General features: G+C 70.4%; 200 protein-coding genes and 1 tRNA gene (2 of these 201 cut by a window edge). 87 read left to right on the top strand and 114 right to left on the bottom strand.

All coding sequences use genetic code 11. The features are described from left to right. The 12 genes in view from EZ242_RS04440 to EZ242_RS04385 are tightly spaced (at most 57 nt apart) and all read right to left on the bottom strand, a layout consistent with a single transcriptional unit that may run on beyond the window. Positions 1-289 carry the 5' portion of a hypothetical protein gene (locus EZ242_RS04440; protein WP_135283884.1) on the bottom strand. 164 nt of this gene lie to the left of the window's left edge, so only the first 289 of its 453 coding nucleotides appear in the window; its start codon is at positions 287-289; its stop codon lies beyond the left edge, outside the window. Positions 290-341: 52 nt separating this feature from the next. Then, positions 342-788 (bottom strand): CopD family protein, encoded by a 447-nt coding sequence (locus EZ242_RS04435; RefSeq protein WP_135283883.1) that lies wholly within the window; start codon positions 786-788, stop codon positions 342-344. 57 nt (positions 789-845) lie between these two features. Continuing rightward, positions 846-1,841: a Bug family tripartite tricarboxylate transporter substrate binding protein gene (locus tag EZ242_RS04430; protein WP_135283882.1), complete on the bottom strand. Its 996-nt coding sequence runs from the start codon at positions 1,839-1,841 to the stop codon at positions 846-848. Between the two features lie 29 nt (positions 1,842-1,870). After that, entirely contained in the window at positions 1,871-2,851 is a 981-nt protein-coding gene (locus tag EZ242_RS04425; protein WP_135283881.1) for a tripartite tricarboxylate transporter substrate binding protein, read from the bottom strand. Next, on the bottom strand, positions 2,848-4,191 hold the full coding sequence (locus EZ242_RS04420; RefSeq protein WP_135283880.1) for an amidohydrolase family protein: 1,344 nt from the start codon (positions 4,189-4,191) through the stop codon (positions 2,848-2,850). Before EZ242_RS04420 ends, EZ242_RS04425 begins: the two co-directional genes overlap by 4 nt. After that, positions 4,188-5,219, bottom strand: a complete 1,032-nt coding sequence (locus EZ242_RS04415) for an ABC transporter ATP-binding protein (RefSeq protein ID WP_135283879.1) — start codon at positions 5,217-5,219, stop codon at positions 4,188-4,190. Before EZ242_RS04415 ends, EZ242_RS04420 begins: the two co-directional genes overlap by 4 nt. Further along, positions 5,216-7,171: a dipeptide/oligopeptide/nickel ABC transporter permease/ATP-binding protein gene (locus EZ242_RS04410; RefSeq protein ID WP_135283878.1), complete on the bottom strand. Its 1,956-nt coding sequence runs from the start codon at positions 7,169-7,171 to the stop codon at positions 5,216-5,218. The genes EZ242_RS04415 and EZ242_RS04410 overlap by 4 nt, the downstream gene beginning before the upstream one ends. Next, entirely contained in the window at positions 7,168-8,112 is a 945-nt protein-coding gene (locus tag EZ242_RS04405) for an ABC transporter permease (RefSeq protein ID WP_135283877.1), read from the bottom strand. The genes EZ242_RS04410 and EZ242_RS04405 overlap by 4 nt, the downstream gene beginning before the upstream one ends. Positions 8,113-8,127: 15 nt before the next feature. Then, a complete protein-coding gene (locus EZ242_RS04400) occupies positions 8,128-9,459 on the bottom strand; it encodes an amidohydrolase family protein (protein WP_135283876.1) in 1,332 nt (443 codons plus the stop codon). Positions 9,460-9,470: 11 nt separating this feature from the next. Continuing rightward, positions 9,471-10,976 carry an ABC transporter substrate-binding protein gene (locus EZ242_RS04395; RefSeq protein WP_167784634.1) on the bottom strand — a complete coding sequence of 502 codons (1,506 nt, stop codon included), beginning with the start codon at positions 10,974-10,976 and terminating at the stop codon, positions 9,471-9,473. 55 nt (positions 10,977-11,031) lie between these two features. Continuing rightward, on the bottom strand, positions 11,032-12,456 hold the full coding sequence (locus EZ242_RS04390; protein ID WP_135283874.1) for an amidohydrolase family protein: 1,425 nt from the start codon (positions 12,454-12,456) through the stop codon (positions 11,032-11,034). Positions 12,457-12,478: 22 nt separating this feature from the next. Beyond that, on the bottom strand, positions 12,479-13,528 hold the full coding sequence (locus tag EZ242_RS04385; RefSeq protein WP_135283873.1) for a LacI family DNA-binding transcriptional regulator: 1,050 nt from the start codon (positions 13,526-13,528) through the stop codon (positions 12,479-12,481). A 157-nt stretch (positions 13,529-13,685) separates the two neighbouring features. Here EZ242_RS04385 and EZ242_RS04380 point away from each other — a divergent pair, with 157 nt between their 5' ends. From EZ242_RS04380 to EZ242_RS04360, 5 genes are read left to right on the top strand one after another with little or no spacing between them, the layout of a single operon-like run. Next, a complete protein-coding gene (locus EZ242_RS04380) occupies positions 13,686-14,552 on the top strand; it encodes a dioxygenase family protein (RefSeq protein ID WP_135283872.1) in 867 nt (288 codons plus the stop codon). Position 14,553: 1 nt separating this feature from the next. Next, entirely contained in the window at positions 14,554-15,321 is a 768-nt protein-coding gene (locus EZ242_RS04375; protein ID WP_135283871.1) for an SDR family NAD(P)-dependent oxidoreductase, read from the top strand. Positions 15,322-15,343: 22 nt separating this feature from the next. Continuing rightward, positions 15,344-16,240 (top strand): beta-keto acid cleavage family enzyme, encoded by an 897-nt coding sequence (locus EZ242_RS04370; protein WP_240786971.1) that lies wholly within the window; start codon positions 15,344-15,346, stop codon positions 16,238-16,240. Then, on the top strand, positions 16,240-17,277 hold the full coding sequence (locus tag EZ242_RS04365) for a quinone oxidoreductase family protein (RefSeq protein WP_135283870.1): 1,038 nt from the start codon (positions 16,240-16,242) through the stop codon (positions 17,275-17,277). Before EZ242_RS04370 ends, EZ242_RS04365 begins: the two co-directional genes overlap by 1 nt. A gap of 12 nt (positions 17,278-17,289) precedes the next feature. Then, positions 17,290-17,655, top strand: coding sequence for a cupin domain-containing protein (locus EZ242_RS04360; protein ID WP_135283869.1), 366 nt, complete (start codon positions 17,290-17,292; stop codon positions 17,653-17,655). On the opposite strand, the gene EZ242_RS04355 is transcribed toward EZ242_RS04360, so the two are convergent. Together EZ242_RS04355 and EZ242_RS04350 are read right to left on the bottom strand one after the other, a co-directional pair. After that, positions 17,544-19,304: a sensor histidine kinase gene (locus EZ242_RS04355; protein WP_167784633.1), complete on the bottom strand. Its 1,761-nt coding sequence runs from the start codon at positions 19,302-19,304 to the stop codon at positions 17,544-17,546. The two genes, EZ242_RS04360 and EZ242_RS04355, sit on opposite strands and share 112 nt — an antisense overlap. A gap of 263 nt (positions 19,305-19,567) precedes the next feature. Continuing rightward, a complete protein-coding gene (locus EZ242_RS04350; RefSeq protein ID WP_135283867.1) occupies positions 19,568-20,971 on the bottom strand; it encodes a phospholipase D-like domain-containing protein in 1,404 nt (467 codons plus the stop codon). Positions 20,972-21,015: 44 nt separating this feature from the next. Here EZ242_RS04350 and EZ242_RS04345 point away from each other — a divergent pair, with 44 nt between their 5' ends. From EZ242_RS04345 to EZ242_RS04330, 4 genes are all read left to right on the top strand, one after another. Further along, a complete protein-coding gene (locus EZ242_RS04345; protein WP_135283866.1) occupies positions 21,016-21,765 on the top strand; it encodes a helix-turn-helix domain-containing protein in 750 nt (249 codons plus the stop codon). 95 nt (positions 21,766-21,860) lie between these two features. Beyond that, positions 21,861-22,199 carry a DUF5335 family protein gene (locus EZ242_RS04340; protein WP_135283865.1) on the top strand — a complete coding sequence of 113 codons (339 nt, stop codon included), beginning with the start codon at positions 21,861-21,863 and terminating at the stop codon, positions 22,197-22,199. A gap of 3 nt (positions 22,200-22,202) precedes the next feature. After that, a complete protein-coding gene (locus tag EZ242_RS04335; protein ID WP_135283864.1) occupies positions 22,203-22,733 on the top strand; it encodes a flavodoxin family protein in 531 nt (176 codons plus the stop codon). 34 nt (positions 22,734-22,767) lie between these two features. After that, entirely contained in the window at positions 22,768-23,268 is a 501-nt protein-coding gene (locus tag EZ242_RS04330) for a CBS domain-containing protein (RefSeq protein ID WP_135283863.1), read from the top strand. Here EZ242_RS04330 and ppsA read toward each other — a convergent pair whose 3' ends face one another. From ppsA to EZ242_RS04285, 9 genes are all read right to left on the bottom strand, one after another. After that, entirely contained in the window at positions 23,269-25,665 is a 2,397-nt protein-coding gene (ppsA, locus tag EZ242_RS04325; protein WP_135283862.1) for a phosphoenolpyruvate synthase, read from the bottom strand. 130 nt (positions 25,666-25,795) lie between these two features. Beyond that, entirely contained in the window at positions 25,796-28,537 is a 2,742-nt protein-coding gene (locus EZ242_RS04320; protein WP_135283861.1) for a cation-translocating P-type ATPase, read from the bottom strand. Between the two features lie 78 nt (positions 28,538-28,615). After that, positions 28,616-29,632 carry a zinc-dependent alcohol dehydrogenase family protein gene (locus tag EZ242_RS04315; protein WP_135283983.1) on the bottom strand — a complete coding sequence of 339 codons (1,017 nt, stop codon included), beginning with the start codon at positions 29,630-29,632 and terminating at the stop codon, positions 28,616-28,618. 43 nt (positions 29,633-29,675) lie between these two features. After that, complete coding sequence (locus tag EZ242_RS04310) at positions 29,676-30,863, bottom strand: efflux RND transporter periplasmic adaptor subunit (RefSeq protein ID WP_135283860.1); 1,188 nt, start codon at positions 30,861-30,863, stop codon at positions 29,676-29,678. 4 nt (positions 30,864-30,867) lie between these two features. Beyond that, entirely contained in the window at positions 30,868-33,234 is a 2,367-nt protein-coding gene (locus EZ242_RS04305) for an ABC transporter permease (protein WP_135283859.1), read from the bottom strand. A gap of 4 nt (positions 33,235-33,238) precedes the next feature. After that, the gene (locus EZ242_RS04300) at positions 33,239-33,994 is read right to left on the bottom strand and encodes an ABC transporter ATP-binding protein (RefSeq protein ID WP_135283982.1); all 756 of its coding nucleotides are present in this window, start codon (positions 33,992-33,994) and stop codon (positions 33,239-33,241) included. 97 nt (positions 33,995-34,091) lie between these two features. Next, positions 34,092-34,523 carry a hypothetical protein gene (locus tag EZ242_RS04295; protein WP_135283858.1) on the bottom strand — a complete coding sequence of 144 codons (432 nt, stop codon included), beginning with the start codon at positions 34,521-34,523 and terminating at the stop codon, positions 34,092-34,094. After that, positions 34,520-35,176 (bottom strand): hypothetical protein, encoded by a 657-nt coding sequence (locus EZ242_RS04290; RefSeq protein ID WP_135283857.1) that lies wholly within the window; start codon positions 35,174-35,176, stop codon positions 34,520-34,522. Before EZ242_RS04290 ends, EZ242_RS04295 begins: the two co-directional genes overlap by 4 nt. 121 nt (positions 35,177-35,297) lie before the next feature. After that, the gene (locus EZ242_RS04285; RefSeq protein ID WP_135283856.1) at positions 35,298-35,885 is read right to left on the bottom strand and encodes a hypothetical protein; all 588 of its coding nucleotides are present in this window, start codon (positions 35,883-35,885) and stop codon (positions 35,298-35,300) included. Between the two features lie 151 nt (positions 35,886-36,036). Between EZ242_RS04285 and EZ242_RS04280 the strand changes: the two genes are divergently transcribed. Then, the gene (locus EZ242_RS04280; RefSeq protein ID WP_135283855.1) at positions 36,037-38,394 is read left to right on the top strand and encodes a Tex family protein; all 2,358 of its coding nucleotides are present in this window, start codon (positions 36,037-36,039) and stop codon (positions 38,392-38,394) included. A gap of 2 nt (positions 38,395-38,396) precedes the next feature. Further along, complete coding sequence (locus EZ242_RS04275; RefSeq protein WP_420821221.1) at positions 38,397-39,491, top strand: patatin-like phospholipase domain-containing protein; 1,095 nt, start codon at positions 38,397-38,399, stop codon at positions 39,489-39,491. Positions 39,492-39,758: 267 nt separating this feature from the next. Here the strand turns inward: EZ242_RS04275 and EZ242_RS04270 are convergent, their stop codons facing one another. Then, positions 39,759-40,895 carry an iron-containing alcohol dehydrogenase gene (locus tag EZ242_RS04270; protein ID WP_135283854.1) on the bottom strand — a complete coding sequence of 379 codons (1,137 nt, stop codon included), beginning with the start codon at positions 40,893-40,895 and terminating at the stop codon, positions 39,759-39,761. 66 nt (positions 40,896-40,961) lie between these two features. On the opposite strand from EZ242_RS04270, the gene EZ242_RS04265 reads away from it, so the two are divergent. Together EZ242_RS04265 and EZ242_RS04260 are read left to right on the top strand one after the other, a co-directional pair. Beyond that, entirely contained in the window at positions 40,962-41,900 is a 939-nt protein-coding gene (locus EZ242_RS04265; RefSeq protein WP_135283853.1) for an alpha/beta hydrolase, read from the top strand. Further along, complete coding sequence (locus EZ242_RS04260) at positions 41,897-42,790, top strand: YbgC/FadM family acyl-CoA thioesterase (protein ID WP_135283852.1); 894 nt, start codon at positions 41,897-41,899, stop codon at positions 42,788-42,790. The genes EZ242_RS04265 and EZ242_RS04260 overlap by 4 nt, the downstream gene beginning before the upstream one ends. 3 nt (positions 42,791-42,793) lie before the next feature. Here EZ242_RS04260 and ygfZ read toward each other — a convergent pair whose 3' ends face one another. Beyond that, entirely contained in the window at positions 42,794-43,714 is a 921-nt protein-coding gene (gene ygfZ / locus EZ242_RS04255) for a CAF17-like 4Fe-4S cluster assembly/insertion protein YgfZ (RefSeq protein WP_135283851.1), read from the bottom strand. A gap of 52 nt (positions 43,715-43,766) precedes the next feature. Between ygfZ and mltG the strand changes: the two genes are divergently transcribed. From mltG to EZ242_RS04215, 8 genes are all read left to right on the top strand, one after another. Then, entirely contained in the window at positions 43,767-44,762 is a 996-nt protein-coding gene (gene mltG / locus EZ242_RS04250) for an endolytic transglycosylase MltG (RefSeq protein ID WP_135283850.1), read from the top strand. Further along, positions 44,759-45,394: a dTMP kinase gene (gene tmk / locus EZ242_RS04245; RefSeq protein ID WP_135283849.1), complete on the top strand. Its 636-nt coding sequence runs from the start codon at positions 44,759-44,761 to the stop codon at positions 45,392-45,394. Before mltG ends, tmk begins: the two co-directional genes overlap by 4 nt. Beyond that, positions 45,391-46,383, top strand: coding sequence for a DNA polymerase III subunit delta' (locus EZ242_RS04240; RefSeq protein ID WP_135283848.1), 993 nt, complete (start codon positions 45,391-45,393; stop codon positions 46,381-46,383). The genes tmk and EZ242_RS04240 overlap by 4 nt, the downstream gene beginning before the upstream one ends. 6 nt (positions 46,384-46,389) lie before the next feature. Beyond that, complete coding sequence (locus EZ242_RS04235; RefSeq protein ID WP_135283847.1) at positions 46,390-46,746, top strand: PilZ domain-containing protein; 357 nt, start codon at positions 46,390-46,392, stop codon at positions 46,744-46,746. A gap of 52 nt (positions 46,747-46,798) precedes the next feature. Next, a complete protein-coding gene (locus tag EZ242_RS04230; RefSeq protein ID WP_135283846.1) occupies positions 46,799-47,599 on the top strand; it encodes a TatD family hydrolase in 801 nt (266 codons plus the stop codon). Between the two features lie 25 nt (positions 47,600-47,624). Continuing rightward, positions 47,625-48,284, top strand: a complete 660-nt coding sequence (locus EZ242_RS04225; protein WP_135283845.1) for an ankyrin repeat domain-containing protein — start codon at positions 47,625-47,627, stop codon at positions 48,282-48,284. A 279-nt stretch (positions 48,285-48,563) separates the two neighbouring features. Further along, positions 48,564-48,758, top strand: a complete 195-nt coding sequence (locus EZ242_RS04220; protein ID WP_135283844.1) for a YgaP family membrane protein — start codon at positions 48,564-48,566, stop codon at positions 48,756-48,758. Positions 48,759-48,817: 59 nt separating this feature from the next. Continuing rightward, the gene (locus tag EZ242_RS04215; RefSeq protein ID WP_135283843.1) at positions 48,818-49,066 is read left to right on the top strand and encodes a hypothetical protein; all 249 of its coding nucleotides are present in this window, start codon (positions 48,818-48,820) and stop codon (positions 49,064-49,066) included. A 26-nt stretch (positions 49,067-49,092) separates the two neighbouring features. Here the strand turns inward: EZ242_RS04215 and EZ242_RS04210 are convergent, their stop codons facing one another. Continuing rightward, positions 49,093-49,944 (bottom strand): universal stress protein, encoded by an 852-nt coding sequence (locus EZ242_RS04210; protein WP_135283842.1) that lies wholly within the window; start codon positions 49,942-49,944, stop codon positions 49,093-49,095. A 195-nt stretch (positions 49,945-50,139) separates the two neighbouring features. Here EZ242_RS04210 and EZ242_RS04205 point away from each other — a divergent pair, with 195 nt between their 5' ends. Both EZ242_RS04205 and EZ242_RS04200 read left to right on the top strand, forming a co-directional pair. Next, positions 50,140-50,568, top strand: coding sequence for a DUF4383 domain-containing protein (locus EZ242_RS04205; RefSeq protein ID WP_135283841.1), 429 nt, complete (start codon positions 50,140-50,142; stop codon positions 50,566-50,568). An 86-nt stretch (positions 50,569-50,654) separates the two neighbouring features. Continuing rightward, complete coding sequence (locus tag EZ242_RS04200) at positions 50,655-51,734, top strand: mechanosensitive ion channel family protein (RefSeq protein WP_135283840.1); 1,080 nt, start codon at positions 50,655-50,657, stop codon at positions 51,732-51,734. A gap of 3 nt (positions 51,735-51,737) precedes the next feature. Here the strand turns inward: EZ242_RS04200 and EZ242_RS04195 are convergent, their stop codons facing one another. Next, positions 51,738-53,153 (bottom strand): aldehyde dehydrogenase family protein, encoded by a 1,416-nt coding sequence (locus tag EZ242_RS04195; RefSeq protein ID WP_135283839.1) that lies wholly within the window; start codon positions 53,151-53,153, stop codon positions 51,738-51,740. A gap of 187 nt (positions 53,154-53,340) precedes the next feature. On the opposite strand from EZ242_RS04195, the gene EZ242_RS04190 reads away from it, so the two are divergent. Then, complete coding sequence (locus tag EZ242_RS04190) at positions 53,341-53,682, top strand: hypothetical protein (RefSeq protein WP_135283838.1); 342 nt, start codon at positions 53,341-53,343, stop codon at positions 53,680-53,682. A gap of 22 nt (positions 53,683-53,704) precedes the next feature. Here EZ242_RS04190 and EZ242_RS04185 read toward each other — a convergent pair whose 3' ends face one another. From EZ242_RS04185 to EZ242_RS04170, 4 genes are read right to left on the bottom strand one after another with little or no spacing between them, the layout of a single operon-like run. Further along, entirely contained in the window at positions 53,705-54,625 is a 921-nt protein-coding gene (locus EZ242_RS04185) for an LD-carboxypeptidase (protein ID WP_167784577.1), read from the bottom strand. Next, positions 54,622-56,028 carry a tRNA adenosine(34) deaminase TadA gene (gene tadA, locus EZ242_RS04180; protein ID WP_135283836.1) on the bottom strand — a complete coding sequence of 469 codons (1,407 nt, stop codon included), beginning with the start codon at positions 56,026-56,028 and terminating at the stop codon, positions 54,622-54,624. Before tadA ends, EZ242_RS04185 begins: the two co-directional genes overlap by 4 nt. Further along, a complete protein-coding gene (locus tag EZ242_RS04175; protein ID WP_135283835.1) occupies positions 56,025-56,261 on the bottom strand; it encodes a hypothetical protein in 237 nt (78 codons plus the stop codon). Before EZ242_RS04175 ends, tadA begins: the two co-directional genes overlap by 4 nt. Further along, complete coding sequence (locus EZ242_RS04170) at positions 56,252-56,893, bottom strand: FMN-binding negative transcriptional regulator (protein WP_135283834.1); 642 nt, start codon at positions 56,891-56,893, stop codon at positions 56,252-56,254. The genes EZ242_RS04175 and EZ242_RS04170 overlap by 10 nt, the downstream gene beginning before the upstream one ends. A 151-nt stretch (positions 56,894-57,044) precedes the next feature. On the opposite strand from EZ242_RS04170, the gene EZ242_RS04165 reads away from it, so the two are divergent. Then, on the top strand, positions 57,045-57,803 hold the full coding sequence (locus EZ242_RS04165) for a hemerythrin domain-containing protein (protein WP_135283833.1): 759 nt from the start codon (positions 57,045-57,047) through the stop codon (positions 57,801-57,803). Here the strand turns inward: EZ242_RS04165 and EZ242_RS04160 are convergent. From EZ242_RS04160 to guaB, 4 genes are all read right to left on the bottom strand, one after another. Continuing rightward, a complete protein-coding gene (locus EZ242_RS04160; RefSeq protein ID WP_135283980.1) occupies positions 57,784-59,130 on the bottom strand; it encodes a GAF domain-containing protein in 1,347 nt (448 codons plus the stop codon). The genes EZ242_RS04165 and EZ242_RS04160 overlap by 20 nt on opposite strands. 15 nt (positions 59,131-59,145) lie before the next feature. After that, positions 59,146-59,670 carry a hypothetical protein gene (locus EZ242_RS04155; protein ID WP_135283832.1) on the bottom strand — a complete coding sequence of 175 codons (525 nt, stop codon included), beginning with the start codon at positions 59,668-59,670 and terminating at the stop codon, positions 59,146-59,148. Positions 59,671-59,722: 52 nt separating this feature from the next. After that, positions 59,723-61,336 (bottom strand): glutamine-hydrolyzing GMP synthase, encoded by a 1,614-nt coding sequence (gene guaA / locus EZ242_RS04150; protein WP_135283831.1) that lies wholly within the window; start codon positions 61,334-61,336, stop codon positions 59,723-59,725. A gap of 89 nt (positions 61,337-61,425) precedes the next feature. Continuing rightward, positions 61,426-62,895 carry an IMP dehydrogenase gene (guaB, locus tag EZ242_RS04145; protein WP_135283830.1) on the bottom strand — a complete coding sequence of 490 codons (1,470 nt, stop codon included), beginning with the start codon at positions 62,893-62,895 and terminating at the stop codon, positions 61,426-61,428. A 115-nt stretch (positions 62,896-63,010) separates the two neighbouring features. Here guaB and EZ242_RS04140 point away from each other — a divergent pair, with 115 nt between their 5' ends. Next, positions 63,011-63,535, top strand: coding sequence for a DUF4124 domain-containing protein (locus tag EZ242_RS04140; RefSeq protein ID WP_135283829.1), 525 nt, complete (start codon positions 63,011-63,013; stop codon positions 63,533-63,535). Here EZ242_RS04140 and EZ242_RS04135 read toward each other — a convergent pair. Both EZ242_RS04135 and EZ242_RS04130 read right to left on the bottom strand, forming a co-directional pair. Beyond that, a complete protein-coding gene (locus EZ242_RS04135) occupies positions 63,532-63,879 on the bottom strand; it encodes an RnfH family protein (protein WP_135283828.1) in 348 nt (115 codons plus the stop codon). The two genes, EZ242_RS04140 and EZ242_RS04135, sit on opposite strands and share 4 nt — an antisense overlap. Beyond that, the gene (locus tag EZ242_RS04130; RefSeq protein ID WP_135283827.1) at positions 63,872-64,312 is read right to left on the bottom strand and encodes a type II toxin-antitoxin system RatA family toxin; all 441 of its coding nucleotides are present in this window, start codon (positions 64,310-64,312) and stop codon (positions 63,872-63,874) included. Before EZ242_RS04130 ends, EZ242_RS04135 begins: the two co-directional genes overlap by 8 nt. 63 nt (positions 64,313-64,375) lie before the next feature. Here EZ242_RS04130 and smpB point away from each other — a divergent pair, with 63 nt between their 5' ends. From smpB to EZ242_RS04110, 4 genes are all read left to right on the top strand, one after another. Beyond that, positions 64,376-64,849, top strand: coding sequence for an SsrA-binding protein SmpB (smpB, locus tag EZ242_RS04125; RefSeq protein WP_135283826.1), 474 nt, complete (start codon positions 64,376-64,378; stop codon positions 64,847-64,849). An 89-nt stretch (positions 64,850-64,938) separates the two neighbouring features. After that, positions 64,939-65,316: a COG4315 family predicted lipoprotein gene (locus tag EZ242_RS04120; protein ID WP_135283825.1), complete on the top strand. Its 378-nt coding sequence runs from the start codon at positions 64,939-64,941 to the stop codon at positions 65,314-65,316. A 17-nt stretch (positions 65,317-65,333) separates the two neighbouring features. Then, positions 65,334-65,858, top strand: coding sequence for a sigma-70 family RNA polymerase sigma factor (locus EZ242_RS04115; RefSeq protein ID WP_135283824.1), 525 nt, complete (start codon positions 65,334-65,336; stop codon positions 65,856-65,858). A gap of 4 nt (positions 65,859-65,862) precedes the next feature. Continuing rightward, the gene (locus EZ242_RS04110) at positions 65,863-66,669 is read left to right on the top strand and encodes an anti-sigma factor family protein (RefSeq protein WP_135283823.1); all 807 of its coding nucleotides are present in this window, start codon (positions 65,863-65,865) and stop codon (positions 66,667-66,669) included. A gap of 6 nt (positions 66,670-66,675) precedes the next feature. On the opposite strand, the gene EZ242_RS04105 is transcribed toward EZ242_RS04110, so the two are convergent. Genes EZ242_RS04105 through rimP form a run of 8 tightly spaced genes read right to left on the bottom strand, consistent with a single transcriptional unit; the run spans position 66,676 to position 77,013 of the window. Then, on the bottom strand, positions 66,676-67,773 hold the full coding sequence (locus EZ242_RS04105; RefSeq protein WP_205960582.1) for an enoyl-CoA hydratase/isomerase family protein: 1,098 nt from the start codon (positions 67,771-67,773) through the stop codon (positions 66,676-66,678). Further along, the gene (locus tag EZ242_RS04100; protein ID WP_135283821.1) at positions 67,770-68,642 is read right to left on the bottom strand and encodes a DMT family transporter; all 873 of its coding nucleotides are present in this window, start codon (positions 68,640-68,642) and stop codon (positions 67,770-67,772) included. The genes EZ242_RS04105 and EZ242_RS04100 overlap by 4 nt, the downstream gene beginning before the upstream one ends. Positions 68,643-68,698: 56 nt before the next feature. Continuing rightward, a complete protein-coding gene (gene typA, locus EZ242_RS04095) occupies positions 68,699-70,531 on the bottom strand; it encodes a translational GTPase TypA (protein WP_135283820.1) in 1,833 nt (610 codons plus the stop codon). A 16-nt stretch (positions 70,532-70,547) separates the two neighbouring features. After that, complete coding sequence (gene truB / locus EZ242_RS04090) at positions 70,548-71,669, bottom strand: tRNA pseudouridine(55) synthase TruB (RefSeq protein WP_135283819.1); 1,122 nt, start codon at positions 71,667-71,669, stop codon at positions 70,548-70,550. Positions 71,670-71,671: 2 nt separating this feature from the next. Next, a complete protein-coding gene (gene rbfA, locus EZ242_RS04085) occupies positions 71,672-72,046 on the bottom strand; it encodes a 30S ribosome-binding factor RbfA (RefSeq protein WP_135283818.1) in 375 nt (124 codons plus the stop codon). A 23-nt stretch (positions 72,047-72,069) separates the two neighbouring features. Then, positions 72,070-74,922, bottom strand: coding sequence for a translation initiation factor IF-2 (gene infB / locus EZ242_RS04080; RefSeq protein WP_135283817.1), 2,853 nt, complete (start codon positions 74,920-74,922; stop codon positions 72,070-72,072). 23 nt (positions 74,923-74,945) lie between these two features. Beyond that, positions 74,946-76,445: a transcription termination factor NusA gene (nusA, locus tag EZ242_RS04075; RefSeq protein WP_135283816.1), complete on the bottom strand. Its 1,500-nt coding sequence runs from the start codon at positions 76,443-76,445 to the stop codon at positions 74,946-74,948. A gap of 1 nt (position 76,446) precedes the next feature. After that, a complete protein-coding gene (gene rimP / locus EZ242_RS04070) occupies positions 76,447-77,013 on the bottom strand; it encodes a ribosome maturation factor RimP (RefSeq protein ID WP_135283815.1) in 567 nt (188 codons plus the stop codon). A 528-nt stretch (positions 77,014-77,541) separates the two neighbouring features. Here rimP and EZ242_RS04065 point away from each other — a divergent pair. Beyond that, positions 77,542-78,624 carry a hypothetical protein gene (locus EZ242_RS04065; RefSeq protein ID WP_135283814.1) on the top strand — a complete coding sequence of 361 codons (1,083 nt, stop codon included), beginning with the start codon at positions 77,542-77,544 and terminating at the stop codon, positions 78,622-78,624. A gap of 33 nt (positions 78,625-78,657) precedes the next feature. Here the strand turns inward: EZ242_RS04065 and EZ242_RS04060 are convergent, their stop codons facing one another. Genes EZ242_RS04060 through EZ242_RS04045 form a run of 4 tightly spaced genes read right to left on the bottom strand, consistent with a single transcriptional unit; the run spans position 78,658 to position 84,276 of the window. Next, positions 78,658-80,265: an ABC transporter ATP-binding protein gene (locus EZ242_RS04060; protein ID WP_135283813.1), complete on the bottom strand. Its 1,608-nt coding sequence runs from the start codon at positions 80,263-80,265 to the stop codon at positions 78,658-78,660. After that, positions 80,262-81,389, bottom strand: a complete 1,128-nt coding sequence (locus EZ242_RS04055) for an ABC transporter permease (RefSeq protein ID WP_135283812.1) — start codon at positions 81,387-81,389, stop codon at positions 80,262-80,264. Before EZ242_RS04055 ends, EZ242_RS04060 begins: the two co-directional genes overlap by 4 nt. Before the next feature lie 31 nt (positions 81,390-81,420). After that, positions 81,421-82,455 carry a microcin C ABC transporter permease YejB gene (locus EZ242_RS04050; protein ID WP_135283811.1) on the bottom strand — a complete coding sequence of 345 codons (1,035 nt, stop codon included), beginning with the start codon at positions 82,453-82,455 and terminating at the stop codon, positions 81,421-81,423. A 12-nt stretch (positions 82,456-82,467) separates the two neighbouring features. Next, positions 82,468-84,276 carry an extracellular solute-binding protein gene (locus EZ242_RS04045; RefSeq protein WP_135283810.1) on the bottom strand — a complete coding sequence of 603 codons (1,809 nt, stop codon included), beginning with the start codon at positions 84,274-84,276 and terminating at the stop codon, positions 82,468-82,470. Between the two features lie 37 nt (positions 84,277-84,313). Between EZ242_RS04045 and fabI the strand changes: the two genes are divergently transcribed. After that, positions 84,314-85,102 carry an enoyl-ACP reductase FabI gene (fabI, locus tag EZ242_RS04040; protein ID WP_135283809.1) on the top strand — a complete coding sequence of 263 codons (789 nt, stop codon included), beginning with the start codon at positions 84,314-84,316 and terminating at the stop codon, positions 85,100-85,102. Positions 85,103-85,237: 135 nt separating this feature from the next. Here the strand turns inward: fabI and EZ242_RS04035 are convergent, their stop codons facing one another. Continuing rightward, positions 85,238-87,508: an arginine/lysine/ornithine decarboxylase gene (locus tag EZ242_RS04035; RefSeq protein WP_135283808.1), complete on the bottom strand. Its 2,271-nt coding sequence runs from the start codon at positions 87,506-87,508 to the stop codon at positions 85,238-85,240. A gap of 504 nt (positions 87,509-88,012) precedes the next feature. Between EZ242_RS04035 and EZ242_RS04030 the strand changes: the two genes are divergently transcribed. After that, on the top strand, positions 88,013-90,685 hold the full coding sequence (locus EZ242_RS04030) for a CHASE domain-containing protein (protein ID WP_167784632.1): 2,673 nt from the start codon (positions 88,013-88,015) through the stop codon (positions 90,683-90,685). Here the strand turns inward: EZ242_RS04030 and EZ242_RS04025 are convergent. Beyond that, positions 90,679-91,479: a hypothetical protein gene (locus EZ242_RS04025; RefSeq protein ID WP_135283806.1), complete on the bottom strand. Its 801-nt coding sequence runs from the start codon at positions 91,477-91,479 to the stop codon at positions 90,679-90,681. The genes EZ242_RS04030 and EZ242_RS04025 overlap by 7 nt on opposite strands. Positions 91,480-91,624: 145 nt before the next feature. Continuing rightward, positions 91,625-91,942 carry a hypothetical protein gene (locus tag EZ242_RS04020; protein WP_135283805.1) on the bottom strand — a complete coding sequence of 106 codons (318 nt, stop codon included), beginning with the start codon at positions 91,940-91,942 and terminating at the stop codon, positions 91,625-91,627. A gap of 348 nt (positions 91,943-92,290) precedes the next feature. Here EZ242_RS04020 and EZ242_RS04015 point away from each other — a divergent pair, with 348 nt between their 5' ends. Genes EZ242_RS04015 through EZ242_RS03995 form a run of 5 tightly spaced genes read left to right on the top strand, consistent with a single transcriptional unit; the run spans position 92,291 to position 97,696 of the window. Then, complete coding sequence (locus EZ242_RS04015; protein WP_135283804.1) at positions 92,291-93,841, top strand: hypothetical protein; 1,551 nt, start codon at positions 92,291-92,293, stop codon at positions 93,839-93,841. A gap of 12 nt (positions 93,842-93,853) precedes the next feature. Next, positions 93,854-94,840, top strand: coding sequence for a UbiA prenyltransferase family protein (locus EZ242_RS04010; protein ID WP_135283803.1), 987 nt, complete (start codon positions 93,854-93,856; stop codon positions 94,838-94,840). Beyond that, positions 94,840-95,550, top strand: a complete 711-nt coding sequence (locus EZ242_RS04005) for an HAD family hydrolase (RefSeq protein WP_135283802.1) — start codon at positions 94,840-94,842, stop codon at positions 95,548-95,550. The genes EZ242_RS04010 and EZ242_RS04005 overlap by 1 nt, the downstream gene beginning before the upstream one ends. Next, positions 95,547-95,948 carry a GtrA family protein gene (locus tag EZ242_RS04000; RefSeq protein ID WP_135283801.1) on the top strand — a complete coding sequence of 134 codons (402 nt, stop codon included), beginning with the start codon at positions 95,547-95,549 and terminating at the stop codon, positions 95,946-95,948. The genes EZ242_RS04005 and EZ242_RS04000 overlap by 4 nt, the downstream gene beginning before the upstream one ends. Next, a complete protein-coding gene (locus EZ242_RS03995) occupies positions 95,945-97,696 on the top strand; it encodes a hypothetical protein (RefSeq protein ID WP_135283800.1) in 1,752 nt (583 codons plus the stop codon). The genes EZ242_RS04000 and EZ242_RS03995 overlap by 4 nt, the downstream gene beginning before the upstream one ends. On the opposite strand, the gene EZ242_RS03990 is transcribed toward EZ242_RS03995, so the two are convergent. After that, positions 97,690-98,625, bottom strand: a complete 936-nt coding sequence (locus EZ242_RS03990; protein WP_135283799.1) for a transglutaminase-like domain-containing protein — start codon at positions 98,623-98,625, stop codon at positions 97,690-97,692. The two genes, EZ242_RS03995 and EZ242_RS03990, sit on opposite strands and share 7 nt — an antisense overlap. A gap of 157 nt (positions 98,626-98,782) precedes the next feature. Further along, entirely contained in the window at positions 98,783-100,156 is a 1,374-nt protein-coding gene (locus tag EZ242_RS03985) for an alpha/beta hydrolase (protein ID WP_135283798.1), read from the bottom strand. A gap of 91 nt (positions 100,157-100,247) precedes the next feature. Here EZ242_RS03985 and EZ242_RS03980 point away from each other — a divergent pair, with 91 nt between their 5' ends. After that, positions 100,248-101,177, top strand: a complete 930-nt coding sequence (locus EZ242_RS03980) for a LysR family transcriptional regulator (protein ID WP_135283979.1) — start codon at positions 100,248-100,250, stop codon at positions 101,175-101,177. A 5-nt stretch (positions 101,178-101,182) separates the two neighbouring features. Then, positions 101,183-102,103, top strand: coding sequence for a Bug family tripartite tricarboxylate transporter substrate binding protein (locus tag EZ242_RS03975; protein WP_135283797.1), 921 nt, complete (start codon positions 101,183-101,185; stop codon positions 102,101-102,103). 21 nt (positions 102,104-102,124) lie between these two features. On the opposite strand, the gene EZ242_RS03970 is transcribed toward EZ242_RS03975, so the two are convergent. The 15 genes from EZ242_RS03970 to EZ242_RS03900 form a co-directional block, all read right to left on the bottom strand. Further along, entirely contained in the window at positions 102,125-103,078 is a 954-nt protein-coding gene (locus EZ242_RS03970; RefSeq protein ID WP_135283796.1) for a glutathione S-transferase family protein, read from the bottom strand. 20 nt (positions 103,079-103,098) lie between these two features. Continuing rightward, a complete protein-coding gene (locus EZ242_RS03965; protein ID WP_135283795.1) occupies positions 103,099-104,739 on the bottom strand; it encodes an isovaleryl-CoA dehydrogenase in 1,641 nt (546 codons plus the stop codon). 20 nt (positions 104,740-104,759) lie between these two features. Continuing rightward, positions 104,760-105,776, bottom strand: a complete 1,017-nt coding sequence (locus EZ242_RS03960; RefSeq protein WP_135283794.1) for an NADP-dependent oxidoreductase — start codon at positions 105,774-105,776, stop codon at positions 104,760-104,762. Positions 105,777-105,796: 20 nt separating this feature from the next. Beyond that, positions 105,797-106,243 carry a PaaI family thioesterase gene (locus tag EZ242_RS03955; protein ID WP_135283793.1) on the bottom strand — a complete coding sequence of 149 codons (447 nt, stop codon included), beginning with the start codon at positions 106,241-106,243 and terminating at the stop codon, positions 105,797-105,799. Continuing rightward, positions 106,243-107,034 (bottom strand): SDR family oxidoreductase, encoded by a 792-nt coding sequence (locus EZ242_RS03950; RefSeq protein WP_135283792.1) that lies wholly within the window; start codon positions 107,032-107,034, stop codon positions 106,243-106,245. The genes EZ242_RS03955 and EZ242_RS03950 overlap by 1 nt, the downstream gene beginning before the upstream one ends. Continuing rightward, a complete protein-coding gene (locus EZ242_RS03945) occupies positions 107,031-107,273 on the bottom strand; it encodes a hypothetical protein (protein ID WP_135283791.1) in 243 nt (80 codons plus the stop codon). The genes EZ242_RS03950 and EZ242_RS03945 overlap by 4 nt, the downstream gene beginning before the upstream one ends. Then, complete coding sequence (locus EZ242_RS03940; protein WP_135283790.1) at positions 107,274-109,097, bottom strand: acyl-CoA dehydrogenase; 1,824 nt, start codon at positions 109,095-109,097, stop codon at positions 107,274-107,276. It lies immediately after the preceding gene. An 11-nt stretch (positions 109,098-109,108) separates the two neighbouring features. After that, entirely contained in the window at positions 109,109-110,284 is a 1,176-nt protein-coding gene (locus tag EZ242_RS03935) for an acetyl-CoA C-acyltransferase (protein WP_135283789.1), read from the bottom strand. Between the two features lie 174 nt (positions 110,285-110,458). After that, positions 110,459-112,558, bottom strand: coding sequence for a 3-hydroxyacyl-CoA dehydrogenase NAD-binding domain-containing protein (locus EZ242_RS03930; RefSeq protein WP_135283788.1), 2,100 nt, complete (start codon positions 112,556-112,558; stop codon positions 110,459-110,461). Between the two features lie 282 nt (positions 112,559-112,840). Further along, positions 112,841-113,536, bottom strand: coding sequence for an ABC transporter ATP-binding protein (locus EZ242_RS03925; RefSeq protein ID WP_135283787.1), 696 nt, complete (start codon positions 113,534-113,536; stop codon positions 112,841-112,843). Positions 113,537-113,540: 4 nt separating this feature from the next. Beyond that, positions 113,541-114,305, bottom strand: a complete 765-nt coding sequence (locus EZ242_RS03920) for an ABC transporter ATP-binding protein (RefSeq protein ID WP_135283786.1) — start codon at positions 114,303-114,305, stop codon at positions 113,541-113,543. Beyond that, positions 114,302-115,684 (bottom strand): branched-chain amino acid ABC transporter permease, encoded by a 1,383-nt coding sequence (locus tag EZ242_RS03915; protein WP_420821220.1) that lies wholly within the window; start codon positions 115,682-115,684, stop codon positions 114,302-114,304. The genes EZ242_RS03920 and EZ242_RS03915 overlap by 4 nt, the downstream gene beginning before the upstream one ends. A 5-nt stretch (positions 115,685-115,689) precedes the next feature. After that, positions 115,690-116,637, bottom strand: a complete 948-nt coding sequence (locus EZ242_RS03910; protein ID WP_135283784.1) for a branched-chain amino acid ABC transporter permease — start codon at positions 116,635-116,637, stop codon at positions 115,690-115,692. A 138-nt stretch (positions 116,638-116,775) separates the two neighbouring features. Continuing rightward, a complete protein-coding gene (locus tag EZ242_RS03905; protein WP_135283783.1) occupies positions 116,776-118,047 on the bottom strand; it encodes a branched-chain amino acid ABC transporter substrate-binding protein in 1,272 nt (423 codons plus the stop codon). Positions 118,048-118,176: 129 nt separating this feature from the next. Further along, positions 118,177-119,802 carry a 3-(methylthio)propionyl-CoA ligase gene (locus EZ242_RS03900; protein ID WP_135283978.1) on the bottom strand — a complete coding sequence of 542 codons (1,626 nt, stop codon included), beginning with the start codon at positions 119,800-119,802 and terminating at the stop codon, positions 118,177-118,179. Positions 119,803-119,939: 137 nt separating this feature from the next. Between EZ242_RS03900 and EZ242_RS03895 the strand changes: the two genes are divergently transcribed. From EZ242_RS03895 to EZ242_RS03875, 5 genes are read left to right on the top strand one after another with little or no spacing between them, the layout of a single operon-like run. Continuing rightward, positions 119,940-121,424: a protein adenylyltransferase SelO gene (locus EZ242_RS03895; protein WP_135283782.1), complete on the top strand. Its 1,485-nt coding sequence runs from the start codon at positions 119,940-119,942 to the stop codon at positions 121,422-121,424. Further along, entirely contained in the window at positions 121,421-121,843 is a 423-nt protein-coding gene (gene msrB, locus EZ242_RS03890) for a peptide-methionine (R)-S-oxide reductase MsrB (protein WP_135283781.1), read from the top strand. The genes EZ242_RS03895 and msrB overlap by 4 nt, the downstream gene beginning before the upstream one ends. A 9-nt stretch (positions 121,844-121,852) precedes the next feature. Further along, complete coding sequence (locus EZ242_RS03885) at positions 121,853-122,386, top strand: septation protein A (RefSeq protein WP_135283780.1); 534 nt, start codon at positions 121,853-121,855, stop codon at positions 122,384-122,386. Further along, the gene (locus EZ242_RS03880; RefSeq protein WP_135283779.1) at positions 122,383-122,688 is read left to right on the top strand and encodes a BolA family protein; all 306 of its coding nucleotides are present in this window, start codon (positions 122,383-122,385) and stop codon (positions 122,686-122,688) included. Before EZ242_RS03885 ends, EZ242_RS03880 begins: the two co-directional genes overlap by 4 nt. Further along, complete coding sequence (locus EZ242_RS03875) at positions 122,685-123,464, top strand: peptidylprolyl isomerase (RefSeq protein ID WP_135283778.1); 780 nt, start codon at positions 122,685-122,687, stop codon at positions 123,462-123,464. Before EZ242_RS03880 ends, EZ242_RS03875 begins: the two co-directional genes overlap by 4 nt. A 162-nt stretch (positions 123,465-123,626) precedes the next feature. On the opposite strand, the gene EZ242_RS03870 is transcribed toward EZ242_RS03875, so the two are convergent. Further along, complete coding sequence (locus tag EZ242_RS03870) at positions 123,627-124,379, bottom strand: acetyltransferase domain-containing protein (RefSeq protein WP_135283777.1); 753 nt, start codon at positions 124,377-124,379, stop codon at positions 123,627-123,629. Between the two features lie 40 nt (positions 124,380-124,419). Here EZ242_RS03870 and EZ242_RS22510 point away from each other — a divergent pair, with 40 nt between their 5' ends. Together EZ242_RS22510 and EZ242_RS03865 are read left to right on the top strand one after the other, a co-directional pair. Beyond that, positions 124,420-124,551, top strand: a complete 132-nt coding sequence (locus EZ242_RS22510; protein ID WP_276606529.1) for a hypothetical protein — start codon at positions 124,420-124,422, stop codon at positions 124,549-124,551. Between the two features lie 4 nt (positions 124,552-124,555). Continuing rightward, on the top strand, positions 124,556-126,493 hold the full coding sequence (locus tag EZ242_RS03865; RefSeq protein ID WP_135283776.1) for a sensor histidine kinase: 1,938 nt from the start codon (positions 124,556-124,558) through the stop codon (positions 126,491-126,493). Here EZ242_RS03865 and EZ242_RS03860 read toward each other — a convergent pair. Then, positions 126,451-127,269: a DUF2189 domain-containing protein gene (locus tag EZ242_RS03860; protein WP_135283775.1), complete on the bottom strand. Its 819-nt coding sequence runs from the start codon at positions 127,267-127,269 to the stop codon at positions 126,451-126,453. The genes EZ242_RS03865 and EZ242_RS03860 overlap by 43 nt on opposite strands. Positions 127,270-127,341: 72 nt before the next feature. On the opposite strand from EZ242_RS03860, the gene EZ242_RS03855 reads away from it, so the two are divergent. After that, on the top strand, positions 127,342-128,163 hold the full coding sequence (locus EZ242_RS03855) for an SAM-dependent methyltransferase (protein ID WP_135283774.1): 822 nt from the start codon (positions 127,342-127,344) through the stop codon (positions 128,161-128,163). Positions 128,164-128,170: 7 nt separating this feature from the next. Here the strand turns inward: EZ242_RS03855 and purL are convergent, their stop codons facing one another. Beyond that, positions 128,171-132,238, bottom strand: coding sequence for a phosphoribosylformylglycinamidine synthase (purL, locus tag EZ242_RS03850; RefSeq protein WP_135283773.1), 4,068 nt, complete (start codon positions 132,236-132,238; stop codon positions 128,171-128,173). Positions 132,239-132,373: 135 nt separating this feature from the next. Between purL and map the strand changes: the two genes are divergently transcribed. Both map and EZ242_RS03840 read left to right on the top strand, forming a co-directional pair. Continuing rightward, a complete protein-coding gene (gene map, locus EZ242_RS03845) occupies positions 132,374-133,180 on the top strand; it encodes a type I methionyl aminopeptidase (RefSeq protein WP_135283772.1) in 807 nt (268 codons plus the stop codon). Positions 133,181-133,191: 11 nt separating this feature from the next. Continuing rightward, positions 133,192-135,837, top strand: a complete 2,646-nt coding sequence (locus EZ242_RS03840) for a [protein-PII] uridylyltransferase (RefSeq protein ID WP_135283771.1) — start codon at positions 133,192-133,194, stop codon at positions 135,835-135,837. On the opposite strand, the gene EZ242_RS03835 is transcribed toward EZ242_RS03840, so the two are convergent. Together EZ242_RS03835 and def are read right to left on the bottom strand one after the other, a co-directional pair. After that, positions 135,798-137,258, bottom strand: a complete 1,461-nt coding sequence (locus tag EZ242_RS03835) for a hypothetical protein (RefSeq protein ID WP_135283770.1) — start codon at positions 137,256-137,258, stop codon at positions 135,798-135,800. The genes EZ242_RS03840 and EZ242_RS03835 overlap by 40 nt on opposite strands. Before the next feature lie 97 nt (positions 137,259-137,355). Next, positions 137,356-137,895: a peptide deformylase gene (gene def, locus EZ242_RS03830; RefSeq protein WP_135283769.1), complete on the bottom strand. Its 540-nt coding sequence runs from the start codon at positions 137,893-137,895 to the stop codon at positions 137,356-137,358. Between the two features lie 131 nt (positions 137,896-138,026). Between def and EZ242_RS03825 the strand changes: the two genes are divergently transcribed. Then, positions 138,027-140,594: a hypothetical protein gene (locus tag EZ242_RS03825; RefSeq protein WP_135283768.1), complete on the top strand. Its 2,568-nt coding sequence runs from the start codon at positions 138,027-138,029 to the stop codon at positions 140,592-140,594. 14 nt (positions 140,595-140,608) lie between these two features. On the opposite strand, the gene hrpA is transcribed toward EZ242_RS03825, so the two are convergent. Continuing rightward, positions 140,609-144,490 carry an ATP-dependent RNA helicase HrpA gene (hrpA, locus tag EZ242_RS03820; RefSeq protein ID WP_240786989.1) on the bottom strand — a complete coding sequence of 1,294 codons (3,882 nt, stop codon included), beginning with the start codon at positions 144,488-144,490 and terminating at the stop codon, positions 140,609-140,611. A gap of 182 nt (positions 144,491-144,672) precedes the next feature. Between hrpA and argA the strand changes: the two genes are divergently transcribed. From argA to EZ242_RS03795, 5 genes are all read left to right on the top strand, one after another. After that, complete coding sequence (argA, locus tag EZ242_RS03815) at positions 144,673-146,022, top strand: amino-acid N-acetyltransferase (RefSeq protein ID WP_135283767.1); 1,350 nt, start codon at positions 144,673-144,675, stop codon at positions 146,020-146,022. Between the two features lie 100 nt (positions 146,023-146,122). Then, positions 146,123-146,800, top strand: coding sequence for a dienelactone hydrolase family protein (locus EZ242_RS03810; protein ID WP_135283766.1), 678 nt, complete (start codon positions 146,123-146,125; stop codon positions 146,798-146,800). 19 nt (positions 146,801-146,819) lie between these two features. Then, positions 146,820-147,494, top strand: coding sequence for a phosphoribosyltransferase (locus tag EZ242_RS03805; protein ID WP_135283765.1), 675 nt, complete (start codon positions 146,820-146,822; stop codon positions 147,492-147,494). An 11-nt stretch (positions 147,495-147,505) separates the two neighbouring features. Further along, positions 147,506-148,855 (top strand): erythromycin esterase family protein, encoded by a 1,350-nt coding sequence (locus EZ242_RS03800; protein WP_135283764.1) that lies wholly within the window; start codon positions 147,506-147,508, stop codon positions 148,853-148,855. Between the two features lie 270 nt (positions 148,856-149,125). After that, complete coding sequence (locus tag EZ242_RS03795) at positions 149,126-151,054, top strand: hypothetical protein (RefSeq protein WP_135283763.1); 1,929 nt, start codon at positions 149,126-149,128, stop codon at positions 151,052-151,054. On the opposite strand, the gene EZ242_RS03790 is transcribed toward EZ242_RS03795, so the two are convergent. The 5 genes from EZ242_RS03790 to EZ242_RS03770 form a co-directional block, all read right to left on the bottom strand. Next, entirely contained in the window at positions 150,993-151,499 is a 507-nt protein-coding gene (locus EZ242_RS03790; protein ID WP_135283762.1) for a disulfide bond formation protein B, read from the bottom strand. The two genes, EZ242_RS03795 and EZ242_RS03790, sit on opposite strands and share 62 nt — an antisense overlap. A 37-nt stretch (positions 151,500-151,536) precedes the next feature. Beyond that, positions 151,537-152,634, bottom strand: a complete 1,098-nt coding sequence (locus tag EZ242_RS03785; RefSeq protein ID WP_135283761.1) for a sulfate/molybdate ABC transporter ATP-binding protein — start codon at positions 152,632-152,634, stop codon at positions 151,537-151,539. A 177-nt stretch (positions 152,635-152,811) separates the two neighbouring features. After that, positions 152,812-153,702, bottom strand: coding sequence for a sulfate ABC transporter permease subunit CysW (cysW, locus tag EZ242_RS03780; RefSeq protein WP_135283760.1), 891 nt, complete (start codon positions 153,700-153,702; stop codon positions 152,812-152,814). Continuing rightward, positions 153,699-154,592: a sulfate ABC transporter permease subunit CysT gene (cysT, locus tag EZ242_RS03775; RefSeq protein ID WP_135283759.1), complete on the bottom strand. Its 894-nt coding sequence runs from the start codon at positions 154,590-154,592 to the stop codon at positions 153,699-153,701. Before cysT ends, cysW begins: the two co-directional genes overlap by 4 nt. Then, the gene (locus EZ242_RS03770; RefSeq protein ID WP_135283758.1) at positions 154,593-155,591 is read right to left on the bottom strand and encodes a sulfate ABC transporter substrate-binding protein; all 999 of its coding nucleotides are present in this window, start codon (positions 155,589-155,591) and stop codon (positions 154,593-154,595) included. It lies immediately after the preceding gene. A 109-nt stretch (positions 155,592-155,700) separates the two neighbouring features. Between EZ242_RS03770 and EZ242_RS03765 the strand changes: the two genes are divergently transcribed. Then, the gene (locus EZ242_RS03765) at positions 155,701-156,414 is read left to right on the top strand and encodes a TraX family protein (protein WP_135283757.1); all 714 of its coding nucleotides are present in this window, start codon (positions 155,701-155,703) and stop codon (positions 156,412-156,414) included. 4 nt (positions 156,415-156,418) lie between these two features. Here EZ242_RS03765 and EZ242_RS03760 read toward each other — a convergent pair whose 3' ends face one another. Next, entirely contained in the window at positions 156,419-157,177 is a 759-nt protein-coding gene (locus EZ242_RS03760; RefSeq protein ID WP_135283756.1) for an IclR family transcriptional regulator domain-containing protein, read from the bottom strand. Positions 157,178-157,325: 148 nt separating this feature from the next. Between EZ242_RS03760 and pobA the strand changes: the two genes are divergently transcribed. The 3 genes from pobA to EZ242_RS03745 all read left to right on the top strand — a co-directional run bounded on the left by pobA (position 157,326) and on the right by EZ242_RS03745 (position 159,463). After that, positions 157,326-158,498, top strand: coding sequence for a 4-hydroxybenzoate 3-monooxygenase (gene pobA / locus EZ242_RS03755; protein ID WP_135283755.1), 1,173 nt, complete (start codon positions 157,326-157,328; stop codon positions 158,496-158,498). 268 nt (positions 158,499-158,766) lie between these two features. Beyond that, on the top strand, positions 158,767-158,979 hold the full coding sequence (locus tag EZ242_RS03750) for a hypothetical protein (protein WP_135283754.1): 213 nt from the start codon (positions 158,767-158,769) through the stop codon (positions 158,977-158,979). Position 158,980: 1 nt separating this feature from the next. Further along, positions 158,981-159,463, top strand: coding sequence for a hypothetical protein (locus EZ242_RS03745; RefSeq protein ID WP_135283753.1), 483 nt, complete (start codon positions 158,981-158,983; stop codon positions 159,461-159,463). A 21-nt stretch (positions 159,464-159,484) separates the two neighbouring features. Here the strand turns inward: EZ242_RS03745 and EZ242_RS03740 are convergent, their stop codons facing one another. From EZ242_RS03740 to EZ242_RS03725, 4 genes are all read right to left on the bottom strand, one after another. Then, a complete protein-coding gene (locus EZ242_RS03740) occupies positions 159,485-161,851 on the bottom strand; it encodes a YgiQ family radical SAM protein (RefSeq protein WP_135283752.1) in 2,367 nt (788 codons plus the stop codon). 76 nt (positions 161,852-161,927) lie between these two features. After that, entirely contained in the window at positions 161,928-162,209 is a 282-nt protein-coding gene (locus EZ242_RS03735; protein WP_135283751.1) for a hypothetical protein, read from the bottom strand. A 61-nt stretch (positions 162,210-162,270) separates the two neighbouring features. After that, a complete protein-coding gene (locus EZ242_RS03730; protein WP_135283750.1) occupies positions 162,271-163,290 on the bottom strand; it encodes a response regulator in 1,020 nt (339 codons plus the stop codon). A gap of 103 nt (positions 163,291-163,393) precedes the next feature. Further along, the gene (locus tag EZ242_RS03725) at positions 163,394-164,161 is read right to left on the bottom strand and encodes a hypothetical protein (protein WP_135283749.1); all 768 of its coding nucleotides are present in this window, start codon (positions 164,159-164,161) and stop codon (positions 163,394-163,396) included. Positions 164,162-164,360: 199 nt separating this feature from the next. Between EZ242_RS03725 and EZ242_RS21920 the strand changes: the two genes are divergently transcribed. The 4 genes from EZ242_RS21920 to EZ242_RS03710 are packed head-to-tail and all read left to right on the top strand — an operon-like array spanning position 164,361 to position 169,634. Continuing rightward, positions 164,361-164,534 (top strand): hypothetical protein, encoded by a 174-nt coding sequence (locus EZ242_RS21920; RefSeq protein ID WP_167784631.1) that lies wholly within the window; start codon positions 164,361-164,363, stop codon positions 164,532-164,534. 23 nt (positions 164,535-164,557) lie between these two features. Next, positions 164,558-164,803, top strand: a complete 246-nt coding sequence (locus tag EZ242_RS03720) for a DUF6139 family protein (RefSeq protein ID WP_135283748.1) — start codon at positions 164,558-164,560, stop codon at positions 164,801-164,803. A 50-nt stretch (positions 164,804-164,853) separates the two neighbouring features. Beyond that, positions 164,854-167,160, top strand: a complete 2,307-nt coding sequence (locus tag EZ242_RS03715) for an ATP-dependent DNA helicase (protein WP_135283747.1) — start codon at positions 164,854-164,856, stop codon at positions 167,158-167,160. A gap of 59 nt (positions 167,161-167,219) precedes the next feature. Further along, positions 167,220-169,634, top strand: a complete 2,415-nt coding sequence (locus EZ242_RS03710; RefSeq protein ID WP_135283746.1) for a hybrid sensor histidine kinase/response regulator — start codon at positions 167,220-167,222, stop codon at positions 169,632-169,634. Positions 169,635-169,862: 228 nt separating this feature from the next. Here the strand turns inward: EZ242_RS03710 and EZ242_RS03705 are convergent, their stop codons facing one another. From EZ242_RS03705 to smc, 4 genes are all read right to left on the bottom strand, one after another. After that, on the bottom strand, positions 169,863-170,132 hold the full coding sequence (locus tag EZ242_RS03705) for a KGG domain-containing protein (RefSeq protein WP_135283745.1): 270 nt from the start codon (positions 170,130-170,132) through the stop codon (positions 169,863-169,865). Between the two features lie 152 nt (positions 170,133-170,284). Next, positions 170,285-172,354 (bottom strand): NAD-dependent DNA ligase LigA, encoded by a 2,070-nt coding sequence (gene ligA, locus EZ242_RS03700; protein WP_135283744.1) that lies wholly within the window; start codon positions 172,352-172,354, stop codon positions 170,285-170,287. Between the two features lie 3 nt (positions 172,355-172,357). Next, positions 172,358-173,425, bottom strand: coding sequence for a cell division protein ZipA C-terminal FtsZ-binding domain-containing protein (locus EZ242_RS03695; RefSeq protein WP_135283743.1), 1,068 nt, complete (start codon positions 173,423-173,425; stop codon positions 172,358-172,360). A gap of 16 nt (positions 173,426-173,441) precedes the next feature. Beyond that, positions 173,442-176,957 (bottom strand): chromosome segregation protein SMC, encoded by a 3,516-nt coding sequence (gene smc, locus EZ242_RS03690; protein WP_135283742.1) that lies wholly within the window; start codon positions 176,955-176,957, stop codon positions 173,442-173,444. A gap of 155 nt (positions 176,958-177,112) precedes the next feature. On the opposite strand from smc, the gene EZ242_RS03685 reads away from it, so the two are divergent. Genes EZ242_RS03685 through EZ242_RS03650 form a run of 8 tightly spaced genes read left to right on the top strand, consistent with a single transcriptional unit; the run spans position 177,113 to position 186,736 of the window. Next, entirely contained in the window at positions 177,113-178,060 is a 948-nt protein-coding gene (locus EZ242_RS03685; protein WP_135283741.1) for a DUF72 domain-containing protein, read from the top strand. Continuing rightward, positions 178,057-179,259 (top strand): succinyldiaminopimelate transaminase, encoded by a 1,203-nt coding sequence (gene dapC / locus EZ242_RS03680; RefSeq protein WP_135283740.1) that lies wholly within the window; start codon positions 178,057-178,059, stop codon positions 179,257-179,259. The genes EZ242_RS03685 and dapC overlap by 4 nt, the downstream gene beginning before the upstream one ends. After that, positions 179,256-180,080 carry a 2,3,4,5-tetrahydropyridine-2,6-dicarboxylate N-succinyltransferase gene (gene dapD / locus EZ242_RS03675; RefSeq protein WP_135283739.1) on the top strand — a complete coding sequence of 275 codons (825 nt, stop codon included), beginning with the start codon at positions 179,256-179,258 and terminating at the stop codon, positions 180,078-180,080. The genes dapC and dapD overlap by 4 nt, the downstream gene beginning before the upstream one ends. A gap of 39 nt (positions 180,081-180,119) precedes the next feature. Beyond that, complete coding sequence (locus tag EZ242_RS03670) at positions 180,120-181,262, top strand: PilT/PilU family type 4a pilus ATPase (RefSeq protein ID WP_135283738.1); 1,143 nt, start codon at positions 180,120-180,122, stop codon at positions 181,260-181,262. 39 nt (positions 181,263-181,301) lie between these two features. Beyond that, a complete protein-coding gene (gene dapE / locus EZ242_RS03665) occupies positions 181,302-182,456 on the top strand; it encodes a succinyl-diaminopimelate desuccinylase (protein WP_135283737.1) in 1,155 nt (384 codons plus the stop codon). Further along, the gene (prmB, locus tag EZ242_RS03660; protein ID WP_135283736.1) at positions 182,453-183,316 is read left to right on the top strand and encodes a 50S ribosomal protein L3 N(5)-glutamine methyltransferase; all 864 of its coding nucleotides are present in this window, start codon (positions 182,453-182,455) and stop codon (positions 183,314-183,316) included. The genes dapE and prmB overlap by 4 nt, the downstream gene beginning before the upstream one ends. Then, the gene (locus EZ242_RS03655; RefSeq protein WP_135283735.1) at positions 183,313-185,328 is read left to right on the top strand and encodes an ABC-F family ATP-binding cassette domain-containing protein; all 2,016 of its coding nucleotides are present in this window, start codon (positions 183,313-183,315) and stop codon (positions 185,326-185,328) included. Before prmB ends, EZ242_RS03655 begins: the two co-directional genes overlap by 4 nt. A 43-nt stretch (positions 185,329-185,371) precedes the next feature. Further along, a complete protein-coding gene (locus EZ242_RS03650; protein ID WP_135283734.1) occupies positions 185,372-186,736 on the top strand; it encodes an MBL fold metallo-hydrolase RNA specificity domain-containing protein in 1,365 nt (454 codons plus the stop codon). Positions 186,737-186,836: 100 nt separating this feature from the next. On the opposite strand, the gene EZ242_RS03645 is transcribed toward EZ242_RS03650, so the two are convergent. Further along, positions 186,837-188,606, bottom strand: coding sequence for a SulP family inorganic anion transporter (locus EZ242_RS03645; protein ID WP_135283733.1), 1,770 nt, complete (start codon positions 188,604-188,606; stop codon positions 186,837-186,839). 124 nt (positions 188,607-188,730) lie between these two features. Here EZ242_RS03645 and EZ242_RS03640 point away from each other — a divergent pair, with 124 nt between their 5' ends. Further along, positions 188,731-189,600, top strand: coding sequence for an MBL fold metallo-hydrolase (locus EZ242_RS03640; RefSeq protein ID WP_135283732.1), 870 nt, complete (start codon positions 188,731-188,733; stop codon positions 189,598-189,600). 184 nt (positions 189,601-189,784) lie between these two features. Beyond that, positions 189,785-190,204 (top strand): response regulator, encoded by a 420-nt coding sequence (locus EZ242_RS03635; protein ID WP_167784630.1) that lies wholly within the window; start codon positions 189,785-189,787, stop codon positions 190,202-190,204. A gap of 12 nt (positions 190,205-190,216) precedes the next feature. Here the strand turns inward: EZ242_RS03635 and EZ242_RS03630 are convergent, their stop codons facing one another. The 8 genes from EZ242_RS03630 to EZ242_RS03595 form a co-directional block, all read right to left on the bottom strand. Further along, the gene (locus EZ242_RS03630) at positions 190,217-190,615 is read right to left on the bottom strand and encodes a response regulator (protein ID WP_135283730.1); all 399 of its coding nucleotides are present in this window, start codon (positions 190,613-190,615) and stop codon (positions 190,217-190,219) included. Positions 190,616-190,924: 309 nt separating this feature from the next. Further along, positions 190,925-191,278: a hypothetical protein gene (locus tag EZ242_RS03625; RefSeq protein WP_135283729.1), complete on the bottom strand. Its 354-nt coding sequence runs from the start codon at positions 191,276-191,278 to the stop codon at positions 190,925-190,927. A 98-nt stretch (positions 191,279-191,376) separates the two neighbouring features. Continuing rightward, a tRNA-Lys gene (locus EZ242_RS03620) sits at positions 191,377-191,452 on the bottom strand. Positions 191,453-191,495: 43 nt separating this feature from the next. Beyond that, the gene (locus EZ242_RS03615) at positions 191,496-192,209 is read right to left on the bottom strand and encodes a tRNA threonylcarbamoyladenosine dehydratase (RefSeq protein WP_135283976.1); all 714 of its coding nucleotides are present in this window, start codon (positions 192,207-192,209) and stop codon (positions 191,496-191,498) included. Between the two features lie 62 nt (positions 192,210-192,271). Further along, the gene (gene ybgF, locus EZ242_RS03610) at positions 192,272-193,120 is read right to left on the bottom strand and encodes a tol-pal system protein YbgF (protein ID WP_135283728.1); all 849 of its coding nucleotides are present in this window, start codon (positions 193,118-193,120) and stop codon (positions 192,272-192,274) included. After that, positions 193,120-193,680, bottom strand: a complete 561-nt coding sequence (gene pal, locus EZ242_RS03605; protein ID WP_135283727.1) for a peptidoglycan-associated lipoprotein Pal — start codon at positions 193,678-193,680, stop codon at positions 193,120-193,122. Before pal ends, ybgF begins: the two co-directional genes overlap by 1 nt. Positions 193,681-193,733: 53 nt before the next feature. Beyond that, the gene (gene tolB, locus EZ242_RS03600; RefSeq protein ID WP_135283726.1) at positions 193,734-195,020 is read right to left on the bottom strand and encodes a Tol-Pal system beta propeller repeat protein TolB; all 1,287 of its coding nucleotides are present in this window, start codon (positions 195,018-195,020) and stop codon (positions 193,734-193,736) included. Then, positions 195,017-195,826 (bottom strand): glycosyltransferase family 2 protein, encoded by an 810-nt coding sequence (locus EZ242_RS03595; protein ID WP_135283975.1) that lies wholly within the window; start codon positions 195,824-195,826, stop codon positions 195,017-195,019. The genes tolB and EZ242_RS03595 overlap by 4 nt, the downstream gene beginning before the upstream one ends. 106 nt (positions 195,827-195,932) lie before the next feature. Here EZ242_RS03595 and galE point away from each other — a divergent pair, with 106 nt between their 5' ends. From galE to EZ242_RS03575, 4 genes are read left to right on the top strand one after another with little or no spacing between them, the layout of a single operon-like run. Continuing rightward, positions 195,933-196,937, top strand: coding sequence for a UDP-glucose 4-epimerase GalE (gene galE, locus EZ242_RS03590; protein ID WP_135283725.1), 1,005 nt, complete (start codon positions 195,933-195,935; stop codon positions 196,935-196,937). Next, positions 196,895-198,661 carry a lipid A export permease/ATP-binding protein MsbA gene (gene msbA / locus EZ242_RS03585; protein WP_135283724.1) on the top strand — a complete coding sequence of 589 codons (1,767 nt, stop codon included), beginning with the start codon at positions 196,895-196,897 and terminating at the stop codon, positions 198,659-198,661. Before galE ends, msbA begins: the two co-directional genes overlap by 43 nt. Beyond that, positions 198,658-199,878, top strand: a complete 1,221-nt coding sequence (locus tag EZ242_RS03580) for an O-antigen ligase family protein (RefSeq protein WP_135283723.1) — start codon at positions 198,658-198,660, stop codon at positions 199,876-199,878. Before msbA ends, EZ242_RS03580 begins: the two co-directional genes overlap by 4 nt. After that, a complete protein-coding gene (locus EZ242_RS03575) occupies positions 199,878-200,975 on the top strand; it encodes a glycosyltransferase family 4 protein (RefSeq protein WP_240786987.1) in 1,098 nt (365 codons plus the stop codon). Before EZ242_RS03580 ends, EZ242_RS03575 begins: the two co-directional genes overlap by 1 nt. A 47-nt stretch (positions 200,976-201,022) precedes the next feature. Here the strand turns inward: EZ242_RS03575 and rng are convergent, their stop codons facing one another. From rng to EZ242_RS03535, 8 genes are read right to left on the bottom strand one after another with little or no spacing between them, the layout of a single operon-like run. Next, complete coding sequence (rng, locus tag EZ242_RS03570; protein ID WP_135283974.1) at positions 201,023-202,492, bottom strand: ribonuclease G; 1,470 nt, start codon at positions 202,490-202,492, stop codon at positions 201,023-201,025. A gap of 10 nt (positions 202,493-202,502) precedes the next feature. Then, on the bottom strand, positions 202,503-203,117 hold the full coding sequence (locus EZ242_RS03565) for a Maf family protein (RefSeq protein WP_135283721.1): 615 nt from the start codon (positions 203,115-203,117) through the stop codon (positions 202,503-202,505). Next, the gene (rlmH, locus tag EZ242_RS03560) at positions 203,114-203,581 is read right to left on the bottom strand and encodes a 23S rRNA (pseudouridine(1915)-N(3))-methyltransferase RlmH (RefSeq protein WP_135283720.1); all 468 of its coding nucleotides are present in this window, start codon (positions 203,579-203,581) and stop codon (positions 203,114-203,116) included. The genes EZ242_RS03565 and rlmH overlap by 4 nt, the downstream gene beginning before the upstream one ends. Continuing rightward, complete coding sequence (gene rsfS / locus EZ242_RS03555) at positions 203,578-204,351, bottom strand: ribosome silencing factor (protein ID WP_135283719.1); 774 nt, start codon at positions 204,349-204,351, stop codon at positions 203,578-203,580. Before rsfS ends, rlmH begins: the two co-directional genes overlap by 4 nt. Beyond that, positions 204,351-204,998 carry a nicotinate (nicotinamide) nucleotide adenylyltransferase gene (nadD, locus tag EZ242_RS03550; protein WP_338101443.1) on the bottom strand — a complete coding sequence of 216 codons (648 nt, stop codon included), beginning with the start codon at positions 204,996-204,998 and terminating at the stop codon, positions 204,351-204,353. Before nadD ends, rsfS begins: the two co-directional genes overlap by 1 nt. Beyond that, entirely contained in the window at positions 204,995-205,906 is a 912-nt protein-coding gene (hemF, locus tag EZ242_RS03545) for an oxygen-dependent coproporphyrinogen oxidase (protein ID WP_420821219.1), read from the bottom strand. The genes nadD and hemF overlap by 4 nt, the downstream gene beginning before the upstream one ends. 2 nt (positions 205,907-205,908) lie before the next feature. After that, entirely contained in the window at positions 205,909-207,189 is a 1,281-nt protein-coding gene (gene purD / locus EZ242_RS03540) for a phosphoribosylamine--glycine ligase (RefSeq protein WP_135283718.1), read from the bottom strand. After that, positions 207,186-207,911, bottom strand: coding sequence for a YebC/PmpR family DNA-binding transcriptional regulator (locus tag EZ242_RS03535; RefSeq protein WP_135283717.1), 726 nt, complete (start codon positions 207,909-207,911; stop codon positions 207,186-207,188). The genes purD and EZ242_RS03535 overlap by 4 nt, the downstream gene beginning before the upstream one ends. A gap of 68 nt (positions 207,912-207,979) precedes the next feature. On the opposite strand from EZ242_RS03535, the gene EZ242_RS03530 reads away from it, so the two are divergent. Genes EZ242_RS03530 through EZ242_RS03510 form a run of 5 tightly spaced genes read left to right on the top strand, consistent with a single transcriptional unit; the run spans position 207,980 to position 214,027 of the window. Continuing rightward, complete coding sequence (locus tag EZ242_RS03530; RefSeq protein ID WP_135283716.1) at positions 207,980-209,482, top strand: helicase HerA-like domain-containing protein; 1,503 nt, start codon at positions 207,980-207,982, stop codon at positions 209,480-209,482. 57 nt (positions 209,483-209,539) lie between these two features. Next, a complete protein-coding gene (locus EZ242_RS03525) occupies positions 209,540-210,808 on the top strand; it encodes a GTP cyclohydrolase II (protein WP_135283715.1) in 1,269 nt (422 codons plus the stop codon). Then, positions 210,805-212,067 carry a URC4/urg3 family protein gene (locus EZ242_RS03520; RefSeq protein WP_135283714.1) on the top strand — a complete coding sequence of 421 codons (1,263 nt, stop codon included), beginning with the start codon at positions 210,805-210,807 and terminating at the stop codon, positions 212,065-212,067. The genes EZ242_RS03525 and EZ242_RS03520 overlap by 4 nt, the downstream gene beginning before the upstream one ends. 34 nt (positions 212,068-212,101) lie before the next feature. Further along, entirely contained in the window at positions 212,102-212,728 is a 627-nt protein-coding gene (gene upp, locus EZ242_RS03515) for a uracil phosphoribosyltransferase (protein WP_135283713.1), read from the top strand. A 27-nt stretch (positions 212,729-212,755) separates the two neighbouring features. Further along, positions 212,756-214,027 (top strand): amidohydrolase family protein, encoded by a 1,272-nt coding sequence (locus EZ242_RS03510; RefSeq protein WP_135283712.1) that lies wholly within the window; start codon positions 212,756-212,758, stop codon positions 214,025-214,027. Positions 214,028-214,090: 63 nt separating this feature from the next. On the opposite strand, the gene EZ242_RS21915 is transcribed toward EZ242_RS03510, so the two are convergent. Then, positions 214,091-215,167, bottom strand: coding sequence for a hypothetical protein (locus EZ242_RS21915; RefSeq protein ID WP_167784576.1), 1,077 nt, complete (start codon positions 215,165-215,167; stop codon positions 214,091-214,093). A gap of 179 nt (positions 215,168-215,346) precedes the next feature. Between EZ242_RS21915 and arfB the strand changes: the two genes are divergently transcribed. Continuing rightward, positions 215,347-215,745: an alternative ribosome rescue aminoacyl-tRNA hydrolase ArfB gene (gene arfB, locus EZ242_RS03500; protein WP_135283711.1), complete on the top strand. Its 399-nt coding sequence runs from the start codon at positions 215,347-215,349 to the stop codon at positions 215,743-215,745. A gap of 12 nt (positions 215,746-215,757) precedes the next feature. On the opposite strand, the gene EZ242_RS03495 is transcribed toward arfB, so the two are convergent. Next, positions 215,758-216,339 carry an exopolysaccharide biosynthesis protein gene (locus tag EZ242_RS03495; protein ID WP_135283710.1) on the bottom strand — a complete coding sequence of 194 codons (582 nt, stop codon included), beginning with the start codon at positions 216,337-216,339 and terminating at the stop codon, positions 215,758-215,760. 32 nt (positions 216,340-216,371) lie between these two features. After that, the gene (locus tag EZ242_RS03490) at positions 216,372-217,115 is read right to left on the bottom strand and encodes an SGNH/GDSL hydrolase family protein (RefSeq protein WP_135283709.1); all 744 of its coding nucleotides are present in this window, start codon (positions 217,113-217,115) and stop codon (positions 216,372-216,374) included. Positions 217,116-217,329: 214 nt separating this feature from the next. Between EZ242_RS03490 and EZ242_RS03485 the strand changes: the two genes are divergently transcribed. Continuing rightward, complete coding sequence (locus tag EZ242_RS03485; protein WP_135283708.1) at positions 217,330-218,787, top strand: MFS transporter; 1,458 nt, start codon at positions 217,330-217,332, stop codon at positions 218,785-218,787. Between the two features lie 113 nt (positions 218,788-218,900). Further along, positions 218,901-219,125, top strand: coding sequence for a hypothetical protein (locus EZ242_RS03480; protein WP_135283707.1), 225 nt, complete (start codon positions 218,901-218,903; stop codon positions 219,123-219,125). Positions 219,126-219,168: 43 nt separating this feature from the next. Here the strand turns inward: EZ242_RS03480 and EZ242_RS03475 are convergent, their stop codons facing one another. Then, positions 219,169-220,128 carry a PA2778 family cysteine peptidase gene (locus EZ242_RS03475; RefSeq protein ID WP_135283706.1) on the bottom strand — a complete coding sequence of 320 codons (960 nt, stop codon included), beginning with the start codon at positions 220,126-220,128 and terminating at the stop codon, positions 219,169-219,171. A 6-nt stretch (positions 220,129-220,134) separates the two neighbouring features. Continuing rightward, positions 220,135-220,500, bottom strand: coding sequence for a PA2779 family protein (locus EZ242_RS03470; protein ID WP_135283705.1), 366 nt, complete (start codon positions 220,498-220,500; stop codon positions 220,135-220,137). Positions 220,501-220,693: 193 nt separating this feature from the next. Between EZ242_RS03470 and EZ242_RS03465 the strand changes: the two genes are divergently transcribed. Further along, positions 220,694-221,707: an AraC family transcriptional regulator gene (locus EZ242_RS03465; RefSeq protein ID WP_135283704.1), complete on the top strand. Its 1,014-nt coding sequence runs from the start codon at positions 220,694-220,696 to the stop codon at positions 221,705-221,707. On the opposite strand, the gene EZ242_RS03460 is transcribed toward EZ242_RS03465, so the two are convergent. From EZ242_RS03460 to EZ242_RS03450, 3 genes are all read right to left on the bottom strand, one after another. Continuing rightward, positions 221,685-223,073 carry an FAD-binding oxidoreductase gene (locus tag EZ242_RS03460; RefSeq protein WP_135283703.1) on the bottom strand — a complete coding sequence of 463 codons (1,389 nt, stop codon included), beginning with the start codon at positions 223,071-223,073 and terminating at the stop codon, positions 221,685-221,687. The two genes, EZ242_RS03465 and EZ242_RS03460, sit on opposite strands and share 23 nt — an antisense overlap. Before the next feature lie 171 nt (positions 223,074-223,244). Continuing rightward, a complete protein-coding gene (locus EZ242_RS03455) occupies positions 223,245-223,442 on the bottom strand; it encodes a hypothetical protein (protein ID WP_135283702.1) in 198 nt (65 codons plus the stop codon). Between the two features lie 133 nt (positions 223,443-223,575). Next, positions 223,576-224,526 carry the end of a PAS domain-containing hybrid sensor histidine kinase/response regulator gene (locus tag EZ242_RS03450; RefSeq protein WP_135283701.1) on the bottom strand. It continues 2,376 nt past the right edge of the window, so the window shows 951 of its 3,327 coding nt (coding positions 2,377-3,327); its start codon lies off the right edge, out of view — the gene reads right to left on this strand; it ends in the stop codon at positions 223,576-223,578.

The following is a 224,526-nucleotide window of genomic DNA, read 5'->3' as shown; positions in this document are numbered from 1 at the left end:
CGGCATCGAGGCTCAGCAAGGGCGGGGGGACGTCCGGTGCAGCATGGGCATGCGCATCGTCGTGCTGCGCATCGGCGTGTCCGGCGTGGTGGCCGTCGTGCTGCGCATCCCGCTGCGATGGACCGGCCTGGTGGTGCTTGCCGTGCCCTGAACCGGCCGCGACCTCGGCGGCCGCGACCGTCGCGAACTGGGCGGCCTCGATGCAGGCCTGCATTCCGGCAGCGGCGAGCCCCTGCAGGGGCAATGCCAGCAGGAGCAGCCAGGCCAGGAAGAGGCGACAGCGCGACATGGGCAGCGATTCTATGCCGAGTGGTCTTCGCGGCGCCCGTGGCCGCAAGAACTCAGCGCCAGAACACCACGGCCGCGATCGCGACCCAGCCCAGGGCGAAATTGATCCGCACGAACAGCGCGATCTGCCCCAGGCGGCGGGCGCCCTCGGGCCACTGGGACGCGGCCACCGCAGCGCGCAGGCGGCGGTAGGGTGCCGCCACGATGTGGGCGAACAGCAGCATCATGAGGACGCCGATGCCCGCCATGGCATGCCAGCCGGGAGGCAGCCCCCGGCCGCCTGCCGCGGCCATCAGCAGGCCGCCCGTGAGCAGCAGCACGCCGATGGCGACGCCCACCACCACGAAGAAGCGTCGCAGTGCATCGCTGAGCAGGCGCACGCGCTCCGGCGGCTGCAAGGTCGCGGCCGCCGCGGGGCGCAGGGCCAGAAGCATGAATCCCATGCCGCCCATCCAGAAGATGGCGCCGGCAAGGTGGAAGAAGAGGAGGAGCTGGTGCATGGGGCGCAGGGTAGGGTGCAGCCGCGATTGTGCTGCCCCGAGCCTGCAGCCGCCGGCTCAGCCTCCGACGCTGATGTTTTCCTCGCGCACCAGTTTCTGCCACCGCGCCACTTCGCTGGCGAGAACGCGACTGGCTTCCGCGGGCGTGGAGCTCACGGCGCCCAGTCCCTGGCGGGCCAGCCGGTCGATCACGTCCTGGCGGGCCATGACCTTGGCCGTCTCTGCGGCCAGGTAGTTCACCACCGGCGCGGGCATGCCCTTGGGCCCGGCCAGCGCGGTCCAGCCCATGACCTCGTAGCTGTCGCCGATGACCTCGGCCACCGTGGGCACATCGGGCAGGGTGCGCCAGCGCTGGCCGCTGCTCACGGCGAGCAGGCGCAGGCGCCCGCTCTGGATCAGCGGATCCATGCCGGCGAGGTTGTCGTAGACGGCAGCGATTTCGCCGGCCGCGGCGGCCATGGGGGCGAGGTTGCCGCCCTTGTAGGGCACCTCGGTGAAGCGCACGCCGGTGCGGTTCTGCAGCAGCGCCCCCGCCAGGTGCATGCCCGTGCCCACGCCGGCATGGCCCATCGTCACGGACTGCGGCTTCTCGCGCGCCATCTTCATCAGCTCGGACAGGCTCTTGATCGGGGACGAGCCCGCGACCGCGATGCCGAAGGGAAAGCGCGTGACCATGGAGATCATGCTGAAGTCGCCCACGCTGTCGTAGCTGAGGTTCTTGTACAGCGCCGGCGCGATGCTGTGGCCGGAGGCCATGAGGAACAGGGTGTGGCCGTCCGGCTCGGCCTTGGCGACCTGACCCGCGGCCAGGGTCCCCCCTGCGCCGGGGCGGTTCTCGACGATGAAGGTCTTGCCGGTGCTGTCGGCCAGGCCCTGGGCCAGCAGGCGGGTGGTGATGTCCACGCCGCCACCGGGCGGAAAGCCCAGCATCACCTTCACCGGCTGGCGGGGATAGTCGGCGGGTGCGGACTGGCCGAAGGCCAGTGGGCTGCTGCCGGTGGCGACAAGTGCTGCCAGCACGTGCCGGCGGTTCATCAGGGTCGGGCCGTTCATCGCTTCGTCTCCTTCTGAAGTTGCCGGCCTCAGTTGCCGGTGGTGATGTTCTCGTCGCGGATCACGCGGGTCCAGCGCGCCACGTCCGTGGCCAGGAACTCCTGCGCCTCGCGCGCGGAGCTGGGCCAGGGTTCGGCGGCCTGGGCCCGCAGCGTCTGCTGGATGGCGGGCTTGGCGAGGGTGGCCTGCACCATGGCGTTCAGGCGGGTGACGACGTCCGGCGGCAGGTTCTTCGGGCCGGCCAGCGCATACCAGGCGCTCACGTCGAAGCCGGGGAGCACGGTCTCGGCGATGGTGGGAATGTTGGGCATGCCGGGAAAGCGCGTACCCGAGGTCACCGCCAGCGCCTTGGCGCGGCCGCTTTCGATGTGGCCGCTCATGCCCGCCAGCGAAGTGAAGATGATCGGCACCTCTCCCGCGACGACTGCCTGCGCGGGTGCGCCGCCACCCTTGTAGGGCACGTGCGTGAGCTGCACGCCGCCGCGCGACTGGAACAGCACCGCGGCCAGGTGCATGCCGCTGCCCTGGCCGCCCGAGCCGTAGTCGATCTTGCCGGGCGCGGCCTTGGCCTGGGCCACCAGGTCCTGCACCGTGCTGCCCTTGAAGCCCGGGCCCGCGATGATGGCGAAGGGGCTGCGCGCCACCATGGAGACCATGGTGTAGTCGTTCACCGGGTCGAAGGGCAGGGACTTGTACAGGCCCGGCGCCGCCGAGTGGCCCGAGGCCATCAGGAAGAGGGTGTAGCCGTCCGGCTCCGCCTTGGCGACGAAGTTGGCGCCGATGGTGCCGCCCGCGCCGGGCTTGCCTTCCACGATGGCCTGCTGGCCGAAGTGTTCCGGGAATTGCGCCGCCACCAGGCGCGCCAGCGTGTCCACCGGCCCACCGGGCGGAAAGCCGTGGACGATGCGCACGGTCTTGGTGGGCCAGGCCTGCGCATGGGCGGCAGGCAGGAGCAAGGGCGCGGCCAGGACCATCGCGCAGGCGGCGCGCAGCAGGGTGCTTCGTTTCATGGTTTCTCCAAGGCGGGGACGGACACGGGAAAGAGGCGCTCGCGCACGCGGCGGGTCGCGGCGCGTGCTTCGTCGCGGTCCAGGTGCAGCAGCCGGCCACCGCGCTTGCGCAGGGCGCCGCCGACGATCACGCTGTCCACGTCCTGCGGGCCGGCCTGCAGCACCACGTGCGCGGCCGGGTCGCCGAGAGAAGGCTCGTACGCGCCGGGACGCAGCAGGACCAGGTCCGCCAGGCAGCCGGGCGCGACGCGGCCGAGGACCTCGCCCAGTCCCACGGCGCGCGCTGCGTTCACGGTGACGTACTCCAGCAGGTGCCGGGGCTGCGCGCGCGGCGTGCCCGGATAGCGGGCGAGGGGCCAGCGTCCGGCGGCGCGCTCGGCGGCGGCTTCCTCCTGGCGCAGCAGCCAGAAGGTGAGCTTCATCTGCGAGAACAGGTCCAGCGCCACCCGGGACGGCACGTCCACGCCCAGGCTGGGCGTGATGCCGCGCCGGTGGGCACGGGCGATGACGGCGGTGTCGCGGCCGTCGCCCACCTCGCTCTCGGGCGTGAAGGAGATGCCGCATCCCGCCTGCGCCACCAGCTCCAGCTCGGCGTCCAGGATGGGGTTGCAGTGCACCGGCAGCAGGTCCGGCCCGAGCAGCCCCGCCCCGTGCAGCTCGTGCACCTGCCCGGCCACGTTCTGGTGGAAGCTCATGGGCAGGCCCAGCTCGCGCGCCAGCTCCACCTCCTGCCGGAACAGGGGCAGGCCGGCGTACTCCAGCGAGGCGAGCGCCACGCCCAGGCGCACCATGGCCGCGGGATCGCTCGGCTGCGTTCGCGCCAGCCCGCGCACCTGTTCCATGCGCCAGCCGTGCTCGGCCTGCAGCTTGTCGATGCTGCCCAGCATGCCGTAGGCAAACAGCACGCGCTGGCCGGTGCGGGCGTGCGCCTCGATCGAGCGCTCGGCATGCGCCGGGCTCATCACGTTGTGGCAGAAGTCCAGCGCGGTGGTGATGCCGTTGTCCAGCATCTCCACGCCGGTGGCGAAGGTGGCGTCGGCCATGTCCTCGGCCGTGAAGGCTTCCCTCAGGGAGAAGATGTGGCGGTGGTAGTCCGCCATGCCCCACATGGCGGCGCCCAGGCCCTTGAGCGGACCCTGCCACATGTGGGTGTGGGTATCGATGAGGCCCGGAAGCAGGAGCATGCCGTGTGCATCGAGCACCTCGGCGCCGGCGTCGGCCAGTCCATGGCCGACGGCGGTGATGCGGCCGCGCTCCACGCGCACGTCGGCGTCCAGCAGGTCGCCCAGGGCCGCGTCCATGGTGAGCACGGTGGCACCGCGGATCAGGAGGGGGGTCATGCGGTAGCGCCTTCCAGGGGAGCGCCCGCGCGCGGCGCCGCGACTTCGCGCAGGCGGTGGCAGGCCCCCTGCACGCCGGCCTGGGGCGCCGCCTGCAGCAGGGGCATCACGGTGCGGCAGTTCTCGGCGGCCCAGGCGCAGCGGGTGTGGAAGGCGCAGCCGGTCGGCGGCGCGAGCGGGCTGGGCAGCTCCGAGCGCACCTGCCCGCGCCGCTCGCGCGAGCGCTGGGCCTGCACCTTCGGGTCGGCCACCAGCGTGGAGGCCATGAGCATGCGGGTGTACGGGTGGCTGGGCGCGCCGTGCACCGCCTCGGCGCCGCCTTGTTCCACGAGCCGCCCCAAATACAGCACGCCGATGCGGTGGCTGATGTGGCGCACCACGTCCAGGTTGTGCGCGATGAACAGGTAGCTCAGGCCGAACTCGCGCTGCAGGTCCACCAGCAGGTTGATCACCTGGGCCTGCGTGCTCACGTCCAGCGCGCTCACCGGCTCGTCGCACACGATCAGGCGCGGCCGCACCGCCAGCGCCCGGGCGATGGCGACGCGCTGGCGCTGGCCGCCCGAGAGTTCGTGGGGGTAGCGCTCGGTGTAGTAGGACGCCAGGCCCACGCTGTCGACGAGGCGGCGCACCTCCCGGCGTCGCTCGTCCGCGTCCATGGGGCGGTGGCGGGCGATGGCCTGGGCCAGCGTCGTTCCCACGCTCTGGCGCGGGTTGACCGAGGACATGGGGTCCTGGAACACCACCTGCACGTCGCGACGGTACGCCAGCGGCGTGTGGCGGCCGAAAGCGCCGATGTCCTGGCCGTCGAAGACGATGCTGCCGCCCGAGCTGGGGACCAGCCGCAGGATGGCCCGGCCGATGGTCGTCTTGCCCGACCCGGATTCGCCCACCAGGCCGTAGGTCTGGCCGCGCTCGATGTCGAAGCTCACGCCGCGCACGGCCTGGAGCGTGCGCGCGGGTCGCAGCAGTCCGCGCTTGAGGCGGAACTCGACGGCAAGGTCGCGCACCTGCAGCAGCGGCGTGCTCATCGTGCGGTCTCCAGGGAGGTGGACGCCGGCGCGGGCGCAGGGTCGCCTTGGGCACGGATGCAGCGCACGCCGTGCTCCAGCGGCACCGATGCGTCGGCGCAGGCGGGCAGGGCGCGCGGGCACCGTGGATGGAAGCGGCAGCCGCGCGGCCACGCCCAGGCCGGCGGAACGCGTCCGGCAATGGTGGCCAGGCTGCGCAGTCCCGACTGGCCGCGCGGCATGGCCTGCAGCAGCGCGGCGGTGTAGGGGTGGCGCGGCGTGGTGAGGGTCTCCTCCACGCCACCGGTCTCGACGATCTGCCCGGCATACATGACCGCGACGCGGTCGCACAGGTCGGCCACCACGCCCAGGTCGTGCGTGATCAGCAGCACCGACATGCCCAGCTTCTCGCGCAGCTCGGTCAGCAGGTCGAGCACCTGGGCCTGGATGGTCACGTCCAGCGCGGTGGTGGGCTCGTCGGCGATCAGCAGCTCGGGCTTGCAGGCCAGGGCGCCGGCGATGACCACGCGCTGGGCCATGCCCCCGGAGAACTGGTGCGGGTAGTCGTTCATGCGGCGCGCGGCGTCGGGCACGCCCACGAGTTCCAGCAGTTCCACCGCGCGGGCCAGGGCCTCGCGCCGGCTCACCTTCGTGTGGGCGCGCACGGCGTCCACCAGCTGGGTGCCGATGGTGTGCACGGGCGACAGGGCGGCGTTCGGGTCCTGGAAGATCATGCCGATGCGCTTGCCCCGGATCTGGCGCATGGCATCCTCGGGCAGGCCGACCAGCTCCTGTCCGCCCAGGCGCACCGACCCGGCCCCGATCCGCGCGCCGGGCGGCAGCAGGCCCATGAGGGCCGAGGCCGTCATGGACTTGCCACAGCCGGACTCGCCCACCAGCCCCAGCACCTCGCCGCGGCGCAGCTGCAGGTCGACTCCGCTGAGCAGTTCGGACTCGCCTGCCATGACGGTGAGGCCGCGAACCTGCAGCAGGGCCCCGCCGTCCGCGCCCTCGGGCTGCACCGGGGAGGGCACCGCGGCTGCCGCTGCCGCCGATGCCGCAGCCGCGCCCGCGCGAACGCGCGCCACCGGCCCGCCGCCGGGCAGCAGCCGCTCGCGCAGCACGTCGCCCAGCAGGTTGTAGGACAGCACGGTGAGCGTGATCGCCAGGCCCGGCATGACGGGCAAGAGCGGCTGCTCGCTCTGGAACTGGCGCGCCGTCTCCAGCATGGCGCCCCAGCTGACCTGCGTGCTGTCCGCGCCCACGCCCAGGAAGCTCAGCATGGCCTCGATCAGCAGGGCCGTGCCCAGGGCGATGGACGCCTGCACGACCAGCGGCCCGGCCACGTTGGGCAGGATCTGCCGCACCATGATATGCAGGGGCGGGAGGCCCAGTACCCGCGCGGCGTCCACGTAGAGCTGTTCGCGCTCGGCCAGCACCACGGCGCGCGTGATGCGCATGAAGCTCACCGAGAAGATCAGGCCCACCGCGAGCATGGCATTGCCCAGTCCCTTGCCCAGCACGCCGATCAGGGCCAGCGCCAGCAGCACCGCCGGGATCGACTGCATCACGTCCGCGAAGCGCATGGCGGCGCGGTCCACCCAGCCGCCGACGTAGCCCGCGAGCAGCCCGATGCTCACGCCCAGCACCAGGCCGATGGAGACGCTCTGGAACGAAGCCACCAGCGCGGTGCGCGCGCCGAAGATGAGGCGCGAGAGCATGTCGCGGCCCAGGTCGTCCGTGCCCAGCCAGTACACCGGGCCGGGCGGCGCCAGGCGGTTCTTGATGCTGGGAAGAAAGGGGTCGTGCGGCGCGATGGCCGGCGCGAACAGGGCGCACAGCAGCAGCAGGAGCAGGAAGCCGGCCGGCACCAGCGCCAGCGGGCGCATGAAGGCATGCCATCCGGGCCGGCGCGGTGCGCGCGCCTCGCCGTCCGGTGCCAGTGCTTCGGGGGTGGGGGTGGTTGCGCTCACTGGGGCCGCACCTTGGGATTCAGGAGCGCGTAGCCGATGTCCGCGAGCAGGTTGACGGCCAGCACGATGGTGGCGATGACCACCACGGCGCCCTGCAGGATCGGGAAATCCCCGCGCACCACGCTGTCGATCAGCAGGGTGCCGAGTGCCGGAATGGCGAAGATGCGCTCGACGGCGATGCTCGCGCCCACCAGAACCGACATCTGGATGGCCATGACGCTCAGCACCGGCACCATGGCGTTGCGAATCGCATAGCGCGAGACGATCAGCCGCTGCGGCAGTCCGCGGGCGCGCAACGCATGCACGTAGCTGGAGCGCAGCACCTCGATCATGGCGCTGCGCACCTGGCGCGCGATGACCGCCGCCGTGTGCACGCTCAAGGCGAAGGCCGGAAGGACCAGGCCGCGCGCCCACTGCAAGGGGCTGTCGGAAAACGGCGTGTAGCCCACCACCTGCACCCACTGCAACTTCACCGCGAAGACCAGCGAGAGCAGCAGCGCCAGCCAGATGCTGGGCACCGCGAGGCCGAGTGCCACCACCATGGAGACCAGCCGGTCGGCCCAGGAGCCGTGCCGCACCGCGCCCCAGATGCCCACGGGAATGCCGATGAGGAGCGCGAGCGTCATGCCCGCCACGGCCAGCGTGAGCGTGATGCTGATGCCACTGGCCAGGGCCTGCGAGACCGGCAGGGCCGTGTAGTAGGACACGCCCAGGTCGCCCTGGGCCGCGTCGGTTACCCAGCCCAGGAACTGGTGCGGAAGCGACCGGTCCAGGCCCAGGCGCTGCGCGTACTCGATGCGGTCCTGCTCGGAGGCGCCGGGTCCGAGGATCTGCACCACCGGGTCGGTCGCGGTGAGGCGGGTGAGGGCGAAGGTGAAGAGCGAGACCGCCAGCAGGATGGGCAGCACCGACAGCAGGCGGGAGATCAGGAGCTGCTTCATGGCCGGCCCGCTGCCTCACTGCGCCAGGACGCGGCTGCGCACCCGCCGCGTGGCGGCGGCGGCCTCGGCGCGGTCCATGTCCTGCAGCTCGCCGCCGCGCTTGCGCACCACGCCGCCGACGATGACGGTGTCCACGTCCGAGGCGCTGGCCTGCAAGGCGACGTGCGCTGCCGGATCGCCCACGGACATGCCGTAGGGATCGGTTCGCAGCAGCACCAGGTCGGCGATGCAGCCGGGCGCGATGCGGCCCAGGCACTCACCCAGGCCGAGCGCGCGGGCGGCGTTGACGGTGACGTACTCCAGCATGTGGCGGGGCTGCGCATGGGGCGTTCCGGGCCGCCGCGCGAGCGGCCAGCGCCCTGCGAGTCGTTCGGCCAGCGCCTCCTCGGCCCGCATGACGTGGAAGGTCAGGCGCATCTGCGAGAACAGGTCCATGGCCACGCGCGAGGGAATGTCCACGCCCAGGCTGGGCGTGACGCCGGCGCGGTGCGCGCGGCCGATGATGGACATGGGACGGCCGCCGCCGAACTCGCCTTCGACGGTGAAGGAGATGCCGGCGCCGCAGGCGGCCAGGGCCGCCAGTTCCTCGTCGGTGGCCACGTTGGCATGCACGGGCAGCAGGTCGGGCCCGAGCAGGCCGGCCGCGTGCAGTTCGCGGATCTGGCCCGGCGGGTTCTGGTGGAAGCTCATGGGCAGGCCCAGCTCGCGTCCCGTCTCGATCTCGCGGCGCATGGCCGCCAGCCCCACGTATTCCAGCGAACCCACGGCGATGCCCAGGCGCAGCAGCGAAGTCGGCTTCGCGTCCAGCGTGCGGGCGAGCTCGCGAACCTGCGCGAGTCGCCAGTCCTGCTCGGAGGCCGGGGCGCCGTGGCTGCCCAGCATGCCGTAGCCGAAGACGATGCGCTGGCCGGTGCGGCGGTGCGCGGCGAGCGCCTGGTCCGCGTGCGCGGGCGTCATCACGTTGTGGCAGAAGTCCAGCACCGTGGTGGTGCCCTTGTCCAGCATCTCCACGCCGGCGGCGAAGGTCGCGTCCCCCATGTCCTCGGCACCGAACTTCTCGCGCAGCGGGAACACGTGCTTCTGGTAGTCGGCCATGCCCCAGTTGCCGGCGCCCAGGCCCTTGAGCGGACCCTGCCACATATGGGTGTGGGAGTCGATCAGGCCCGGGATCAGGATCATCCCGGCCGCGTCGATGCGCTGCGCGCCCTCGGCGGACAGCTGGTCGCCGACGGCCGTGATGCGGCCGTCCTCCAGCAGCACGTCGCCTTCGGTGAGGTCGCCCAGCGCCGCGTCCATGGTGAGGACGCAGGCTCGCTGGATCAGGATGCGGGAGGTCTGGCGGGTCATGGGCGCTGCACTCAAGGCGCGAGGACCTTGACCTCCGGGTAGCGGAACACCGCCACGTCGCCCACCGTCGAGTTCACGTTGCCGATGCGCTTGGGGTTGTAGGCCCAGTAGGCGGTGTAGTCGAAGAAGCCGCAGTCCAGGGCCTCGTCGTCGATCACCTTGATCATCTTCTGCCAGGCCGCGTTCTGCGCCGCCGGATCGCTCGCCGCGAGGGCCTCCTTCACGGCCGACTCGATGGCCGGGAAGGTGGTCTTGAGCGGGTTGCCGGCGCCGGTGGGCGCGAAGTGATAGAGGTAGTAGTCGTAGGGGCCGGTGTCCTGCGAATCGGTGAGGATGGCCGCCGGGTACTTGCCACTGCGGAAGGTGCTGAAGAACTGGCCGAAGGTCATGATGTCCAGCTTCACGTCCACGCCGATCTGCGCCATCTGCGCCTTGAACAGCTCGGCGATGGTGCGCTGGCTGTCGAAGGTGGCGAGGGTGAATTCCACCTTGGGGTTGCCCAGTTCGGCCATCAGCGCCTTGGCCTTGGCCAGGTCGTGCGGGTAGCCCTTGACGTCCGGGCTGTAGCCCACGTTGCCCTGGCGCAGGCGCTGCGTGTGCACCTTGCCGTTGCCGCCGAGGGCCGCGTCCAGGTAGTCCTGCGGGTTCATGGCGTGGCAGATCGCCTTGCGCAGCTTGGGGCTGTTGAAGGTGTTGACCGTGTCCATCATCTGCAGGTGCCACAGCACCGAGGGGAACCAGGTGGTCTTCATGCCCTCGCGCTCGGCGCGCTTGGCGATGGAGGCGCTGGTCCAGACGATGTCCACCTGCCCGGTGCGCAGCGCGTTGTAGAGGCTGTCCGGGTCGTTGATGTGGGTGACCTCGATGCGGCGCGGCCCGACGCTCTTGGGGTCGTGGTAGCCGTCGTACCAGTTCACCACGGTGCGCAGGCCCTTGACGCTGTCCTTGGGCTCGAACTTCCAGGGGCCGGTGCCCACCGGGTGGGTCTTGTAGCTGCCGTCGTCCAGCGCCTTGGGCGAGACCATGTAGGCGCCCCGCCGCGCGAGGTTGGGCAGCAGGTTGGGGGCCGGGCGCTTGAGGTGGATGTCCACGCGCGTGGGCGAGACCACGACGAACTTCTCCACGGGGTTGAGCACGCCGCGCCACTGGCTGGGCGTGTCGCGCACGCGTTCCAGGTTCTTCACCACCGCGGCGGCATCGAAGGGCGTGCCGTCGTGGAAGGTCACGCCGGGCTTGAGCGTGATCTCCAGCTTGCCGGGGCTTTCCTTCCAGGAGGCGGCGAGCTTGGGCCGCAGGGTCACGCCGTCGGCGGCCATGTCCGCCAGGCCCTCGTAGATGAGGGAGGTGTAGGTGCTGTTGGCCTTGGTGAGGGTCTCCCAGTCGTCCACCTGCTGGTTGGTGCCGAACTTGAGCGTGCCGGCGGGCTGCGCCAGTGCGGGCGCGGCGGCAAGGGCAAGCGCCGTGGCGGCCAGGAGGACGCGAAGGCGCGTCCAGAAGTTCGAATCGCTGCTCGTCATCGTGAAAATCTCCTGTGAGGACGGGTCGATGAGAAGGCGCCGGGCGGACCCGGTTTCAGATGTGGAAGTGCGCTGGCTGCGGTCCGCGCTCGACGGGCTCGCAGCGGAACTGCCCCTGCTCGAACAGGCGCAGCCGCGAGTGCAGCAGTTCCTCGCTCAGGCGTTCGAGGCGCTGGGCGTCGAAGGTGAGGCGGCCTGCACGCTTGGCGAAGCGGCCGGCCACCAGCACGTTCTCGATGTCGGAGGTCTCGGCGTACATGACCACCAGGTGCGCCGGGTTGCCGCCCGCGCCGCCGGGGAAGAGGTTCATGGTCCGCGTGTCGAACATGATCAGGTCGGCCTGCTTGCCCGGCGTGATGGAGCCGGTCTTGCGGTCCAGGCCGAAAGCCTTGGCGCCGCCCATGGTGGCCCAGTAGAGGGCGTCCCGCGTGAGGGTGGAGTGCTGCGTCTTCGCCGGCCACTGGCCTTCCTTCCAGAGGCTGCGGTTGTCCAGCTCGCGCTGGTGCAGGAAGGCGTGCCGCATGACCCACAGCATCGAGCTGTTGAAGTAGGGATCGCAGTCGGTGCCGATGGAGGGCGTGGCGCCGTACTTCACGATGCGCCCCAGCATGGCGGGCTGCTCGTAATTGAGCATCTCGGTGAGGTTGGTCGCCGTGATGGTGCAGCCGGCGTCGAGCACCAGCTTGAGTTCGTCCTCGTCGAAGCAGTTGCCGTGGCCGATGTTGTGGTCCGGCCCGAGCAGGCCCTCCCGGGCCAGGCGCGGGTAGCCGTCCTCCACCACGCGCTTGCCCTTGCGGCCGTAGGTGTGCGCGGAGTTGATCAGGCCGTACTCGCGTGCCAGGCGGATGTCGTGCACCGCCACGTCGTACTCGCCCCAGTCGGGACCGAGGATGGCCATGGCCAGCGTCACCAGGCGGTCGTCGGAGGCCAGGCGCCCGGTGCGCAGGCGATGCACTTCCTCGCGCGGGAAGGGCTTCTTGTGGAAGGGGATCTCGCCGGGGCGCTCGGGTGGCTTCACGGTGCCGCGTGCGAACACGGCGCGGATGCCGGACTCCTCCAGCGCATCGATGGCGACGTCGGTCATCTCGGCGTCGCGCAGGATGTGGCACCAGTCCACGATGGTGGTCGTGCCGTTTCGCAGCTGGTTGAGCGCCCCCAGCAGGTTGCCCAGGTACACGTCGCGCGCCTCGTAGTGCAGCGCGAGCTTCTTGTGCATGTTGGCGTGGTAGTCGCGGTTGCCCACCCAGTCGGAGCCGATGCCGCGCAGCTGGTACTCCCAGGTGTGGATGTGCGCATTGACCATGCCCGGCGTGACGATGCGCCCTCGGCCGTCCACCACCTCGGCGTCGCCGGCGTTCAGGTTCGGGCCGACCGCGGCGATCTTGTCGCCCTGGACCAGGATGTCGGCGTCGGCGAAGTCGCCCACGGCCGGGTCCATGGACAGGATGGTCGCGTTCTTGATGAGGAGGTTCTGGCTCATGGGGTCCTTCGTGGGGAGGCGGTCAGGCGCGAGGCGCGGCCATGGCGGCAGCGTCGCGCAGGGCGAGGGTGGATGCGCGCACCACCAGCTCGGGGCGCAGCACCACGGTGGCGGGGGACAGGGAGGTGCCGTCCAGGCGTTCGAACAGCAGCTGCGCAGCGCGCCAGCCGAGCTCCCGGTGCGGCAGGCCGATGGTGGTCAGGGGCGGGTTGACCATGTCCACCAGCGGCATGTCGTTGTGGCCGGTGACCGAGACATCCTCGGGAATGCGCAGGCCCGCGGCCCGCAGGGCGTCGTAGGCGCCGAGCGCCACCAGGTCGTTGCAGCACACCACGGCGTCGAGGCGCTTGCCCACGCGGGCCAGCAGCTGCGCCATGGCGCTGCGGCCGGCCTCGCGGCTGTAGGACTCGCAGGTTTCCACGCCGGCCGCACTCTGCCCGGCCTCGCGCAGGGCCTGCTCGAATCCGTGCAGGCGCCCCGCGCCGGTGGGCAGGTGCTGCGGGCCGGCCAGGTGCGCGATGCGGCGGCAGCCCGTGCGCAGCACGTGTTCCACCGCCAGCTTCATCGCCAGCCGGTCGTCGCTCACCACCGAGGGCAGGCGGCCGGATTCGTCGGCGCGGTTGACCATCACGGCATGCAGGCCGCTCGCGGTGATGAAGTCCACCAGCGGATCCTCCCGGGCGGCGGTGGCCAGCACGATCCCGTCCACCTGCTGGGCCAGCATGCGCTCCACCACGCCCATTGCCATGGCCGGGTCCGAGGCATTGGCCACCAGCACGAAGCAGCCGCGCGCGGCGGCGCAGCCCTCCACGCCCTGCAGGATGGGCGGGAACACGGGGTTCGTCATGTCCGGCACCAGCACCCCGATGGTGTGCGTGCGCCCGGTGCGCAGGGCCGAGGCGGCACGGTTGGGCCGGTAGCCGAGCCGGCGCGCGGTGCGCTCCACCAGCTCCACCATCTCGGCGCTCACGCCGGCGCGGCGGCGCGGGTCGAGTGCGCGGGAGACGGTGGACACGTGCACCCCCGCCGCCTGGGCGACGTCGCGGATGGTGACTGGCGGGGTAGGGAGCATGCGGACGGAGTGGGTGGCGAAGGGGTGGCAAACGTTTGCGCCATTCTTGGGGAGGTCGCCGCAAAGCTCAAGACCTTTGAAACGCGGGTTTACCCGAGGCGGTTGGGGCAGTCGGGGCGCCCACAATCCCGCAAACGTTTGCAGCCGGACCGTTGCCATGCGACTGATCTCATCCCCCGATTCGGTGCTGCCCGCCGTGCTGGCGGCCATGGAGAACACGCCCGATGCGCGTTTGCGCGAGCTCATGGGCGGCCTGGTGCGCCACCTGCATGCCTACGTGCAGGAAGTGCGCCTGACCGAGGCCGAGTTCGAACGCGCCATCGGCTTCCTGGTCGGCATCGGCCAGGCCACCGGCCCCACCAAGAACGAGGTGATCCTGGCGTCCGACCTGCTGGGCGTGTCCACGGTCGTTGCCCTACAGAACAACCTGGACCCCGGCGGCGAAACGCATGCGGCGCTGCTCGGCCCCTTCTGGCGCGCGAACGCGCCCGTGTGCCAGCCGGGCGAAAGCATCGCGCGCGGCGACACCCCCGGACGCGAGCTGCTGGTGCGCGGCACCGTGTACGACGAATCCGGCGAGCCCCTGGCGGGCGTGACGGTGGATGCCTGGCAGGCCTCTCCGGTGGGCCTGTACGAGAACCAGGACGAGCAGCAGCCCGACATGAACCTGCGCGGACGCTTCAGCACCGACGCACAGGGCGCCTACCACTTCCGCACCGTGGTTCCGGCCGGCTACCCCGTGCCCACCGACGGGCCCTGCGGCGAGTTGCTGCGCGCCCAGCGGCGCCATCCCAACCGGCCGGCGCACCTGCACTTCATGGTCAGCAAGCCCGGCTACCGCGTGCTCGTCACGCAGGTCTTCCTGGACGAAGAGGATGCGCTCCTCACGGACCCGGTGTTCGGCGTGACGCAGCCGCTGGTCGGGCAGCTCGCCGAGCAGGACACCGGGGGCGCCGCCGAGCTGCAGCGCGACTTCCGGCTCGTCCCCGGGCCCACCGTGTTTCCCACTCCCCCCATTCCCTGACATGGCTTTCGAACCCCAGACCCGACTCGACGGCAAGGTGGCCGTCATCGCCGGCGGCACGGGCGCCATCGGCCTGGCCACGGCGCGGCGCCTGGCCGCCCTGGGCGCTGCCTGCGTGCTGCTGCACCGGGGCGACCCGCAGGCCGCGCAGGCCCGCGCGGACGAACTTCCCGCGCCATCCGAAGGCCGCCACGGCGCGCTGCGCGCCGACATCACCGACAGCGCCACCCTGGTGCAGGCCGCCGCGGCCGTGCGCGAGGGGTGGAAGCGCTGCGACATCCTCGTCAACAGCGCCGGCTTCACCCGGCCGGTGCCCGCCGCCGACCTCGACGGCCTGGACGACGCGCTCATCGACGCGCTGATGCAGGCCAACTTCCGCGGCGTGTTCGCGACCATCCGTGCCTTCGCGCCGCTGCTCAAGGAAAGCGGCGACGGGCTCATCGCCAACGTGTCCAGCATCGCCGGCTTCACCGGCACGGGCAGCAACCTGGCCTACGTGGCGGCCAAGGCCGGCGTGGACATCGTGGGCGAGGCGCTGGCCAAGGCGCTCGCGCCGGCGGTGCGGGTGGTCTCGGTTTCGCCGGGCGTGGTGGCCTCGGGCTTCGTTCCCGGGCGCGGCGCCGACTTCAATGCCAGGACGGCGGCCACCACGCCGCTGGGCCGCGTGGGACAGCCCGACGACGTGGCCGCCGCGATCGAGGCCCTGGCCACCACGCTGCGCTTCGTGACCGGCACGCGCCTCGTGGTGGACGGAGGGCGCCACCTGTGAGCCCGAACGCGAGGAGCCTGCCGTGAGCTGGACGAATCCGCTGGCGCAGAAGACCGTCATCACCTGTGCGGTGACCGGCAACCTGGTCAAGCCCGAACACACGCCGCACCTGCCCATCACGCCCGAACAGATCGCCGCCGAATGCCTGGCCGCGGGGGAAGCGGGCGCGGCCCAGGTCCACATCCACGTGCGCGATCCGGCGACCGGACGCCCCTCCATGGACGTGGCGCTGTACCGGGACGTGGTGGACCGCATCCGCCGCGAGAACCGCGAGCTCATCATCAACCTGACCACCGGCCCGGGCGGGCGCTTCGTCCCCAGCGAGGAGGACCCCAAGGTCGCCGCGCCCGGCACCACCCTGCTGCCGCCGCTCAAGCGCGTGGAGCACATCACCGCCATCCGGCCCGATGTGTGCTCGCTGGACCTCAACACCATGAACTCCGGCCCGGACGTGGTGATCAACACGCCGCGCAATGTGCGCCTCATGGCCCAGGCCATCCGCGCGGCCGGCGTGCGACCGGAGCTGGAGATCTTCGACAGCGGCGACATCCACCTGGCGCTGGACCTCATCGCCGACGGCACGCTGGAGGGGCCCGGCATGTGGACCTTCGTCATGGGCGTGAAGTACGGCTTCGGTCCTTCGCCACAGACCGTGGCCTATGCCCGCGAGATGCTGCCCACGGGCGCCTTCTGGACGGCCTTCGGCATCGGCCGCATGGAGTTCCCCATGGTGGCCCAGGCCTGGCTGTCGGGCGGGCATGTGCGCGTGGGCATGGAAGACAACATCTACCTGGCCCGGGGCGAGCTGGCGCGCAGCAATGCGCAGCTGGTGGCCAAGGCCCGCGACATCATCGAAAGCCTGGGCGGCCAGGTGGCGAGCGCCCGCGAGGCGCGCGGCTTGCTGCAACTGGAGCATTGATGGCCACGCAAGAAAGCACCTTCCCAGAACAACCCGAAGCCAGCGCCCGCCAGGACTCGACGCCCGGCCGTGCGCTGCGCCTGCTGGCCAAGGCCGATTCCATCGACGCCGTGGCCCCGCAGGTGGTAGAGCAGCCACAGCGCGCGCCCGCGCCGGGCCACGCCCTGGTGCGCATCGCCGCCGCGGCCGTCAACCCCAGCGACGCCAAGGCGGCCCTGGGCCTCATGCCCCAGGCCGCGTGGCCGCGCACGCCGGGCCGCGACTATGCCGGCACGGTGGTGGCGGGACCGGCGCAGTGGCTGGGGCGCAGCGTCTACGGCTCCGGTGGCGACGTGGGCATCACCCGCGACGGCTCCCATGCCTGCTTCCTGGAGCTGCCGGTGGCCGCCCTGCGGGCAATCCCTTCGCGCCTCTCGATGGACGAGGCCGCCGCCGTCGGCGTTCCCTTCGCCACCGCCTGCGAGGGGTTCCTGCGCAGCGGCTGGCCGCGGGCGGGGCAGGTGGTTCTGGTGCTGGGCGCCAACGGCAAGGTGGGGCAGGCGGCGGTGCAACTGGCGGCGCAGGCCGGCGCGCGCGTGCTGGCGGTGCAGCGCCGCGCCGGGCCGCATCCCGGCTTCGCGTGCACCCCGGTGGAGGCCATCGACGCGAGCGCCTGCGACGTCGCCGCCACGGTGCGCGACCTGACTGGCGGTCGGGGCGCGGATCTGGTCTTCAACACCGTCGGCAGCCCCTACTTCGAGGCGGGCAACAAGTCGCTGGCCAAGCGTGGCACGCAGATCTTCATCGCCACCCAGGACCGGGCGGTGCCCTTCGACATCTTCGCCTTCTACCGGGGCATGCACACCTTCGTCGGCGTGGACTCGCTGGCCCTGGACTGCGTGGAGACGGCCACGCGCCTGGACGCCCTTCACCAGGGCTTCGCGGCAGGCACGCTGCGCCCCTTTCCCGTCGCGCGCGCCTACAGCCTGGACGAGGCCGCCGAGGCGTACCGCGCGGTGCTGGGCGGAAGCCCCGACCGGGTGGTGCTTCATCCCTGAACCGGAGCTGCCATGCACTTGACCCGATTCGACACGGCGCAGCCCTACGAGGCGCCGAACCACTTCGACATGCACTGCCTGCGGCTGCAGGGCAAGGAGGCCGGCCCCTCCGCCCAGATGTGGATGGGGATGAGCCAGATCCTCCCCGGCGGCCACACCACGCTGGACCCGTCCCCCATGGAGAAGCTGTACTTCGTGCTGGAGGGCCGCGTGAGCTTCACGGCGCAGATGCCGGACGAGCCGCCGCAGACGGTGGAACTGGGGCCCTACGACTCCTGCCGCTTCGCACCAGGGGAGGCGCGCAGGCTGGACAACCCGGGGCCGCGCCCGGCGCTCGTGCTGCTCGTGATGCCGCTGGCCGCGCCGGCGGCTGGCTGACCCGGGGACCGATCGGCCCGGGGGAGGGTGAAGAAGAACCGCGCACCCTGACCTGGCGCGCTGTCCACCCCCATGTGGCCTCCCTGCGCCTCCGCGATTCCCTTGGCGATGGGAAGTCCCAGCCCCGCGCCGTCGCGGCGCGCGCGGTGCGCCTGCCAGAAGCGGTCGAAAAGGTGCGGAAGGTGCTCCGCCGGGATTCCCGGGCCGGTGTCGTGCACCCAGAACAGGACCTCGCCCTCACGCTCCTCGGCCCCAAGCGTGACCTGGCCGCCATCACCCGCAAACTTCAGCGCGTTGCCGACGAGGTTGTCCAGCACCTGGAACAGCCGGTCGCGGTCGGCCCGCACCGGTGCGAGTTGCGGCGGCGCGTCCAGCCGCAACGCGATCGCTGCGGCCTGTGCCGGCGCCTGCTGCGCGGCAAGGTACTCCCGCAGCAGCGTCAAGGTGTCCAGCGGCGCCGCGTGCACCGAGAGCTGCCCCGCCTCGATGCGGCTGATGTCCAGCAGGTCCTCGATCAGTCGCGTCATCCGGACCGCGGCGCTTCCAATGGTGCCGGCGATGGCGCTCTCGATGGCCTGGCGGTGCTGCGCACGCCGCAGCAGGGCCGCCTGCGTCGCGATCACGTTGAGCGGATTGCGCAGGTCGTGCGCAACGATGGCCAGCACCTCGTCGCGCCGCTGGCTGGCTTCGGAGGCCATGCGATACAGGCGGGCATTGGCCATGGCCAAGGCCATGCGCGAGCCCAGCTGCCCGACAAGGAGCAGGTCACGCGCGTCGTGCTCACGGGAGCCAGCGGATGCGATCAGCGCGACGGCGCCGATCACATGGCCTGCGACCACCAGCGGCACCGCGACCAAGGAGGCGATCTCCAACGCCCGCAGCAGGCGCAGGTGTTCAGGGGTTTGCGAGAGAGCGGCCAGGGACTCGTCGGACGGGTGGCGCAACAGGGTCGCCTGGCGCGCGCGCATGACGTTCGCGAGCAGGTGGGGCCCGGCAGGGTCCAGCGTCAGGTGCAGCACCGGCTCGACCATCCGCTGGCGTGCCGGGTCGCGGCAGGCCGCGCGCTTGTGCAGGAGGCGCTCGTCCGCGCAGGCGTCGATCACGATGCAGGCGTCCGCGAGCGTTCGCGTCGTCAGCGCGACGACCCGGTCGAGGATCTGCTCGCAATCGAGGCTGGAATCCAGTGCGGGCCCAAGTTCGGCCAGGAACTGCTGCGCCTGCTCGGTGCGCCAGCGTTCGGTGACGTCCTCCACCTGGGCGATGAAGTGCAAGGGACGGCTTTGCGCGTCGCGCAGCACGGAGCCACTCAGACGGATGTGGACGATGCTGCCGTCCTTGCGCAGGTAGCGTTTTTCCAGCGTGTAGCGGGGAATCTCGCCGCGGGCGAGCTGGCCTGCGAGCGCCAGGTCGGAGTCCAGGTCCTCCGGGTGGGTGATGGCCTGGAAGGTGAGGCCGGTCAGTTCCTCGGCGGTGTAGCCCACGATCTCGCACAGCACCTTGTTCACGCGCAGGAAGCGCCCGTCCGTGCCGGCCATGCCGATCGGCGCCTCGTCGAACGTGAGCCGGAAGCGCTCCTCGCTTTCGCGCAGCGCGGCCTCGCCGCTGCGGGTCGGCTGCAAGGGGTCGAACACTTCGCTGTCGCTTTCCATGGAAGGGCGGGCGCGCCCGAGAGCAGGACCCGAGGGGAAGATGAGCGCAAAGCGTGACAGCCGTTGCGGGCTGTGAGCTTGATCGCGCGCAAGTGTCCTTCCGGAGAACCATAGTCCTCCGGGGAGTTTTCGCCGGGTTGATATCTGCCCGGGGCGGAGTAGGCTCCTGCCCCCGGTCAAGCCTTTCCGGTGATGCCATGGCCTTTTGCGCGCGCAGTCGTCCTCGCCGACGTGATGCGCTCCTGTGCCGGCCATGCGGTGTTCTAGAGCAACAGGTGGAACAGGTAGCACGCGTTGTCCTGCAGCTTGTGCCAGGCCCCGCGGCGGTGCCAGCTTTCCAGGTCCAGCGCCTGCGCTCGTTGCACGTAACGGTCGAAGATGCCGTCGAGCCGCGCCGCGAGCGCGCGGTCCAGGATCCCCAGGGTGAGTTCGTCGTTGCTCTCGAAGGAGCGGTCGTCGAAGTTGCTCGACCCGATGGCGCTCCAGACGCCGTCCACCGTCATCGCCTTCTGGTGCAGCAGCGTGTGCGGGTACTCGTAGATCCGCACGCCACAGCGCAGCAGCTTCTCGAAGTTGCGGTGCGCCGCGTGCTGCACCATCGGGTTGTCGGAGCCGCCGGTCGAGGGCACCAGCACGCGCACGTCGACCCCGCGGGCCACGGCTTCGCCGAAGGCGTCGATGGCCGCGGGCTGCGGGATGAAGTAGGGGTTCTGGATGCGGATGCGCTCGCGGGCCAGGCCGATGGCGGTGTGGTGCAGGATCTTGACGGCGGATGCGGAACCGTCGGGCTTGAGGTAGGCCGGATGGATGGTGGCGCTGCCCGCCGGCGCCAGGCAGGGAAACTCGTCGCGACTGCCGAACACCTCGCTGGTCTCGGCGATCCAGTTCTCGCTGAACACGCCCTGCAGTGCGTTCACCACCGGCCCGTGCACCCGCACGCTGAGGTCCGCGTTGTTCAGGTGGTCCTCGGCGTCGCCCCCCCAGGCATCCACGATGCAGTGCCCGCCGACGAAGGCTTCGCGGCCGTCGATGACCACCAGCTTGCGGTGGGTCCGGTTGTTGAGGACGCCGATGTTGCGCAGCGCGCCGTCGTGGAAGAACACCAGCCGGCAACCCGCCGCGCGCAGGGTCGCGAGCGTGTCCTGCCCGATGCGGCGGCAGCCGTTGGCGTCCAGCATGAGCCGCACCACGCAGCCGCGACGTGCCGCCTGGGCCAGGGCCGCGGCCAGCTGGCGCCCGATCCGGCCGTCCTTCCACAGGAAGGTCTCCAGGTGCACGGACGACCGTGCCTGGCCGATGCGCTCGAGCAGCACGTCGAAGTAGCGCCCGTTCTCCAGCAGTTGCACGGCATTGCCCGCCACCAGGGGCGCCAGGGTGACGCCGGCCAGCGGCACGAGGTGCTCCTCGATGCCGGCCGCGCTGTGCAAGCGCAAGCGCACATCGCGCTGTCTCCGGATGGACCACAGGATGGCCACCAGCACCGCGACGACCAGCAGCAGCAGCGCCAGGGCCGAAGCCAGTGCCCATGCCATCGTTTGCTCGTCCTTGTGGGTGATCGCGTTCCGGCAGGGACACCGGCGCGCTGCCGGTGGCGCCGGCAGCGTGCCCGGATCGACCGGAGCCTTGATGTAGATCATGGGCCGGCGCGCCAGCATCCTCAAGATCATGGGAAGCGCCCGAGGTGAGCCCCCCACCTCGCCCGGAGGTCATCATGTTCGCCAGATCGTCGCCCACTTCCGCCCCATTGCCGCGCACGCCCGACGTAGCGCCGCTGCCTATGGAGGCGCCGGCTGGCGTGTCCCCCATGCCGGCCCTGTGCGAGCTGCCGGAGCTTCGCGACAAGGGGTCGGCCAGCCCGCGCCGGCTCAAGCGCGGCCAGACGCTCTACTACCAGGGCGATCGGCTGCCCTCCCTCTACCAGGTCCGGTATGGCAGCTTCAAGGCCGCGCTGATCCTGAGCGACGGATTCGAGCAGGTGGAGCGCATCGCCCTGGCCGGCGACCTGCTGGGGCTGGAGGCCATGGCCGGCCAGCCCTGCACCAGTACGGCCGTGGCACTGGAGGACAGCGAGGTCTGCGTGCTGCCCACGGCCACGCTGCACGAGCTCGCCGCGTCGCACGTGGAGTGGCAGGACACCCTGTGCCAGGCCATGGGCCAGGAAATGCTGCGGCAGCAGGCCCACCTGGTGATGCTCGCCAACGCGAGCACCGAAGGCCGCGTGGCCGCCTTCCTCGTCGAGCAGGCGAGCCTGCTGCGGGCCCGAGGCTATTCCGGGCGGGAGTTCCACCTGCGGATGTCGCGTGCGGAGATCGGCAGCTACCTGGGCCTGACCCTGGAGACCATCAGCCGCACGCTGTCATCGTTCCAGAAGCGGCGCTGGATCCGGGTGCGGCAGCGGCATCTGTGGATCGACGCGCCCGATGCGCTGGCGCATTCCGCCCAACAGCTGCGCAGGCGCTAGAAGCACGCAGCAACTTGATTGCCGTCAAATCCGCACGCGATCCTTGGGCCACCATCTCCGCATGGGTCGCCAGCCGGCAGGAGGAGGGGAAGTCCATGACCATCAGGCAACTGGAACCGCAGCAGTGGCAAGCCTGGTTCGACCAGGCCTCGCGCGATCTGGGCGAACGGCGGGCCACCGTGGAGGTGACCGGCACCGCGCTGGGGCATCGGCTCGTCGCCGAGCACAGCACGCTCTCCGGCATGAGCTGGGAGCCCGAGGCGCAGACGCTGACGCTGTTCCTGCAGGGGCTGGAGCACCGGGTGCTGCGGCCCCGGTCCATCCACGTCGACGAGGCGGGTGTCGAAGTCAGCAGCTTCGAGGCCGTGGATGCGGATGGCGTGCACCACATCGTGCGGCTCGAAACGGCCACGGCCCTGCCGCCGGCATCATGAGCCATGGACAGCGTGCTCGTGGTCGTCTATTCCATGACCGGCACCTCGCGGCTGCTGGCCGAGCGCCTCTGTTCGCAGCAGGGCTGGCCGATGGGCTTGCTGACGGACCGCCACCCCCGCCGCGGCCCCGGGGGCATGCTGCGCTGCGTGCTCGATTCGCTCCTGCAGCGCTGCCCCGCGGTCCGCTATGACGGCCCCCCACCCGAGGACTTCCATACCGTCATCCTCATTGCGCCGATCTGGGTCTACCGCCTGGCTGCCCCCATGCGCAGTTTCATCGCGGAGCACCGGGACGGACTCCACCGTGCCGCCGTCATGGTGACGATGGGGTCGGGCGGCGCCTTGAATGCCTTCCAGGAGGTCGAGCGGCGCCTGCACCGCGCCCCGGTCCTCACCTGCGCCTTCAAGGCCGCCGACGTGCTCGCAGGCCACTCGGACGCGCTGGCACTGGATTTCGCCGCCACGCTGAGGGGCACCCCCAGCGGTCCGTGGGGCCCGCTGCGATCCGAGGCGCTGCACGCGGCCGGACACTAGGGCGAGACGACACACCGGCCCTGGAGGACCTGTCATGAGCTTTGAAATCTCCCGACTCTGCCGCCGCGAGCTCGTCACGATCGCCGAGCAGGCGTCGGTGCGGGACGCGGCCGTCCTGATGTGCGAATCGCACGTGGGCGCGCTGGTGGTCGTGGACGACGCGCAGCCTCCGCGGGTGCGGGGCCTCGTCACCGACCGCGACCTGGCGCTCGACGTGCTCGGCCGCGACGAGCCGCGCACGTCGCTGCGCATCGGTGAGCTTGCCAAGGGCCCGCCGGTGAGCGTGCGGGCGAGGGCCGGCCTGGGCGAAGCCGTGGACGCCATGCAGCGCTCCGGCGTGCGCCGCCTGCTGGTCGTGGACGACGAGGGCGGCGTGCTCGGGCTGGTCGCGGCCGAGGACCTGATGGCCGCTGTCTCCGACGAGCTGGCCGGCCTGGTGCGCGCATTGCGCAGCGGCATCGCGCGCGAGAGGGGCGAGCGCGGCGTGTTCGAGCGCCTGGGCGGCATGCGGCCCGTGTTCCACACCATGGAGTGATCAGCGCCGCGCGGCGGCCTCCACCTGCGCCACGTGCCGCACGGTGGCCACGAAGCTGTCCGGGTTGAGCGAGATGGAGTCGATGCCCGCCTCGACCAGGAAGGCCGCGAACTCCGGGTGGTTGCTGGGCGCCTGCCCGCAGATGCCGACCTTGATGCCCGCCGCATGCGCCTTGGTGATGGCCTCGCGGATCGCGCGCTCGACCGCCTCGTTGCGCTCGTCGAAGAGCGAGGCGAGGTCGGCGGAATCGCGGTCCACGCCGAGAATGAGCTGGGTCAGGTCGTTGCTGCCGATGGAAAAGCCGTCGAAGCGCCTTGCGAACTCCTCCGCCAGGATCACGTTCGAGGGAATCTCGCACATCATGTACACCTGCAGCCCGGCCTGGCCCCGGGCGAGGCCGTGGTCTGCCATGGTCGCCAGCACGCGGTCGGCTTCCTGCGGCGTGCGGCAGAAAGGCACCATCACCACCACGTTGTCCAGCCCGATCTCCTCGCGCACCTTGCGCAGTGCGCGGCACTCCAGCGCGAAGCCCTCGCGGTAGCGTTCGTCGTAGTAGCGCGAGGCGCCGCGCCAGCCGAGCATCGGGTTCTCCTCCTTCGGCTCGAAGCCGGCGCCGCCCAGGAGGTGGGCGTACTCGTTGGTCTTGAAGTCGCTCAGGCGCACGATCACCGGATGCGGGTGGAACGCCGCCGCGATCTTGGCGATGCCCTGCGCCAGCGTGTCCACGAAGTAGTCCGCCGGGCTGGGGAAGCGCCGGGTGAGGGCGCGGATCTCGCGCTGCGCCTCGCGATCCTGCACGCGTTCGGGATGCACCAGCGCCATCGGGTGCACCCGGACGAGGTTGTTGATGATGAACTCCATGCGCGCCAGGCCGATGCCGCGCGCCGGCAGCCGCCACCACTGGAAGGCCGCGGCGGGGCTGGCGACGTTCAGCATCATCTGCGTGCGGGTCGTCGGCAGCTGGTCCAGCGCCACCTCCTCGACCTCGAAGGCCAGGCGTCCGGCGTAGGCGTGGCCCACGTCGCCGTCGGCGCAGGACAGCGTGATCTCCTGGCCGTCCTGCAGCACCTCGGTGCCGTTGCGGGTGCCGACGACCGCCGGCACGCCCAGCTCGCGGCTCACGATCGCGGCATGACTGGTGGTGCTGCCGTGATCGGTGATGATGCCGGCGGCCTGCTTCATGATGGGCACCCAGTCGGGATCGGTGATCTCGGTCGCGAGGATGGCGCCGGGGCGGAAGCGCTCGATCTCGTCTGCGCTGCGGATCACGCACACCGGGCCGCTCGCGATGGCCTGGCCGATGGCCGCGCCGGTGACCAGGGGCTGCCCTGGCTTGTCCTTGAGTCGGTGGACCTTCATCGCCCCGGACAGGGCGTGGGCCTGCACCGTCTCCGGCCGCGCCTGCACGATGGCCAGCTCGCCGGTGTCGCCGTCCTTGGCCCACTCCATGTCCATGGGACAGCCGTAGTGCCGCTCGATCACCACCGCCCAGCGCGCCAGCTGGAGGATCTCCTCGTCGGACAGCACGTAGCTTTCACGCTCGCGGCGGGTGGTGTCCACGTTGCGCGTGCGGCCGCTGCCACCGGCGGCATGGACCATCTTGCGCTCCTTCTCGCCCAGGACCTTCTCCAGCACGGGCCGAAGCTGCGGCTGGTCCAGCAAGGGCTTGAACACGAGGTACTTGTCGGGGTTCACGGCGCCCTGCACCACGTTCTCGCCCAGGCCCCAGGCCGCACTGATGACGACCGCGCGGGGGAAGCCGGTCTCGGTGTCGATGGAGAACATCACGCCCGAGCCGGCCTTGTCGGCCCGCACCATGCGCTGCACGCCGATCGACAGCGCCACCTGAAGGTGATCGAAGCCGCGCGTTTCGCGGTAGCTGATGGCGCGGTCGGTGAAGAGCGAGGCATAGCAGCGGCGGCAGGCATCCAGCAGGGCGCGTTCGCCGCGCACGTTGAGGAAGGTCTCCTGCTGCCCGGCGAAGCTGGCCTCGGGCAGGTCCTCGGCCGTGGCGCTGGAGCGCACCGCCACCGCCACCTCGTCCACGCCGCTGCGGCGCGACAGCTCGCGCCAGGCGCCGCGGATGGCGTCCGCGATCTCGGGCGGGAACTCGCCGTCCAGGAACAGGCGACGGATCGACTCGCCGGTCTCGTGCAGCGAGGCCGCGCCACTGGCGTGGGCCGCCAGCCGCGCGCGCAGGCCTTCCTCGATGCCATTGCGCGCCACGTAGTCGCGGAAGGCGTCGGCCGTGGTGGCGAAGCCGTCGGGCACGCGCACGCCCGCGCGCTTGAGGCTGCGGATCATCTCCCCGAGCGAGGCGTTCTTGCCACCGACGCGCGCGACGTCGCCGCGCCCGAGCGTTTCGAACCAGCTGACGTAGCTTTCCTGCTGAGCCATGGGCTGACCTCCTTCGTTTGCGCCATGGGCGGCCGGATGGCGATGCCCTGGGGACCAGTATCAAAGGCGCCGGCCCCATCGGCCCTTGACCCGGATCAAGGGCGGGGGGAAAGGCGTGGATTGCTTCGGCTCAGGCACGGGCACCTCCCAGCAGCCGCAGGCGGCGCAGCAGGTACTTTTCCGCCTCCAGCAGGATGAGCAGGGTCATGCCGACGCCGACGATCTGCAGCCCCAGTGCCGGCGGAAGCGCTTCCGTTCGGAACAACCCCTGCATGACCGGCGCGAAGGTGAACAGCAGCTGCAGCACGAACACCGCGCCCACCGCCACCAGCACCCGCGGCGTGCCCCGCACGCCCACCCAGGTGAAGGAGCGCGAAGTCAGGTAGCGCACGCTGAACAGGTAGAACACCTCCATGCACACCAGCGTGTTCACCGCGGCCGTGCGCGCGGCCTCGATGCTGCCGCCCCGGAGCAGGACACATTCGTACATGCCGAAGATTCCGGCGAGGAAGAGGGTGGAGATGAACAGGATCCGCCAGGCCAGGAACCGCGACAGCAGTGGCTCGCCCGGCGGCCTTGGCGGCCGGCGCATGACGTCCGGCTCGGTAGGCTCGAAGGCCAGCACCATGGCCAGCGCCACCGAACTCACCATGTTCACCCAGAGCACCTGGGCCGGCAGGATCGGCAAGCTCACGCCCAGAAGCACCGCCAGCAGCAGGGTCAGCGACTCGCCCCCATTGACCGGCAGCAGGAAGGTGATGGTCTTGCGGATGTTGTCGTACACCGTTCGGCCTTCCTCGACGGCGTGCGCAATGGAGGCGAAGTTGTCGTCGGCCAGCACCACGGCGCCCGCCTGCCGGGCCGCTTCGGTGCCCTTGCGCCCCATCGCGACACCCACGTCGGCCTGCTTGAGCGCCGGCGCGTCGTTCACGCCGTCGCCGGTCATGGCGACGATCTCGCCGTTGGCCTGCAGCGCCCGTACCAGCCGCAGCTTGTGCTCCGGGCTCGCCCGGGCGAAGACGCGCACGCGCGAGACGGCCTCGCGCAGGGCGGCCTCGTCCATGGCTTCCAGCCGGGGGCCGCTGATGGCCTCCAGCGCGCCGGGCTCGCCCATGCCAAGCTGGGCCGCGATGGCGGCGGCCGTGACGGCGTGGTCGCCGGTGATCATGAGCACGCGGATGCCGGCATCGCGGCACTGCGCGACGGCGCGCACTGCTTCGGCACGCGGCGGGTCGATGATGCCCACCAGGCCCAGGAGCACCAGGTCCTGCGCCACGTGCTCGCGGGCGAGCCGCCCGGCCGTCGGCAGCTCGCGCTGCGCCAGCGCCAGGATCCGGCGCCCCGCGCGGGCCTGGGCGTCCACCTGCGCGTGCCACCAGGGCGCGTCCAGCGGCTGCGTCACGCCACCGGGTCCGGCCTGCAGGGCGCACATGGACAGAACGCGTTCGGGAGCGCCCTTGACCAGGACCACGCTGGCGTCGCCGCTCGGGTGCAGGGTGGCCATGTAGCGCTGCTCGGATTCGAAGGGGACCACGTCCACGCGCGGGTGCGCGGCCCGCAAGGCGGCCGGCTGCAGGCCGGCCTTCATCGCCAGGGTCAGCAGGGCACCCTCGGTCGGATCGCCGGCCAGCTGCCAGCCGCCATCCGCCTCGTGCAGGCTGGCGTCGTTGCACAGCGCCCCGACCTGCGCCATGCGCAGCACGGTTGGCGCCTGGCTGGCGAGTTCTTCGCCATCGATTGGCCGACCGCCTTCGCTGAAGCCGCCCACGGGGGCGTACCCCGCGCCTGCGACGTCGAACGTGCGGCCTTCGCAGACGAGCTGCTGCACGGTCATTTCGTTGCGGGTCAGGGTGCCGGTCTTGTCCGAGCAGATCACGGTGACGGAGCCCAGCGTCTCGACGGCCGGAAGGCGACGCACGACCGCGTGGCGGCGTGCCATGCGCTGCACGCCGATGGCCAGGGCGATGGTGAGGATGGCCGGAAGACCTTCCGGGATGGCGGCCACCGCCAGGCCCACGGCGGCCATGAACATTTCGCCGGCCGGCAGGCCCCGCATCCACGTGCCGAAGCCGAACAGCAGGGCGGCGGCCACCAGGATGACCGCGGTCAGCAGCCGCCCGACGCGGTCCAGCTTGCGCAGCAGCGGCGTCGAGCCCGGCGCAACCCGCTGCATCAGCCGGCCGATGCGCCCGACCTCGGTCCGGGAGCCGGTCGCCACCACCACGGCCTGGGCCCAGCCCTGGGTCACCATCGTGCCGGCATAGGCCATGCAGCTGCGATCCCCCAGGACGGCATCCCGCGCGACCGGCTCCGGCGACTTTTCGACCGGCACCGATTCGCCGGTGAGCGCCGACTCGTCCACCCGCAGGTTGCGGGCCTGCAGCAGCCTGACGTCGGCGGGCACGCTGTCGCCGGAGGCGAGCAGCACCACGTCACCCGGCACGAGCTGGGACGCATCGACTTCCTCCGGATGGCCGCCGCGCAGCACCAGCGCGCGCGGCGCGAGCAGGTGCCGGATCGCCTGCAGTGATTTTTCGGCCTTGCCTTCCTGCACGAAGCCGATCACCGCGTTGACGAGCACCACGGCGGCGATCACGACGGTGTCGATCCAGTGTCCGAGCAAGGCCGTGACCAGCGCCGCCGCCATCAGGACGTACAGCAGCAGGTTGTTGAACTGACGCGCCATGCGGGCCAGCGCTCCGGGGGGGCGCTCCTCGGCCAGCCGGTTCAGGCCGTGCAGCGCCTGCCGACGCGCCAGCTCGGCCCCGTCGAGTCCGTGCGGTCCGGCGTCCAGCGCGGCCAGCACGCTGCATGCTTCGCTGGCGTGCCAGTCGGAGGGAGGAAGCGGCGGCGCGATATCGATTCGGTTCATGGGGCGTCCGGCGAGCTGGCAAGTCAGGCTCGACACCGCCATGCTGATGCAGTTGGCGCCGCACGCTGCTGACGCAGGTCAAGCGCGGTCGCCGGCCAGCCAAGCGCCGTGCGGCACGAGCACGGCCGCACCGTCGAGGCGGCCTTCGCGCAGCGACTGCACCGCCTGCGCGGCATCGGCCAGCGCGAAGGCCTGCACGCTCGCCTGCAGGGGCAGCCCCGACGCCAGGCGCAGGAAGTCCTCGCCGTCCGCCCGCGTGAGATTGGCCACCGAGCGCACGCAGCGCTCGCCCCAGAGCAGCGAGTAGGGGAACGACGGGATATCGCTCATGTGGATGCCCGCACAGACCACCGTGCCGGCCTTGCGCACGGCGCGCAGTGCGAGCGGCACCAGCTCGCCGGCAGGCGCGAAGAGCAGGGCGGCGTCCAGCGGCTCGGGCGGCAGCGTGTCCGCGCTGCCGGCCCAGGCGGCGCCGAGCGAACGCGCAAAGGCCTGGCTGCGCGCGTCGCCCGCACGGGTGAAGGCGTACACCCGCTGCCCCTGCGCGACGGCGAGTTGCGCCAGCAGGTGGGCCGCCGCGCCGAAGCCGTACAGGCCCAGGCGCCGCACGCCCTTGCCGGCCATGCGCCAGGCCCGGTGCCCGATCAGCCCGGCGCACAGCAGGGGCGCCGCATGCAGGTCGTCGTAGCGCTCCGGGAGGGCGAAGCAGAAGCGCTCGTCGGCGGCCACGTACTCGGCGAACCCCCCGTCGCGGTCCCAGCCGGTGAAGACCGGGCGGTCGCAGAGGTTCTCCCGGTTCTGGCTGCAGTACGGGCAGACGCCACAGGTGCCGCCGAGCCAGGGCACGCCGACGCGCTGGCCCCGGGCGAAGCGATGCGCGGCGCTGCCGAGCGCGACGACCCGGCCGACGACCTCGTGGCCGGGCACGACCAGGTGCCCATGGGGCGGCAGGTCCCCATCGATCAGGTGCAGGTCCGTCCGGCACACGCCGCAGGCGAGCACCTGCAGCAGCAGCTCGTGCGGGCCGGGCCGGGGCACCGGCCGCTCGACCTCGACGAGGCGCCGGCCGGACGGGTCGGCGGCCATGGCGCGCATGGTGGCGGGGAGCATGGCGGCAGTCCTGACGGTGCGCGGGCTCTCAGCGCCGCGCGCGAACGCGCACACCCTCGGCCACGGTGGGCGGCGGATAGACGATGACGACCTGTCCGGGCGACAGGCCGCTGCGCACCCAGGCCTGGCTGGCATTGCGTCCGCCGATCTCGACCGGCTGCAGCCGCGCGCGGCCGTTCTCCAGGCGGTAGGCGGCCAGGCCGCCGTCGGCGTAGGGGAACAGGGCGCCCACGGGCACCAGGGTGGCCGCGTCCACGCTGCGGGTCACGACGCGCGCGGTCACGCGAAAGCCGTCGCCCACGCGGTCCCAGGCCGGCGGCGGGTGATCCAGGTCGATCAGGACGGCCACCCGCTGCTCCTCGATGCCGAGGGCGGACACCTTGGTGAAGGCCGCGGGCTCGACGCGGCGCACGCGGCCCTGCACGGGCTCGCCGCCCCAGCGCTCGATCACGGCGCGGCGACCGGGCTGCGCCTGGATGGCATCGGTGGTCAGCATCTCGGCCACGATCTCCATGCGCGACGGATCGCCAATTTCCATCAGCACGGTGCCGACCGGCAGGGTCGCCTCGCTGGGCTGCACGACCCTGAGCACGACGCCGTCGACCGGCGAGCGCAGCGTGAGCGGACGCGCGGGCGTCGCCGCCCCGAGCGGCTGCAGGGCCGCTGCGGCCCGCTCCCGCTCCTGCACGGCCACCTCCTGCTCGGCGCGGGCCGCCTCGTGGTCGCGCTGGGCCGCGGCGAAGGCAAGGCGGGCGCTGTCCAGCCGGGCCGCCGAAAGGAAGCCCTCGCCCGTGAGCTTGGCGGTGCGATGGAGTTCGAGCTGGGTTTCCTCCACCTTCACGGCGGCCCGCTCCAGCGCGGCCCGGGCGCGCTGCACGCTGGCCGTGGCGGCGGCATGGCGGGCCGACGCTTCGCGCACGGCCCGCTCGTCCATCATGGTGGGCAGGGCCGGAAGCAGCACGGCCACCGTGTCACCGGCGGCCACGCGGTCCCCCTCGCGCAGCACGATCCGCGTCAGCCGCGCCGCGACCGGCGCGGACACCGCATAGCGGTCCTTCAGCCGGGTGCGGCCGTCCTCCTCGATGCTTTCCTCGAAGGGGCCGGAGCCCACCACCCCGGTCTCGACCGCGACCGGGCGCGGGGCGAAGGCCCAGGCGAGGGCGGCGAGCAGGACCACCGAGGTCATGCTCCAGCCGATGAGGGTGCGCTTTCGCATGTCTCTACTCCCGTGTCTTGAGGGCGGCGACCATGTCCAGCCTGTCGATGCGACGGCGCACCACCAGCGCGCTGGCGACACCGGCGGCGACCACGCACAGCGCGGCCCAGGCGTAGGTGCGGGCCTGGATCACGACCGGAAACATGAACTGGTCCGATCGCATCAGGTGGACGACGCCGTGCGTCAGGCCCCAGCCCAGGGCCATGCCCAGGGGCAGGGCGATCGCGATGCCGATGGCGAGCTCGCCCAGCAGCAGCACCGACACTTCGCCGCGGGTGAAGCCCAGCACGCGCAGGCTGGCCAGCTCCCAGGTGCGTTCGGCCAGCGCGATGCGCGCGTTGTTGTAGACGACCCCGACGGCGATCACCGCGGCGAAGGCGGTGAGGATGCTGCCCATGATCAGCACGTTGCGGGCGCTGACCTCCTGCAGGTTGCGCAGCAGCGTGGCCTTGCTGAACGCGCCGGCCACCTTGGGAAGTTCCTGCGTCGCACGCAACACCGCGTCCACCGCGCCGGCGCCCGTCCTCAGGCTGAAGAAGTTGGCCAGGTCGCCGTCGCCGAGCGCCCGGTTGAGGGTGCCCCGCTCGATGAACGCATTGAGCCCCATCATGTCGCGCACGGTGCGCTCCAGCACCAGGGTGAGCACCTCGCGGCGGCCTTCGCGCACTTCCACCGTGACCGTGTCGCCCGGCACCAGGCCGAGCTTGTCGGCCAGGCGGTCGGTCATGAGCAGGCCATGCCGGCCGGGCGGACGCACGAGCTGGTCGACATCGACCACGCGCTGGAGCTGCTGCACGGGCGGGTACGCGTCCAGCAGGCCCTTCTCGCGCCGGGCGCCGTGGCTGAACCGCACTTCCAGGCGCCGCCCGGGCTCGACCTGCAGCACGCCGGGAAGGCGGGCCAGTTCTCGGGCGGCGGCGGCGTCGACCGGCTCCGTGGTCCAGACGATGATGTCGCCGCGCATGCCGAGGTTGAACTGCGTGTCGATGATGGCGGCCATGGCATCGCGCACGAAGTGGCCCATGATGACGATCGCCACGGCGACCGCCATGCCGCCGATGGTGACGGCCGCGCGCAGCGGACGCCGCTCCAGGTTGCGCACGATCATCCGCAGCTGGGGCGAAAGACGCGGGCCGGGCAGCCGCTCCAGCAGGGCGCGCCGGTAGCGGCCCGGCGCGGGCGGGCGCATGGCCTCGGCCGGGGCCAGCCGCACGGTGGCGGACACCGCCGTGAGCGTTCCCAGCACTGCGGTCGTGGCCACCAGCCCCAGGCCGGTGAGGGCGAGGGCCGGCGAGAGCTGGTAGCGAAAGCTAGGGAAGCGGAAGAACTCGGCGTACAGGCCCGTGAGCTGCCGTCCCATCCAGTGGCCCAGGAGCAGGCCCATCACGAAGCCCCCCAGCACCATGGGCGTGACGAGCTTCAGGTAGTGCAGGGCGATCCAGGCGTTGCGGTAGCCCAGCGCCTTGAGTGCGGCGACCTGCTCGCGCTGGGTGGCGACCAGCCGTGCGGTGACCATGTGCAGCAGGAAGCTCGCCACGCCCAGCAGGATGGCCGGCAGGACCGTGCCCAGGACCTGCTGCTCGCGGATTTCGTTGTCCAGCATGGCGTGGGAAGGCTGTTCGTCCCGCCCATGCGCGGGGGCGCCTCCCTGGGACGCGAGCTGGCGCGTGGTCTCGTCCAGCACGAAGGGCAGCGACGCGCTGGGTGCGAGCTTGAGCGCGACCCGCGTGAAGGCGCCCACGCGGTCGGTGGCCGCGGCGAGTTCGTCGTGGTCGAGCCAGAAGACGCCGAAGGCCCGCAGGTCGGGCATGCCGAAGAGGCCGCCGAAGATGTATTCGGGCGAGAGCGCCGTGCCCACGATGCGCAAGGTCCGGCGCTTGCCGTCGATCAGCGCCGCGACGGCCGCGCCCGGGCGCAGGGCATGCGCCTGCGCGAAGCTCTCCGTCACGACCGCTTCGAGTTCGTCGCCGCGCCGGCTGCCGGCCTCGGGCCAGCGGCCCGAGCGCAACTGGACGCGATTGAGCCGCTGGGGGCTGCGCGCATCGAGTCCGATCAGCTGGCCGATCACCGGGTCGGCGCTGCCCGGCACGGTGATGCGCGCCATCGCCTCGACCGTGGGCTGCGCGTCGATGACGCCCGGGATCTCCAGCAGGCGTTCGGCCATGGCCACCGGCGCACGCTTGACGCTGGCGAACACGTCGGCGAAGCGGCCGCTCGCGTAGAAGTCGTCCCGCGCCCGCGCGAGCGAGTCCACCGCCGACAGGGTGGCCAGGAAGCCGCCGATGCCGCAGGCCACGACCAGCGCGATGGTGAGCGCCTGGCTCCACAGCAGGCGCAGGTCGCGCAGCACCTTGCGGTCCAGGGCTCGCATCGCGTTACCAGGCCAGTTCGGCCGGACTGAGGCGCCGCGGCGGACGCTCGATGCTGGCGATGCGCCCGTCGGCCACCCGGATCACGCGGTCGGCCATGCCGCCGATGGCGGCGTTGTGGGTGATGACCAGGGCCGTGGTGTGCAGCTCGCGGTTGATGCGGTCGATCACCTCCAGCACCAGCTTGCCGGTGGCGTAGTCCAGTGCGCCGGTGGGCTCGTCGCACAGCAGGAGCTGGGGCCGCTTGGCGATGGCCCGCGCGATCGCCACCCGCTGCTGCTCGCCGCCGGACAGCTGCGAGGGAAAGTGGTTCCGCCGCGGCCCCAGGGCCACGAGCGCCAGTGCCTCGTCCACGGGCATGGGGTCGCGGGCGATGTCCGTGACCAGCGCCACGTTCTCGGCCACGGTGAGGCTGGGAATCAGGTTGTAGAACTGGAAGACGAAGCCGACGTGCTCGCGCCGGTAGGTGGTGAGCACGTCGTCGGAGATGCCGGTGAGCGGATGGCCGCAGAACTCCAGGGTTCCGGCGCTGGGCTTGTCCAGGCCGCCCAGGATGTTCAGCAGCGTCGACTTGCCGCTGCCCGACGCCCCGAGCAGGACCACGAACTCGCCGGCCAGGACATCGAGGTCCACGTCCCGCAGGGCATGGACGGCGGAGTCGCCACTGCCGTAGGTCTTGGCGAGTCCGCGGGCCCGCAGGACGATGGCGGCGGCAGGCTCAGGGCTCCCCCCCGTGCGCGCCGGCCGGGCCGACGAAGGCAGCGACTGCCTGGACAGGACGGTGCTTGCGGACACGCGCCCACTGTAGGCAGGCCTCGGGCGGGCGGATTGATCCGCGTCAAGCGGACGGCCTGAAGCCTCAGCGCGCCCGCGCCCCGCAGCCGTTCGCGGTCGCCGCCGGCTGGCTGGCCGCCAGGCAGGGCAGGGCGCGCAGCGCATGGCCCGAGGCGCTCAGTTGCTGCGAGGCGACCCACTGCAGCTGCAGCGCCTGCACCGCGGAGATGCCGAGCGCGCGCGCGGCCCGTTCGGTGGCGCTGAAGGAGGCCGGATCGATGCCGGTCAGGGCGCCGAACATCACCAGTCCGCTCAGGTAGGCACCGTGGCCGCTGGGATGGAAACGGTCTTCGGGCCACCACAGGTCCACCGTGCGCGGGGTCGGCTCAAAGGGGTTGCGCATGGCCACGCCGGCCTGCACGGCGCGCATGAAGGCTTCGCCGACGGGCACCACGCCGCGCACGCCGGGGTGGGTGAGGGCCGCCTGCGCGTAGGCGGCGGCCAGGTCGGCGGTCATGGTCTCCAGCGGCTCGTTCGCGTAAGGCGCGCCTGCGGGGTAGGTGAGGTCGGGGCGGGCCCAGGTCTGGTACAGGTAGATCGCCGTTTCGGCGCTCGCCTTCGGGTTCGCGGGATGGTGCGCTGCGCGTTGCTTCCACCCGGATACAGGTCGCGTTCGCGGTAGCTGTGCGTATCCCCCACCTGGATGAAGCGGCTCAGCAGGCCCACGTAGGTATTGAACTGGGCAAAGTCGCCACCGGCACGGTTCACGGCTTCGGTGCTGTTGCCCTGCAGGACCACGATGTCCCAGGTCTGCGAGGCGATGTTGGCGCGCAGGTCCCAGCCGGCGGGGTTGGTGTTAAGCAGGTGACCGCGCAGGGTGGCGCCGCCGCGCAGCGAGTGCTGCACGTCGATGTCCAGCCCGGCCTGCGTGGCCAGGGCCTTGAAGATGCCGGGCACCCCGCCCCAGGGCTGCGGCAGCAGCGGGTCGCTGCCCGCGGGCTTGTCGATGGCGTTCTGCAGGTTCAGGTCGGTGACGTTCTCGGTATTGAAGCCGAGCGCGGGCGGCCGGGTGTAGGTGAAGCTGTTGCCGACGAACAGCACCTTGAGCGGATCGGCGAACGTGGGCAGGGCGCAGCAGGCGAGCAGCAGCGCGGTCATCAGTTTCTTCATGGCTCGTTGTCTCCAGGGTGGGAGAAGGAGACTACGAGCCGAAGCCCCGCGCGGCAAAGACGCGGGAGGTATCGACGAGATACGCGGGCCCTATCCCGGTCGACGTGCCGCTCTGGCCTCCTCAGCCCGCCTGGTCGATCTTCTGCGGCTGCGGCGCCGGCTGCGACGCATCGGCGATCAGCACTTCGTCGCCCGTGGGGCGTGGCACCGCATCGGTGGGCCCGTAGCTGTCGCCGTCCATGCGGCGCGTCAGGCGCGCTTCCATCTCCCCCATGCGGGTGGACAGCGAGCGCTGCACCTGTTCGACCTGCTGGCGCAGCTCGCGCTGGATGCGGCTGACGGTCTGCTCGATCTCGGAGGCGCTGTTGCTCTCGCGCTGGCGCGATTCGCGCAGGTGGTTGTCCAGGTGCTGGCGCAGCTCCACGAAGCGCGAGGTCTCGGCCTTCTCGGCCAGCTCGCGCTGCGCCTGCATGGCCTTGGCGTGCTGGCGCGTCTCCATCAGGTAGCGCGTGTGCGAGGAGGCGCTGGCGGCCATGAAGATGAGGCTGGCGAGCAGCAGCAGGCCCAGCAGGATCAGGCCCAGTGGGGCGGTGACGGTGTCGAAGCCGAGGTTGAGCGTGGTCGGCCGCGTGATTTCCTGCCAGTTCAGCAGCGCGAACGCGACGATCAGCACGCCGGCGACGATGTAGAGGACGTTTCGAAGACGCATGCGAGAACTCCCGTGTTGCAGGACTTACTGGCATCTTTTGAGCGCCTGATGGGCCTTTCTTGTCAGCGGAAGACGCGTCTTGCTGTCCCCGGTCGCGCCTGCCTGCTGTGGCAAACTCGCCCGTCCTTCCAACCCCCCTCACGTTCACCGAATGCACAGCATCGAGCGGCAGATCGCTGCCGAACTCAAGGTCGCAGAACATCAGGTCAGGCAGGCGGTGGACCTGCTCGATTCCGGGGCCACGGTCCCCTTCATCGCCCGCTACCGCAAGGAGGCCACCGGCGGGCTCGACGACATCCAGCTGCGCGAACTGGAGCAGCGCCTGGGCTACCTGCGCGAGCTGCATGACCGGCGCGAGGCGGTCCTCAAGAGCATCGAGGAGCAGGGCAAGCTCACGCCCGAGTTGCGCGCGGCCATCGAGGCGGCGCCCACCAAGCAGGAGCTGGAAGACCTGTACCTGCCCTTCAAGCCCAAGCGCCGCACCAAGGGCCAGATCGCACGCGAGGCCGGCCTGGAGCCGCTGGCCGACCGGCTCTTTGCCGACCCCGGGCTCGATCCGCAGCAGGAGGCCCTGTCCTTCGTGAAAGCGGAGAAGGGCGAGGGCGGCGAGGACTTCACCACCGTCCCCGCCGTGCTCGACGGCGTGCGCGACATCCTCTCCGAGCGCTGGGCGGAAGACCCGGCCCTGGTGCAGTCCCTGCGCGAATGGCTGTGGGCCGAGGGCCTCTTTCGCAGCAAGCTCGCCGCCGGCAAGGACGAGAACAACCCCGATGTCGCCAAGTTCCGCGACTACTTCGACTACGACGAGCCGATCGGCCGCGTGCCCTCGCACCGCGCGCTGGCGGTCTTCCGCGGACGGCAGCTGGAGATCCTGGACGCCCGTCTGGTGCTGCCGGTGGAGCCCGAACCCGGCAAGCCCTCGGTGGCCGAAGGCCGCATCGCGCTGCACCTGGGCTGGAGCCATGCCGCGCGGCCGGGCGACGACCTGATCCGCCGCTGCGTGGCCTGGACCTGGCGCGTGAAGCTGTCCCTGTCCACCGAGCGCGACCTGTTCGCCCGCCTGCGGGAGGACGCGGAGAAGGTGGCCATCAAGGTGTTCGCGGACAACCTGCGCGACCTGCTGCTGGCCGCGCCCGCCGGCCCGCGCGTGGTGATGGGCCTGGACCCGGGCATCCGCACCGGCGTGAAGGTGGCCGTGGTCGATGCCACGGGCAAGCTGGTCGACACCGCCACCGTGTACCCGCACGAGCCGCGCCGCGACTGGGAAGGCTCGCTCTTCACCCTGGCCAAGCTGTGCGAGAAGCACGGCGTGAACCTGATCGCCATCGGCAATGGCACCGCCAGCCGCGAAACCGACAAGCTCGCCGCCGACCTGATCAAGCGCCTGAACACCGCCCGCGCCGCGGCGGGCGCGCCGGACCTGCAGAAGGTGGTGGTGAGCGAGGCGGGCGCCTCGGTGTATTCGGCCAGCGAGTTCGCCTCGCAGGAGATGCCCGACGTGGACGTGAGCCTGCGCGGCGCGGCCAGCATCGCGCGTCGCCTGCAGGACCCGCTGGCCGAGCTGGTGAAGATCGACCCCAAGTCCATAGGCGTGGGCCAGTACCAGCACGACGTGAACCAGTCCGAGCTCGCGCGCATGCTGGAGGCCGTGGTGGAGGACTGCGTGAACGCCGTGGGCGTGGACCTCAACACCGCCAGCGTGCCGCTGCTCTCGCGCGTCTCGGGCCTCTCGGGCAGCGTGGCCAAGGCCGTGGTGCGCTGGCGCGAGTCGCATGGTGCGTTCCGCAGCCGCCAGCAATTGATGGACGTGAGCGGGCTGGGCGCCAAGACCTTCGAGCAGAGCGCCGGCTTTCTGCGCATCCGCGGCGGCGACAACCCGCTGGACATGACCGGCGTCCACCCGGAGACCTACCCCGTGGTCGAGCAGATCATCGTGAAGCTCGGCAAGCCGGTGCAGGAGGTGATGGGCCGCCCCGAACTGCTCAAGCCGCTCAAGCCCGAGCAGTTCGCCAGCGAGAAGTTCGGCGCCATCACCATCAAGGACATCCTGGGCGAGCTGGAAAAGCCGGGCCGGGACCCGCGGCCCGACTTCCAGGTGGCCCGCTTCAACGAGGGCGTGGAAGACATCGCCGACCTGAAGGAAGGCATGGTGCTGGAGGGCACGGTGAGCAACGTCGCCGCCTTCGGCGCCTTCGTGGACCTGGGCGTGCACCAGGACGGGCTGGTGCACGTGAGCCAGCTCTCGCACAAGTTCGTCAACGACGCGCGCGAAGTGGTCAAGACCGGCGACATCGTGAAGGTGAAGGTGCTGGAAGTGGACCCGGCGCGCAAGCGCATCAGCCTGACCATGAAGCTGGGCGAAGCCGCCGGCCGGGGCGGGCGCGATGCGCGGGGCGAGAACCGCTTCCAGGGCGCCGGACGCGGCCAGTCCACCCGCGCCGCGAACAACCCCCCCGTGGGTTCGGCCATGGCCAGCGCCTTCGCCAAGCTGCAGGGCCTTCGCAAATAGGCGTGGCCCGGGCACTGCGCCTCTACGCCGGGCCGGCGGCGCGGCGACACATCGAGCGCAACGGGCTCGGCGCGAGCGACATCGGCGTGATTCCCGGCGCCGCCGGCGGCCCCAAGGGGTTGATCCTCGGGCCGCTGGACCGCTTCATCTTCGGCGAGTGGCTGCCGGCCTCCACGCAGCCGGTGCACCTGGTGGGCGCCTCCATCGGCGCCTGGCGCATGGCGACCGCGTGCCTGTCGCAGGCGGGCCTGGCGTTCGAGCGCCTGGAACGCGACTACATCGCGCAAAGCTACGAGGTGGAGCCGGGCCGCACCCGTCCCACGGCGGCCCACGTCAGCGAGCGCTTCGGCATGAACCTGGCCGACTTCTACAGCGGCCGGGTGGGCGAGCTGCTGGCGCATCCGCGCTTTCGGCTGCACATCGTCACCGCGCGCGGCCGGCACGTGCTGGGGCGGGAGCACAAGCTGCGTACGCCCCTCGGCTACCTCGCCGCGTTCGTCTCCAACAGCGTGCACCGCAGGGCCATGGGCGCCTGGATCGAGCGCGTGGTGTTCTCCGCTGCGGGACCCGGTGGCCGCCCGGCGCCGCTGCCCTTCGACAGCAGCGACTACCGCACCCGGCAGGTGCCGCTGACCGCCGCGAACTTCGCGCCGGCCCTGCAGGCGAGCTGCTCCATCCCCTTCGTGCTGCAGGCCCTGCACGACATCCCCGGTGCGCCGCCCGGGGCCTACTGGGACGGCGGCATCACCGACTACCACCTGCACCTGAACTACGCCGCGCGGGCCGAGCAGGGCCTGGTGCTGTATCCGCACTTCCAGAAGGCGGTGGTGCCGGGCTGGCTGGACAAGGCATTGCGCTGGCGGCACCGGGCCACGCATTTCCTGGACAGCACGCTGGTGCTTGCGCCCGACCCGCAGTGGGTGGCTTCACTGCCCAACGGCAAGCTGCCCGACCGCAGCGACTTCGAACGTTATGGAACGGACCTGGCGGGCCGGATGAAGGCGTGGAAGACGGCGGTATCGGCCAGCCGGCAGCTGGCGGATGAATTCGCGCAGTGGCTGCAGCGGCCGGAGGCCGGGCGGCTCGAGGCGCTTTGAGGAAGGGGCCATCCCGCAGCAACTCCCTCCCACTCTGGGGGAGGGTTGGGGTGGGGGCTGCGCGCGCCGGAAGCGCCACTTCTCTCGTGGCCCCCATCCCAGCCTTCCCCCAAAGGGGGAAGGGGCGGCAACACCCTCCCCCTCTGGGGGAGGGCGGGGTGGGGGCCCGCGCGCCGGCCATGCCACTTCTCTTGCGGCCTCCCATCCCAGCTTTCCTTTAAGGGGGAAGGTGCTTCAGCCCTCGCGCGCCTTGGACCGAGGATGGTTTCAGAGCGAAGCCGCCAGCATCGCCTCGTAATCCTCGCGCGACGCCAAGCGCGGGTTGCTCTTGTGGCAGTGGTCGGCCAGCGCGCCGTCGATCACCTTGGGGAACAGGGCCGGGGTCACGCCCAATTCCGCGAGGCCCTGGGGCAGCCCGATGCGCGCATTCATGTCTCGGATGGCGGCGGGAATGTCGCCCGCCGAGGCCAGTCCCATGGCCTGCGCCATGCGCTCCAGCCGACGCTCTCGCTTGACGCTCTCGGCCTCGGCGTTGAAGCGCACCACCGCCGGCAGGAAGAGCGCATTGAGCGTGCCGTGGTGCAGGCGGGGATCGACCCCGCCCAGGCTGTGGCTGAGGGAGTGCACGCAGCCCAGGCCTTTCTGGAAGGCCATGGCACCTTCCATGGAGGTGCTCATGAGGTTGAAGCGCGCCTCGCGGTCGCTGCCGTCGCGGGTGGCGCGCTCGATGTGGTGCCAGCCGCGCTCCAGGCCGTCCAGCGCGATACCGTCGGCGGGCGGGTTGATGGCCGGGGCCATGAAGGCCTCCATGCAGTGCGCGATGGCGTCCATCCCCGTCGCCGCGGTCAGGCGCGGCGGCAGGCCGAGCGTCAGCTCGGGGTCGCAGATCGCGGCCTTGGGCACCAGGTGCCAGGCATGGAAGCCGAGCTTGCGGCCGTCGTCCACGATGAGGATGGCGCCGCGCGCCACTTCGCTGCCGGTGCCGCTGGTGGTGGGCACGGCGATGACCGGTGCGACGGCCGCGGAGATGCGCGGCGAGCCGCCCTCGATGGTGGCGTAGTGCGTGAGCGGCCCCTCGTGCGTGGCGGCGATGGCCACGCCCTTGGCGCAGTCGATGGACGAGCCGCCCCCGACGGCGATGAGGCCGTCAGCGCGATGCGCGCGGTACTGCTGCACGGCGGCCCGCACGGCGGCTTCGGTGGGGTTGGAGGGGGTCTGGTCAAAAACCGCGACCGGTACGCCGGGCAGTGCGTCCAGGCATTTCTGCAGGACGCCGGCCTCACGCACGCCGGCATCCGTGACGACCAGCGGTCGCGTGATACCCACGCGCTCGCATTCCTGCTTCAGAAGCTGGATGGCGCCGAAATCGAACTGGATCTGGGTGACGAAGTTGATGAAGGCCATGGCCTGTTCCCTCGGGGTGGCGGTGCGGATCGCGCGGTTACGATGCCACAGTTTGACGCTGCCCCCATGCCACCTCCGCGACTGACCGCCGCCACCCGCTCCGTGCTCGAACGCATGGCCCGCGCCGGCCATCCGCCGCTGCACACGCTGCCGGCCGCGCAGGCCCGCGCCGCCTACGAGAAGAGCGCCGGCGTGCTGGAGCTGCCGGTGGCGCCGCTGCCCCGGGTGGAGGACTTCCACGTGACGGCGCGGGACGGCCATTCCTTGCCGGTGCGCCTCTACGCGGGGGAGGGCGAGCGCCTGCCCGCGCTGCTGTACTTCCACGGCGGCGGCTTTACCATCGGCAGCATCGCCACGCACGACGTGCTGTGCCGCGAACTGTGCCGCCGCAGCGGCTGCGCCGTGCTGTCGCTGGACTACCGGCTCGCGCCCGAGCACCGCTTCCCGCAGGCCGTGAACGACAGCTGGGACGCACTGCAGTGGCTGGCCGCTCACGGCCGCGAACGCGGCCTGGACGGCGAGCGCCTGGCCGTGGGCGGCGACAGTGCCGGTGGCACCCTGGCCGCCGTCTGCGCGCTCCTGGCGCGTGACGCCGGCCTGCCGCTGGCGCTGCAGCTGCTGTTCTATCCGGGCTGCGCGAGCGACACCACGCTGCCTTCGCACGCGCATTACCGCGAAGGCCTGCTGCTGGACGCCACGCTGATCGACTGGTTCTTCGCCCACTACATCGACCGCGCGCTGCGCGAGGACTGGCGCTTCGCCCCCTTGAACGCGCCCGAGGTGGAGGGCGTGGCGCCGGCCTGGTTCGGCCTGGCCGAATGCGACCCGCTGGTGGACGAAGGCATCGCCTACGCCGACCGACTGCGCGCCGCGGGCGTGCCGGTGCAGCTGGAGATCTACCGCGGCGTGGTGCACGAATTCATCAAGATGGGCCGCGCCATTCCCGAAGCCCGCACGGCGCATCGCGATGCCGCGCTCGCCCTGTCCCAAGCCCTGAAGCCATGACCACCCAGCCCCAGCCCCTCGACCGATCCGCCTTCCGCTTCTTCCACCGCCTGCGCGTGCGCTGGGCCGAGGTGGACATGCAGAAGATCGTGTTCAACGCGCACTACCTCATGTACTTCGACACGGCGGTGGCGGACTACTGGCGCGCGCTGGCCTTGCCCTATGAAGAAGCCATGCACCAGCTGGACGGCGACCTGTACGTCAAGACGGCCAGCATCGAATTCCATGGCTCGGCCCGCATGGACGACCAGCTGGAGATCGGCCTGCGCTGCGCCCGCATCGGCAACAGCTCCATGCGCTTCGAGGGCGCCATCTTCCGGGGCGATCGCCTGCTGATCACGGGCGAGCTCCTGTACGTGTTCGCCGACCCGGCGACCCAGACCTCGCGCCCGGTGCCGCAAGCGCTGCGGGACATCCTCACCGGCTACGAAGCCGGCGAGCCCATGGTGCAGGTGCGCGCCGGCCGCTGGTCGGAGCTGGGCGAGGCCGCCGGTGCCCTGCGCACGCGCGTGTTCGTCCAGGAGCAGGGCGTGCCGCAGTCGCTGGAATGGGACGGGCTGGACGAGGACGCGCTGCACGTGCTGGCGACCAACCGGCTCGGCCAGGTGGTGGGGACGGGGCGCTTGCTGCAGCCGGAACCCGGCACCGCCAAGATCGGCCGCGTGGCGGTGCACCCGGTGCTGCGGGGCAGCGGTGTCGGCCGCGCCTTGATGGCCGAACTGCTGGCGCAGGCCGCCGCCCGCGGTGACCGCGAGGCCGTGCTGCATGCGCAGTGCAGCGCCGAGGCCTTCTACCTTCGCCTGGGTTTTCTCCCCCGCGGCGAACGCTTCGAGGAGGCGGGCATCGCCCACGTGGAGATGAGCGCGCCGCTGCCGGGCAGGCCGGCCTGATCCTCAGATGTCTTCGAGCAGGGGGTAGGGCTGACCCTGCAGGGCCAGCGCTGCGCCGGAGGCGGCGCCCACGTGGATGTCGCCCGACTGCGCGGCGCTGAGCTGCACCGAGACGATCGCGTCCCAGCCGCCCGCAGGCGCTTGCGCTCCCAGTACGACGAGGCCGCAGGGCTGAACGGGGTCCGAGGCCTGGAACAGCTCACCGCCGGCCGCCAGCGGCGCCTCGGCATGGGCCACGAAGGCGCGGCGCTTGAGCGTGCCGCGGAACTGGCTGCGGGCGACCACCTCCTGCCCTGGGTAGCAGCCTTTCTTGAAGTTCACGCCGCCCACGGATTCGTAATTGACCATCTGCGGCACGAAAGCCTCGTACACGGGCGCGGACAGCTGCGTCGCCACGCCGCTGCGCACCTCGCCCCATTGCCACAGCGCCGGGTCGAGCGCTTCGCCGGCGGGAGGCGGCGTTCCGGCCGGCGCGAGCCAGAGAGCGCGCGGCACGCCATCCGCCCGGTAGAGGCCGACCCGGTGGGACACACCATCGACCTCGTGCACCCAGGGCGCGGGCGCCGCGCCACCGGCAAGCCGAGCCGGCTCGCCGGCCAGGCCGCGCAGCTCGAAGGCCTCGGTCGCGTCGCTGAGGCGCACCTTGGCACGCAGCACGAACATGGACAGGCGCTTGAGGGTCTGGGCCAGCAGGTCGCGGCTGGTGACGAGCGCGAAGTCGTCCGGCGCGAGCTGCACGCCCACGAAGCTCGCCTGCATGCGGCCCTTGGCATTGCAGAACGCCGCCAGGCGGGCCTGCCCGGGCGGGATCAGCACGAAGTCCTGCGTGAGCTGGCCCTGCAGGAAGCGGGCCGCGTCCTCGCCGAGGGCGCGGATGATGCCCAGGTGGGGCAGGGGGGCGATGCCTTCCAGAGTACGGGTCATCGCTGAATTATCATGCCCGGCTCACCACCCCTTCAGTTCCGGGTCCAAGTCCGTGCGGCGAGTTCTGTTGTCCCTCTTTCTCGTCGTCTCGCTGGGCGTGCTGGCCCTCGGCGCGGCGTCCCTCTGGTGGGTGCACCGGCCGCTGGCGCTGCCCCAGCCGACGGTGGAACTCTCCATCGACAAGGGCATGCTGCCGCGCCAGGTGGCGCAGGCCGTCGCCGACGCCGGCGTCGAGGTCTCTCCCCAGCTCCTGTACGCCTGGTTCCGCTTCTCGGGGCAGGCGCGGGACATCAAGGCCGGCAGCTACGAGATTCCGGCCGGCACCACCCCACGCACGCTACTGGCCAAGCTGGCCCGGGGCGACGAAGCCCTGCAGTCCGTCACCTTCGTGGAGGGCTGGACCTTCAGGCAGCTGCGCAGCGCGCTGGCCAGGGAGACCGGCCTGCGCCAGGACACGCGCGAGCTGAGCGACACGGCCCTCATGGAGCGGCTGGGCCGCGCGGGCACGCACCCCGAAGGGCGCTTCTTCCCGGACACCTACACCTTCTCCAAGGGCAGCAGCGACCTGGCCGTTCTCCAGCGCGCGCTGCGCACCATGGACCGCCGCCTCGAAGCTGCCTGGGCCCAGCGCGCGCCCGACGCACAGGCGAAGACGCCCGAGGAGGCGCTGATCCTGGCGAGCATCATCGAAAAGGAAACGGGGCGCGGCGAGGACCGGGGGCTGGTGTCGGCCGTGTTCAACAACCGGCTGCGCATCGGCATGCCGCTGCAGACCGATCCTACGGTGATCTACGGCCTGGGCAATGCGTTCACGGGCGACTTGAAGCGCGAGCACCTGCGCGCCGACACGCCCTGGAACACCTACACGCGCGGCGGCCTGCCGCCCACGCCCATCGCCATGCCTGGCAAGGAGGCGCTGCAGGCGGCGGTGCAGCCGGCGCCGAGCAAGGCCCTGTACTTCGTCGCCCGCGGCGACGGCAGCAGCCACTTCAGCGAGAACCTGGACGAGCACAATCGCGCCGTGAACAAGTACCAGCGCAAGCAATGAACGGCCGCGGCATCTTCATCAGCTTCGAAGGCATCGACGGGGCCGGCAAGTCCACCCACATCGAGGCCCTGGCCCAGGCCTTCCGCGACCGGGGGCGCATCGTCACCTGCACCCGCGAGCCCGGCGGCACGCCGTTGGCGGAAGCCCTGCGCACGCTCGCGCTCGAGCAGGCCATGGACCCGCTGACCGAGGCACTGCTGATGTTCGCGGCGCGGCGCGACCACCTGGCGCAGGTGATCGAGCCCGCGCTGGCGCGTGGCGAGGTGCTGGTCTGCGACCGCTTCACCGACGCCACCTTCGCCTACCAGGGCGGCGGCCGCGGCTTCGATGTGCAGGTGCTGGAGCAGCTGGAGCGCTGGGTGCAGGCGCGCGCCGACGGCGCCGTCCGGCAGCCGGACCTCACGCTTCTTTTCGAACTCGCGCCGGAAGTCGCCGCCGAACGCCTGGCCGGCGCGCGGGTGCCCGACCGCTTCGAGTCGCAGCCGCTGGACTTCTTCCAGCGGGTAGCCCGGGGCTATGCACGGCGGGCCGAGGCCGATCCGGCGCGCTTCGCCCGCATCGATGCGTCGCAGCCGCGCGAGGCCGTCTGGGCGGCCGTGCGCGCCGCCGTGGCCGCGAAGGGCTTCTGGTGAACGCTCCCTGGATCGCCGCGCAGTTGCGCACGCTGGTGCGCCAGCCCGGCCACGCGCTGCTGTTGCAGGGGCCGTCGGGCCTGGGCCAGTACGAGCTGGCGCTGGGCCTGGCGCGCGCCTGGCTGTGCGAGCAGCCGACCGAGGAGGGCGCCTGCGGCCAGTGCACGAGCTGCCATGCCATCGACGTGCGAACCCATGCCGACCTGTGCATGCTGCTGCCGGAGACGGCCGCGCTGGCGCTGGGCTGGCCCTTGTCCGAGAAGGCCCAGCAGGAGATCGACGACAAGAAGCGCAAGCCCAGCCGCGAGATCCGCGTGGAAGCCATGCGCGACGCGGTGGAGTTTTCGCAGCGCACCAGCGCCCGCGGGCTGGGGCAGGTGGTGGTGGTGTACCCGGCCGAGCGCATGAATGCCATCACGGCCAACGCGCTGCTCAAGACACTGGAGGAGCCGGCGGGCGCGCTGCGCTTCGTGCTCGCCACCGAGGCGGCTCACCAGTTGCTGCCCACCATCCGCAGCCGGTGTCTGTCGCACACGATGGCCTGGCCGGCCGAGGACGATGCGCTGGCCTGGCTGCACGGTGAAGGCGTCCCCGCGCTGGAGGCCCCGGTACTGCTGCGTGCCGCCGGGGGCCGGCCCCAGGACGCGCTGCGCGCCCACCAGGCCGGACAGGATGCCGGCCGCTGGGCCCGGCTGCCGCGTGCCGTCGCGCGGGGCGATGTCACTGCACTGGAGGGCCTGTCGCCGCCGGAGGCCGTGCAGGCGCTGCAGAAGCTGTGCCACGACCTGCTGTCCGTGGCGGCCGGCGCCCCGCCGCGCTTCTTCGCACCGGCGGACCTGCCCACCGCGTCCGTGCCCATTTCCACGCTGGGCGACTGGTGGCGTGAACTTGCCGCCACGCTGCGCACCGCCGAGCACCCCTTCAACCCCGGGCTGATGCTGGAAGCGCTTGTGAGTCGCGCACGCACCGCCCTACACTCGGGCGGCTGACACCCCATGAACACCACTGCCACCCCGCGTCCGAGCGTCATCCAGCTGGCCATCAAGGAAAAGGCCGCGCTGTACGCGGCCTACATCCCGCTCTTCACCGAGGGCGGCGTGTTCATCCCCACCAACCGCGACTACAAGCTCGGCGATGACGTGTACGTGCTGCTTTCGCTGCCCGACGACACCCAGCGCTACCCGGTGGCCGGCAAGGTCGCCTGGGTCACGCCGCCGCGCGCCGCGGCCAACCGCACCCGGGGTGTCGGCGTGCGCTTTCCCGCCGACGAGAAGTCCAAGCTGCTGAAGATCAAGATCGAGGAAATCCTCGGCAGCCATCTCAGCTCCGAGCGGCCCACGCAGACCATCTGATTTCCCGCGCGCCTGCGACCCGGCAGCAGCCGGCGGCTATGCTTTGCCCTTCATGTTCGTCGATTCCCACTGCCACCTGAGCTTCCCGGAGCTGGCCTCCGATCTGCCCGCCATCCGCGAGGCCATGGCCCAGGCCCGGGTCGACAAAGCCCTGTGCATCTGCACCACCCTGGAGGAGTTCGAGGACGTGCATGCCCTGGCCATGGGCTACCCCAACTTCTGGGCCAGCGTGGGCGTGCATCCGGACAATGAAGGCATCACCGAACCCCGCGTGGCCGACCTGGTCGAACGCGCGGGCCGGCCTCGCGTGGTGGCCATCGGCGAAACCGGCCTGGACTACTACGGCATGGACACCCGCAAGGGAGGCCGCACGGTGGCCGACCTGGAATGGCAGCGCGAGCGCTTTCGCACCCACATCCGTGCCGCGCGCCAGGTGGACAAGCCGCTCATCATCCACACCCGCGCCGCCTCCGAGGACACGCTGGGCATCCTGCGGGAGGAGGGCGAGGACGGCTCGCCCGGCAGCGCCGGCGGCGTCTTCCACTGCTTCACGGAAACCGCCGAGGTCGCCCGGGCCGCGCTGGACCTGGGCTTCCACATCTCGTTTTCCGGCATCCTCACCTTCAAGAACGCGGCCGACCTGCGTGCGGTCGCTGCCTTCGTGCCCATGGACCGGATGCTGATCGAGACCGACAGCCCCTACCTCGCGCCCGTGCCGTACCGCGGCAAGACCAACCAGCCCGCCTACGTGCCCTACGTGGCCGCCCAGATCGCCCAGCTGCGTGGCCTGGACGCGGAGGCCGTGGGGCGGCAGACCACGCTGAACTTCGAGCGCCTGTTCGGAGTCCAGTGAACGGGTCCCGTTGCCGCGCAAACACATGAGAAATTACCTGAAGTTCATCATCTACCTGACTGTCGTGCTTGGGATTTTTCCAGCGCGTGCAGGTTCTTACGAGGACTTCTTCACGGCCATCAAGCGCGACGACGCCGCCACCGTGCAGTCGCTGCTGCAGCGCGGCTTCGACCCCGACGCGCGATCGCCGGACGGCCAGAGCGGCCTGTACCTGGCGCTGCGCGAGCCTTCGCTCAAGGTCGCGCGGGTGCTGGTCGACTGGCCCAGGCTCAACGTGGAGTCGCGCAACCAGTCCGATGAAAGCCCGCTGATGATGGCGGCGCTCAAGGGCCACACGGACCTGGTGCGCCGGCTGATCGCGCGCGACGCCCACGTCAACAAGCCGGGCTGGGCGCCGCTGCACTACGCCGCCACGCACGGCCACCTGGAAGTCATGGCCTTGCTTCTGGAGCACCACGCCTTCATCGACGCCGAGTCTCCCAACGGCACCACGCCGCTCATGATGGCCGCCATGTACGGCACGCCCGAGGCGGTGAAGCTGCTGCTGGACGCCGGGGCGGACGTGAACATGAAGAACCAGCTCGGCATGAGCGCCTGGGACTTCGCCATGAAGGCGAACCGGCGCGACTCGGCGGAGCTGATTTCGCAGCACGTGCGGACGAAGCGGCCGGCGGGGCGCTGGTAGCGTCGGCTTCGCGCATCGGCGTTCGGTCGGTGGTCCCAGCCACGTCGGTGGCCAGGACCGCGGATCTCCAGGAATGCCCATGCCCGCGGACGTTCGCGTTTATCTTATTTGACATAACGCACATCGTATTCTTGAACCCGATCCATCCACCCATCGATCCGCGTCCTGCGTCGCGTTCGACGGTGTGACCCGTGCGCGCGCTTTGACCTGGATCATCGCGCCCCGGGCCAGACCGACCTACGCTGCACCTGCAGGCTGTCCCTGCAGCAAGGAGTTGTCATGAAGACGAACGAAGGAACGATGGACCGCGCGCTGCGCGTCGCGCTCGGCCTGGTGCTGATTGCGCTGGCCGCGACCGGCGCCATCGGCGTTTGGGGTTACGTCGGCCTCGTGCCGCTGGTCACCGGTGCGATCGGCTACTGCCCCTTGTATGCGCTGCTGGGCGTCGATACCTGTCCGAATCGCTCCACCTGAGCGCCGGCCGGTCGGGCTTGCGCGCTCGCCTCGCGGCGGCGCAGACTTGGCGCCTTCGCATGGCAACTTTCTTCAAGACCAGCCGCCTCTGGATCGTGGACTACACCTGGCGTGGCCGGCCTCGCCGCGCCTACAAGGCGCTTCCCGACGGCGTGGACGGCACGGCACGTCTGGCGGCTGAACTGGCCGAGGTTCAGGGCCGGCATGCGCGGCTCGTCCAGGTGCGGCCAGCCACTGCGGACGAAGAGTCCGAGTACCTGCGCGGCCTCACACCACCCAACGTGATGTGCCCGACAGGCCGGCGTTGACGGCATGCCTGGCCGGCGGGGCGCGGTCAGTGCGACATCAGCACCGGCACCGTCATCGACCGCAGCACGGTGCGTGTCGCGCCACCCAGCACCCATTCACGCGCCCGGCCATGGCCGTAGCAGCCCATGACCAGCAGGTCGGCCTGGAGATCGCACACGCGCGACAGCAGCGCCTCGCCGATGTCGCCGCCCCGCGCCGGCGCGGGGCCTTCGTGGTGAAAGGAGGCCTCGATGTCGTGCATCGCTAGGTAGCTGCGCAAGTCGAGGCGGTGCCCCTCGACCGCAACGTCGGCTGGCTCTCCCCAGCTCAGCACGTGGACCTGTCGGGCACCTTGGAGCAGAGGCACGGCCGCTGCCAGCGCCCGCGCGCATTCCGCGCCAGGTTTCCACGCGATGCACACGGTCGCCGGGCTCCCGGCGAACTTGCCCGCCGAGGGCAGGACGATGGCGGGCCGGCCACTGTCGATCAGCACCGCTTCGACCAGGTCCTGTGGCACGGCGCGAGCCAGCGCATCGCTCGGGTCCCATTGGCCCAGCACCAGCAGGTCGGCGAAGCGCGCCTGCTCGGCCACGGCGAACGCGAGCGGCGCATCATGGGTGGCGGCCCACTGCACCCGCGTGGCACAGGCCCGGGCCACCTCGTCGTACGCGCCGCGTGCCTGGTGCATGCGCTCCTGGTCGGCCTGCGCCAGCGTGCCGAGCACGCTGGGCGCCAGCATGGCGGCATAAGGCGCCTGCACGAAGCTCGGCTGGACGGCATAGAGGACGTCGAGCCGCGCACCGTGCTGCTCGGCCAGTTCGCGCGCGAAGCGAAGGCGCGCCCTGCTGGCCACGGTGGGGTCGTGATGCACCAGGAGCTGGCGCAGGTGGAAAGTCATGGCAGCGCTCCTCGCAGTGGTAGGGTCCGGCACACCCTAGGGCCTGCGGCGACGTCGTGGATTGACGAGGATCAAGCCGCCGCGGCGCCCGCCGCCAGTCGCCTGATCGAAGCCGACGCAGGGGTCGTCTCCTACACGGGCGTGTCGGCTCGCTGCCTATCCTGCGGGCATCGCGCAACCTTCAAGGAGGCCGACATGACTGGAACACGCCGATTCGCCCTGATCTACGGGATCCTCTTCCTCGTCATCGGCATTGCCGGGTTCATTCCGGGGCTGGTGGCGCCGCACACCCACCCGGCCGTGGCCGTCCAAAGCTGGATGGGGCTTCTGCTGGGCCTCTTTGCCGTGAACATCCTGCACAACCTCGCGCACGTGCTGTTCGGCGTCTGGGGGCTGGCCGCTTCCGGCTCGGAGGGCGCTGCGCGCGGCTATGCGAAAGCCACGGCGATCATCTACGCGGTGCTGATGGTCCTGGGCCTCATCGCCGCATTCAATCTCAACACGCTCTTCGGACTGGTGCCGCTGTACGGCAACGACATCTGGCTGCACGCTTTGCTGGCGGCCGTCGCCGCCTACTTCGGCTGGCGGCGGCCCCACGAGTACACGACGCGCAGCGCGGCATGATTCGCCGCGCGGCCCGCTGAGCCTGCGAAGGCACAATCGGGCGGCTCTCCCTGGTTCGGGAGAGCCGCTTTTTCTTGCATCGACTCATGGAATGGATTGATCTCTCGCCCTGGATGCGGCCGCTGCTTGCCGCCTCCATCGCCGTGGTGCTCGCCCTGGTGGCGCACCGCATCGGCCGCGCCATCGTGCGGCGCGTGCTGCGCTTTTCGGTCGTGCTCACCGCGATGGAGCAACGCATCGAGCGGCCCTCGGCCTTTGCGATGCCGCTGGTGGCGACCCAGGCCGTCTTCCATGCCACGCCGGCGACGGTGCCGTTCATCGAAGGCGTGCGGCATGTCAACGGCATCCTGCTGATCGCCGCCCTCACCTGGCTGATCATGTCCGCGATCGGTGGGCTGGCCGAAGGCGTCATCCGCAAGCATCCGGCCGACACGGAGGACAACCTCGCGGCCCGCAGCATCCAGACGCAGGCGCGCGTGCTCTCGCGCACGGCGATGGGCCTGGTGCTGATGGCCGGCATCGCCTTCGTGCTCATGACCTTTCCGGGCGCGCGCCAGCTCGGCGCGAGCCTGCTGGCCTCGGCGGGCGTGGTCGGCCTGGTGGCCGGTATCGCGGCGCGGTCGGTGTTCAGCAACCTCATCGCCGGCCTGCAGATCGCGCTCGCCCAGCCGATCCGCATCGACGACGTGCTGATCGTCGAAGGCGAATGGGGCCGCGTGGAGGAGATCACCAGCACCTACGTCGTGCTACGCATCTGGGACGAGCGGCGCCTCATCATCCCGCTGCAGTGGTTCATCGAGAACCCGTTCCAGAACTGGACCCGCACCGGCTCGCAGATCATCGGCACGGTGTTCCTCTGGGTGGACTACGACATGCCGCTCGCCCCCCTGCGCGAGGCCGCGCAGAAAGCCTGCGAGGCTTCGCCCGACTGGGACGGGCGCCTGTGCAAGCTGCAGGTCACCGAAGCCGGAGAGCGCGCCATGCAACTGCGCGTGCTCGTGACCTCCGCCTCCTCGGGCCAGAACTGGGACCTGCGCTGCGCCGTGCGCGAGGCGCTCATCGACTTCATCCGGCGCGAGCACCCGCAGTCCCTGCCGCGCCTGCGCGCCGAGCTGGGCGAGCCGCCGGCGCCCTTCGACGAGCGGCCGGCGCCCTCGCCCGCCTGAGCGTCAGCTCTTGAGCTGCAGCGCCTTGTATTCCAGGAACTCCTCCAGGCCGTAGCGGCCGTTCTCGCGGCCGTTGCCCGATTGCTTGTAGCCTCCGAAGGGGGCGCTCGGGTTGAAGGCACCGCCGTTGATGTCCACCTGTCCCGTGCGGATGCGGCGCGCCACCGCGATGGCATGGGCCTCGTCGCCGCCCCAGACCGCGCCGCCCAGGCCGTAGGGCGTGTCGTTGGCGATGCGCACGGCTTCCTCCTCGTCGCGGTAGGTCAGGACCACCAGCACCGGGCCGAAGATCTCTTCCCGCGCGAGCGTGTCACCGGGCTGGACCCGCAGCGCCGTGGGTTCGACGAAGTAGCCGGGCGCGCGTTGCGGCGCCGATGCGGAACCGGCGATCAGCTCGGCGCCCTCCTCCAGCCCCTTGGCGATGAAGCCCAGCACCCGGTCGCGCTGCGCGGCACTCGCCAGAGGCCCGAGCTTGCTGCCCTCCTCCAGGCTGGGGCCGACGGTCAGGCGTGCGAGGGACGCGCGCACCAGCTCCTTGGCTTCTTCGTAGCGCGCCTCGGGCACCAGCATGCGGGTGTGCGCCGAGCAGGTCTGGCCGCTGTTGAGCATGCAGGCGGACACGGTGCCGCGCACCGCCGCCTGCAGGTCGGCGTCGGGAAGGATGAGGCTGGCGGACTTTCCGCCCAGCTCCAGGGCCACGCGCTTGACGGTCTGGCTGGCCAGCTCCGACACGCGCTTGCCGGCCCGCGTGGAGCCGGTGAAGCTCACCATGTCCACCTCGGGGTGCGTGGCCAGCACCTCGCCCACTTCCGGCCCGGTGCCGTTCACGAGGTTGAAGACGCCCGGCGGCAGGGCGGCCTCGTGGATCACCTCGGCCAGGATCATGGCGTTCACCGGCGCGATCTCGCTGGGCTTGAGGACCACGGTGCAGCCAGCCACCAGCGCCGGGGCGACCTTGAGCGTGATCTGGTTCAGCGGGAAGTTCCAGGGCGTGATGCAGCCCACCACGCCCACCGGCTCACGCACCACGAGCGAATTGCCGACGCGCTCCTCCCACTCGAACTCGCGCGCCACCTTGGCGAAGTTGGCCCAGTTCCACACCGGTCCGCCGACCTGCACGGACCGCGCAAGCTTCAGCGGCATGCCGACTTCGCGTGCGATCGTCGTGGCCAGTTCGTCGGTGCGGGCCTTCAGCCCCGCGGCGATCCGCTCCAGGTACTCCGCACGCTCGGCGACGGGTCGCGTCGACCAGGCCTCGAAGGCTGCACGTGCCGCGAGCACGGCCTGCGCGGCCTCGGCGGCCGAGCCGGCTGGCACGGTGGCGAAGACCTGCTCGGTGGAGGAATCGTGCACCGGCATGGGCGCACCGCCTGAGCGGACCCATTGGCCGCCGATGTAGTGGGAATCGTAGGAAGTCATGCGGTTTACTGCCTGTTTTCGCCTGAAAGGCGCAAATTATGCGGTAAACCGCATTTCAGTATCCGGACCATTTTTGAGAGATGGCCTTACATATCGACACCAAGTCATTGATCTGGCGTGGGAATTCTGTGGCGCGGCGCGCACAGCCGAGTTGCTGCCGAACGACGATGTCACGTACCCTCGCCCCATGCGATGGCTCAAACCGAACATCAAGAGCAGCCTGTACGCCTTGCTCGGCCACAGCACCGGTCCGTCGCCCGAACACTTGCATGCCCGCATCGAGGAAATCCGCGCGGCCATGCTGGCACTGATGGGCTCCGCGCCCGACGCCGTACACCCGCGGCTGGCCGATCGCCTGCGCACGGCGCACGACATCGAGGCGCTCTGGTATGCGCGCAGCGAACTCGTGGCCGCGCGTGCGGCCGCCGTCGGCGAAGCGCGGGCGCAGCGCGAGGTGGCCCGCATCACGGCAATGTTCGGCGGACTCATGCCGATGCGCCCCCGCCCGCACGCGAGCGCGCACCGCTGAGGGGCTGCTGCGCCCCGCCCCGCTAGGGATGGGGGTGGCCGTGGCCCCAGAACATGAGCGCGTCCCGCCCTTCCACGGCGAGTTCCGCCGTGCGGCCGACAGGCAGCAGCACCTTCGTCTGCACATGGCCGAAGGGCAGCCCGGTGAACACCGGCACCTTCAGTTGCGTGCGCAGCCAGTCCACCACCGTCTGCAGGCGAAAGCCCTTGTCGTGCGGCACCAGCCGGTAGTTGGTGAACTGCCCCAGCACGATGGCCTTCTGCCGCGCCAGCACGCCGGCGTGCAGCAACTGCGTGAGCATGCGTTCGACGCGATACGGATGCTCGTTGACGTCTTCCAGGAACAGGATGCCGCGCTCGGGCTGGGGCAACCAGGGCGTTGCGAGCAATGAACACAGCACGCTCAGGTTGCCGCCCCACAGGACGCCTTCGGTGTGAAAGGCCTTCTCGCGCGCCTCGGCCCGGGGCAGCTGCCAGCCCGCGCCTTCGCCCTGCCCTTGCGCCAGGTCGTCGAAGCAGGCCAGCATGATGTCGTCGGGCTCGCCTTCGACACCGAAGTCCTCGCCGAGCGCCGGGCCGGCCCACGTGGACGCCGCCGCCTGCGCCAGCAGCGCGCACTGCAGGGCGGTGAAATCGCTCAGGCCCACGAAATGCGTGCCGCGCTCGATGGCGCGCGCCAGCGCCTTGTAGCGGATGGCCGGCAGCAGCCGCGTGAGGCCGTAGCCGCCGCGCGTGATGAGGGCGATGTCCGCGCCGCTTGCGGCCGCGCGGCCGATGGCGGCCAGGCGCGTCGCGTCGTCACCGGCAAAGCGCTGGTGGCTGCTGAAGGCGTCTGGATCGACCTCCACCTCGTGGCCGAGGGCCTTCAGGCGGGCGATGCCCCGGCGGGCGGCGGCGCGATCGCGCACGGCGCTGGAAGGAGAGAAAACGTAGATGCTGCTCAAGTCGATTCCCGGCTCGCAAGCCTGTGGCTGAAATGGTCGAGGGCTTCGCGCGCGATGGCCTCGCCATGCTCCTGCACGAAGTGGCCGGCCTCGTCGATAACGCGGGGCGGCGGGCATCCGCGGATGTGGCGGCGCAGGGCCTCCATCACCGGCAGGCCGAGCACCGGGTCCTGTGCGCCCACCACCATGAGGCTCTCGCCGGACCATTGGGTGGACCAGAACGAACGCGCGCGTCGGGACACCGCCGCGCCCTCGTCGTCCGGCTGCTGCGGCACCATGGGCGGGAAGGCCCGCAGCGCCGCGCGGTGGCCGCGGTCCGGAAAGGGCGCGTCGTAGGCGGCGCACTCCTCGGCGCTCAAGTGCGGGTTGCCGCGCGCGAAGAGCCGGCCGACACCGAACTCCGGGTTGCGGGCGCACATCTCGCGCCAGGCGAGGAACCCGGGCGACAGCGGCTCCTCGCCGGTCGCGAGCGTGGTGTTCATCACCAGCAGCCCACGCCAGCGCCGTGGCTGCTCCATCGGCAGCGTGAGCCCGAGCAGGCCGCCCCAGTCCTGCACCACCAGCACCACGTCCTGCAGATCGAGCCGCTCGACGAACTCCAGCAGCACCTGCCGGTGCCAGTCGAAGCGGTGCGCGTCCTCGCGCTTGGGCTTGTCGCTCTTGCCGAAGCCGACGAGGTCCGGGGCGACCACGCGATGGCCCGCTTCCACGAACGCCGGGACCATGCGGCGGTACAGGTAGCTCCAGGCCGGGTTGCCGTGCAGGCACAGCCAGGTGAGGGGCGCATCGCGCGGCCCTTCGTCCAGGTAGTGCAGGCGCAGGCCGCCCAGGGACCGCAGATCGCTCAGGTAGTGCGGCGCCCAGGGATAGCCGGGCAGGTCGCGAAAGCGTTCCTCGGGGGTTCGCAAGGCGTCCTCGCGCAGGGGCTGCGCGGCGGACCGCTGGTCCTGCCGTCGCGCCTTGAAGAAGTCCGCGAGCAGTGCCGCGCATTCGGGCGCGAGCACGCCGCCGGCGACCTGCGTGTGATGGTTCAGGCGCTCGTGGGCGAAGAGGTCCAGCACCGAACCGCCGGCGCCTGTCTTGGGGTCTGCGGCGCCCCAGACCACCCGCGCCAGGCGGGCGTGCAGCATGGCGCCGCTGCACATGGCGCAAGGCTCCAGGGTCACGTACAGCTCGCAGCCGTCCAGGCGGTAGTTGCCCAGCGCGCGGGCGGCCTCGCGCAGGGCCTGCACCTCGGCGTGCGCGGTGGGGTCCTGCGCTCCGACCGGCGCGTTGCGGCCGGTGCCGACGACGCGCTCGCCCTGCACCACCACCGCCCCCACCGGCACCTCGCCGGCCGCGAGCGCGAGCCGGGCCTGCTCCAGGGCCAGGGCCATGAAGCGCTCGTCGCGCGCTGCGTTCACGGCTTGTCCTCGGGCATGGGCCGGGCCTGCTGCATGAGTCCCTCGACCGCCCGCTTCACTTCCTGCGGCTGGTGGCGCGGGCTCACGACCGCCCCACCGCCCGGGGACGCCGCGCCCTCGCCTGCCGCGGGCACGACGCGTTCGGTGCGGGTGGCGGCCAGCTGCGTGCGGGCGAGCTGCGCCACCACGCCCAGGGCCACCAGCAGGGCCAGCACGCCGAAGATCAGTCGCATGCCTTGTCTCCGTTCAGTCCCAAGCGGTCCATCCAGCGCGCAAGCGCCTGCCCCTGCTCGCCACCGGCGGCGTAGCCCGCGCGCAGCGCGGCGTGGGACTCGGGGCGGTGCTGGTTCAACTTCAGCTTGCACTCCCAGTGCGTCACCGTGAGATCCAGGCCGACGATGCCGGCCAGCATGCCGCGCGTGTAGCGTTCGTCCAGGCTGCGCCACTGCGCCGCGTAGGCCGGCTCGTGGTCGGCGATGAGGCGCTTGAGAAGGGCATCCTTCTCGCCGGGGTCGTCGATCAGGCGGGCCTCGACCGTGCAATGCACCGCCAGGTAGTTCCAGCTCGGCACGCGCTGCAGGTCGGGATAGATGCGCGGCGACTGGTAGGCCTGCGGGCCGAGGAAAGTCACCAGCGCACGCGGTCGGCGGCGCAGCAGGTCCGCATGAGGATTGGCCCGCGCACAGTGCCCCAGGAGTTGCAGCGATGCCGGGCCGCCCTTCGGTTCCGGCGCATGCAGCGGCAGGTGGCTCACGAAGGGCAGGCCCGAATCGTCCACGGAGATCAGGCTGGCCAGCGGCTGCTCGCGCATGAGCGCGAGGGCCAGGTCGCGGTCGTCGCTGCGAAAGTGCGCCGGGAGGTACATGGCCGCCGATTGTGCCTGCCCTGCCGCACGCCACGCGCCCTCCCGCGCCTTCCGAAACTTTTAAGGTTTGCTGCCCGAGGTCTTAAGAACGCGATGCGGGCCGGATTCCTACAGTGCAGCCTTCCCAACACGCCCCGCACTGGAGACCCCCATGGAAACGCTCGAAGCCCGCCCCGAAACCACCCGCCGTTCGCCCGCCGCACAGCCGACCGCCCCGCGCCATGACTGCTATGCCGGCATCCACAAGGCGCTGCGCCTGGGCGTGTGCCGCACCCTGCTGCAGGTCGGCAGCGCCGATCCGCAGGACCCGGCCGAGACGGCCGCCGCCGCCCAGGCCGTCCGCCACCTGGTGGCCATGTCGCACGCGCACCTGCACAAGGAAGACCAGTTCATGCACCCGCTGCTGGAAGCCGCCCTGCCCGGCAGCACGCGCCACGCCCAGGACGAGCACCAGCACCACACCGAATCGCTGGACCGGCTCGCGGCCCTGGCGGACCGTGTCGAGCAGGCTCCCGTGGCGCAGCGTGCGGCGGCCCTGGCCCGCCTGTACCAGGCGCTGGCCGTGTTCGCCTCCGAGGACTTCGCCCACATGCACCGCGAGGAGACCGAACACAACGCCGTCCTCTGGGCGCACTACACGGACGACGAATTGCTGGACGTCGAACGCCGCATCGTCGCGGCCATCGCGCCGCTGGAAGCCATGCAGCTGCTGCAGTGGTTCATGCCGGCCTTCAATGCACCGGAGCGCGCCGGCATGCTCGGCGGCATGCGGGCGAACGCGCCGGCGCCCGTCTTCGACGCCGCCTGCGCGGTCGCCAACCACAGCCTGACCCAGGCCGACTGGTCCAAGCTCGCCCGCAGCCTGGGCATCCCGGCCGTGCCGGGTCTCGTCAGCGAGGCACGTGCGTGAGCTCGACCGGGCGCTCCCGCAGCACGCGAAAGCGCCCGCGGCCGGTCTTCTCGATGCGCACGTCGCACTGGCGCTCGGCCAGCCGGCGCTGCAGCAGCACGAGGCGCGCCTCCAGGTTGTCGTTGACGTCCGGCAGGCGCAGCGAGGGCGACAGGCGCAGCTCGCGGTTGGTGAACTCCGTGCGCCCGCTCGCCTGCGCTTCGCTGAGCAGGGTCCAGAGGATGGCACCGGCCACGCCCTTGATCAGGTAGTCGCTGTCGAGAAACACGCTGCCGTCGGCCTCGAAGTAGCGCACCCGCAGCGCGGGACGCTGCGGCTGGGGCACGGGTGCCGCAGGCGCCGCGGCGGCGGCGTCTTCCGTGGCCTCGGACTCGCGCTGCAGCGCGCACAAGCGGCCGCCGGCCACCGTGCACAGCACGGCCAGTGCATCCTCCAGGTCCCCGTCGAAAGCCATCTGATGCGGGCTTTCCAGGAACAGCACGCCCAGCAGGCGGCCTTCGGACTGGATCGGCAGGGCGAGCTGGCTGTGCGGCGCGGCCAGGCCGGGGACGGCGATCTCGCGCTCCAGCGCGCCGGCGCCCGGCTCGCCCAGGCCCTCGCGCACGGTGCGGCAGTACGCCGCGTCCTGCGTGAAATGGTTGATGCGCACCGGCGTGCGCGACTGGGCCGCCACCCCGATCACGCCCTCGCCCATGCCCACTTCCGAGCCGACGCCGGACTGCGCGTAGCCCAGGCTGCCGACGGTGTAGAGCCGGCGGCCCGGCCCGTCCGGCAACAGCAGCATGGCGTGGGCAACGCGGAAATCCTGCGCGAGCGACTGCAGCAATGCGTCGAAGAGCTCGGCCAGCGACTCGGCCTGCGACACCCGCTCGGCCGAGCGGCGCAGGCCGGGGAGCCAGTTGCCGAACGCCTCGATCGCGCCGATGGAAGGACAGGCGATGCGCTCGATGTCCTGCACCTCGTACACGTCCGAGCCGAGCAACTTGAAGACACCGCTCATGCCCGCATGCGAGGCGATGCCCGCCAGCTTGGCCTTCATGCGCTCGAACAGCGGCCCTTCGAACTCCGTGCGCAGGTAGCGCGCTGCCAGCCGGTACTGCAGACCCGTGTACGGGTGCACCAGCATCAGCTGCACGTCCGGGTTCTCCAGGATGTTGCGCCGGGTCTTGTTGAAGAACTGGAAGGACAAGGCCACGTGCGAGGCGTCCAGGTAGTCCACCTGCGACACCAGGATCACGTTGGGCTCGCCCTGCGCGTTGGCGCTGGCCAGGACGGCGGGAATGGCGCCTTCGAAACAGTGGCGGATGTCGGCCAGCTCGATGCGCATGGGGTTCACGGCGACTCAAGCGGCCGAATGGGCGGCCGGATGGGCGGCCGGCTCCCCGGCCCGCGGACCGGGGGTCTGATCGAAGATGGCGTCGGGCGTGAAGACCAGCACGGCCAGGTCGTCAGGGTTGGCCGGCACCAGGGCGGCGATGAGGCGCTGGGGGGTCCAGGTGGGGGGTGCCAGGTCCACCACCTCGCGGGCGTAGCCGCCGGCCCAGATCTGTGCCAGCTCGCGCCCGCCGCCGCCTGCGGGCTCCAGGCGGGCGTTGCTGCCCTTGAGTTGCAGGGAGCGGTGGCTGATGGGTTCGGTGAACACCACGGCCAGGCGGCCGTTGGCCCGCACGTCATCGACGACCTGGGCGGCGGCCGAGGGCTGCACCAGCACCGAGACGGTGCCCCGGTCGGCCGAGACGCAGCAACCGATGCCGCGCGCCACGTGCGGCCGCCGCAGGGGCCCGCAGCTGCCGAGCATGATGGATACCGGACCCTGGACCATGCGGGCCTGGTCGACGCTGAGGACTGCGGCGCCGGGTGCTGACATGGGGGCGGAGTCTACGGCAGGCGCGCGGCGGTGCAAGTCGCGCCGGTGCCACTCACTCCCACTCGATGGTCGCCGGCGGCTTGCTGCTCACGTCGTAGGTGACGCGGTTGATGCCGCGTACCTCGTTGATGATCCGGCTGGACACCTTCTTGAGCAGCGCATAGGGCAGTTCGGCCCAGTCGGCGGTCATGAAGTCGCTGGTCTGCACGGCGCGCAGGGCGACCACGTAGTCGTAGGTGCGGCCGTCGCCCATCACGCCGACGCTGCGCACGGGCAGGAAGACGGTGAAGGCCTGGCTGGTGAGCTCGTACCAGGTCTTGCCGCTGGCCGGGTCGACGGTGGCGCGCAGCTCCTCGATGAAGATGTGGTCGGCCGCGCGCAGCAGGTCGGCGTATTCCTTCTTCACCTCGCCCAGGATCCGCACGCCCAGGCCCGGGCCGGGGAAGGGGTGGCGATAGACCATCTCGTGCGGCAGGCCCAGCGCCACGCCCAACTCGCGCACCTCGTCCTTGAACAGGTCGCGCAGGGGCTCCAGCAGCTTCAGGCCCAGCTGCTCGGGCAGGCCGCCCACGTTGTGGTGGCTCTTGATGGTGACGGCCTTCTTGCTCTTGGCGCCGCCGGACTCGATGACGTCCGGGTAGATGGTGCCCTGGGCCAGCCAGGCGACGTGGCGGGAATGGGTCTCCTTGATCTTCGCGGCCTCGGCCTTGAAGACTTCGACGAACTCGCGCCCGATGATCTTGCGCTTGGCCTCGGGGTCGCTCACGCCGGCCAGTTGCCCCAGGAAGCGCTCGCTGGCGTCCACCCGCACCACCTTGGCGTGCAGCTTGCCCGCGAACATGTCCATGACCATGTCGCCCTCGTTCAGGCGCAGCAGGCCATGGTCCACGAAGACGCAGGTGAGCTGGTCACCGATGGCGCGGTGGATCAGCGCGGCGGCCACCGACGAATCGACCCCGCCCGACAGGCCCAGGATCACCTCCTCGTCGCCCACCTGCTTGCGGATGGCCTCCACCGCCTCGGCGATGTGGTCGCGCATGACCCAGTCGGGCCGCGCCTGGCAGATGCCCAGCACGAAGCGCTCCAGGATGGCCCGGCCCTGCACGGTGTGCGTCACCTCAGGGTGGAACTGCAGGGCGTAGAAGCGCCGCGCCTCGTCGGCCATCCCGGCGATGGGGCAGCTGCCCGTGGAGGCCATGAGCTTGAAGCCGGGCGGCAGCTCCGCCACCTTGTCGCCGTGGCTCATCCAGACGTTGAGCATGCCGTGCCCCTCGTCGGTCGTGAAGTCGGCGATGCCGCGCAGGAGCTCCGTATGCCCGCGTGCCCGCACCTGGGCGAAGCCGAACTCGCGCTTGTGCCCGCCCTCCACCTTGCCGCCCAGCTGGTGGGCCATGGTCTGCATGCCGTAGCAGATGCCCAGCACCGGAACGCCCAGCTCGAAGACCGCCTGCGGTGCCTTGTCGGTGGATTCCTCGTACACGCTGGCGTGGCTGCCCGAGAGGATCACGCCCTTCAGGCGCCCATCGGCCGCGTAGGCGCGCACCCAGGCGTCGTCCACGTCGCAGGGGTGCACTTCGCTGTAGACGTGCGCCTCGCGCACGCGGCGCGCGATCAGCTGCGTGACCTGGCTGCCGAAGTCGAGGATGAGGATCTTGTCGTGTTGCATGGCGTGGGACGGGTCCTGGGTGCCCGGGGCAATGGGTCGCCCGCCGCACCCGGGCGGCGGGTGGAACGCGGCGCGCGGCCGCGGACAAATCACTCGGAGCGGTAGTTCGGCGCTTCCTTGGTGATCTGCACGTCGTGCACGTGGCTCTCGCGCATGCCCGCGGCGGTGATCTGGACGAATTCGGCGCGGGTGCGCATCTCCTCGATGCTGGCGCAGCCGCAGTAGCCCATGGCGGCGCGCACGCCCCCGGCGAGCTGGTAGACGATGGACACCATCGAGCCCTTGTACGGCACCCGGCCCTCGATGCCTTCGGGCACCAGCTTGTCCGTGTTGGGGTTGGTGCTGGTGGCTTCCTGGAAGTAGCGGTCGGCGCTGCCCTGCTGCATGGCGCCGATGGAGCCCATGCCGCGGTAGCTCTTGTAGCTGCGGCCCTGGAACAGCACGATCTCGCCGGGCGCCTCCTCGGTGCCGGCGAACATGCCGCCCATCATGACGGTGCCGGCACCGGCCGCGATGGCCTTGGCGATGTCGCCCGAGAAGCGCACGCCGCCGTCGGCGATGAGGGGCACGCCCGTGCCCTGCAGGGCGGTGGCGACGTTGTCGATGGCGGTGATCTGCGGCACGCCCACGCCGGCGACGATGCGCGTCGTGCAGATGGAACCGGGCCCGATGCCCACCTTCACGGCGTCGGCACCGGCTTCCACGAGGGCCCGTGCGGCCGCACCGGTGGCGATGTTGCCGCCGATCACGTCCACCTGCGGGTAGTTCTGCTTGACCCAGCGCACGCGTTCCACCACGCCGCGGCTGTGGCCGTGGGCCGTGTCCACCACGATGGCGTCCACGCCGGCCTTGACCAGTGCCTCCACGCGCTCCTCGGTGCCCTCGCCCACGCCGACGGCCGCGCCCACGCGCAGGCGCCCCGCGTCGTCGCGCGCGGCATTGGGGAAGCTGGTCTGCTTGGTGATGTCCTTGACGGTGATGAGGCCCTTGAGCTCGAAGGCGTCGTTGACGACCAGCAGGCGTTCGAGCTTGTGCTTGTTCAGCAGCTGCGTGGCCTCGGCCGGCGTGGTGCCGTCCTTGACGGTGATGAGCTTCTCGCGCGGCGTCATGATCTGGCTCACCGGCACGTCGTAGCGCGTCTCGAAGCGCAGGTCGCGGCCGGTCACGATGCCCACCACCTTGCCGCCATCCAGCACGGGAAAGCCCGAGATGCCCAGCTGCTCCTGCAAGGCGAGCACCTGGCGCACCGTGTGCCCCGGCGTGATGACCACCGGGTCGCGCAGCACGCCCGACTCGTAGCGCTTGACGCGGGCCACGTGCGCCGCCTGCTCCTGGGGCGTGAGGTTCTTGTGGATGATGCCGATGCCGCCTTCCTGCGCGATGGCGATGGCCAGCCGCGCTTCGGTCACCGTGTCCATGGCCGCGGACACCAGCGGCAGGTTCAGGACGATGTTGCGGGACAGGCGCGTGGTCAGGGAGGTGTCCTTGGGCAGGACCTGCGAGAACGCCGGCACCAACAACACGTCGTCGAAGGTGAGCGCTTGTCCGAGAAGGCGCATGGGGGAAGGCTCCAAAAGCGCGAATTGTATCTTTGGCCCCTCACCGCACCCGCCCTGGGCGCCCTCGCCCCACCGCACGGTAGCGCTTGGAAAACCGCGCCGCTACACTGCCGCGATGACCCGCCTGCGCCCCCTCCTTGCCGCCCTGATCCTCGCCGTGCCGGCCCTCGCTGCCGCCCAGTGGCAGTGGATCGACGGCAGCGGCCGCCGCGTCTTCAGCGACCAGCCGCCGCCGCCGGAGATCCCGGCCAGCAAGATCCTCAAGCAGCCGGGCGTGCGCGCCAGCGCCGCGCCGGCCGCCGACCCCGCGCCGGCCGCTGCCGCGGCGCCGGCCCAGGGCACCAAGGAAGTGGCTGCTGCCAAGCCGGCCCCGAGCGGCCGCGACAAGGAGCTGGAAGCGCGCAAGAAGCAGGCCGAGGCCGCCGAGGCGCAGAAACGCAAGGCAGAAGAAGAGGCCATCGCCAAGACCCGCGCCGAGAACTGCACCCGCGCCAGGCAGGCCAAGGCCACGCTCGACTCCGGCATCCGCCTGGCCCGCGTCAACGACAAGGGCGAGCGCGAAATCCTCGACGATTCCGGTCGCGCAGCCGAAGCCAAGCGCATCGACCAGGTGATCGCGAGCGAGTGCAAGCCCGCTTAAGCCGAATCGTCGTTCACGCCCTCTGAAACGAGCTTGCGGGCGAAGAGGCCCGCCCCACGCGCGCCCTGGCGCACGAAGCGCTCGCGGCGCGCCACCTTGGGATCCACGCGCAGCGCGCGCAGCAGCTCCACCCGGTCACCTTCCACCAGCTTCTGCTCGGGCGCGGCGGCGCGGCCCCAGACGAAGACCTGCAGCGATGCGCGGTCCGCTTCGGCCGGTTCGCCGCTCGCCCGCAGCGCATCGGCAACGCAGGAATCGGCCGGCAAGCTCAGCACCCGCTCCTGCACCTCGCGCGGGCCCGGGCTCCAGGCGAGCGTGACCCGGATGCGGCCCGCATCAGCCATACACGTGCTCGGCCCGCTTGACGAAGGCATCGACCAGGCTGCCGGCGATGCGGTCGAACACCGGGCCCACCAGGGCCGCCAGCGCGGCGCTGCGGAACTTGTAGTCCAGCTTCAGTTCCACCTTGCAGGCGCGCTGGCTCTCTTCGCCCACCGGCGTGAAGTCCCACTGCCCTTCCAGGCTGGAGAAGGGTCCGTCCACCAGGCTCATGTGGATGCGGCGGCCCGGCACGTGCCGGTTGTGCGTGGTGAACGACTGGTGGATGCCACTGAAGGCGATGCCGATGCGCGCCTTCATGTCGTGCTCGTCGCGTGCGAGCACCTGCGCCTCGTCGCACCAGGGCAGGAACTTGGGGTAGGCCGGAACGTCGGTGACCAGGTCGAACATCTCTTCGGCGCTGTACCAGATGAGGACGGACTTGTGGACGGATTTCATGGAGAATGCGGGCCCCGGCGCGACGGATTGTAGAGAGCCCGCCTGGGCCCCATCTGTCAGCCCATGACCCAAAAACCAGTCGCTTCCTCGCGCATCGCCGACAACAAGAAAGCCGCGTACAACTACTTCTTCGAAGAGAAGTACGAGGCCGGCATGGTGCTGCAGGGGTGGGAGGTCAAGGCGCTGCGCGAGGGCAAGGTGCAGCTCACTGACGGCTACGTGGTGATCAAGAACGGCGAGATGTTCATCATCGGCTGCCAGATCAACCCGCTGCGCACCGCCTCCACCCACGTCAACCCCGACGCCGTGCGCACGCGCAAGCTCTTGCTGCACAAGGAGCAGATCAAGCGCCTCATCGGCAAGGTGGAGCAAAAAGGCTACACGCTGGTCCCGCTCAACCTCCACTGGAAAGGCGGGCGCGTGAAATGCGAGATCGCGCTGGCCAAGGGCAAGGCCGAGCACGACAAGCGCCACACCATCCGCGACCGCGAAGGCAAGCGCGAAGTCGAACGCGTGATGAAGCAGCGCCAGCGCTGAAGAAAGATGACGCGCCGGCGGAATAAACGTCCTGGCGCCGGCGTTCATGCGGGTGGGCAGTCCAACTTCCCTGCCCAGGAGACCCCCCCATGACCCCCTTCTTCCCGCGCGGCCTCTGCATTGCCGCGCTGCTGGCCGCCGGTGCCAGCTTCGCCCAGACGCCGCCCGCCAAGGCCGCGGACGGCGTACTCGTCGGCACCAACGGCATGACGCTCTACACCTTCGACCGCGACCCGGCCGGCGCGGGCAAGTCCATGTGCAACGGCCCCTGCGCCACGAACTGGCCGCCGCTCATGGCCACGGGCGACGCCAAGGCCGAGGGCGACTGGACGGTGGTGACGCGGGACGACGGCGCCAAGCAGTGGGCCTACAAGGGCAAGCCGCTCTACTTCTGGGCCAAGGACAGCAAGGCGGGCGACCGCACCGGCGACGGCGTGAACAACGTCTGGAAGCTCGCCAAGCCCTGAGGCCATCGTCCGCCCGCATGCCCGGCTCGCCCCCGTCCGAGGAACTCGTCGCCCAGATCGCGTCCCTGCGCCGCTACGCGCGCGCGCTCACGGGGGACCGCTGGGAAGCCGACGACCTGGTGCAGGACACCCTGGAGCGGGCGTGCTCGCGCTGGCGGCTCTGGGCCGTGGGCAGCGACCTGCGGGCCTGGCTGTTCACGGTGATGCACAACCTCTTCGTGGACGGCCTGCGGCGCGCGAAGCGGCAGGCCAGCGAACCGCTGGACGACAAGGCCGTGGGCGATCTCGCCGCGCCGCCTGCGGCGACTGAGGGCACCCTCGACCTGCAGCGCTGCCTGATGCGCCTGCCGCAGGAGCAGCGCGAGGTGCTGCTGCTGGTGACCCTGCAGGACCTGGGCTATGCCGAGGTGGCCCGCATCACCGGCGTTCCCATCGGCACCGTCATGTCGCGTCTGTCGCGCGCCCGCGCGCGCCTGCGCGAGCTGATGGACGAGCCGGCCCCGCTGCGCAGCGGGCCGACCCACCTGCGTCGCATGAAGTAAGCGCATGAACCCACCTTCCTCCGCCCCTCCCCCGCCCGGCGACGACGAACTGCACGCCTACGTCGATGGCCGCCTCGCGCCGGACGAGGCCGCGCGCGTGCAGGCGCGGCTGGAAACCGACGCGGCGGCGGCGCAGGCCGTGGCCGCGTGGCGGTCGCAGCGTGAGGCGCTGCGCGCCCATCTCTCGGAGGCACTGCAGGATCCCTTGCCGCCGCACCTGCTGGCCGCCGCCGACACGGCGCAGCGACGCGCCGGCCAAAGCCGCCGCGCCAGGGGCTGGGGCGGCATGGCCGCGGCGTCGCTGCTGGCCTTCTCGGTCGGCTGGCTGGGGCATGCGCAGTGGCAGGCCACGCGGGGATCCGCCTCGTCCGCCAGCCCCGGCGGCTTCGCGCGCCAGGCGCTGGTGGCGCATGCCGTCTATGCCCCCGAGCAGCGGCACCCGGTCGAGGTGGGCGCGGCCGAACAGGAGCACCTGGTGCAGTGGCTGTCGCGCCGCCTGGGCCGGCCGCTGCGACTGCCGCAGCTGAACGCCGAAGGCTTCGAACTGGTCGGCGGACGCCTCCTGCCGGGCGAGACGGGCGCGCGGGCGCAGTTCATGTACCAGGGCCCGTCGGGCGAGCGGCTGACCCTCTACATGGGCGCGGCGCCGGCGGGTGCGGGGCAGGCGCTGGAATTCCGCTTTCTGGAAGGCGAAGGCACGTCCAGCTTTTACTGGGTGGACCGGGGCTTCGCCTATGCCCTCACCGGTCCCCTGCCCCGGCCGCGCCTCATGGAACTGGCCCGGCTCACCCACCGGGCGCTGCAGCCTTAGATCCCGTCAGTCCAGCCCGCGCAGCGGGTGCGCGTGCGCCGGCCAGGGGCTGTCGAAGAAGCGCGCCACCAGGGCGGCATCGACGGCCTCGATGCGGTCCGGCTGCCAGCGCGGCGCGTGGTCCTTGTCGATGGCCAGGGCGCGGATGCCTTCCACGGTCTCGCTGTGTCCGCCGTCGCCGCGCTCGAAGCAGCGGCGCACCATGCCGCGCTCCATGCGCAGGTCCTCGGCCAGGCTCATGCCGCGGGCCCGGCGCAGCTGCTCCAGCACGACGTGGAGCATCAGCGGCGAGCGCTTGCGCAGCGTCGCCGCCGTCTTGCGTGCCCAGTCGTCCTCGGCCGCTTCCAGCGCGCCGACGATGGCGGGGACGTCCGGCAGGCTGAAGCAGCGGTCGATCGATGCCCGTGACGCCGCAAGGCTGGCGCCCGTCGCCGCTGCCTGCGAGGCCTCGCCGCGCAGCGCCGCGACGGCCGCCGCGCCGCCCTCGGCCAGCCGCTCCCAGGCCGCCGGCAACGCGTCCACCGCGAGCACGCCGTCGGCCAGGCCCGCATGGCGCGCGTCCTCGGCGCCGATCACCTCGCCGGTGAGCGCCAGGTACTCGCCGAGCGCGCCCGGGCAGCGCGCCAGGAACCAGCCACCGCCCACGTCCGGAAAGAGGCCGATGTTCGTCTCGGGCATGGCCATCCGGGTGCTGCTCGTCGCCAGGCGCAGCGCCTGGGCGGACCCGTGCCCGGCGATGCCCATGCCGCCGCCCATGACGATGCCGTCCATGAACACGACGTAGGGCTTGGGAAAGCGGTGCACCAGGTGGTTGAGCGTGTACTCCTCGGTGAAGAAGTCCTCGATGCGCGCATCGCCGCTGACCGCCGCCTGGTGGAAAAAGCGGATGTCGCCGCCCGCGCAGAAGGCGCTGAAGGGCCCGTCCTTGCCCATGCCGCGGATCGCCACCGCCTCGATGCGCTCTGCCTGCGCCCAGTCCAGCAGCGTGGCCGTGAGGGTGCGGACCATGTCCAGCGACAGCGCGTTGAGCGCGCGCGGGCGGTTGAGGGTGATGAGGCCCGTGCGGCCGCGTTCTTCGACGATCACGTCGGTCGAGGGGTTCATGCGCGTTGTCTCCATGCAATGAGTTCGTTGGCCATCAGTGCCCCGACCACCAGCACGCCGCCGGTCAGCGCCTGCGGCACCGGTCGCTCCCCGGCGCCCACCCAGGCGAGCAGGATGCCGAAGATCACTTCCAGCAGGCCGAGCAAGGCGATCTCCGGCGCGGACAGCACGCGGGCGCAGATGACCGCCAGCGAGCAGGGAATGGCCAGCTGGACCAGCCCGAGCAGGGCCAGCAGGCCCAGGTCATGGCCGGTGGCCTGGAAGGGAAAGGCGAGCGGCAAGGTCGCGAGCGACGAGATCGTGGCGCCGACCAGCACCGCCGGCACCAGGTCCACATTGGCCCCGTGGCTGCGCGCACGCTGCGCGACGGTCCAGTTGATCGATGCCGCAATGGGCACGGCCAGCGCCACCAGCGTGCCCGCGAGTTCGCCGCCGGCGAGCTTGGCGGCATACATCCACACGATGCCGGCGCCCGCCACCACGATGGCCGCCCAGGTGCGCGCGGGAATGCGGTGGCCGATGAACACGCGGGCCATGAGGGCGGTGACCAGCGGCCCGAGGGCCATGGTCACCAGCACATTGGCCACCGAGGTGAGCGTGAGGGCCACCATGAAGGCGGTGAACATCACGCTCCAGCACAGGCCCGACAACCAGAGCCAGCGGCCGCCGCCGCGCATGCGCGCGAACACCTGCGAGCCTCGCAGCAGCGGCAGCAGCACCAGCAGCGAGAGCACGGTGAAGAAGCTGCGCCAGAAGGTCACCTCGAAGCTGCGGGCCTGCTCCAGGTGCCGCGTGACCACGCCGGCGATGGACCACATCAGGGTGACGGCGACCATCAGGAGCACGGCGCGGGCATGGGTGAGCTTCATGGCGCCGGGAATTATGGCGGCCCGCGCCGGGGCGCGAGCCCGCACGGGGCCGCGCCTCAGGCCGCTTCGCGCAGCGCGCGCTTGCGCTCGTGCTCCTTCAGGAAGCGCTTGCGCAGGCGAATGGACTTGGGCGTGATCTCCACCAGCTCGTCGTCCTCGATGAACTCCACCGCGTACTCCAGCGTGAGGGTGATGGGCGGCGTCACCTTGATCGCGTCTTCCTTGCCGCTCACGCGGAAGTTGGTCAGCTGCTTGGTGCGCGTGGCGTTGACCACCAGGTCGTTGTCCCGGTTGTGGACGCCCACCACCATGCCTTCGTACACGGGGTCGTTGGCCTTGACGAACATGCGGCCGCGGTCATCCAGCTTGCCCAGGGCGTAGGTGAAGATCTCGCCGTCGTCCATGGAGATCAGCACGCCGTTCTTGCGGCCGCCGATGTCGCCCTTGTGCGGCTCGTAGCGGTCGAAGATGTTGGCGATCAGGCCCGAGCCGCGGGTGAGGTTCAGGAACTCGTTGGAAAAGCCGATCAGGCCCCGCGCGGGGATGCGGTACTCCAGGCGCACGCGGCCGCGGCCGTCCGGCTCCATGTTCAACAGTTCGGCCTTGCGCTCGCCCAGGGCCTGCATGACGCTGCCCTGGTGCTGCTCCTCGATGTCGGCCGTGACCAGCTCGATGGGCTCGCAGCGCTCGCCGTCGATCTCCTTGAAGACCACGCGGGGCTTGGACACCGCCAGCTCGTAGCCCTCGCGCCGCATGTTCTCCAGCAGGATGGTGAGGTGCAGTTCGCCGCGGCCGGAGACCTCGAACACGCCCTCCTCGTCCGTCTCGCGCACGCGCAGCGCCACGTTCAGCTGCAATTCCTTCTGCAGCCGGTCCCAGAGCTGGCGGCTGGTGACGAACTTGCCTTCGCGGCCGGCCAGCGGGCTGGTGTTGACGCAGAAGTTCATGGTCAGGGTCGGCTCGTCGACCTTGAGCATGGGAAGGGGCTGCGGGTTGGCGGGGTCGGTGAGCGTCACGCCGATGCCCAGGTCCTCGATGCCGTTGACCAGCACGATGTCGCCCGGGCCGGCCTCGGCGGCCTGCACGCGGTCCAGGCCCTGGAAGGTCAGCACCTGGTTGATGCGGCCCTTGTAGCTCTTGCCGTCCGGCCCTTCCATCACGACGACGTCCATGGCGGGGCGCAGCGTTCCGGCGTTGATCCGGCCCACGCCGATGCGACCGACGAAGCTGGAATAGTCCAGCGCCGAGATCTGCAGCTGCAGCGGCGCGGCCGGATCGCCCTGGTGCGCGGGAACGTGCTGGAGCACGGTCTCGAACAGGGCCGACATGTCGGGGCCCCACTGCTCGCCCGGCGCGCCCTCCTCCAGCGAGGACCAGCCGTTGATGCCGGAGGCATAGACCACCGGGAAGTCGAGCTGTTCGTCGGTGGCGCCGAGCTTGTCGAAGAGGTCGAAGGCGGCATTGATCACCTTGTCGGGCGCGGCGCCGGGCTTGTCCACCTTGTTGACGACCACGATGGGCCGCAGGCCCAGGGCGAGGGCCTTCTTGGTCACGAAGCGCGTCTGCGGCATCGGCCCCTCCTGGGCGTCGATCAGCAGCACCACGCCGTCCACCATGGACAGGGCCCGCTCCACCTCGCCGCCGAAGTCGGCGTGGCCAGGGGTGTCCACGATGTTGATGTGAGTGCCCTTCCAGCTCACGGCGCAGTTCTTGGCCAGGATGGTGATGCCGCGCTCGCGCTCGATGGCGTTGTTGTCCATCACGGTGTCGACGACCTTCTCGTGCTCGGCGAAGGTGCCGCTCTGGCGCAGCAGCTGGTCGACCAGTGTGGTCTTGCCGTGGTCGACGTGCGCGATGATGGCGATGTTGCGAATTTGCTTCTTGCTCATGGGGTTGGGTGGGTTCTCACGAACTCAGGATCTGCTGGATTTCGATGGGGCTCAGCAGCCGGCCCGGGATCAATTCGCCGGCCTTGACGTGGCCGGTGCCGAGGAGGACGGACGAAAGCGCGCGGCTTCGCCCGCCCTGCGTGGTTGAGAGGGCTTCGACAGGCTCAGCCCGAACGGACGTCATTGCGTTCGCCCTGGGCTTGTCGAAGGGCTCGGCCGGAACAGACGCGATTCCGTTCGCCCTGAGCTTGTCGAAGGGCTCGGCCGGAACCGAGCCCGCGGCGCCCCCCGGGCCGAACACCGCGACCGCGTCGCAATCAGGCCAGGCGCCGCGCCGACGCACCCCCGAGAGGAATCGCCCGGCATCCTCGCTGCCCAGCATGACGGGCGCGTGACCTTCCAGGAGGCTCTGCGGGGGCAAGAGGCACCCGAGGCGGTCTTGCTCGGACATCGCCTCCAGCGCTTCGACAGTGGTGCAGTGCGCCACGTCGTAATGGCCGGTCGCCAGCCTTCGCAGCGACGAAAGATACGCCCCGCAGCCCAGGGCCAGGCCGATGTCCTCGCCCAGCGTGCGGATGTAGGTGCCCTTGCTCACGCGCGCCGCGATGCGAAGCGCGGGATGGCCTTCGGCGTTCGGGCCGAGCCATTCCAGCTCGAGCGCGTGGATCGACACCTCGCGTTCGGCACGCTCGACCTCCTGCCCGGCCCGCGCGTATTCGTACAGGGCCTTGCCGTCCTTCTTGAGCGCGCTGTGCATGGGGGGCAGCTGGCGGATTCGGCCGGTGAAGCGCTGGCGCACGGCGTCGAGCGCCGCGGTATCGATCGCGGGAACCGGACGCTGCTCGACGACATCGCCCTCGGCATCGGCCGTGGTGGTGCGCACACCCAGCACGGCGACCGCTTCGTAGGTCTTGTCCGCTTCCAGCTGGAGCTGGCTGAACTTGGTGGCCGCGCCGAAGCACAGGGGCAACACGCCCGTGGCGAGCGGATCCAGCGTGCCGGTGTGGCCCGCCTTCTCGGCCCGCAGCAGCCATTTGGCCTTCTGCAATGCGTCGTTGCTGGACAGACCTCGCGGCTTGTCCAGCAATAGCACCCCGTGCACGGGGCGCCTCACGACCCGTGCTCGTGGTGCGCTCATGGTTACTCGGTGTCGTCCTTGGAACGCGAGGCGACCGCGCGGGCGATCAGCGCGTTCATGTCGGCCGCACGCTCGGTGGTGCGGTCGAACTGGAAGTGCAGCGTGGGCACCGTGTGGATGTGCAGGCGCTTGAACAGGCCGTTTCGCAGGAAGCCGGCCGCCTGGTTGAGGGCGTCCTGGGTTTCCTGCGGATCGCCGATCAGCACGCTGAAGAACACCTTGGCATGGGCATAGTCCGGCGTGACCTCCACGGCCTGGATCGTGACCATGCCCACGCGCGGGTCCTTGAGCTCACGGGCGATCAGCTCCGTGAGGTCTCGCTGGATCTGGTCCGCGACCTTGAAGGCGCGGTTGGGCGTGGAGGATTTCTTCGGCATCGGCAGCCTTCGCAGGGAGCGCCTTACAGCGTCCGCGCGATCTCCTTGACCTCGAAGAACTCGAGCTGGTCGCCTTCCTTGATGTCGTTGTAGTTGCGCAGCTTGATACCGCACTCGAAGCCTTCCTTGACCTCGCGCACGTCATCCTTCATGCGGCGCACCGACTCGACCTCGCCGGTGTAGATGACCACGTTGTCGCGCAGCAGGCGGAACTTCGCGGAGCGCGTGACCTGGCCCGAGGTGATGTACGAGCCGGCCACCGTGCCGATCTTCGACGCAACGAACACGGTGCGGATCTCGGCCGTGCCGATGACCTCTTCGCGCTGCTCCGGTGCCAGCATGCCGGACATGGCCACCTTCAGCTCGTCCACCGCGTCGTAGATGATGCTGTAGTAGCGCAGGTCCACGCCGTTGTTCTCGGCCAGCTTGCGCGCGCCGGCGTCGGCACGCACGTTGAAGCCGATCACCACGGCCTTGGAGGCGAGCGCCAGGTTGATGTCGGATTCGCTGATGCCGCCCACACCGGCATACACCAGCTGCACCTTCACCTCCTCGGTGGAGAGCTTGACCAGCGACTGGGACAGCGCCTCTTGGGAGCCCTGCACGTCGGCCTTGATGATGATCGGCAGGGTCTTCACCTCGCCGGCCGTCATGTCGGCGAACATGTTCTCCAGCTTGGCGGCCTGCTGCCTGGCCAGCTTCGTGTTGCGGAACTTGCCCGCGCGGTAGGTCGCGATTTCGCGGGCACGGCGTTCGTCGGACAGCACCATGAACTCGTCGCCGGCCTGCGGGACGTCCGACAGGCCCTGGATCTCCACCGGAATGGACGGGCCGGCCGACTTGATCGGCTTTCCGTTCTCGTCGAGCATGGCGCGCACCCGGCCGTAGGTCTGGCCGGCCAGCACCACGTCGCCGGTCTTGAGCGTGCCCGACTGCACCAGCACCGTGGCCACCGGGCCGCGGCCCTTGTCCAGCTGCGCCTCGATCACCAGGCCCTTGGCGGCGGCTTCCACCGGCGCCTTCAGCTCCAGCACCTCGGCCTGCAGCAGCACCTGCTCGAGCAGGTCGTCGATGCCCTGGCCGGTGAGGGCCGAGACGTTCACGAAGGGCGAATCGCCACCGTATTCCTCGGGCACGACCTCCTCGACCACCAGCTCCTGCTTGACCCGCTCAGGGTTCACGCCGGGCTTGTCGATCTTGTTGACCGCCACCACGATGGGCACGCCGGCCGCCTTCGCGTGCTTGACGGCTTCCTTGGTCTGCGGCATGACGCCGTCGTCGGCCGCCACCACCAGGATGACGATGTCGGTCGCCTGCGCACCGCGGGCACGCATGGCCGTGAAGGCCTCGTGGCCGGGGGTGTCCAGGAAGGAGATGACGCCGCGCGGCGTCTCGACGTGGTAGGCGCCGATGTGCTGCGTGATGCCGCCCGCCTCACCGGCGGCAACCTTGGCGCGGCGGATGTAGTCCAGCAGCGAGGTCTTGCCATGGTCCACGTGGCCCATGACGGTGACCACCGGCGCGCGCGGCAGGGCCGGGCCGTCGGTGGTGCCGACGTCCTGCTCGGTGAAGGCCTCGGGGTCGTCCAGCGCGGCGACCACGGCCTTGTGGCCCATTTCCTCGACCACGATCATGGCCGTGTCCTGGTCCAGCGGCTGGTTGATGGTGACCATCTGGCCCATCTTCATCAGCACCTTGATGACCTCGGAGGCCTTGACCGCCATCTTGTGGGCCAGTTCGGCCACGGTGATGGTCTCGGGCACGTGCACCTCGATCACGCGCTGCTCCACGGCTTGTGCCGGCGAGTCGTCGCGGTGGTCGCGGTCGCTGCCGCGGCGGCCCCGCGGGCCGGACCGCCAGGTATTGCGGCCCACCCCGCCCGAGGCGTCGCCGCGGGTGGGAATGGCCTTCTTCTTGGCCGTGTCGCCGGCCCAGCTGGAGGACAGCTTGGCGGACTTGACTTCCTTGCCGGCGCCAGGCGCGGCGGGCGCACCCGTCGGCGCCGCGCGGCCGGTGACCGCGGGCTTGTGCAGCGTGCCCTTGGCGGCCGGCTTGACCGCTTCGCCCGGCTTGGCGGCCGGCTTGGCCTCCTCGGGCTTCTTGGCCACCAGCACCTTCTTGGGCGCGGCCATCATGGCGCGAATGGCTTCGGCTTCGGCCAGCGCCTTGCGGCGACGCTCTTCCAGGTCGCGGGCACGGGCAGCCTCTTCGTCGGCGCGGGCCTTGGACTCGGCTTCGGCCTTGGCGCGGGCTTCGGCCTGGGCCGCGGCGCGGGCGCTCGCGGCGGCCGCAGCTTCCTGCGAGGCTTCCTGCTTCTCGGCCAGGGCCTGGGCTTTCTTGGCTTCTTCGGCGGCCAGGTAGGCGGCGGCGCGGGCTTCGGCCTCGCGGTCGCGGCGCTCGGCCTCCTCGCGCTGGCGGCGCTCCTCGACCAGCGCGTTTTCCTGCAGCTGGATCGACTCGGCCTGGCGGCGTGCTTCCTCTTCGCGGCGCACCAGCTCCGCGTCCTCCGGGCTGGGCGCCGCGTCCTCGCGGCCCTGGGCCTCGGGCGCGTCGATCACGGCGGTGTCGCCACCGTCCTCGCGCTTGATGAACGTGCGCTTCTTGCGCACTTCCACCTGGATGGTGCGTGCCTTGCCGTAGGCGTCGGCCTGCTTGATCTCGCTGGTGGACTTCTTGGTCAGCGTGATCTTGCGACGCTCGGGCGATACCGTGCCATGGCTGGCCTGCAGGTAGCCGAGCAGCTTCTGCTTGTCCGACTCGGTCAGCGAATCGGACGCCGCGGACTTGGCGACGCCGGCGCTGCGCAATTGCTCGAGCAGGGTGTCGGGAGATTTCTTGAGTTCATTGGCGAACTCGGCGACGGTCGTACTGGACATAGGTTCTGGTGCCTCCCATCACATCACTCTTGGGTCGCCGTTGCGCCGGTGGTGAACCAGTGCTCGCGGGCCTTCATGATCAGGGCCTTGGCTTCTTCCGGGCTCTGCCCGGTCAAATCGGTGAGTTCATCGACGGCCAGGTCGGCCAGGTCGTCGCGGGTATGCACGCCGGCCTCAGCCAGCTTGCCAATCAGTGAGGGCGTCAGCCCTTCCAGGGTGCGCAGGTCCTGCGAGACCTGTTCCACGCTTTCCTCGCGGGCAATCTCCATGGTCAGAAGCGCATCCTTCGCGCGGACTCGCAGCTCGTTGACGGTGTCCTCGTCGAACGATTCGATGTCCAGCATTTCCTGGATGGGGACGTAGGCCACTTCTTCAAGGCTGGTGAAGCCCTCGGAGATCAGGATGTCGGCGATCTCTTCGTCCACGTCCAGCTTCTCCATGAAGAGGGCGCGCATGGAGCTGGTCTCCTCGGCCTGCTTCTGGGCCGATTCGTTGGCGTCCATGATGTTGATCTTCCAGCCCGTGAGGTCGGAAGCCAGGCGGACGTTCTGGCCGCCCCGGCCGATGGCGATGGCGAGGTTCTCCTCGTCCACCACCACGTCCATGGCGTGCTTTTCCTCGTCCACCACGATGGACTGGACGTTGGCCGGCGCCAGTGCGCCGATGACGAACTGCGCCGGGTCCTCGGACCACAGCACGATGTCCACCCGCTCGCCCGCCAGCTCGTTGGTGACGGCATTCACGCGCGTGCCGCGCACGCCCACGCAGGTGCCGATGGGGTCGACCCGCTTGTCGTGCGACAGGACGGCGATCTTGGCGCGCGAACCGGGGTCGCGGGCGCAGCTCTTGATCTCCAGCAGGCCCTGCTCGATCTCGGGCACTTCCTGGCGGAACAGCTCGATCATGAACTCGGGCGCCGAGCGCGACAGGATGATGGGCGCGCCGCGCAGGGTGAGGTCCACCTCCATGATCATGGCGCGCACGCGGTCGCCGTTGCGCAGGTTTTCCTTGGGGATCATCTCGCCGCGGCGCAGGCGCCCTTCCACGCGCCCGCTCTCGACGATGATGTCGCCCTTGTCCATGCGCTTGACGGTGCCCACGAAGATCTTGTCGCCGCGGGACATGAAGTCGTTCAGCAGCATCTCGCGCTCGGCGTCGCGGATCTTCTGCAGGATCACCTGCTTGGCGGCCATGGCGCCGATGCGGCCGATGGGCACGGAGGCGATGGGCTCCTCGATGTAGTCGCCCTCCTCCACATCGGACACGCGCTCGCGAGCGTCCATGAGGAGTTCCTCGGCCTCGGGGTTCTGCAGGCCGGCCGAATCGGGCACCACCAGCCAGCGGCGGAAGGTCTCGTATTCGCCCGTGTCCCGGTCGATGGCCACGCGGATGTCCACCTCGCCCGAGTACAGCTTCTTGGTGGCCTGCGCCAGCGCCGACTCCACGGCGCCGAAGACCACGTCGCGCTCCACGTTCTTCTCGCGCGAGATGGCCTCGACCAGCATCAACATTTCGCGATTCATCTCACGACTCTCCTGCAACTGACTTGGGGCGGCGCCCCTTGAAATTCACGATGGGCGCCAGGCGTGCCTCCTTGAGCTCGGCCAGTTCGAAGCCGAGCACCTGCACGGGCGCCTCCTTTTTCTTGCTGACCTTGCGGCCGGGTGGCGGTGGCGGCTCGTCACTCCAGGTGATCTGCCAGCCGCCGCCCTCGGCACGCTCGAGCGTGCCGCGAAACTTCTTGCGATTGGCCGCCACCTGGCCCGCCGCCGCGGCGCCCATGGGCGCCTTGAGGGTGAGGTCGATCACCTCGCCCTCGAAGCGCTCGAAGTCACGCTCGCCGCGAAGCGGCCGGTCGATACCCGGCGAGGACACCTCCAGCCGCGAATAGGCGACCTCTTCGACCTCCAGGGTGAACTGAAGTTGCCGCGTGACCTTCTCGCAGTCCTCGACGGTGACGTATTCCTCGGAACCAGGCGCCCAGGGCAGGTCGATGGTGATGCGCAGCAGGCCGCCGGCGGAGCGCTCGATCTCCACCAGCTCGTAGCCGAGCCCGGTCACGACTTGTTCGACGATGTCCTGAAGTGCCACTGAAAGCCTGAGTTCCTTTGCCGGCCGACTGGCTCGGCCTTGAGATTTCCGGGCGACCAAAAAAAACGGGCGGTCAGTACCCGCCCGGTTTGGTCGTCAGCGCGAGATTGTAATCCCGGCTGCCCGCCTTGCCAAGGCTTCAGCGAGCAATCCGAGTCAGCGCGCATTAAGCCTGCACTTGGAACAGGTGGCAGCACAGCGGTTACTACGGCAGGGCTGGCACCCCGGCGCCTCACAGGCCCACCTCAAAGGAGAGCTTCCATGCCCGTCCACGTCCCCGTTTCTCCGTCCTCCCGCTCCTTTCCGACCCGTCCGTCCGGCACCCCGGCGCCGACCGCCGCCACTGCGCAGCCGGCACAGAGGTCGCCATTGGCGCGATTGGCCAATTGGCTCGGCAGCCTCCGTTCCCAGGCACGGGTTCACCCGCAGCCGCCAATGGCCGGCATGCCGAGTGCACTCGGAGCGAGTCAAGACGCCATCGCTACCGTGGGCCGGCTGAGGCACGCCGCAGCCCGCGGACCACACGCCATGCAAAGCGAACTGCAGACCGTACTTGGCGAAATGCAGGCCGACGCCACCACCGGTTCCATCACCGAGAGGTTCCAGCGCACCGTTTCCACCGCGGTTGCGGCCTTACCTGAAGCGGACGCGGCCAGATTCCTAATCGATCTCCTCGGCCTCAAGGCCGAAGGCGGGGTGGATGCGAATGCCATCGAGAGGATGCTTCGCGCCACGGAAGAACGGCTTGTCAGGCGGGGCGCTGACAAGCAGCTCGCCCTGCAGATCGCAGTGTTGCCGTCAAACCAGTTCGAGTTGTTCCTGGATGCCCTCAACCGCGCCAAGTGGCACCTCGACAGCGGAGCGGAGCCCCGGAAACTGACGCGACTGGTCGCAAGGATCGAAGCGGCAACTTCTTCCCGTGCCACGTTGGCTTCCTTCGCCAGCGCGAACATGCAGCAGCAAGGTGGGATGAACTTGGACCAATCCTCGCCGGCGGTCACCGTGCAGTACGGCAGCGGCAGTCGAATCACGCTTCCCATATTCAGGGAGTTCGAGCGAGACATCGGGCGCGCCAGCCACAGCATCGTGACGGCCTCAGGGAAGGAGAAGCGGCTGATCACCGTCGATCAGGTGCGGCAGTTTGACGATGACAGCGCCAAGGCACTCGCCAAGCAGGGCGCGGTGCAGGCAATCTTCACCGAAATCGCTGGTGAGAACCTGGTCCAATTTCAGGAGATCTCGCGCTGGTGCCAGCAGGGCGCGTTCGGATTCGTCGACAAGGCCTCCTACACGCGCAACAGTCCTTTCAGGCTACCGGATGGAACGCCAGTGTGCTTGCCGGCCCGCGACTACGAGGTCACGTACAAATTGCAAAGAGACGGTGGCGATGTGCTCCTGACCAGCACGGTGCTCTATCGCCCCAAGAGCATTGCCAGGTACTACCAAAACGGAACCCTCGAAGCGCACCGCCCCGCCACCGCCGGCAGTCAATGCGGGGTGACGCAAACCTTCCGGATCGACAAGGACGGCAACGCTTCGCTTCACACGCCACCGACCACCTGGAGCATCCTGGCGCTTGCCGCCGGCGCGGAACTGGATGGTCCTGGCTGATTCCTGCTTCAGCCCGCGGCCGCTGGCGCCAACTCAGCTTGCCGCCTCAACAAGCGTCCGCGTATACGCATCGCGCGGCGCGCCCAGCACCCGATCCACCGGCCCTGCCTCCAGGATCGCGCCGTCCTTCATCACCATCACCTCGTGCGCCATGGCACGGATCACCTGCACGTCGTGGGTGATCAATAGATAACTCAGCTGCTTCTCCCGCTGCAGACGCTGCAGCAGGCGCAGCACCTGCTGCTGGATGGTGACGTCCAGCGCGCTGGTGGGCTCGTCGAGCACCAGCACCTGCGGGCGCACGATCAAGGCTCGGGCGATGGCCAGGCGCTGTCGCTGGCCACCCGAGAACTCGTGCGGGTAGCGTTGCAGCAGGCCGGGGAACTGGGCTTCGGTCAGCCCGACCTCCGACAGCGCGGCGACCACCGCCTCGCGGCGCTTCTCGGCCGGCATACCCGGCTCGTGCACCAGCAGGCCTTCGCCTACGATCTCCTCCACCGTCATGCGTGGCGACAGCGACGAGAACGGGTCCTGGAACACCACCTGCACCGCGCGCCGCAGCGGCCGGTCGGCACCGGTGCGTCCCTGCCACTGCCGGCCGACCACCTGCAAGTCGCCCCGATGCGGCATCAGGCCCAGAGCAGCCAGTGCCAGGGTGGACTTCCCCGAGCCCGACTCGCCGACCACCCCCAGCGTCCGCCCGGGCGGGAGCTCGAAATCGGCCCCGTGCACCGCGACATACTCGCCTTTGCGGAACCAGCCCTTGATGCCGGGAATGGGCGTGGGATAGGCCACCTGCAACTGGCGACCACGGATCACGGCCGGTGCGGAGGAATCCACCGGCTGCTCGACCACATCCCGCTGCGGCACGCTCTCGATCAGCTTGCGCGTGTACGAATGGCGCGGCGACTCGAAGACCTGCGCCACCCTGCCCTGCTCCACCAGGTGCCCGTTCTCCATCACCGCCACCCGGTCGGCGAACTTGCGCACGAGGTTGAGGTCGTGCGTGATGATCAGCACCGCCATGCCGGTCTGGCGCTGCAGGTCCGACAGCAGGTCCAGGATCTGCCCGCGCAGGGTGACGTCCAGTGCCGTGGTGGGCTCGTCGGCCAGCAGCAGGCGCGGCCGCGTGGCCAGCGCCATGGCGATCATGGCCCGCTGGCGCTGGCCGCCCGAGAGCTGGTGCGGGAAGGCGTGGGCGCGGCGCTCGGGCTCCGGGATGCCGGTGGCGGCCAGGGCCTGGACGGCGCCCTGCCAGGCCGCCTTGCGATCCAGCCCCTGCTTGAGCTCGATCACCTCGGCCACCTGGTCGCCCACCGTGTAGAGCGGGTTGAGCGCGGTCATGGGCTCCTGGAAGATCATGGCGATGTCGCTGCCGCGCACGCCCAGCATCTCGCGCTCGGACAGGGCCAGCAGGTCGCGTGAGCCGTGGGCGTCGTGCAGCAGTGCGCTGCCCGACAGCTCGGCGTTCTGCACCAGGCGCAGCAGCGACAGGGCCGTCACGGTCTTGCCCGAGCCCGATTCACCCACCAGGGCGAGCTTCTCGCCGGCGGCGATGTGGAAGTCCACGCCGTGCACCACCCGCTTGCCGCCGAAGGCGACGGTGAGCTGGCGCACGTCGAGCAGCGGCGCACGATTCATGCCGAGTTCTTCCGCGGATCGAGCGCGTCGCGCAGCGCGTCACCCATGAAGGTGAGCAGCAGCAAGGTGAGCGCCAGCACGCCGAAGGTGGACAGCGAGATCCACCAGGCGTCGATGTTGGCCTTGCCCTGGCTGAGCAATTCGCCCAGCGAAGGCGTGCCCGGCGGCACCCCCAGCCCCAGGAAGTCCAGCGAGGTGAGCGCCAGGATGGCGGCGCTCATGCGAAAGGGCAGGAAGGTGACCACCGGCGTCATGCTGTTGGGGAGGATGTGCTTGCTCATGATGCGCAGCTTGCCCACGCCCAGCGCCCGCGCGGCCCGCACGTAGTCCATCTGCCGGTTGCGCAGGAACTCGGCTCGCACATAGTCGGACAGGCCCATCCAGCCGAAGAGCGAGAGCAGGATCAGCAGCAGCGACACGCTGGGCGCGAAAACGGCGCTGAAGATGATCAGCAGGTACAGCTCCGGCATGGAGCCCCAGATCTCGATGAAGCGCTGGAAGGCCAGGTCCGTCTTGCCGCCGAGGAAGCCCTGGATGGCGCCGGTGATGACCCCCAGCACCACGCCGATGGCCGTGAGCGCCAGGCCGAACAGCACGCTGACCCGGAAGCCGTAGATCAGCTGCGCGAGCAGGTCGCGGCCGCGGTCGTCGCTGCCGAAGAAGTTTTCCTGCGAGGGCGCCGCGGGATTGGGTTGGCTCGCGAAATAGTTGAGGGTGCGCGGCCCGTAGGGGTTGGGCGGGTAGATGGCCCAGTTGTCGCCCCCCGTGATTCGGTCGCGGATGAAGGGGTCCAGGTAGTCCGCAGGCGTGGCGAAGTCACCGCCGAAGGTGCGCTCGGGGTAGTCGCGCACCAGGGGGAAGTAGAAGTGGCCCTCGTAGCGGACGATGAGCGGCTTGTCGTTGGACAGCACCTCGGCGAAGAGGCTCAGGATGACCATGGTGCTGAAAAGGATCAGGCTCACGAAGCCCAGGCGATTGCGGCGAAAGCGCTGCCAGGCCCGCCGCCCGGGCGAGACGGGCGGCGCCAACCGGGCGGGCGCGCCGGCCTCGGCCGGCAGGGGCGCGGCCTGGCCGTAGGCGCCCACCCGCGCGACGCGCGGCGGGTCGCCGCCGCCGGCGTTCATGCTGGAGGCAGCTGCTTGCGCGTGATTGGGCTCAGTCGAACTTGACACGCGGGTCCACCAGTACGTAGGACAAGTCGCTGATGAGCTTGGTCACCAGGCCGATCAGGGTGAAGAGGTAGAGCGTTCCCAGCACCACCGGGTAGTCGCGCCGGATGATGCTCTCGTAGCTCAGGAGCCCCAGGCCGTCGAGCGAGAACAGGGTCTCGATCAGCAACGAGCCGGTGAAGAACGCGCCGATGAAGGCCGCCGGAAAGCCGGTGATGATGGGAATGAGCGCGTTGCGAAAGACGTGCTTCCAGAGCACCCGCCGCTCGGCCAGGCCCTTCGCGCGGGCGGTCAGCACGTACTGCTTGCGGATTTCCTCCAGGAAGGCGTTCTTGGTCAGCATGGCCGTGACGGCGAAGCTGCCGAACACCATGGCCGTGACTGGCAGCGTGATGTGCCAGAGGTAGTCCACGATCTTGCCGCCCAGGCTCAGCTGCTCCCAGTTGGACGAGGTCAGCCCGCGCAGCGGAAACCACTGCAGCTGCCCGCCGAAGATGACCAGCAGCGCCACGCCCAACACGAAGCCCGGGATGGCGTAACCCACCAGCACGAAGAGCGTGGTGATGAAGTCGAAGCGCGTGCCGGCCCGCACGGCCTTGGCCACGCCCAGTGGCACGGCGATGAGGTAGCTGAGGAAGAAGGTCCACAAGCCCAGGCTGATGGACACCGGCAGCTTCTCCTTGACCAGCTGCCACACGTCCTTGTGCTGGTAGAAGCTCTTGCCCAGGTCGAAGCGCGCGAACTGCCCCAGCATCTGCAGGAAACGCTCGTGCGCGGGCTTGTCGAAGCCGTAGAGGGCGCGGATCTCGGCGATCCGCTGTTCGTCCACGCCCTGCCGGCCGCGGTAGCCCGCACCCGAGGCCGCGGCGGTTTCGCCGCCCGCGTCGCGGCCTTGGAGCTGCGCCACCATCTGCTCCACCGGCCCGCCGGGAACGAACTGCGTGACCATGAAGGTGACCAGCAGCACGCCCAGCAGCGTGGGGATCATCAGCAGCAGGCGCTTGAGGATGTAGCTGGCCATGGAGGAGCCCGATCAGCGGTTTTGTGGCGAGCCCCACCACGTGGACATGGCCCAGTTGTGGACATCGTAGTACGGCGGGATGGTGGCGGGCAGCTCGAAGCGCCGCGGACGGAAGCCCACCAGGAAATCACTCCCGTAGTACTGGGGGATGGAATAGTGGCCATGCGTGAGCACCCGGTCCAGGGCGCGCATGGCGGCGGACAGCTCCGGGCGCGTCTTGGCCGTGACCACCTTCTGCAGGATGGCATCGACCGCCGGGTCCGCGATGCCCCAGATGTTGGACGAGCCTTTGGTCTTCGCCGCCTCGGACCCCCAGCGCTCCAGCAGTTCCGTGCCCGGGGCCGTGCTGCCCGGAAGCCGCGTGGTGGTGAGCTCGAAGTCGAACTCGTCCATCTTCTGCTTGGCCAGGGAGAAGTCCACCGAGCGGTAGATCAGCTGGATGCCCAGCTTCTCCAGCGCCTTCTCGAAGGGCGTGACGATGCGCACCAGCGAGGGCTGGTCGGTGAGGAACTCGATGGTGAAGGGCTCGCCCTTCTCGTTGCGCAGGGCGCCGTCGCGGTAGGTCCAGCCGGCCTCGGCCAGGAGCTTCTGCGCCTGGCGCAGGTTGTCCCGCAGGCTGTGCGGCGGCTTGGTGCTCGGCGAGACGTAGGCCGGGCCGAACACCTCCGGTCGCAGCTTGTCGCGCAGCGGCTCCAGGATGGCGAGCTCGTCGGGCTTGGGCAGGCCCTCGGCGTGGAACTCGCTGTTCGGGAAGTAACCCTGCACGCGCTTGTACAGGTTGTAGAACAGCTGCCGGTTCATCCAGTCGAAGTCCATGGCCAGGCCCAGGGCCTTTCGCACGCGCACGTCCTGGAACTTCGGATGGCGCAGGTTGAACACGTAGCCCTGGAAGTCGCCGGGGTTCTGGTTCGGGAAGGGCCGCTTGGCGAGCTCGCCGGATTCGAAGGCCTTGCCCGTGTACTGCCGCGCCCAGTTGCGCGAGATGAACTCGCGCATGAAGTCGAATTCGCCGGCCTTCAGGCCCTCGAAGCGCGAGGTCTCGTCCAGGTAGATCTTGAAGGTGATGCGGTCGAAGTTGTAATGGCCGCGGCGCACGTTCAGGTCGGCCGCCCAGTAGTTCGGGTCGCGCACGTAGGTGATGTCGCGGCCCATGCGCGGGTCGGCGATGCGGTAGGGGCCGCTGGCGATCGGCACCTCCGAGACCACCTGGTCGAAAGGCTTGCCCTGTCCCCAGTCGCGGCTGAAGACCGGCATGCCGCCCACGATGAGGGGCAGCTCGCGGTTGGGGCTGGCGAAATCGAAGCGCACGGTGCGCTCGTCCAGCGCTTCCACACCCTTGACCTCGGCATAGATGGTGCGGAACTGCGGCGCCGCCTGCTTGCTGGTGAGGGTGCGGAACGAATGCACCACGTCCGCCGCAAGCACCGGCTTGCCGTTGTGGAAGCGCGCCTTGGGATTCAAGCGGAAGGTGGCCGAGAGGCCGTCCGGGGCGACGCTCACGTCCTCGGCCAGCAGGCCGTAGGCGGTGGTGGGCTCCTCGGAATTGCCGGTCAGCAGCGAGTCGAACATCAGCGTGGTGATGCCGTAAGGCGCCGTGCCCTTGAGCGTGAACGGGTTGAACTTGTCGAAGTTGGTGGGCCGCGTGGGCGGCACCATCCGGATCTCGCCGCCCTTGGGCGCATCCGGGTTGACGTAGCTGAAATGCGAGAAGCCCGGCGGGTACTTGACGTCGCCGAACTGGGCGTACGCATGGGCGGCCCAGGCGGGCACCGCCATGAGCGCCGCCAGCGCCAGCGCGGGCAGGACGAGCAGAAGTCGCATGCGACAATTCTGCCGAGTTTCTAACGGAGAGCGTTCCATGGGCTTCCTGTCTGGGAAGAAGTTTCTGATCACCGGGGTGTTGTCGAATCGCTCCATCGCCTACGGCATCGCGCGGGCGTGCCATGCGCAGGGAGCCGAGCTCGCGTTCAGCTACGTGGGCGAGCGCTTCCGGGATCGGATCACCGAATTCGCCGCGGAGTTCGATTCCAAGCTGGTTTTCGACTGCGACGTGGGCGATGACACGCAGATCGAGCGACTTTTTTCCGATCTGTCGGCCCATTGGCCGAAGTTCGACGGCTTCGTGCATGCCATCGGCTACGCGCCGCGCGAGGCCATCGCCGGCGATTTCCTGGACGGCCTCTCGCGCGAGGGCTTCAAGATCGCCCACGACATCAGCGCCTACAGCTTCCCGGCCATGGCCAAGGCTGCCCTGCCCTTTCTGAACGAGCGCTCGGCCCTGCTCACGCTCACCTACCTGGGCGCGATCCGCACGGTCCCCAACTACAACACCATGGGCCTGGCCAAGGCCTCGCTCGAAGCCTCGGTGCGCTACCTGGCCGAGTCGCTGGGTCCGCGCGGCATGCGCGTCAACGGCATCAGCGCCGGCCCCATCAAGACGCTGGCGGCCAGCGGCATCAAGGGCTTCGGCAAGATCCTGAACGTGGTGGCCGAAACCTCCCCCATCCGCCGCAACGTGACCATCGAGGACGTGGGCAACGTGGCCGCCTTCCTGCTGTCCGACCTGGCCGCGGGGGTCTCGGCCGAGATCACGTACGTGGATGGCGGCTTCAGCCAGGTGGTGGGCGGCATCGCCGAGCCGGCCTGACGGTCCATTCCCTCCCCCTCTGGGGGAGGGCTGGGGTGGGGGCTGCGCGCGCCGGAGACGCCGCTTCCCGCGCGGCCCCCATCCCGACCTTCCCCCAAAGGGGGAAGGAGCATCGATCCGCCTCTCTCGGGGAGCTCAGCTCTCCTCTTTCACGCAGTCCGCGTAGTAGCGCGCCTTGCCGTCCTCGCCGATTTCCTCGACCAGGCCGTGGATGTCGGTCTCGAAGCCCGGGCACTGCGCATTGAACTCGCGCGAGAACTTCAGGTAGTCCACGATCTTGCGGTTGAAGACCTCGCCGGGGATCAGCAGCGGAATGCCCGGCGGGTACGGTGTCACCAGGGACGTGGTGATGCGCCCTTCCAGCTCGTCGATCGGCACGCGCTCGGTGCGGCGGTGCGCGATGTGCGCGAAGGCGTCGCTGGGCTTCATGGCCGGCTTCAGGTCCGACAGGTACATCTCGGTGGTCAGGCGCGCGATGTCGTACTTGGCGTAGAGCTCGTGCACGTGCTGGCACAGGTCAGCCAGGCCCATGCGCTCGTAGCGCGGGTACACCTGGCAGAACTCCGGAAGGATGCGCCACATCGGCTGGTTGCGGGCGTAGTCGTCCTTGAACTGCTGCAGCGCCGTGAGCAGGGTGTTCCAGCGGCCCTTGGTGATGCCGATGGTGAACATGATGAAGAAGCTGTACAGGCCCGTCTTCTCCACGATGATCCCGTGCTCGGCCAGGAAGCGCGTGACGATGGAGGCCGGGATGCCGGTGCGCGCGAACTTGCCGTTCAGATCCAGGCCGGGCGTGACGATGGTGGACTTGATCGGGTCCAGCATGTTGAAGCCCTCGGCCAGCTTGCCGAAGCCGTGCCACTGGGCCGCGCGGGCCTCGCCCTTGATGATCCAGTCGTCGGCGCGGCCGATGCCCTCTTCCACCAGGCGGTCCGGTCCCCAGACCTTGAACCACCAGTCCTTGCCGTAGTCCTCGTCCACCTTGCGCATCGCGCGGCGGAAGTCGAGCGCCTCCAGGATGCTCTCCTCCACCAGCGCCGTGCCGCCGGGCGGCTCCATCATGGCGGCGGCCACGTCGCAGCTGGCGATGATGGAGTACTGCGGGCTGGTCGAGGTGTGCATCAGGTACGCCTCGTTGAACAGGTGCCGGTCCAGCTTGCGGTTCTGCGAGTCCTGCACCAGCACGTGGCTGGCCTGGCTGATGCCCGCCAGCAGCTTGTGCGTGGACTGCGTGGCGAAGGTCAGGCTTTCCTTGGGCCGTGCGCGTCGCTTGCCCATGGCGTGGTAGGAGCCATAGAAGGGATGGAAGGCCGCGTGCGGGAGCCAGGCTTCGTCGAAGTGCAGCGTGTCCACGTAGCCGTCGAGCATCGACTTGATGGTCTCGGTGTTGTAGAGGACGCCGTCGTAGGTGGACTGCGTGATGGTCATCACCCGCGGCTTGACGCTGTCCGCGTCCACGCCCTTGAGGAGCGGGTTGGCGCGGATCTTGGCCTTGATGGCCGCCGGTTCGAACTCGCTTTGCGGAATGGGCCCGATGATCCCGTAGTGGTTGCGCGTGGGCTTCATGAACACGGGAATGGCCCCGGTCATGATGATCGAGTGCAGGATGGACTTGTGGCAGTTGCGGTCCACCACCACGACGTCGCCTGGCGCCACGGTGTGGTGCCACACCATCTTGTTGGAGGTGGAGGTGCCGTTGGTCACGAAGAAGCAGTGGTCGGCGTTGAAGATCCGCGCCGCATTGCGCTCGCTGGCCGCCACGGGACCGGTGTGGTCCAGCAACTGGCCCAGCTCGTCCACCGCATTGCACACGTCCGCGCGCAGCATGTTCTCGCCGAAGAACTGGTGGAACATCTGCCCGATCGGGCTCTTGAGGAAGGCCACGCCGCCCGAGTGCCCCGGGCAGTGCCAGGAATAGGAGCCGTCCTCGGCGTAATCCAGCAGGGCCTTGAAGAAGGGCGGCTGCACGCCCTCCAGGTAGCTGCGGGCCTCGCGGATGATGTGCCGGGCCACGAACTCGGGCGTGTCCTCGAACATGTGGATGAAGCCGTGCAACTCCCGCAGGATGTCGTTGGGCATGTGGCGGGAGGTCTTGGTCTCGCCGTAGATGTAGATCGGCACGTCGCTGTTCTTGCGCCGCACCCCTTCGATGAAGCCACGCAGGTTCAGCACCGCCGGGCTGATGTCGGGGCCGTCCTTGAATTCCTCGTCGTCAATGGACAGGATGAACGCGCTGGCGCGGCTTTGCTGCTGCGCGAACTGGGCGAGGTCGCCGTAGCTGGTGACACCCAGCACCTCGAAGCCCTCGGCCTCGATGGCCTGGGCGAGCGCCCGGATGCCCAAGCCGGAGCTGTTCTCGGAGCGGTAGTCTTCGTCGATGATGACGATCGGGAAGCGGAATTTCATTCGGGAGGGGCCCCAGTAGGAACTGCCAGGGGGAAAAGAGGCGGCAACAGGGGGCGAAGTGTATGCAAATCGGCGCCGCCCCCGGGGACACTTCGCTTGGGCCGCCCCAACCATCGCAAGCCGCAGCGCTCGCGCCAAAAAGAAATGCGGGCCGTGGCCCGCATTTCATCACTGCTTCGAATCTCCCTGGCTGCTTCGCTACCGGCTGCCCGCCTTCGGATGAGGCTCCCGCCATGAGCGGGGTTTCTCGTTCTGTCGGGTCTGGCCCCGTGTGTTGCCGCTGTGCTGCATGGAACGTTCTCCCTCGTCGATAAGACGGAGGGATTATGTTTGGCGCCAGCTCAGGCTCGGCCTTAGGCATGTCAACTCTGACAGGTCACCTCGGCGACTCGGATGGGCAAGCGGCCGTCGCAGCCGGCCAACGCTTAGGAAAAACAGCGAACGGGACCCTCGCTCATCTGTGGGATGCTCGCGGCCGCGCAGATTTGCACCTTCTTGCTGCAGATGACGATTTCCCCCGGTTCCTGGTTCCATCGCGTCGCACGCCGCGCCTGGAGCGCGCTGTCGGAGCTGCCGCTCACCGTCTGGTTCATCCTGGCCGCCGGCCTGCTGCTGACGGCCTGGGCGGCCGTCCTGGCCCAGCAAGCGCAACAGGCCAAGGTGCAGGCGCGCTTCGAATCCCATGTGGACCGGCTGCAGGACGAGGTGCACCGGCGCGTCCTCCTGGCCGAGTACGGCCTGCGGGGCGCGCGCTCGGCCTTCGCCGTCAAGCCGGCGCTCGACCGCGAGGATTTCGCGCGCATGGTGCGCTCGCGCCACATGGTGCGCGAGTTCCCCGGCCTGCAGGCATTCGCTTTCGTGGAGCGGGTCCCCCGCGGCGAGCTGGACGCCTTCGTCCGGCGCGAGGAACGGCAGACCGGCGAACCCTTCCCCGTGCGCACCAGCGGCGATGCAGCCGACCTCCTCCTCGTGCGCTACGTCGAGCCGCTCGGCCCCAACCGGGCTGCACTGGGCCTGGACCTCGGCGCCGACCCGGTGCGGCGGCAGGCCTTCGAGCAGGCCGTCTCGCGCAATGCGGCCGTGATGTCCTCGCGGCTGGTCATCGCCCGGGACCCGGCCCGGAGCTTGGGCTGGCTCATGCTGCTGCCGGTGATGCGGCCCGGCGCCACGCCGGGATCGGAGGAACTGCTCGGCATGCTGGTGGCGCCCGTGCGGGCGAGCGAGCTGCTGGACGACATTGCGAGCTTTGCCGACTTCCTGGTGGACCTGCGGCTCTACGATGGAACGCCCGCCGAGGGTCGCCCCCTGTTCGACACCATGGAGACCCTGGACAGTGCGCAGGTGCAGGTGACGCCCGAGCGCTTCGCCGGCCGCCTCTTCATAGCGGAGCGCCGCATCCATGCCGGAGGCCGGCTCCTGACACTGCGCACCGCCAGCACGCCCGCCCTGGAGGACCGGATCCACGGCATCGCCCCTTCGGCGCTGATGCTGGCGATCCCGGGCACCCTGCTGACGCTGCTGCTGGCGTTCAGCGCCGGCATCGTCCTGCAGGGCCGGGCCCGGGCGGTGCGCATCGCGCACCACATGACCGCGGACCTGGCACAGGCCACGGCCGAACTGAACGAGAGCCACGAGCGGCTGCAGTCGAGCGAACGCATGATGCGGCTGGTCACCGACAACATTCCGGGCCGCATCCTCTACTGGGACCCGGACCTGCGCTGTGGCTTCGCGAACCGCGCGATGGCCGAGTCGCTCGGCCGCACGCCGCAGTCCATGCTCGGGCGGCACATGACCGAGCTGCTGCTTCCGGCCCGCCTGCAGGCCACGCTCGACCGGCTCCCGCAGGTCTTCGCCGGCGAGGCGCAGCATTTCGAGTTCCGCGACCAACTGCCCACCGGCGAGATGCAGACCAGCCTGGTCCACCTGGTGCCCAACTGGGTGGATGGGCAGGTGGTGGGCTTCTGCACGCTGGCCATGGACGTGACGGAGCTCTACCAGGCACGGGAGGCTGCGCTGCAGGCCAGCCAGGCCAAGAGCCGCTTCGTCGCCAACATGAGCCACGAGATCCGCACGCCCATGAATGCGGTGCTGGGCATGCTCCAGGTGATCAAGGACTCCTGGCTCACGCATTCACAGCGCGAGTGCCTGGACAAGGCCTACGGCGCGGGTCGCTCGCTGCTGGGGCTGGTGGACGACATCCTGGACTTCTCCAAGATCGAGGCCGGCCGCATGGTCCTGGACCCGCGCCCCTTCCGCGTGGCCGAGCTGGTCCGCGACCTGCAGGTGCTGCTGAGCACCACGCGGGGCGAACGCCAGCTGGACTTGCGCTTCGAGGTGGACGAGCAGTTGCCCGAGATCCTCCTGGCCGACGACATGCGACTGCGGCAGGTGCTGTCCAACCTGGGCAGCAACGCCATCAAGTTCACGCCTGCCGGCGAGGTGGTGCTGCGCATCGCCGTGCTGGCCCGGACCGCCACGCAGGTCCGGCTGGAGTTCTGCGTGCAGGACACCGGCATCGGCATCGCCGCCGAACACCTGCCGCGGCTGTTCCAGGATTTCGGCCAGGCCGAGTCCTCCACCACCCGCCGCTTCGGTGGCACGGGGCTGGGCCTGGCGATCTGCCGCAACCTGGTGGCCATGATGGGCGGCACGCTGGGCGTGGAAAGCCGGGAAGGCCGCGGCAGCCGCTTCCACTTTCAGCTCGATCTGCCGATCCCGGCAGACACGCCGGCCCTGCCGGAGGCTACGGACGCAGTCGAAGCGCAGCCGCTGGACGGCCTTCGCCTGCTGCTGGTGGAGGACAACGACACCAACCAGTTCGTCGCGCGCGCCTTGCTGGAGTCGCGCGGCGCGCAGGTGGAGATCGCGGTCGACGGCGTCGATGCCGTTGCCCGCCTGGCGCACGATTCGTCCTTCGACGCCGTGCTCATGGACCTGCAGATGCCGCGCATGGATGGCCTGGAGGCCACGAGCCGGATCCGTCGCCAGCTCGGCCTCACCACGCTGCCCATCATCGCCATGACCGCCAACGCCATGGACTCCGATCGCCTGGCCTGCCTGGAGGCAGGCATGGACGCGCACGTGGGCAAACCCTTCGAAATCGACGAGCTGGTGCGGGTGCTGCGCAGGCACATGGTCGTGCGAGCCGCGTCACCGGCCGCCACGTCCGCTCACTGAACGCGCGGGCCGCTCACGGGCACGGCGCTGCCCATGCGCAGCGCGACGCCGGTGCCGCGCAGGTAGGCCAGCAGCGTCGCGATGAAGGCCGTCACGCCCAGCATCTCGCAGGACTCCTCCACGGTCATGGCGATCATGTAGGGCACCAGCGTGCGATCGGGCGTGCCCGCCTCCTGGAACACCTGGCCGCCCACCATCTCCATGCCCAGCGCGCCGCCCACGTAGAGCGCACCCGCGGCGATGAAGCCCCAGCGAGTGCGGGCCGGCAGCGCGGCCAGGAACCGCAGGTAGGCGAAGGCGAACAGCAGCACGAGCGGAATGCCGGCGATCACCCAGGGAAAGCGCAGCCAGCCGGTGGTCTGGTAAACCTTCTGGATGGGGTTGATCAGCAGCTCGTGCAGGGCAGCGGCCTCGTCGATCCCCAATGCCAGCATCGCCAGCGCCAGGCCGGCCCAGTGCCACGAAAAGCGGCTGCGGCGATGCCGCTCGACCGTGGTCGCCCAGGCGCACAGCAGCGAGGCGGTCAGCAGCAGCAGCGTCGAGAACACCGTGGGGATGTTGTTCTCGGCGTCCATGTAGAACTTGTCGCGCGCCGGGAAGCGCCACTCCAGCAGATAGCTGGAGACGGCGAGCAGATGCAAGGCGAGCAGGACGACGAAGACCGCCACGATGATGCGAATGAGCATGCCGGGCGAGATCGCCACTTCGGGCGCGGTGCCGTGGACGGGCCAGGCCTTGGGCGCGCGGCGGGATGCGCCGGCCGGCGGGGAATCGAGGGGCTGCGATGCGTCCATCAGGCTGATCAGTATGGCCGGCACCCCGCCGGCCCGGGGATGAAACCGGGGTTAACGTGAATGCGAATGCCCGCCACGGCCCAGGGTCGCGGCGGGCATTGAATGGAAAGCGGCGCAGCGGATGCGCTCACACCGGCTCAGCGCCTCAGCGGTTGCCCATGGTGCGCTGGCTGTCATCCACGTTGGGCGCCGGCGTGATGTTGACGTTGGGGACGGTCACCGTCTTCTCCTTCGTGCTCACGTCCACGTCGGGCACCGTGATCTGCCGCTTCTCCTGAGTCACGTTCACTTCCGGCGTACGGACGTTGTACTCGGGCAGCTTCACATCGCCTTCCTGGGTCTTGGTGACTTCGTACTTCGGCAGCTCGAGGTTGCCGGACTCGGTCTTCTCCACGTCGCAGCCGGCCAGGCCCAGGGCAGCGGTGGCCATCAGGGCGGCGAGGGTCTTGGATGTCGTATTCATGGTGGAACTCCGTATTCGATTGCGATGACCGAATGGTGCCCACGGCCGGGAACTTTCCGTGTCGGACATGGTTCACGGCGTGCGCATCCGCATGCGCCGCGCGGCGGTGGCCGTGCACGCCGTCACGGTGTCCGTTTCATGAGACTCGGCCGTAGGGCGGACGGCCTGCCGGGCTGTCGGCGCCATCGCACAAAGGGGTTCCTCCCGGCATCCGACCCCCCACGCCAATCTCAGCAGCAGGCCACTGCCGACGCGAGCTGAAGCTCGCCGCCTACAAACTGCTCAGGAAGCCATCCCGAAGATCGCGCCCTGACGCGACAAACTTCACGGGGAAAGCTGATGCGTAGCATGACTGCCGCGACCCGACTGCTGTGTTTGCTGGCTGCCGCGCTCCTGCTGTCCTTGCCGGCCGCCTACAACGGCCTGCCGTTCATCTATCCGGACACCGCCACCTACATCCGGGGCGCGGAAATGGGGGTGCAAAAACTGGTGGGTGCAGAGCGGCTGCCCGCCTGGGTACCCGATGAGCGCGCGACGAAAGCGCCGGCCTCCGCGGCCGGTCAGCCCCTTTCACCGGCTGTCGACACCGACGACATCAAAGCCCAGGGCTCGGTGAGCTCGGTGGCGGACAAGGTGGTCCTGGCCGGGCGATCCGTCTACTACGGCATGCTGCTGTACGTCAGCTTCCTGGCGGGCAGCCTGTGGCTCACGGTCCTCGTGCACGGACTGTGCGCGGCCTATGTGCTGCACGTCCTGATGGTGCGCCTGTGGGGGCTGCGCGAGCGTACCTTCCTGGGGACCGTCGCCGCGCTCACGCTGCTCACGCCCCTGGGCGTGTTCACCGGCTTCCTCATGCCGGACATCTTCACGGGGCTGGTCATCCTGTGCACCGGCACGCTCACGGTGTACTGGACGCGGCTCTCGCGTCCCTCGCGCTGGATGCTGGGGGCCATCCTGCTGTTCGGACTGGCCAGCCATGCGAGCCACCTGCCCCTGGCTGCCGCGCTCCTGCTGCTGGCCTGGGGGGCGCGCCGCTTCGCGCACCGCCCCATCGCAACGCCCGCACTCGCGGTGGTGGCCGGCTGCCTCGTGGCCGCCCTGGCGGCAGAAGCCGCCTTCAACCTGGCCGTCACCCGCTTCGTCGGCGCGCCGCCGCTGCGGCTTCCGCACCTGACTGCGCGGCTGATCGACATGGGGCCCGGCACCGACTACCTGCGCAGCCGCTGCCCCACGGAACGCTGGGCGGCGTGCCGCTTCGTCGCCAACTACCCGACCCGGTGGGACGCCTTCCTGTTTTCGCCCGAGCCGTCCAAGGGTGCTTTCGCCCTGGCGGACAGTGCCACCAAGCGCCGCATGTCCGAAGAGCAGCTCGGCCTGGCCTGGGCAGTGTTCCGCCACGCCCCCGTCACGGTCGCGCGCGGCGTGGCGCAGGACGTGGTCCGGCAGGTCTTCCTCTTCGACGTCGACGTCGCGGGCTCGGGCACCGACCACCTGCCCATGTTCGTCGGCCGCATGCCGGACCGGCTGATCGAGGACATGCGCGCCATGCGCTTCTTCGACACCCATGCGGCGCACGAGTTCTGGAGCGCCACCACCTATGCCAGTACCTTCGCCGCCGTCGTGCTGCTGGCCGTGTTCGCGCGCCGGCGCGTGCCGCTGCAGAGCCCGGGCGAGGCCTCGTCGCAGGCCTTCACCACATTCACCCTCCTGGTTCTGGCCGGAGTGCTGCTCAACGCCGTGCTGTGCGCGACGCTGGCATCTCCGCTGGAACGCTTCCAGTCACGCGTCATCTGGCTCGTGCCGTGGATCGGCATGACCTGGCTGGCTTTGGCCTGGCAACACGGCGCACTGCGCCGGATCAAGAAGGCGCCCGTCGCCGCTCCCCTCTCCATTTCCTGAAGGATGCCCCGAATGAGCACCGAAGCCTTCTCGCAAGCCCCGCTTGCCCCGGCCGCCACCTGGCGCGACTACCTGCAGATGGCGCGGCTGGACCACATGACCAAGCATGTGTTCATCCTGCCTGGCCTGGTCCTGGCTTGGGTGCTGCGCAGTCCACCGCTGGAGGGCGCCTTGGCGCCCATTGCGCTGGGCTTCCTGAGCGCCGTGCTGATCGCCTCGGCCAACTACATCATCAACGAGTGGCTGGATCGCGAGTTCGATGCCTTCCACCCCGACAAGTCCAAGCGGCCGGCCGTCACGGCGGTCATGAGCCCGGGGCCGGTGTACGCCTTCTATGCGGCCTGCGCCATCGCCGGCCTGCTGCTCGCGTGGATGGTGGGGCCGGTGTTCTTCGCCACCAGCCTCCTCTTCTGGCTCTCGGGCGTGGTCTACAACGTCCGGCCACTGCGGTCCAAGGACAAGGCCTACCTGGACGTGCTGTCCGAGTCGCTCAACAACCCCATCCGCCTCATGCTGGGCTGGAGCATGATCGAGCACGCCAGCGTCGCGCCGGCCTCGCTCCTCGTCGCCTACTGGATGGGCGGCGCCTTCCTGATGGGTGCCAAGCGCCTGTCCGAGTACCGCGAGATCGCCGCCGGCCCGGGCGTCGGGGTGCTGCACCGCTACCGCCGCTCCTTCCAGCACTACACGGAGGAGCGCCTGACCATCTCCTGCTTCGTGTACGCGCTGCTGGCCACGCTGCTGATCGGCGTCTTCATGGTCAAGTACCGCATCGAGTTCGTGCTGGCGTGCCCCTTCATCATCGCCCTGTTCGCGCAGTACCTCGCCCTGTCCATGCGCAGCGGCTCGGTGGCCCAGAAACCCGAGAAGCTGTTCCGCGAGAAGCGCCTCATGGCCCTGGCCGGCACCACCGCCGTCGCGCTGCTTTTGCTGGGCCTGGTGGACATTCCCGCACTGCAGTCCTTCGCCGAACCCCACTACATCACGGTGCAGCGCTGATGGTGGACTGGGGCCGCATCGACCTGGTGGTCTTCGACGTGGACGGCACGCTGTACGCGCAGCAGCGCCTGCGCCGGGCCATGCTGCTGCAACTGCTGGCCGACGCCGTCCGCTGCCGCAGCCTGCGAACCCTGCGCCTGCTGCGCACCTTCCGCCACGTGCGCGAGGCGCTCGGCGACGAGGAAGCCACCGAGTTCCTCGCCCTGCAGTACCAGCGCACGGGCGAGCGCCTGGGCTGCGAGCCCGCGCACGTGCGCGCCGTGACCGAGGACTGGATGGAGCGGCGCCCCCTGCCCCTGCTGGCTGCCTGCCGCTACGCGCACGTGGACCGCCTGTTCGCGGGGCTTCGCCTTTCGGGCAAGCGGATCGCGATCTTCTCGGACCACCCGGCGCGTGCCAAGGTCGAGGCCCTGGGCCTGCACGCCGACATCGTGGTGAGTGCCACCGACGCCGACGTCGCGCGCCTCAAGCCCGATCCGGCCGGCCTGCACAAGGTGCTGGCCGAAGCCGGCGTGCCCGCCACGCGCGCACTCATGGTCGGCGACCGCATGGACCGGGACGCCGCGGCGGCACACCGGGCCGGCATGCTGGCGCTGATCCGGTCACGCAAGCCCCTGGCGGGCGTGCAGACCTTCCGCCGCTACGACGACCCCGTGTTCCAGCCGGTCCTTGCGCCGGCGCCCGCCTTCGCTCCCCAGGTGGCGCGGTGAGCTTTCGCGGGCTGTTGCGGCAGGGCGCCGGCTATGTGCTGACCGGCGGGCTCGCCGCCGTGGTGGACATCGGCGGCTTTCACCTGCTGTCGGCGCGCATGGACGGGGTGCTGGTTCCGGCCGTGCTCAGCTTCCTCGCGGCGGCGGTGGTCAACTACCTCCTCAGCTCGGTCTTCGTCTTCGGGCGCGACTGGCGCTCGGCGCGGCGGGCGGGGCTGTTCATCGTCTTCGCGAGCATCGGCCTGGCGATCAATGCGGGCAGCACCTGGCTGCTCGCCAGCAGCCTGCCGATCGCACCGACCTGGGCCAAGGTGGGCGGCGTGGGCATCGCCTTCGCCGCCAACTTCCTGATGAACGCCCTGATCGTCTTCCGCCCCTCGGGCACCGCGAAAGCATGAACGCCTGGCTCGCCGCGATCGAGGCGCAGGTCGGCGTCTTCTTCGCGGTGGAGCTCCTGCTGGCCGCCGGCGTGCTGGCGCTCGCCTTCGCGGCGCCCCGCCTGGGCGAAGCGACCTTCGCGCGGATCGAGCGCGCATGCACCCACCACCTTTCGAGCCCGCTGCGGCAGGTGCTGGCCGTCGGCCTGCTCGCCCTGGTGCTGCGGGCCCTCCTGCTGCCCTGGCTGGGGCCCTCGCAGTCCGTGGTGCATGACGAGCAGAGCCTGCTGCTGCAGGCGCAGACGCAGCTGCTCGGTCGCCTGGCCATGCCGGTCCATCCCTTCTGGGAGCACTTCGAGACCTTCCACGTCAACCAGCTGCCGGCCTATGCCTCGGTGTACTTCCCCGGTCGCAGCCTGCCCCTGGCCTTCGGCCTGCTCATCGCGGGCGATGCCTGGGTGGGCGCCTGGGCCAGCACCGTGCTCATGGCCATGGCGGCGGTCTGGATGCTGCAGGGATGGGTCAGCCTGCCCCTTGCGCTGCTCGGCGGCGTGCTGGTGGTGATGCGCTTCGGTGTCTTCAGCTACTGGGTCAACAGCTACTGGGGCGGCAGCTTCAGCGCGCTGGGTGCCATGCTGGTCGTAGGCGCCCTGCCCCGGCTGCTGCAGCGCCCGGGCTGGGGACCGGGCGCGGTCTTCGGCCTCGGCGCCGCCATCCTCGCGACCACGCGCCCCTATGAAGGCCTGCTGCTGTGCGTGCCCGCCGCGGCCTGGCTCGTGCTGCAACTGCTGCGCCCCGCCGCTTTCGGCTGGCGTGCCGGCGCGGCTCGCGCCGCCATTCCGGCCCTGGCCTGCGTGGCGGCCGCGGGCGCACTGCTGCTGGCGCACAACGCCGCCACCACGGGCGGCGCGAGCAAGACCGCCTACGAGGTGAACCGATGGCAATACGCGCAGGCGCCCGCCTTCCTGCACCAGCCGCCGGTGGATTCCGCGCGCCGCGGCCCGCCGCACATGCGCGCCTTCTATGCCGAGGAGGCGCGCCCGCATGCGCGCCGCGCCTCCCTGGCCGGGCTCGGCAGCAACCTGGCCGCCAAGCTGTTCCACACCTGGGCGTTCTACGTCGGGGCGCTGTTGACGGTGTTCGCCGGCGTAGGCCTGTGGGCCCTGCGACGCGAGCGGTACGTGCTGCCGGCGCTGGCGGTGTTCGTCGCGGGCTACCTGCCGCTGACCTGGAATTTCCCGCACTACGCGGCCCCGGCCATGCCGCTCATGCTGATCGTGGTGATGCGCGGCGCCGAGCGCCTGCGCGCCTGGTCCTGGCGCGGCCGGCCGGCGGGCGCCTTCCTCACGCGCGCCGTGCCCGTGGCGATGCTCGCCTCGCTGGCGCTGCCGGCTGCCTCGGTCGTGGTCGGCGTTCCCGCGCTGGAGGCCAGCCGCACGCGGGTGTGCTGCGCCATCCATCCCCGGGGCCTGAAGGACGAGCTGCGGGCCCGCCTGCTCTCCGAGGAAGGACGCCACCTCGTGCTGGTTCGCTCCGGCCCCCACAACCCGGTGCATTACGAGCTGGTCTACAACGAACCCGAGATCGACCGCGCGCGCATCGTCTGGGCCCGCCGCCTGGACCCGCAGCGCGACGCCGCGCTGATGGCGCACTTCGCCGGCCGCAAGGTGTGGGACTTCGACTGGCGGCCCGACCTGCCAGAGGCCCACGCCCTGGTGCCGGTGGCCACGGCGAATTCGCCCACGATCCGACGCCCAGGTGATCAGTAGGCCTCGGCGCTGAGCTCGGCGCTGGATCGGGCCGCTTCGACGTCGCCGCCCGCGGGCACGCCAGCGTCATGCAGCGCAGACGTCGAAATGGCCGCATCGACCGGGTGCGGCAGTTCCAGCCCCGGACCGCTGCGCGCCTCGACGCGGATGAGAGGCGACAGCGAATTCACGCGCCCGAAGATCGTCGCGAACGCCACGTCGGCTGCATCGCGGCCTGTGCCGAAGCGCATGAAGCCCAGCGGAATGCCGGTGCCGGAGGCGTCGAAGATGTACCAGCGGTCCCCGAGGAAGGCCTCCACGTAGGCGTGGAAGTCGGGCGGCCCGAGCGCGACGTCGGCGCCGTAGTCGGTGCCGGTGGCCATGCGGCAAGGGATGTTCACCGCGCGGCACAGGGCGATCATCAGGTGCGTGAAGTCGCGGCACACACCCACCTGGTCCAGCAGCGTGTCCAGCGCCGAGGTGCTCGCCGTGCTGGTGTTCGAGGCAAAGGTCGTGCGCTGCTGCACCCACTGCTGGATCGCCACCACCCGGCTGTAGCCCGGAGGCATGCCGCCGAACTCGCGCGCGGCCAGGCGCAGCAGCCGGTCCGCCTGGCAGTAGCGGCTGGGATACAGGTAAGGCATCAGGTCGAGCGGCAGCTCGCGGACCGGCACCTCCCGCAGCGAGGCGGGATCGCACCGGTGGTGGTCGATGTCCACCGTCGCGGCGTACGACAGCGTCAGCGGCCCCGGCTGCGCGTGGACGCGCATGAAGCGCGTCGCCGTCGCATCGGTGTGGAACTGCGGCTGGAGCGGCTGGCTGAGCGAAAGCTGTTCGTGCCGCACGAACTGCTGGCCGGTGCGGGCCGCGTGGATGTTGAAGATGAAGTCCGCGCCGGCGTCGTCGAGGATTTCGTATTCCAGCTGCAGTTCGAGGTCGAGGCGGATCATGGTGCCGCCGATCATGCCCATCGGTACGCAATGCGGTGTAGGAGGCAGCCGCCGCCCGGTGACTGGGATCGTGCCTATCCGGCGTGCGCGATTTCGCCGCCTCGACCGGCACGGCGCCGGGCGCCGTGCCGGGCCGGGCCGGGCCGGGCCGGAATCCTCAGGGGCGCTGCCGGGGCGGCACGCGCGATTCCAGGGGCGGGGGCGTGTAGGCCGCGTCGAAGCTGCAGCCGGCGCCGAACTTCGGCTCGAAGGCAGGACAGGCAGCGGCGATGGCGGCCGGCGTGGGCTTGACGCCTTCATCCACCCAGCGCAGCAGCGCCGCCATCAGCGCGGGATAGGTGGGGTCGCTGATGTAGCTGTGGGTGCCCTTGGTGGTGAAGGTCTGCACCAGGTTGGCGCCCTGCCCTGCTGCGTCCATGAGCTGCCGGAAGTGGTGGTGGACCTCGACGAACACCGTGGGGTCGCCGATCCAGTGCGCGGTGAGCACCGGCACCGGGATGCGGCCCGTCGGGTCCGTGTCCTGCGAGAACTTGCGGTAGGCCGCCGGGTCCGCGGCCATGCGCACCACGCCGCGGTTCAGCGCCTCGTCGTCGCTGGAGCCGCGGTAGCGCACGCCCATGTTGCCGAAGGGGCTGGCGCCGCCCGTGCGCTGGCTGCTGATGTCCCGGAAGTGGAAGGTGGCCCAGTTCAGGTGCGAGACCAGGCTGCTGGCCGGCACGCGGATCACGTTTTCCAGCGTGCGCACCTTGGCCTGCTGCTCGGGCGTGCGCTGCGCGGCGGGCTTGTCCAGGGCCAGGCACTCGTCCACGCGCTTGCGCAGGTCGGCCGGCGTCATGGGATCACCCACCGGCAAGCCGATGTTCAGCGGATAGGCCGTCTCGCTGGGGCGCGGGTGGTTGTTGCACAGGTACTGGTACACCGCGCGCAGGTCGGTGCGGAAGTCGTAGGTGCGGGTGCCGCCCGCCAGCAGCCCGCTGGTCAGCAGCACGGCGTCGTAGGGACGCTCGCCGAGGCTCTGCTGCGTGTACATCTCCGCGGCCTTGGCCGCGACGCCACCGCCCCAGGACTGGCCGTGCAGGATGGTGCGCTTGGGCTTGCCCACGTGCGCCAGGAAGATGCGGCGAAGGCGCTCGGTGTCCTCGGCAGCAGCGCGCACTTCCACGCCGCCCTGCCGGAAACTGGAGCCCGCGTAGGCATAGCCGGCCTTGACCATGATGGCCCAGCGGGTGAGGTCCTCCTGCGCCCGCTTCATGGTGGCGGGGCCGAGCGAGGGGCCGCCGTGCGCGTGCAGCACGAGGTGGCCGTTCCAGTCGGCCGGCTTGGCGATGAGGTAGTAGGCCCCCTGCGAGTCCTTGCCCCCCAGGCAGGTGGCCGTGGCGGGCACTTCGGCCGGGCAGGCCGTGGGCGTGGGTGCGGCCTCCGCGCGCGCGAAGGCGGCGGGTGGGGTGGGCGTGCTGCCGCAGCCGGCCAGCAGGGTGATGGCGCCTGCGAGGGCGCCGGCCGTGGTCCAGCGGACCGTGTTCTTTTCCATGGCGTGTCTCCGAGTAGTCGCGCCGGCATTCTGGTGGCCCCCCGTGCAGATGGCAAAGATGCCTAGAATCTGCTGGCCATACGCCATGCATATCGAGCTTCGCCACCTGCGCTACTTCGTCGCCGTCGCCGAGGCGGGGCACGTCACCCGCGCCGCCGAGCGCCTGGGCATCCAGCAGCCGCCGCTGAGCCAGCAGATCAAGTCGCTGGAGGCGGAACTGGGCATGCCCCTGTTCCATCGCCATCCCAAGGGCGTGGCCCTGACCGACGCGGGCCGCCAGCTCCTGGGAGACGCGCAGCGCCTGCTGGCCCAGTTCACCGCGTTGCAGGAGCGCATGCTGGCCTTCGCGGGCGGGCTGCGCGGGCGCATCGACCTGTCCTTCACCAGCTCCGCCGCTGCCCACGCCTTCACGCCGGAGGTGCTGCGCACCTGCCGCTCGCGGCATCCGGACATCCAGATCCATGCGCGCGAGAACAACGCCGCCGAGATCACCGAGGACGTGGCCGCGGGGCGCCTGCACTGCGGTTTCCTGCGCGTGCCGGTGGACCGCCCGGAAGGCGTGGCGCTGGAGACGCTGCTGGAGGAGCCCTGCCTGCTCGCCGTGCCGGTGGACCACCGCCTCGCGCGCACGCGCAGCCGGCCCGTGCAGCTGCGCGAGCTGCAGGGCGAGCGGCTGATTCTGGTGCGCCGCCCCGGCGCGCCCGGCCTGTATGCCAACCTGCTGGACGCCTGCGCGCGCCAGGGCGTCGCCGTCACCGTGGCCGCGGAGGTCGAGCGCATGATGACCAACCTGAACCTGGTGGCCGCCGGTGAGGGCCTCTCGGTGGTGCCGGCCTCCATGCAGGGCGCGCACCCGCACGCGGTGGCGTACCAGCCGCTCGCGCCGTCCATCCGCCTGACGGCGCCCCTGACGCTGGTCTACCGCGCCCGGGACGCCGTGGGCCCCACCGGCACCTTCCTCGCGCTGGCCCGCGAAGTCGCGGCGCGGCAGAAGCCCGCGCTGCGCGTGCGGCGGGCCTGAGCGCCATGCGCACCTGGCAACTCCACCGGCGGGCCTGGCTGCTGGCGCTGGCCGCCGCACCGGTGCTGGCGCAGGACCCCTGGCCGAACCGCCCGGTCCGCATCGTCGTGGCCTATCCCCCCGGCGGCGTCAGCGACAGCGTGGCGCGGGCCCTGGCCGAATCGCTTTCGCAGCAGCTCGGCGTTCCGGTGCGGGTGGACAACCGCGCCGGCGCGAGCGGCGCGCTGGCCGTGCAGGCGGTCGCCCGCAGCACGCCCGATGCCTACACGCTGTGCTTCACCGCCGCGACGGCGCTGCGGCTGCCCGGGGTGCCCCGGCTCGAACCGGTGGCCGGCGTCATGCGCACACCCTCCCTCATCGTGGGCACGCCGGCCCTGGCCGCCGACACGCTGGCGCAGGCGCTGGACGTCGCACGCCGCGAGCCCGGACGCCTGCGCTGGGCCACCACCGGCGAGGGCACGACCGGCTACCTGCTGCTGCAGGCCGTGAGCCGGGCGGCGGGCGTGTCGATCACGCACATTCCCTACAAGGGCGGCGGCCAGCAGCTCAACGACGCCCTGGCCGGGCAGTTCGAGCTGCTGTCCACCAACGTGGCGCCGATGCAGCTGGACGCCATCCAGGGCGGGCGGCTCAAGCCGCTGGCCGTGGGGGCGCCCTCACGGATCCCCGGCCTGCCGGAAGTTCCCACGCTCGCCGAACTGGGCCTGCCGGAGGCCAACCTGGTGTCGCTCTTCGGGCTGTTCGCGCCCGTGGGCACGCCGGCCGAACGCATCGAGCGGATCAACCGCGCAGTGGACCTCGCGCTGCGGTCATCGCCGCTGCGTGAGCGCCTGCCTGCCTCCAGCAACCTGCCGGTACACGGCAGCGCGGAAAGCTTCGGGCAGGAGGTGCAGGAGGCGCTGTCGCGCGTGGCGCGGGGGCGCTGAGGCCGCGACCGGGGCCTGCGACTACTTCGCCGCCGCCGGCCGCAGCACGTAGCCGATGCGCGGGAAGTGCACGTGCACCGTCCCCGCGCGCGGGTCTTCGCGGCGCAGGCTGTAGTGCGTGCGGGTGGCGGCGATCAGCTCGCCCTCGGTGGCTTCGGCGCCGAAGGACTCGGGCGTGATGGTGACGCGGCTGCCCAGGAGGATGCCGTGGTCGTCCTGGAAGGCGCTGTCCACCAGCAGGTTGCTGCCCGGCGGCTGCGGCTCGCTGCGCCCGGCCACGGTGATGGCGTCCTCGGCGCTGAAGCGCTCCAGCCGGGGTTGCCCCAAGCCCTGCATGCGCTCCATCCATTCGCCGATGGCGGGCGTGACGGCCAGGATGTCCGCCATGACGGGGACCTGCGCGCGCATGAACCACAGCGGGTGGTAGGTGGAGAAGTCGGCCACGCAAGGCTCGGCGCCGAAGAGGAAGTCGTGCTCCTCGACCATGCTCGCGATGCGCCGCAGGTACGAGCGCAGGGCCGAGGTGGCGTCGGCCGGGCGCAGCTGGGTCATGTTCACGCGCATGGCCTTGCGGTCGTCCTTGAAGGCCTGCGCCAGCTGCGCATCGCCGCCGAAAAGCTGGGCGGCGCCGCGCGGCTGCAGGGCGTAGCTCATGGCCGTCCAGAACAGGGTGGTGTCGGCCCACTGCGCGAAGACGCGCGAGCAGCCCCGCAGGGCCGGCGGGAACAGGGGCGGCTCGGGCTGCACGTGCTCCAGCACGTCGCAGATCAGCGCGCTGTCGCAATAGATGTCGGCGCCGCGCTGCAGGAAGGGCGTGCGCCGGTAGCCGCCCGTGAGGGCCACCACGTCGGGCTTGGGGCTGATGGAGGGCACGAACACCGACTGCGCCGGCACCTTCTTGAACGCCAGCACGCGGCGGATCTTCTCGGAGAACGGGGAGCTGAGGTAGTGGTGGAGGATCAGGTCGGGCGTCATGGGCGATCAGGCCTTCGGGTTCAGCGCGGCATGGCGCGGGCGATGAGGATGTCGAGGGGCAGGTCCGCTGGCAGGCTGCCGAAGGTCTGGCCGCCCTCGCCCGCGATGCGCGAAGCGCAGAAGGCCGAGGCCACCTCCGGCGGGCTTGCCTGCCACAGCAGGGCGGCCTGCAGCACCAGCGCGATGTCCTGCGCGAGACGGCGGGCCTGGTCTTCGTCTGCCAGGTGCTCCACGCGCAGCGCGAGCCGGTCCATGGCGCGGTCCAGGTCGGGATCGGCTCCGCGCGCGGGCGCGAGTTCGGCGGCCAGGGCCGCGGCGGCGTCGGCCTTGCGTAGGGCGCGCAGCAGGTCCAGGGCCATGATGTTGCCGGCGCCCTCCCAGATGGAGTTGACCGGCATCTCGCGGTAGATGCGTGCCATGACGCCCTCGCCGCCCTCCTCCACGTAGCCGTTGCCGCCCAGGCATTCCATGGCTTCCTGCGCAAAGGCGGCGCCGCGCTTGCAGATCCAGAACTTGGCCACCGGCGTGAGCAGGCGCGCCATGAAGGTCTCGTGCGCATCCTGCGGGTGGTCGAAGGCGCGCGCGAGCCGCATGGCCAGGGCGCAGGCCGCCTCCGTTTCCAGCGCCAGGTCGGCCAGCACGTTGCGCATGAGGGGCTGCTCGACGAGCGGCTTGCCGAAGGCCACGCGCTGGCGGCAGTGGTCCAGGGCCAGCGAGAGGGCCTGGCGCATGAGGCCGCTGGTGCCCAGGGCGCAGTCCAGGCGCGTGAGCTGCCCCATCTGCAGGATCTGCGGCACGCCGCGTCCTTCCTCGCCGACCAGCCAGCCCAGCGCGCCGTGGAACTCCACCTCCGAGCTGGCGTTGGCACGGTTGCCCAGCTTGTCCTTCAGGCGCTGAATGTGCACGGCATTGCGCTCGCCATCCGGCAGCACGCGCGGCACGAAGAGGCAGGACAGCCCGCCGGCCGTCTGCGCGAGCACCAGGTGTGCGTCCGACTGCGGCGCGGAGAAGAACCACTTGTGGCCGGTGATGCGGAAGCGCTCGCCCCAGTCGTCCCGGCCATCGGGTTCGGCCCGCGTGGTGTTGGCGCGCACGTCCGAGCCGCCCTGCTTCTCGGTCATGCCCATGCCCATGGTCAGGCCCGGCTTCTGGTCGAAGGGCCGGTCCGAGGGGTCGTAGGCGCGGCTGCCCAGGCCGGGGCCCCAGAGGCGGTCCAGGGTGGGGTTGCCGCGCAGCGCGGGGGTGGCCGCGTAGGTCATGGAGATGGGGCAGAGCACGGCCGGCTCCAGCTCGGTGAAGAGCATGAAGCCGGCCGCCCTGCGCTGGTGGGCGTGCGGCTCGCCGCCGACCCAGGGCGTGCCGTGCAGGCCCGCCTCCACCGCGGCGGCCATGAGCACGTGGTAGCTGGGATGGAAGTCCACGTCGTCGCGCCGGCGGCCGAAGCGGTCGTGCGTGCGAAGCTGCGGCGGATAGGCATTGGCCTGGCGCGCGTGCGCCTGCATCTCGGCGCTGCCGAGCCGGGCGCCCAGGGCGGAGAGGGTCGCGGTCTCCAGGGCCGGCGCATTGAAGGCCAGGGCGTCGCGCAGGGCCTGGTGGCTGTCGAAGAGGTTCCAGTCGCGCAGGGGCTCGGGCTGGTTGAAGACGTCGTGGGTGGCCGCCATGAGCGTTCCCCCTGCGCCTGTCAGGCCAGCTTCACCAGTTGCTTGCCGAAGTTGCGCCCGCGCAGCAAGCCGAGAAACGCTTCCGGCGCCGCCTCGATGCCCGAGGCCACCGTCTCGCGCGGACGGAAGCGGCCACTGCCCACCAGCTCGCCCAGCTCGGCCAGCGCCTCGGGCCAGACGTCCAGGTGCTCGCTCACGATGAAGCCTTCCACGCGCATGCGGTTGGTGAGGATCAGTTGGGGGTGGCGCAAGGGAATGGGCTGGCCGTCGTAGCCGGCGATCATGCCGCACAGGGCCACGCGCGCGAAGGCGCTGCTGCGCAGCATGACGGCGTCCAGGATCATGCCGCCCACGTTCTCGAAGTGGCCGTCGATGCCGTCCGGGCAGGCCTGCTTGAGCGCCTTGGACAGCGAACCCAGGTCGGGGTGCTCGCGGTAGTCGATGCAGGCGTCGAAACCCAGTTCCTCGACCACGTAGCGGCACTTCTCGGCGCCGCCCGCGATGCCCACCGCCCGGCAGCCGCGTGCCTTGGCCAGCACGCCCACGGCGCTGCCCACCGCGCCGCTGGCGGCGCTCACGGTCACGGTCTTGCCGGGCTTGGGCTCGATGATGCGGTTCAGCCCATACCAGCCCGTCACGCCCGGCATGCCCACCGCGCCCAGGTAGTGCGACAGCGGCACGCGCGAGTCGTCCACCTTGCGCAGCATGCCGGGCTGGTTGGCGTCGACCACGCTCCACTCCTGCCAGCCGCCCATGCCCTGCACCTTGTCGCCGGCCGCGAAGCGCGGGTGGCGGCTTTCCACCACCTCGCCCACCGTGCCGCCGATCATGACTTCGCCCAGGGGCTGCGGCGCGGCGTAGCTCTTGCCCTCGTTCATGCGCCCGCGCATGTAGGGGTCCAGGCTCAGGTAATGGTGGCGCACCAGCACCTGCCCGTCGGACAGGGCCGGCGTCTCCACCGTCTCCAGGCGGAAGTTCTGCGCGCTGGCCTCGCCCTCGGGGCGGCTGGCCAGGACGAATCGGCGGTTCTGTGGCATGGAGCTTCCTTGTCTCGGTCTCAATCGGTGGAGATGACGCCCAGCGCGTTGGCGCTGGGGCCGCTCGCGGGCTGGCGCTTGACGTACTTGAAGGTGCCGGTGGCGTGGGCGCACAGCTGCTCGCGCGCGTCCAGCACGCGGGACTCGACGAAGGCCATGGTGGCCGTGCGGTGCATGAGACGGCTCTTGCACAGCAGCAGGCCGGTGGAGGGGCGCATGAAGCTGGTCTTCATCTCGATGGTGACGATGCCCATGTCCTGCTCGACGCTGCGCGCGGCCGTGGCCATGCCCACGTCCAGCAGGGTCATGACGGCCCCGCCGTGCGCGACGGAGAAGGAATTCATGTGCTCGGGCCGGGGCTCGTACTCGATGACCGACTCGCCGCCTTCGAAGAGCGTGAGCCGAAAGCCCAGCTCCGTCACGAAGGGGATGGAGACGCCACCGAAGTCGTGGGGATCGCGTGCCATCAGCCCCCCGTGATCACGCTCACGCCACCGTCCACGGCCAGCCATTGCCCGGTGATGTGCTTGCCGGCGTCGGAGGCGTACAGCACCGTGATGCCCTTGAGGTCCTCGTCGTCGCCGAGGCGGCGCAAGGGCGCATGGGAGGCGAGCTCGTCCTCGCCCACACGGTCGAGCGTGCCGCGCGTCATCTTGCTCGGGAAGAAGCCGGGACAGATGGCATTGACGTTGATGTTGTAGCGCCCCCATTCGCAGGCCAGCGCGCGGGTGAAGTTGATCACGGCGCCCTTGGAGGTGTTGTAGGCCAGGGTCTGCATCTCCGGCGGATTGCCGCCGAGCCCGGCGATGGAGGCGATGTTGATGATCCGGCCCTGCTTGCGCGGGATCATGCTGCGCTTGGCCACGTGCTGGCTGAGGATGAAGTAGCCGCGCACGTTGAGGTCCATGACCTTGTCCCAGGCTTCCACCGGGTGGTCCTCGGCCGGCGCACCCCAGGCGGCGCCCGCGTTGTTGACGAGGATGTCGATGTCGCCCATGCGCTCCAGGGTTTCATCGGCGAGCTTGCGGATGTCCTGCTCGCGTGCGCAGTCGGCGGCGATCCAGCGCGCGTCGATGCCCTTGGCCTGCAGCTCGGCCACCGCCTGCTCCAGGTCCGAGGCCTTGCGCGAGCTGAGCATGATGCGCGCGCCGGCTTCGCCCAGCGCCTGCGCCATCTGCAGGCCCAGGCCGCGCGAGCCGCCGGTGACCAGCGCCGTGCGGCCTTCGAGGTTCATGAGTTCTTGAATGCTGCGGGTCATGTCGATTCCTTTTCCTTCATCATCTCGTTCGGCTCGGCGGCATCTTCGCGCAGGCGCGAGCGCCAGGCGATGAGCGCGACGCCCAGGGCCGCCGCGGCGAGCGCGCAGCCCGCGATGGTCCAGCCCAGCGGCGCATCGGCGCGGCGCACCATGGCGCCGATCGCCAGCGTGAAAAGGCCGCCATAGAGCAGCGTCCAGGCCAGCGCCTCGATCCAGGCCAGCGCGCGCCGCGAAGCCATTCAGAACGCCGCTTCGGGGAACTGCGCGCAGCTCATGTCGCGCCGGGCGACCACCTGCAGCCAGGCGCCGATGCGCGGCAGCTCGTAATGGAAGAAGTAGCGCGCGGCGCCCCGGCGGCCCACGGCGGCTGCGTCCTGCGCATCGTCACCAACAGCGAGCAGCACGTCCAGCCAGGTCCAGGCCAGCACCACGTGGCCAAAGGCCTGCATGTAGGGCACGGCGTTGGCCAGCGCCTCGGCCGGATTCTCGGTCGCCCAGGCCGCCTTGGTCGTGGCGCCCAGCTGCTGCAGGGCCTGCGCCAGGGCGTTGGCATGCTCGGCCAGTGCGGGGCGCTGCAGGGCGCGCTCGATGGTTGCGTTCATGCGGCCGGCCAGCAGCATGAGGCCCCGGCCGCCTTCCATGCGCACCTTGCGCCCCAGCAGGTCGGCCGCCTGGATGCCGTGCGTGCCTTCGTGGATCATGTTCAGGCGGTTGTCGCGCCAGTACTGCTCCACCGGGAAGTCGCGCGTGTAGCCATAGCCGCCGTGCACCTGGATGGCCAGCGAATTGGCCTCCAGGCAGAACTCGCTGGGCCAGCTCTTGGCAATGGGCGTGAGCACCTCCAGCAGCAGGCGCGCCTCGTCGGCGGCCTCGGGCGCGCCGGTGTGCTGCTCGTCCACCAGGCGCGCGCAGTACAGCATGAGGGCGAGCGCCCCTTCGCTGTACGCCTTCTGCGCCAGCAGCATGCGCTTGACGTCGGCGTGCTCGATGATGCGCACCTGCGGCTGGGCCGCATCCTTGCCCTGCGGCCCCACCGGCCGCCCCTGGGGCCGGTTGCGGGCGTAGTCCAGCGAGGCGTAGTAGCCCGCCAGCCCCAGCGCCGTGGCGGCCATGCCGATGCCGATGCGCGCCTCGTTCATCATGTGGAACATGCAGCGCAGGCCCTCGCCGGGCTGGCCCACCCGATAGCCGATGGCACCGGCCGCGCCGCGCACCGGGTAGCGGCCTTCGCCGAAATTGAGCAGCGTGTTGGTAGTGCCCCGCCAGCCCAGCTTGTGGTTCAGGCCCGCGAGCGCCACGTCGTTGCGCTCGCCGGTCAGCCGGCCTTCATCATCGACCAGCTTCTTGGGCACGATGAAGAGCGAGATGCCGCGCGTGCCGGGCACCAGGCGGCCATCGAGCCCGGGGATCTTGGCCAGCACCAGGTGGACGATGTTCTCGGTCAGCTCGTGCTCGCCGGCGGAGATCCACATCTTGTTGCCGCGCAGGCGATAGCGGGGGCCGAGCGGGTCGCTCTCGTAGTCCGCCCCGTCCGGCGTCGCGCGGGTGGCGATGTCCGACAGCGACGAGCCCGCCTGCGGCTCCGACAGCGCCATGGTGCCGGAGAAGCGACCGCTGAATTCGTTGTGCGCGAACACCCGCCGCTGCGCCTCGGATCCATGCGCCATCAGCAGGTTGGCATTGCCCACCGTGAGCAGGCCGCCGCCGATGCTGATGGAGGCGGTGGCGAAGAAGGCGCCGGCCGCCGCTTCCAACGTGTAGGGCAGCTGCATGCCGCCGATGGCGTAGTCCTGCGCGGCGCTGAGCATGCCCGAGGCGGCGTAGGCGTCCCAGGCGTCCTTCGTGGCCGCGGGAAGGATCACCTTCTCGCCGTCGAAGCGCGGCTCCTCGGTGTCCACCAGGCGGTTGAAGGGCGCGAAGCGCTCGCGTGCGATGCGCTCGCAGGTGTCCAGCACGGCGTCGAAGGTCTCGCGCGAGTGCTCGGCGAAGCGCTCGCGCGCATTCAGGCCGGCGGCGTCCAGCCACTCGTACAGCAGGAAGTCGAGGGTGGGACGCAGGCTCATCGCTCAGGCGCTCACAGCACCTCGAACACGCCGGCCGCGCCCATGCCGCCGCCGATGCACATGGTGACCACCACCCGCTTGGCGCCGCGGCGCTTGCCCTCGATGAGCGCGTGACCGGTCAGGCGCTGGCCCGAGACGCCGTAGGGGTGGCCGAGGGCGATGGAGCCGCCGTTGACGTTGAGGCGGTCGTCGGGAATGCCCAGCTTGTCGCGGCAGTAGAGCACCTGCACCGCAAAGGCCTCGTTCAGCTCCCACAGGTCGATGTCCTGCACCGACAGGCCCAGGCGCTTCAAGACCTTGGGCACCGCGAAGACCGGGCCGATCCCCATCTCGTCGGGCTCGCAGCCGGCCACGGCGAAGCCGAGGAAGCGGCCCATGGGGGTGAGGTTGTGGCGGCTCGCGTAGTCCTCGCTCACCACCACGCAGGCGCCGGCGCCGTCGGAGAACTGGCTGGCGTTGCCGGCCGAGATCACGCCGCCGGGCAGCGCCGGGCGGATGCCCGCGATGCTCTCGGCCGTGGTGCCTTCGCGCAGGCCTTCGTCCACGCTCACGGTGACCTGCTTGCTGCGCAGGCCCATCACGGGATCGGCTACGCCGGCCGTGACGGTGATGGGGGCGATCTCGTCCTTGAAGCGGCCGGCCGCCGACGCGGCGCAGGCCTTCTGCTGGCTGGCCGCGCCGTACTCGTCCATGCGCTCGCGGCTGATCTCGTAGCGCTTGGCCACCTGTTCGGCGGTCTGCAGCATGCTCCAGTAGATGGCGGGCTGCTTCTTCTCCAGGTCCAGGTCGCGCAGCATGTGGGTGTTCATTTCCTGCTGCACGCAGGAAATGCTTTCCACGCCGCCGGCCACGTACACATCGCCCTCGCCCGCGATGATGCGCTGCGAGGCCATGGCGATGGTCTGCAGGCCCGAGGAGCAGAAGCGGTTCACGGTGGCACCGGCCACGCTCACCGGCAGGTCGGCCATGAGCGCGATCTGGCGCCCGATGTTCGCGCCGGTGGCGCCCTCGGGGTTCGCGCAGCCCATGAGGACGTCCTCGACCTCGGCGCCCTCGATGCCGGCGCGCTGCAGCGCATGCTTGACCACGTGGCCGCCCAGCGTGGCGCCATGGGTCATGTTGAAGGCGCCCTTCCAGCTCTTGGCCAGGGGCGTGCGGGCGGTGGAGACGATCACGGCTCGGGTCATGGTGGGCCTTTCTTCAGAACGAGGGTGCGTTCAGGTTGCGCAGGAGTTGGTGATGGAAGCGCACGAGCTGCGCACGAGCTCCGCGGCGAGGACGGCAGGGGAAATGCGTTTGATCATCGGCGAGGCGTTCGCGGCGGCCCGTGCGCGACGGGGGCCGTGGGCGCGGAAGGCGCGTCAGTTGAAGGTCTTGCCCTCGGCCACCAGGCGCTTGATCAGGGGCGCGGGCTCCCAGAACTTCGCGTCGTCGCGCGGGTTGCGCTGGAAGCGCTTCATGGCTTCCATGACGTTGAAGAGGCCCACCGTGTCGGCGTACTTCATGGGGCCACCGCGATGGATGGGAAAACCGTAGCCGGTGAGGTAGACCATGTCGATGTCGCTGGCGCGGGCGGCGATGCCCTCCTCCAGGATGTGCGCGCCTTCGTTGACCAGCGCATAGACCAGGCGCTGGACGATCTCCTCGTCGGAGATCTTGCGCGGCTCCACGCCCAGCTCCTTGCGGTGCGCGGCGATCATGTCGTTGACCGCGGCCGAGGGAATCGCGTCGCGCTTGCCGGCCTGGTAGTCGTACCAGCCGGCGCCGGTCTTCTGGCCGAAGCGGCCCATCTCGCACAGCTTGTCGGCCGTACGGCTGTACATCATGTCCGGGCGCTCCTGCGCGCGGCGCTTGCGGATGGCCCAGCCGATGTCGTTGCCGGCCAGGTCGCCCATGCGGAACGGCCCCATGGCGAAACCGAACTTCTCGATGGCCTTGTCCACCTGCTGCGGCGTGCAGCCCTCGTCCAGCAGGAAGCCGGCCTGCCGGCTGTACTGCTCGATCATCCGGTTGCCGATGAAGCCGTCGCACACGCCGGAGACCACGGCCGTCTTCTTGATTGACTTGGCCATCTTCATGACGGTGGCCAGCACGTCCTTGGCCGTCTTCTCGCCGCGCACCACCTCCAGCAGCTTCATCACGTTGGCGGGGCTGAAGAAGTGCAGGCCCACCACGTCCTGCGGACGCTTCGTGAAGGCGGCGATCTTGTTCACGTCCAGCGTGGAGGTGTTGCTCGCGAGGATGGCGCCGGGCTTCATCACCGCGTCGAGCTGCTCGAAGACCTTCTGCTTGACGCCCATCTCCTCGAACACCGCCTCGATGACCAGGTCGGCGTCCTTGATGTCGGAATACTGAAGCGTGGTGGACAGCAGCGCCATGCGCTGCTCGTACTTGTCCTGCTTGAGCTTGCCCTTCTTGACCTGGGCTTCGTAGTTCTTGCGGATGGTGGCGATGCCGCGATCCAGCGCCTCCTGCTTCATCTCCAGGATCTTCACCGGGATGCCGGCGTTGAGGAAGTTCATGGCGATGCCGCCGCCCATGGTGCCGGCGCCGATGACCGCCACGGACGCGATCTTGCGCTGCGGCGTGTCCTCGGGCACGTCGGGGATCTTGGAGGCGGCGCGCTCGGCCATGAAGATGTGGCGCAGCGCCCGGCACTCGGGCGTGAGCATGAGGTTCAGGAAGATCTCGCGCTCCTGCAGCAGGCCGTCGTCGAACTTCTTCTTGGTCGCCAGCTCCACGGCGTCCACGCACTTGGCCGGCGCCGGAAAGTTCTTGGCCATGCCCTTGACCATGTTGCGCGCGAACTGGAAGTAGGCGTCGCCCTGCGGGTGCTTGCACGGGAGATGGCGCACCAGCGGCAGCGGCCGCGCGTCGGCCACCGAGCGGGCGAAGGCGATGGCCTCGTCCAGCAGCGATTCGGCACCGGAGGCCATCTTGTCGAACAGCTTCTGCCCGGGCAGCTGCGCCAGCATCTCGCTCTTGACCGCCTCGCCGCTCACGATCATGTTGAGGGCCGTCTCCACGCCGAGCACGCGCGGCAGGCGCTGCGTGCCGCCCGCGCCGGGGATGAGGCCGATCTTCACTTCCGGCAGCGCGATGCTCGTGCCCGGCGCGGCGATGCGGTAGTGCGCCCCCAGGGAGAGCTCCAGCCCGCCGCCCATGGCCACCGAGTGCAGGGCCGCGACCACCGGCTTGGCCGAGTTCTCCACCGCCACGATCAGCGACAGCAGGTTGGGCTCCGCGATCGCCTTGGGCGTGTCGAACTCGCGGATGTCGGCGCCGCCGGAAAACGCCCGGCCGGCCCCGGTGATGACGATGGCCTTCACGGCCGCGTCGTCGTTGGCCACCTGCAGCCCGTCGGCGATGGCCCGGCGCGTCGCCAGGCCCAGGCCGTTGACGGGCGGGTTGTTCATCGTGATCACGGCGACGTCGCCGTGCACCTTGTATTCAGCCGTCATGCTGTGTTCCTCGGGTAAGAAAAGAACGGTCGTTCGGGCGATTCTAGAAAGCCCGCTGCTGCACCGCCACATGGCTTGTCCCCGGGGGGACAAAAAGAGGAAAGCGAAGCTACAGGCCGCTCAGAAGCTGTGAACGGATTCGACGCGTCCGAAGCGGCCGCCAGAAAGTGGCCCATCAAGGCGCAAAGCGCAGCCATAGCTTGAGCTATGGCGAGCATTTGCAACGCCGAGGGGGCGCTTTCTGGAGGCCGAGGCGGGCGTGGCGGATCCGTTCACAGCTTCTTAGACCTCCAGCCACTCCTTGCGCGTGTACGCGTCCGCCCGCAGGCTCTCGGGCGTTCCCTGGAAGACGATGCTGCCATGGCCCATGACCAGGGCGCGGTCGGAGATGGTCATGGCGATGGTGAGCTTCTGCTCGATCAGCAGCACCGAAATGCCGCGCGCCTTGAGCTCCTTGAGGTACTGCGCCACCAGCTCGACGATCTTGGGTGCGAGGCCCTCGGTGGGCTCGTCGATGATGATGAGCTCCGGATCGCCCATGAGCGTGCGGCACAGGGTGAGCATCTGCTGCTCGCCGCCGGAGAGCACGCCGGCCTCGGTGTGCTGGCGCTCCTTCAGGCGCGGGAACATGCGGTACATGTCCTCGAAGCTCCAGCGCCCTTCCTGGCGGGCGCGCTTGGTGCCCAGCATGAGGTTCTGGTGCACCGTGAGCTTGGGGAAGATGTCCCGGTTCTCGGGCACGTAGCCGATGCCCAGGTGCGCGATCTCGTAGGGCTTGCGGCCCACGAGGTTCTTGCCTTTCCACTCGATGCTGCCGGTCGCGTCGACCATGCCCATGATGGCCTTGGCGGTGGTGGAGCGGCCCGAGCCGTTGCGGCCCAGCAGGGCCACGATCTCGCCCGGCGCGACCTGGAAGCGCACGCCGTGGAGCACGTGGCTCTTGCCGTAGAAGGCGTGCAGGTTATCGATGCGCAGCATGGCTTCAGCTTCCGGCGTGAGCGTCCGCGTGGGTGCCCAGGTAGGCCTCCTGCACGCGTGCATTGGCCCGCACGTTCTCGGGCGTGTCGAAGGCGATCACCTCCCCGTACACCACCACCGCGATCTTGTCGGCCAGGCCGAAGACCACGCCCATGTCGTGCTCCACGGTCAGAAGGGTCTTGCCCACGGTGACTTCCTTGATCAGCTCGATGAAGCGGCTGGTTTCGCTGCGGCTCATGCCCGCGGTGGGCTCGTCCAGCAGGATGACCTGCGCGCCGCCGCCGATGGTGATGCCGATCTCCAGCGCGCGCTGCTCGGCGTAGGTCAGGTTCATGGCCAGCACGTCGCGCTTGCGGTCCAGCCGGATCATCTCCATGAGGCGCTCGGCGCGCTCGTTGGCGTCCTCCAGGTCGGCCAGGAACTTGAAGAAGGTGTAGCGGTAGCCCAGGCTCCACAGCACCCCGCAGCGCAGGTTCTCGAACACGCTGAGCTTGGGGAAGATGTTGGTGATCTGGAAACTGCGCGACAGGCCCAGGCGGTTGATCTCGAAGGGCCGCTTGCCGTCGATGCGCTGGCCGTGCAGCAGCACCTGGCCGCTGGTGGGCGAAAAGCGGCCGCTGATCAGGTTGAACAGCGTGGACTTGCCCGCGCCGTTGGGGCCGATCACCGCGATGCGCTCGCCCGCGTTCACCGCCAGGTTGGCGCCGCGGATGATCTCGGTGCGGCCGAAGCTCTTGCGCAGGTCTTTCAGTTCGAGCGCGTAGGTCATTGGGGCATGGTCTCCCGGCGCTTGATCTCTTTTTCGATGTACTCCTGGATCTCGCCCCACTGCTGCACATAGGCGCGGCGCGTGAGCTCGAACAGGCCCAGGCCGGTCACCAGCACGAAGGCCGCGCCGACCCAGCTTTCCACGCTGTGCGCGTTCAGCGGCATGCCCAGGAACTTCAGCTCGGGGCCCAGGGCGGCATTGAGCTGCAGGTGGTAGACCATCTCGATCATGGCCGCGGCGCCGGCCAGGACCACCAGGCCGGTGACGGCCAGGCCCAGGTAGCTGACCCAGAGCTCGCGCAGGCGCCCGAAGGCCGCCACCCGCAGGTTCATCATGATGAGGCTGGCGATGCCGCCGGGCGCGTACATGACCATGAAGAGGAACAGCAGGCCCAGGTACAGCAGCCAGGCCTTGGTGAACTCCGACAGCAGCACGAAGGCCAGCACCATCAGCACGCCGCCGATGATGGGGCCGAAGAAGAAGGTGGCCCCGCCCAGGAAGGTGAAGAGCAGGTAGGCGCCCGAGCGCGCCGCGCTCACCACTTCGGCCGTGACGATCTCGAAGTTCAGCGCCGCCAGGCCCCCCGAGATCCCGGCGAAGAAGGCCGAGATGATGAAGGCGATGTAGCGCACCTTCTGCGTGTCGTAGCCCACGAACTCCACCCGCTCCGGGTTGTCGCGCACCGCATTGAGCATGCGGCCCAGGGGCGTGCGGGTGAAGGCGAACATGAGCGCCGTGCACACGAAGGTGTAGACGGCGATCAGGTAATAGAGCTGCACCTGGGGTCCGTAGGTGATGCCCCAGGGCGAGGAGCCGGTGACCCGGTTGCCGGAGATGCCGCCCTCGCCCCCGAAGAACTCGGGGAACATCAGCGCAGAAGCCCAGACCAGCTCGCCGATGCCCAGCGTGATCATGGCGAAGGGCGTGCCGGCCTTCTTGGTCGTGACCCAGCCGAACACCACCGCGAAGAGCGCCGCGGACAGGCCCCCGGCGATCGGCACCAGGCTCACGGGCAGCGGCAGCGCGCCATCGCTCACCAGGTTCAGGGTGTGGATGGCCAGGAAGGCGCCCATGCCGGAATACACCGCATGGCCGAAGCTGAGCATGCCGCCCTGCCCCAGCAGCATGTTGTAGGACAGGCAGACGATGATGGCGATGCCCATCTGGCTGAGCATGGTGTGCGCCAGCGAGCTGGTGAACACCATGGGTGCCAGCGCCAGCACGATGGCGAACAGGCCCCACACGATCCAGCGGCCCACGTTGTAGGGCTTGAAGCTGTAGTAACGGGTGGGCACGCTGCGCGCGGGTGCGCCGGCTGGCGCCCCCGCCGCAGGGCTTGCGGAGGCGCCCGCAGCGCCCGAAGCAGTGGGGTTCAACATGGTGTTCATCCTTCGCGCGTCCCCATCAGGCCCCGGGGCCGGAAGATCAGCACCAGCACCAGCAGCAGGTAGGGCAGCACCGGCGCGACCTGGCTCACCTTGAGCTTCCAGAGGGCGTAGCCGAAGGTCTGCGGGCCGATGTCCCAGCCGATGCGGCTGAGGGTGTTGACCAGCGAGGCATCGATGCCCACCGCGAAGGTCTGCAGCACGCCGATGAGGAGCGAGGCGACGAAGGCGCCGGCGAGCGAGCCCATGCCGCCCACCACCACGACCACGAAGATCACCGACCCCACGGTGGCGGCCATGCCGGGCTCGGTGACGAAGGCATTGCCGCCGATCACGCCAGCCAGCCCCGCCAGGGCGGCGCCGCCGCCGAAGACCAGCATGAAGACGCGGGGCACGTTGTGGCCCAGCGCCTCCACCGTCTCGGGGTGCGTGAGGGCAGCCTGGATCACCAGGCCGATGCGGGTGCGCGTGAGCAGCAGCCAGATGGCCACCAGCATCAGCAGGGCCACCAGCATCATGAAGCCGCGGTACATGGGGAACTGCGTGCCGTACAGCGTGAAGAGCGCACCCGAGAGCGCGTCGGGCACGCGGTAGTCCACCGAGCTGGTGCCCCAGACCAGCTGCACCATCTCCAGGATGATGAAGGACAGGCCGAAGGTGATCAGCAGCTCGGGCACGTGCCCGAACTTGTGCACCCGGCGCAGGCAGTACTTCTCGAACAGTGCCCCGAGGGCGGCCACCAGCACGGGCGCGACGAACAGCGCCGGCCAGTAGCCGACCAGCTGCGTGGTGCTGTAGGCGAAGTAGGCGCCCAGCATGTAGAAGCTGGCGTGGGCGAAGTTCAGCACGCCCATCATGCTGAAGATCAGCGTCAGCCCGGAGCTGAGCATGAACAGCAGCAGCCCGTAGCTGATGCCGTTCAGGAGCGAGATGGCGAAGAATTCCATGGAGCGTCGAGTGGCGAAACGAAGGCCGCGCGTGCACCGGCGCGGCCGGCGCAGGGCGGGCGCGGCGCGCGGCGCCGGCGTGCGGACGCCGGGCGCTCGCGGAGCGCGGGCGGGCTGCGCCGCCGCGCGATCATGTCATCAGCCCGCCGAGTTGGGCCGCTTCATCTGGCAGCTGGTGGGCGTGCTGGACACGTAGGGGTCCATCTGCTTGATGGGCACGAAGGTGTAGCCGGTGCCCTCCAGGCTGTTCTGGTTGGCGCCGGCCTTCTGCCACTTGGTGATGAACATGGGCTGCTGCAGCTGGTGGTCGGACGCGCGCATGGTCACGTCACCGGCGAAGCTCTTGACCTGCTGGCCTTCCAGGGCCTTGGCCACCTTCACCGGGTCGGTGCTGCCCGCCTTGGCCATGGCCGCGCCGAGCAGGTTGATGCCGTTGTAGGTGGCGAAGGTGTAGTAGTCGTCGTTGAACTTCTTCTTGAAGTCCGCGACCATCTTGCCCAGCTCGCCCGTGGGGTTGGAGTGGCCGTAGGAGACCTGGTACACCTCGCTGTCGCCACCGGCGGCCAGCGCCGTGGGCGTGCCGGTCACGCCGGCGTAGTAGGTGTACATGGGGATCTTCAGGCCCGCGTCGTTCATGGCCTTGACCAGCAGCGTGAGGTCCTGGCCCCAGTTGCCGGTGACCACCGCGTCGGCATTGGACTGCTTGATCTTGGCGACGTAGGGCGCGAAGTCCTTGACCTGGCCCAGGGGGTGCAGGTCCTCGCCGACGATCTTGGCGTCCGGGCGCTTGCGCTTGAGGCCTTCCTTGAAGTAGCTGGCCACCTGCTGGCCGTGCGAGTAGTTCTGGTTGATCAGGTAGACGTTCTTGACCTTGGGCTGGTCCTTCATGAACGTGGTGAGCGCCTCCATCTTCATGGAGGTGTCCGCGTCCAGGCGGAAGTGCCAGTAGTCGCACTTGTCGTTGGTCAGGGCCGGGTCCACCGCCGCGTAGTTCAGGTAGACGACTTCCTTGCCCGGGTTGCGCGCGTTGTGCTTGGAGACGGCGTCCAGGATGGCCGCGGCAGCGCCCGAGCCGTTGCCCTGGGTGACGTAGCGGAAACCCTGGTCGATCGCGGCCTTGAGGGTGTTGAGGCTTTCCTGCGGCGAGCCCTTGTTGTCGAAGCCCACCACCTCGAACTTCACGCCCGCCGGGGTCTTGCCCGACAACTCCTCGGCGGCGAACTGCCAGCTTTTGAGCTGGTTCTGACCCACGTTGGCGAAGGGGCCGGACAGCGGGTCCATGAAGGCGATGCGCACCGTCTGGTTGCGCAGTGCGCCCGTGGCGCCGCCGGGGGCGGCCTGCTGGGCGAAGGCCAGGCCCGAGACGGCCACCAGGCCGGCGACCGTCAGCTGCTTCATCGCGAATTTCATGATGTCTCCTGAAGTGGATTTCGAGTGCAGCGCAGGGTACGGGATTTGATTCGGCGGGGTCCTCAGGGAATGCCCGTAAGCTGGGCCGAGGCTATCGCCAAGGCGACATTCGCCCTCGGCGAGGCGCTCCTAGGCAGGCAGACGGTAGTCCTTGAGCATCTCCCTCAGCCTCGTCTTGAGCATCTTGCCGGTGGCGCCCAGCGGGATGGCCTCCACGAAGACCACGTCGTCCGGGATCTGCCACTTGGCGATGCGGCCCTCGTAGAAGGCGAGCAGCTCCTCGCGGCTGACGTCCATGCCGGGCCGCTTGACGGCCACCAGCAGCGGCCGCTCGTCCCACTTGGGATGGGGCATGCCGACGCAGGCGGCCATCTGCACGGCCGGGTGGGCCATGGCGATGTTCTCGATGTCGATGGAACTGATCCACTCGCCACCGGACTTGATCACGTCCTTGCTGCGGTCGGTGATCTGCATGTAGCCGTCGGCATCGATGGTGGCCACGTCGCCGGTGGGAAACCAGCCGTCCACCAGCGGCGAGCCGCCCTCGGCCTTGTAGTAGTCACGCACGATCCACGGTCCCTTGACCTGCAGGTCGCCGTAGGTCTTGCCGTCCCAGGGCAGTTCGCGCCCGTCGTCGCCGACGATGCGCATGTCCACGCCGTAGATGGCGCGCCCCTGCTTCAGGCGGATCTTCATCTGCTCCTCGGGGGGCAGCGACAGGTGCTTGTTCTTGAGGGTGCACAGGGTGCCCAGGGGGCTCATCTCCGTCATGCCCCAGGCGTGCAGCACTTCCACCCCGTACTTTTCGCGGAAGGCCTCGATCATGGCCGGCGGGCAGGCCGAGCCGCCGATCACGGTGCGATTGAGCGTGGAAAAGCGCAAGCCGGCCGGCGCCATGTGCGCCAGCAGCATCTGCCAGACGGTGGGCACGCCCGCCGCGTAGGTGACCTTCTCGGCCTCGATCAGTTCATAGACCGACTTGCCGTCCAGCGCCGGGCCGGGGAATACCAGCTTGCAGCCCGTGAGCGCCGCCGAATACGGGATGCCCCAGGCGTTGACGTGGAACATGGGCACCACCGGCAGCACCGAGTCGCGCGCCGACAGCCCCATGACGTCGGGCAGCGCCGCGGCGTAGGCGTGCAGGATGGTGGAGCGGTGGCTGTAGAGGGCCGCCTTGGGGTGGCCCGTGGTGCCGCTCGTGTAGCACATGCTGGAGGCGCTGTTCTCGTCGAAGCTGGGCCAGGCGTAGTCGCTGGACTGGCCGCCGATCCACGACTCGTAGGCCACCAGGTTGGGCACGCCGCTGTCCTGCGGCAGCTTGTCGGCCTCGCACAGCATCACGTACTGGCGGATGCCGGGGCAGCGCGCGTGGATGGCCTGCACGATGGGCAGGAAGGTGGCGTCGAAGCACAGCACCTCGTCTTCCGCATGGTTGGCGATCCACGCGACCTGGTCCGGGTGCAGCCGCGGGTTGAGCGTGTGCAGCACGCGCCCCGAACCCGAGACGCCGAAGTACAGCTCCAGGTGCCGGTAGCCGTTCCAGGCCAGGGTGGCGACGCGGGCCGAGAACGCGAGCTTCGCGGCGTCTAGGGCGTTGGCCACCTGGCGGGAGCGCCGCGCCACGTCGGCCCAGGTGTAGCGGTGGATGTCTCCTTCCACCCGCCGCGAAACGATCTGCCCGTCGCCCTGGTGGCGATCGGCGAATTCGATCAGGGACGAGATCAGCAGTGGCTGCTCTTGCATCAAACCCAGCACGGTCATCTCCTAGTGTCGTTATCGAGTCTTCGGCGGGGCGCCGACCGGCTCGGAGTATGGCCGCGCCGCCGTGGCCGCGCAGCCGAGGAAATCCCGCATGCCCCCACGGCCGGCGCCCCTGCGGGACAATCCCGCCGATGAACGCACTTCTCGAGCGGCCCGGGCTCGACCTGGGCCTGGCCTGGCGCGCCGACGGCATCGCCGCGCTGGGACCCGCCTTCCACACCCGGCTCATGCCCACCCCCCTGCCCTCCCCCTACCTCGTGGGGCTGAGCGAGGCGCTGGCGCGCGAGCTGGGCCTGTCCCCGCAGGAACTCGGGACGCCCGAGGCCCTGGACGCCTTCACCGGCAACCGCCTCCTGGCCGGCAGCGATCCGCTGGCCACGGTGTACAGCGGCCACCAGTTCGGCGTCTGGGCCGGCCAGCTCGGCGACGGCCGCGCCATCCTGCTGGGCGAGGCCGACACGCCGGCCGGCCCGCGCGAGCTGCAGCTCAAGGGCAGCGGCCGCACGCCCTACTCGCGCATGGGCGACGGCCGCGCGGTGCTGCGCTCCAGCATCCGCGAGTTCCTGGCCTCCGAGGCCATGGCAGGCCTCGGCGTGCCGACCACCCGGGCGCTGATGGTGACCGGATCGGACGCGCCCGTGCGGCGCGAGGAGATCGAGACCGCGGCCGTGGTCACGCGCGTGGCGCCGAGCTTCATCCGCTTCGGGCATTTCGAGCACTTCGCCGCGGCCAACCGGCTGGACGAGCTGCGGCGCCTCGCCGACTTCGTCATCGACCGCTTCCATCCAGCCTGCCGCGAAGCGCCGCAGCCCTACGCGGCCCTGCTGCAGGCCGTCACGGAGCGCACTGCGGACCTGGTCGCGCAGTGGCAGGCCCTCGGCTTCTGCCACGGCGTGATGAACACCGACAACATGAGCATCCTGGGCCTGACCATCGACTACGGGCCCTTCCAGTTCCTGGACGCCTTCGATCCCGGCCACGTCTGCAACCACAGCGACACGGAAGGCCGCTACGCCTACAACCGGCAGCCCAACGTCGCCTACTGGAACCTGTTCTGCCTGGGGCAGGCACTGCTGCCGCTGATCGGCGAGCAGGAGCCGGCCCTGGCGGCGCTGGAGGCGTACAAGAGCGCCTTCCCGCACGCCCTGCAAACGCGGATGTCGGCCAAGCTGGGCCTGCAGGATGCGCGCGAGGGCGACCGCGCCCTGATCGAGGACCTGCTGGGCCTGATGGCGGCCGCCCGCATGGACTACACCCTGTTCTGGCGCCGCCTGTCCCGCCATGCCGCCGGCGACGCGCTCGATCCGGTGCGCGACCTGTTCATCGACCGCGACGCCTTCGATGCGTGGCTGGCGCGCTGGCGCGAACGCGTTGCACAGGAGCCCGACGCGGCCGGGGCCGGCGTGCGCATGCTGGCCACCAACCCCAAGTACGTGCTGCGGAACCATCTGGGCGAACTCGCGATCCGGCAGGCCAGGAACCAGGATTTCTCCGGCGTCGCGCGGCTGCTCGCGGTGCTGCAGTCCCCCTTCGACGAGCATTCGGCCCACGAGGCCGAGTTCGCCGGCCTCCCGCCCGACTGGGCCTCTTCCATCGAGATCAGCTGCTCCTCATGACCTACCCCATCCAGAAGACCGAGGCCGAGTGGAAGGCGCTCCTGGCCGACAAGGGCGCCGAGCCGCGCGCCTTCGAGGTCACGCGCCACGCCGCCACCGAGCGCCCCTTCACGGGCAAGTACGAGCAGGTCTGGGCGGACGGCAGCTACCACTGCATCTGCTGCGGCAACCTCCTCTTCGAGGCCGGCACCAAGTTCGACGCCGGCTGCGGCTGGCCGAGCTTTTCGGAGGCCGTGCCCGGTGCCATCGAGGAGATCACCGACCGCAGCCACGGCATGGTCCGCACCGAGACGGTTTGTGCACAATGCGGCGCGCACCTGGGTCATGTGTTCCCCGACGGACCGGCCCCCACGGGCCTGCGCTACTGCATGAACTCCGCCTCGCTCGACTTCCAGCCCGAGGGCGGCAACGAATCCTGAACCGTCCGCATGAAACTGCTGCTCGATTTCTTCCCGGTCATCCTGTTCTTCGTCGCCTTCAAGGTGGCCGGCATCTACTGGGCGACCGCCGTGGCCATCGTCGCCACGGTCCTGCAGATCGGCTACCTGCGCATCCGCCAAGGTCGCACCGAACCCATGCAATGGCTGAGCCTGGGCGTCATCGTCCTGTTCGGCGGGGCCACGCTGCTGGCCCACAACGACACCTTCATCAAGTGGAAGCCCACGGTGCTGTACTGGCTCATGGGCGGTGCGCTGCTGGTGGGACAGCTGGTCTTGCGCAAGAACTTCCTCAGGTCGCTCATGGGCGCGCAGATGAGCCTGCCGGACGAGGCCTGGCGGATGATGAACTGGAGCTGGACCGCCTTCTTCGTGGTCATGGGCCTGCTCAATCTGTGGGTCGCCTACAGCTTCGACACCGACACCTGGGTCAACTTCAAGCTCTTCGGCGGCATCGGCCTCATGCTGATCTTCGTGCTGGGCCAGGCCCTGTACCTGAACCGCTACCTCAAGGCCGAGCCATGAGCACCGGCACCGGCGTCACGGCCGATGCCATGCGCCAGCACCTGGAGCGCGTGCTGGAACCTATGGCACTCGAAGTGATCGATGAAAGTGCGGCCCACGCGGGCCATGCGGGCGCCGACGGCACGGGTTCGGGCACGCACTTTCGCGTGCGCATTGCCTCACCCGCCTTCGCCGGCCTCGGCAAGGTTGCCCAGCATCGGCTTGTGTATGATGCCCTGCGCGATTTTCTCGCCCGTGGGGTGCATGCGCTGGCCCTAGAAACCAGCCCGACTTCCACGTCATCTCCCAGGAATCTCCCATGAATAGACATCTCGCCGCGGCCCTTGCCGCCGTCACCCTGTGCGTGGCCCTGCCCGTGGCCGCGCAGAACGTCGCCATCGTCAACGGCAAGCCGGTGCCCAAGGCGCGCGCCGATGCCCTGGCGGCCCAGGTGGCCAAGAGCGGCCGCCCGGTCACGCCCGAGCTGCAGAACCAGATCCGCGACGAGGTGATCGCGCGCGAAATCTTCATGCAGGAAGCGCAGAAGCGCGGGCTGGACGCCAGCGACGAGTTCAAGTCGCAGATGGAAATGGCCCGCGAGACGCTGCTGATCCGCCAGCTGCTGGCCGACGTGCAGAAGAAGAACCCCGTCACCGACGAAGAGATCAAGGCCGAGTACGACAAGTTCGCCGCCGCCAACAGCGGCAAGGAATACAAGGCGCGCCACATCCTGGTGCCCACCGAAGCCGAGGCCAAGGCCATCATCGCCAACCTGAAGAAGGGCGGGAAGTTCGAGGACATCGCCAAGAAGCAGTCCAAGGACCCGGGCTCCGGCGCCAACGGCGGCGACCTGGACTGGGCCACGCCCAACAGCTACGTGCCCGAGTTCTCCGAAGCGCTGGTCAAGCTCAAGAAGGGCGAGCTGACGCAGGCCCCCGTGAAGAGCCAGTTCGGCTGGCACGTCATCCGCCTGGACGACGTGCGCGAGGCGCAGCTGCCCAAGCTGGAAGAAGTCAAGCCGCAGATCGCGCAGCAGCTGCAGCAGCAGAAGCTGATGAAGTTCCAGGACGACCTGCGGGCGAAGGCGAAGGTGGAGTAAGGCCACGCCCATGCGCAGATGAAAGGACCTCTCGTGAGGTCCTTTTTTCTTGCAACGCGTGCTGCGCCTGCTTTCCGCTGAGTTCGTGCCGCGGGCCGAACCCAACCCCCAACCGTTCGGGCTGAGCCTGTCGAGGCCCAGCGTGAGCGCATCAAAACGTCATCACCCGCCGCGCGCCAGCCATGTGGCGGCCGCCACCAGCCCGATCAGCACCGGCTGGTGCAGCATGTACCAGCTCAGGCTCCAGCGGCCCAGCCAGGACAGCGGGGCGCTCGCCCGGGGCACGCCGCCGGCGATCAGCGCGGGCCGGCGGCGCAGCAGCCAGAGCCCGGCCGCCATGCCCCACCACATCACCCCCAGCCAGGGCACCAGCGGCACGTAGTCCTCCGTGATGGGCTTGCGGTCGATGAGCCCCAGCCAGTTCCACGCAGGCTCGTTCATGAACTCGGGCAGCAGGCCCGCCCCGTGCAGGGCCGCGGCAGCGAACTTCAGGCCGATGGCCAGCGCGCCCGCCAGCCAGAGCCAGGCCCCCCAGTTCGAGGTGAGCCGCACGATCACCAGCATCACCGCGATGCCGTGCAGCACGCCGAAGTAGATGAAGCTGCGCGGGAACATGAGCCAGGAGCCCAGGGTCACCAGCAGCGCGCAGCCGGCCACCTGGGCCCAGCGGCGCCAGAACCGGGGCCAGCCCTGCCCCTGCACGGTGGCCGCGGCCTGCCCCAGCCCCGCGCAGAAGAGGAACAGGCTCACGATGGCCGTGCGCTGCCAGGTCCACACCGGGTCGCGGTAGAAGTCGTTGCGCCACCAGCCGAACCAGTTCAGGTCGAAGGCGAAGTGGAAGGCCGTCATCCAGACGATGGCGATGCCGCGCAGCACGTCGACGCGGTCGTAACGGGAGGTAGTGGCAAGCCCCATAAGCCTGACCTTACCCGAGGCGCAGGGATAATCCGTCCTCATGCTCGCCCATCACCCACTGGAGCTGCGCGCGCCCGCGAAGTCGGTGGCGCACCCGGGCGCCCGCGAGCCCGTCCCGCCGACGCCGATCCGCTTGTGCCGCAGCCGGCCCGCCGCATTCACGGAGACGTGAAGGGATGGGACGGCTGAGCCAGCACGCCCCACTCGCGCGCGGCGAACCCGAGGCACCGGGCGCCGGCGCCGAACCGGCCCGGGCGCGCCGCTCGGTGGGCATCTACGTCCTGCTGCTGCTGCTGCCGCTCCTCGTGCTGGTGCCGGTGATCCTGTACAGCGGAAGCCTCCTCTACCTTCTGGGTGAGCAGGCCCGCGAGAGCACCGAGCGTGAACTGCAGGCCGCGAACAAGGCACTGGCGGCGGTCGTGCAGCGGGAGCTGGACCGGACCATCGAGATGCTGTCGCTCATTTCGAGCTCACCCGCCCCCAGCACGGAGGTGGACCTGGAGCGCATGCGCCAGCTCATGACGGACGTGGTGCGCGCCGACGTGGGCATCCTCAACCTCGCCGTCATCGACGCCCAGGGACGGGTGATGGCCGAGGTGCCGGAGCGGCTGGAGCGCGAGCGCCGCGTGCCGCTGGGCGTGCACAAGCAGCGTGCCTTCGAGACCGGCCAGCCGCAGATCTCGGAGCTTCGCAGCAGCGAACTCGACGGCCGCCTCGCCATCGGCATCAACCAGCCCGTGAACCGCGACGGGCAGGTTCCCTGGATCGTGAGCGCCCGGCTCGACGCGACGCACCTGGCGCAGATCATGAAAGTGCAGGTGGGTGAGCGCGACGCCGTGGCCACGGTATTGGACCCGATGCACCGCATCATGGCGCGCACCCGCGACATGGACCAGTTCTTCGGCATGCGCGCCAGCCAGGAGAGCCTGGCGGCGATGGGCAAGGCCGAGTCGCAGGTCAGTCGCTTCCGGACCTTGGACGGCAACGAGTACCTGTGGGCCTGGAGCACCACGCCCGTGGGCTGGTCGGTGCTCCTGGGCATTCCGTCCTACTCGGTCGATGCGGCCTTGAGCCAGTCCGTCGAGCGCCTGGTCGCCGCCGGGCTGGTGCTGCTGCTGCTGTCGCTCGCGATGACGGTACTGCTTGCGCGCCGCATCGCGCATTCCGTCAACACCATGGCGGGCAATGCCTCACGCCTGCTGAGGGGCGAGCACCCGCCCTATCGCCTCTCGGGCATCCGCCAGCTCGATGCGCTGTACCAGGCGCTCCAGCTGGCCAGCGAGCAGGTGAACCACGCCCTGGCGGACCGCGACCGCGCCCTGGCGGCCGAGCGCGCCGCGCGCGAGGCGGCCGTGGAGGACAACCGCGCCAAAGACGTCTTCATCGCCACGCTCTCGCACGAGCTGCGCAACCCGCTGGCTCCGGTGCGCTCGGCGGCGCTCATCCTCAAGGCGCCGAACGCCTCCGAGGCGGCGCGCAACCGCGCGGCCCACGTGATCGATCGCCAGGTCGCGGCCATGGCGCGCCTGCTGGACGACCTGCTCGATCTCTCGCGCATCCGCAGCGGCCGCATCGCGCTGGTGCGCCAGCGGGTCAGCCTGCGATCGGTGCTGGAGTCGTCGATCGAGATCGCGCGCCCGCTGATCGACAGCCGCGGGCACGACTTCAGTTGCACGCTGCCGGGCGAGGACCTGCTGCTGGACGCCGATCCGCTGCGCATGGCGCAGGTCTTCTCCAACCTGCTGACCAACGCCGCCAAGTACACCGATCCCGGTGGCCGCATCGTGGTGTGGGCCGAGCGTCGACGCGGCGAGGTGCTGGTGCACGTGATGGACAACGGCATCGGCCTGTCCGGGGACGAGCTGGAGCAGGTGTTCCAGATGTTCACGCAGGTGCGCGGTCCCATGGACCGCTCCCAGGGCGGCCTGGGCATCGGCCTGTGGCTGGTGCGCGGCCTCGTGGCCCTGCACGGCGGCTGGGTCAAGGCGGAAAGCGCCGGACCGGGCCGGGGCAGCGAGTTCGTGGTGGGCCTGCCGGTGGCGACGGCGATGCTGGAGGCTGTGTCCGAGCCTCAGGCCGGCGAAGGCTCGTCCGCCTCCGGGCGCAGCGGCTGAACCGCCGGGGCCGGCCCGGTGCAGCCACGCAAGGCATGCCAGCTGGCATGGCCCAGCCAGGGCCCGACCAGCAGCAGGCCCAGCGCCCAGGGCAGCAGGAAGGCGCCCAGAACCAACCCCACGATCAGGGCGCCCCACAGCAGCATGACGCCGGGCCGACCCACGACCACGCGCAGGCTGGCCAGGGCGGCGCTGATCGCGTCGGTGTCGCGGTCCAGGATCATGGGGATGGTGATCACGCAGCTGGCGAAGACCAGCGCGGCGAAGAAGCCGCCCACCGCCAGGTAGGCGGCGACGAAGGCGGCGTTGGCCGGATCGAACACGGCCTGCAGCACCGTGGCCGTGGTGGGCATGCCGGTGTCGAAGAAGACCGCGAAGATGACCAGCGAGGCACGCCCCCAGAGCAGCTCCAGCAGGGCCATGACCAGCACCAGCAGGCCCATGCTGCCCAGGTGCCGGTCCCAGTAGGTCAGGGACGCGGCGAAGTCCTGCGGCAGGCCCAGCTCCCGCCGGCGGCTGACCTCGTACAGGCCCATCGCCAGGAAGGGGCCGACCAGGAAGCAGCCGCAGATGAAGGACATGGTGTACTCGGGCGCATTGCGGAAGATGGCGCCCAGCAGGGCCGCCATGCCCCAGAAGCACAGGCCGTAGAAGAAGGAGATGCCCGGCGCCGCGCCGAGGTCGCGCGCGCCCCGGACCAGCCAGCGGAAAGGGTCGGCCGGCGACAGGTGCGGCAGCGCGGCGTCGGGGCGCACGGCGTGCGAGGGCGGGTTCATGCGCGCATTGCAGCCGAGGCCGGCCGCCGGAGCCATTCGTGGCAACCCGGTGGCGTGGTAAGTTCGCGCGCCATGTCCCTGGCCTCACCCTCCCCCCGCGCCCTGCTCCTGGCAGCGGCCTGCCTGAGCGGCGCCGCCGGCGCCCAGAGCTTCGACGAAGTGCCCTTCGTCACCTCCGCCGACAACGTCACCCTGGAGATGCTGCGCATCGCGGGCGTGGGCTCGAAGGACCACGTGATCGACCTGGGCTCGGGCGACGGCCGCATCGTCATCACCGCCGCCAGCCGCTTCGGCGCCACGGGCCTGGGCGTGGAGATCGTGCCCGAGCTGGTGGAGAAAAGCCGCCGCGCGGCACAGCAGGCGGGCGTGGCGGGCAAGGTGGACTTCCGCATCCAGGACCTGTTCAAGACCGACCTGTCGCCGGCCACCGTGGTCACCATGTACCTGCTGCCGGACGTGAACCTGCAGCTGCGCCCGGCCCTGCTGAAGCTCGCGCCCGGAACGCGCATCGTCTCGCACGACTGGGACATGGGCGACTGGCTGCCCGACCAGACCACCGTGCTGCCGGTGCCGGACAAGACGGTGGGGCTGGAGAAGTCGAGCAAGGTCCACCTGTGGGTGGTGCCGGCGCGGGTGGAGGGTCTGTGGTGCGGCACGGGCGCGGCGACGGACACGCGCCTGAAGCTCGCACAGCAGCACCAGGTGGTGCAGGGAACGTTGACCCACGGGCCGCGTTCGCAGCTGGTGACGGGTCGGCTGGAAGGCGCCCGCCTGCAGGGCCCCGACCTCGGCCTCGAGGCCACCGGCGGGGAGCTGCGGATCACCCGCGCCGTCGAGGCTTTGGGCCTGCCTGCGGGCACCAGCCTGCGGCGGGCCGCAGGCGAGCGCTGCTAGCAGCGCCCTAAGCCACCCACTTCCGCGCGTTGCGCCACATCCGCAGCCAGGGGCTGGCGGCGTTCCGGTCGCCCATGGACCAGCTGAGCTGGATGTTGCGGAAGCCCCGCTCGGCGTGCGGCATCATGGCCGTGAAGCGGCCGTCGGCGGTGGTGACCGCCGTGAGGCCGCCCGGGCTGCCGTTGGGGTTGAGCGGATAGGCCTCGGTGGGCTGGCCGTGGTGGTCGGTGTAGCGCATGGCTGCGACCACGCGCTGCGCATCGCCCCGGCGCGCGAAGTTGGCATAGCCCTCGCCGTGCGCCACCACGATGGGCAGGCGGCTGCCGGCCATGCCGGCGAAGAAGAGGCTGGGTGAGTCCAGCACCTCCACCTGGGCCAGGCGCGCCTCATAGCGCTCACTGAGGTTGGTGGTGAAACGCGGCCACGCCTCGGCTCCCGGGATGATGTCGGCCAGCTCGGCCATCATCTGGCAGCCGTTGCACACGCCCAGGGCGAAGGTGTCCGGGCGGGCGAAGAACTGCCCGAAGCCGTCCGCCAGCGCGGGGTTGAAGGTGATGCTGCGCGCCCAGCCCACGCCCGCGCCCAGCGTGTCGCCGTAGCTGAAGCCGCCGCAGGCGACGAAACCCTTGAAGTCCCGCAGGCTCACGCGGCCGGCCTGCAGGTCGCTCATGTGCACGTCCACCGCCTCGAAGCCGGCGCTGTCGAAGCAGTAGGCCATCTCCACGTGCGAGTTGACGCCCTGCTCGCGCAGGATGGCCACGCGCGGGCGTGCGAGGTTCAGGAAGGGCGCGGCCGGGTCGAGCTGCGCATCGAAGGACGGCGCCCACTGCAGGCCCGGGTCGGCGGGGTCGCCGGCGGCGGCATGCTCGGCGTCGGCGCAAACGGGGTTGTCCCGCTGCCGGCAGATCTTCCAGCTCACGCTGTCCCAGACCTGGTGCAGGTCCGCGAGCTTCGCCGTGAACACGGCCTTGGTGTCGCGCCAGACCTGCAGCTCGCCCTTGCCCACGTCGATGGTCGAGGACGCCGGGCGGGTCATGCCCACGTAATGGCTGTGGCGCGACAGGCCATGGCGGCGCAGCACCTGCATGACCTCGTTGCGTTCGGCGGTGGGCACCTGCAGCAGCACCCCCAGTTCCTCGTTGAACAGGGCGCGCAGCGTGAGCTCCTGCCGGCGCGCGCTGACCTGGGCGGACCAGTTCTTCGCGTCGCCGTACTCGGCGCGGCTGTCCTGGATGCCGTCGCCCTCGGTGACCAGCAGGTCCACGTTCAGGCTCACGCCCACGTGGCCGGCAAAGGCCATCTCGCAGGCGGCGGCGAAGAGGCCGCCGTCGCTGCGGTCGTGGTAGGCCAGCAGGCGCCCCTGCGTGCGCAGCTCGTTGATGGCGGCCACCAGGTTCACGAGGTCCTGCGCCTCGTCCAGGTCAGGGACCTCGCCGCCTTCCTGCTCCAGCGCCTGGGCCAGCACGCTGGCACCCATGCGCATGCGGCCCTTGCCCAGATCCACCAGGACCAGCGTGGACTCCTGCGTGGCGTCCAACTGCGGGGTGAGCGTGCCGCGCACGTCCGCCAGCGAAGCGAAGGCGGTGATGACCAGGCTCACCGGCGAGGTGACCTGGCGGGCCTGGCCGTCGGCCTGCCACTGCATGCGCATGGACAGACTGTCCTTGCCCACGGGAATGGAAATGCCCAGGGCCGGGCACAGCTCCATGCCGACGGCGCGGACGGTCTCGTACAGGGCGGCGTCTTCACCGGGCTCGCCGCAGGCGGCCATCCAGTTGGCCGACAACTTGACGCGGGACAGCTCGATGGGCGCGGCCAGCAGGTTGGTAATGGCTTCGGCCACGGCCATGCGGCCCGAGGCCGGCGCGTCGATCGCGGCGATGGGCGTGCGCTCGCCCATGCTCATGGCCTCGCCGGCGAAACCCTGGAAGTCGGCCAGCGTGACGGCGCAGTCGGCCACCGGCACCTGCCAGGGGCCGACCATCTGGTCGCGGTGCGTGAGGCCGCCCACGGTGCGGTCGCCGATGGTGACCAGGAAGCGCTTGGAGGCGACGGTGGGATGCGACAGGACCTTGATCGCGGCGTCCTGCAGGTCCACGCCCGTGAGGTCCAGGGGCCGGGGCGTGCGGCGGATCGACTGCACGTCGCGGTGCATGCGAGGGGGTTTGCCGAGAAGGACGTCCATGGGCATGTGGACGGCGGGGGCGGCAGACCCTTCGACAGGCTCAGGGCGAACGGAGGCCGGCGGAACGGAAGAAGAAACCCGTTCGGGCTGAGCCTGTCGAAGCCCTTCCCGCCCACCCAGCACGCCCTCTCCCACCACCAGCTCCCGCTCCTCGGTCGCCACCCCCACCACTGCGAAGGGGCACCGCTCGCGCTCACAGAAGCCGCGGAACTGCTCCAGCGACTGCGGCGCGATGGCCAGCACGTAGCGCTCCTGGCTCTCGTTGCACCAGATCTCCTTCGGAGCGAGCCCCGATTCCTCCAGCGGCACGCGCGACAGGTCGAAGCGCGCGCCGCGGCCGGCGTCGTGGGTCAGCTCGGGGAAGGCGTTGGACAGCCCGCCCGCACCGACATCGTGGATGGCCAGGATGGGGTTGGCCTCGCCCAGCATCCAGCAGTGGTTGATCACCTCCTGGGCCCGGCGCTCGATCTCCGGGTTGCCGCGCTGCACGGAGTCGAAGTCCAGCTCGGCGCTGTTGGCGCCGCTGGCCATGGAGCTGGCCGCGCCCCCGCCCATGCCGATGCGCATGCCCGGGCCGCCCAGCTGCACCAGCAGCGTGCCGGCCGGGAACGGGATCTTGTGCGTGAGGCCGGCGTCGATGCTGCCCAGGCCGCCCGCGATCATGATGGGCTTGTGGTAGCCGCGCACCACGCCGTCCACGGTCTGCTCGTACTCGCGGAAGTAGCCGCCCAGGTTGGGCCGGCCGAACTCGTTGTTGAAGGCCGCGCCGCCCAGCGGGCCCTCGGTCATGATCTGCAGCGGGCTGGCGATGTGCGCCGGGCGGCCGTTGGGGCTGTCCCACAGGCGCGAGACGGAAAAGCCCGCCAAGCCCGCCTTGGGCCGCGCGCCGCGGCCGGTGGCGCCTTCGTCGCGGATCTCGCCGCCCGCGCCGGTGGACGCGCCCGGGAAGGGCGAGATGGCGGTGGGATGGTTGTGCGTTTCCACCTTCATCAGCACGTGGTGGGTGGCCGGCCGGCGCACGTAGGGTGCGGGGCCGGCGTCGGCCGGGGCGAAGCGCTCGACGGCGTGGCCCTCCATCACCGCCGCGTTGTCCGAGTAGGCCACCACCGTGTGCTGCGGCGCCTGCTGGTGGGTGTGGCGGATCATGCCGAAGAGGCTTTTCTCCTGCGGCACGCCGTCCAGGGTGAACTGCGCGTTGAAGATCTTGTGGCGGCAGTGTTCGCTGTTGGCCTGGGCGAACATCATGAGCTCCACATCGCTGGGGTTGCGCCCCAGGCCGCGGAAGGCCTCCAGCAGGTAGTCGATCTCGTCCTCGGCCAGGGCCAGGCCGAACTGCCGGTTGGCCTGCTCCAGCGCCGCGCGGCCGCCGCCCAGCACGTCCACGTGCGCCATGGGCTGCGGCGCCAACTCGGTGAAGAGGCGATGCGCGCCGGCGCGATCGGCGAGCACCGATTCGGTCATGCGGTCGTGCAGCAGTGCGGCCACGGCCTCGCGCTGCGCCGGCTCCCAGGCGGACTTGCCCAGGCCCAGCAGCGCCGGCTTGAGCGCGACGCGGTACTCGAGCACGCGCTCGATGCGGCGCACCTCGATGCCGCAGTTGTGCGCGATGTCGGTTGCCTTGGACGCCCAGGGCGAGACGGTGCCCAGGCGCGGCGTGACCACGAAGCGTTCGCCGGCCGCATCCCCGGCCGGCTCGCCATAGGTCAGCAGGGCGGACAGGCGCTCGTCCTGCGCCTCGTCGGGGGCGCGGTCCCAGGCCGCGAGGTGGACGAAGCGCGCTGACACGTGGGTGATGCGATCGTTCACCGCCTGCAGGCGCGGCAGCAGTTGCTGGATGCGGAAATCGCTGAGGGCGCTCGCGCCCTCGAACTCGGTGATGTGCAAGCTCACGTCCTGGCCTGGTGTGGAAGGGGGTGCGCGATGCCCGGTCGCTGACTGGGACCGGCTGCGCGGGCGGCCCGATTTTACCGGGCCGCACAGCCCCTCCTCCCGTGCGGAATGGGGCCTCTGGGATAATCCGCGCCCATGAGCATCACGTACAAGGACGCCGAGGGCGTCCAGGGCATGCGCACCGCCGGGCGGCTGGCCGCGGAGGTGCTCGACTACCTCACCCCCTTCATCAAGCCGGGCATCACCACGCGCGAGATCGACCGCCTCGCGGCCGAGTGCATGAAGAAGCAGGGCTCCACCTCGGCCACGCTGGGTTACCAGCCCGCCGGCTACCCGCCCTACCCGGCGTCGCTGTGCACCTCGGTCAACCACGTGGTGTGCCACGGCATCCCCAACGACAAGCCGCTCAAGAAGGGCGACATCGTCAACGTGGACGTCACGGTCATCAAGGACGGCTGGTACGGCGACACCAGCCGCATGTTCATCGTCGGCGAGGCCTCCATCGCCGCCCGCCGCCTGGTGCAGCTCACCTATGAGGCCATGTGGCAGGGCATCGTGCGGGTCAAGCCCGGCGTGCGCCTGGGCGACATCGGCCACGCGATCCAGCAGTTCGCCGAGGGCCAGGGTTTCTCGGTGGTGCGGGAGTTCTGCGGCCACGGCATCGGCCGCAACTTCCACGAAGAGCCGCAGGTGCTGCACTACGGCAAGCCGGGCACGCTGGAGGAACTCAAGCCCGGCATGACCTTCACCATCGAGCCCATGGTCAACCTCGGGCGGCGCGAGGTGAAGGAGCTGGGCAACGACGGCTGGACCATCGTGACCAAGGACCATTCGCTGTCCGCGCAGTGGGAACACACGGTGCTGGTGACGGAATCGGGCTACGAGGTGCTCACCCTCTCGGCGGGCAGCCCGCCGCCTCCCGCCTTCGTCAATGCCGCCTGAGTGACCCGGCCATGAGCGAGGCGCTGGCCGCACCGATGGCGGGCGACGTAGCCGCGCTGCGGGCCGACTGGCGCGCACGCAAGGCGGCGCTGCTGGCGCCGCTGCGCGAAGCGGGCGGCTCCAGCCGGGGCATCCGCGCCGTGCTGCGCGGCCTGGCGCGCGAAACCGACGCGGTGCTGCGGCAGCTGTGGACCGCCGCGGACATGCCCGCCTCCTTCGCGCTGGTGGCCGTCGGCGGCTACGGGCGCGGCGAGCTGTTCCCGCACTCGGACGTCGATGTCCTGCTGCTCCTGCCCGACGGCGTGGCCGTGGACGGCGACGCGGAGCTCACAGGCCGCATCGAGCGTTTCATTGGCCAGTGCTGGGACATCGGCCTGGAGATCGGCTCCAGCGTGCGCACCGTGGCCGAATGCGTGGCGCAGGCCGCGGCCGATGTCACCGTGCAGACCTCCCTGCTCGAGGCGCGGGCCATCGCCGGCGATGCGGCGCTGTTCGACGAATTCCGCCAACGCTTTCGCGGCAACCTGGACCCGCAGGCCTTCTTCGTCGCCAAGACGCTGGAGATGCGCCAACGCCACAACCGCTACGAGAACACGCCCTATTCCCTGGAGCCGAACTGCAAGGAGTCCCCCGGCGGCCTGCGTGACCTGCAGGTGATCCTGTGGGTGGCGAATGCCGCGGGCCTCGGAAGCAGCTGGGAGGAACTCGCCCGCAAGGGCCTGGCCACGCCGTTGGAGGTCAGGCAGATCCGGCTGAATGAGGCCCTGCTGAGCCAGATCCGCGCCCGCCTGCATCTGCTGGCCGGCCGCCGCGAGGACCGCCTCGTGTTCGACCTGCAGACCGCCGTGGCGGAGTCCTTCGGCTATCGCAGCCGCAGCGCGGACAACGGGCGGCTGATCCAGCGCGCGAGTGAAGCCCTGATGCGGCGCTTCTACTGGGCGGCCAAGGCGGTGAGCCAGCTCAATCAGGTGCTGCTGCTGAACATCGAGGAGCGCCTCTCCGGCCGCGAGGTGGAGCCGGTGCCGATCAACGAGCGCTTTGCCATGCGCAACGGCATGATCGACGTGGCAACGGACGACCTGTACCAGCGCCACCCCGAAGCCATCCTGGAGACCTTCCTGCTGTACCAGACGACGGTGGGTGCGCAGGGCCTGTCGGCGCGGACGCTGCGCGCCCTCTACAACGCGCGCCAGCAGATGGACGCGAGCTTCCGCCGCGACCCGGCCAACCGGGCCACCTTCCGCGCCATCCTCATGCAGCCGCAGGGCATCACGCACGCCATGCGCCTCATGAACCAGACCTCGGTGCTGGGACGCTACCTGTGGGTGTTCCGGCGCATCGTGGGGCAGATGCAGCACGACCTGTTCCACGTCTACACCGTGGACCAGCACATCCTCATGGTGCTGCGCAACGTGCGCCGCTTCTTCATGCCCGAGCACGCGCACGAGTACCCCTTCTGCTCGCAGCTGGCCGGCGGCTGGGACAAGCCCTGGATCCTCTACATCGCGGCCCTGTTCCACGACATCGCCAAGGGCCGGGGCGGCGACCACTCCCAGCTGGGTGGCTCCGAGGTGCGTACCTTCTGCCGCCAGCACGACATCCCCGCCCAGGACGCGCAGCTCGTCGAGTTCCTCGTGCGCGAGCACCTGACCATGAGCCGCGTCGCGCAGAAGGAGGACCTGGGCGACCCCGACGTGATCGCCGGCTTCGCCCGCCGCGTGGGCGACGAGCGCCACCTCACGGCCCTGTACCTGCTCACCGTGGCGGACATCCGCGGCACCAGCCCCAAGGTCTGGAACGCCTGGAAAGGCAAGCTGCTGGAGGACCTGTACCGCGCCACCCTGCGCGTGCTCGGCGGTCATGCGGCCGACCCCCACGCCGACGTGGAAGCGCGCAAGCGCGAAGCGCTGGTGCAGCTGGGCCTGCACGCCCTGCCCCACGATGCCCACCGGCGGCTCTGGGAGACACTGGACGTGGGCTACTTCATGCGCCATGACGCGAACGAGATCGCCTGGCACACGCGCCACGTCTCGCGCCACCTTGCGGGGCTGGACGGCGACGGGCGCGCGCAAGGCGGCGGCACGCTGGTGCGCGCCCGCCTCTCACCCGCCGGCGAGGGCTTGCAGGTCATGGTGTACACGCCGGACCAGCCCGACCTGTTCGCGCGCATCTGCGGCTATTTCGACCAGGCCGGCTTCAGCATCCTGGACGCGCGCATCCACACCACGCGCGACCAGCGCGCGCTGGACACCTTCCAGGTGGTGAGCGCCACGCTGCCCGAACACAACCGCGAATTGATCCACATGGTGCAGTCCCAGCTGCAGGAGACGCTGGAGCGCGCCGGGCCGCTGCCCACGCCGGGGCGGGGCCGGGTGTCGCGCCGCGTCAGGAGCTTCCCGGTGGCGCCGCGGGTGAGCCTGGCGCCCGACGAGAAGGCCCAGCGCTGGCTGCTCACGGTGTCGGCCAGCGACCGGGTCGGCCTGCTGTACTCCATCGCGCGCGTGCTGGCGCGCCACCACATCAACCTGCAACTGGCCAAGGTCTCCACGCTGGGGGAGCGGGTGGAGGACACCTTCCTCATCGACGGCGCGGAGCTGCAGCAGAACAAGAGGCAGATTCAGATCGAGACGGAGCTGCTGGAGGCGCTGGCGGGCTGAGGATCAGCGTCGGGCTCCGCGTCCGGCGCGCGCTCCCGCTCGGACACGGCCGACAGCACCGCCCGCGTGCTTGCCAGGGCGTGCACCACTGATGGGAACGCCTGGAGCCACTCCTGAGCCTCTCCGAAGGTAATGCCGTTCAGGTCCGCCACTTCATCGGGCCGCAGCGAGCCGAGTGCGCCGGTCGCGACGAAGACCCGCGCCATCTCGTACTCGGCCTCTTTCGGCCCGAGCACGCCGGACATCAGGTCCTTCATCAAGTTGAGCTGGTACTGTCCCTGATGGGCCAGGAGCAACTCGGCCACGCAGGCGGCCTCGTCGTCCAGATGGGCCCAGCCGGTATTCAGTTGGATGGCGGAATCCGAGCCGGGTTGGGAAACCAGCGGGCCACCCGGTCGGTTGACCAGTTCCCATCGCATGCGGCCGACATCGAGCTTGTCGCACTCGGCCAGGTCCAGTGCCAGGTCTCGCAGCTGCGCTCCCCGCCGCTCGTCGGACAGCGTCCGCCAGTCCGAGGGCCTCGCCCAAGCCGCCACGACACCGGCAATCGCCCGGGCGCGCTCCTGCTGCGGCGGTGGCATGAATTCCTCCGGACCGAAGGCGCGCGCAAGATGAAACATCCAGCGCTGGGTAGCGAGGAACATCGGGTCCGCCGCGACCTGCGCCTGCGCAGCTTTTACACGGGTCTCGTCGGGGTGTGCCATCCATTGCGGCGCCTCGACCAGGCTGACGTGGAGCGCCGCGAGCAGGGAGCTTCGCTGGTTCAGCGGAAAGGCCTCGCGCATCGCTTCGGGTGTCAGCGGCGGCTGTCCCGCCGAATCGTCCGCGCAGGCTCGGCCCAAAGTCGCCGCAGCGCCGTACCAGGGGGTGAGGAAGCCCGTGACGTCGTCCGACCCTTTCCGGCCAACCTTGTCCAGGCTCAGGGGGTGGGCTGGTTTGTCCTTCAGCACCGCGGCCATGGCCGCCAGGCGCCGAGCGAGCGGGTGTTCCCTGGGCGCGTGCTTGCCGTCGTATCCCATCTCGGGACCATCAGGCGCGAGCGCCGCAACGGCATCGAGGTCCGCCATCCGCAACGGCCGCCGCGCGGCGCCTGGATCGCCAAGCACCAGGTCAAGCTCGGCCCCCGCGCTCAGGTCCTTTGGCGCGCGTTCGGCGACCAGCTGGATGACCCGCACGAACCGTTCCGCCAGCTTCAGCGGCGCGTCCCCACCAAGCAGGTCCGCATGCGCGGGGGCGCGCGCCACCAGCACGTCGTCCCGCCTCAGGCGCAGCTCCCAGTCCTGCGGCACGCCCTGCGCGCGCAAGGCGTCGGCCAGCTGGCCGACGGTGTGGGAGGAGGCTTTGTCGACGACGGCCTTGCGATCGGGCCGCGGCGAGGCATCGAAGGAGGGACGGGGTGAATGATGCGAGGTCGGCTGCATGGAGGCTCCTGGTGAGGCCTTCCGCGGCGCGGGACGGCCGGGGTGTATGTGGCACCCACGGCAGAGCTGTTCCTAGTCTGACGCCCGGGAGGGCCGGTCAGTCGTCCTCGACCGCGACCAGCCCTGGAAACAGCACCTCGGTGAACCCGAACCGGGAGAAGTCCCGCACCCGCATCGGGTAGAGCACGCCCTGCAGGTGGTCGCACTCGTGCTGCACCACCCGCGCATGAAAGCCTTCGACCTCGCGCTCGATCGGCCGGCCCTGCGGATCGACGCCGGTGTAGCGGATGCGCCGCCATCGCGGCACCACGCCGCGCAGGCCCGGCACCGACAGGCACCCCTCCCAGCCCTCCTCTTCCTCCTCGCCCAGCGGCGTGATCACCGGGTTGAGCAGCACCGTCCGGGGCACCAGGGGTGCGTCGGGGTAGCGGGGGTTGGGGGCATCGCTGCCGAAGATGACCAGCTGCAGGTCCACGCCGATCTGGGGGGCGGCCAAGCCCGCACCGTTGGCGGCGGCCATGGTGTCGAACATGTCGCGCACCAGGGCGTGCAGCTCGGGGGTGTCGAAGGCTTCGACGGGGCGGGACACGCGCAGCAGGCGCGCATCGCCCATCTTGAGGATGGCGTGGACGGTCATGGCCGCCAGTGTGGCATGGCCCGCCCGGCGCTCTGCGGATCGAGCGAGCCCCACCTTATCAGGCGTTATGACAGGAATGTCCCGCCGACCCTGGCAGCATCCGCGGCCTTCACCCCCTACGGAGGCTGTATATGGAACGCATCCCACCCAACAAGAAGCGAGCTCGGGAAGGCGACGACATTGCCTTACCCCCCACGCATCGGCCCACGCCGCCCCTGGGCTCGCACCCGGCGGCCGGGAGCGCGCGGGTGCGCCCCACGCCGCTTCCGCAGGACGACGGGAAAGCCCTGCGCCTGCGTGACGTGCAGACTGGTGCCGGTCCGCAGTCCGATCCGCTGCGGGCGCGCCATGCGCCCCGGCGGTCGCCGCCTGAAGGCCGGCCAGGCGCCGCACGGGCGGACGCAGCCGCCCTCTCGGTGCTGGCGACCGATCCGCCCCTTGTCGAGGTGCGCGTGGGCGCCCAGCTCAGGTATGCGCGGGCGCGGCTGGCCAACATGGACAAAGGGCTGGTCATCGCCAGGCGAAGCGAGCGCCTCGACGGCCTCTACAGCATGGGCTTCGCGAGCTGTCGCGCCGTGATCCTGGAGAGCAGCTGCGCGGTCGGGCTATCCCACACGGCGCTGACCGGGGACGACTTCGTGAACCACGTCCGCGCCTGTGTGCGGGCCTTCCGGATGCGATGCGGAGCGGAAGCGCCTCGCCTGACCATCGGTCACGCGCCCGACCTGTACGCGGACGCCCTGGCGGCCGAATGGCACGCCCACGGCCCGGAGAGCTTCCTGCGATCGGAGCAGCTTTGCTTCGGCCCCGCACATGCCGAAGAGATCGAGGTACAGCGGGAGGAGCAGCCCGACGCCGACGCGGAAGAACTTTGCCGCAACGATGTCGCGGTCGCGATGCGCGCCCGCGTCGCGGCCTTGCGCCGGCAAGCCGGCCAGTGCGGCGCGCACGGTCAGCTGATGACCCTGCCCCGGGGTGCCCTGCTGGTTCCGCTGCACGGTCCGATCGATCTGCTCGACCCGCTGTCGCGGACGCCAAGGCCCGTAAGCTCCCAGGCCGCGCCCGCCGCCCATGGCCGCTCGGATGGCGCAGGTCGCGCCGACCGCAAGGCCGATCCCGCGGCGCCAGCCCCGCGCGCGACGGGCGGCATGCCCGCCACGAACGCATCCGGCGGTGACGACCTTCCCCACGGAGCACTCGTGTCCATTTCGGTCGATGGCGCGGTGCGCTACCCACGCGCACGGCTGGTGGCCGATGACAGCACCTTGGTGGTCCGCCCCGCCCGAGACCCGAGCTGCGGCCTGTTCGCGCGCGATCTCCACGAGCACCTGCTGCTGGTGCTGCAACCCCCACCCGAGCCAGCCCTGGCGCCGGGCGGTGGCCCCCTCCCCCGCGCCACGGCGCTCGTGAGGATCGAGGCCTGCGACCCGCGCTACGTCCTTGATGCGGCCGAAGCCGTCCAGGCTTTTGGCACCCACGTCGGCTTTCCGGTGCATGTCCGGGTGGCCTTCGCCCCGGAAGATTTCGAATCGACCGTCGTCTCCAGCCTGGACCAGTTCAGCGCGAAGGAGCTCCTGCGCATCCACCGCATCGACGCCGAGCCGCCGCCTGGCGCGTCCGACGAAGAGCGGGCCGAGCGGCTCGTCGCGCTGCTGTGTGCGCATCACCGCCAGCGCGCCGAGACGCTCGCACAGCGGTTGAAGACCCAGGCGCCCATCGCGCTGCCGAACGCCAGTGTGCTGCTGACACCGTCCGGTGAACTGGACGGGTTCGGTGCCGAGGCGTTTCCCCAGGTCGTACTTGCGCATCTCGGCGGCGCGTCGCGAGGTGCGGCCGGTGCCGGGCCGGCGTTGCCCGCAGCCGAAGCCGACATCCCGCATGGGGCCACGGTGCGCGTCTCGGACGGCCCCGACCGGGTCTATCCACGGGCGCACCTCGTGGCGAATGAAGCCGAGTTGACGGTGCGCACGAGCCAGGAGGCGAGCAGCGGGCTCTTCACGCAGGAGATCTATGAGCACCTGGTCCTGGCGCTGGTGGGGCCGCGCCGGGCCGCGCCGGATGGCCGGGCCGACGGACTCCCGAGCGCCACGGCCTTGGTACGACTGGACACGACGGAGGACAACTACCTGGCCCAGGCGGACGAGGCCGTGCGCGCGTTCGAGTCGCAGGCGGGCAGGCCCGTTCGCGTTCGGGTAGTTGCCGCGAGCGAGGTACTGGAAGCGCGCATCGAAGCGGAGACACTTGACGCCGAGACCCTGCTGCGCCGCTACCGGATTCCCTCCCACCCGCCGCAGGACCTTTCGGGCGACGCACTCCACGGCTGGGTGGTCGAGCGGATCATCGACGAGCACAACGCCCGCGCCGACCGGCTCGCCGCGCGCCATGAGGGCAGCACCGCGATCGCCGTGCCGAACAACGCGATCCTCCTGGCGCCGGACGGCGAGCTGGTGACCTTCGAGGATGAACCGGCGGTCGAGCTCGCACTTCCGACCTCCTCCGGCCGCGAGGCCGATGCCGCTCCTCCTGCTCGCCGCGGCGACGGCAAGGGCGCGCGGCCGGCCCAGGCCGGCGGCCCGCGGCACGTCCCCGGGCCGGAGGCACCGCCTCGGGCACCGGGCGGGCACCGCGTCGATCCAGGGTTCCAGCAAGGCCCGCCAGTGAGTGGTCCAAGCGGACTGCCGATGAAGCCGCCGCACTGAGGCTTCGCCGCCCCTCACTGCGTCAGCTGCGCCCACACCTTGTCCAGCCGCTTGACGCTCACCGGCTGCGGCGTGCGCAGCTCCTGGGCGAAGAAGCTCACGCGCAGTTCTTCCAGGAGCCAGCGCAGCTCCAGCATGCGCACATCGACCGCGCCCTTGCGCTCGGCGACCAGGCGCCAGTAGCGCTGCTCCTGGGGCTTCAACTCCGCGAGGCGGGCGGCGTCGCGCGCCGGGTCGGCGCGCAGCTTGTCCAGGCGAAGCACCATGGCCTTGAGATACCGCGGAAAGTGCTGCAGGGCGGCCCAGGGGGTGTCCGCCAGGAAACGCTTGGGCACGAGGCGCTGCAGCTGCTGGCTGGCGTCCTGCGTCGCCTCGGGCCGGCCCTTGGTGTCCTTGATCTTGCGCTGCGCGGCGGCGAACTCCACCAGGATGCCGGCGGCCAGCCGCGCCACCTCGTTGGCGATCAGGGTCAGGCGGCCGCGGCCCTCCTCCAGCCGGCGCTTGAAGGCGGCCTCGTCGGTGGGCAGCGGGTCCATGAGGAAGGCGCGGTCCAGGGCCACGTCGATGATCTGGCCGCGCAGCTCCTCCAGGGTGCCCAGGGGCATGAACGCCACGGCCATCTTCTGCAGATCGGGCAGGTTCTTTTCCAGGTACTTGAGCGCGTCGCGCACCTGCAGCGCGAAAAGACGCCGCAGCCCCGCGCGGTGCTTCGCGGCGGCGACCTCCGGTTCGTCGAAGACCTCGATGGCCACGGCATCGCCCTGGTCCACCAGCGCCGGAAACCCGATCAATGAGGTGCCGCCCTTGCGCACCTCCATCAGCTCGGGCAGCTCGCCGAAGGTCCAGGCGGTGTACCGAGCCTCGGGCGTGGCCCCTCCCCCCGCTGGGGGGAGGCTGGGAGGGGGGCCTTTCGCACGGGGGGCATCGGGGCTCGCGTGGCCCCCACCCTGCCCTCCCCCAGAGGGGGAGGGTGCAGAGGGCGCGGTCTTCAAACCAGCCAGCGCCTGGAACGCCCCCCGCGCCTTGCTGCCCCACTCCGCCTTCAGCGCGCCGAGGTTGCGGCCCATCCCGAGCTGTCGTCCGTGTTCGTCCGTCACGCGAATGTTCATGAACAGGTGCGGCGGCACCATGTCGAGCTTGAAGTCGGTGCGCTTGACGTCCAGGCTGGTCTCAGCGCGCACGCGCTTCAGAAGCGCCTCGGTGAGCGAGCCGCTGCCGAAGACCTCCGGGGCACTCAGCTCGGCAGCCAGGCGTGCAGCCGACTCGGGCAGTGGCACGAAGCGGGAGCGGGGCTTCTGCGGCAGGCTTTTCAGCAGCGCCTGCACCTTGTCCTTGAGCATGCCTGGCACCAGCCACTCGCAGCGCTCCTCGCTCACCTGGTTGAGGACGAACAAAGGCACGGTGACCGTGAGCCCGTCCTTCGCATCGCCCGGCTCGTGCAGGAAGGCGGTGCTGCAATCGACACCGCCCAGGCGGATGGTGCGTGGGAAAGCCTCGGTGGTGATGCCTGCGGCCTCGTGGCGCATCAGCTCGTCGCGCGTGAGGCGCAGCAGCTGCGGGTTGCTGCGGCTTTCGCCCTGCCACCAGGCTTCGAAGCCGCGGCCGTTGAAGACGTCGGCCGGGATCTGCTGGTCGTAGAAGGCGAAGATCAGCTCCTCGTCCACCAGCACGTCCTGCCGCCGCGACTTGTGCTCCAGTTCCTCCACCTGCCGCACGAGCTTGCGGTTGGCCGCGAGGAAAGGCAGCGTGGTCTCCCACTGCCCGCCCACCAGCGCCTCGCGGATGAAGATGTCGCGCGCGCCCTGCTGGTCGGCGCGGGCGAAGGGCACGCGCCGGCCGCTGTAGATCACCAGGCCGTACAGCGTGGCGCGCTCCAGGGCCATGACCTCCGCGCTTTTCTTCTCCCAGTGCGGGTCCAGCAACTGCTTCTTCAGCAGGTGACCAGCGACCTCCTCCACCCATTGCGGCTCGATGTTGGCGATGCCGCGGCCGAAGAGGCGCGTGGTCTCGACCAGTTCGGCGGCGACGATCCAGCGCCCGGGGCGTCGCTTGAGGTGCGCGCCGGGGTGGCGGTGGAACTTGATGCCGCGCGCGCCGAGATAGACGTCCTCGTCCTCCATCTTCCAGCCGATGTTGCCCAGCAGGCCCGAGAGCATGGACTTGTGCAGGGCCTCGTAGCTGGCCGGCTGGGGGTTCAGGCGCCACTTGTGCTCGGTGACGACCGTCAGGAGCTGGGTGTGGATGTCGCGCCATTCGCGCACGCGCCGGATGTTGATGAAGTTGGCGCGAAGGAGCTGTTCGTACTGGCGGTTGGAGAGTTTGTGGCGAGGCCCTTCGACGAGCTCAGGGCGAACGGCTGGTGTGCGCTGGCCTTTCGGAACCTCCGTTCGGGCGGAGCCTGTCGAAGCCCCTCCCCCTCGCGCCTCATGAATCCATCGCCACAGATTCAGATACCCCGAAAACTCGCTTTTCTCGTCGTCGAACTTCGCATGCTGCTGGTCGGCCTGCGCCTGCATATCCAGCGGCCGGTCGCGCACGTCCTGCACGGACAGGGCCGATGCCACCACCAGCACCTCCTCCAGCGCGCCGCGCTCGCGCGCCTCCAGGATCATGCGGCCCACGCGCGGGTCCAGCGGCAGGCGGGCGAGTTCCCGGCCGATGGGGGTGAGCTCGTTGGCCTCGTCCATCGCGCCCAGTTCGCCCAGGAGCTGGTAGCCGTCGGTGATGGCGCGGCGCTGCGGCGCCTCCAGGAAGGGGAAGTCCTCCACCGAGCCGAAGTGCAGCGACTTCATGCGCAGGATGACGCCGGCCAACGAGGAGCGCAGGATCTCCGGGTCCGAAAAGCGCGGGCGGGCGTTGAAGTCCGCCTCGTCGTAGAGGCGGATGCAGATGCCGTTGGCCACGCGGCCGCAGCGCCCCGCGCGCTGGTTGGCCGCCGCCTGGCTGATCGGCTCGACCAGCAGCTGTTCCACCTTGCTGCGAAAGCTGTAGCGCTTGACGCGCGCGGTGCCGCTGTCGACGACGTAGCGGATGCCCGGCACCGTGAGCGAGGTCTCGGCCACGTTGGTGGCCAGGACGATGCGCCGGCCCGCATGCGACTCGAAGATGCGGTCCTGCTCGGCCTGCGACAGGCGCGCGAACAGGGGCAGCACCTCGGCATTGCGGGTGAGCGGCTTGTGCGCGAGGTGGCCGCGCAGGTGGTCGGCGGCCTCGCGGATCTCTCGCTCGCCGGGCAGGAAGACCAGGATGTCTCCACTGGCGTGGCCGGTCCACAGCTCGTCCACCGCCTCGGCGATGGCCTCGTTCAGCCCGAAGTCGCGCGACTCCTCGAAGGGCCGCCAGCGCTGCTCCACCGGGAAGGTGCGGCCGGAGACGAAGACGACCGGCGCCGGCCCCTGCGCGGACGCGAAATGCTCGGCAAAGCGCTGCGCGTCGATGGTGGCCGAGGTGACGATGATCTTCAGGTCGGGCCGGCGCGGCAGGATCTGCTTGAGGTAGCCGAGCAGGAAGTCGATGTTGAGGCTGCGCTCGTGCGCCTCGTCGATGATGAGCGTGTCGTAGGCTTCCAGCAGCGGGTCGGTCTGCGTCTCGGCCAGCAGGATGCCGTCGGTCATGAGCTTGACCGAGGCCTCGCGCGAGAGGCGGTCCTGGAAGCGCACCTTGTAACCCACCACCTCGCCCAGCGGGGTCTGCAGTTCCTCGGCGATGCGCTTGGCCACGCTGGAGGCGGCGATGCGCCGCGGCTGCGTGTGGCCGATGAGGCGCCCGCGCTGGCCGGGCGCCGCGTTGCAGCGCCCGCGCCCCATCGCCAGGGCGATCTTGGGCAGCTGCGTGGTCTTGCCGGATCCGGTTTCGCCGCAGACGATCACCACCGGGTGCGCCGCGATGGCGGCCATGATCTCCTCGCGGCGGGCCGAGACCGGAAGCTGGTCGGGAAAGCTGATGCGCAACCCGGGAACGGAGGCAGAAGCGGACAAGGTCGAAGCGGTCAAAGCCCGCGATTATCCCGCGCGCGTGCCGGCCGCCCGCGTGACTGTCGAGCGTTCCCGTACACTTTCGCGGTCCTCTCAGTGCCCCGATGTCCACCGTCTTCAATTTCACTTTCGTGCCCTGGTTCCGTTCGGTGGCGCCCTACATCCACATGCACCGCGGCAAGACCTTCGTGGTGGGGCTGGCGGGCGAGGCCATCGCCGCGGGCAAGCTGCAGCACATCGCGCAGGACCTGGCCCTGATCCAGAGCATGGGCGTGAGGATCGTGCTGGTGCACGGATTCCGGCCGCAGGTCAACGAGCAGCTGCGGGTGAAGAACCACCCGGCCCGCTACTCGCACGGCGTGCGCATCACCGACGAAGTGGCGCTGGACTGCGCGCAGGAGGCGGCCGGGCAACTGCGCTACGAGATCGAGGCCGCCTTCAGCCAGGGCCTGCCCAACACGCCCATGGCCGGCTCCACGGTGCGCGTGATCTCCGGCAACTTCATCACCGCGCGCCCGGTGGGCGTGGTGGACGGCGTGGACTTCCAGCATTCGGGCGTGGTGCGCAAGGTGGACGTGGCCGGCATCACCCGCACGCTGGACTTCGGCGCCATGGTGCTCATCTCCCCCTTCGGCTTCTCGCCCACCGGCGAGGCCTTCAACCTCACCATGGAGGAAGTCGCCACCAGCGTGGCCATCGCGCTGCAGGCCGACAAGCTCCTGTTCCTGACCGAGGTGCCCGGCATCCGCGTGCGTGCGGGCGAGCCCGAGGCGGAGGACAACCCCATCGACACCGAGCTGCCCCTGGCCGCGGCCGAGGCCTTGCTCGCGCAGCTGCCGCCGGCGCAGCAGGCGACCGACGTGGGCTTCTACCTGCAGCACTGCGCGAAGGCCTGCAAGGCCGGCGTGGAACGCAGCCACATCCTGCCCTTCGCGGTGGATGGATCGCTGCTGCTGGAGATCTACGTGCACGACGGCATCGGCACCATGGTGGTGGACGAGAAGCTGGAAGAACTGCGCGAGGCCGTGCCCGACGACGTGGGCGGCATCCTGCAGCTGATCGAACCCTTCGAGCGTGACGGCACCCTGGTCAAGCGAAGCCGCACGGAGATCGAGCGCGACGTCGCCAACTACACCGTCATCGAGCATGACGGCGTGATCTTCGCCTGCGCGGCGCTGTACCCCTACCCCGAGGCGCGCACCGCCGAGATGGCGGCGCTCACGGTGTCGCCGCAGAGCCAGGGCCAGGGCGACGGCGAGAAGATCCTCAAGCGCGTGGAGCAGCGCGCACGTGGCATGGGCCTGGACAGCATCTTCGTGCTCACCACCCGCACCAAGCACTGGTTCCTCAAGCGCGGCTTCGTGCAGGTGGACCCGGACTGGCTGCCCGAGGCGCGCAAGCGCAAGTACAACTGGGACCGCCGCAGCCTGGTGCTGGTCAAGCGGCTCGCCTGAAGGGCACCCGGGACGCCCCGCCGCGTCCTACAGCGGATGGGCGCCGCTCCGACAGCCACACCCGAGTGCGCCGTCCAAGATGGCCTCACGAGAGGTGGCCATGCAAGCGACGGTACCCACGCGCGAAGTGCGCATTCCCAGCGAAGCGGGCACGCTGCAGGGCGAGCTGTTCCTGCCGGAGGGCTTCGGGGCGCTGGTCCTGTTCGTGAACGGCCGGGGCCAGGGACGCCACTGCGTCGATGACCGGACCGTCGCGCGCAAGCTGCACCTGGGCGGTATCGCTTCGCTGGCGATCGACCTGCTGACGCCGCAGGAGCAGCAGGCGCACGCCCTCTCGGGTAAACCGGGCATCGACATGCCGCTGCTCACGCAGCGCGTGCTGGAGGTGGCCCAGTGGATCGAGCAGCAGCCCGCCCTGCGCGACGCGGCGCTGGGCCTGTGCGGCGTGGCCGCCGGAAGTCCGGTGGCACTCATTGCGGCGGCGCGCCTGGGCGGCGCGGTGCGGGCCGTGGTGTCGGTAGGCGGTCGGCCCGACCTGGCCGGTCCGGCGGTGCTGGCCGCCGTGAGGGCGCCCACCCTGCTCCTGTCCGGCAGCCGCAGCGGTGACACCCTGGCGCGCAGCGACGCCGCCTACCAGCACCTGCGCGGTGAGCGCAGCCAGGCCGTCATCCCCGGCGGCGGTCCGCTGCTGGAGGAAGCCGGGGTGCTCGATCACGCCGGCGAGATGGCGGCCGCCTGGTTCGAGTTCCATCTCACGCCGCTCGAGACGGCCGCCTGAGGATCTTGGGAGGTGCTTCATGAGCCTGCAGGACCGACTTCCCCTGCGTGACCGGCGCCAGGCCGGCGAACTGCTCGCCGCCGAACTCGACGTGCTGCGCGGTACGAGTGACCTGATCGTGCTCGGCCTGCCCCGCGGGGGCGTGCCGGTGGCCTGGGAGATCGCCCGCGCGCTCCATGCACCCATGGACGTGTTCGTCGTGCGCAAGATCGGGCTGCCGAGTCACCCGGAGTTCGCCATCGGCGCCATCGCCTCGGGTGGAATCCAGGTGCTGGACCCCGTGCCCGCGCGCCTGGCGCGGCCTGTGGACGTGGAGCGCGTGATCGAACGCGAGCACGAGGAGCTGCGCCGGCGCGAGCAGGTCTATCGCCCGGACATGCCGCCCCTGGACCTGCACGGACGCACCGTGCTGCTGGTCGACGACGGCGTGGCCACCGGCGCCACGCTGGAGGCGGCCGTGCGCGCGGTACGCAAGTTGCAGGCCGGCCGCGGCCAGGTGGTCGTGGCCGCGCCCGTGGGCTCGGCCTCGGCCGCCGCGCGCCTGCGGCCCCTGGTGGACCTGCTGGTCTTCGGCGCGGAGCCCGAACCGTTCGGCGCCGTGGGCGTCTGGTACCGCGATTTCCCGCAATGCACCGACGACGAGGTGCTGGCCCTGCTGGCGCGCGCGCGCAGCGCCGAAGCGCTCGAGTCCTGAGGCGTGCCGCCATGGCTTCCACCCTCAAGGAGCGCGGCGACGCCCGCCTGCTGCACACCCTCGCCGCCCACCTGCGCCCCCTGCATGGCACCACGCCCGACGACGAGCTGCTTGCCTTCGTCGCCCAGGGCCGCATCGTCCTGCTGGGAGAAGCCAGCCATGGCACGCACGAGTTCTACGAGCTTCGGGCACGCCTGACCCAGCGCCTCGTCGCCGAGCACGGCTTCACCGCCGTCGTGGCCGAAGCCGACTGGCCCGACGCCTGGCGCGTGAACCGCTACGTGCGCTCCCTGGGCGAGGACGCCAGCGCCGAGCGGGCCCTGGCGGGCTTCGAGCGCTTTCCCACCTGGATGTGGCGCAACACCGCGGTGCGCGACTTCGTCGAGTGGCTGCGCGCGCACAACGCGAAGCTGCCGCGCCGGCGGCAGGCGGGCTTCTACGGCATGGACATGTACAGCCTCTTCGCCTCCATCCAGAAGGTGCTGGACTACCTGGATCGCACCGACCCGGAGGCCGCGCGCAGGGCCCGTGCACGCTACGCCTGCTTCGACCACTATGGCGAGGACAGCCAGGCCTACGGCTACGCGGCCAGCTTCGGCCTGAAGCCGCACTGCGAGGACGAGGTGGTGCAGCAGCTGCGCGAGATGAACCGGCGCGCCGCGAGCTTCGGCACCCGGCCCGGCATGGAGCGCGACGAGGCCTTCTTCGCGCAGCAGAATGCGCGCCTCGTGCGCAATGCCGAGGAGTACTACCGCAGCATGTTCCACCGCAAGGTCTCGTCCTGGAACCTGCGCGACCAGCACATGATGGAGACCCTGGAGGCGCTCGACGCCCACCTGAAGGACGATGGCCCGCCGCCCAGGATGGTGGTGTGGGCGCACAACTCGCACCTGGGCGACGCCAGCGCCACCGAGATGGGCGAGCGCGGCGAATGGAACGTGGGCCAGCTCGCGCGCGAGCGCTGGGGCCAGCAGGCCATGCTGGTGGGCTTTTCCACCTACACCGGCACGGTGGCGGCGGCCTCGGCCTGGGACGCGCCGGTGGAACGCAAGCGCGTGCGCGAAGGCCTGCCCGGAAGCTGCGAGGAGCTGTTCCACGAGACGGCCGAGCCGAACTTCTGGCTGCCCCTGCGCGAGAACCCCGAGCTGCAGGCACTGCTGGCCGCGCCCCGCCTGCAACGCGCCATCGGCGTGATCTACATGCCGCAGACCGAGCGCATCAGCCATTACTTCGAGACCCGCCTGCCGCAGCAGTTCGACGTGATGGCCCACCTGGACCGCACGCGTGCGGTGGACCCGCTGGACGAAGCCGGTGGGTGGAGCGGGATGGAGCCGCCGGAGACGTATCCCTCGGGGCTGTGACGACCGGAGGCGGGCGCGTGCCCGGGGCGCCTATGATTGGCGATCCGAATACTTTAGGACTCACGCTCTCGCATGTTGAACAAGTTGACTGCGGCGTTCAGGCCGCGCTCATCCCACTCCTCTCCCCAAGCCCGCACTGACTCCCACCGCCGGGAAGACGCGAAGACACGCGCCGCCGAACGGCACCTTGCGGGCAGGATACTTCGAGAGCGCGCGGTCTCGGTGCCCGCCGGCCCGCCTCGCGAGTCCGCGTCCGCCGGCGCCTCCGTGTTGGACGAGATCGCCGTGCTCCTCTCCTCACCTTCCCTGGTCGAGACCACGCGCGAGCAGCTGCGAGCTGCGCTGGCCCGCACGACGCAGACGATGGAAGGCCGCGAAGGTATGCCGCTGCTCGCAGGTGCGGCCGCGCTCGTGGTCCGCGAATCCGCCAGCCGGGTGATCGCCATCGCCGACTTCCTGCGTGCGACCGCGCCGGTGGTGCCGGAAGAGGCCATTCGCGCCCTGGTGCACGCCCTGCGGCAAGCGGACGCCCTGACCGTCGAGCTGTGCGCACCGATCCGGCTGGAGATCCTGCTGCTCGGAAGCGCCGAGCGCCAGGAGGCCTTGACGACCTGGGCCGACGAAATGGCGATGGCGCCAGACCCCGCTTTGCTGCGGGACTTGTACGCGTACTGCGCCTGGTATGCCCAGACGCGGGCAGGCTGTGGGTGGATCGTCGAGTCCCTGAGCAACAGCATGACAGGCAGGCGCCTTGCTGCCGAGACCGACGATCGATGCATGCGCACGGTGCTCGCCGCGCTGGCATCGTTGCGCGAGAGCACGTGGGCGGGCTTCGAAAGCACCTTGCTGATCGATGCCGTCGTCGGCGACCGCACCGGCTGGATCGGTCGCGCCCTGCGGCTCGCCGACGCGGCGACACTGGACCACTTCTCGCAGGTGCTGAGCGCATGCCCCGCGTCAGGCGCGGACGCGTCCCTGACCGTGCTTGCCCACCTGCTGGCCGACAGCGACGCGCCGCACCGTATCCGCTATCCCCGCGCGGACGAGCGCCGGGCACTGGATCGCGACTTCGGCAACTGGCTGCGGATGGTTCCGGACGACAGCCTGGACGCGCTGCGCGATGAGGTCGTGGGCGCGATCGGCGGCCACCCGCCGCAGACAGTGGCGCTGTGCCTGGGCGCGCTGGCCGAGCGCGCCGAGGGGCGCGCCCTTCTCGCAGCCTTCCTGAAGGTCGCCGACGGGCTCACCGTCGCGCAGCTTCGCGCCGGGCTCGTGCCGGTGCTGGAAGGACGCAAGGCTCTGATCCCCGTGGCGATCGAATGGGCGGCAGGTCTTGCGGAGGACCGGCGGGGCGCATGCGCTGTCGCGGTCGTCGATTCGTTCCTCTATCCAAGCGCCAGCGACGTGGACTACGAGGACCGGATGCAAATGGCCCGCACCTGCATCGAACTGGCACTCGACAAATTTCCGGAAGGCAGCCGCGTCGCCCTGTTCGCCGCCTTCAGCCACCGGGTCTGGGACCACCTGGGCGAGCTGCCGCTGCACGTGCCCGCGAGCGGCACGCATGCGCAGACCATCGGACAGGGCGTGCGCCTGGGCACCTCCTTCTGGACCGGGCTGCACAAGGTGCCGGACAGCCTGCGCAGGGAGGCTGCCACCCTGCAGTCCCTGCGAGAGGTGCTCCTGCTGCCCCCGGCCTGCAACGATCCGCAGCAGCCATGTACCGGCGAACTAGCCCAGCTGCTCAGGCTGGAGTTTCCGGAAAGCGATGCAGCCCTGAAGGACCCGCTGCTGCGAAGCCTGGCGCTCTCGTTTCCGCAGGTCATGCGCTCGCGTGCGGGCTTCCGTGCCGTTCATGCGCTGATGCTGCGTGGGCTGATGGCGCCGGACGGTCGCGAGGGGAAGTCACGCGAGGGCCCCGGTCCCGCGAGCGCGCAGCGCGCGTCCGGGCAGATCGAGGAACTGTACGCAAGCTACGACGCGCTGGGCGCGATGGATCGCACCGAAGCCCAGGCCGGCAAGGACGCGCGGCTGGAGGCCCTCGGCATCGCCCGCGATCAGGTCCGTGCTGCCGACCGCCTGCGACCGGACGCGACCGCCGATCTGCTGGAGGCCATTGCCAGAGCCGAGGTCGCGCTCAGCGCGAAGCGCGCGCCGGCCGGAGCAGCAGCACCAGAAAAACCAGCGCGAACGCAATGAACCACAGGAAGGACCAGTTGGCGATGGAGCCGCCGAGGAAGGTCCAGTCGATGGCCGTGCAGTCGCCGCTGCCCCGGAAGATCATCGGGATGGCGCGCTGCAACGGGAAGGTCTCGATCATCCCGTAGAAGTCGCGCCCGCAGGACGAGACCTCGGGCGGATACCACTGCAGCCAGCTTTGCCGCGCCGCCGTGAACGCGCCGAAGCCCGCGAACAGCAGGCCGGCGGCGCTGGCGCCGCGGTGCGCGCCGCGGCGGGCGGAGAGCGCCCCGAGCCCGGCAGCCAGGGCCACCAGCACCAGCGCATAGCGCTGCACGATGCACATGGGGCACGGCTCCAGGCCCACGACATGCTGGAGGTACAGGCCGAAGGCCAGAAGGGCGATGGCGACCGCGCACACCAGCGCCAGGACCCGGCGCGCCTGCGCCTCGATCGTTGAAACCATGGGAAAGCACACTCCTGAAATGGGCGCTGGCGCCCCCTCAGGCCGCACCCTCCACGAACACACGGGCCCGACGCGGTGTGACCACCAGCGTCTCGCCCTCCTCGAAACCGGACTCCCTGAATTGTTGCGCAGGAATCTGCGCCTCGATCAGCGGGTCCTGCCCGTCCTGTGGCTGAGCCTCGCCGAGGGGAACAAGTTCCAGGCGCGCGACGGGCCCCACGACGATGGCACGTTCGAGCTGCGCCAGGATGCCGTCCGCACTCGACTGCCCGGCCGACCAGCGCCGCACGTCCAGCTCGTGCGGACGCACATAGGCGCGCGCGGGGGTGTCCTGCACGTGCGCATGCTCGGGCGAAGCCAGGCGCAGACCCTGCACCCGCACTTCGCCTTCGTGCGCCCGGCCGTGGAACAGGTTCACGTCGCCGAGGAATCCGTACACGAAGGGGCTGGCCGGGTGGTCCCAGACCTCCTGCGGCGAGCCGACCTGCTCGATCACGCCGCCGTTCATCAGCACCACGCGGTCGGCCACTTCCAGCGCTTCCTCCTGGTCGTGCGTGACGAAGATGCTGGTGACGTGGAGCTCGTCGTGCAGGCGGCGCAGCCAGCGCCGCAGCTCCTTGCGCACCTTGGCGTCCAGCGCGCCGAAGGGCTCGTCGAGCAGCAGCACCCGCGGCTCCACCGCCAACGCCCGGGCGAGCGCGATGCGCTGGCGCTGGCCGCCGGAGAGCTGCGCGGGGAAGCGGTCAGCCAGCCAGTCGAGCTGCACCAGCTTCAGCAGCTCGTGCACCTTCGCCTTGATCTGCGCCTCGCCCGGGCGCTCGCGGCGCGGCTTGACGCGCAGGCCGAAGGCCACGTTCTCGAACACCGTCATGTGCCGGAACAGCGCGTAGTGCTGGAACACGAAGCCCACGCCGCGCTCGCGCACATGCACGTCGGTGGTGTCCTCGCCGCTGAAGTGGATGCTGCCGGCATCGGGCGTCTCCAGGCCCGCGATGATGCGCAGCAGGGTGGTCTTGCCGCAACCGGAGGGACCCAGCAGTGCGACCAGCTCACCGGAGTCGACATGCAGGGACAAGTCACGCAGGGCGTGGAAGTCGCCGAAGCGTTTGCTGATGTTGCGGATTTCGATGCTCATGGGAATGCCTTGTGTTGTGGGGACCTGGTGGGCCAATGGGCTTCGACAGGCTCAGCCCGAACGGGCTTCATCGAACGCCCAGGCTACGGTTCGCCCTATAACTCCGTTCGCCCTGAGCCCTTCGACTTCGCTCAGGACAGGCCTGTCGAAGGGCACTGCCCGGGTCGATGCCTTCGCTCATGCGACTGCCCCGACCGGCGCCTCCGGCGGCAGCTGAGCCGCCGCCTTCTCCGCCCGCTCGTGCTTCCACTCGGCCACCGTCTTGATCACCAGCGTGACCAGAGCCAGCAGCGCCAGCAGCGAAGCCACCGCGAAGGCCGCGACGGACTGGTATTCGTTGTAGAGGATCTCCACGTGCAGCGGCATGGTGTTGGTCTGCCCGCGGATGTGGCCGGAGACGACCGAGACCGCCCCGAACTCGCCCATGGCCCGCGCGTTGCACAGGATCACGCCGTAGATGAGGCCCCACTTGATGTTGGGCAGGGTCACATGCCAGAAGGTCTGCCAGCCGCTTGCGCCGAGCACGATGGCGGCCTGCTCCTCCTCGTTGCCCTGCGCCTGCATGAGGGGGATCAGCTCGCGGGCGATGAAGGGGAAGGTGACGAAGATCGTCGCCAGCACGATGCCCGGCACCGCGAAGACGATCTTGATGCCGTGCGCGTCGAGCCAGGGTCCGAACCAGCCCTGCGCGCCGAAGACCAGCACGTACATCAGGCCGGCGACGACGGGCGAGACCGAGAACGGCAGGTCCACCAGCGTGGTGAGGAAGGCCTTGCCGCGAAACTCGTACTTGGCGATGCACCAGGCCGCGCAGACGCCGAACACCAGGTTCAGCGGCACGGCGATGGCGGCGGTCAGGAGCGTCAGGCGGATGGCGGCCCAGGCGTCGGGCTCCATCAGGCCGGCGAGGTAGGGCGCGAATCCCTGGCGCAGGGCCTCGGCGAAGACGGCCGCGAGCGGCAGGACCAGGAACAGCAGCAGGAAGGCCAGTGCGATCCCGGTCAGGGTCCAGCGTACCCAGGGCGCTTCACGGGTCGCCGGGCCGCGTGTCGATGCGAGGGTGCTCATGCCGCCCCCGAGCGCCGGCGCTGCCAGGCCTGCAGTGAGTTGATGACCAGCAGCATGAGGAAGGACGCCAGCAGCATCACCACCGCCACGGCGGTGGCACCGGCCACGTCGTACTGCTCCAGCTTGCCGATGATGATGAGGGGCACGATTTCCGAGACCATGGGCACGTTGCCCGCAATGAAGATGACCGAGCCGTACTCGCCGATGGCGCGGGCGAAGGCCATCGCGAAGCCGGTCATGAGGGCCGGCAGGATGGCGGGGAGGATCACGCGCGCGAAGGTCTGCCAGCGGGTGGCGCCCAGCGACATGGCTGCCTCCTCCAGCTCGCGCTCCATGTCTTCCAGCACCGGTTGCACCGTGCGCACCACGAAGGGCAGGCCGATGAAGATGAGCGCGATGACCACGCCGTTGGGGTTGAACGCGAGCTGGATGCCCGCGGGTTCCAGGAACTGCCCGAGCCAGCCGTTGCCCGCCAGCAGCGCGGTGAGCGCGATCCCGGCCACGGCCGTCGGCAGTGCGAAAGGCAGGTCCACCAGGGCATCGACCAGGCGTTTGCCGGGAAAGCGATAGCGCACCAGCACCCAGGCCACCAGCAGGCCGAACACCACGTTCACCAGCGCCGCGATCAGCGAGGCACCGAAGGTGAGGCGGTAGGCGGCCAGCACGCGCGGCGAGCTGACCGCGGCCACGAACTGCTCCCAGGTCAGGGTGAAGCTTTTCAGCAGCAGGGCGGCCAGGGGCAGGAGCACGATGAGCCCGAGGTACAGCAGCGTGTAGCCCAGGGTGATGTTGAACCCGGGCAGCACCTTGCGACGGCTCCCCGCGCGCGAGCGGGACAGGGCTGCCGCCGCCGGCAGGGGCGAGGCGACGGCGGAGGCACCGGCACTCATTCAGCGCACCGTGTAGATCTTGTCGAACTGCCCGCCGTCGTTGAAGTGGACCTTCTGCGCCTGCGAGAGCGAGCCGAACATCTCCTGCACGGTGAACAGCTGGATCGGCTTGAAGCGGTCCGGATGGCGCTTGAGGACGGCCGGATCGCGCGGGCGGATGTTGTGCTTGGCGGCGATGTCCTGTCCCTGCTCGGTGTAGAGGAAGTCCAGGTAGGCCTTGGCCAGTTCGCGCGTGCCCTTCTTCTCCACCGTGCGCTCGACGATGGCGACCGGGTTCTCGGCCAGGATGCTGATGGACGGGTACACCACGTCCACGCGCTTGGCGCCGAACTCGCGGTTGACCGATTCCACCTCGGACTCGAAGGTCACCAGCACGTCGCCGATGTTGCGCTGCAGGAAGGCGGTGGTGGCATCGCGGCCGCCACGTGCGAGCACCGGCACGTTCTTGTACAGCTTGCCCACGAACTCGGCCGCCTCGGCGTCACTCATGCCCTTCTTCTTGGCATAGCCCCAGGCGGCCAGGTAGGCGTAGCGGCCGTTGCCGCCGGTCTTGGGGTTCACCACCACCACCTGCACACCCGGCTTGACCAGGTCGTCCCAATCCTTGATGCCCTTGGGATTGCCCTCGCGGGTGAGGAACAGCATGGTGGAGACCGTCGGCGCGGCGTTGTGCGGGAAGCGCTGCGCCCAGTCCTTGGCGACCACGCCCTTGTCGGCCAGGAACTCGATGTCCGTCGTGGTGTTCATGGTGACCACGTCGGCGTCCAGGCCGTCGGCGACCGCGCGGGCCTGGGCCGAGGAGCCGCCGTGGGCCTGGTCGATCTTCACGTCCTTGCCCGTGGCCTTCTTGTAGTGCGGCACGAAGGCGGCGTTGATGTCCTTGTAGAACTCGCGCGCCACGTCGTAGGACGCGTTCAGCAGGTTCTGCTGCTGCGCGGAGGCGATGCCGCTGGTGGCGAGGACCAGGCCGGCCAGGAGGGTCTTGATGCGGGGGGTCATGGGATCAGAAGCCTTGTTGCCGGAATAAGAACAAGGCGAATTCTGGCAAGACGGTTATGAAAACCCAACGAACATCTTGTTGTTTGCATATCCCCTGCCGAAAGCTTCCGTGGCCCTCGTCACCCCCTCCCCTTCGCCACCTCCATGGGGCTTCAGCGACGGCCAGCTCGAAGCGCTCAAGTGGATCGCGGTCGGCTTCATGTTCCTGGACCACATCGGCCGGCTCCTGCTGGGGTATTCCACGCACAGCTGGGTGTTCGCCGCCAGCCGCGTCGCCTTCCCGCTCTTCGCCATCATCCTGGCGCTCAACCTCGCGCGCGGCGGCGACCGGGCCGCGCGGGCGGCGCGCACCGCGCGGCGGCTGGGCCTGTGGTGCGTGATCGCCATCGCACCCTCCGTGTGGGCGCGGGGATCGCCGGAGCTGGTGAACGTGCTGGGCACCCTGGCGCTGGGGTCCGCGCTGTGCTGGGCCTTGGCGTCAAGGGGCGCACTCGCCCTGCGCGTCGGTGTCACGCTCGCGGCCACGGCGGCGGGGCACTTCGTGGAGTTCGGCATCGCGGGCGTGCTGCTGATCCCGGCGGTCTTCATGTGGGCCGGCGCCGGCCGGGCCGAAGCCGGGCTGCTGGCCCTGCTGCTGCTCGGGGTGACGGCCTGGTTCAACGCGGTATTCGGCGGCGTGCCGGCCTTCCTGGGCACGCTGGCCTGCATCCCCATCGCCTGGGCGCTGCGGCAGCTGCCTCTGCGCATGCCGCGCGCGCAGCTCGCGTTCTATGTGCTGTACCCGCTGCACCTGGCGGTGATCGGCGCGCTCAAGGCGGCGTGAAGCGTCAGAGCAAGGGCCGCAACTCCCGCGCCGCGTCCAGCAGGACCGGCAGCATCTCGCGCGCAAGCGCCGCCTTGTCGGCGCGGTGGCTGCCGGCCACCACGTTGAGCGCGGCCACCGTGCGACCGCGCATGTCGCGCAGCGGCACGGCCAGGGCATGAACGCCCAGCTCGTGCTCTTCACTCGCGAAGCACCAGTCCTGCCGGCGCACCTGCTCCAGCAACGCGCGGAAGGCCTTGGGCTCGACGGTGGTGCGCAGGGTCAGGCGCGCGAGGTCGCGGCCCTTGAGCCAGGCGTTCAGCTCGGCGCGCGCGAGCGAGGCGAGCAGCACGCGGCCGGTGGAGGTGGCGTGCGCCGGCAGGCGAGCCCCCAGGTGCACGCCGTAGGCCGTGACGCGCGAGGGGCCGCTGCGGGCGACGATCACCACCTCGTCGCCGTCCAGCACGGCGGCCGAGAAGGAATCGGGCGTGAGCGACGCCAGGCGGTTCAGCGTCGGCTGCAAGGCGCGCGGCAGCCGCGCCGAGGCGAAGTAGCTGCCGGAAAAGCGCAGCACCTTGGCCGAGAGCCAGTAGTGGCTGCCGTCGGTCTCCAGGTAGCCGAGGTGGGCCAGCGTCAGCAGGTGGCGCCGCGCGGCGGCCCGGGTGATGCCGGCACGCTGCGCCGCCAGCGTGGCGTTCAGGCGCTGGCGCTCGGTATCGAAGCTCTCCAGCACGGCCAGGCCACGGGCCATGCCTTCGATGAGGTCGGCCTTGTCGATCTCCATGGCGGCTCCTAGGTCAGGGGCGGTTCCTGAATTGCGCGATCACCGCGCAGTCCGCGCGATCATCGCACAGCCGCTTCCGGGCCCTGTAGCCGCGGCGAGCGCGCCGGCCTAAGCTGCGGCACTTCAGGAGACATCCCAGGAGTACCCCATGCGAACCCAGGTCGCGATCATCGGCGCCGGCCCCTCGGGCCTGCTGCTCGGCCAGCTGCTGGCCAAGGCCGGCATCGACAACGTCATCCTCGAGCGCCAGACCGGCGACTACGTGCTCGGCCGCATCCGCGCCGGCATCCTGGAGCAGGTGACGGTGGACCTGATGCGCGAGGCCGGCGTGGGCGAACGCCTGGACCGCGAAGGGATCGTGCACCACAGCATCGAGCTGGTGTTCTCCGGTGCGCGCCATCCCATCGACGTGCACGGCCTCACCGGCGGCAAGGTGGTCACGGCCTACGGGCAGACCGAACTCACGCGCGACCTGATGGAGGCGCGCGCCGCCGCCGGCCTGCCGACGGTGTACGAGGCGGCCGACGTGGCGCTGCACGATTTCGACGGCGACAAGCCCCGCCTCACGTACCGCAAGGACGGCCAGACGCACACGCTCGAATGCGACTTCATCGCCGGCTGCGACGGGTTCCATGGCGTCAGCCGCGCCACCGTGAAGGACCGCGTGACCGAGTACGAGAAGGTCTATCCCTTCGGCTGGCTGGGCGTGCTGTCCGAGACCCCGCCGGTCTCGCCCCACGCCATCGTCTATGGCAACAGCGAGCGGGGGTTTTCGCTGTGCTCCATGCGCAGCATGACCCGCTCGCGCTACTACGTGCAGGTGCCTGTGTCGGACCAGGTGGAGGACTGGAGCGACCAGCGCTTCTGGGACGAACTCAAGCGCCGCGTGGACCCGGAGCTGGCGGGGCGCATCGTCACCGGCCCGAGCATCGAGAAAAGCATCGCGCCCCTGCGCAGCTTCGTGGCCGAGCCCATGCGCTTCGGCCGCCTGTTCCTCGCGGGCGACGCGGGCCACATCGTGCCGCCCACGGGCGCCAAGGGGCTGAACCTGGCGGCCACCGACGTGAAGTACCTGAGCGCCGCACTGATCGAGTTCCTGAAGGACAAGAGTCCGCACGGGATCGACACCTACTCGGAACGCTGCCTCAAGCGCATCTGGAAAGCCGAGCGCTTCTCCTGGTGGCTCACCACGCTCATGCACCGCTTCCCGGACACCGAGGGCTTCGGCCAGAAGGTGCAGGAGGCGGAGCTGGACTACCTGGTGAACTCGAAGGCGCTCTCGACCTCGCTGGCGGAGAACTACGTGGGGCTGCCGCTGTAGGCTGGCTGGCCGGGCCCGATCCAGGTGCATGGGTGCCGCGCTGGAGGCGCTCCAGCGTGGCCATGACCGGAGCGACGTGCGCCGGCTGCGCACTGGCACTGCCTACCGACTGCAGGGGCGGCGGCAAGGCAAAGCCAGCGATTGTCTGACCCGAGCTTGACGGAAGGCTCGCGCCGTCTTTGCGGCGCTCTGCTCCGGAGCGGGCAAGGCCGGACGCCTGGCTGCCTCAGGCTCGAACCTTTCGCCGCCCCTGCACTACCATCGCGTCATGACCCGTCACGTCGGAACGCAGCCACGCAGCGACTACGAGCTCGACCCTGAGCGCGCCTGGCGCCGCGGACTCGCCCTGGACGCCATGCTCGCGTCGACTCGGCCACCTCGAACATTCAAGGGCGTGCTGCGGGCCAGCCACCAACGCTTGAACGAGCTGGACGACCAGCACGCGGTGGAGGTGGCGCGCCGTTTGAACCGCAAGGGCTGACATGGAACACGCAGGCCTGCTGAAGGTGCTTGAACGGTTCCAGGCTGAAGGAGTGCAGTACGTGCTGGTCGGCGGACACGCAGTTCGCCTCAACGGCTTCGTTCGGGCGACCGAGGACATTGCCATCCTGCTGCCTTCGTCGATCGACAACGGGCGGCGCGTCATCAAGGCCTTGGATTTCCTGGCGTCCAGCAAGGAGCTGCGCGCCGACTGGTTCCAAGTGCCGCCCGGTGAGCCGGAGAACATCAGAATTGCGGACGATCTGCTCATCGACCTTCTCTTCGCGGCCAACGGGCAGACGTACGAGTCCTTGCAGCAGCATATTCGCAAGCTCACTGTCGAGGGCGTTGACGTGTGCACCCTCGACATCGATGGACTGCTGAAGACAAAGACGGAGTACCGCGAGAAAGATCGGATCGACAGGAGCGCTCTGCGGAGGATCCAGGAAAGGCTTGAAGCCTCGCCAGACGCAGACGCGTCGTAGCGCGCCGCGCGCGACTTCGCCTCAGCGAGGCTTGCGCGCAGGCTTCCCCGCCCCCGTCACCCTCGGTGGCAGCCCCGTGTGCTGCGTGAGCACCTGCCCGCGCTGCGGCTTCGCACCGGCCTTCGGGGCCGCGGCCGGCGTCGAGTTCTTGCGCCGGGCACTCTGGTAAGCCCCGTCCGTGGACGGCTGGAAGGTGGGGATCAGGTGGTGCTTGCCGTTGCCGATCAGGTCGGCCCGGCCCATGGCCTTGAGCGCCTCGCGCAGCAGCGGCCAGTTGTTGGGGTCGTGGTAGCGCAGAAAGGCCTTGTGCAGGCGCCTGCGCCGCTCGCCGCGCACGATGTCCACGGCGTCCTCGCCCGCGGCTTCGCGCCGCACCTTGCGCAAGGTGTTGCGGCCCGAGTGGTACATGGCCGTGGCGGTGGCCATGGGGCTGGGGTAGAAGGTCTGCACCTGGTCCGCGCGGAAGCCGTTCTTCTTGAGCCACAGCGCCAGGTTCATCATGTCCTCGTCGCTCGTGCCCGGGTGCGCGGCGATGAAGTACGGAATGAGGTACTGCTTCTTGCCCGCCTCGGCCGAGTACTTCTCGAACATCTGCTTGAAGCGCTCGTAGCTGCCGATGCCGGGCTTCATCATCTTCGACAGTGGCCCGGTCTCGGTGTGCTCGGGCGCGATCTTGAGATAGCCGCCCACGTGGTGCTGCACCAGCTCCTTCACGTACTCCGGCGACTGCACCGCCAGGTCGTAGCGCAGTCCCGAGCCGATCAGGATCTTCTTGACGCCCTTGAGCGCCCTCGCCCGCCGGTACATGCGCACCAGCGGAGCATGGTCGGTGTTGAGGTTGGGGCAGATGCCCGGATAGACGCAGCTGGGCTTGCGGCAAGCCGCCTCGATCTCGGGCGACTTGCAGCCGATGCGGTACATGTTCGCCGTAGGGCCGCCCAGGTCCGAGATGACGCCGGTGAAGGCCGGGATCTTGTCGCGGATCTCCTCGATCTCGCGGATGACGCTGTCTTCGCTGCGGCTCTGGATGATGCGGCCCTCGTGCTCGGTGATGGAGCAGAAGGTGCAGCCGCCGAAGCAGCCCCGCATGATGTTCACGCTGAAGCGGATCATCTCCCAGGCCGGAATCTTGGTGGCGCCGTCGTGGCTGCCGTGCTCGTCGGCATAGGCCGGGTGCGGGCTGCGGGCGTACGGCAGGCCGAAGACATGGTCCATCTCGGCGGTGGTCAGCGGGATGGGCGGCGGGTTGATCCACACATCGCGGTCGCCATGGGCCTGCACGAGGGCGCGCGCGTTGCCGGGGTTGGTCTCCAGGTGCAGCACGCGGTTGGCGTGCGCGTAGAGCACCGGGTCGGACTTCACCTGTTCATACGAGGGCAGGCGGATCACAGTGCGGTCGCGCGGCGGCGGGCGCTTCTTCGCCCCCTCCCCCTCTGGGGGAGGGTTGGGGTGGGGGCTCGCGGTGGCGCGCAGGGCGAGGTTGGGGATGAAGTTGAGGGGCTGCTCGCGCGGGCCCCCACCCCTGCCCTCCCCCAGGGGGGGAGGGAGTGAAGAGGCTTCTTCCTTGGAGCAAGACTGGCCCTGCGCCTGCGCCTGCTCGGAGGTCGTCATGTAGGGGTTGACGTGGTCCTCCACGCGGCCCGGCAGGTCGACTTCGGTGGAATCGATCTGGAACCAGTCCGGGCGCGCATCGCGCTGGATGAACGCGGTGCCGCGGACATCGGTGATCGACGCCACGGGCTCCTTCGCCGCCAGGCGGTGCGCGATCTCCACGATGGCGCGCTCGGCGTTGCCGTACAGGAGCAGGTCGCACTTGGCGTCGACCAGGATCGAGCGCCGCACCTTGTCCTGCCAGTAGTCGTAGTGCGCGATGCGCCGCAGGCTCCCTTCGATCCCGCCCAGCACGATGGGCGCGTCGTTGTAGGCCTCGCGGCAGCGCTGCGAATACACGAGCGAGGCCCGGTCGGGTCGCTTGCCGCCCACGTCACCGGGCGTGTAGGCGTCGTCGCTGCGGATCTTCCGGTCGGCGGTGTACCGGTTGATCATGGAATCCATGTTGCCCGCCGTGACGCCAAAGAACAGGTTCGGCCGGCCGAGCGCCTTGAAGGCATCGGCACTCTGCCAGTCGGGCTGGGCAATGATGCCGACCCGGAATCCCTGGGCTTCCAGCACGCGCCCGATCACCGCCATCCCGAAGCTCGGGTGGTCCACGTAGGCATCGCCCGTGACGATGATGATGTCGCAGCTGTCCCAGCCGAGCTGGTCCATTTCCGCCCGGCTCATCGGCAGGAAGGGCGCCGTGCCGAAGCGCGCGGCCCAGTAGCGCCGATGGCTGGTGATCGGCTTGGCGGCGCGGGCGAAATGGGAGACGTCGAGGGGGGCGTTCATGAGGGGGGCGGGACGGCCTGGGCAGACCGGGCCCGGCATTCTAAAGTTTTGCCCCTGGCCCGCCGGTCCGAAGGGACTAGCGCCGTGGCGGGTTGCCCCGTGCGGCGTCCGGCTCCCAGGGGCTGTTCTCGACATTGGGGCCGTCGGGGAAGGACTCGGGGCCCTTCTTCACGCCTGGTTTCGCCGGCGCGCCGGGAACGCCCGCGGGCACGTCCGGCGCCGCCGGGTCGAGCGCGTCGGCGCCCGCCGGCGGCTCGCGCGGCGGGGCGTTCTCGCCAAAGGTCTTGGCGCCGGGGTCGGTGCCCGGGTTCTCGTTGCCGCCCCGGTTGGGTCCGGAGCCGATGCTGGTCTGGGTCATGCGCGAAAGCCTCCTTGGTCCAGGACAGCCTACGGCGCGCCTCGGGCGGATGCTGTAGGAATCAATCGACCGTGGCCGGCTCGACGTGCCCGCGCGGAGCCGCCGCGGAATAGGCCAGCAGCCGTCCCTGCGTCAACTCGGCTCCGACCCAGCGGGAGGTGAACACGACCTGCGAATCAGCCGTGCCGAGCTCGCCGCGCAACGCCGCGTAGGCAGCCGGCGTGAGCGTGATGCCCGGACCCGCATCCGCGCAGGCGAGGGCAAGCCGCTCCGCCTCGCCGCCGAGCAAGGTGCGCTCGATACCCTCCGGGCCTGCGAAGCGCGCCAGCTCGGCATGCACGTCGTGGAGCACCATGCGCAGGCCCTCGCCGTGCCGCTGGAGGGCCCGTGCCGCGTTCAGCGCCGCGGCCGGCTCGTCGAAGATGAGGACCGAGGCGTCACGCTCGAAGCGGTCCAGCGCACCCCCGTGGCGGGCCGCCAGCGCCGCCAGGTTCGCGCGCATGGCCTGGCGCTCCTCCTGCGTACCGTTGAGCGCTGCGGCGCAAACCAGCACCAGGCACACAGGAGCTTCCACGAGCTCGACCGACGGCTCCGCAGTCCCACGGAACAGGGTCTCCCACTCGCCCGGGGACAGGCTGCGGGCCAGGCGCTCGCCCAGCACCTCCAGCCGCCGGGCTCGGCGGCGCGCCCCCACGTGCGACTCCACGCGCTGGATCACCTCGCGCACGTCCACCGGCTTGGTGAGGTAGTCGATGGCACCGAGCTCGCGACCCAGGACCTGCTGCTCGCGCTCGGTGAGCGAGGTCATGAAGGCCACCGGGATGCCGGCGGTGCGGGGGACTTGCCGCAGCCGCCGCAGCACCTCGTAGCCGTCCATGTCGGGCATGACGATGTCCAGCAGCAGCAGGTCCGGTGCCGGGTCGAGGTTGGCCAGTGCCAGGGCCTCCTGGCCGCTGGCCGCCTGCAGCACCTGATAGCGGCCCTCCAGCAGCTGGCTCATGAGCCAGAGGCTGTCCGGCGAGTCGTCCACCACGAGGATGCGTGGCAGCGGTCCGGGGTCTTGGGGCGAAAGATCGGGCATGGAGACGGGAACAGCGCGGTCGCCATGACGGAAAACGCGCACTCGCGGCCCACGTTGGCGGATCAACCGAGAGCTTAAGCGAATTCGCGCCGGCTGCCGCGCCTCATCCGTCGCGCCCGGGTTCGCGCTCGCGGTTCACGCGGTCCTGGCGGGCCGTTTCGTCGCGTGGCGAGGCCGCCATGGCCCGCTCGTGGAGCCGCGCCGATTCGGCCGGCGTGGGGGGGGTCTGGGACGACGGCAGGGTGGGATCGCGTCCGGTGTCGGCCATGTCGGCACCGTCCGGGCGCGCCCCGGCACCGCCCACCTGCGAAGCCGCCGTGGTGGGCATGCCGACGGCAGCGCCGCCGCCGGTGAAGCTCTGCGTGCCCACGGGGCCGCCGCGCAGGGTCGTGCTCGCGCCGCCGGTCACCCCGGCCGCGCCGCTTCCCGCCGGCGACGGTGATGGGCTCGCGGCTGCCGTGCCGGACGGCTGGGGGTGCCAGCCTTCGGCCCGCCACTGGCCGACGCGGTCTTCCAGCTTGATGGCGCCGCAGTCCTGCAGGATGCGGATGACGCGCGTGGCCTCGTCGCGCTCGGCCTGCACGAACACCAGGCTGGTGCCGCGCCGCAGCGCCTCCGAGTAGATGCCGGACTCGTCGGTGTGGCTCTCCAGCAGGTTGGCGAAGAAGCCGCCGATCGACTCCAGCACGCTCTGGTGGTGGTAGTTGGGGTCGCCCGGGCGGGGCTGCGACGGTCCGGCGTGCTTGAGGAAGTCGGTGTCGAGGCTGGGATCGAAGTGCACCCGGTCGCGCGGGATGCCCGCCGTGTAGAGCCGGCCGATGGCCAGGCGGGCGGAGTTGGGGTCGTCGAAAGTGCCGACGATGTTCTGCATGGCGGTCTCCTTGCCGTGGCCCGGGCGGGCCGCTCGCCCTTTCCCTTCGCACGGGATGCAGGCAGACTAGGCGCCACGCCCGAGCCAGGCTGTCGGACACGGCCGCGTTCGAATTCGCTTTCGCCCCATACAGCATGAAGCACCGCTGGGGCCCGGGATGTGGCTCAATGTTTGCATCAGCAGCACAGGAAGGAGCCTCATGGGCAACAGGATCGTCACCGAAGCCGACCGCCGCGCCACGCCGCGGCCGGCCGCATCCGAAGGTCACCCCACCGTGCGCCACGGCACGGGCCAGAAGGTCAGCCGCGAGCGGGGAAGCGCCACGCGGAACAAGAAGAACGCCGGCAAGCGCCCTCGCCAGGGCGGCAGCTGAAGTCTTTTTCACAGGAGCGACCCATGCAACTCGACGTCTATCGCCGCCGCGAGCCTGCTCACAAGCTGTCCTACCTGATCGTGCCCGCCGGGCACGAGATCCCTCAGGAGGCGACCAGCACGGAGTGGACGGCGCACGCGCGGTCCGTGGAATTGGACGAGCATGCCGATGAGCTCGTGGAGTACGGCATCGAGCACCCGGAACAACAGCTCGAACAAAAGGGCTACGCCATCACCAGCCTGGACCACCAGCTCGAGGAACGCGACTAGGACGTCTGCGGTCGGGCTGTGCTAGAAACCGGGCGCCGTCCCCGGTTCCCATGGCCAGCGCCCACCCGTCCTACCTCGTTTCCGTCCGCACGCTGTGCGAGTTCACCGCGCGCGGCGGCGACCTGGACCTGCGCTTGACCCCCTCGCCGACGGCGGCCCAGGGCATCGCCGGCCACCAGCTCGTGGCCGCGCGCCGGGGCACCGGCTACGAAACCGAGATCGCGCTCGAAGCCACGTCGGGGCCGCTGCGCGTGCGCGGGCGGGCCGACGGCTTCGATCCGGCCCTGCAGCGGCTGGAGGAAATCAAGACCCACCGCGCGGACCTGTCGCGCCAGCCCTCCAACCACCGCCACCTGCACTGGGCCCAGCTGAAGGTCTACGGCTGGATGCTGTGCCAGGCGCGCGGCCTGCCCGAGCTGCGCCTGGCATTGGTGTACCTGGACCTGGGCAGCGCCGAGGAGACCGTGCGCGAGGAATCCTGCAGCGCCGACGCGCTGCGCGAGCACTTCGAAGGGCTTTGCGCGCGCTTCGTGGACTGGGCGCGGCGCGAGGCCGCGCACCGCACGGCGCGTGACGCCGCCCTCGCCGCCCTCGCCTTTCCCCATGGGCAGTTCCGCGCCGGCCAGCGGGCCCTGGCCGAAGCCGTGTGGCGCGGCATCCGCAGCGGCCGCAGCCTCCTCGCCCAGGCGCCCACGGGCATCGGCAAGACACTGGGCACGCTGTTCCCGGCCCTCAAGGCATGTCCAGGCGAGAAGCTCGACAAGGTCGTCTTCCTGGCCGCCAAGACGCCGGGCCGGCAGCTCGCCATCGAAGGCCTCGCGCAGCTCGCCCGTGCTGGCGCGACGCCGCTGCGCGTGGTCGAACTCACCGCGCGCGAGAAGGCCTGCGAGCATCCGGACAAGGCCTGCCACCCGGAATCCTGCCCGCTCGCGCGCGGGTTCTACGACCGCCTGCCGGCCGCGCGCGACGACGCACTGGCCCGGCCCCTGCTGGACCGCCGGCAGCAGCGCGAAGCGGCCCTGGCGCACGAGGTCTGCCCCTACTGGCTCTCGCACGAACTGGTGCGCTGGGCCGACGTGATCGTGGCGGATTACAACTATTGGTTCGACACCAGCGCCATGCTGCATGCCTGGACGCTGGAGCTGGAGTGGCGCTGCGCCGTGCTGGTGGACGAGGCGCACAACCTGGTCGAGCGCGGACGGCAGATGTACAGCGCCGAGCTGGACGAGTCGGCCCTGCGCGCCTTGCGCCGCACCGCGCCGGCCGGGCTGAAGAGACCGCTGGAGCGCCTCGCCCGCCGCTGGCGCGAGCAGGGGCGCGAGCTCGAAGCAGTCGGCTCCGGCGACTACCAGGCGCAGGACCAGCTGCCCGGCCCCTGGCTGGACGCCTTGCAGCAGGCCACGGCAGCCCTGGCCGAGCACCTGGCCGAGCATCTGGCGACGCTCCCGGGGGAGTTGCCGCAGGCGCCCTCGCCCGAGCTGCAGCGCTTCTACTTCGACGCCCTGGCCATCACCCGCCTGGCCGAGAGCTTCGGCACGCACTCGATCGCCGAGCGCCGCCGCGTGGGCGCCGGCGCTCGGGCCCACACGGTCGTGGGCATCCGCAACCTCTTGCCCGCTCCGCACCTCGCGCCGCGCTTCGCCGCGGCCCGCTCCACGGTGCTGTTTTCGGCGACGCTGGCGCCGGTGGGCTTCTACCGCGACACGCTGGGCGTTCCCGAAAGCGCCGGCGTGGTGGACGTACCCTCGCCCTTCGAGGCGGGGCAGCTCTCCATCCGGGTGGCCGGCGCCATCTCCACGCGCTGGGCGGACCGCGCCCGGGCCGTCCAGCCGATCGCCGCCCTCATCGAGCGCCAGTGGCGCGAGCGGCCCGGCAACTACCTGGCCTTCTTCAGCAGCTACGACTTCCAGCACCAGGTCGCCCACGCCCTGGCGCAGGCCTGCCCCGAGCTGCCCCTGTGGGAGCAGAGCGCGGGCATGGGCGAGGCCGAGCGCCAGGCCTTCCTGGAACGCTTCACGGAAGGCGGCAGCGGCGTCGGCTTCGCCGTCCTGGGTGGCAGCTTCGGCGAGGGCGTCGACCTGCCCGGTGAGCGCCTGGTCGGCGCCTTCGTCGCCACCCTGGGCCTGCCGCAGGTGAACCCGGTCAACGAACTGCTGCGCGAGCGCCTGCACAGCGCCTTCGGCGCCGGCTACGAGTACGCCTATCTCTACCCGGGCCTGCGCCGCGTCGCGCAGGCGGCCGGCCGTGTGATCCGCAGCGAGCAGGACCGGGGCGTGCTGTGGCTGATCGACGACCGTTTCTCGCAGGCGCGCGTGCGGGCCCTGCTGCCGCGGTGGTGGCAGTGGCCGGTGCGCTGAAGGCGACGGACAAGTGCGCTTCCAGCCACTAGACTGACGCCCACTTTTCAAGCGCAGCGATGCTCGCCTCCACACCGCCCATTCCCGTCGCCAAGGTCCTGCTCGTGGACGACTCGCCCGCCAACCTGCTGGCGCTCGAGGCCATCCTGCTGGAGCTGGGCGCCCAGCTCGTGCGCGCTGGCTCCGGCGGCGAAGCGCTGGCCCGCACCTTGTCCGAGGATTTCGCCGCCATCCTGCTGGACGTGCACATGCCCGACATGGATGGCTTCGAGGCGGCCCGCCTCATCCGCTCGCGCGCGCGCTCCCGCGAGACCCCGATCCTCTTCGTCACCGCCTCGGACAGCCCCGAGCCCTACCTGGAGGAAGCCTACGCCCTGGGCGCGGTGGACTTCCTCACCAAGCCGCTGCATCCGGCGGTGCTCAAGGGCAAGGTGTCCTTCTTCATCGCGCTGCACCGCAGCCGCGAGGAGCTGCGCGAGGCCGAGCGCACCGCCGTCAACGAGCGAGCCTTCCTCTCGGCGGTGCTCGACGCGGTGCAGGACAGCATCGTCGCCTGCGACGCGCAGGGTCGGCTGACGCTGTTCAATCGCGCCACCCGCGAGCTGCACCGGCTGGCGCCGGAGGCCATCGCGCCGGACGACTGGGCCGAACACTACGGCCTGCTCGCGCCGGGCGGCCGCGAGCCCCTCGCGCCGGAGGACACACCCCTGATGCGCGCGCTCTCCGGCGAGCAGGTCCGCGATGCGGAGATGGTGGTGCGCGCGCCCGACGGCCGCCTGCGCACCCTGCTGGCCAGCGGGCAGCCCCTTTATGACAACTCGGGCCGCGGCAAGCTCGGCGCGGTGGTCTCCATGCACGACATCACCGCGGAACGCGAGGCCGCCGTCACGCGCGAACTGGTCGTGCGCGAACAGGCGCGGCGGGAGGCTGCCGAAGCGGCCGCGCAGCGCCTGCGCCAGAGCGAAGAGCGCTACCGCACCCTGTTCGACACCATGGAGGAGGGCTTCTGCATCATCGAAGTGCTCTTCGACGAGGAAGGCCGCGCGCAGGACTGCGTGTACCTCGAGGCCAACCCCACCTTCTCGCGCCACACTGGCCTGCGCAACGTGGTGGGCCGGCGCATGCGCGAGATGGTGAGCCATCCCGATCCGGCCTGGCTGGACGCCTATGGGCAGGTGGCCCGCACCGGGCAGCCGCAGCGCCTGCTGCACCAGCTCCCCGGGCCGGACCGCTGGTTCGACGTGAGCATCACCCGCGTGGGGAATGCGACCCACCCGCGCGTGGCCCTGCTGGGCAGCGAAGTCACCGAGCAGGTGCGTGCCCAGGCCGCGCTGCGCCGCGTGGCCAGCGAGCTGGCCGAATCCGACCAGCGCAAGACCGAGTTCCTGGCCACCCTGGCGCACGAGCTGCGCAACCCGCTGGCCCCGCTGCGCAACGGCCTGCACCTGCTGCGCCACCAGCGCGACCCGCAGGCATCCGCCCGCACCTGGGCCATGATGGACCGCCAGCTCGGGCACATGGTGCGGCTGATCGACGACCTGATGGACATCGGCCGCGTGAGCACGGGCAAGCTCGACCTCAAGCGACGCCGCGTGCTGCTGCGCGAGTTGGTGGACAACGCGCTGGAGAGCACCCAGGCCGCCATCGAGCACGCGCACCACGCGCTGTCCATCGAGCTGCCGGACGAACCCCTGTACCTCGACGTGGATGCGACCCGCATCGAGCAGGTGATCTCCAACCTGCTGTCCAACGCCGCCAAGTACACGCCGGCCCACGGCCACATCACCCTGGGCGCCCGCGCCGAAGCATCGGAGGTGCACCTGTGGGTGCAGGACGACGGCATGGGCATCGACCCCGGCGACGAGGCGCGCATCTTCCAGATGTTCACGCAGCTGCGTCCGCACCAGCAGGACATGCCGGCCGGCCTGGGCATCGGACTGGCCCTGGTGCGGGCGATCACCGAGCTGCACGGCGGCACGATCAGCGTGCACAGCGCAGGGCGCGGCGCGGGCAGCCGCTTCACGGTGGTCCTGCCGCTGGAAGCCGGCTCAGGGCAGGCGGGAAAGCATGCCGGGCCCGGGGGAGCGGCGCCGGGCGAGGCGACCGTGCGCGTGCTGGTGGTGGATGACAACCATGACGCCGCGGAAACGCTGGCCATGATCCTGCAGATGGACGGGCACGTCGCCCGCGTGGCGCACGAGGGCCGCGCAGCCTTGCAACTGGCCCGCGAATTCGATCCGCAGGTCGTGTTCCTGGACATCGGCATGCCCGGGATGGATGGCTATGAAGTCGCGCGCGCCATGCGACGGCAGGCGTCCGACGGACGTTGCCCGGTGCTCGTCGCCCTGACGGGCTGGGGCGCGAAGGACGATGTGGCGCTGGCGAAGGCAGCGGGGTTCGACCACCACCTCACCAAGCCGGCGGATGTGGCTGCCGTCGAGCAGCTGCTGGCCCATGTGACTGCGCAGCCCTGAGGCTGCGCGGTTCAATAATCTTGCAGGGGCCCGCACCGAGGCGGCACGTCAACCAGCTCTCCACAAACAGCGAATCCACGGACCCCGTCGGGCCCCACCGTTCGGGCTGAGCTTGTCGAAGCCGATCGCGCGAGACTCACCACGCGAGCCCTTCGACAGGCTCAGGGCGAACGGATGTGTTTGATCGGGGTGTCTTTCACCGCGGCTGCGACCGCGGTGAATAAACGCTCAGGACGAGCGGTCGGTCGTTTGCGAGGCGGCGGCCACGCGCATCTGGTGGCGCTTCTTGCCGGCGGCGCGGGCCTCTTCGCTGGTGAAGCGGTGGGCGCGGCCGTGCTCGTGCGCTGCCTTGCCACCCATGCTCGCGATCTCGCGCTTCTTCTCGGGGCTCAGGACGGCAAACCCCCGCTTGGCGCGGGCCGGCGTCGCGATGAGCGCCTCGGCTGCGGCAGCGGCTTCGGGCGACACGGTCTTGTTGCTGGCGCTGGTGTTGTCCATTGCTTCTCCCTAGGTTGTTGGACATGGATGAGGCTTCGCATTCTGAAGAGTCATCCCAGCTTTGGGGGCCGCTACTGCGCAGAATTAGCACTTGTCCTACAGGATGCATGCGTTCGGCCGACAGGAGGACCCTGCCCGTCCGACACAGCTCATCAAGGGGCGCCCTGCGCCAGCAGTGACTTCAGGCCCTCTTCATCGAGGATGGGAATACTCAGCTCCCGCGCCCTGTCAAGTTTCCCACCGGCCTCGGTGCCAGCGACCACGTAGCCCGTCTTCTTGCTCACGGAGCCCGCGACCTTTGCGCCAGCCGCTTCCAGAAGACCCTTGGCCTCCTCGCGCGAGAGGGTCGGCAAGGTGCCGGTGAGCACGACGGTGATCCCCGCCAGGGGCAAGGCTGCCTGCGGCGCGGGCTCGCTCTCGGCCCAGTGCACGCCGCACGCGCGCAGCTGTTCCACCACCTCCCGGTTGTGCGGCTGCGCGAAAAAGGTGTGGATGCTCTCGGCCACGACCGGCCCGACGTCGGGCACGGCGAGCAGGTCGTCGGTGGAGGCCTGCATCACCCGGTCCAGTGTTCCGAAGTGGCGCGCCAGGTCACGCGCGGTGGCCTCGCCCACGTGCCGTATGCCCAGCGCGAAGAGGAAGCGCGGCAGCGTGGTGGACTTGGACGCCTCCAGCCCCGCCAGCAGGTTCTGCGCGCTCTTGTCGCCCATGCGCTCCAGCGCGATGAGCTGCGACAGGCCCAGGCGGTACAGGTCCGGCAGCACGCGGATCACCCCGGCGTCGACCAGCTGGTCCACCAGCTTCTCGCCCAGGCCCTCGATGTCCATGGCGCGGCGCTGCGCGAAGTGCAGCAGCGCCTGCTTGCGCTGCGCGCCGCAGTACAGCCCGCCGGAGCAGCGCCAGTCGACCTCGCCTTCCTCGCGCACGGCCTGGCTGCCGCACACCGGGCAGTGGCGCGGCATCTCGAAGGCCGGCGCCGCGTGCGTGCGCTGCTCCGCGACCACCGCCACCACTTCGGGGATCACGTCGCCGGCGCGGCGCACGATGACCGCGTCGCCGACACGCACGTCCTTGCGGCGGGCTTCGTCCTCGTTGTGCAGGGTGGCGTTGGTGACCGTCACGCCGCCCACGAACACGGGCTTGAGCCTCGCCACCGGCGTGAGCTTGCCCGTGCGGCCGACGAAGATGTCGATGGACTCCACCGTCGTGACCTGCTCCTGCGCCGGGAACTTGTGCGCTACCGCCCAGCGCGGCTCGCGCGTGACGAAGCCGAGCTGCCGCTGCAGCGTCAGGCTGTCGACCTTGTAGACCACGCCGTCGATGTCGAAGGGCAAGCCGTCGCGCTCGCGGCCGATGGCCTGGTGGTAGGCCACGAGATCGTCCGCGCCATGCGCCTGGACCACCCGGTCCGACACCGGCAGGCCCCAGCCGCGCAGCGCCTGCAGGGCCTCGAAATGCGTGCGCCAGGCCGGCCCCCCCTGCTCGACGGGCGTGACCTCGCCCCAGCCGTAGGCGAAGAAGGACAGCGGCCGCTGGCGCGTGACCTGCGGGTCGAGCTGCCGTACCGCACCGGCGGCAGCGTTGCGCGGGTTGACGAAGGTCTTCTCGCCGCGCGCGCCGGCGGCGATCTTCTCGCGCTGGCGCGCGTTGAGACGCTCGAAGTCGTCCCTGCGCATGTACACCTCGCCGCGCACCTCCAGCACCGGCGGCGCGCCGTCCGCGAGGCGCAGCGGAATCTGGCCGATGGTGCGGATGTTCTGCGTCACGTCCTCGCCGACTTCGCCGTCGCCGCGCGTGGCGGCCTGCACCAGCACGCCGGCCTCGTAGCGCAGGTTGAGGGCCAGGCCGTCGAACTTCAGTTCCGCCACGTAGTCGATGGGCGGGGCCTCCTCGGCCAGGCCCAGCTCGCGCCGCACGCGGGCGTCGAAGTTGCGGGCGCCGCTGGCCTCGATGTCGGTCTCGGTGCGGATCGACAGCATAGGCACGCGGTGGCGGACCTTGGCGAAGGCGTCCAGGGGCGCGCCGCCCACGCGCTGCGTCGGCGAGTCGGGCGTGCGCAGCTGCGGATGCCGCGCTTCCAGCGCCTGCAGTTCCTGGAACAGCTTGTCGTACTCGGCGTCCGGGATCTGCGGATCGTCCAGCACGTAGTAGCAATGGGCGTGGTGGTGCAGGCGCTCGCGCAAGGCGGCGGCGCGCCGGACGTCATCGTCGGGGACTGCCATGACTCAGCTGAACAGCCTGCGCGCCTGCGGCGAGCCCGCGGCCAGGTCGCGTCCGTCCAGCGTGTCGTACAGCGTCTCCAGGTCGGCGCCGATGCGGTCCAGCGTCTCCGGGCGAATGAGCTGGCCGCGGTCGTCGGTGAGCACGCCGTCCATGGACTGCGCCAGCGCCTGGGCTGCCTCGCGCATGCGCACGAAGGGCTGCTCCGCGCGGGGCACCTGCGGCACGTCGATGCTCAGGATCAGCTCGCGCAGCGCGGCCTGGGTCGGGTCTTCCGCGAGCGCCGCCTGCGTGTCGAAATTGAGCACCAGCAGGGGCGGCGCGCCGGCCTGGCTGGCGGGCAGCACCATGCGGCCGGGGACCGCGCCAGCCACGAAACCCAGGCGCGCGGCGTGCTGCTGCACATAGCCGGGACTCCAGGCTGCCTGCCGTGCGCGCAGGGTGAGACTGAGCTGCGCATCGTGGCCGCTCGCGAACTGGTCCAGCTCGCGCGCACGGGACACCTCGTGGCGCATGTCGGGAAAGTCCGGCATGCCGCCCACGGCATCGGCGAAGCCCTGCGTCTTCATGACGAACTCGGAGAACTCGATGTCGTTGAGCGCGCCATGGCGGTTGGCCAGCTGCACGCCGGCCTGGAAGGCGGTGTAGCGCTGGCCGGGCTGGGGGACTTCCCAATGGCCGCTGCGCTCGTTCAGGCCCTCGACCGCGAAAGGCTTGCTGCCGGTGCGCCGCGTCGGCGGCAGCGCGGCGAGCGCGGCGTCGCCCGACACGGGCCCGTCCACCGCCACCGGGGCGATGACGTCGATGAGCGCATCCAGGCCGGGCTTGCGCTCGGGCACGGCCACCGCGCCCACCAGGGCCGCCGAGTCGGCGAACACCGGCTCCACGCGGCCGTCCGCATCGGGGATGGTGTCACCGGCTTCGGCGCGGGGGTCCGCCGCGGCGTCTGGAATGGTGTCGATCTCGGGCTGGCGTGGGGTGTTGCGGCGGGTCGTCCAGGCGTTCCAGGCGACCAGTGCCGCCAGGGTGCCTCCCCCCAGGACGGCCAGGCCCACGGTCAGGCTGCTGCTCATGTGCTTTCCTCGGGTGTCAGGCGGCCTCGGCCATGGAGACGGCGGAATCCATATCCACCGCGACGATGCGCGAGACGCCCTGCTCCTGCATGGTGACGCCGATCAGCTGCTCGGCCATCTCCATGGCGATCTTGTTGTGGCTGATGAAGAGGAACTGCGTGCCCCGGCTCATGCTGGACACCAGCTTGGCGTAACGCTCGGTGTTGGCGTCGTCCAGCGGCGCGTCCACCTCGTCCAGCAGGCAGAAGGGCGCCGGATTGAGCTGGAAGATGGCGAACACCAGCGCGATGGCCGTGAGCGCCTTCTCGCCGCCCGAGAGCAGGTGGATGGTCTGGTTCTTCTTGCCCGGCGGCTGCGCCATGACCTGCACGCCGGCGTCGAGGATCTCGTCGCCGGTCATGACCAGCTTGGCGTTGCCGCCGCCGAACAGCTCCGGGAACATGCGGCCGAAGTGCTCATTGACCACATTGAAGGTGCCACCCAGCAGCTCGCGCGTCTCGCCGTCGATCTTTCGGATGGCGTCTTCCAGCGTGGTGATGGCCTCGTTCAGGTCGGCCGACTGCGCATCCAGGAACTGCTTGCGCTCGCGCGCGGTCGTGAGTTCTTCCAGAGCGGCGAGGTTGACGGCGCCCAGGGCGGCGATCTCGCGGTGCAGCCGGTCGATCTCGCCCTGCAGGCCCGACAGGCGCACCTTGCCCTCCTCCACCGAGCGGGCGACCGCCTCCAGGTCGGCCTGCGCCTCGGCGAGCTGCTGGGCGTACTGCTCCACGCCCAGGCGCGCCGCCTGCTCCTTGAGCTGCATGTCCGTGATGCGCTGGCGCAGCGGGTCCAGCTCGCGCTCGAAGGCCAGGCGCCGCTCGTCGCTCGCGCGCAGCTTGGCCGTGAGGTCGTCGTAGGCGCTGCGCTGCGCGCCCAGGGCCTGCTCGCGCTCCAGCTTCAAGGCCAGCGCGTTCTGCAGCCCGGCCTGCGCTGCCGCGTCGCTCAGGCGTGCCAGTTCCTCGTGCGCGCGCTGCTCCTCGGCCACCAGGCTCGCGGCCTGCTGGCTGGCGGTGTCGATGGTGCGCTGCAGCTCGCCGCGGCGGGCCTGCAGCGAGCGCTCGGAGAACTGCGCCTCCTGCGCCTGCCGCTCCAGGCTGCGCTGCTGCTCGCGCGATTCGGCCAGGCGCCGCTCGGCCTCGATCACGCGGTCGCCCAGCTGCGCATGGCGCTCCTGCGCGTCGGCCAGCTGCAGGTCCAGCTCCTCGAAGCGGCCCTCGGCCGTGACGCGGCGCTCCTGCAGGTCCTCCAGCAGGGCGTCGACCTCGGCCAGGTCGCCCGCGATCTGCTCGCCGCGCGCCCGCGTCTGCTCGGCCAGCTGGCCCAGGCGCAGGGCCTCCACCTGCAGCTCGTGGGCCTTGCCCTGCGTCTCGCTGGCTTCGCGGCGCACGGCCACGAGGCGCTGCGAGGCGTCGCTGTAGGCGGCCTCGGCCCGCACCAGGGCCGATCGGGCTTCTTCGGCGATGAGGGCCTGGGCGCGCAACTGCTTGTCCAGGTTCTCGATCTCCTGCTGGCGCGCCAGCAGCCCGGCCTGCTCGCTGTCCGGGGCATAGAAACTCACGCCGTGGGCGGTGATGGCGTGTCCTTCGCGCACGTAAAGCGTCTCGCCCGCCTGCAGCTGCGCCCGCGCGGCCAGCGCGGCCTCGAAGCTCTCGGCCACGAAACAGCCATGCAGCCAGTCGGCCAGCAAGGCCTTCTGCCCGGCGTCGTTCAGGCGCAGCAGGTCCGACAGCCGCGGCAGCGCATGGGACGCGGCGGGCACGCCTGCGGCCGGCGGGCTGTAGAAGGCCAGGCGTGCGGGCGGCGCGTCGCTGGCGAAGGCGCGCACCATGTCCAGGCGCGAGACCTCCAGCGCCGCCATGCGCTCGCGCAGCGCCGCCTCCAGGGCGCTCTCCCAGCCCTGCTCGATGTGGATGCGGCTCCACAGGCCCGCCAGCCCGTCCAGGCCGTGCTTGGCCAGCCAGGGCCGCAGCTTGCCGTCGGTGCGGACTTTCTCCTGCAGCGCCTTGAGCGCTTCCATGCGCGCCGACAGCTCGCTCTGGCGCGCGCCCTGCTGGTTGAGGTCGGCCTGCCGGCCACGGCGCTCCTCGTCGAGCTGCGGCACCTGGTCCTGCAGCTCGTGCAAGCGCGCCTCGGCAGCCTGCGCGGTCTCCGTGGCCAGGGCCGACTGCTGCTGCAGTTGCGCGAGGCGCGCCTCGTCGGGGGCGGCCAGCGCGCCACGGTCGGCGACCAGGCGCTCGCGCCGCAGCTGCAGCTGCCTTGACTGTTCCTCGATGCTGCGCTGCTCGGCGGCCAGCACCTGGATCTGCTGCTGCACCTGCCCCACCGCCGTGCGCTGTTCGTTGGATCGGTTCTGCGCCTGGCGCAGGGCCTCTTCCAGCTCGGGCAGGCGCATGGCCTGCTCCTCCACCTGCGCGGCCAGCAGGGCGGTGCGCTCTTCGGCCTCCATGCCCTGCCCGGCCAGGGACTCGAGTTCCTCGGCGGCCTCGTCGCGCCGCACCGACCACTGCGCCGCCTGCTCGCGGATCTGCACCAGGCGCTGCTCGGCGCGCTGGCGGCCCTCGACGACGAAGCGGATCTCGGCCTCCAGGCGCCCGACTTCCGCACTGGCTTCGTAGAGGCGCCCCTGGGCCTGGTTCACCTGGTCGCCGGCCGCATAGTGGGCCTGGCGGATGGTCTCCAGCTCGGCTTCCACGTGGCGCAGGTCGGCCACGCGCGACTCCAGGTCGTTGACGGCCTTGTCGGCATCGGCCTTCAGGCGCGCCTGCTCGGTCTCGCTCTCGGCGCGGCGCAGGAACCACAGCTGGTGCTGGCGCAGCGTGGCCTCGGCCTGCAGGCCCTGGTACTTCTGGGCCACCTCGGCCTGCTTCTCCAGCTTGTCCAGGTTGGCGTTCAGCTCGCGCAGGATGTCTTCCACGCGGGTGAGGTTCTCGCGCGTGTCGGACAGGCGGTTCTCGGTCTCGCGCCGGCGTTCCTTGTACTTGGACACGCCCGCGGCTTCCTCCAGGAAGAGACGCAGCTCCTCCGGGCGCGACTCGATGATGCGGCTGATGGTGCCCTGGCCGATGATGGCGTAGGCACGCGGCCCCAGGCCCGTGCCCAGGAAGACGTCCTGCACGTCGCGCCGGCGCACAGGCTGGTTGTTGATGTAGTAGCTGCTGGTGCCGTCGCGCGTGAGCACGCGCTTGACGGCGATCTCGGCGAACTGCGACCACTGGCCGCCAGCGCGGTGGTCGGCGTTGTCGAACACCAGCTCCACCGAAGCGCGCGAGGCGGGCTTGCGGTGCGTGGTGCCGTTGAAGATCACGTCCTGCATGGACTCGCCACGCAGCTCGCTGGCCTTGGACTCGCCCAGCACCCAGCGCACCGCGTCCATGATGTTGGACTTGCCGCAGCCGTTGGGACCCACCACGCCGACCAGCTGGCCGGGGAGCATGAAGTTGGTGGGTTCGGCGAAGGACTTGAAACCGGAAAGCTTGATGGAGGTAAGACGCACGGCGGGCCTGACTTGCTGGCTTCGAAAGGCACGCCGGGCTGGGAGCGCTTCCCGGGCGCCGGCGGGTGCCGCGGATGATACAGCGGCCCATCCGGCGCTCCAGTGGCGCTGAACCTGCCCGGGCAGCACCGGTCCCATACGAAAAGGCCCGCGCGATGAGACATCCGCCACGACCGCAAGCGCCCGACGACCGGGTCGCCGCGACCGGCCGCGCCTACGTGGGCGTGTCCGGCTGGCGCTATGCGCCCTGGCGCGGCCACTTCTACCCGCCCGGGCTGCCGCAGGCGCGAGAACTTGCGTACGCATCGAACCACTTCAGCAGCATCGAGATCAATGGCTCCTTCTATGCGCTGCAGCGCCCGTCCAGCTTCGAGACCTGGGCGCGGCAGACGCCGCCGGGCTTCGTCTTCACGGTCAAGGGGCCGCGTTACGTCACGCACATGCTGCGGCTTCGCAACGCCGAAGTGGCCGTCGCCAACTTCCTGGCCTCGGGCCTGTTCGCGCTCGGCGACAAGCTGGGGCCCATCCTCTGGCAGTTCCCGGCCAACATGGCCTGGGACGCCGAGCGCTTCGAGGCCTTCTTCGATCTGCTGCCCATGGACACGGAGCAGGCGGCGCGCCTGGCCCGCCGCCGCGACCAGCGCATGCACGGACGCGAGCTGCTCGATCCGCCCGTGTCCCTGCGCCTGCGGCACGCCATCGAAGTGCGGCATGCGAGCTTCGCGCAGCCGGCCTTCATCGAGGCGCTGCGGCGCCGCGGCATCGCCTGGGTGGTCGCGGACACCCCGCTTGCCTGGCCCAGCTACGAGGACGTGACCAGCGACTTCATGTACCTGCGGCTGCACGGCTCGACCGAGCTTTACAACAGCGTCTACACCGACGCCGAGCTGCGCCGCTGGGCCGAGGCCATCCAGGCCTGGCGCAGCGGGCGCGAGCCGGCCGATGCGCGGCTGATCGCGCCGCCGACAGCGAAGCTGGCCGCGCCGCGCGAGGTGTTCTGCTATTTCGACAACACCGACAAGCTCCATGCGCCCGACAACGCCCTGGACCTCATGCAACGGCTCGGAGGGCGCGCGGCCGCCGGGGATAATCGCGCCCCATGAATCCCCTCCTGGAGAAACTGCAGCCCTATCCCTTTGAGCGGCTGCGCAAGCTGTTCGCGGGCGTGCCGCCCGCGCCGGGGCTGCGGCCCATCAGCCTGGGCATCGGCGAACCCCGGCACCCCACGCCCGCCTTCATCCAGGAAGCGCTGATGGGCGCCCTGCCCGGCCTGTCCGTCTATCCGGCCACGGGCGGCGAGCCCGCGCTGCGCGAGGCCTGCGCGGCCTGGATGCAGCGCCGCTACGGGCTGGTGCTGGACCCGCTCGCGCAAGTCCTGCCCGTCAACGGCTCGCGCGAGGCGCTCTTCGCCTTCGCCCAGACCGTGGTCGATGCGAGCCGCGACGCCGTCGTGGTGTGCCCCAACCCCTTCTATCAAATCTACGAAGGCGCCGCCCTGCTCTCGGGCGCCACGCCCTTCTACGCCCCCAGTGATCCGGCGCGCAACTTCGCGGTGGACTGGGACCGCGTGCCCGAGGCCACCTGGGCCCGCACCCAGCTGGTCTTCGTCTGCTCGCCCGGCAACCCCACGGGCGCGGTGATGCCGCTGGAGGAATGGCGCAAGCTCTTCGCGCTGTCGGACCGGCACGGCTTCGTCATCGCCTCGGACGAGTGCTACAGCGAGATCTACTTCCGGGACGATGCACCCCTGGGCGGCCTGGAAGCGGCGGCCAAACTCGGTCGCACCGACTTCAAACGCCTGGTCGCCTTCACCAGCCTGTCCAAGCGCAGCAACGTGCCGGGCCTGCGCTCCGGCTTCGTCGCGGGCGACGCTTCCATCCTCAAGCAGTTTCTCCTGTACCGCACCTACCACGGCAGCGCCATGAGCCCCGTGGTGCAGGCCGCCAGCGTCGCGGCCTGGCGCGACGAGGCGCACGTGGTGGAGAACCGGGCGCTTTACCGGCGCAAGTTCGCCGAGGTCACGCCCCTGCTCGCGTCCGTGCTGGACGTGCGCCTGCCCGACGCGGGCTTCTACCTCTGGGCGGCCGTCCCGGGCGGCGACGACGAAGCCTTCGCCCGCGAGCTCTTCGCTCAATACAATGTGACGGTTTTGCCGGGCAGCTACCTTGCCCGGGAAGCCGAAAGCCTCAATCCGGGCCGGGGCCGCATCCGCATGGCCCTGGTCGCCGAGACCGCCGAATGCCTGGAAGCCGCGCAACGCATCGTCCAGTTCGTCCAATCCAACCCACCCTCCAAGCCGTGACACAGCAGCTGCAGCAGACCATCGACAACGCGTGGGAGAACCGCGCCAGCCTTTCACCCAAGTCCTGCCCGCCCGAGGTGGCCGAGGCCGTCGAGCACGTGATCGCCGAATTGAACAAGGGCCAGCTGCGGGTCGCCACGCGTGAAGGCGTCGGCCAGTGGACGGTGCACCAGTGGATCAAGAAGGCCGTGCTGCTCTCCTTCCGCCTGAAGGACAACGAGATCATGCGCGCCGGCGACCTGGGCTTCTTCGACAAGGTGCCCACCAAGTTCGCCCACCTCACGCCCGAGGAAATGGCCGCCACCGGCGTGCGCGTGGTGCCCCCGGCCGTGGCCCGGCGCGGCAGCTTCATCGCCCGCGGCGCGGTGCTCATGCCCAGCTACGTGAACATCGGCGCCTACGTGGACGAGGGGACCATGGTGGACACCTGGGCCACCGTCGGCTCCTGCGCGCAGGTCGGCAAGAACGTGCACCTGTCCGGCGGCGTGGGCCTGGGCGGCGTGCTGGAGCCGCTGCAGGCCAACCCGACCATCATCGAGGACAACTGCTTCATCGGCGCGCGCTCCGAGATCGTCGAGGGCGTCATCGTCGAGGAGAACTCGGTGGTCTCCATGGGCGTGTACATCGGCCAGAGCACCCCCATCTACGACCGCGCCACCGGGGAGGTGAGCTACGGGCGCGTGCCGGCCGGCTCGGTGGTGATCTCGGGCAGCCTGCCCAAGGACGACGGGCGCTACAGCCTGTATGCGGCCATCATCGTCAAGCGGGTGGACGCGCAGACGCGCGCCAAGACCAGCCTGAACGAGCTGCTGCGTCCCTGAGCGGCGCGGATCACGAGTCCAACACGAGAGGGGCCCGGCATGAGCACCATGGAACGCATCCTGCGGCTGATGGCGGAGAAGAAGGCGTCCGACGTCTACCTGTCCGCGCACGCGCCGGCGCAGGTGCGCATCGACGGCCAGTGCGTGCCGATCAATGCCCAGCCCCTGCCCGCCGATGCCCCGCGCGCGCTGCTCGCCGAGATGCTGCCGGCCGAGCGCATCGCCCAGCTCGAACGCGACGGCGAGCTCAACATCGGCCACACGCTCGAGGGCGTCGGCAGCTTCCGCGTCTCGGCCATGCGCCAGCGGGGCAGCTATGCCGCCGTGATCCGCCACATCCCGGCTGACGTGCCGCCCCTGGACACGCTGGCCGTGCCCATGGTGCTGGGCGAGCTGGTGATGGAAAAGCGGGGCCTCATCCTCATGGTCGGCTCCACCGGGGCCGGCAAGAGCACCACGCTGGCCTCCATGCTGGACTGGCGCAACGAGCGCGCCTCGGGACACATCCTCACCATCGAGGACCCCATCGAATACGTGTTCCGCAACAAGCGCTGCGTGGTCAACCAGCGCGAGATCGGCACCGACACCGAGTCGCTGCAGGTGGCGCTGAAGAACGCGCTGCGCCAGGCGCCCGACGTGATCCTGATCGGCGAGATCCGCGACCGCGACACCATGTCGGCCGCCATCGCCTACGCGCAGTCCGGGCACCTGTGCCTGGCGACCCTGCACGCCAACAACAGCTACCAGGCCCTCAACCGCATCCTGTCCTTCTACCCGGTGGAAGTGCGCCCGACCATGCTGGGCGACCTGGCCGCCGCGCTCAGGGCCATCGTTTCGCAGCGCCTGCTGCGCACTGTGCACGGCGGGCGCGTTCCGGCGGTGGAGGTGCTGCTGAATTCGCAGCTCGTGGCGGAGTTGATCGAAAAGAGCGACTTCTCCGGCCTGCGCGAGACGCTGGAAAAGTCCATGGCCGAAGGCTCGCAGAGCTTCGAGCAGGACATCGCGCGGCTCATCACCGAAGGCCTGGTCGATCGCAAGGAAGGCATGGCCCATGCCGACTCGCCCAACAACCTGCTGTGGCGCCTGCAGAACGACTTCCAGGTCCGCAAAGCCGCCGACGACAGCGCGCCCGACGACGACGAGCCCTCCTTCACCGAAATCACCTTCGACGTGAAGCACTGATTCCCGGCGCGGCTGCGGCCGTGCCCTTCTCCCTGATCCATGAATTCCACTGTCCATCTCGTCGAGCAGCTCATCGCGCGCCGTTCCGTCACCCCGGAGGACGCCGGCTGCCAGGACCTGCTGGCCACGCAGCTCGCTCCCCTGGGCTTCGAGTGCGAAACCATCGCAAGCGGCCCGGCGGACTTCCGCGTCACCAACCTGTGGGCGCGTCGCCCGGGGCGCGGGGCGCGTACGCTGGTCTTCGCCGGCCACACCGACGTGGTTCCCACCGGCCCGATCGAGCAATGGAGCAGCCCGCCGTTCGTGCCCGCGCACCGTGACGGCAAGCTGTACGGGCGTGGGGCGGCCGACATGAAGACCTCCATCGCCGCCTTCACCGTGGCGGTGCAGGAGTTCCTGGCAGCCACCCCGGACCCGGCGATCTCCCTGGCCCTGCTGATCACCAGCGACGAGGAAGGCCCGAGCGTCGATGGCACCGTGGTGGTCTGCGAGGCGCTGCGCGAGCGCGGCGAGCGGCTGGACTGGTGCATCGTCGGCGAGCCCACCTCGGTCGAGCGCCTGGGCGACATGATCAAGAACGGCCGCCGCGGCAGCCTCACCGGCAAGCTCAGCGTCAAGGGCGTGCAGGGCCACATCGCCTACCCGCAGCTCGCGCGCAACCCCATCCACCAGGCGATGCCGGCGCTGGCCGAGCTCGCCGCCACCACCTGGGACCATGGCAACGACTTCTTCCCGGCCACCAGCTTCCAGGTGAGCAACATCCATGCGGGCACGGGTGCGGGCAACGTCATCCCGGGCGAGGTGGTGGTGGACTTCAACTTCCGCTTCTCCACCGAGAGCACGGCCGAGGGCCTGCAGCAGCGCGTGGCCGAGGTGCTGGACCGCCATGGCCTGGAATGGACCGTGGCCTGGACGCTGGGCGGCCAGCCCTTCCTCACGCGCCCGGGCGAACTGGTGGACGCCGTGCGCGGCGCCATCCTCGCCGAGACCGGGGTCGAGACCACCCTGTCCACCACCGGCGGCACCAGTGACGGCCGCTTCATCTCGCGCATCTGCCCGCAGGTGATCGAGTTCGGGCCGGTGAACGCCAGCATCCACAAGATCGACGAGCACGTCGTGGTGGCCGACATCGAGCCGCTCAAGAACATCTATCGCCGCACCCTGGAACGGCTGGACGCGCTGGAGCGGGCATGACCGTCATCGAGCTGATCGAGGCCTCGGCCAAGCGCCTGGGCGAAGCCGGCGTGGCCTTTGGCCACGGCACCACCAACGCCTTCGACGAAGCCGCCTGGCTGGTGCTGTGGCGCCTGGGCCTGCCGCTGGACGCGTTGGACGAGGTGGCACGGCGACCCGTCACGACGGAAGAAGCCGAGCGCGTGCAGGCCCTGGTCGCCGAGCGCATCACCACCCGCAGGCCCGCGGCCTACCTCACCCAGGAAGCCTGGCTGCAGGGCGTGGCCTTCCACGTGGACGAACGCAGCATCGTGCCGCGCAGCTTCATCGCCGAGCTGATCGCCGACGGCAGCATCGACCCCTGGCTGGGCGAGCACACGCGGCGCGTGCTGGACCTGTGCACCGGCAACGGCAGCCTCGCCGTGCTCGCCGCCATGGCCTGGCCCGAGGTGGCGGTGGATGCGTCCGACCTGTCCGCCGAGGCCCTGGCCGTGGCCCGCATCAACGTCGAGAAGCACGACCTGCACGATCGCGTGCGCCTGCTGCAATCCGATGGCCTCGCGGCCGTGCACGGGCCCTACGACCTCATCCTGTGCAACCCGCCTTATGTCAATGCAGCCAGCATGGCGGCCCTGCCCCCCGAGTACGGCGCGGAGCCGGCGCTGGCGCTGGCCGGCGGCGAGGACGGCATGGACTTCGTGCGCCGCCTGCTGCACGAGGCGCCGGAGCACCTGTCCGAAGCCGGCGTGCTGGTCCTGGAGATCGGCAACGAGCGGGCGCATTTCGAGGCGGCCTTCCCGCGACTGGAAGCCGTGTGGCTGGAGACCAGCGCGGGCGATGACCAGGTCCTGCTCCTCACGCGCGAGGCGCTCGCATCATGATCACGCTGCGCGACGTCACCCTGCGGCGCGGGGCCAAGGTGCTGCTGGACAAGGTTTCGGTCACGCTCAATCCGGGCGAGAAGGTCGGCCTGGTCGGGCGCAACGGCGCCGGCAAATCGACGCTCTTCGCCCTCTTCAACGGCAGCCTGCACGAGGACAGCGGTGAGTTCTCCGTGCCCGCGCACTGGCAGATGGCGCAGGTGGCCCAGCACATGCCCGAGACCGAGGAGCCGGCCACCGACTTCGTCGTGGCGGGCGACACGCGCCTGGCGGCGGTCCGCGAGCGCTTGCGCGAGGCCGAGGCGCGCCTGGAGGCCGCGCCCGAGGACGCCGACGCCGGCATGGCGGTGGCCCAGGCCCACGCGGACCTGCACGATGCGGGCGAGCACGACGCGGTGCCGCGTGCGCAGTCGCTGATCCTGGGCCTGGGCTTTCGCGTGCAGGAACTGGACCGGCCCGTCAACAGCTTCTCCGGCGGCTGGCGCATGCGGCTGCAGCTTGCCCGCGCGCTCATGAGCCCCTCGGACCTGCTGCTGCTGGACGAACCCACCAACCACCTGGACCTGGACGCCCTGGTGTGGCTGGAAGCCTGGCTGCAGCGCTACGCCGGCACGCTCGTCGTCATCAGCCACGATCGCGAGTTCCTCGATGCCGTCACCGGCGTGACGCTGCACATCGACCAGCAGAAACTGGTGCGCTACGGCGGCAACTACAGCGCCTTCGAAAGCATGCGCGCCGAGCAGCTTTCGCAGCAGCAGTCCGCCTTCGCCCGCCAGCAGGAAAAGATCGCGCACCTGCAGAAGTTCATCGACCGCTTCAAGGCCAAGGCCACCAAGGCGCGCCAGGCGCAAAGCCGGGTCAAGGCCCTGGAGCGCATGGAGAAGATCGCGCCCGTGCTGGCCGAGGCCGACTTCAGCTTCGAGTTCAAGGAGCCGGCCAACCTGCCCAACCCCATGCTCGCCATCAGCGCGGGCGAGTTCGGCTACCGCGCGGACGCGTCGCCGCCCACGGTCATCCTGCGCGGCGTCAACCGCTCCGTGCTCGCCGGCCAGCGCATCGGCATCCTGGGGGCCAACGGCCAGGGCAAGTCCACGCTGGTCAAGACCATCGCACGGGACCTGCCGCTCCTGGCCGGCACGCTCACCGAGGGCAAGGGCCTGTCCATCGGCTACTTCGCGCAGCAGGAGCTGGACGTGCTGCATGCGCAGAGCAATCCGCTGGAGCACATGATCCGCCTGGCCCGCGACGTGGGCCCGCAGGCGCGCGAGCAGGAACTGCGCAACTTCCTGGGCACCTTCAACTTTTCGGGCGACATGGTCAACCAGGCCGTGGGCACCATGAGCGGCGGCGAGAAGGCACGCCTGGTGCTGGCCATGATGGTCTGGCAGCGTCCCAACCTGCTGCTGCTGGACGAGCCCACCAACCACCTGGACCTGGCCACGCGCGAGGCGCTGTCGGTGGCGCTCAACGAGTTCGAGGGCACGGTGATGCTGGTCAGCCACGACCGTGCGCTGCTGCGCGCCGTGTGCGACGAATTCTGGCTGGTCGGCCGCGGCGAGGTCCGCCCCTTCGACGGCGACCTGGACGACTACCAGCGCTACCTCCTGGACGAATCGCGCCGGCTGCGCGAGGAGGCGCGGGCGAACGCTTCGGCTTCGTCGCTTGCTGCACCCGCCCCCGCACCTGGACCCGCACCGGGACCCGCACCCGCGCCCGCCCCGACGAGCGGCGATGGCGCCGCACGCCGCAAGCAGGACGCCCAGCAACGCCAGCAGCTTGCCGCCCGCCTGCGGCCCCTGCGCAAGGAACTGGAGGCGGCCGAATCGCGCATGACGCAGCTGCAGTCGGCACGCCGCGACCTGGAGGCGCGCCTGTCCACCCCGCTCGCCCCCGCGGACATCGCCGACGCCGGCCGCGAGCTCAAGACGGTGAGCGAAGAGCTGCAGGACCTGGAAGAGCGCTGGCTCGAACTTTCGAGCGAGATCGAAGCGGCGGAGACGGCGGCTTCGTAGCCGCTCATTGACGCGCGGCGGTCCGCGTCGCAGCATGCGCGCCATGCAGCTGTGTTTCCTCGGCGCCACCGACACCGTGACCGGTTCGCGCACCCTGGTGCAGCAAGGGCAAACGCAGGTGCTCGTGGACTGCGGCCTCTTCCAGGGTGACAAGGCACTGCGGCTTCGCAACCGCGAGCCCTTTCCCGTCCCGCCCTCGGCTCTGGACGGCGTGGTGCTCACGCACGCGCACATCGACCACAGCGGCCTGCTGCCGCTGCTGGCGCGCCAGGGCCTGCGTGCACCGGTGCACTGCACGCCCGCGACCGCGGACCTGTGCGGCCTGTTGCTCCCCGACAGCGGCCACCTCATGGAGGAAGAGGCCGCGGAGCACCAGCGCCTGGGCAGCAGCCGCCACCACCCTCCCCTGCCCCTGTACACGCGGGCCGATGCCGAGCGTTGCCTGCGCCTGCTGCGCACGGTTCCCTTCGACCAGCCCTGGGAAGCCGCGCCTGGATGGCAGGCGCTGTTCCGGCCTGCGGGCCACCTGCCCGGCGCGGCCATGCTGCGCCTGGAGGCCGGCCCGGTGAGCGTCCTCTTCTCCGGTGACCTGGGCCGTCCCGACGACCTGGTGATGAAACCGCCCGCACCCCCGCCCGCGGCCGACTACCTGGTGCTCGAATCCACCTACGGCGACCGCGAGCATGCCCGCACCGATCCACTGCAGGCGCTGGCCGCCGTGGTGTGCCGCACCGCCGCACGTGGCGGCGTCCTGCTGGTTCCGGCCTTCGCGGTGGGGCGCGCACAGGCCTTGATCCTGGCGCTGCACCGGCTCGCGCGCCGCGGCGACATTCCCAGGCTGCCGGTGGTGCTGGACAGCCCCATGGCCGCCCGCGCGACCGAGGTCTGCGTCCGCCATCCGTCGCACCTGCGGCCAGACACCTCGGAGTGGCTGCAAGCCGCTGGCGACGTGCAGGCCGTGCAGAGCGCCGAGGAGTCGGAGCAGGTGCGACACGGCCGCGGACCCCGCATCGTCATCGCCGCCAGCGGCATGCTCACCGGTGGACGCGTGCTGCACCACCTGCGCAGCTTCGCGCCGGACGAGCGCAACACCATCCTGCTGGTCGGCCACCAGGCCGCCGGCACGCGGGGCGCGGACCTCGTACAGGGCGTGGACAGCGTGAAGGTCTTCGGTGCGCAAGTGCCCGTGCGCGCCGAGGTCGCCCGCCTGGCGCAGTGGTCCGGCCACGCCGACGCGGGCCAGATCCTGGATTGGCTGCGCGGCTTCGCGCGCGCGCCGCGCCGGGTCTTCATCAATCACGGCGAGCCGGCCGCTGCGCAGGCCCTCGGGGCGCGGATCGAGCGCACCCTGGGCTGGGCCTGCCACCGGCCCGCCCACGGCGAAACCGTGGCGCTGGACGCGTGCTGACGCGCCGCCGAGTTGTCCCCCTCGCCTGTGGGCCAGCCTGTGGAAAGGTTCGGGAACAAGCCCCGCAAGCCCCGCCCCGCCTGGGCTCGCGCCACGGTGCTCAAAAAACAGGCGCCGGCGACTTCACGCCTTCCTCCACGCCGAACAGATCGGGCGCCAGCTCGCGCAGGGCCTGGTAGTGGGTGAGAAACACCCGTCCGCTGAGCTGCGTGAGGAAGTCGGTGCCCTGCAAGCGGTCCATCACGGGGCCCTTGACCTCGCTCAGGTGGAACTGCAGGCCGGCGCCGCGCAGCCGCTCGTCGATGTGCTCCAGGCTTTCCAGCGCGCTGGCGTCGATGGCGTTCACCGCCGAGCACTGCAGCACGACGTGCCGCAGCCCGGGCCGGCCGGCCACCGCGGCATTGATCCAGTCCTCCAGCGCGCGCGAATTGGCGAAGTACAGGCTTTCGTCCACCCGCAGGCCGAGCACGGCCGGGCTCTCGATCACCCGGTGCCGCTTGACGTTGCGAAAGTACTCCGTCCCGGGAACCAGCCCCACCTGGGCGATGTGCGGGCGGCTGGTGCGCAGCAGGAACAGGCCGAGCGACAGCGCCACCCCCGCGATCAGGCCGGCTTCGACGCCCCAACCCAGCGTTCCGATCACCGTGGCCAGCAAGGCCAGGAAGTCGGTTCGCGAATAGCGCCAGGTGCGCCGGAACATGCCCAGGTCGATCAGCGACACCACCGCCACGATGATGGTGGCCGCGAGCGTGGCCTGCGGCACGTAGTACAGCGCCGGGGTCAGCAGCAGCGCGGCCAGCAGGATGCCCACGGCGGTGAAGGCACCCGCGGCCGGGGTGCGGGCGCCGGCGTCGAAGTTCACCACCGAACGCGCGAAGCCGCCCGTCACCGGAAAGCCGCCGCTGAAGGCGGCGCCGAGGTTGCTCGCGCCCAGGGCCACGAGCTCGCGGTCCGGCTCGATCCGCTCGCGCCGGCGCGCCGCCAGCGTCTGGCCCACCGAGACCGACTCCACGAAGCCCACCACGCTGATCAGGAGCGCGGGCACCGCCAGCGACTGCCACAGTGCGGGATCCCACAAGGGCGTCGTCAGCGGCGGCAGGCCGGCCGGCACCGCGCCGACCACGCGCACACCCTGCTCCTGCAGGCCCAGGCCCCAGGTCAGCAACGCCGTGACGACGATTCCCATCACCGGGCCGGCCCGCGCCGTGAAATCGGCCAGGCGCGAGGGCATGCCCAAGCGGATCAGCAAGGGCTTGAGCCCCTTGCGCGTCCAGAACAGGAAGGCCAGCGCGCCCAGCCCCAGCAGCGCCGTGGGCCCATGCACCTGCGACAGGCGCGCCAGCACACCGGCCGCGATCTCCACGAAATGTTCGCCCGGCACCTGCAGGCCCAGCAGCACGCGCGCCTGCCCCGCGGCAATCAGCACGGCGGACGCCGAAATGAAGCCGGAGATCACCGGGTGACTGAGGAAGTTGGCCACGAACCCGAGCCGCAGCAGGCCCATGGCGAGCAGCATCAGGCCCGACAGGAAGGCCAGCGTGATCGCGACCGCCCAGTACGCGGCCGACCCCGCGGCTGCATGGTCCCCGATTGCCGTGGCCGTCATCAGCGACACCACCGCCACCGGCCCCACCGCCAGCACGCGGCTCGTGCCCAGGAGCGCGTACATCAGCAGCGGCGCGATGCTCGCGTACAGGCCCACCTCGGGCGGCAGTCCGGCCAGCGAGGCATAGGCCAGGCTCTGCGGGATCAGCATCAGCGTGACGATGGCCGCCGCGACGGCATCGCTGGCCAGGGTTTCGCGCTGGTAGCCCTCGCACCAGGCCGGCAGCCACCGCTGGGCTTGAAGGCGTCGCGGTCGCGCCTTCATGATCGTGGGGCCGCGCCAAGGGCGCATGGGGAATGGGACTTCACGGTGGCCTCCTGCTCAAACAGTTTATTTTCAGATATATTATCTTCTGATGATATTTGAAGCAACCTCACAGGAGCGAACCATGACGCAAGCGGTGCCGCAGGTCCATCCCATATTCGACGAGGCAACCTGGACGTGGACCTACGTGGTCCACGCCGGACCGGGGAGCGCATGTGCCATCGTGGACCCGGTACTCGACTATGACGCCAAGGCCGGCCGGACCCGCCACGCGTCCGCGGACAAGGTGATCGACTATGTGCGCGCGAATGCGCTGAAGGTCGAGTGGATCCTGGAGACCCACGCGCATGCCGACCACCTCACGGCGGCGCCCTACCTGAAGGCGCAGCTCGGCGGCCGCACCGGCATCGGCGAACACATTGCCGCCGTGCAGAAGGTCTTCAAGGGCATCTTCAACCTGGAGGCGGGCTTCGCCACCGACGGCTCGCAGTTCGATCGCCTCTTCACCGACGGCGACGAGTTCCGTATCGGCGCACTCACCGGCAAGGTGCTGCACGTGCCCGGCCACACGCCTGCCGACATCGCCTACCAGATCGGCAACGCCGTGTTCGTGGGCGACACCCTGTTCATGCCCGACGTGGGCACCGCGCGCTGCGACTTCCCCGGCGGGGACGCGCGCACGCTGTACCGGTCGGTGCGCAAGCTGCTGTCCCTGCCGCCCGACACCCGGCTCTTTATGTGCCACGACTACCCGCCGAGCGACCGGCCGGTCGCCTGCGAGTCCAGCGTCGCCGAGCAGAAGGCGCGCAACATCCACGTGCACGACGGCGTGAGCGAGGACCAGTTCGTGGACATGCGCACCCGCCGCGACGCGACGCTCGCCATGCCCGTGCTGATCCTGCCGGCCGTGCAGGTGAACATCCGCGCGGGGGAGATGCCGCCGAAGGAAGGGAACGGGACTTCGTACCTGAAGATTCCGGTGGATGCCTTGTAGGCATCACCGCCGCAACGGCGACGTGCCTGGACCGCAGCAGGCTCAGCTCGCGCAGAGCCGGTCGCAGAAGGCGTGACCCGCTCCCGCACGCTCGCGCGTACCCCACCCGAAGTTACACGCAGGTGTACTGTGCAGTTCGAACTCGCATACGATGCGTCGACCCACCTCTAGAGCCACGTCGACGATGAGACATACCCCCGCTCCCGCTGGCGAGCCACACGTCATTCTCATCGTCGACGACAACGCCGATATGGTCGAGACGCTCTCGATCCTGATCGAATCTTTTGGTCATACGGCCGTTGGCGCCCACACCGGCAGTGAAGCGATCGAAGTTGCAAAGCGCGTGAAGCCCGACGTGGTGCTCCTCGACATTGGACTGCCCGACGTGAACGGATTCGAGGTGTGCAGGCGCTTGCGTGAGAAGCATTTGAAGGGACATACCTGCATCGTGGCTGTTACCGGGTGGGCAGGAAACAATCAACGCGCTGAGGCACTGAGCGCCGGATTCGACGAGTACCTTGTGAAGCCGGTCGATGTCGATTGCGTGCTTCGAGCTCTCCACGATTGCCGCAGCCACACGACCCTGCGCGCTGCCTCAGCGTAGGCGGCCTGTCCTTCAACTCAGGTCCACAGGCGCGCGCAGGCGGCTATGGAGCGCCTCCAGCAGCTGTTCGACGGAGGCCGGTTTGGCAATGTGGTGGTCGAAACCCGCTATTCGGCCGCGCTCCACGTCTGCAGGCCGGGCCCACGCGGACAAGGCAATCAACAAGCACGACTTGGACAATTTCCGAATCTGCCTGGCGGCCTCGTAGCCGTCCATCACCGGCATCCCCAAGTCCAAAATGACAGCGTCCGGCCGGGTCGTTGACCACACACGCAATGCCGACTCGCCATCGTGTGCAGCTGAAGTCTCATACCCGAGCATGCTCAACAGGTCGGCCACCAACTCCGCTGCATCCACGTTGTCATCGACAACAAGGACACGAATCGGCTGAGTAAGATGGTCAGCCGACAATTTGCGTCACTCTAGGTTTGTCAATTGACATGGCAGCACCTCATTTCGTCAATGTGAAGAGGAACGGTGCTCCTGATGTTGCAGACAGGCCAGGACGAAAGCGCATCGCTCGCAAGTAAAGGCAGCACGGACTTCGCGCTGGCGCCAGTAAGTCACAGTTGCGGGTCAGTGGAGTGTTGTGAGCTAGCGTCTGCGCGAGCCGCTGTGAACGACGAAGGCAGGAAGCGGCAGCAGGAGTCCGAGAGCAGCTTTCATCGGCGGGCTGTACAGCTTCGCTGCAGCGTTCTGCTGCAGGCCGCGCGGCCTGGTCTACTTGCGCTCATAGGCACAGTGAATCCTGCCTTCTGCGGAAGCCTCCTTGCAGCTCGCCGCAGGGGTCCATCCCTTGTCGCGCAGGCAGGCGTCGATGAACTTCAAGCGCTCCCCGCCGCTGATCGTCGGGTAGTGCGGAAGCTTCTCCAGCGAGAAGCGACATTCCTTGTAGTCAAAGCCGGAGGCTGGCTCGAAAGGATCGCAAGCTGACAGGGACACTGCGGCACCGAGGGCCGCCAGGAGTGGGGACAGCGTTCTAAACACCGGCTGGATTACAGCAGACCGAGTGAGGCCGGTCGGCATCACCGCGGCGCGAGAGTGCCAACTATGCTGCGTGGCAGGCACTTTCATCGTTCCCCGCTCGCCTTTCCACATGCTTTCCACGGATGCAGAAACGGAAGAGCCCGCTATCGTTTCCGTAGCGGGCTCTTTGTGTGAATGCGGATATCTGGTAGGACGTGCAGGATTCGAACCTGCGACCAACGGATTAAAAGTCCGCTGCTCTACCAACTGAGCTAACGTCCCCCACGTCGCTGCCGGTGTGTGCAGCGCAGCCCATGAGTATAGCCTAGTTTTTTTGGCTTCCCTGCGCGATGCGGTCCAGGATGAAGCCTGCGGCGCACTGGCCGAAGGTGGCGGTGACGCTCACGACCGAGCCGTAGCCGTGGCAGTTGAGCGAGCCGTCGCCGCTGATGTCGCAGGAGGGGTCCGGCGGGGCCACGGCCTCGCGGCTGAAGACGCAGGGGATGCCGATGGTCTTGCCCTCGCGCGGTGCGCCGTCAAATTTGCGCAGGCGATAGCGCAGCTGCGCGAGCAGCGGGTCGTGGGTGGTGCGTGAGAGGTCGTCGATGTCCACCTTGTGCGCCAGGCGCTTGCCGCCCGCCGCGCCTACGGCGATGAAGAGGCTGCGCGTGCGCAGGGCCCAGGCCGCCATGGCGCGCTTGGCCTTGATCTGGTCGCAGGCGTCGACGACGGCATGCACGCCCTCGGGAAGCAGCTGCGGCCAGTTGTCCGGATCGACGAATTCCTCGATGCCCTGGACGCTGCAGGCCGGATGGATCTGCGCGATGCGTTCGCGCATGGCCTGCACCTTGGCCTGGCCCACGGTGCTGTCCAGCGCATGCACCTGGCGATTGATGTTGGATTCGGCCACGTGGTCCAGGTCGATCAGCGTGAGCCGCGCGACGCCGCTGCGCGCCAGCGCCTCCGCCGTCCACGAGCCCACGCCGCCGATGCCCACGACCACGACATGCGCGCGCCGGATGGCCTGCGCGCCGGCCATGCCGTAGAGCCGCTCCAGGCCACCGAAGCGGCGCTGGAGGTCGGCGCCGACCTCCAGCCCCGTCACCGCCGACGCTGTTCGGTGGGGCGGGTGTCCGCGCGGGCCGGCTCGGCCGCGGGCAGGCGGGCCAGCCGGTCACGGGCGGCGTTGGCCGCCTCGGAGCCGGGATAGGCCGTCACCAGGTCTTCCAGGGTGCGGCGCGCGGCGGGCACGTCCTTCAGTTCCAGCTGGCAGTTGGCGATGGAGAGCACCGCCTCGGGCGCGCGCGGGTGGTCGGGCGCGTTCTGCAGCATGGTGCGGAAGTTGCCGATCGCACCCTGGCAGTCGCGCGTGCCGTACTGCGCATTGCCCAGCCAGAAGAGCGCCGCCGGGTAGTAGCCGCTTTGCGGATAGCGCTGGACGAAGGACGAGAAGGCCGCCTGCGCCTGCGGGAACTCGCCGCGGCGGAAGGTCGCCAGGGCGGCATCGAAGGCCTGCTGCTCCTGCGGCTGCGCCGTGAACTGACGGCCGTCCATGGAGACCTGCGCGGGCTCGAAGCGGCGCAGCCGCTCCTCGATGGCCACGGCCAGGTCCTTCTGCAGGCGCTGCAGGTCGGAGACGCTGCGTGCGAGCTGTTCGTCGTTGCCGCGCAGGCCTGCGAGCTCGCCGCGCAAGGTCTCGATCTGCGCCTGCAGGTCCAGCAGGCTGCGCCGCAGCTGGGAGGTCTCCTCGTTGGCACGGCGCATCAGCTCGGCCTGCTGCGCGGCCTGCTGCTCGATCTGCACGCGCTGCGCGTCGACGCGCTGGCGCAGCTCGAGGATGGCGCGGCGCGCCTCGTCGTCGCCGCCGAACAGCTGCGCCTGCGCCACGGGGGACGCCAGCATCGCCGCGCCGAGGGCCACGGCGGACAGGAGTGCACGCGGCGCGTTCATCAGCGGTACGCCAGTTCGGCGCGGCGATTGCGCGCCCAGGACGATTCCTCGGTGCCGGCCTCGGCGGGCTTCTCCTCGCCGAAGCTCACCGGCTCCAGCTGGCTGTCGGCCACGCCGAGCAGCACCAGCGCGCGGCGCACGGCCTCGGCGCGCTTCTGGCCCAGCGCCAGGTTGTATTCGCGGCCGCCGCGCTCGTCGGTGTGGCCTTCGATGGTCATGCGCCGGCCGTTGTTGGCCTTGAGGTACTTGGCATGCGCCTCGACCAGCGGCTGGAACTCGGGCTTGATGACGAAGCTGTCGTAGTCGAAGAGGATGACCCGGCCCACGCCCACGGGCCCGGGCGCCTGCCTGCCGACTTCATCCGCGGCCACCGGCGCGACGCGGCTTTGCGCGGCGGCGTTGGGATCGACCGCCGCACCGCCACCGGGCACGGTGGAGCCTGCGCCACCGCCCGGGGTGGCGGTGCGGTCGACGACCGGGACGTCCTCGAGCTTGACGCTGGACCCGCAGCCCGCCAGCGCGGCGGCGAGCACGACGGTGCCCCAGAGATGCTTCTTCATTGGAACTGACTCCTTGTGATGTGAATGATGTGGAATCTGGATCGATCGGGTGTTCAGCGCGGGTACGGACCCCAGTCCGGCTCGCGCAGGTCACCGCCCTGCCCGGCCAGGCGGGCCTTGATCTTGCCGTCGAGCGTGCTCGTCATGAGGGCCTCGCGGCCGCCTTGCCGGGTGGCATAGACGATGAGCTTGCCATTGGGCGCGAAGCTGGGACTTTCGTCCGCGGTGGTGTCCGTGATCGCGGTGGCGTTGCCCGTCGCGAGCTCCATCACGTGCAATTTGTAAGCGCCGCCAACGCGCGAAATGTAGGCCAGCCACCGGCCATCGGGACTCACGGTGGGGGAGATGTTGTAACTGCCGGTAAAGGTGACGCGCTCGACGCTGCCGCCGGCGCTGGGGACGCGGTAGATCTGCGGCGAGCCACCCCGGTCACTCACGAAATAGACGAGCTTGCCGTCGGCCGAGTAGACCGGCTCGGTGTCGATGCCACTGGACTGCAGGAGCCGATTGGGCTCGCCCCCGTTGGCGTCGATGGTGTAGAGCTGCGAGCCCCCTTCGCGACTGAGCGTGACCGCCAGCGAACGCCCGTTGGGCGACCAGGCCGGGGCGCTGTTGGAGCCGCGGAAGTTGGCCAGCAGGCGGCGACGGCCGGTGGACACGTCGTGCACATAGACGACAGGCTTGCGCGACTCGAAGGACACGTAGGCCACCTGCGACCCGTTGGGCGACCAGGCCGGCGAGATGATGGGCTCCGGGCTGGCCAGGGCCGACTGGGCGTTCTCGCCATCGGCATCGGCCACCCAAAGGTTGTAGCGATTGCCGTTCTTGGTGACGTAGGCGATGCGGGTGGAGAAGACGCCGCGCTCGCCGGTGAGCTTCTCGTAGATGTAGTCGGAGATGCGGTGGGCCGCCAGGCGCAGGTCACCCTGCGCGACGGCGAAGCTCTGGCCTCCGAGGTCCTGGCCGCGCACGGCATCCCAGAGGCGAAAGCGCACGTCCCAGCGGCCGTCGGCCAGGCGCGTGACGCTGCCGGTGGTCAGTGCGTCGGCGCCGCCCTGGCGCAGCGGCGCAAGGTCGGGCCGCGAGGTCTCGTCCAGAGTGCCGGGGCCGGTGGGCACCGAGCGGAACTGCCCGCTTCGCTCCAGGTCGGCGCGCACCACCGAAGAGATCTGCTGCGGCGCCTCGCCTTCGCCGCGGAACGGCGCGATGGCAATGGGCACCTGGGTCAGGCCGACCCCGGTCACCTCGACGCGGAACTGGGCCACCGCGGGCCCGGCCAGGGCGCTGGCCGCCATCATGGACAGCACCTTCCGCCGGCACCACATGGGCGCAAAAGTCATGCTTGTTTCTCCTTCCTGCTGGGTTCGTTCTTGCCATTCTGGCTTTTGTTCCCCGCGCCGTGGGGCGCGGGGTCCATCAACCAGAGCTTGAGGTATCGGTAGTAGGTGGTCTCGGCATTGAAGACCGCGAGCATGAAGCCCCAGCGGCCGTCCAGGAAGCCCAGGCGCAGCAAATAGGTGCGGATGAAGGCCCAGGCCCCGTGGCCCACTGCCCGGCCGAAGGAGCCGCGCCGGCCGCGCTGGCGCATGTCCAGCGCCCCCGCGCTGGAGTAGCGGCCGAGCTTGTCCACCACGCTGTCCAGCGTCGGATAGCTGTAGTGGACGATGGATTCGCGCAGCGTGCCGGTGCGGCCCTGGATGGCCAGGCGCGCATGCAGCAGGTGGTCGGTGTAGCGGGCCCGGCCCCGGCGCGCCAGGCGCTCGGTGTAGTCGGGACGCCAGCCGCCGTGCCGGATGAAGCGGCCGGCGAACATGGACAGGCGCGGGACACGGTAGCCGTCCGCCTCGCCCTGCTCGATGGCCGCGCGGATCTCGCGGGCCAGCTCCGGCGTGATGCGCTCGTCGGCATCGAGCGAGAAGAACCAGTCGCCGCTGGCGCGGTCGATGGCGCGGTTCTTCTGCGGGCCGTCGCCGGCCCAGTCCATCTCGTGCACCTGCGCGCCCTCGGCGCGAGCCAGCTCCACGGTCCGGTCGGTGCTGCCGCAATCGACCACGACGACCTCGTCGGCGAAGCGGCAGGACCGCACACATTCCGAAATATTGGCCGCTTCGTTCCTGGTGATGATCGTGATGGACAGGCGGTTCATGGCCCCGTGGTGCTGGCGTTCGGTGGCCCGTGGCAGGCCGGGGGCGATGCATGCCAGGGGCATAATCCCGCCTCGGTAAACCGCTCGATTATTGCACCCACCCCCCATGCCTCAACCGACTTCCGTCGTCGTCGCCGGCGGCGCCGGCTACATTGGCTCGCACATGGTGCGCATGCTGCGTGACCAAGGCCTGCGGCCCGTGGTGGTGGACAACCTCGCCACCGGCCATGCCGACGCCGTGCAAGCCGACGAACTGCACCGGGGCGACATCGGCGACGCCGCGTTCATGGGCGAGATCTTCCGCAGGTACCAGCCGCAGGTGGTGATGCACTTCGCGGCCTCCAGCCTGGTGGGCGAATCCATGCAGCAGCCGGCCAAGTACTGGCGCAACAACCTGGTGCAGACGCTGTCGCTGCTCGACACCATGCTCGAACATGGGGTGCGGCAGTTCATCTTCTCGTCCACGGCCGCGACCTACGGCAACCCGGTGGAAGTGCCCATCCCCGAGACGCATCCCACCCTCCCCATCAATCCCTACGGCCACAGCAAGCTGGCCGTGGAGCACCTGCTGCAGGACTACGACGCCGCGCACGGGCTGCGGTCCATCTCGCTGCGTTACTTCAACGCCGCGGGGGCCCATCCGGACGGCAGCATCGGCGAGCGCCACGACCCGGAGACGCACCTCATCCCCCTGGTGCTGCAGGTGGCCTCGGGCCGCCGGCCCTTCATCTCCCGGTTCGGCTCGCAGCACGCCACGCCCGACGGCTCCTGCGTGCGCGACTACATCCACGTGCAGGACCTGTGCGCCGCGCACCTGCTCGCGCTGCAGGCGCTGCAGGCCGGCGCGCGCAGCGCCGTCTACAACCTGGGCAACGGCCTGGGCCACTCGGTCAACGAGGTGATCGAGGCCGCGCGCCGCGTCACCGGCCATCCCATTCCCCTGCGTGACGATCCGCCCCGTGCCGGAGACCCCCCGGTGCTGGTGGCCGATGCCCGGCGCGCGCGCCAGGAGCTGGGCTGGACGCCGCAGCTGGAAGACCTGGACACCATCATCGCCCACGCCTGGCAATGGGAGCAGCGGATGCGGCGGCTGGCCGCACCAGCTCAGTGAGGGTGATCGAGTTCTCGAAGATCCGCTGGCTGGCGGGCTACTTCTCCGGCTCCAAGCGCTACTGGGCCCTGGCCGTGTTTGCGACTGCGGTGGCCGCGGCGACCGAGCCGCTGATCCCCGCGCTGATCAAGCCCTTGCTGGACCGCGGCTTCTCTGCCCAGGGCCTGGACCTGTGGCTGGTGCCGGCCAGCCTGCTCGGGCTGTTCGCGGTGCGCGGGCTGTTCGGCTTCATCTCCGAGGTGACCCTCTCGCGCATCACCCAGGACGGCCTGATCAAGCTGCGCAAGGCCATGTTCGCCCGCCTCCTCGATGCGCGCCTGCAGCTGTTCGCAGAGCAGAACGCCACCGCGCTGTCCAACACGCTCGTGTATGAAATCCAGAACGGCCTGACCCTGCTGGTCAACACCGTGCTGGGCGTGGTCAAGGACAGCCTGGCCCTGCTGGCCCTGCTGGCCTACCTGCTGTACCTGAACTGGCAGCTCACCCTGGTCGTGTTCATGGTGGCGCCCGGGGTGGCCTGGATCATGCGCACGGTCTCGCGGCGCCTCTACCGCATCGCCCGCAGCACACAGACCGCGACCAACGACCTGGCCTACGTGGTCGAGGAGAACGTCCTGGCCAGCCGGGTGGTGCGCCTGCACGGCGCGCAGCAGGCCCAGTCGGACCGGTTCGAAGGCCTCGGGATGGCGCTGCGGCGGCTGGCCCTGAAGGCGGCCATCACCACCGCGGCGGTGAACCCGCTCACCCAGATGCTGGCTGCGGCGGCGCTGTCCGTCGTGGTGTGCATCGCCCTGTGGCAAAGCAATAACGGCGTGACGGTCGGCACCTTCGCATCCTTCATCACCGCGATGCTCATGCTGATCTCGCCCATCAAGCGACTGTCCGACGCCGCCAACCCCGTCTCGCGCGGCATGGCGGCGGTGCAGCGCGCGGTCGACCTGCTGGAGCACGTGCCGGCCGAAGTGGACGGCGTGTTCGAATCCGCCCGTTCGCGCGGACACATCGAACTGCGCGAGGTCAGCGTGCGCTACCGCGAGGACGGACCGTCCGCCCTCGACCGCTTCAGCCTCACGGTCGAGCCCGGCCAGGTCGTGGCCCTGGTGGGGCCCTCCGGGTCGGGCAAGAGCACCCTGGTCAACCTGCTGCCGCGCTTCATCTCGCCCGACAGCGGCCAGGTGCTGCTGGATGGGGTCGACGTCGCCCGGTGGCGCCTGCGGTCCTTGCGGGCGCAGTTCGCCCTGGTCAGCCAGGACGTGGTGATGTTCAACGACACGCTGGCGGCCAACATCGCCATGGGAAGCCCCGTGGACATGGCGCGCATGGAGCAGTGCGTGCGCGGCGCCAACCTGGACGCCCTCGTCGCGTCCCTGCCCCGGGGCCTGGACACCGTGGCCGGCCACAACGCCACCGAACTGTCCGGCGGCCAGCGCCAGCGCCTGGCCATCGCCCGCGCGCTGTACAAGGATGCGCCCATCCTCATCCTGGACGAAGCCACCTCGGCGCTCGACGCGGCCTCGGAGCGCCTGGTGCAGGAGGCCCTGCAAAGGCTGATGGCGGGCCGCACCACCCTCATCATCGCCCACCGCCTCTCGACCATCGAGCATGCCGACCGCATCGTGGTGCTGGAACAGGGGCGCCTCGCCGAAACCGGAACGCACGCCCAGCTGCTCGCGCGCGGTGGGCTCTACGCCCGTTTGCACGCGCTCCAGTCGGGGGCCGAATGATGGCGGGCACCGACGGCACCCTGGCCACCCGAGCGGACCAGGGCGGCACCTTCATCGAGCGATGGATGCTCGCACCCGTGGTCGCGGCCTTCGGCTTCTTCCTGCCGATGGGGCCGGCCGGGGTCTCCATCACCCTGGCCCTGCTGCTCGTCGCCGCAGTCGCGCTGTATCCCCGCCTCGCGTTCAAGCCCGCCTGGCGCAACCCGGTGGTGGCGATCGGCGTGGCGCTTTTCGCCTGGACGACCCTTCACACCGTTTGGACGAGCGGCTTCGCCTGGCGCGAGGCGATCGAAGCCGTCAACCGGTATCACGAGCTGCTGCTGCCGCTGCTGCTGATTCCCCTGCTGCACGGACGGGCGCGCGAGCCCTTCCTGCAGGGCCTCGTGGCCGGGGTCCTCGTGTGGGCTGCGCTGCACTGGGTGGCCCTGGCCTACCCGCCCCTGGCCGTCGAGATCGGCCCCCGGCGGATTTCGGCGGGCTGGACCCTGGCCACCAGCGCCTTCCTGATGCTGGTGCTCGCCCCCGCGCGGTCCCGCCCCTGGCTGTGGCGCCTGGGCGCGGGTTTCCTGGCGCTGACGGTGCTGTTCGCCATCGGCGGGCGCACCGGCCACATCGTCCTGCTGGCGCTGCTCGCCCTGGCGGCCGTCCTGCAGGCCCCGCGTGGACGGCGGCTGCCCACGGCCCTGGCGGTGCTGCTCGCCGTGGCGGTCCTGGCGGTCGCGTCGCCCAAGGTGCGGGAACGTGCCGCCGAAACCTGGACGGGCTCGGCGCAACTCGACGGAACCGCCCTGAGCTCGACCGATATCCGCGTGCAACTGGCGCTCACCGCGCTCGCGATGGCGCGCGAGCATGGCCTGACGGGCGTCGGCCATACGCGGGTGGCCGAACGGCATGCCGAGGTCACGCTCGAGCGCCTGCACGCCCAACCGTCCGGGCGGCACCACCAGGACGAGTTCTGGGTGCGCCTGGACAACCCGCACAACGAGTACCTGATGCAGCTCATCGCCACCGGCGCGGTCGGATTCGCGCTGTTCCTCGCCTGGGTCGCCGCACCGCTGCGGCAGCCAGGGTCGCGCCCTGACCGCCACGCCCTGCTGGGCCTGGTGGTGGCGTTCGCCATCGGCTGCCTGTTCAACTCCCTGCTGCGGGACTTCATCGAAGGCCATTACTACGCCGCGGTCTTGAGCTGGCTGCTGGCCCGGACGCGCGAAGCGTGATGCCGCTCCAGGCTCCTGTCGTGCAGGTGGTGCGCCGCTTCGGCCGGGTCGGTGGCATGGAGGGCTACGTCTGGCACCTGTGCCACGAACTGGCGCGCCTGGGCGAGCGGGTGCTGGTCGTGTGCGAAACCCGTGCGGAGCCCCCCGAGCATCCGGGCATCGAGGTGGTCGAATGCGGCCGACGCCTGTCCCGGCCTCGCTGGCTGGCCTACCTGATGTTCTCGCGCCAGGTTCACCGGACGATCGCTGGCCTGGATGGACCGCATCCCGTGATCCACAGCCACGAGCGCACCGGCGTACACCACGTCACCACCCTCCACAGCGACCCGTTCACCAGCGCGCGTGAGCTGCCCTGGGCGGCGCGCCTGTCGCCGCGGATCGCGGCCTACCGCTGGATGGAGCAGCGCGAGATCCACGGCGGCCGCGGCGGCCCGCCCTGCGTCGTGCCGGTCTCGCACACCCTTCAATCGGTGCTGGCCCGCCGCCACCCCGCAGCGGCCCGCGCGATCAGCGCACCGATTCCGCCCGGCGTGCAGGCGCCGGCGAAACGTCCCCCGCGGCGCGCACCCGCGGACGGCGGCGTGATCGGCTTCGTCGGGCACGAGTGGGAGCGAAAGGGCCTGCCGCACCTGCTGGAGGTCGCCTCCGAGCTGGCACGCACCCGCCCCGCCCTGGAACTCCTCATCATCGGCCCGCAAGCGGCGCAGGTCGAACCCCTGTGCCGCGCGGCCGGCGTCCGCGCCCGCTGCCTGGGCTGGACCGACAGCCGTCCGTACTACGCCGCGATGGACCTGCTGGTGCATCCGGCCCGAAGCGAGGCCTACGGCATGGTGATCGCCGAGGCGCTGGCCAGTGGCGTGCCGGTCGTCGTGTCCGACCGCTGCGGCGCCGCCGCCGATGTGCCGGACTCGAACGGGTCGGTGCTGTCGCTGGACGCCCCCGTTGCGCGCTGGGCCGCGTGCTGCAACGACTGGCTGAACCGCGACCCCGTGGCGTCGCTCACCGTGCGCAGCTGGACCGACGTCGCCCAGAGCTACCGCGAGATCTACCGCGACATCGTCGCCCGCCGCCCGCGCACGGCCCATCGTCGCCCCTGACCGGCCACCGCGCTGCGCTGGCGGACGGGCGGAGGCGAGCGCGATGCCTAGAGCAGCACGATGTCGTACTGCTCCGGCCCCATCGCGCTGTCGCTTTGCAGCGAAACAGGCTTGCCGATGAAATCCGACAGGCCCGCAAGGTGCTGGCTTTCCTCGTCCAGGAACAGCTCGGTCACCCGGGGCGAGGCAACGATGCGGTATTCGCGCGGGTTGAACTGGCGCGCCTCGCGCAGGATCTCGCGCAGGATGTCGTAGCAGACGGTGCGCGCGGTGCGCACCTGGCCCGAGCCCTGGCAGCTCGGGCAGGGCTCGCACAGCATGTGGGCGAGCGACTCGCGCGTGCGCTTGCGGGTCATCTCCACCAGGCCCAGCTGGGAGAAGTTGCCGGCCATGGTCTTGACCCGGTCGCGGGCGAGCTGCTTGCGCAGCTCGGCGAGCACGGCGTCCCGGTGGTCCGCACGTGCCATGTCGATGAAATCCACGATCACGATGCCGCCCAGGTTGCGCAGGCGCAGCTGCCGCGCGATGGCCTGCGCGGCTTCCAGGTTGGTCTTGAAGATGGTCTCGTCGAAGTTGCGCGCGCCCACGTAGCCGCCGGTGTTGACGTCCACGGTGGTGAGCGCCTCGGTCTGGTCCACGATCAGGTAGCCGCCCGACTTGAGGTCCACGCGGCGCCCGAGCGCGCGGGTGATCTCATCGTCGATGGAGTACAGGTCGAAGATGGGCCGCTCGCCCTTGTACAGGGCCAGGCGCGAGGCGGCCTTGGGCATGAACTCGCGGCCGAAGTCTTGCAGCCGCGCGAACTGCTCGCGCGAGTCGATGCGGATGGACTGCGTGTCCTCGCCCACCAGGTCGCGCAGCACCCGCTGCAGCAGGTCCAGGTCCTGGTGCAGCAGCGAGGTGGGCGGGCGCGTGAGGGCCGCTTCGCGGATGCGGGTCCAGGTCTTGCGCAGGTAGGCGATGTCCTCGGCCAGCTCGGCGTCGCTCGCGTCCTCGGCGTTGGTGCGCAGGATGAAGCCGCCCCCGCCCGGCCCGACCAGGGCCTGCAGCCGTGCACGCAGCGCGTCGCGCTGGCCGTTGGGGATCTTCTGCGAGACGCCCACATGGTCGTCCTGCGGCAGGAAGACCAGCAGCCGGCCCGCCACGCTGATCTGCGTGGACAGCCGTGCGCCCTTGGTGCCGATCGGGTCCTTGATCACCTGCACCATGAGGGCCTGGCCCTCGAACACCTGCCGCTCGATGGGAACCAGCGGCTGGCCGGGGCGCCCGGGCGGTTCGCCCTCGAGCGGGCGCTGCCACACGTCGGCCACGTGCAGGAAGGCCGCGCGCTCCAGGCCGATGTCGATGAACGCCGACTGCATGCCCGGCAGCACGCGCGCTACCTTGCCGAGGTAGATGTTGCCGACCAGCCCGCGTTCCAGCGTGCGTTCGACGTGAAGCTCCTGCACCGCGCCGTTCTCGACGATGGCCACGCGCGTCTCCTGCGGAGACCAGTTGATCAGGATGTCCTGCTGCACGCCCATGGGTTCAGGTGAGAAGGCCGACGGCGCGCAGCAACTGCGCGGTCTCGTGCATCGGCAGGCCCATGATGCCAGAGTAGCTGCCGGCGATGCGCGTGACGTGCATGGCCGCGCGGCCCTGGATGGCGTAGGCACCGGCCTTGCCGAGGGGCTCGCCCGTTGCGACGTAGCGTTCGATCTGCTGCGGCGTGAGCGGCTCGAAGCTCACGCGCGAATCGGAGACGGCCTCCCAGCGCCGTCCGGCGTGGCCCACCGCCACGGCCGTGAGCACACGGTGCGTGGCGCCGGCCAGCTCGCCCAGCATGCGGGCGGCGTCCTGCGCGTCGGCGGGCTTGCCGTAGATGCGCCGGCCCAAGGCCACGGTGGTGTCCGAGCACAGCACGGGCGCGGGCGGCAGGCCGCGCCGGGCCAGGCGGTCCAGCGCGGCGTCGAGCTTGAGCCCCGTCACGCGGCTCACGTAGGCGGCCGGCGCCTCCCCGGGGCGCACCGCCTCCAGCGCCTCCAGCGCCTCGGCGTCTTCGTCCTCGCCGGGCAGCAGCAGCTCGTGGCGCACGCCCAGCTGCTCCAGCAGCTGCCGACGCCGGGGGCTCTGCGAGGCCAGGTAGACGAACTCGGGCCTCATTCGCGGTGGTAGGGGTGGCCGGCGTTGATGGACCAGGCGCGATAGAGCTGCTCGACCAGCAATACCCGCGCCATGGCATGCGGCAGGGTGAGATCCGACAGCCGGATGCGTTCATGCGCCGCCTCGCGCAGCGCCGGCTGCAGCCCGTCGGGTCCGCCGATCACCAGCGCCACGTCGGTGCCGCCGAGCTGCCATTGCGTGAGCCGGCCCGCGAGCGCCTGGGTGCCCAGCGCCGTGCCCCGTTCGTCCAGCACTACGATGCGGGCGCCGCGCGGCAGCTGGGCCTCGATGCGCTCGCGCTCGGCCGCATGGATCTGATCCACCGTCTTCGATGCGCGCGGCTCGGTCTTGACGGCGCGCAGCTCCAGCTTCAGCTCGGGCGGGAAGCGCTTGGCATAGTCGTCCCAGGCCTGCTGCGCCCAGTCGGGCACCCGCAGGCCCACGGCCACCACGCACAGCTTCATTCGGCGCGGCGGCTCTTGCTGGCGGCGGAATTGCGGGGTGCAGCCGACTTGGCGGGCGCCTTCGCCGCGGTCCGGCCGGTCGCGGCCTTCCCGCCGGCGGATGGGGCCGCTGCCTTCCTGGCCGCGCTCTTCGCCGGCGCCTTCTTCGCGGGTGCCTTCTTCGCGGCCGCCTGGGCCGGCGCCTTGGCCGGTGCCGTTGCCTTCTTCGCCGCCGCCTTGGCCGGCGCGGCGGCGCCCGCCGATCTCGTGGCCGCCGGCTTGCGCCGCGCCGGGGCCTTCTTGGCCTCGGCCTCGGCCTCGCGCACCGCCGTGCGCGCGGCGCTGCTGCGGCGCAGGGACGGGATCGGGGCCTTCTTCGCTGCCGCCGGCTTCGGCGCGGGCGCGGGCGCCGCGGGCTTGGGCGCGCCGAACTTCAGCCGCACCGGCTTGTCGCCCCAGATTTCTTCCAGGTGGTAGTAGGTGCGGATGGCCGGCTGCATGATGTGCGCCACGGCGGCGCCGCAGTCCACGATGATCCACTCGCCGTTCTCCTCGCCCTCCACCCGCGGCTTGTTGAAGCCGGCGTCACGCACGGCGTCACGCACGCTAGCGGCCAAGGCCTTGGTCTGGCGGTTGGAGGTGCCCGAGGCGACGATCACGCGCTCGAACAGGGGGGAGAGATGCTCGGTGTTGAAAACCTGGATGTCCTGCGCCTTGACGTCCTCCAGTCCCTCCACGATGGCACGCTGGAGGCGTTGGGTGTCTTTCTTGGCGGCGGTTTCTTGGCTCATCAGGGGGACCGGTAAAGATGGTGTTGGTCAATATATCGCGCGACGCCTTCGGGGACGAGGGTGTCGATCGGCTCGCCGGCACCCACGAGGGCCCGGATGGCGGTGGCGCTGACCGGCATGGGCGGCAGCTCCACGGATTCCCAGGTGCCACCGGGCACATGGCTGGCGTCGAAGGGCACCGGCCCCTCGCTGGGGCGGGCCCGCTCGGCAATGGCCAGGGTCGCCAAGCGGGGAATCTCCGCGCTGTCGCGCCAGCCGTGCAGGGCTTCGGCCTGGTCGGCGCCGATCACCAGCACCAGCTCGGCGTCCGGATGCTCGCGGCGCAGCTCGCGCAGGGTGTCGATGGTGTAGGTGGGGCCTTCGCGGCGCAGCTCGCGTGCATCGACCCGCGCCCGCGGAACCGGGTCGAAGGCCAGCCGTGCCAGCGCGAGGCGGTGCTCCGCGGGCGAGAGGCTGCGGGCCTTGTGCCAGGCCTGGCCCGTGGGCAGCACGTGGAGCGTGTCCAGGCCGAGCTGCTCCACCGCCGCACGGGCCAGGGCCACGTGCGCGAGGTGGGGCGGATCGAAGGACCCTCCGAAGAGGCCCACGCGGCGGCGCGGTGCGGCGCCGCTCGGATCCGCCATACGGCGGGCGTCGGCGGCGCTCACGCCCACTCCTGCGGAACGAGGAAGCGCCGGATCAGCTCGTGCTCGGGCGTGCCGGGCTCGGCCTCGCGGCGATAGGACCAGCTCGCCAGCGGGGGCATGGACATCAGGATGGACTCGGTGCGCCCGCCCGACTGCAGGCCGAAGTGCGTGCCGCGGTCCCACACCAGGTTGAACTCCACGTAGCGGCCGCGCCGATAGAGCTGGAACTCGCGCTCGCGCTCGCCGTAGGGCGTGTCCTTGCGGCGCGACAGGATCGGCAGGTACGCCGGCAGCAGGGCATCACCCACCGTCTGCAGCATCTCGAAGCTGCGCGCCTGCCCGAGCTCGGCGAAGTCGTCGAAGAAGACGCCGCCGATGCCGCGCTGCTCGCCCCGGTGCCGGAGCGAGAAGTACTCGTCGCACCAGCGCTTGAAGCGCGGGTACTTGTCCTCCCCGAAGGGGGCCAGCGCGTCCTTGCACACGCGGTGGAAATGCCGCGCATCCTCCTCGAAGCCGTAGTGCGGCGTGAGGTCCATGCCGCCGCCGAACCAGCACACGGGCTCGCCACCGGCGGGGGTGGCGGCGATCATGCGCACGTTCATGTGCACGGTGGGCGCATAGGGATTGCGCGGGTGGAAGACCAGCGACACGCCCATGGCTTCAAAGGGCGCGCCGGCCAGCTCGGGCCGGTGCTGCGTGGCCGAAGGCGGCAGCTGCGGCCCGCGCACCTGCGAGAAGCCGCAGCCCGCGCGCTCGAACACATTCCCGTTCTCCAGGATGGCGGTGACGCCGTCGCCCTGCAGGCGCTCGCCCTCCGGCTTGCGCCAGGGGTCGCTGAGAAAGGCCTTGCCGTCGATGTCGGCGCAGGCCGAGGTGATGCGCTGCTGCAGGCCCAGCAGCCAGTCGCGCACATGGGCGATGTCCGGCACGCTCAGCTCCGGGCGGCGCGATGGCCGATGTCCCGGCGCCACTGCGCGCCGGCGAAGCTGATGCCGTGAACCAGCTCGTAGGCGCGCTGCTGTGCCATGCGCACGTTGTCGGCCAGCGTGGTGACGCACAGCACCCGGCCGCCCGAGCTCAGGAGCTGTCCGTCCTGGCGCACCGTGCCGGCGTGGAAGACCATGGCGTCCGGCGCCTCGGGCGGCAGGCCTGAGATCACGTCGTTCTTGCGCGGGTTCAGCGGGTAGCCGGCCGCCGCCATGACCACGCCCAGTGCGGTGCGGCGGTCCCATTGCAGTTCCACCTGGTCCAGCGTGCCGGAGGTGGCCGCCATGAGCAGCTCGAACAGGTCCGACTTGAGCCGCATCATGATGGGCTGCGTCTCGGGGTCGCCCATGCGGCAGTTGAATTCCAGGGTCTTGACCTGGCCGTGCGGGTCGATCATGAGGCCCGCGTACAGGAAACCGGTGTAGGGAATGCCGTCCTTTTCCATGCCGCGGATGGTGGGCAGGATGACTTCGCGCATGGCCCGGGCATGCACCGCCGGTGTAACCACCGGCGCGGGCGAGTAGGCGCCCATGCCGCCGGTGTTGGGCCCCAGGTCGCCGTCCAGCAGGCGCTTGTGGTCCTGGCTGGTGGCCAGCGCCGCGACGTTGCGGCCGTCGCACAGCACGATGAAGCTGGCTTCCTCCCCGGTGAGGAACTCCTCGATCACCACGCGCGCGCCGCCTTCGTTGTGCGCCACGCCCAGGCTGTTGTCCAGGAGCATGAAATCGATGGCCTCGTGCGCTTCCTGCGTGCTCATGGCCACCACCACGCCCTTGCCCGCGGCCAGGCCGTCGGCCTTGACGACGATGGGCGCGCCCTGCCGGTCCACGTAGGCATGCGCCGCGGCGGGGTCGGAGAAGGTCTCGTAGGCGGCGGTGGGGATGCCGTGCCGCTTCATGAAGTCCTTGGAAAAGGCCTTGGAGCTTTCCAGCTGCGCGGCGGCCTTGGTGGGGCCGAACACGCGCAGGCCGGCCGCGCGGAATTCGTCCACGATGCCGGCCGCCAGCGGCGCCTCGGGGCCGACCACGGTGAGGGCCACCTTCTGCTCCAGCGCCCACTGGCGCAACCAGCCGATGTCGGTGATGGGCAGGTTCTCGAGCCGGGGATCGAGCTCGGTGCCGCCATTGCCGGGCGCCACGTGGACCGAGGACACCCGGGCGGACTGGGCGAGCTTCCAGGCGATCGCGTGCTCGCGACCGCCGCCGCCGACGACCAGGACCTTCATTCGGCGATCTCGGCGTTGTGGAACACGTCCTGCACGTCGTCCAGGTCCTCCAGCATGTCCAGCAGCTTCTGCATGCGCGCGCCGTCCTCGCCGGACAGCGGGGTGGTGTTTTCGGGGCGCATCGTGACCTCGGCCATCTCCGGCGACAGGCCCGCCGCCGTCAACGCGTTGCGCACGGCCTCGAACGTGGCCGGGGCGGTGATCACCTCGATGGCGCCGTCCTCGCCCACGACCACGTCGTCGGCGCCGGCCTCCAGGGCCACCTCCATGACCTTGTCCTCGTCCGTGCCCGGCGCCAGGATGAGCTGGCCCACGTGCCTGAACTGGAAGGCCACCGAGCCTTCCGTGCCCATGTTGCCGCCGTACTTGCTGAACACGTGGCGGACCTCGGCCACGGTGCGGACCTTGTTGTCGGTCATGGTGTCCACGATCACGGCGGCGCCGCCGATGCCGTAGCCCTCGTAGCGGATTTCCTCGTACTGCACGCCTTCGAGGTTGCCGGTGGCCTTGTCGATGTTGCGCTTGATGGTGTCGGCCGGCATGTTGGCGGCCTTGGCCTTGTCCACGGCCAGGCGCAGGCGGGGATTGGCACTGAGGTCACCGCCTCCCTGGCGGGCGGCAACCATGATCTCGCGGATCACGCGGGTCCAGACCTTGCCCCGCTTCTCGTCCTGGCGCCCCTTGCGGTGCTGAATGTTGGCCCATTTACTGTGTCCAGCCACGGGATCGTCCTTGCTCGTGTTCGTGTGCGTTACGCTTGCGCGAAAGTCCTCATTCTACTTTTCGCCCCATGGCCGAACCCCTGCTCATCGCGCGCAACGACCACGCCGAATGCGTCCTGCTGCCCTCTCTGGCCAACCGGCACGGCCTCATCACCGGCGCCACGGGCACCGGCAAGACCGTCACCCTGCAGGCGCTGGCCGAAGGCTTCAGCCGCATCGGCGTGCCCGTCTTCATGGCCGACGTGAAGGGCGACCTCACGGGCATCAGCCAGCCCGGCAGCCTGTCGCCGAAGCTGGCTGCCGTGCTCGACGAGCGCAAGCTGCCCCACCCCGAGCCCTTCGCCTGCCCCACCACCCTGTGGGACGTGTTCGGCGAACTCGGCCACCCGGTGCGCGCCACCATCTCCGACATGGGCCCGCTGCTGCTGGGCCGCATGCTCAACCTGAACGAAACCCAGGCCGGGGTGCTGCAGATCGTCTTTCGCATCGCCGATGCGCAGGGCCTGCTGCTGCTGGACCTGAAGGACCTGCGCTCCATGCTGCAGTACGTCGGCGACAACGCCCGGCAGTTCACCACCGAGTTCGGCAACATCAGCGCGGCCAGCGTGGGCGCCATCCAGCGCGGCCTGCTGCAGATCGAGAGCCAGGGCGGTGACCGCTTCTTCGGCGAGCCCATGCTGGACATCTCGGACTTCATGCAGACCGACCCCCGGGGCCACGGCGTGGTCAACATCCTGGCCGCCGACAAGCTGCTCAACGCGCCGCGCCTGTACGCCACCTTCCTGCTGTGGCTGCTGTCCGAATTGTTCGAGCTGCTGCCCGAAGTGGGCGACCTGGAGCAGCCCAAGCTGGTGTTCTTCTTCGACGAGGCCCACCTGCTGTTCGACGGCGCGCCGAAGGCGCTGGTCGAGCGCATCGAGCTGGTGGTGCGCCTGGTGCGCTCCAAGGGCGTGGGCGTGTACTTCGTGACCCAGAACCCGCTGGACATCCCCGACTCCGTGCTGGCCCAGCTGGGCAACCGGGTGCAGCACGCGCTGCGGGCCTTCACCCCGCGCGACCAGAAGGCCGTGAAGGCCACCGCCGAGACCATGCGGCCCAAGGCCGGCCTGGACATCCAGGCCGCCATCACGGAGCTGGCCGTGGGGGAAGCCCTGGTGAGCTTCCTGGACGCCAAGGGCCGCCCCAGCGAAACCGAGCGCGCTTACGTGCTGCTGCCGGGCAGCCAGATCGGCCCCATCACGCCCGAGCAGCGCCGCGCGCTCATCGCCGGCTCGCTGGTCGCCGGCGCCTACGAGCAGGTGCAGGACCGCGAGTCGGCCCACGAGATGCTCGCCGCCCGCACGGCGCGCACCGCCGCCGAAGCGCCGCCTGCGGGCGAGCCGGCCGCCGGCGGCGCACTGGGCGGCCTGGGCGACCTGCTCATGGGCTCCACCGGGCCGCGCGGTGGCCGTCGCGAAGGGCTGGTCGAGATGATGGCCAAGTCGGCGGTGCGCACCATCGGCAGCAGCGTCGGCCGCGAAATCATCCGCGGCGTGCTGGGCGGCATCATGGGCGGGAAAAAACGGAGATGAGGCGGCCCTTGCGCAGCCGCGCCTGCGCTACATTGTTTTTCTTTTGAGCAGGCCCCGATGCCCGACGAAACCCAGGCCCCGCGCCACATCCGCCTCACCTCCCACAGCGGGGGCTTCGGCGCCCTTCCCATCACCTGGGGCGCGGCCACGCCGCTGGCGCGGGGGCCGGTGGTGGGCACCACCACCCAGCGCGCCCACCGCAACGTCATCGGCACGCACAGCGGCTCCTACAGCGTCTACCGCGCACTCGCCGTCGCGGCCGGCGCGCTGGCCCGCAGCCACCGCGCCGACCTCACCAACACCTCGCCCACCGACGTCATCGGCCCGTACCCGCAGTGGAGCGACGCCGGCCGCATCGTGAGCCTGGACCCCTGGGGCGCCACGGTCGCCGAGGCCTTCGCGGCCGAGATTGCCGCCGGCTACGACGTGCGCCCGACCATCGCCGTGACCAAGGCCCACGTGGTGCTGCCCGAGGTGCTGGACGCCGTGAACAAGGGGCGCCTGAAGCCCGACGGCAAGCTCCTCTCCGAAGGCGGCGCGGCCCTGGTCACCAAGGCGGCCATCGAACCCGTCTGGTGGCTGCCCGGCGTGGCCCGGCGCTTCGGCTGCTCGGAGTCCGACCTGCGCCGCGTGCTCTTCGAGGAGACCGGCGGCATGTACCCGGAACTCGTCACCCGCAGCGACCTGGAAGTGTTCCTGCCGCCCATCGGCGGCCAGACCCTCTACATCTTCGGCAACCCGCGCGACCTCGCCAACCCGGAGGTGGAACTCACCGCCCGGGTGCACGACGAGTGCAACGGCTCTGACGTCTTCGGCTCGGACATCTGCACCTGCCGTCCCTATCTCACCCATGCCATCGAGGAATGCATCCGCGGCGCGCAGCCGGTCGAAGCCGGCGGGCGCGGCGGCGTGGGCCTCATCTCGTACTCGCGCAAGGAAGGCCGGGCACTGGGCGAGGTCACCAAGTTCCTGGTCTACAACGCCCGCAAGCGCCAGGTGGGCGGCGACACCGCCGACCAGTACTTCGCGCGCACCGAATGCGTGGCCGGCGTGCAGGACATGCGCTTCCAGGAGCTCATGCCCGACGTGCTGCACTGGCTGGGCATCCGCAAGATCCACCGGCTGGTGTCCATGAGCAACATGAAGTTCGACGCCATCACCCAGTCCGGCATCGAGGTCGGCGAGCGCGTCAACATCCCGGACGGCCTCATCCCCGCCGACGCCCAGGTGGAGATGATGGCCAAGATGGCGGCCGGCTACTTCACGCCCGGCCTGGTGCCGGACGCCCAGGGCCTGAAGGACACGCGCGGAAGGGGCCTGGAGTGAGCGACGTCTTCGTGCACGAGCGCGCCAACGGCGAGCTGGCGGCCGCCGAGCTGCGCACCACCCGCGCGGTGCGTGCGCGCTGCGCCCAGCTCCTGGCCCGCGCCCGGGGCGGCGCCGGCTGGTTCGACGTGGACGACGGCGCCCTGGACGAGGCCGCCGATCGGGTGGCCGACACCACGCGGCAGCGTTTCCCCCGCCTGCACATTCCGCTGCACAGCCGCTGGCGCCACTTCGAGGCGGGCGGCATCGACCGCAAGGCGCAGCTCGAGCGGCTGCTGTCCGGCCTGAACGCCCCCGAGCGCGCCCACGCCATGATCGACCTCACCACCGTGAGCGTCCTGCTCGATGCCGGCGCCGGCGCCGACTGGAAGTACGTCGAGCCGGCCAGCGGCCAGGTGTTCCGGCGCTCCGAAGGGCTGGGCGTGGCGAGCTTCCATGCCTTCACCGCGGGGCTCTTTTCCAGCGACCCCCGGCACCCCTGCCAGGCCGACTCCGAAGGCCTGCGCGCCCTGGTCACCGAGGACCTGGCCGAGGCCTTCCAGGTGTCCGACGCCAACCCGCTCGTTGGCCTGGAAGGCCGGGCCGTGCTGCTGCGCCGCCTGGGCGAGATCCTGGCCGAGCAGCCCGAGGTCTTCGGCGAGGCCGGCCGGCCGGGCTCGCTCTTCGACGTCATCATCAGCCCGCTGGGCCCCGAGATCCCGCACACCGCCGACGTGGACGCGCACGACATCCTCTCGCAGCTGCTGCTGTCGCTCTCGGGCATCTGGCCCGCCGGCAACCAGGTCGCGGGCGTGCCGCTGGGCGACTGCTGGCGCCACCCGGCCGTGCGCGGCGAGGGCCTCACCGACGGCTGGGTCCCCTTCCACAAGCTCTCGCAATGGCTCACCTACTCGCTCCTGGAGCCCTTCGCCTGGGCCGGCGTGCAGGTGCACGGCATCGACCGCCTCACCGCCCTGCCCGAGTACCGCAACGGCGGCCTGCTGCTGGACACGGGCGTGCTGCGCCTGCGCGATGCGCAGGCCGCGCAGCAGCTGTGGCAGCCGGGCGACGAGATCATCGTCGAGTGGCGCGCCCTCACCGTGGCCCTCATCGAGGAAATGGTCCCGCGCGTGCGCGAACGCCTGGGCCTGGTCGCCGAGCAGCTTCCGCTCGGCTGCATCCTCGAAGGCGGCACCTGGGCCGCGGGCCGCCAGCTCGCGCAGGATCGTCGCGGGGGCCTTCCGCCCCTGCGCGTGGCCAGCGACGGCACGGTGTTCTGATTCCTTTTCCCATCCAAAGACTCGCAACGACAACATGAGCGTCCACGTCATCGACCACCCGCTGGTGCAGCACAAGCTCACGCTGATGCGCAAGAAGGAGGCCTCCACCAACAGCTTCCGGCGCCTGCTCAACGAGCTGGCCATGCTCATGACCTACGAGGTCACGCGCGACGTGCCCATGCAGGAAGTCGAGATCGACACGCCCATGGAGACCATGACCGCGCGCATGATCGACGGCAAGAAGCTGGTCTTCGTCTCCATCCTGCGGGCCGGCACCGGCATCCTGGACGGCATGCTCAGCGTGGTGCCCGGCGCGCGCGTGGGCCACATCGGCCTGTACCGCGACCCCAAGACCCTCACGGCGGTGGAGTACTACTTCAAGATGCCGCAGGACATGCACGAGCGCGACGTGGTCGTGGTCGATCCCATGCTGGCCACGGGCAACTCGGCCATCGCGGCGGTGGAACGCCTGAAGGAGCTGCGGCCCAAGTCCATCAAGTTCGTCTGCCTGCTCACCTGCCCCGAAGGCGTGCGGGCCATGCAGTCGGCGCACCCGGACGTGCCGATCTACACCGCCGCCATCGACCGCGAGCTCAACGACCACGGCTACATCCTCCCCGGCCTGGGCGACGCGGGCGACCGCATGTTCGGCACGAAGTAGGCGCGCCGCGCCCGGCCGTATCGCGGGATGCTGGACCTCCTCATCACCAACGCGCGCCTGGCCGACGGGCGCGTCAACATGTCGGTGGCGGTGCGGGAAGGCCGCATCGTCGATGTCGCCGAAGGCCTTCAGGCGCCCGCCGCCGAGACGGTGGACGCGCAGGAGCAGCTCCTCGCGCCGCCCTTCGTGGACGCCCACTTCCACATGGACTCCACGCTCAGCTACGGCCAGCCGCGCGTCAACGCCAGCGGCACGCTGCTGGAAGGCATCGCGCTCTGGGGCGAACTCAAGCCCTCGCTCACCGAAGAGGCCATCGCCCGCCGCGCCCTCGCCTACTGCGACTGGGCCGTGGCCCGCGGCCTGCTCGCCATCCGCACCCACGTGGACGTGTGCGACCCCACGCTGGCCGCGGTGCGCGCGCTGCTGGAGGTCAAGCGCCAGGTCGCGCCGTACCTGCAACTGCAGCTCGTGGCTTTCCCTCAGGACGGCGTGCTGCGCTCCCCCGGGGCCCTGGAGAACCTGCGGCGCGCGCTCGAACTCGGCGTGGATGTGGTGGGCGGCATCCCGCACTTCGAGCGCACCATGGAACAGGGCGCCCAGAGCGTGCGCCTGCTGTGCGAGCTGGCCGCTGAACAAGGCCGCCTCGTGGACATGCACTGCGACGAGACCGACGACCCGATGTCGCGCCACATCGAGACCCTGGCCTTCGAGACCCAGCGCCTGGGCCTGCACGAGCGCGTGACCGGATCGCACCTGACCTCCATGCACAGCATGGACAACTACTACGTCTCCAAGCTCATTCCCCTCATCGCCGAGGCGCGGGTGAACGTGGTGGCCAACCCGCTCATCAACATCACCCTGCAGGGCCGGCACGACAGCTATCCCCGGCGCCGTGGCATGACCCGCGTGCCCGAGCTCATGGCCGCAGGCATCACCGTCGCCTTCGGGCACGACTGCGTCATGGACCCCTGGTACGGCCTGGGCTCGGCCGACCTGCTGGAGGTGGCGCACATGGGTTTGCACGTCGCGCAGATGACCAGCCTTGCGGCCATGCGCCAGTGCTTCGACGCGGTGACGCATCACCCCGCGCGCATCCTGCAGCTGGAGGGCTACGGCATCGAGCCCGGCTGCCACGCGGACTTCGTGCTGCTGCAGGCGCGCGACCCGGTGGAGGCCATCCGCCTGCGGGCCACGCGGCTGAGGGTGTGGCGGCGCGGGAAGGTGGTGGCGCAGAGCGAGCCGGCCACAGTCCGCCTGCACCTGCCTGGCCGGCCGAGGCAGATCGACTTCAAATCCTGACCCTGGGCGCCGCCGTGGTCGGCGTGCTGCTCCGGCGCCTGGCGGACCGGGCGTGCGCAGCCCTCAGCGCTGCACGATTCTCACCCACTCCGCCTCGAACGCCTCCACCCCCGGCAGGTAGAACACCTGTTCGACCGCCGTCGGCGTGCTGGCGTAGGCCGCCGGATCCAGCGTGAACACCAGGCGCCGTCCCTCGGGTTCGAAGCGCAGGTGACCGGTGGAGAACAGCGTGGCCGCGTCCAGCGCCTGGGTGTGCAGGATCTCGATGCGGTCGCCTTCGGACGGCGTGAAGTCCAGCACCGTGATGGGGGCGTCCGGGCTGGTGTGCGCGCCGCGGCCGCCGGCCACGAAAACGTCCGCGCCCGGGCCGCCGCGCAGTTCGCCGAAGCTCACGACCAAGCGGTCGTCGCCGCTGCCGCCATCGAGCAGGCCGCCATGCCGGCCGCCGCCGTCCAGGAGGTCGTTGCCGCCTTCGCCGTAGATTTCCTCGTACGAGAACGGTGCACCGACGATGTGGTTGTCCTGTGCATTGCCTCGCAGCACCACGGACCCGGCCCCGGGGCCCAGCACGCTGAGCCTCTCGACGTGCGGTGGCAAGGTGTAGCCCAGCTCCGTGCGGACCTCGTCCACGCCCTCCCCTTCGCGCTCCACGATGCGGTCGTCGGGGTGCCGGACGATGTAGATGTCGTCACCCGCGCCTCCCATCATCACCACGGCCTGCGAGCCGCTGCCTTCGAGCGTGTCCGGGCCGGGCGTGCCCTGCACGCAGACCGCGCCGGCCGGGCAGGTCGCGGGATCCACGGCGATTGGCGGGGGCGGTGCGGGCGGTGCGGGCGGTGCGGGCGGTGCGGGCGGTGCGGGCGGTGCGGGCGGTGCGGGCGGTGCCGGCGGTGCGGGCGGTGCCGGCGGTGCCGGCGGTGCGGTGGGTGCGGTGGGTGCGGTCGGTGCGGTCGGTGCCGCCGGCGCTGGTGCCACGGGCATGGCCGGCTCAGGCCCCGTCACCGGCGCGCCTGCGTCGATGCCCACGGGAGGCGCTCCGGTGCCAGGACCCTGGGCGACGAAGGGCTCCCCTCCTCCGCCTCCACCGCAGGCCGCCAGGAGGGCGGTGGTCCACGCGATGGCATGTCGTCGAACTCTCATGACTGTCGCTCCCTGTTGCTCTGCTTTTTGTTATAGGCGGCGCAGGGGTGCGCAGGCATGACCGTTTGCAACAGGCTGGAACTCGCCAACATTTCGACGTCGTCGCACCGGCGACGGGCCCAGGCTGTCTCGGCCGCGCGACGCCGAGGCGTCAGGCCCTGCGCGAGAATCGCCCTCCCATGACGCAAGCGCTGCGCGACGACGAAGTCCAGATCACGGCCATCCGTGCCCAGGGGCCCGGCGGGCAGAACGTGAACAAGGTGTCCACCGCGATCCAGCTGCGCTTCGACATCCGCGCCTCGTCCCTGCCGCCGCCGGTGAAGGAGCGCCTGCTCGCCCTGCCCGGGCGGCGCGTGAGCAAGGACGGTGTCCTGGTCCTCAAGGCGCAGGCGGCGCGCACGCAGGAGCAGAACCGGGCCGCGGCGCTGGCCCGCCTGGCGCGGCTGGTCGAGGAGGCCGCCACGGTGCAGGCCGTGCGCGTACCCACGCGCCCCACCGCCGCATCGAAGCGCCGGCGGCTGGCCGACAAGGCGGCGCGCGCCGAGGTGAAGGCGCGGCGCGGGAAGGTGGGCGAGTAGCCCGACCCCGGTTCAGAAGCCGAAGTACCACACCGCCACCGGCACCGCCGCCAGCAGCACCAGCGACAGCACCACCAGCACGCCGTCGCGCGTGAGCAGGCCGGCCGCGAAAAAGGCGATCACCGCCGAGGCGATCGAACCCGAAGTGGGGATCACCTCCATGAAGGGCATGAACAGCGTGAGCCCCAGGATCAGGATGAGCGGCAGCAGCAGCCAGGGCCGGTGCAGCAGGAAGGTGTAGCGCGCCTTCAGGAAGCGCTCCACGAAGTGCACGGGCTTGCGCAGCCAGCCGATGCCCTTGCACAGCTTCTGCGTGGACAGGCGCCGGTGCGTGATGAAGCCGGGCAGCCAGACGCACTTGCGCCCGACGATCATCTGCACCACCAGGATGAAGACGATCACCGCCACGGTGGCCGTGAGGCCCGGGATGGCGCTGGCCGGCGAGGTGGAGACCAGCGAGAAGATCAGCATCAGGGCCGCGAAGGACTTGTGCCCGAGCTTCTCCACGATTTCCGCCACGGTGACGCTGTCGCCATCGGCGGAACTCTCCAGTTGATCGAGGACGTCGCTGAGGGCGTGCTGGTCGGTGGACATGGTGGCTCGTTCGGTTTCGTTCGGCGGGCGGCTCAGGCGGGTGCGACGCCGGGCAGCGGGCCGGCCTGCCGGCGCAGCTCCTGCGTCCACAGCGCGTAGCCGGCATCGCTCGGGTGCAGGCCGTCGCTGGCATGCATCTCGCGCGGGCGCTGCGCAAAGGGGTCCTGCTCGCGCGGCTCGTAGAGGTCCACGTACTGCACGTCGCCGTGGCGTCCCGCCTCCTCGCGCACCACCTCGTGCAGGGCCTGGGCGCGCTGGGTCATGAGCCAGGCGAGCGGGCGGAAGAAAAAGGGTGCGTTGCCCACGTTGCCCGGCGGCATGAGGATGACGCGGGGCGCGCGCTCACGGGCCAGTGCGACGGTGGTGGCCACGTCGCCGCGCAGGCGGTCCACGGGGGTGAGGCGCACCACGTCGTTGCCGCCCCCGAGCACCAGCACCGCATCGAAGCGCCCCGCCGCGCTGCGAAGCTGGCCAGCGAAGTCTCGGTACTTCGCGCCGTCGGCGGCGAGGTTCACGATCCGCAGCTGCGGATGCTGCGCGGCGATGCGGCCGGCCACGCTGGCCTGCGGTGTGCTTGCCCCGGTACCCACGGCCGTGCTGTCGCCGACGATGAGCAGGCTGGCGCGTGGGTCCGGCGGATCGGCCTGCAGCGGCTCGCTCGCCCGGGCGAGCCGCGCCGCCTCCCGGGCCTTGCCCACCGAACAGCCGCCCAGCACCAGCAGCCCGGCGAGGGCGAGCAAAAAGGTGGTGCGGGCAAGGGGATGGCGTGCAGGCATGGGGCGGTCCGGATCGGTCAGCCCGAGTAGAGGGTCACCCGAGCGCCGCCGTTCGTCGGACAGGGGCGACGGACTCGGACGGTGCAGGCGCACAGGCGCAGGCACCCGCTGCAAGCCGCGACAATGCGCGTCGTTGCCCGCAAGGAGTTCGTCTGTCCGCCCCACCGCCTGCCAGGCCAGCCCGCCGCCCCCCGGGTCGCGTCGCGAGCGCGCCATGAGCGCCGACGCCTCCCTCGCCGCCCTGGGCCAGCGCTACGGCGCCCGCTACCGCTGGCTGCTGCTGCTGGCCACCATGATCGGCACCATGGCCTCGGTCATGTCCGCCACCGTGGTGAACGTTGCCATTCCGGACATGAGCCACGTCTTCAGCCTGAGCCAGGAGCGGGCGCAGTGGGTCAGCTCCGGCTTCATGGTGGCCATGACCGTGTCCATGCTCACCACACCCTGGCTGCTCGCGCGCTACGGCTACCGGGCGACCTACGTCGGCGCCATGGTGCTTCTGATGACGGGCGGCATCGTGGGCGGGCTCGCGGCCCACTACCCGCTGGTGCTGGCCGCGCGGGTGGTGGAGGGCCTGGCCGCCGGGGTGGTGCAGCCCATTCCGGCCATCATCATCCTGCGGGCCTTCGAGCCGCGCGACCAGGGACGCGCCAGCGGGCTCTTCGGCATGGGCGTGGTCCTGGCCCCGGCGCTGGGACCCAGCGTGGGCGGCCTGCTGGTGGACTGGTTCGGCTGGCGCTCCATCTTCTTCATGGTCGTGCCGCTATGCCTGCTGTCCATCGTGCTCGCGCGGCGCTTCGTGCCCACCAGCGCCCCGGGCGGCGTCCTGGCCGACCGCAGCGGCCCGCAGCTCGACTGGGTGGGCCTGGCGCTGGGCACCGCGGCCACGCTGTGCCTGCTCAACGGGCTGCTGGACATCCGGGGCAGCGACACGCCCGCCGCCGTCGGCCTGCTCGTGGCGGCGCTCGGCCTGCTGGCCGCGCTGATCGCCTGGTTGCGCCGCGCCGGACGGCGGGGCGACCCGGCGCTGCTGAACCTGTCGCTCTTCGGGCACCGCACCTTCGGCCCGGGCAGCCTGGTGTCCTTCATCTACGGCGTGGCCCTGTACGGCTCCACCTACCTGCTGCCGGTGTACATGCAGCTTGGCCTGTCGCTGCCGGCGTCCAGCGTGGGCGCCATCCTGCTGCCGGCCGGCATCGTGCTGGCCATCACCATCGGGCTGGCGGGCCGCATGCTCGATCGCGTGCCCATCTACCTCATGGTCAGCGGCGGGCTGGCCCTGCTGGCCCTGTCCTTTGTGCTGATGGCAACCGTGGGGCTGGGCACCGCGCTGGTGTGGCTGGCCGTGTGGGCCGTGCTCGGGCGCATCGGCCTGGGACTGGTGATGCCCTCGCTGAACCTCGGCTCGCTGCGCGAGCTGCCCAAGCCGCTCCTCCCCGAAGGCGCAAGCGCCATCAATTTCCTGCGCACCCTGGGCGGCGCGGCCGGCGTGAGCCTGTGCGCGCTGGTCCTGGAGTGGCGCCTCGCCGCCCACGGCGCCTCGCTCACCGGTCCGGGGACCAGCTTCGCGCGGGTGACGGCCTTCCACGAGACCTTCGTGATGCTGGCGGTGGTGTGCGCGCTGGCGATGCTCGCGGCCTGGCGGCTGCGGGGCGGGAACGCCGGCGACTGATACAGCCCAGCTCGAGTGGCGCCTTCGCCGCGACTGCGCAGTCATGGTTACCGTCCTACACCGCCCGGGCCGGTGTCCTACTAACTTGGCATCTCGTTCTCGAAATTAGAGCTATGACCGAAGGCATCGCACCGAACCCGTTCGCGTTCCTGATCAGCCGGGACGCGGTCGACGAAGCCATCCAGCGTGCGCAGCGGCTGGGTCGATCACAGTCCACGGTCCATCGCCTGCTCGACCGCGGCACGCGCCAGCCCAAGCGCTGCGCCCCCGCATGGCCAGCGGGCATCGGCCTGTCGGATCCGGAAATCGGGCGCGAACTTTCCAGCCCGGTGCCCTGATCAGGGGCGGGCGCGACGGCCCGCCTCCTTCTCCTGCCTCACCTCAGCGCGCAGCGCCCGCTCCCGCCTCGATGGCGGCCAGCGTGGCCGCATAGCGGTCCTGGCGCGGGCCACCGATCGCCAAGGCGCGGTGCGCGGCCTGCGTGGCCTCCTGCTTGCGGCCCTGTTCGAAAAGCACCTGCGCGAGGTTGTTCCAGGCATCGCCCGAGTCCGGATGGCGCACAGTGGCTTCACGGTACTGCGCACTCGCCTCGTCCAGGCGCTTGCTTCGGTAGGCCGCATTGCCCAGCGCCAGCCGGGCGAACAGGTTGTCCGGCCAGGCCTGCAGGGCCGACTCGTAGGCACGCGGGCCCAAGGCCGGCGACACGCGCTCGAAGTCCTTGGCGGCCGCGACGTAGTCGGCCTCGCGCGCGGTGGCCGGAAGGCGGTCCGGCGGCAAGGCCACGAAGGCCCAGCGTTCGCCCTTGGCCCAGCTGCGGTCGAACTCGTGCAGCGGCATGACCAGGCGCTCGGTGGTGCCGGAGCGCAGGATCACGGTCTTGTCGGCCAGGTCGTAGCCCACCACCACGGCGTAGTGCCAGCGCGGCAGCAGCGGCAGTCCCAGGTCCTGCAGCACGACCACCGGGTTGCCGGCGGCCACTTCCCGCAGCAGGGCGTCCGGTTCGGCCTGCAGCACATAGGGCACAGCACCGGCACGGCGGCTGGCGCCCAGCAGTTCCACCTGCAGGCTCCCCTGCCGCTGCGGCAGGTACACCTGTTCCACCAGTTGCTGCGGCGAGCGGTCGATGCCCGCGCTTTGCAGGACCGTGGCCAGCGCGGCCGGGCCGCACTGGTAGTCCTCCTGCGGGAAGAAGGGCACGCGAGCCAGTTCCGCCCGCTCGGCATGGGCCGGCGGCAGCGCCTGCCCATAGCGGGGAAACGGCAGGAACGCGCATCCGGACAGCCCCAGGCACAACAGGGCGGCCGCCAGGCCGCTGCGCCAGGGCACTCGGGTCGATCCCATCGACCGTCAGAGCACCGCGATGATCAGCAGGACGCCCAGCAGGACGAGGATCCAGTCCTGCGTGGTGAGCTGGCCACCGGCCGGCACGGTGTCGATGCGCTGCGCGAGTGCGTGCACCTCGGCCTCGCTCAGCGATGCGACGCGGTCGCCGGCGACGACGCCGCTCAGCCCCATGGCCTGCATGCGCTCCTTCACGTTCGCGCGGTCCATGAAGGCCTGCACCTTGGCGCGGTCGAGTTCCGCCTGGCTGGGCGTGGCCAGCGCGTCGGTGTCCACGATGCCGGCCTGCGCCAGGGGCATCTGCGCGGACAGCGCGAGCGCCAGCACGGCGACCACGCCTCGCGAGGTGTTTCGAAGTCCTGCTGCTGTCATTGCAAAGATCCTCCAAAGTTGAAGACCCATGCTAGGCAGGAGCGGGAGGTCAACCGTTCGACCCGGCGGTAACAAAGGCCTCAAGTTGCTGCGTCGCCTGTAGGCGGCGTTCGCTTCCCGGCACGCGGGGGCCGGCATCCGGGATGACAGGCGCGGCGTTCGGAATCAGACTGCAGCTGGGGAGGCACTCCCAATGATCCAGGACAGCGTGTCGGACGTGCTGCGTTGCGTGCGGCTGCGCGCTGCGCTGTTCCACGCCTTCGAAGCCGAGCCCCCGTGGTGCATCGACCTGCCCCGCCTGGACAGGCGCACCCACGCAGCCGCCTCCGGCGGCCACCTCCTGGCCTGCCACCTGCTCCTGCAAGGCGCCGCCTGCGCCGCAGTGACCGGCCAGCCCGCGCTGGAGCTCATGGCCGGCGATGCGCTGGTGCTGCCGCACGGGGACGCGCACCGCCTCGCCAGCGCGGCGGCCCTGCCCGAGCCTGCCGAGGAGGCGTTCCTCTTCGGGAGCGGCGCCCCGCACCCTGCCTTCATCCGCCTGCAAGGCGCCCGGCTACGGGCTGGCGCTGCGCAGCCCAGGCTGCTGTGCGGCTTTCTCGAGTGCGAGCCGGGCCTGTTCGATCCCCTGCTCGCCGCGCTGCCGCGCATCATCCATGTGCCCGTGCCCGCCCTGAAGGCGGCTCTGGCGCTCCCGGAGCTGGCGCTGCTGGCCGGCTGCGAGGACGAGCGCCCGGGCCACGCGGCGATGCTGGAGCGACTGGGCGAGCTGATGCTGATCGAGTGCCTGCGCGCCCATCTCGACACCCTGCCCGCCGACAGCGACGGCTGGTTGCGGGGCCTGCGCGACCGGCATGTCGCATGCGTCCTGGGCCTCATGCACGAGCAGCCGCAGCAGGCCTGGACGCTCGGGATGCTGGCCGATCGCACGGGGCTGTCGCGCTCGGCCCTGCACGAGCGCTTCGTGCACTTCATCGGCATGCCACCCATGCACTACCTGGCCCGCTGGCGCATGCAGACGGCCTCGCGCCTCATGGCGCAGACCAGTACCCCGATCGCGGGCATTGCCGTCGCGGCGGGCTACGAGTCCGAAGCGGCCTTCAGCCGCGCGTTCAAGCGCTCGGTGGGCCTGCCGCCCTCGGTGTGGCGGCGCCGGCACCGGGCGGACGGCGCTGGCGATGGCCCGCTCAAGCCGCCGGCAGCACGTTGACGTTGAAGTGGAAGACGTTGTCCGGGTCCCAGCGCTGCTTGAGCTGCCGCAGGCGCTCGTGGTTGGCGCCCCAGGCCTCCTCCTGCCGGCCCGTCTCGTCCGCGGTCAGGAAGTTCTGGTAGGCGCCTGAGGATGCATAGGGCTTGCAGGCCTTGAACAGGCCCCGCGCCCAGGCCACGCCGGCGGCATCGGTCGCGGCGTCGCGCCAGCGGCCATGCACGTTCATGACGTAGCGCGCACCGCGGTGGGCATAGGCAGTGGCGTCCTGGGGCACGCGGTTGGGCGCGCCACCGATGTGGCCGATGAAGATGTCCGTCTCGTCGGCGGGAAGCCGGTCGCCGAATTCGCAGATGGCGTCGAGCACCTCGTCGCGCACGCGCTCGAAGTTGTGCGACTTCCAGTAATTGCGCGCGCCCGGCGTGAGCAGCGGATCGAAGGCCTGCTGCCACTGCGCGTAGGGCTGGCGGGCCGTCATGGACCCGGCCGGCTCGCCCAGGCGCAGCAGCGGCGCGAGCAGGCCTTCGCTTTCGCTCGCGTCCGCCACGCAGGCCGCGGCGATGATCACGGCCATGCGGCCGTGGGCCGAGGCGGGCAGGAAAGGCAGCGGCGGGGCGTAGCGCGTGACGCACCAGGCGCTCACGCTTTCGGGCGCCGAAGCGGTGTAGTCGCGCCAGTTGCGAAGCACCTGCGCGCCCTGCTCCAGCGGGTACACGGCCAGGGCAGTGTGGATCTCGGGCCCGACGGGGTGCAGCTCGAACTCGAATTCCGTGACCACGCCGAAGTTGCCGCCGCCGCCGCGCAGCCCCCAGAAGAGGTCCGCGTTCTCCTCGGCACTGGCGCGCACCGTGCGCCCGTCGGCCGTGACGACCTGCGCCGACACCAGGCTGTCCACCGTCATGCCCAGCCCGCGCGTGAGCCAGCCGAAGCCACCGCCGAGCGTGAGCCCGGCCACGCCGGTGGTGGAGTTGATGCCCAGCGGCACCGCCAGCCCCTCGCGCTGCGTGGCGGCGTCCACGTCGGCGAGCGTGGCGCCGCCCTGCACCCGTGCCCGGCGCTCGGCCGCCAGGACCGCGACCGCGCGCATCTCGGACAAGTCGATCATCAGCGCGCCGTCGGCGATGGCATTGCCCGCGATGTTGTGGCCACCGCCGCGCACGCACACCTCCAGGCCATGGTCGCGCGCGAAGCGCAGCGCCTCGGGCACGTCGTCCGGTTGCGCGCAGCGCGCGATCATGGCCGGGCGGCGGTCGATCATCGCGTTCCAGACCTGGCGCCGCGTGTCGTAGTCCGCGTCGCCGGGCGAGAGCACATGGCCGCGCAGGCGCTGTTGCAGGGCGGCGGGGTCGGGCGAAAGGGCGCTGGTCATGGATCGGCTCCGATGCGTTCGGTGGGCAGGTCCGGGCTTGGCAGCGTCCGCCGGGGACCTGCAGCCGGCGCGCACGCACCCAGTGTGGGCACGGGCACGCCCCGCGTGAATGACCGATTCACCGCCGCAATTGACCCAGGCACCGGCGCCCGGTCCACGGGCGCGGGCGCATCAGCGCGGCCGTTCCGGCGTGCGCTCGCGGGCGGCCTGCGGCCGTGGCTGCTGCGTCCGGGGGGCGCCCTGGCGCTCCTGCGCCAGGCTGCGCTCGATCAGCTGGCTGGAACGACCCTGCGGGCCGTGCTCGCGCAAGGCGATGCGATAGAGCTCTTCGAGTTCGACAAGGACGGGTCGGCTGCTGTGGACTTGCATCGGATCTCGGGCCTTGGAAGGGAAGTGGTCGCGCAGTATCCGGGGCTCGCTGCGCGCCTCGCAAGCTAAGCAAGGGGTGCGTTTCAAGTGCTCACGTTTCGCGTGCCGCCCCCACGCAGCCCGGGCAGCCGCGTCAGGGGGCGAGCAGTCCGCGCAGCAGCTCCCGCAGGGCCTGTGGGTCCACCGGCTTGCGCAAAATCGCGTCCACGCACGCGGGCGCCAGTTCGCCGGCGGCGATGCCGGCTTCGTTGCCCGTGTGCAGGACCACCCGCAATCCCGGCCGCGCCTGGCGGGCGTGGCGCGCGAGCGCGAGCCCGGTCATGCCCGGCATGGTGTGGTCGGTCACCAGCAGGTCCACCGCATCGTCCTGCCGGTCCAGCCGCCGCGCGGCGGCCAGGGGGTCACGTTCCAGGATCACGCCTAGCCCCCAGCCGGCCATGAGCTCGTGCAGGTAGTCGCCCACCATGGGCTCGTCCTCGACCAGCAGCACCTGGCCGCGCAGCGGCGCAAGTGGCGCGGACGTGTCCGCCGCAGCGGCGGTGCGGGCCCCCGCCTCGGCCTCGGCCGCCGGCAGCAGCACGCGAAAGCTCGCGCCCTGGCCGGGGGCGGACTCGACCTGGATGTGGCCGCCGTGGTCGTGGACGATGCCGTGCACCATCGCCAGGCCCATGCCGGTGCCGCGGCCGGCCTCCTTGGTGGTGAAGAAGGGCTCGAACATGCGATCCAGCACCTCGCGGCCCATGCCCCGGCCGTTGTCCTTGACCTCCAGGCAGACCCAGCGCGTCCCCTCCAGCGAGGCCGCGCAGGACGCGCAGTGGCCGCTGCCCGCGCAGGCCGCGAGGCCGATGCGCAGGGTGCCGTGCTCGCCCATGGCGTCGCGGGCGTTCAGGCACAGGTTCATCAGCACCTGCTCCATCTGCACCGGGTCCGCGTGCACGGGCGGCAAGGGCGCGCCCTCCGCCGCATGTGGCAGGAACTCCACGCCGATGGACGAGGGCAGGTTCGGCCGCAGGAGCTCCAGCGCGCCGCGCGCCAGGTCGGCCGCCGTGACGAGGCGCCGCTCGCCCCGGTGCGGGCGCGAGAA

Source organism: Ramlibacter rhizophilus, assembly GCF_004681965.1.
GTDB classification, from domain to species: Bacteria; Pseudomonadota; Gammaproteobacteria; order Burkholderiales; family Burkholderiaceae_C; genus Ramlibacter; species Ramlibacter rhizophilus.
Note: the sequence above shows the minus strand (reverse complement) of the source record. Positions and strands in the feature narration are given on the sequence as shown.

Bases quoted from the DNA above. Each gene is read 5' to 3' on its own strand.
- EZ242_RS04435 (WP_135283883.1), bottom strand. From the start codon at position 788: ATGCACCAGCTCCTCCTCTTCTTCCACCTTGCCGGCGCCATCTTCTGG.
- EZ242_RS04430 (WP_135283882.1), bottom strand. From the start codon at position 1,841: ATGAACGGCCCGACCCTGATGAACCGCCGGCACGTGCTGGCAGCACTT.
- EZ242_RS04425 (WP_135283881.1), bottom strand. From the start codon at position 2,851: ATGAAACGAAGCACCCTGCTGCGCGCCGCCTGCGCGATGGTCCTGGCC.
- EZ242_RS04420 (WP_135283880.1), bottom strand. From the start codon at position 4,191: ATGACCCCCCTCCTGATCCGCGGTGCCACCGTGCTCACCATGGACGCG.
- EZ242_RS04415 (WP_135283879.1), bottom strand. From the start codon at position 5,219: ATGAGCACGCCGCTGCTGCAGGTGCGCGACCTTGCCGTCGAGTTCCGC.
- EZ242_RS04405 (WP_135283877.1), bottom strand. From the start codon at position 8,112: ATGAAGCAGCTCCTGATCTCCCGCCTGCTGTCGGTGCTGCCCATCCTG.
- EZ242_RS04400 (WP_135283876.1), bottom strand. From the start codon at position 9,459: ATGACCCGCCAGACCTCCCGCATCCTGATCCAGCGAGCCTGCGTCCTC.
- EZ242_RS04395 (WP_167784634.1), bottom strand. From the start codon at position 10,976: ATGACGAGCAGCGATTCGAACTTCTGGACGCGCCTTCGCGTCCTCCTG.
- EZ242_RS04390 (WP_135283874.1), bottom strand. From the start codon at position 12,456: ATGAGCCAGAACCTCCTCATCAAGAACGCGACCATCCTGTCCATGGAC.
- EZ242_RS04385 (WP_135283873.1), bottom strand. From the start codon at position 13,528: ATGCTCCCTACCCCGCCAGTCACCATCCGCGACGTCGCCCAGGCGGCG.
- EZ242_RS04380 (WP_135283872.1), top strand. From the start codon at position 13,686: ATGCGACTGATCTCATCCCCCGATTCGGTGCTGCCCGCCGTGCTGGCG.
- EZ242_RS04375 (WP_135283871.1), top strand. From the start codon at position 14,554: ATGGCTTTCGAACCCCAGACCCGACTCGACGGCAAGGTGGCCGTCATC.
- EZ242_RS04365 (WP_135283870.1), top strand. From the start codon at position 16,240: ATGGCCACGCAAGAAAGCACCTTCCCAGAACAACCCGAAGCCAGCGCC.
- EZ242_RS04360 (WP_135283869.1), top strand. From the start codon at position 17,290: ATGCACTTGACCCGATTCGACACGGCGCAGCCCTACGAGGCGCCGAAC.
- EZ242_RS04355 (WP_167784633.1), bottom strand. From the start codon at position 19,304: ATGGAAAGCGACAGCGAAGTGTTCGACCCCTTGCAGCCGACCCGCAGC.
- EZ242_RS04350 (WP_135283867.1), bottom strand. From the start codon at position 20,971: ATGATCTTGAGGATGCTGGCGCGCCGGCCCATGATCTACATCAAGGCT.
- EZ242_RS04345 (WP_135283866.1), top strand. From the start codon at position 21,016: ATGTTCGCCAGATCGTCGCCCACTTCCGCCCCATTGCCGCGCACGCCC.
- EZ242_RS04340 (WP_135283865.1), top strand. From the start codon at position 21,861: ATGACCATCAGGCAACTGGAACCGCAGCAGTGGCAAGCCTGGTTCGAC.
- EZ242_RS04335 (WP_135283864.1), top strand. From the start codon at position 22,203: ATGGACAGCGTGCTCGTGGTCGTCTATTCCATGACCGGCACCTCGCGG.
- EZ242_RS04330 (WP_135283863.1), top strand. From the start codon at position 22,768: ATGAGCTTTGAAATCTCCCGACTCTGCCGCCGCGAGCTCGTCACGATC.
- ppsA (WP_135283862.1), bottom strand. From the start codon at position 25,665: ATGGCTCAGCAGGAAAGCTACGTCAGCTGGTTCGAAACGCTCGGGCGC.
- EZ242_RS04320 (WP_135283861.1), bottom strand. From the start codon at position 28,537: ATGAACCGAATCGATATCGCGCCGCCGCTTCCTCCCTCCGACTGGCAC.
- EZ242_RS04315 (WP_135283983.1), bottom strand. From the start codon at position 29,632: ATGCGCGCCATGGCCGCCGACCCGTCCGGCCGGCGCCTCGTCGAGGTC.
- EZ242_RS04310 (WP_135283860.1), bottom strand. From the start codon at position 30,863: ATGCGAAAGCGCACCCTCATCGGCTGGAGCATGACCTCGGTGGTCCTG.
- EZ242_RS04305 (WP_135283859.1), bottom strand. From the start codon at position 33,234: ATGCGAGCCCTGGACCGCAAGGTGCTGCGCGACCTGCGCCTGCTGTGG.
- EZ242_RS04295 (WP_135283858.1), bottom strand. From the start codon at position 34,523: ATGACCGCCGACCTGGCCGCCGCCTACGCGCAGGCGGCCCTCACCCAC.
- EZ242_RS04290 (WP_135283857.1), bottom strand. From the start codon at position 35,176: ATGAAGAAACTGATGACCGCGCTGCTGCTCGCCTGCTGCGCCCTGCCC.
- EZ242_RS04285 (WP_135283856.1), bottom strand. From the start codon at position 35,885: ATGCGTCTTCGAAACGTCCTCTACATCGTCGCCGGCGTGCTGATCGTC.
- EZ242_RS04280 (WP_135283855.1), top strand. From the start codon at position 36,037: ATGCACAGCATCGAGCGGCAGATCGCTGCCGAACTCAAGGTCGCAGAA.
- EZ242_RS04270 (WP_135283854.1), bottom strand. From the start codon at position 40,895: ATGGCCTTCATCAACTTCGTCACCCAGATCCAGTTCGATTTCGGCGCC.
- EZ242_RS04265 (WP_135283853.1), top strand. From the start codon at position 40,962: ATGCCACCTCCGCGACTGACCGCCGCCACCCGCTCCGTGCTCGAACGC.
- EZ242_RS04260 (WP_135283852.1), top strand. From the start codon at position 41,897: ATGACCACCCAGCCCCAGCCCCTCGACCGATCCGCCTTCCGCTTCTTC.
- ygfZ (WP_135283851.1), bottom strand. From the start codon at position 43,714: ATGACCCGTACTCTGGAAGGCATCGCCCCCCTGCCCCACCTGGGCATC.
- tmk (WP_135283849.1), top strand. From the start codon at position 44,759: ATGAACGGCCGCGGCATCTTCATCAGCTTCGAAGGCATCGACGGGGCC.
- EZ242_RS04235 (WP_135283847.1), top strand. From the start codon at position 46,390: ATGAACACCACTGCCACCCCGCGTCCGAGCGTCATCCAGCTGGCCATC.
- EZ242_RS04230 (WP_135283846.1), top strand. From the start codon at position 46,799: ATGTTCGTCGATTCCCACTGCCACCTGAGCTTCCCGGAGCTGGCCTCC.
- EZ242_RS04225 (WP_135283845.1), top strand. From the start codon at position 47,625: ATGAGAAATTACCTGAAGTTCATCATCTACCTGACTGTCGTGCTTGGG.
- EZ242_RS04220 (WP_135283844.1), top strand. From the start codon at position 48,564: ATGAAGACGAACGAAGGAACGATGGACCGCGCGCTGCGCGTCGCGCTC.
- EZ242_RS04215 (WP_135283843.1), top strand. From the start codon at position 48,818: ATGGCAACTTTCTTCAAGACCAGCCGCCTCTGGATCGTGGACTACACC.
- EZ242_RS04210 (WP_135283842.1), bottom strand. From the start codon at position 49,944: ATGACTTTCCACCTGCGCCAGCTCCTGGTGCATCACGACCCCACCGTG.
- EZ242_RS04205 (WP_135283841.1), top strand. From the start codon at position 50,140: ATGACTGGAACACGCCGATTCGCCCTGATCTACGGGATCCTCTTCCTC.
- EZ242_RS04200 (WP_135283840.1), top strand. From the start codon at position 50,655: ATGGAATGGATTGATCTCTCGCCCTGGATGCGGCCGCTGCTTGCCGCC.
- EZ242_RS04195 (WP_135283839.1), bottom strand. From the start codon at position 53,153: ATGACTTCCTACGATTCCCACTACATCGGCGGCCAATGGGTCCGCTCA.
- EZ242_RS04190 (WP_135283838.1), top strand. From the start codon at position 53,341: ATGCGATGGCTCAAACCGAACATCAAGAGCAGCCTGTACGCCTTGCTC.
- EZ242_RS04175 (WP_135283835.1), bottom strand. From the start codon at position 56,261: ATGCGACTGATCTTCGGCGTGCTGGCCCTGCTGGTGGCCCTGGGCGTG.
- EZ242_RS04170 (WP_135283834.1), bottom strand. From the start codon at position 56,893: ATGTACCTCCCGGCGCACTTTCGCAGCGACGACCGCGACCTGGCCCTC.
- EZ242_RS04165 (WP_135283833.1), top strand. From the start codon at position 57,045: ATGGAAACGCTCGAAGCCCGCCCCGAAACCACCCGCCGTTCGCCCGCC.
- EZ242_RS04160 (WP_135283980.1), bottom strand. From the start codon at position 59,130: ATGCGCATCGAGCTGGCCGACATCCGCCACTGTTTCGAAGGCGCCATT.
- EZ242_RS04155 (WP_135283832.1), bottom strand. From the start codon at position 59,670: ATGTCAGCACCCGGCGCCGCAGTCCTCAGCGTCGACCAGGCCCGCATG.
- guaA (WP_135283831.1), bottom strand. From the start codon at position 61,336: ATGCAACACGACAAGATCCTCATCCTCGACTTCGGCAGCCAGGTCACG.
- guaB (WP_135283830.1), bottom strand. From the start codon at position 62,895: ATGCGCCTTCTCGGACAAGCGCTCACCTTCGACGACGTGTTGTTGGTG.
- EZ242_RS04140 (WP_135283829.1), top strand. From the start codon at position 63,011: ATGACCCGCCTGCGCCCCCTCCTTGCCGCCCTGATCCTCGCCGTGCCG.
- EZ242_RS04135 (WP_135283828.1), bottom strand. From the start codon at position 63,879: ATGGCTGATGCGGGCCGCATCCGGGTCACGCTCGCCTGGAGCCCGGGC.
- EZ242_RS04130 (WP_135283827.1), bottom strand. From the start codon at position 64,312: ATGAAATCCGTCCACAAGTCCGTCCTCATCTGGTACAGCGCCGAAGAG.
- smpB (WP_135283826.1), top strand. From the start codon at position 64,376: ATGACCCAAAAACCAGTCGCTTCCTCGCGCATCGCCGACAACAAGAAA.
- EZ242_RS04120 (WP_135283825.1), top strand. From the start codon at position 64,939: ATGACCCCCTTCTTCCCGCGCGGCCTCTGCATTGCCGCGCTGCTGGCC.
- EZ242_RS04115 (WP_135283824.1), top strand. From the start codon at position 65,334: ATGCCCGGCTCGCCCCCGTCCGAGGAACTCGTCGCCCAGATCGCGTCC.
- EZ242_RS04110 (WP_135283823.1), top strand. From the start codon at position 65,863: ATGAACCCACCTTCCTCCGCCCCTCCCCCGCCCGGCGACGACGAACTG.
- EZ242_RS04105 (WP_205960582.1), bottom strand. From the start codon at position 67,773: ATGAACCCCTCGACCGACGTGATCGTCGAAGAACGCGGCCGCACGGGC.
- EZ242_RS04100 (WP_135283821.1), bottom strand. From the start codon at position 68,642: ATGAAGCTCACCCATGCCCGCGCCGTGCTCCTGATGGTCGCCGTCACC.
- typA (WP_135283820.1), bottom strand. From the start codon at position 70,531: ATGAGCAAGAAGCAAATTCGCAACATCGCCATCATCGCGCACGTCGAC.
- truB (WP_135283819.1), bottom strand. From the start codon at position 71,669: ATGAGCGCACCACGAGCACGGGTCGTGAGGCGCCCCGTGCACGGGGTG.
- rbfA (WP_135283818.1), bottom strand. From the start codon at position 72,046: ATGCCGAAGAAATCCTCCACGCCCAACCGCGCCTTCAAGGTCGCGGAC.
- infB (WP_135283817.1), bottom strand. From the start codon at position 74,922: ATGTCCAGTACGACCGTCGCCGAGTTCGCCAATGAACTCAAGAAATCT.
- nusA (WP_135283816.1), bottom strand. From the start codon at position 76,445: ATGAATCGCGAAATGTTGATGCTGGTCGAGGCCATCTCGCGCGAGAAG.
- EZ242_RS04065 (WP_135283814.1), top strand. From the start codon at position 77,542: ATGCAAAGCGAACTGCAGACCGTACTTGGCGAAATGCAGGCCGACGCC.
- EZ242_RS04060 (WP_135283813.1), bottom strand. From the start codon at position 80,265: ATGAATCGTGCGCCGCTGCTCGACGTGCGCCAGCTCACCGTCGCCTTC.
- EZ242_RS04055 (WP_135283812.1), bottom strand. From the start codon at position 81,389: ATGAACGCCGGCGGCGGCGACCCGCCGCGCGTCGCGCGGGTGGGCGCC.
- EZ242_RS04050 (WP_135283811.1), bottom strand. From the start codon at position 82,455: ATGGCCAGCTACATCCTCAAGCGCCTGCTGCTGATGATCCCCACGCTG.
- EZ242_RS04045 (WP_135283810.1), bottom strand. From the start codon at position 84,276: ATGCGACTTCTGCTCGTCCTGCCCGCGCTGGCGCTGGCGGCGCTCATG.
- fabI (WP_135283809.1), top strand. From the start codon at position 84,314: ATGGGCTTCCTGTCTGGGAAGAAGTTTCTGATCACCGGGGTGTTGTCG.
- EZ242_RS04035 (WP_135283808.1), bottom strand. From the start codon at position 87,508: ATGAAATTCCGCTTCCCGATCGTCATCATCGACGAAGACTACCGCTCC.
- EZ242_RS04030 (WP_167784632.1), top strand. From the start codon at position 88,013: ATGACGATTTCCCCCGGTTCCTGGTTCCATCGCGTCGCACGCCGCGCC.
- EZ242_RS04025 (WP_135283806.1), bottom strand. From the start codon at position 91,479: ATGGACGCATCGCAGCCCCTCGATTCCCCGCCGGCCGGCGCATCCCGC.
- EZ242_RS04020 (WP_135283805.1), bottom strand. From the start codon at position 91,942: ATGAATACGACATCCAAGACCCTCGCCGCCCTGATGGCCACCGCTGCC.
- EZ242_RS04015 (WP_135283804.1), top strand. From the start codon at position 92,291: ATGACTGCCGCGACCCGACTGCTGTGTTTGCTGGCTGCCGCGCTCCTG.
- EZ242_RS04010 (WP_135283803.1), top strand. From the start codon at position 93,854: ATGAGCACCGAAGCCTTCTCGCAAGCCCCGCTTGCCCCGGCCGCCACC.
- EZ242_RS04005 (WP_135283802.1), top strand. From the start codon at position 94,840: ATGGTGGACTGGGGCCGCATCGACCTGGTGGTCTTCGACGTGGACGGC.
- EZ242_RS03995 (WP_135283800.1), top strand. From the start codon at position 95,945: ATGAACGCCTGGCTCGCCGCGATCGAGGCGCAGGTCGGCGTCTTCTTC.
- EZ242_RS03990 (WP_135283799.1), bottom strand. From the start codon at position 98,625: ATGATCCGCCTCGACCTCGAACTGCAGCTGGAATACGAAATCCTCGAC.
- EZ242_RS03985 (WP_135283798.1), bottom strand. From the start codon at position 100,156: ATGGAAAAGAACACGGTCCGCTGGACCACGGCCGGCGCCCTCGCAGGC.
- EZ242_RS03975 (WP_135283797.1), top strand. From the start codon at position 101,183: ATGCGCACCTGGCAACTCCACCGGCGGGCCTGGCTGCTGGCGCTGGCC.
- EZ242_RS03970 (WP_135283796.1), bottom strand. From the start codon at position 103,078: ATGACGCCCGACCTGATCCTCCACCACTACCTCAGCTCCCCGTTCTCC.
- EZ242_RS03965 (WP_135283795.1), bottom strand. From the start codon at position 104,739: ATGGCGGCCACCCACGACGTCTTCAACCAGCCCGAGCCCCTGCGCGAC.
- EZ242_RS03960 (WP_135283794.1), bottom strand. From the start codon at position 105,776: ATGCCACAGAACCGCCGATTCGTCCTGGCCAGCCGCCCCGAGGGCGAG.
- EZ242_RS03955 (WP_135283793.1), bottom strand. From the start codon at position 106,243: ATGGCACGCGATCCCCACGACTTCGGTGGCGTCTCCATCCCCTTCGTG.
- EZ242_RS03950 (WP_135283792.1), bottom strand. From the start codon at position 107,034: ATGACCCGCAGCATTCAAGAACTCATGAACCTCGAAGGCCGCACGGCG.
- EZ242_RS03945 (WP_135283791.1), bottom strand. From the start codon at position 107,273: ATGGCTTCGCGGCGCGCGCTGGCCTGGATCGAGGCGCTGGCCTGGACG.
- EZ242_RS03940 (WP_135283790.1), bottom strand. From the start codon at position 109,097: ATGAGCCTGCGTCCCACCCTCGACTTCCTGCTGTACGAGTGGCTGGAC.
- EZ242_RS03935 (WP_135283789.1), bottom strand. From the start codon at position 110,284: ATGACCCGAGCCGTGATCGTCTCCACCGCCCGCACGCCCCTGGCCAAG.
- EZ242_RS03930 (WP_135283788.1), bottom strand. From the start codon at position 112,558: ATGACGGCTGAATACAAGGTGCACGGCGACGTCGCCGTGATCACGATG.
- EZ242_RS03925 (WP_135283787.1), bottom strand. From the start codon at position 113,536: ATGCTGCGCATCGATAACCTGCACGCCTTCTACGGCAAGAGCCACGTG.
- EZ242_RS03920 (WP_135283786.1), bottom strand. From the start codon at position 114,305: ATGACCTACGCGCTCGAACTGAAAGACCTGCGCAAGAGCTTCGGCCGC.
- EZ242_RS03915 (WP_420821220.1), bottom strand. From the start codon at position 115,684: ATGTTGAACCCCACTGCTTCGGGCGCTGCGGGCGCCTCCGCAAGCCCT.
- EZ242_RS03910 (WP_135283784.1), bottom strand. From the start codon at position 116,637: ATGGAATTCTTCGCCATCTCGCTCCTGAACGGCATCAGCTACGGGCTG.
- EZ242_RS03905 (WP_135283783.1), bottom strand. From the start codon at position 118,047: ATGAAATTCGCGATGAAGCAGCTGACGGTCGCCGGCCTGGTGGCCGTC.
- EZ242_RS03895 (WP_135283782.1), top strand. From the start codon at position 119,940: ATGAACGCACTTCTCGAGCGGCCCGGGCTCGACCTGGGCCTGGCCTGG.
- msrB (WP_135283781.1), top strand. From the start codon at position 121,421: ATGACCTACCCCATCCAGAAGACCGAGGCCGAGTGGAAGGCGCTCCTG.
- EZ242_RS03885 (WP_135283780.1), top strand. From the start codon at position 121,853: ATGAAACTGCTGCTCGATTTCTTCCCGGTCATCCTGTTCTTCGTCGCC.
- EZ242_RS03880 (WP_135283779.1), top strand. From the start codon at position 122,383: ATGAGCACCGGCACCGGCGTCACGGCCGATGCCATGCGCCAGCACCTG.
- EZ242_RS03875 (WP_135283778.1), top strand. From the start codon at position 122,685: ATGAATAGACATCTCGCCGCGGCCCTTGCCGCCGTCACCCTGTGCGTG.
- EZ242_RS03870 (WP_135283777.1), bottom strand. From the start codon at position 124,379: ATGGGGCTTGCCACTACCTCCCGTTACGACCGCGTCGACGTGCTGCGC.
- EZ242_RS22510 (WP_276606529.1), top strand. From the start codon at position 124,420: ATGCTCGCCCATCACCCACTGGAGCTGCGCGCGCCCGCGAAGTCGGTG.
- EZ242_RS03865 (WP_135283776.1), top strand. From the start codon at position 124,556: ATGGGACGGCTGAGCCAGCACGCCCCACTCGCGCGCGGCGAACCCGAG.
- EZ242_RS03860 (WP_135283775.1), bottom strand. From the start codon at position 127,269: ATGAACCCGCCCTCGCACGCCGTGCGCCCCGACGCCGCGCTGCCGCAC.
- EZ242_RS03855 (WP_135283774.1), top strand. From the start codon at position 127,342: ATGTCCCTGGCCTCACCCTCCCCCCGCGCCCTGCTCCTGGCAGCGGCC.
- map (WP_135283772.1), top strand. From the start codon at position 132,374: ATGAGCATCACGTACAAGGACGCCGAGGGCGTCCAGGGCATGCGCACC.
- EZ242_RS03840 (WP_135283771.1), top strand. From the start codon at position 133,192: ATGAGCGAGGCGCTGGCCGCACCGATGGCGGGCGACGTAGCCGCGCTG.
- EZ242_RS03835 (WP_135283770.1), bottom strand. From the start codon at position 137,258: ATGCAGCCGACCTCGCATCATTCACCCCGTCCCTCCTTCGATGCCTCG.
- def (WP_135283769.1), bottom strand. From the start codon at position 137,895: ATGACCGTCCACGCCATCCTCAAGATGGGCGATGCGCGCCTGCTGCGC.
- EZ242_RS03825 (WP_135283768.1), top strand. From the start codon at position 138,027: ATGGAACGCATCCCACCCAACAAGAAGCGAGCTCGGGAAGGCGACGAC.
- hrpA (WP_240786989.1), bottom strand. From the start codon at position 144,490: ATGGCCGCCATCGCGGCGCACCCGGTGGTGATCGTCTGCGGCGAAACC.
- argA (WP_135283767.1), top strand. From the start codon at position 144,673: ATGTCCACCGTCTTCAATTTCACTTTCGTGCCCTGGTTCCGTTCGGTG.
- EZ242_RS03810 (WP_135283766.1), top strand. From the start codon at position 146,123: ATGCAAGCGACGGTACCCACGCGCGAAGTGCGCATTCCCAGCGAAGCG.
- EZ242_RS03805 (WP_135283765.1), top strand. From the start codon at position 146,820: ATGAGCCTGCAGGACCGACTTCCCCTGCGTGACCGGCGCCAGGCCGGC.
- EZ242_RS03800 (WP_135283764.1), top strand. From the start codon at position 147,506: ATGGCTTCCACCCTCAAGGAGCGCGGCGACGCCCGCCTGCTGCACACC.
- EZ242_RS03790 (WP_135283762.1), bottom strand. From the start codon at position 151,499: ATGGTTTCAACGATCGAGGCGCAGGCGCGCCGGGTCCTGGCGCTGGTG.
- EZ242_RS03785 (WP_135283761.1), bottom strand. From the start codon at position 152,634: ATGAGCATCGAAATCCGCAACATCAGCAAACGCTTCGGCGACTTCCAC.
- cysW (WP_135283760.1), bottom strand. From the start codon at position 153,702: ATGAGCACCCTCGCATCGACACGCGGCCCGGCGACCCGTGAAGCGCCC.
- cysT (WP_135283759.1), bottom strand. From the start codon at position 154,592: ATGAGTGCCGGTGCCTCCGCCGTCGCCTCGCCCCTGCCGGCGGCGGCA.
- EZ242_RS03770 (WP_135283758.1), bottom strand. From the start codon at position 155,591: ATGACCCCCCGCATCAAGACCCTCCTGGCCGGCCTGGTCCTCGCCACC.
- EZ242_RS03760 (WP_135283756.1), bottom strand. From the start codon at position 157,177: ATGGAGATCGACAAGGCCGACCTCATCGAAGGCATGGCCCGTGGCCTG.
- pobA (WP_135283755.1), top strand. From the start codon at position 157,326: ATGCGAACCCAGGTCGCGATCATCGGCGCCGGCCCCTCGGGCCTGCTG.
- EZ242_RS03750 (WP_135283754.1), top strand. From the start codon at position 158,767: ATGACCCGTCACGTCGGAACGCAGCCACGCAGCGACTACGAGCTCGAC.
- EZ242_RS03745 (WP_135283753.1), top strand. From the start codon at position 158,981: ATGGAACACGCAGGCCTGCTGAAGGTGCTTGAACGGTTCCAGGCTGAA.
- EZ242_RS03740 (WP_135283752.1), bottom strand. From the start codon at position 161,851: ATGAACGCCCCCCTCGACGTCTCCCATTTCGCCCGCGCCGCCAAGCCG.
- EZ242_RS03735 (WP_135283751.1), bottom strand. From the start codon at position 162,209: ATGACCCAGACCAGCATCGGCTCCGGACCCAACCGGGGCGGCAACGAG.
- EZ242_RS03730 (WP_135283750.1), bottom strand. From the start codon at position 163,290: ATGCCCGATCTTTCGCCCCAAGACCCCGGACCGCTGCCACGCATCCTC.
- EZ242_RS03725 (WP_135283749.1), bottom strand. From the start codon at position 164,161: ATGCAGAACATCGTCGGCACTTTCGACGACCCCAACTCCGCCCGCCTG.
- EZ242_RS21920 (WP_167784631.1), top strand. From the start codon at position 164,361: ATGGGCAACAGGATCGTCACCGAAGCCGACCGCCGCGCCACGCCGCGG.
- EZ242_RS03720 (WP_135283748.1), top strand. From the start codon at position 164,558: ATGCAACTCGACGTCTATCGCCGCCGCGAGCCTGCTCACAAGCTGTCC.
- EZ242_RS03715 (WP_135283747.1), top strand. From the start codon at position 164,854: ATGGCCAGCGCCCACCCGTCCTACCTCGTTTCCGTCCGCACGCTGTGC.
- EZ242_RS03710 (WP_135283746.1), top strand. From the start codon at position 167,220: ATGCTCGCCTCCACACCGCCCATTCCCGTCGCCAAGGTCCTGCTCGTG.
- EZ242_RS03705 (WP_135283745.1), bottom strand. From the start codon at position 170,132: ATGGACAACACCAGCGCCAGCAACAAGACCGTGTCGCCCGAAGCCGCT.
- ligA (WP_135283744.1), bottom strand. From the start codon at position 172,354: ATGGCAGTCCCCGACGATGACGTCCGGCGCGCCGCCGCCTTGCGCGAG.
- EZ242_RS03695 (WP_135283743.1), bottom strand. From the start codon at position 173,425: ATGAGCAGCAGCCTGACCGTGGGCCTGGCCGTCCTGGGGGGAGGCACC.
- EZ242_RS03685 (WP_135283741.1), top strand. From the start codon at position 177,113: ATGAGACATCCGCCACGACCGCAAGCGCCCGACGACCGGGTCGCCGCG.
- dapC (WP_135283740.1), top strand. From the start codon at position 178,057: ATGAATCCCCTCCTGGAGAAACTGCAGCCCTATCCCTTTGAGCGGCTG.
- EZ242_RS03670 (WP_135283738.1), top strand. From the start codon at position 180,120: ATGAGCACCATGGAACGCATCCTGCGGCTGATGGCGGAGAAGAAGGCG.
- dapE (WP_135283737.1), top strand. From the start codon at position 181,302: ATGAATTCCACTGTCCATCTCGTCGAGCAGCTCATCGCGCGCCGTTCC.
- prmB (WP_135283736.1), top strand. From the start codon at position 182,453: ATGACCGTCATCGAGCTGATCGAGGCCTCGGCCAAGCGCCTGGGCGAA.
- EZ242_RS03655 (WP_135283735.1), top strand. From the start codon at position 183,313: ATGATCACGCTGCGCGACGTCACCCTGCGGCGCGGGGCCAAGGTGCTG.
- EZ242_RS03650 (WP_135283734.1), top strand. From the start codon at position 185,372: ATGCAGCTGTGTTTCCTCGGCGCCACCGACACCGTGACCGGTTCGCGC.
- EZ242_RS03645 (WP_135283733.1), bottom strand. From the start codon at position 188,606: ATGAAGGCGCGACCGCGACGCCTTCAAGCCCAGCGGTGGCTGCCGGCC.
- EZ242_RS03640 (WP_135283732.1), top strand. From the start codon at position 188,731: ATGACGCAAGCGGTGCCGCAGGTCCATCCCATATTCGACGAGGCAACC.
- EZ242_RS03635 (WP_167784630.1), top strand. From the start codon at position 189,785: ATGAGACATACCCCCGCTCCCGCTGGCGAGCCACACGTCATTCTCATC.
- EZ242_RS03625 (WP_135283729.1), bottom strand. From the start codon at position 191,278: ATGAAAGTGCCTGCCACGCAGCATAGTTGGCACTCTCGCGCCGCGGTG.
- EZ242_RS03615 (WP_135283976.1), bottom strand. From the start codon at position 192,209: ATGGCCGGCGCGCAGGCCATCCGGCGCGCGCATGTCGTGGTCGTGGGC.
- ybgF (WP_135283728.1), bottom strand. From the start codon at position 193,120: ATGAACGCGCCGCGTGCACTCCTGTCCGCCGTGGCCCTCGGCGCGGCG.
- pal (WP_135283727.1), bottom strand. From the start codon at position 193,680: ATGAAGAAGCATCTCTGGGGCACCGTCGTGCTCGCCGCCGCGCTGGCG.
- tolB (WP_135283726.1), bottom strand. From the start codon at position 195,020: ATGACTTTTGCGCCCATGTGGTGCCGGCGGAAGGTGCTGTCCATGATG.
- EZ242_RS03595 (WP_135283975.1), bottom strand. From the start codon at position 195,826: ATGAACCGCCTGTCCATCACGATCATCACCAGGAACGAAGCGGCCAAT.
- galE (WP_135283725.1), top strand. From the start codon at position 195,933: ATGCCTCAACCGACTTCCGTCGTCGTCGCCGGCGGCGCCGGCTACATT.
- msbA (WP_135283724.1), top strand. From the start codon at position 196,895: ATGGGAGCAGCGGATGCGGCGGCTGGCCGCACCAGCTCAGTGAGGGTG.
- EZ242_RS03580 (WP_135283723.1), top strand. From the start codon at position 198,658: ATGATGGCGGGCACCGACGGCACCCTGGCCACCCGAGCGGACCAGGGC.
- EZ242_RS03575 (WP_240786987.1), top strand. From the start codon at position 199,878: ATGCCGCTCCAGGCTCCTGTCGTGCAGGTGGTGCGCCGCTTCGGCCGG.
- EZ242_RS03565 (WP_135283721.1), bottom strand. From the start codon at position 203,117: ATGAGGCCCGAGTTCGTCTACCTGGCCTCGCAGAGCCCCCGGCGTCGG.
- rlmH (WP_135283720.1), bottom strand. From the start codon at position 203,581: ATGAAGCTGTGCGTGGTGGCCGTGGGCCTGCGGGTGCCCGACTGGGCG.
- rsfS (WP_135283719.1), bottom strand. From the start codon at position 204,351: ATGAGCCAAGAAACCGCCGCCAAGAAAGACACCCAACGCCTCCAGCGT.
- purD (WP_135283718.1), bottom strand. From the start codon at position 207,189: ATGAAGGTCCTGGTCGTCGGCGGCGGCGGTCGCGAGCACGCGATCGCC.
- EZ242_RS03530 (WP_135283716.1), top strand. From the start codon at position 207,980: ATGGCCGAACCCCTGCTCATCGCGCGCAACGACCACGCCGAATGCGTC.
- EZ242_RS03525 (WP_135283715.1), top strand. From the start codon at position 209,540: ATGCCCGACGAAACCCAGGCCCCGCGCCACATCCGCCTCACCTCCCAC.
- upp (WP_135283713.1), top strand. From the start codon at position 212,102: ATGAGCGTCCACGTCATCGACCACCCGCTGGTGCAGCACAAGCTCACG.
- EZ242_RS03510 (WP_135283712.1), top strand. From the start codon at position 212,756: ATGCTGGACCTCCTCATCACCAACGCGCGCCTGGCCGACGGGCGCGTC.
- EZ242_RS21915 (WP_167784576.1), bottom strand. From the start codon at position 215,167: ATGAGAGTTCGACGACATGCCATCGCGTGGACCACCGCCCTCCTGGCG.
- arfB (WP_135283711.1), top strand. From the start codon at position 215,347: ATGACGCAAGCGCTGCGCGACGACGAAGTCCAGATCACGGCCATCCGT.
- EZ242_RS03495 (WP_135283710.1), bottom strand. From the start codon at position 216,339: ATGTCCACCGACCAGCACGCCCTCAGCGACGTCCTCGATCAACTGGAG.
- EZ242_RS03490 (WP_135283709.1), bottom strand. From the start codon at position 217,115: ATGCCTGCACGCCATCCCCTTGCCCGCACCACCTTTTTGCTCGCCCTC.
- EZ242_RS03485 (WP_135283708.1), top strand. From the start codon at position 217,330: ATGAGCGCCGACGCCTCCCTCGCCGCCCTGGGCCAGCGCTACGGCGCC.
- EZ242_RS03480 (WP_135283707.1), top strand. From the start codon at position 218,901: ATGACCGAAGGCATCGCACCGAACCCGTTCGCGTTCCTGATCAGCCGG.
- EZ242_RS03475 (WP_135283706.1), bottom strand. From the start codon at position 220,128: ATGGGATCGACCCGAGTGCCCTGGCGCAGCGGCCTGGCGGCCGCCCTG.
- EZ242_RS03470 (WP_135283705.1), bottom strand. From the start codon at position 220,500: ATGACAGCAGCAGGACTTCGAAACACCTCGCGAGGCGTGGTCGCCGTG.
- EZ242_RS03465 (WP_135283704.1), top strand. From the start codon at position 220,694: ATGATCCAGGACAGCGTGTCGGACGTGCTGCGTTGCGTGCGGCTGCGC.
- EZ242_RS03460 (WP_135283703.1), bottom strand. From the start codon at position 223,073: ATGACCAGCGCCCTTTCGCCCGACCCCGCCGCCCTGCAACAGCGCCTG.
- EZ242_RS03455 (WP_135283702.1), bottom strand. From the start codon at position 223,442: ATGCAAGTCCACAGCAGCCGACCCGTCCTTGTCGAACTCGAAGAGCTC.